213 protein-coding genes, 2 tRNA genes, 1 other RNA gene and 1 pseudogene (1 of these 217 cut by a window edge) are annotated in these 230686 nt (G+C 64.2%); 99 read left to right on the forward strand and 118 right to left on the reverse strand.

All coding sequences use genetic code 11. The features are described 5' to 3' along the window. Positions 1-5: 5 nt before the first annotated feature. From msrQ to mrcB, 9 genes are all read right to left on the reverse strand, one after another. On the reverse strand, positions 6-632 hold the full coding sequence (msrQ, locus tag B4I46_RS01485; RefSeq protein ID WP_058540540.1) for a protein-methionine-sulfoxide reductase heme-binding subunit MsrQ: 627 nt from the start codon (positions 630-632) through the stop codon (positions 6-8). Then, positions 632-1645: a protein-methionine-sulfoxide reductase catalytic subunit MsrP gene (gene msrP / locus B4I46_RS01490; protein ID WP_054916522.1), complete on the reverse strand. Its 1014-nt coding sequence runs from the start codon at positions 1643-1645 to the stop codon at positions 632-634. The genes msrQ and msrP overlap by 1 nt, the downstream gene beginning before the upstream one ends. Positions 1646-1708: 63 nt before the next feature. After that, positions 1709-2569 (reverse strand): CDP-diacylglycerol--serine O-phosphatidyltransferase, encoded by an 861-nt coding sequence (gene pssA, locus B4I46_RS01495; protein WP_043863786.1) that lies wholly within the window; start codon positions 2567-2569, stop codon positions 1709-1711. Between the two features lie 146 nt (positions 2570-2715). Beyond that, entirely contained in the window at positions 2716-3732 is a 1017-nt protein-coding gene (gene ilvC, locus B4I46_RS01500; RefSeq protein WP_043863787.1) for a ketol-acid reductoisomerase, read from the reverse strand. 53 nt (positions 3733-3785) lie between these two features. Continuing rightward, a complete protein-coding gene (ilvN, locus tag B4I46_RS01505; RefSeq protein WP_043863788.1) occupies positions 3786-4277 on the reverse strand; it encodes an acetolactate synthase small subunit in 492 nt (163 codons plus the stop codon). Positions 4278-4279: 2 nt separating this feature from the next. Beyond that, entirely contained in the window at positions 4280-6004 is a 1725-nt protein-coding gene (locus B4I46_RS01510) for an acetolactate synthase 3 large subunit (protein ID WP_286898281.1), read from the reverse strand. Positions 6005-6426: 422 nt separating this feature from the next. After that, on the reverse strand, positions 6427-6756 hold the full coding sequence (locus B4I46_RS01515) for a YqcC family protein (RefSeq protein ID WP_258660060.1): 330 nt from the start codon (positions 6754-6756) through the stop codon (positions 6427-6429). Next, positions 6756-7493, reverse strand: a complete 738-nt coding sequence (locus B4I46_RS01520) for a hypothetical protein (protein WP_054916524.1) — start codon at positions 7491-7493, stop codon at positions 6756-6758. Before B4I46_RS01520 ends, B4I46_RS01515 begins: the two co-directional genes overlap by 1 nt. 27 nt (positions 7494-7520) lie before the next feature. After that, positions 7521-9842: a penicillin-binding protein 1B gene (mrcB, locus tag B4I46_RS01525; RefSeq protein ID WP_054916525.1), complete on the reverse strand. Its 2322-nt coding sequence runs from the start codon at positions 9840-9842 to the stop codon at positions 7521-7523. A gap of 118 nt (positions 9843-9960) precedes the next feature. On the opposite strand from mrcB, the gene B4I46_RS01530 reads away from it, so the two are divergent. The 3 genes from B4I46_RS01530 (at position 9961) to B4I46_RS01540 (ending at position 12412) form a co-directional block, all read left to right on the forward strand. Then, positions 9961-11523: an AAA family ATPase gene (locus B4I46_RS01530; RefSeq protein WP_043863792.1), complete on the forward strand. Its 1563-nt coding sequence runs from the start codon at positions 9961-9963 to the stop codon at positions 11521-11523. A gap of 104 nt (positions 11524-11627) precedes the next feature. Continuing rightward, positions 11628-11972, forward strand: a complete 345-nt coding sequence (locus tag B4I46_RS01535) for a pentapeptide repeat-containing protein (RefSeq protein ID WP_043863793.1) — start codon at positions 11628-11630, stop codon at positions 11970-11972. A gap of 167 nt (positions 11973-12139) precedes the next feature. Further along, complete coding sequence (locus B4I46_RS01540; protein WP_043863794.1) at positions 12140-12412, forward strand: TfoX/Sxy family protein; 273 nt, start codon at positions 12140-12142, stop codon at positions 12410-12412. A 247-nt stretch (positions 12413-12659) separates the two neighbouring features. Here the strand turns inward: B4I46_RS01540 and B4I46_RS01545 are convergent, their stop codons facing one another. From B4I46_RS01545 to B4I46_RS01560, 4 genes are read right to left on the reverse strand one after another with little or no spacing between them, the layout of a single operon-like run. Then, the gene (locus B4I46_RS01545; protein WP_286898289.1) at positions 12660-13559 is read right to left on the reverse strand and encodes a ChaN family lipoprotein; all 900 of its coding nucleotides are present in this window, start codon (positions 13557-13559) and stop codon (positions 12660-12662) included. A gap of 10 nt (positions 13560-13569) precedes the next feature. Next, positions 13570-14337, reverse strand: a complete 768-nt coding sequence (locus B4I46_RS01550; protein ID WP_043863796.1) for a heme ABC transporter ATP-binding protein — start codon at positions 14335-14337, stop codon at positions 13570-13572. Beyond that, complete coding sequence (locus B4I46_RS01555) at positions 14337-15320, reverse strand: FecCD family ABC transporter permease (protein ID WP_177333020.1); 984 nt, start codon at positions 15318-15320, stop codon at positions 14337-14339. Before B4I46_RS01555 ends, B4I46_RS01550 begins: the two co-directional genes overlap by 1 nt. A gap of 50 nt (positions 15321-15370) precedes the next feature. Beyond that, on the reverse strand, positions 15371-16252 hold the full coding sequence (locus tag B4I46_RS01560; protein ID WP_043863798.1) for a heme/hemin ABC transporter substrate-binding protein: 882 nt from the start codon (positions 16250-16252) through the stop codon (positions 15371-15373). A gap of 166 nt (positions 16253-16418) precedes the next feature. On the opposite strand from B4I46_RS01560, the gene B4I46_RS01565 reads away from it, so the two are divergent. Continuing rightward, positions 16419-16736: a Rieske (2Fe-2S) protein gene (locus B4I46_RS01565; RefSeq protein ID WP_058540543.1), complete on the forward strand. Its 318-nt coding sequence runs from the start codon at positions 16419-16421 to the stop codon at positions 16734-16736. Here the strand turns inward: B4I46_RS01565 and sfsA are convergent. Together sfsA and B4I46_RS01575 are read right to left on the reverse strand one after the other, a co-directional pair. Next, positions 16729-17439, reverse strand: coding sequence for a DNA/RNA nuclease SfsA (sfsA, locus tag B4I46_RS01570; RefSeq protein WP_043863800.1), 711 nt, complete (start codon positions 17437-17439; stop codon positions 16729-16731). The genes B4I46_RS01565 and sfsA overlap by 8 nt on opposite strands. Then, positions 17439-18611 (reverse strand): pyridoxal phosphate-dependent aminotransferase, encoded by a 1173-nt coding sequence (locus B4I46_RS01575; RefSeq protein ID WP_078481321.1) that lies wholly within the window; start codon positions 18609-18611, stop codon positions 17439-17441. The genes sfsA and B4I46_RS01575 overlap by 1 nt, the downstream gene beginning before the upstream one ends. Before the next feature lie 210 nt (positions 18612-18821). Here B4I46_RS01575 and dksA point away from each other — a divergent pair, with 210 nt between their 5' ends. From dksA to B4I46_RS01645, 14 genes are all read left to right on the forward strand, one after another. Continuing rightward, positions 18822-19268, forward strand: a complete 447-nt coding sequence (dksA, locus tag B4I46_RS01580) for an RNA polymerase-binding protein DksA (protein WP_043863802.1) — start codon at positions 18822-18824, stop codon at positions 19266-19268. A gap of 66 nt (positions 19269-19334) precedes the next feature. Beyond that, complete coding sequence (gene gluQRS, locus B4I46_RS01585) at positions 19335-20222, forward strand: tRNA glutamyl-Q(34) synthetase GluQRS (protein ID WP_043863803.1); 888 nt, start codon at positions 19335-19337, stop codon at positions 20220-20222. A gap of 257 nt (positions 20223-20479) precedes the next feature. Beyond that, positions 20480-20656, forward strand: coding sequence for a hypothetical protein (locus B4I46_RS01590; protein WP_003250005.1), 177 nt, complete (start codon positions 20480-20482; stop codon positions 20654-20656). After that, entirely contained in the window at positions 20640-23594 is a 2955-nt protein-coding gene (locus tag B4I46_RS01595; RefSeq protein WP_162484883.1) for a sensor histidine kinase, read from the forward strand. Before B4I46_RS01590 ends, B4I46_RS01595 begins: the two co-directional genes overlap by 17 nt. A 22-nt stretch (positions 23595-23616) precedes the next feature. Then, a complete protein-coding gene (locus B4I46_RS01600) occupies positions 23617-25053 on the forward strand; it encodes a sigma-54-dependent transcriptional regulator (RefSeq protein ID WP_043863805.1) in 1437 nt (478 codons plus the stop codon). A gap of 697 nt (positions 25054-25750) precedes the next feature. Next, positions 25751-27136: a polynucleotide adenylyltransferase PcnB gene (locus B4I46_RS01605; RefSeq protein ID WP_043863806.1), complete on the forward strand. Its 1386-nt coding sequence runs from the start codon at positions 25751-25753 to the stop codon at positions 27134-27136. A gap of 6 nt (positions 27137-27142) precedes the next feature. Continuing rightward, complete coding sequence (gene folK / locus B4I46_RS01610; protein ID WP_043863807.1) at positions 27143-27619, forward strand: 2-amino-4-hydroxy-6-hydroxymethyldihydropteridine diphosphokinase; 477 nt, start codon at positions 27143-27145, stop codon at positions 27617-27619. Between the two features lie 250 nt (positions 27620-27869). Continuing rightward, positions 27870-28670 carry a 3-methyl-2-oxobutanoate hydroxymethyltransferase gene (panB, locus tag B4I46_RS01615; protein ID WP_043863808.1) on the forward strand — a complete coding sequence of 267 codons (801 nt, stop codon included), beginning with the start codon at positions 27870-27872 and terminating at the stop codon, positions 28668-28670. After that, a complete protein-coding gene (gene panC, locus B4I46_RS01620) occupies positions 28667-29524 on the forward strand; it encodes a pantoate--beta-alanine ligase (RefSeq protein WP_054916534.1) in 858 nt (285 codons plus the stop codon). Before panB ends, panC begins: the two co-directional genes overlap by 4 nt. 103 nt (positions 29525-29627) lie before the next feature. Next, positions 29628-31292 (forward strand): glucose-6-phosphate isomerase, encoded by a 1665-nt coding sequence (gene pgi / locus B4I46_RS01625; protein ID WP_286898306.1) that lies wholly within the window; start codon positions 29628-29630, stop codon positions 31290-31292. Between the two features lie 132 nt (positions 31293-31424). Continuing rightward, positions 31425-33359, forward strand: coding sequence for an acetate--CoA ligase (gene acs / locus B4I46_RS01630; protein WP_286898309.1), 1935 nt, complete (start codon positions 31425-31427; stop codon positions 33357-33359). Positions 33360-33392: 33 nt separating this feature from the next. Next, positions 33393-34262 (forward strand): oxygenase MpaB family protein, encoded by an 870-nt coding sequence (locus B4I46_RS01635; RefSeq protein ID WP_286898312.1) that lies wholly within the window; start codon positions 33393-33395, stop codon positions 34260-34262. A gap of 59 nt (positions 34263-34321) precedes the next feature. Continuing rightward, positions 34322-35338: a class I SAM-dependent rRNA methyltransferase gene (locus B4I46_RS01640; protein WP_286898315.1), complete on the forward strand. Its 1017-nt coding sequence runs from the start codon at positions 34322-34324 to the stop codon at positions 35336-35338. Between the two features lie 101 nt (positions 35339-35439). Next, positions 35440-38376 (forward strand): DUF748 domain-containing protein, encoded by a 2937-nt coding sequence (locus B4I46_RS01645; RefSeq protein ID WP_078481331.1) that lies wholly within the window; start codon positions 35440-35442, stop codon positions 38374-38376. A 136-nt stretch (positions 38377-38512) separates the two neighbouring features. On the opposite strand, the gene B4I46_RS01650 is transcribed toward B4I46_RS01645, so the two are convergent. Beyond that, complete coding sequence (locus tag B4I46_RS01650) at positions 38513-38866, reverse strand: BON domain-containing protein (RefSeq protein WP_043863815.1); 354 nt, start codon at positions 38864-38866, stop codon at positions 38513-38515. 326 nt (positions 38867-39192) lie between these two features. Here B4I46_RS01650 and B4I46_RS01655 point away from each other — a divergent pair, with 326 nt between their 5' ends. After that, complete coding sequence (locus B4I46_RS01655) at positions 39193-44259, forward strand: hypothetical protein (protein ID WP_286898320.1); 5067 nt, start codon at positions 39193-39195, stop codon at positions 44257-44259. 75 nt (positions 44260-44334) lie between these two features. Here B4I46_RS01655 and pnp read toward each other — a convergent pair whose 3' ends face one another. The 15 genes from pnp to rlmE all read right to left on the reverse strand — a co-directional run bounded on the left by pnp (position 44335) and on the right by rlmE (position 59676). Continuing rightward, entirely contained in the window at positions 44335-46440 is a 2106-nt protein-coding gene (gene pnp, locus B4I46_RS01660) for a polyribonucleotide nucleotidyltransferase (RefSeq protein ID WP_043863817.1), read from the reverse strand. A 250-nt stretch (positions 46441-46690) separates the two neighbouring features. Further along, a complete protein-coding gene (gene rpsO / locus B4I46_RS01665; protein ID WP_010222985.1) occupies positions 46691-46960 on the reverse strand; it encodes a 30S ribosomal protein S15 in 270 nt (89 codons plus the stop codon). 153 nt (positions 46961-47113) lie between these two features. Further along, positions 47114-48031: a tRNA pseudouridine(55) synthase TruB gene (gene truB, locus B4I46_RS01670; protein ID WP_286898326.1), complete on the reverse strand. Its 918-nt coding sequence runs from the start codon at positions 48029-48031 to the stop codon at positions 47114-47116. Between the two features lie 3 nt (positions 48032-48034). After that, the gene (gene rbfA, locus B4I46_RS01675) at positions 48035-48436 is read right to left on the reverse strand and encodes a 30S ribosome-binding factor RbfA (protein WP_043863819.1); all 402 of its coding nucleotides are present in this window, start codon (positions 48434-48436) and stop codon (positions 48035-48037) included. Between the two features lie 122 nt (positions 48437-48558). Next, positions 48559-51063 (reverse strand): translation initiation factor IF-2, encoded by a 2505-nt coding sequence (infB, locus tag B4I46_RS01680; protein WP_043863820.1) that lies wholly within the window; start codon positions 51061-51063, stop codon positions 48559-48561. A 26-nt stretch (positions 51064-51089) separates the two neighbouring features. Further along, positions 51090-52571: a transcription termination factor NusA gene (gene nusA / locus B4I46_RS01685; protein ID WP_043863821.1), complete on the reverse strand. Its 1482-nt coding sequence runs from the start codon at positions 52569-52571 to the stop codon at positions 51090-51092. Between the two features lie 59 nt (positions 52572-52630). Further along, entirely contained in the window at positions 52631-53089 is a 459-nt protein-coding gene (gene rimP, locus B4I46_RS01690) for a ribosome maturation factor RimP (RefSeq protein WP_043863937.1), read from the reverse strand. A 130-nt stretch (positions 53090-53219) separates the two neighbouring features. Continuing rightward, a tRNA-Met gene (locus tag B4I46_RS01695) sits at positions 53220-53296 on the reverse strand. A 98-nt stretch (positions 53297-53394) separates the two neighbouring features. Beyond that, a tRNA-Leu gene (locus tag B4I46_RS01700) sits at positions 53395-53480 on the reverse strand. Between the two features lie 19 nt (positions 53481-53499). Continuing rightward, positions 53500-53886, reverse strand: a complete 387-nt coding sequence (gene secG, locus B4I46_RS01705; RefSeq protein ID WP_078481335.1) for a preprotein translocase subunit SecG — start codon at positions 53884-53886, stop codon at positions 53500-53502. A 3-nt stretch (positions 53887-53889) separates the two neighbouring features. Then, the gene (gene tpiA, locus B4I46_RS01710) at positions 53890-54645 is read right to left on the reverse strand and encodes a triose-phosphate isomerase (protein ID WP_282361826.1); all 756 of its coding nucleotides are present in this window, start codon (positions 54643-54645) and stop codon (positions 53890-53892) included. 66 nt (positions 54646-54711) lie between these two features. Further along, on the reverse strand, positions 54712-56052 hold the full coding sequence (gene glmM, locus B4I46_RS01715; protein WP_286898338.1) for a phosphoglucosamine mutase: 1341 nt from the start codon (positions 56050-56052) through the stop codon (positions 54712-54714). A gap of 20 nt (positions 56053-56072) precedes the next feature. Next, positions 56073-56924: a dihydropteroate synthase gene (folP, locus tag B4I46_RS01720; RefSeq protein ID WP_282361825.1), complete on the reverse strand. Its 852-nt coding sequence runs from the start codon at positions 56922-56924 to the stop codon at positions 56073-56075. A gap of 8 nt (positions 56925-56932) precedes the next feature. Beyond that, the gene (gene ftsH, locus B4I46_RS01725) at positions 56933-58840 is read right to left on the reverse strand and encodes an ATP-dependent zinc metalloprotease FtsH (protein ID WP_043863825.1); all 1908 of its coding nucleotides are present in this window, start codon (positions 58838-58840) and stop codon (positions 56933-56935) included. Between the two features lie 212 nt (positions 58841-59052). Further along, complete coding sequence (gene rlmE, locus B4I46_RS01730) at positions 59053-59676, reverse strand: 23S rRNA (uridine(2552)-2'-O)-methyltransferase RlmE (RefSeq protein ID WP_043863826.1); 624 nt, start codon at positions 59674-59676, stop codon at positions 59053-59055. Between the two features lie 101 nt (positions 59677-59777). On the opposite strand from rlmE, the gene yhbY reads away from it, so the two are divergent. Next, the gene (yhbY, locus tag B4I46_RS01735) at positions 59778-60086 is read left to right on the forward strand and encodes a ribosome assembly RNA-binding protein YhbY (protein WP_038606752.1); all 309 of its coding nucleotides are present in this window, start codon (positions 59778-59780) and stop codon (positions 60084-60086) included. 12 nt (positions 60087-60098) lie between these two features. Here the strand turns inward: yhbY and B4I46_RS01740 are convergent, their stop codons facing one another. From B4I46_RS01740 to grpE, 8 genes are all read right to left on the reverse strand, one after another. Next, the gene (locus B4I46_RS01740) at positions 60099-60494 is read right to left on the reverse strand and encodes a hypothetical protein (RefSeq protein WP_043863827.1); all 396 of its coding nucleotides are present in this window, start codon (positions 60492-60494) and stop codon (positions 60099-60101) included. Between the two features lie 28 nt (positions 60495-60522). Next, on the reverse strand, positions 60523-61005 hold the full coding sequence (gene greA, locus B4I46_RS01745; RefSeq protein ID WP_078481340.1) for a transcription elongation factor GreA: 483 nt from the start codon (positions 61003-61005) through the stop codon (positions 60523-60525). Beyond that, positions 61002-64223, reverse strand: coding sequence for a carbamoyl-phosphate synthase large subunit (gene carB, locus B4I46_RS01750; protein ID WP_043863828.1), 3222 nt, complete (start codon positions 64221-64223; stop codon positions 61002-61004). The genes greA and carB overlap by 4 nt, the downstream gene beginning before the upstream one ends. 108 nt (positions 64224-64331) lie before the next feature. Further along, positions 64332-65468 carry a glutamine-hydrolyzing carbamoyl-phosphate synthase small subunit gene (carA, locus tag B4I46_RS01755; RefSeq protein ID WP_286898347.1) on the reverse strand — a complete coding sequence of 379 codons (1137 nt, stop codon included), beginning with the start codon at positions 65466-65468 and terminating at the stop codon, positions 64332-64334. 267 nt (positions 65469-65735) lie between these two features. Beyond that, a complete protein-coding gene (gene dapB / locus B4I46_RS01760) occupies positions 65736-66539 on the reverse strand; it encodes a 4-hydroxy-tetrahydrodipicolinate reductase (RefSeq protein WP_043863830.1) in 804 nt (267 codons plus the stop codon). A gap of 13 nt (positions 66540-66552) precedes the next feature. Beyond that, a complete protein-coding gene (gene dnaJ / locus B4I46_RS01765) occupies positions 66553-67677 on the reverse strand; it encodes a molecular chaperone DnaJ (protein ID WP_286898350.1) in 1125 nt (374 codons plus the stop codon). Between the two features lie 192 nt (positions 67678-67869). Then, positions 67870-69786, reverse strand: a complete 1917-nt coding sequence (dnaK, locus tag B4I46_RS01770; RefSeq protein ID WP_043863832.1) for a molecular chaperone DnaK — start codon at positions 69784-69786, stop codon at positions 67870-67872. A 102-nt stretch (positions 69787-69888) separates the two neighbouring features. Further along, positions 69889-70443, reverse strand: coding sequence for a nucleotide exchange factor GrpE (grpE, locus tag B4I46_RS01775; RefSeq protein WP_043863833.1), 555 nt, complete (start codon positions 70441-70443; stop codon positions 69889-69891). A 229-nt stretch (positions 70444-70672) separates the two neighbouring features. Between grpE and recN the strand changes: the two genes are divergently transcribed. Next, entirely contained in the window at positions 70673-72346 is a 1674-nt protein-coding gene (gene recN / locus B4I46_RS01780) for a DNA repair protein RecN (RefSeq protein ID WP_286898356.1), read from the forward strand. Positions 72347-72454: 108 nt separating this feature from the next. On the opposite strand, the gene fur is transcribed toward recN, so the two are convergent. Beyond that, on the reverse strand, positions 72455-72859 hold the full coding sequence (gene fur, locus B4I46_RS01785) for a ferric iron uptake transcriptional regulator (protein ID WP_043863835.1): 405 nt from the start codon (positions 72857-72859) through the stop codon (positions 72455-72457). Positions 72860-72956: 97 nt separating this feature from the next. Here fur and B4I46_RS01790 point away from each other — a divergent pair, with 97 nt between their 5' ends. Then, the gene (locus B4I46_RS01790) at positions 72957-73481 is read left to right on the forward strand and encodes an outer membrane protein assembly factor BamE (protein ID WP_043863836.1); all 525 of its coding nucleotides are present in this window, start codon (positions 72957-72959) and stop codon (positions 73479-73481) included. 57 nt (positions 73482-73538) lie between these two features. On the opposite strand, the gene B4I46_RS01795 is transcribed toward B4I46_RS01790, so the two are convergent. Then, positions 73539-73850: an RnfH family protein gene (locus B4I46_RS01795; RefSeq protein WP_078481341.1), complete on the reverse strand. Its 312-nt coding sequence runs from the start codon at positions 73848-73850 to the stop codon at positions 73539-73541. After that, positions 73843-74277, reverse strand: coding sequence for a type II toxin-antitoxin system RatA family toxin (locus tag B4I46_RS01800; protein WP_043863838.1), 435 nt, complete (start codon positions 74275-74277; stop codon positions 73843-73845). The genes B4I46_RS01795 and B4I46_RS01800 overlap by 8 nt, the downstream gene beginning before the upstream one ends. A 170-nt stretch (positions 74278-74447) precedes the next feature. Between B4I46_RS01800 and smpB the strand changes: the two genes are divergently transcribed. Next, positions 74448-74930, forward strand: coding sequence for an SsrA-binding protein SmpB (smpB, locus tag B4I46_RS01805; RefSeq protein WP_043863839.1), 483 nt, complete (start codon positions 74448-74450; stop codon positions 74928-74930). 99 nt (positions 74931-75029) lie between these two features. Here smpB and B4I46_RS01810 read toward each other — a convergent pair whose 3' ends face one another. Continuing rightward, positions 75030-75797, reverse strand: a complete 768-nt coding sequence (locus tag B4I46_RS01810) for a GntR family transcriptional regulator (protein ID WP_043863840.1) — start codon at positions 75795-75797, stop codon at positions 75030-75032. A 253-nt stretch (positions 75798-76050) separates the two neighbouring features. Between B4I46_RS01810 and B4I46_RS01815 the strand changes: the two genes are divergently transcribed. The 8 genes from B4I46_RS01815 (at position 76051) to B4I46_RS01850 (ending at position 86722) form a co-directional block, all read left to right on the forward strand. After that, positions 76051-77718, forward strand: a complete 1668-nt coding sequence (locus B4I46_RS01815; RefSeq protein WP_043863841.1) for a lactate permease LctP family transporter — start codon at positions 76051-76053, stop codon at positions 77716-77718. A 68-nt stretch (positions 77719-77786) separates the two neighbouring features. After that, positions 77787-78932, forward strand: a complete 1146-nt coding sequence (gene lldD, locus B4I46_RS01820; RefSeq protein ID WP_286898370.1) for an FMN-dependent L-lactate dehydrogenase LldD — start codon at positions 77787-77789, stop codon at positions 78930-78932. A gap of 74 nt (positions 78933-79006) precedes the next feature. Continuing rightward, entirely contained in the window at positions 79007-81817 is a 2811-nt protein-coding gene (locus B4I46_RS01825; RefSeq protein ID WP_286898373.1) for an FAD-binding and (Fe-S)-binding domain-containing protein, read from the forward strand. Positions 81818-81964: 147 nt separating this feature from the next. Continuing rightward, positions 81965-82246, forward strand: coding sequence for a hypothetical protein (locus tag B4I46_RS01830; RefSeq protein ID WP_043863844.1), 282 nt, complete (start codon positions 81965-81967; stop codon positions 82244-82246). Between the two features lie 101 nt (positions 82247-82347). Further along, positions 82348-82739: a transfer-messenger RNA gene (gene ssrA, locus B4I46_RS01835) on the forward strand. A 248-nt stretch (positions 82740-82987) separates the two neighbouring features. After that, positions 82988-83371 carry a nucleotide pyrophosphohydrolase gene (locus B4I46_RS01840; protein WP_104571917.1) on the forward strand — a complete coding sequence of 128 codons (384 nt, stop codon included), beginning with the start codon at positions 82988-82990 and terminating at the stop codon, positions 83369-83371. A 24-nt stretch (positions 83372-83395) separates the two neighbouring features. Beyond that, complete coding sequence (locus B4I46_RS01845; protein ID WP_286898380.1) at positions 83396-85264, forward strand: DUF2075 domain-containing protein; 1869 nt, start codon at positions 83396-83398, stop codon at positions 85262-85264. Between the two features lie 420 nt (positions 85265-85684). Next, positions 85685-86722, forward strand: a complete 1038-nt coding sequence (locus B4I46_RS01850) for an ABC transporter substrate-binding protein (RefSeq protein WP_043863846.1) — start codon at positions 85685-85687, stop codon at positions 86720-86722. Between the two features lie 63 nt (positions 86723-86785). On the opposite strand, the gene B4I46_RS01855 is transcribed toward B4I46_RS01850, so the two are convergent. After that, a complete protein-coding gene (locus B4I46_RS01855) occupies positions 86786-87400 on the reverse strand; it encodes a helix-turn-helix domain-containing protein (protein WP_088513846.1) in 615 nt (204 codons plus the stop codon). 181 nt (positions 87401-87581) lie between these two features. On the opposite strand from B4I46_RS01855, the gene B4I46_RS01860 reads away from it, so the two are divergent. The 5 genes from B4I46_RS01860 to B4I46_RS01880 all read left to right on the forward strand — a co-directional run bounded on the left by B4I46_RS01860 (position 87582) and on the right by B4I46_RS01880 (position 93759). Beyond that, a complete protein-coding gene (locus B4I46_RS01860) occupies positions 87582-88718 on the forward strand; it encodes an NAD(P)/FAD-dependent oxidoreductase (RefSeq protein ID WP_286898384.1) in 1137 nt (378 codons plus the stop codon). Between the two features lie 28 nt (positions 88719-88746). Continuing rightward, the gene (locus B4I46_RS01865; protein ID WP_058540570.1) at positions 88747-89127 is read left to right on the forward strand and encodes a RidA family protein; all 381 of its coding nucleotides are present in this window, start codon (positions 88747-88749) and stop codon (positions 89125-89127) included. Positions 89128-89223: 96 nt separating this feature from the next. Next, positions 89224-90279, forward strand: a complete 1056-nt coding sequence (locus B4I46_RS01870; protein WP_043863850.1) for a membrane protein — start codon at positions 89224-89226, stop codon at positions 90277-90279. Positions 90280-90397: 118 nt separating this feature from the next. Next, positions 90398-91177: a class I SAM-dependent methyltransferase gene (locus B4I46_RS01875; RefSeq protein WP_043863851.1), complete on the forward strand. Its 780-nt coding sequence runs from the start codon at positions 90398-90400 to the stop codon at positions 91175-91177. 290 nt (positions 91178-91467) lie between these two features. Next, entirely contained in the window at positions 91468-93759 is a 2292-nt protein-coding gene (locus B4I46_RS01880; RefSeq protein WP_286898389.1) for an autotransporter domain-containing protein, read from the forward strand. 61 nt (positions 93760-93820) lie between these two features. On the opposite strand, the gene B4I46_RS01885 is transcribed toward B4I46_RS01880, so the two are convergent. After that, the gene (locus tag B4I46_RS01885) at positions 93821-94831 is read right to left on the reverse strand and encodes a zinc-dependent alcohol dehydrogenase family protein (protein ID WP_043863855.1); all 1011 of its coding nucleotides are present in this window, start codon (positions 94829-94831) and stop codon (positions 93821-93823) included. A gap of 141 nt (positions 94832-94972) precedes the next feature. Between B4I46_RS01885 and B4I46_RS01890 the strand changes: the two genes are divergently transcribed. The 3 genes from B4I46_RS01890 (at position 94973) to B4I46_RS01900 (ending at position 98999) form a co-directional block, all read left to right on the forward strand. Next, positions 94973-95473 (forward strand): sigma-70 family RNA polymerase sigma factor, encoded by a 501-nt coding sequence (locus B4I46_RS01890; protein ID WP_286898391.1) that lies wholly within the window; start codon positions 94973-94975, stop codon positions 95471-95473. Between the two features lies 1 nt (position 95474). Then, positions 95475-96422, forward strand: a complete 948-nt coding sequence (locus B4I46_RS01895) for a FecR domain-containing protein (RefSeq protein WP_275728944.1) — start codon at positions 95475-95477, stop codon at positions 96420-96422. A gap of 105 nt (positions 96423-96527) precedes the next feature. After that, the gene (locus B4I46_RS01900; RefSeq protein WP_286898394.1) at positions 96528-98999 is read left to right on the forward strand and encodes a TonB-dependent siderophore receptor; all 2472 of its coding nucleotides are present in this window, start codon (positions 96528-96530) and stop codon (positions 98997-98999) included. A 66-nt stretch (positions 99000-99065) separates the two neighbouring features. On the opposite strand, the gene B4I46_RS01905 is transcribed toward B4I46_RS01900, so the two are convergent. From B4I46_RS01905 to B4I46_RS01920, 4 genes are all read right to left on the reverse strand, one after another. Continuing rightward, entirely contained in the window at positions 99066-99656 is a 591-nt protein-coding gene (locus B4I46_RS01905; RefSeq protein ID WP_054916361.1) for an HAD family hydrolase, read from the reverse strand. Next, positions 99653-100522 carry an acyl-CoA thioesterase II gene (tesB, locus tag B4I46_RS01910; protein ID WP_043863859.1) on the reverse strand — a complete coding sequence of 290 codons (870 nt, stop codon included), beginning with the start codon at positions 100520-100522 and terminating at the stop codon, positions 99653-99655. Before tesB ends, B4I46_RS01905 begins: the two co-directional genes overlap by 4 nt. A 75-nt stretch (positions 100523-100597) precedes the next feature. Next, positions 100598-101167 (reverse strand): GNAT family N-acetyltransferase, encoded by a 570-nt coding sequence (locus B4I46_RS01915; RefSeq protein ID WP_043863860.1) that lies wholly within the window; start codon positions 101165-101167, stop codon positions 100598-100600. A gap of 65 nt (positions 101168-101232) precedes the next feature. Further along, positions 101233-103416 carry a TonB-dependent receptor gene (locus B4I46_RS01920; protein WP_043863861.1) on the reverse strand — a complete coding sequence of 728 codons (2184 nt, stop codon included), beginning with the start codon at positions 103414-103416 and terminating at the stop codon, positions 101233-101235. A 246-nt stretch (positions 103417-103662) separates the two neighbouring features. Here B4I46_RS01920 and B4I46_RS01925 point away from each other — a divergent pair, with 246 nt between their 5' ends. Both B4I46_RS01925 and B4I46_RS01930 read left to right on the forward strand, forming a co-directional pair. After that, positions 103663-104355 (forward strand): histidine phosphatase family protein, encoded by a 693-nt coding sequence (locus B4I46_RS01925; RefSeq protein ID WP_286898399.1) that lies wholly within the window; start codon positions 103663-103665, stop codon positions 104353-104355. Between the two features lie 2 nt (positions 104356-104357). Continuing rightward, positions 104358-105191 (forward strand): phosphatase PAP2 family protein, encoded by an 834-nt coding sequence (locus tag B4I46_RS01930; protein WP_286898401.1) that lies wholly within the window; start codon positions 104358-104360, stop codon positions 105189-105191. Here B4I46_RS01930 and B4I46_RS01935 read toward each other — a convergent pair. Then, positions 105157-105582: an EamA family transporter gene (locus B4I46_RS01935; RefSeq protein ID WP_043863863.1), complete on the reverse strand. Its 426-nt coding sequence runs from the start codon at positions 105580-105582 to the stop codon at positions 105157-105159. The genes B4I46_RS01930 and B4I46_RS01935 overlap by 35 nt on opposite strands. Positions 105583-105680: 98 nt before the next feature. On the opposite strand from B4I46_RS01935, the gene B4I46_RS01940 reads away from it, so the two are divergent. Both B4I46_RS01940 and B4I46_RS01945 read left to right on the forward strand, forming a co-directional pair. After that, entirely contained in the window at positions 105681-106595 is a 915-nt protein-coding gene (locus B4I46_RS01940) for a histone deacetylase family protein (protein WP_286898402.1), read from the forward strand. A 151-nt stretch (positions 106596-106746) separates the two neighbouring features. Continuing rightward, entirely contained in the window at positions 106747-107982 is a 1236-nt protein-coding gene (locus tag B4I46_RS01945; protein WP_286898404.1) for a TIGR03862 family flavoprotein, read from the forward strand. Positions 107983-108063: 81 nt separating this feature from the next. Here B4I46_RS01945 and B4I46_RS01950 read toward each other — a convergent pair whose 3' ends face one another. The 3 genes from B4I46_RS01950 to yedA form a co-directional block, all read right to left on the reverse strand. Then, the gene (locus B4I46_RS01950) at positions 108064-109395 is read right to left on the reverse strand and encodes a DEAD/DEAH box helicase (protein ID WP_054916356.1); all 1332 of its coding nucleotides are present in this window, start codon (positions 109393-109395) and stop codon (positions 108064-108066) included. A 66-nt stretch (positions 109396-109461) separates the two neighbouring features. After that, positions 109462-110316, reverse strand: coding sequence for a hypothetical protein (locus B4I46_RS01955; RefSeq protein ID WP_282361847.1), 855 nt, complete (start codon positions 110314-110316; stop codon positions 109462-109464). Further along, positions 110313-111245 carry a drug/metabolite exporter YedA gene (gene yedA / locus B4I46_RS01960; protein WP_058540581.1) on the reverse strand — a complete coding sequence of 311 codons (933 nt, stop codon included), beginning with the start codon at positions 111243-111245 and terminating at the stop codon, positions 110313-110315. Before yedA ends, B4I46_RS01955 begins: the two co-directional genes overlap by 4 nt. Before the next feature lie 152 nt (positions 111246-111397). Here yedA and B4I46_RS01965 point away from each other — a divergent pair, with 152 nt between their 5' ends. Beyond that, positions 111398-111856, forward strand: a complete 459-nt coding sequence (locus B4I46_RS01965) for an Lrp/AsnC family transcriptional regulator (RefSeq protein ID WP_043863869.1) — start codon at positions 111398-111400, stop codon at positions 111854-111856. On the opposite strand, the gene B4I46_RS01970 is transcribed toward B4I46_RS01965, so the two are convergent. From B4I46_RS01970 to B4I46_RS01980, 3 genes are all read right to left on the reverse strand, one after another. Beyond that, the gene (locus B4I46_RS01970) at positions 111853-112458 is read right to left on the reverse strand and encodes a 3'-5' exonuclease (protein ID WP_253086433.1); all 606 of its coding nucleotides are present in this window, start codon (positions 112456-112458) and stop codon (positions 111853-111855) included. The two genes, B4I46_RS01965 and B4I46_RS01970, sit on opposite strands and share 4 nt — an antisense overlap. An 18-nt stretch (positions 112459-112476) precedes the next feature. After that, positions 112477-112956: an NYN domain-containing protein gene (locus B4I46_RS01975; RefSeq protein WP_043863871.1), complete on the reverse strand. Its 480-nt coding sequence runs from the start codon at positions 112954-112956 to the stop codon at positions 112477-112479. A gap of 96 nt (positions 112957-113052) precedes the next feature. Next, positions 113053-113808 (reverse strand): DUF2076 domain-containing protein, encoded by a 756-nt coding sequence (locus tag B4I46_RS01980; RefSeq protein ID WP_286898410.1) that lies wholly within the window; start codon positions 113806-113808, stop codon positions 113053-113055. Between the two features lie 152 nt (positions 113809-113960). Here B4I46_RS01980 and B4I46_RS01985 point away from each other — a divergent pair, with 152 nt between their 5' ends. Both B4I46_RS01985 and B4I46_RS01990 read left to right on the forward strand, forming a co-directional pair. Then, positions 113961-114635, forward strand: coding sequence for a hypothetical protein (locus tag B4I46_RS01985; RefSeq protein WP_043863873.1), 675 nt, complete (start codon positions 113961-113963; stop codon positions 114633-114635). A gap of 63 nt (positions 114636-114698) precedes the next feature. Then, positions 114699-115778 carry an endonuclease/exonuclease/phosphatase family protein gene (locus B4I46_RS01990; protein ID WP_286898412.1) on the forward strand — a complete coding sequence of 360 codons (1080 nt, stop codon included), beginning with the start codon at positions 114699-114701 and terminating at the stop codon, positions 115776-115778. A gap of 3 nt (positions 115779-115781) precedes the next feature. Here B4I46_RS01990 and hrpB read toward each other — a convergent pair whose 3' ends face one another. Further along, positions 115782-118307 (reverse strand): ATP-dependent helicase HrpB, encoded by a 2526-nt coding sequence (hrpB, locus tag B4I46_RS01995; protein WP_286898414.1) that lies wholly within the window; start codon positions 118305-118307, stop codon positions 115782-115784. Positions 118308-118425: 118 nt separating this feature from the next. Between hrpB and B4I46_RS02000 the strand changes: the two genes are divergently transcribed. Together B4I46_RS02000 and B4I46_RS02005 are read left to right on the forward strand one after the other, a co-directional pair. After that, positions 118426-118845: a hypothetical protein gene (locus B4I46_RS02000; protein ID WP_043863875.1), complete on the forward strand. Its 420-nt coding sequence runs from the start codon at positions 118426-118428 to the stop codon at positions 118843-118845. Positions 118846-118866: 21 nt separating this feature from the next. Continuing rightward, on the forward strand, positions 118867-119739 hold the full coding sequence (locus B4I46_RS02005) for a cation diffusion facilitator family transporter (protein WP_058540584.1): 873 nt from the start codon (positions 118867-118869) through the stop codon (positions 119737-119739). Positions 119740-119829: 90 nt separating this feature from the next. Here the strand turns inward: B4I46_RS02005 and B4I46_RS02010 are convergent, their stop codons facing one another. Next, entirely contained in the window at positions 119830-120627 is a 798-nt protein-coding gene (locus tag B4I46_RS02010) for a DUF6515 family protein (protein WP_286898417.1), read from the reverse strand. Between the two features lie 400 nt (positions 120628-121027). Here B4I46_RS02010 and B4I46_RS02015 point away from each other — a divergent pair, with 400 nt between their 5' ends. Both B4I46_RS02015 and B4I46_RS02020 read left to right on the forward strand, forming a co-directional pair. Continuing rightward, complete coding sequence (locus tag B4I46_RS02015) at positions 121028-121504, forward strand: Lrp/AsnC family transcriptional regulator (protein WP_043863878.1); 477 nt, start codon at positions 121028-121030, stop codon at positions 121502-121504. A 55-nt stretch (positions 121505-121559) separates the two neighbouring features. Then, positions 121560-121763: a DUF2788 domain-containing protein gene (locus B4I46_RS02020; RefSeq protein WP_043863879.1), complete on the forward strand. Its 204-nt coding sequence runs from the start codon at positions 121560-121562 to the stop codon at positions 121761-121763. Here the strand turns inward: B4I46_RS02020 and B4I46_RS02025 are convergent. From B4I46_RS02025 to B4I46_RS02040, 4 genes are all read right to left on the reverse strand, one after another. Next, positions 121760-122389, reverse strand: coding sequence for a pseudouridine synthase (locus tag B4I46_RS02025; protein WP_286898420.1), 630 nt, complete (start codon positions 122387-122389; stop codon positions 121760-121762). The genes B4I46_RS02020 and B4I46_RS02025 overlap by 4 nt on opposite strands. A 6-nt stretch (positions 122390-122395) precedes the next feature. Further along, complete coding sequence (amn, locus tag B4I46_RS02030; protein ID WP_043863881.1) at positions 122396-123868, reverse strand: AMP nucleosidase; 1473 nt, start codon at positions 123866-123868, stop codon at positions 122396-122398. 69 nt (positions 123869-123937) lie between these two features. Beyond that, a complete protein-coding gene (locus B4I46_RS02035) occupies positions 123938-125590 on the reverse strand; it encodes an acyl-CoA dehydrogenase family protein (protein WP_043863882.1) in 1653 nt (550 codons plus the stop codon). Positions 125591-125664: 74 nt separating this feature from the next. Next, a complete protein-coding gene (locus B4I46_RS02040; protein ID WP_054916371.1) occupies positions 125665-127653 on the reverse strand; it encodes a sensor histidine kinase in 1989 nt (662 codons plus the stop codon). A 261-nt stretch (positions 127654-127914) separates the two neighbouring features. On the opposite strand from B4I46_RS02040, the gene B4I46_RS02045 reads away from it, so the two are divergent. The 4 genes from B4I46_RS02045 to B4I46_RS02060 all read left to right on the forward strand — a co-directional run bounded on the left by B4I46_RS02045 (position 127915) and on the right by B4I46_RS02060 (position 131427). Beyond that, on the forward strand, positions 127915-128712 hold the full coding sequence (locus tag B4I46_RS02045) for a hydroxymethylpyrimidine/phosphomethylpyrimidine kinase (protein ID WP_054916370.1): 798 nt from the start codon (positions 127915-127917) through the stop codon (positions 128710-128712). Between the two features lie 23 nt (positions 128713-128735). Continuing rightward, positions 128736-129362, forward strand: coding sequence for a thiamine phosphate synthase (gene thiE, locus B4I46_RS02050; RefSeq protein WP_043863883.1), 627 nt, complete (start codon positions 128736-128738; stop codon positions 129360-129362). An 11-nt stretch (positions 129363-129373) separates the two neighbouring features. Continuing rightward, positions 129374-130654, forward strand: coding sequence for a glutamate-1-semialdehyde 2,1-aminomutase (hemL, locus tag B4I46_RS02055; RefSeq protein WP_286898424.1), 1281 nt, complete (start codon positions 129374-129376; stop codon positions 130652-130654). A gap of 224 nt (positions 130655-130878) precedes the next feature. Continuing rightward, complete coding sequence (locus B4I46_RS02060; RefSeq protein WP_058540589.1) at positions 130879-131427, forward strand: tetratricopeptide repeat protein; 549 nt, start codon at positions 130879-130881, stop codon at positions 131425-131427. 8 nt (positions 131428-131435) lie between these two features. Here the strand turns inward: B4I46_RS02060 and B4I46_RS02065 are convergent, their stop codons facing one another. Beyond that, positions 131436-131762, reverse strand: a complete 327-nt coding sequence (locus tag B4I46_RS02065; protein WP_043863886.1) for a DUF1820 family protein — start codon at positions 131760-131762, stop codon at positions 131436-131438. Between the two features lie 129 nt (positions 131763-131891). Here B4I46_RS02065 and miaB point away from each other — a divergent pair, with 129 nt between their 5' ends. The 5 genes from miaB (at position 131892) to lnt (ending at position 137202) form a co-directional block, all read left to right on the forward strand. Beyond that, a complete protein-coding gene (gene miaB, locus B4I46_RS02070; protein ID WP_043863887.1) occupies positions 131892-133220 on the forward strand; it encodes a tRNA (N6-isopentenyl adenosine(37)-C2)-methylthiotransferase MiaB in 1329 nt (442 codons plus the stop codon). 122 nt (positions 133221-133342) lie between these two features. Then, positions 133343-134344, forward strand: a complete 1002-nt coding sequence (locus tag B4I46_RS02075) for a PhoH family protein (protein WP_043863888.1) — start codon at positions 133343-133345, stop codon at positions 134342-134344. Continuing rightward, complete coding sequence (ybeY, locus tag B4I46_RS02080; protein ID WP_043863889.1) at positions 134337-134831, forward strand: rRNA maturation RNase YbeY; 495 nt, start codon at positions 134337-134339, stop codon at positions 134829-134831. The genes B4I46_RS02075 and ybeY overlap by 8 nt, the downstream gene beginning before the upstream one ends. A 5-nt stretch (positions 134832-134836) precedes the next feature. Next, positions 134837-135676 carry an HlyC/CorC family transporter gene (locus B4I46_RS02085; protein WP_043863890.1) on the forward strand — a complete coding sequence of 280 codons (840 nt, stop codon included), beginning with the start codon at positions 134837-134839 and terminating at the stop codon, positions 135674-135676. An 8-nt stretch (positions 135677-135684) separates the two neighbouring features. Continuing rightward, positions 135685-137202: an apolipoprotein N-acyltransferase gene (lnt, locus tag B4I46_RS02090; protein ID WP_043863891.1), complete on the forward strand. Its 1518-nt coding sequence runs from the start codon at positions 135685-135687 to the stop codon at positions 137200-137202. On the opposite strand, the gene B4I46_RS02095 is transcribed toward lnt, so the two are convergent. Next, the gene (locus B4I46_RS02095) at positions 137199-137960 is read right to left on the reverse strand and encodes a YdcF family protein (protein ID WP_043863892.1); all 762 of its coding nucleotides are present in this window, start codon (positions 137958-137960) and stop codon (positions 137199-137201) included. The genes lnt and B4I46_RS02095 overlap by 4 nt on opposite strands. Positions 137961-138094: 134 nt before the next feature. Beyond that, complete coding sequence (locus tag B4I46_RS02100) at positions 138095-138412, reverse strand: hypothetical protein (protein WP_043863893.1); 318 nt, start codon at positions 138410-138412, stop codon at positions 138095-138097. 237 nt (positions 138413-138649) lie between these two features. On the opposite strand from B4I46_RS02100, the gene leuS reads away from it, so the two are divergent. From leuS to B4I46_RS02125, 5 genes are all read left to right on the forward strand, one after another. Next, complete coding sequence (gene leuS, locus B4I46_RS02105) at positions 138650-141256, forward strand: leucine--tRNA ligase (protein ID WP_054916346.1); 2607 nt, start codon at positions 138650-138652, stop codon at positions 141254-141256. A gap of 58 nt (positions 141257-141314) precedes the next feature. Beyond that, complete coding sequence (gene lptE / locus B4I46_RS02110; protein ID WP_054916345.1) at positions 141315-141920, forward strand: LPS assembly lipoprotein LptE; 606 nt, start codon at positions 141315-141317, stop codon at positions 141918-141920. Positions 141921-141959: 39 nt separating this feature from the next. Continuing rightward, on the forward strand, positions 141960-142997 hold the full coding sequence (gene holA / locus B4I46_RS02115; protein ID WP_058540594.1) for a DNA polymerase III subunit delta: 1038 nt from the start codon (positions 141960-141962) through the stop codon (positions 142995-142997). Between the two features lie 137 nt (positions 142998-143134). Continuing rightward, the gene (gene arfA / locus B4I46_RS02120; protein ID WP_054916343.1) at positions 143135-143299 is read left to right on the forward strand and encodes an alternative ribosome rescue factor ArfA; all 165 of its coding nucleotides are present in this window, start codon (positions 143135-143137) and stop codon (positions 143297-143299) included. Between the two features lie 61 nt (positions 143300-143360). Further along, positions 143361-144677 (forward strand): lytic murein transglycosylase, encoded by a 1317-nt coding sequence (locus B4I46_RS02125; protein WP_043863897.1) that lies wholly within the window; start codon positions 143361-143363, stop codon positions 144675-144677. Between the two features lie 136 nt (positions 144678-144813). Here the strand turns inward: B4I46_RS02125 and lipA are convergent, their stop codons facing one another. The 12 genes from lipA to B4I46_RS02185 all read right to left on the reverse strand — a co-directional run bounded on the left by lipA (position 144814) and on the right by B4I46_RS02185 (position 156173). Continuing rightward, positions 144814-145836, reverse strand: a complete 1023-nt coding sequence (lipA, locus tag B4I46_RS02130; protein WP_043863898.1) for a lipoyl synthase — start codon at positions 145834-145836, stop codon at positions 144814-144816. Between the two features lie 2 nt (positions 145837-145838). Beyond that, complete coding sequence (lipB, locus tag B4I46_RS02135) at positions 145839-146486, reverse strand: lipoyl(octanoyl) transferase LipB (protein WP_043863899.1); 648 nt, start codon at positions 146484-146486, stop codon at positions 145839-145841. After that, positions 146486-146761, reverse strand: coding sequence for a DUF493 domain-containing protein (locus B4I46_RS02140; protein ID WP_043863900.1), 276 nt, complete (start codon positions 146759-146761; stop codon positions 146486-146488). Before B4I46_RS02140 ends, lipB begins: the two co-directional genes overlap by 1 nt. A 76-nt stretch (positions 146762-146837) precedes the next feature. Further along, on the reverse strand, positions 146838-147998 hold the full coding sequence (locus tag B4I46_RS02145; protein WP_043863901.1) for a D-alanyl-D-alanine carboxypeptidase family protein: 1161 nt from the start codon (positions 147996-147998) through the stop codon (positions 146838-146840). Positions 147999-148133: 135 nt separating this feature from the next. Continuing rightward, positions 148134-149135 carry a septal ring lytic transglycosylase RlpA family protein gene (locus B4I46_RS02150; protein WP_043863902.1) on the reverse strand — a complete coding sequence of 334 codons (1002 nt, stop codon included), beginning with the start codon at positions 149133-149135 and terminating at the stop codon, positions 148134-148136. Continuing rightward, positions 149135-150145, reverse strand: coding sequence for a lytic murein transglycosylase B (gene mltB, locus B4I46_RS02155; RefSeq protein ID WP_043863903.1), 1011 nt, complete (start codon positions 150143-150145; stop codon positions 149135-149137). Before mltB ends, B4I46_RS02150 begins: the two co-directional genes overlap by 1 nt. Positions 150146-150162: 17 nt before the next feature. After that, entirely contained in the window at positions 150163-151266 is a 1104-nt protein-coding gene (rodA, locus tag B4I46_RS02160; RefSeq protein WP_043863944.1) for a rod shape-determining protein RodA, read from the reverse strand. A gap of 31 nt (positions 151267-151297) precedes the next feature. Next, positions 151298-153250, reverse strand: coding sequence for a penicillin-binding protein 2 (gene mrdA, locus B4I46_RS02165; protein ID WP_258660164.1), 1953 nt, complete (start codon positions 153248-153250; stop codon positions 151298-151300). A gap of 15 nt (positions 153251-153265) precedes the next feature. Further along, a complete protein-coding gene (gene rlmH / locus B4I46_RS02170; RefSeq protein WP_010222895.1) occupies positions 153266-153733 on the reverse strand; it encodes a 23S rRNA (pseudouridine(1915)-N(3))-methyltransferase RlmH in 468 nt (155 codons plus the stop codon). A gap of 9 nt (positions 153734-153742) precedes the next feature. Continuing rightward, positions 153743-154168, reverse strand: coding sequence for a ribosome silencing factor (gene rsfS, locus B4I46_RS02175; protein ID WP_088514344.1), 426 nt, complete (start codon positions 154166-154168; stop codon positions 153743-153745). A gap of 44 nt (positions 154169-154212) precedes the next feature. Beyond that, complete coding sequence (gene nadD, locus B4I46_RS02180; RefSeq protein ID WP_043863906.1) at positions 154213-154899, reverse strand: nicotinate-nucleotide adenylyltransferase; 687 nt, start codon at positions 154897-154899, stop codon at positions 154213-154215. Between the two features lie 2 nt (positions 154900-154901). After that, positions 154902-156173, reverse strand: a complete 1272-nt coding sequence (locus tag B4I46_RS02185; RefSeq protein WP_043863907.1) for a glutamate-5-semialdehyde dehydrogenase — start codon at positions 156171-156173, stop codon at positions 154902-154904. A gap of 190 nt (positions 156174-156363) precedes the next feature. Here B4I46_RS02185 and B4I46_RS02190 point away from each other — a divergent pair, with 190 nt between their 5' ends. Both B4I46_RS02190 and B4I46_RS02195 read left to right on the forward strand, forming a co-directional pair. Next, positions 156364-157056, forward strand: coding sequence for a DNA-3-methyladenine glycosylase (locus B4I46_RS02190; protein ID WP_043863908.1), 693 nt, complete (start codon positions 156364-156366; stop codon positions 157054-157056). A 4-nt stretch (positions 157057-157060) separates the two neighbouring features. Next, positions 157061-158377: a bifunctional DedA family/phosphatase PAP2 family protein gene (locus B4I46_RS02195; protein WP_054916340.1), complete on the forward strand. Its 1317-nt coding sequence runs from the start codon at positions 157061-157063 to the stop codon at positions 158375-158377. Between the two features lie 3 nt (positions 158378-158380). Here the strand turns inward: B4I46_RS02195 and B4I46_RS02200 are convergent, their stop codons facing one another. From B4I46_RS02200 to B4I46_RS02210, 3 genes are read right to left on the reverse strand one after another with little or no spacing between them, the layout of a single operon-like run. Then, on the reverse strand, positions 158381-158971 hold the full coding sequence (locus tag B4I46_RS02200; protein WP_043863910.1) for an LON peptidase substrate-binding domain-containing protein: 591 nt from the start codon (positions 158969-158971) through the stop codon (positions 158381-158383). Positions 158972-158980: 9 nt separating this feature from the next. Next, positions 158981-159691, reverse strand: a complete 711-nt coding sequence (locus tag B4I46_RS02205; RefSeq protein ID WP_173925073.1) for an LrgB family protein — start codon at positions 159689-159691, stop codon at positions 158981-158983. 2 nt (positions 159692-159693) lie between these two features. After that, entirely contained in the window at positions 159694-160056 is a 363-nt protein-coding gene (locus B4I46_RS02210; protein WP_043863912.1) for a CidA/LrgA family protein, read from the reverse strand. 170 nt (positions 160057-160226) lie between these two features. On the opposite strand from B4I46_RS02210, the gene B4I46_RS02215 reads away from it, so the two are divergent. From B4I46_RS02215 to B4I46_RS02225, 3 genes are all read left to right on the forward strand, one after another. Then, positions 160227-160682, forward strand: a complete 456-nt coding sequence (locus tag B4I46_RS02215; protein WP_043863913.1) for a MaoC family dehydratase — start codon at positions 160227-160229, stop codon at positions 160680-160682. An 87-nt stretch (positions 160683-160769) separates the two neighbouring features. Beyond that, positions 160770-162491, forward strand: a complete 1722-nt coding sequence (locus B4I46_RS02220) for a C13 family peptidase (protein ID WP_286898437.1) — start codon at positions 160770-160772, stop codon at positions 162489-162491. A 26-nt stretch (positions 162492-162517) separates the two neighbouring features. Next, positions 162518-163159, forward strand: coding sequence for an oxidoreductase (locus tag B4I46_RS02225; protein WP_043863915.1), 642 nt, complete (start codon positions 162518-162520; stop codon positions 163157-163159). A 90-nt stretch (positions 163160-163249) separates the two neighbouring features. On the opposite strand, the gene B4I46_RS02230 is transcribed toward B4I46_RS02225, so the two are convergent. The 4 genes from B4I46_RS02230 to B4I46_RS02245 all read right to left on the reverse strand — a co-directional run bounded on the left by B4I46_RS02230 (position 163250) and on the right by B4I46_RS02245 (position 167497). Continuing rightward, positions 163250-163540: a YceK/YidQ family lipoprotein gene (locus B4I46_RS02230; RefSeq protein WP_043863916.1), complete on the reverse strand. Its 291-nt coding sequence runs from the start codon at positions 163538-163540 to the stop codon at positions 163250-163252. After that, positions 163537-164166 (reverse strand): flavin prenyltransferase UbiX, encoded by a 630-nt coding sequence (gene ubiX / locus B4I46_RS02235; RefSeq protein ID WP_043863917.1) that lies wholly within the window; start codon positions 164164-164166, stop codon positions 163537-163539. Before ubiX ends, B4I46_RS02230 begins: the two co-directional genes overlap by 4 nt. Then, the gene (gene mpl, locus B4I46_RS02240) at positions 164163-165512 is read right to left on the reverse strand and encodes a UDP-N-acetylmuramate:L-alanyl-gamma-D-glutamyl-meso-diaminopimelate ligase (protein ID WP_286898440.1); all 1350 of its coding nucleotides are present in this window, start codon (positions 165510-165512) and stop codon (positions 164163-164165) included. The genes ubiX and mpl overlap by 4 nt, the downstream gene beginning before the upstream one ends. 65 nt (positions 165513-165577) lie before the next feature. Further along, positions 165578-167497, reverse strand: coding sequence for a sigma-54-dependent Fis family transcriptional regulator (locus B4I46_RS02245; protein WP_100634129.1), 1920 nt, complete (start codon positions 167495-167497; stop codon positions 165578-165580). A 265-nt stretch (positions 167498-167762) separates the two neighbouring features. Between B4I46_RS02245 and B4I46_RS02250 the strand changes: the two genes are divergently transcribed. The 9 genes from B4I46_RS02250 (at position 167763) to B4I46_RS02290 (ending at position 177016) form a co-directional block, all read left to right on the forward strand. After that, positions 167763-169283: an aldehyde dehydrogenase family protein gene (locus B4I46_RS02250; protein ID WP_043863920.1), complete on the forward strand. Its 1521-nt coding sequence runs from the start codon at positions 167763-167765 to the stop codon at positions 169281-169283. Between the two features lie 175 nt (positions 169284-169458). Next, the gene (eat, locus tag B4I46_RS02255) at positions 169459-170901 is read left to right on the forward strand and encodes an ethanolamine permease (protein ID WP_043863921.1); all 1443 of its coding nucleotides are present in this window, start codon (positions 169459-169461) and stop codon (positions 170899-170901) included. A 46-nt stretch (positions 170902-170947) separates the two neighbouring features. Continuing rightward, on the forward strand, positions 170948-172342 hold the full coding sequence (locus B4I46_RS02260) for an ethanolamine ammonia-lyase subunit EutB (RefSeq protein WP_054916335.1): 1395 nt from the start codon (positions 170948-170950) through the stop codon (positions 172340-172342). Between the two features lie 7 nt (positions 172343-172349). After that, positions 172350-173177: an ethanolamine ammonia-lyase subunit EutC gene (eutC, locus tag B4I46_RS02265; protein ID WP_054916334.1), complete on the forward strand. Its 828-nt coding sequence runs from the start codon at positions 172350-172352 to the stop codon at positions 173175-173177. A gap of 108 nt (positions 173178-173285) precedes the next feature. Beyond that, positions 173286-173744 carry a GNAT family N-acetyltransferase gene (locus B4I46_RS02270; protein WP_043863924.1) on the forward strand — a complete coding sequence of 153 codons (459 nt, stop codon included), beginning with the start codon at positions 173286-173288 and terminating at the stop codon, positions 173742-173744. A gap of 274 nt (positions 173745-174018) precedes the next feature. After that, entirely contained in the window at positions 174019-174669 is a 651-nt protein-coding gene (locus B4I46_RS02275; protein ID WP_043863945.1) for a DedA family protein, read from the forward strand. A gap of 9 nt (positions 174670-174678) precedes the next feature. Next, positions 174679-175494: a zinc-dependent peptidase gene (locus B4I46_RS02280; RefSeq protein WP_043863925.1), complete on the forward strand. Its 816-nt coding sequence runs from the start codon at positions 174679-174681 to the stop codon at positions 175492-175494. Between the two features lie 91 nt (positions 175495-175585). Then, entirely contained in the window at positions 175586-176113 is a 528-nt protein-coding gene (gene ppa / locus B4I46_RS02285; RefSeq protein ID WP_043863926.1) for an inorganic diphosphatase, read from the forward strand. 192 nt (positions 176114-176305) lie between these two features. Continuing rightward, positions 176306-177016 carry a LexA family transcriptional regulator gene (locus tag B4I46_RS02290; protein WP_043863927.1) on the forward strand — a complete coding sequence of 237 codons (711 nt, stop codon included), beginning with the start codon at positions 176306-176308 and terminating at the stop codon, positions 177014-177016. A 256-nt stretch (positions 177017-177272) separates the two neighbouring features. On the opposite strand, the gene B4I46_RS02295 is transcribed toward B4I46_RS02290, so the two are convergent. The 3 genes from B4I46_RS02295 to B4I46_RS02305 all read right to left on the reverse strand — a co-directional run bounded on the left by B4I46_RS02295 (position 177273) and on the right by B4I46_RS02305 (position 181263). Further along, positions 177273-179702, reverse strand: coding sequence for a TonB-dependent siderophore receptor (locus B4I46_RS02295; RefSeq protein ID WP_058541902.1), 2430 nt, complete (start codon positions 179700-179702; stop codon positions 177273-177275). A 113-nt stretch (positions 179703-179815) separates the two neighbouring features. Further along, positions 179816-180763: a FecR domain-containing protein gene (locus B4I46_RS02300; RefSeq protein ID WP_088514350.1), complete on the reverse strand. Its 948-nt coding sequence runs from the start codon at positions 180761-180763 to the stop codon at positions 179816-179818. Then, entirely contained in the window at positions 180763-181263 is a 501-nt protein-coding gene (locus B4I46_RS02305; protein ID WP_043863930.1) for a sigma-70 family RNA polymerase sigma factor, read from the reverse strand. The genes B4I46_RS02300 and B4I46_RS02305 overlap by 1 nt, the downstream gene beginning before the upstream one ends. 235 nt (positions 181264-181498) lie before the next feature. On the opposite strand from B4I46_RS02305, the gene B4I46_RS02310 reads away from it, so the two are divergent. The 6 genes from B4I46_RS02310 to B4I46_RS02335 all read left to right on the forward strand — a co-directional run bounded on the left by B4I46_RS02310 (position 181499) and on the right by B4I46_RS02335 (position 186726). Beyond that, positions 181499-182077, forward strand: a complete 579-nt coding sequence (locus B4I46_RS02310; protein WP_286898449.1) for a TetR/AcrR family transcriptional regulator — start codon at positions 181499-181501, stop codon at positions 182075-182077. Between the two features lie 157 nt (positions 182078-182234). After that, positions 182235-183311, forward strand: a complete 1077-nt coding sequence (locus tag B4I46_RS02315) for an ABC transporter substrate-binding protein (protein ID WP_052504310.1) — start codon at positions 182235-182237, stop codon at positions 183309-183311. Continuing rightward, the gene (locus B4I46_RS02320; RefSeq protein ID WP_078481402.1) at positions 183308-184141 is read left to right on the forward strand and encodes an ABC transporter permease; all 834 of its coding nucleotides are present in this window, start codon (positions 183308-183310) and stop codon (positions 184139-184141) included. Before B4I46_RS02315 ends, B4I46_RS02320 begins: the two co-directional genes overlap by 4 nt. Further along, the gene (locus tag B4I46_RS02325) at positions 184138-184905 is read left to right on the forward strand and encodes an ABC transporter ATP-binding protein (protein WP_043863934.1); all 768 of its coding nucleotides are present in this window, start codon (positions 184138-184140) and stop codon (positions 184903-184905) included. The genes B4I46_RS02320 and B4I46_RS02325 overlap by 4 nt, the downstream gene beginning before the upstream one ends. Before the next feature lie 77 nt (positions 184906-184982). Beyond that, positions 184983-185537 (forward strand): OsmC family protein, encoded by a 555-nt coding sequence (locus B4I46_RS02330; RefSeq protein WP_100634133.1) that lies wholly within the window; start codon positions 184983-184985, stop codon positions 185535-185537. Continuing rightward, positions 185530-186726, forward strand: coding sequence for a flavin-containing monooxygenase (locus B4I46_RS02335; protein ID WP_286898455.1), 1197 nt, complete (start codon positions 185530-185532; stop codon positions 186724-186726). Before B4I46_RS02330 ends, B4I46_RS02335 begins: the two co-directional genes overlap by 8 nt. Here B4I46_RS02335 and B4I46_RS02340 read toward each other — a convergent pair. Beyond that, positions 186669-187663 (reverse strand): annotated as a pseudogene (locus B4I46_RS02340) (D-cysteine desulfhydrase family protein). The gene B4I46_RS02335 and the pseudogene B4I46_RS02340 sit on opposite strands and share 58 nt — an antisense overlap. A gap of 195 nt (positions 187664-187858) precedes the next feature. Between B4I46_RS02340 and B4I46_RS02345 the strand changes: the two are divergent. Continuing rightward, positions 187859-188755: a LysR substrate-binding domain-containing protein gene (locus B4I46_RS02345; RefSeq protein WP_054916410.1), complete on the forward strand. Its 897-nt coding sequence runs from the start codon at positions 187859-187861 to the stop codon at positions 188753-188755. A 19-nt stretch (positions 188756-188774) separates the two neighbouring features. On the opposite strand, the gene B4I46_RS02350 is transcribed toward B4I46_RS02345, so the two are convergent. From B4I46_RS02350 to B4I46_RS02385, 8 genes are all read right to left on the reverse strand, one after another. Continuing rightward, on the reverse strand, positions 188775-189326 hold the full coding sequence (locus B4I46_RS02350) for an NADAR family protein (RefSeq protein WP_054916411.1): 552 nt from the start codon (positions 189324-189326) through the stop codon (positions 188775-188777). A 105-nt stretch (positions 189327-189431) separates the two neighbouring features. After that, positions 189432-190532, reverse strand: a complete 1101-nt coding sequence (locus B4I46_RS02355) for a cytochrome-c peroxidase (protein ID WP_286898457.1) — start codon at positions 190530-190532, stop codon at positions 189432-189434. A 1-nt stretch (position 190533) separates the two neighbouring features. Further along, complete coding sequence (locus B4I46_RS02360; RefSeq protein WP_253086463.1) at positions 190534-193329, reverse strand: TonB-dependent receptor; 2796 nt, start codon at positions 193327-193329, stop codon at positions 190534-190536. Between the two features lie 118 nt (positions 193330-193447). After that, positions 193448-194455, reverse strand: a complete 1008-nt coding sequence (locus B4I46_RS02365; protein ID WP_240619920.1) for a FecR family protein — start codon at positions 194453-194455, stop codon at positions 193448-193450. Beyond that, positions 194448-194966: a sigma-70 family RNA polymerase sigma factor gene (locus tag B4I46_RS02370; protein WP_043861871.1), complete on the reverse strand. Its 519-nt coding sequence runs from the start codon at positions 194964-194966 to the stop codon at positions 194448-194450. Before B4I46_RS02370 ends, B4I46_RS02365 begins: the two co-directional genes overlap by 8 nt. Positions 194967-195063: 97 nt before the next feature. Next, a complete protein-coding gene (locus tag B4I46_RS02375) occupies positions 195064-196035 on the reverse strand; it encodes a sensor domain-containing diguanylate cyclase (RefSeq protein WP_043861872.1) in 972 nt (323 codons plus the stop codon). A gap of 4 nt (positions 196036-196039) precedes the next feature. Further along, positions 196040-197047 carry a response regulator gene (locus tag B4I46_RS02380; protein ID WP_043861873.1) on the reverse strand — a complete coding sequence of 336 codons (1008 nt, stop codon included), beginning with the start codon at positions 197045-197047 and terminating at the stop codon, positions 196040-196042. Positions 197048-197103: 56 nt separating this feature from the next. Then, on the reverse strand, positions 197104-198015 hold the full coding sequence (locus tag B4I46_RS02385; RefSeq protein ID WP_054916414.1) for a LysR family transcriptional regulator: 912 nt from the start codon (positions 198013-198015) through the stop codon (positions 197104-197106). Positions 198016-198113: 98 nt separating this feature from the next. Here B4I46_RS02385 and B4I46_RS02390 point away from each other — a divergent pair, with 98 nt between their 5' ends. Continuing rightward, positions 198114-199019: a DMT family transporter gene (locus B4I46_RS02390; protein WP_210014654.1), complete on the forward strand. Its 906-nt coding sequence runs from the start codon at positions 198114-198116 to the stop codon at positions 199017-199019. Here B4I46_RS02390 and B4I46_RS02395 read toward each other — a convergent pair. Genes B4I46_RS02395 through B4I46_RS02415 form a run of 5 tightly spaced genes read right to left on the reverse strand, consistent with a single transcriptional unit; the run spans position 198949 to position 203620 of the window. Beyond that, positions 198949-200022: a DUF6708 domain-containing protein gene (locus B4I46_RS02395; protein WP_058541910.1), complete on the reverse strand. Its 1074-nt coding sequence runs from the start codon at positions 200020-200022 to the stop codon at positions 198949-198951. The two genes, B4I46_RS02390 and B4I46_RS02395, sit on opposite strands and share 71 nt — an antisense overlap. Positions 200023-200026: 4 nt before the next feature. After that, positions 200027-200338, reverse strand: a complete 312-nt coding sequence (locus B4I46_RS02400) for a hypothetical protein (RefSeq protein WP_286898466.1) — start codon at positions 200336-200338, stop codon at positions 200027-200029. A 28-nt stretch (positions 200339-200366) separates the two neighbouring features. Then, positions 200367-201164, reverse strand: coding sequence for a nucleotidyltransferase domain-containing protein (locus B4I46_RS02405; protein ID WP_043861877.1), 798 nt, complete (start codon positions 201162-201164; stop codon positions 200367-200369). A gap of 50 nt (positions 201165-201214) precedes the next feature. After that, positions 201215-202429, reverse strand: a complete 1215-nt coding sequence (locus B4I46_RS02410; protein ID WP_123753516.1) for an RtcB family protein — start codon at positions 202427-202429, stop codon at positions 201215-201217. A gap of 45 nt (positions 202430-202474) precedes the next feature. Further along, a complete protein-coding gene (locus B4I46_RS02415; protein WP_054916416.1) occupies positions 202475-203620 on the reverse strand; it encodes a slipin family protein in 1146 nt (381 codons plus the stop codon). Between the two features lie 611 nt (positions 203621-204231). Here B4I46_RS02415 and rtcR point away from each other — a divergent pair. After that, positions 204232-205815, forward strand: a complete 1584-nt coding sequence (rtcR, locus tag B4I46_RS02420; protein ID WP_123753517.1) for an RNA repair transcriptional activator RtcR — start codon at positions 204232-204234, stop codon at positions 205813-205815. Positions 205816-205900: 85 nt separating this feature from the next. Beyond that, positions 205901-206986 carry a dienelactone hydrolase family protein gene (locus B4I46_RS02425; protein WP_177346343.1) on the forward strand — a complete coding sequence of 362 codons (1086 nt, stop codon included), beginning with the start codon at positions 205901-205903 and terminating at the stop codon, positions 206984-206986. A 244-nt stretch (positions 206987-207230) separates the two neighbouring features. On the opposite strand, the gene B4I46_RS02430 is transcribed toward B4I46_RS02425, so the two are convergent. From B4I46_RS02430 to B4I46_RS02440, 3 genes are read right to left on the reverse strand one after another with little or no spacing between them, the layout of a single operon-like run. After that, the gene (locus tag B4I46_RS02430) at positions 207231-208439 is read right to left on the reverse strand and encodes an SGNH/GDSL hydrolase family protein (RefSeq protein ID WP_043861881.1); all 1209 of its coding nucleotides are present in this window, start codon (positions 208437-208439) and stop codon (positions 207231-207233) included. A gap of 2 nt (positions 208440-208441) precedes the next feature. Continuing rightward, positions 208442-209608, reverse strand: coding sequence for a DUF459 domain-containing protein (locus B4I46_RS02435; RefSeq protein WP_286898470.1), 1167 nt, complete (start codon positions 209606-209608; stop codon positions 208442-208444). After that, entirely contained in the window at positions 209595-210998 is a 1404-nt protein-coding gene (locus B4I46_RS02440) for an MBOAT family O-acyltransferase (RefSeq protein WP_286898471.1), read from the reverse strand. Before B4I46_RS02440 ends, B4I46_RS02435 begins: the two co-directional genes overlap by 14 nt. A gap of 244 nt (positions 210999-211242) precedes the next feature. Here B4I46_RS02440 and B4I46_RS02445 point away from each other — a divergent pair, with 244 nt between their 5' ends. The 3 genes from B4I46_RS02445 (at position 211243) to dxs (ending at position 214420) form a co-directional block, all read left to right on the forward strand. Beyond that, a complete protein-coding gene (locus tag B4I46_RS02445; protein WP_043861884.1) occupies positions 211243-211485 on the forward strand; it encodes an exodeoxyribonuclease VII small subunit in 243 nt (80 codons plus the stop codon). After that, complete coding sequence (ispA, locus tag B4I46_RS02450) at positions 211482-212369, forward strand: (2E,6E)-farnesyl diphosphate synthase (RefSeq protein WP_043861885.1); 888 nt, start codon at positions 211482-211484, stop codon at positions 212367-212369. The genes B4I46_RS02445 and ispA overlap by 4 nt, the downstream gene beginning before the upstream one ends. 152 nt (positions 212370-212521) lie before the next feature. After that, positions 212522-214420 carry a 1-deoxy-D-xylulose-5-phosphate synthase gene (dxs, locus tag B4I46_RS02455; protein WP_286898473.1) on the forward strand — a complete coding sequence of 633 codons (1899 nt, stop codon included), beginning with the start codon at positions 212522-212524 and terminating at the stop codon, positions 214418-214420. A 62-nt stretch (positions 214421-214482) separates the two neighbouring features. Here the strand turns inward: dxs and B4I46_RS02460 are convergent, their stop codons facing one another. From B4I46_RS02460 to nrdR, 11 genes are all read right to left on the reverse strand, one after another. Further along, the gene (locus B4I46_RS02460) at positions 214483-214902 is read right to left on the reverse strand and encodes a hypothetical protein (RefSeq protein ID WP_043861887.1); all 420 of its coding nucleotides are present in this window, start codon (positions 214900-214902) and stop codon (positions 214483-214485) included. Next, entirely contained in the window at positions 214899-215516 is a 618-nt protein-coding gene (ribA, locus tag B4I46_RS02465; protein ID WP_043861888.1) for a GTP cyclohydrolase II, read from the reverse strand. Before ribA ends, B4I46_RS02460 begins: the two co-directional genes overlap by 4 nt. 68 nt (positions 215517-215584) lie before the next feature. Then, complete coding sequence (locus B4I46_RS02470; RefSeq protein ID WP_078481663.1) at positions 215585-216379, reverse strand: substrate-binding periplasmic protein; 795 nt, start codon at positions 216377-216379, stop codon at positions 215585-215587. Between the two features lie 13 nt (positions 216380-216392). Then, on the reverse strand, positions 216393-216896 hold the full coding sequence (locus tag B4I46_RS02475) for a phosphatidylglycerophosphatase A family protein (RefSeq protein ID WP_043861890.1): 504 nt from the start codon (positions 216894-216896) through the stop codon (positions 216393-216395). A gap of 9 nt (positions 216897-216905) precedes the next feature. Then, positions 216906-217859: a thiamine-phosphate kinase gene (gene thiL, locus B4I46_RS02480; protein WP_058541918.1), complete on the reverse strand. Its 954-nt coding sequence runs from the start codon at positions 217857-217859 to the stop codon at positions 216906-216908. Between the two features lie 18 nt (positions 217860-217877). Continuing rightward, entirely contained in the window at positions 217878-218378 is a 501-nt protein-coding gene (gene nusB, locus B4I46_RS02485) for a transcription antitermination factor NusB (protein WP_043861892.1), read from the reverse strand. Then, positions 218375-218851 (reverse strand): 6,7-dimethyl-8-ribityllumazine synthase, encoded by a 477-nt coding sequence (ribE, locus tag B4I46_RS02490; RefSeq protein ID WP_043861893.1) that lies wholly within the window; start codon positions 218849-218851, stop codon positions 218375-218377. Before ribE ends, nusB begins: the two co-directional genes overlap by 4 nt. A gap of 90 nt (positions 218852-218941) precedes the next feature. Then, positions 218942-220033, reverse strand: coding sequence for a bifunctional 3,4-dihydroxy-2-butanone-4-phosphate synthase/GTP cyclohydrolase II (gene ribBA, locus B4I46_RS02495; RefSeq protein WP_286898482.1), 1092 nt, complete (start codon positions 220031-220033; stop codon positions 218942-218944). A gap of 18 nt (positions 220034-220051) precedes the next feature. Then, on the reverse strand, positions 220052-220714 hold the full coding sequence (locus B4I46_RS02500; RefSeq protein ID WP_043861895.1) for a riboflavin synthase: 663 nt from the start codon (positions 220712-220714) through the stop codon (positions 220052-220054). A 43-nt stretch (positions 220715-220757) separates the two neighbouring features. After that, positions 220758-221894, reverse strand: a complete 1137-nt coding sequence (gene ribD, locus B4I46_RS02505; RefSeq protein ID WP_286898485.1) for a bifunctional diaminohydroxyphosphoribosylaminopyrimidine deaminase/5-amino-6-(5-phosphoribosylamino)uracil reductase RibD — start codon at positions 221892-221894, stop codon at positions 220758-220760. Next, the gene (gene nrdR, locus B4I46_RS02510; RefSeq protein ID WP_043861897.1) at positions 221891-222355 is read right to left on the reverse strand and encodes a transcriptional regulator NrdR; all 465 of its coding nucleotides are present in this window, start codon (positions 222353-222355) and stop codon (positions 221891-221893) included. Before nrdR ends, ribD begins: the two co-directional genes overlap by 4 nt. 108 nt (positions 222356-222463) lie before the next feature. Here nrdR and B4I46_RS02515 point away from each other — a divergent pair, with 108 nt between their 5' ends. The 3 genes from B4I46_RS02515 to trxA are packed head-to-tail and all read left to right on the forward strand — an operon-like array spanning position 222464 to position 224473. Beyond that, a complete protein-coding gene (locus B4I46_RS02515; protein ID WP_043861898.1) occupies positions 222464-222910 on the forward strand; it encodes a YbaY family lipoprotein in 447 nt (148 codons plus the stop codon). Then, positions 222907-223569: a class I SAM-dependent methyltransferase gene (locus tag B4I46_RS02520; RefSeq protein ID WP_054916423.1), complete on the forward strand. Its 663-nt coding sequence runs from the start codon at positions 222907-222909 to the stop codon at positions 223567-223569. Before B4I46_RS02515 ends, B4I46_RS02520 begins: the two co-directional genes overlap by 4 nt. Positions 223570-223600: 31 nt before the next feature. Next, entirely contained in the window at positions 223601-224473 is an 873-nt protein-coding gene (trxA, locus tag B4I46_RS02525; RefSeq protein WP_100634159.1) for a thioredoxin, read from the forward strand. Between the two features lie 79 nt (positions 224474-224552). On the opposite strand, the gene B4I46_RS02530 is transcribed toward trxA, so the two are convergent. After that, complete coding sequence (locus B4I46_RS02530) at positions 224553-224897, reverse strand: hypothetical protein (protein WP_078481672.1); 345 nt, start codon at positions 224895-224897, stop codon at positions 224553-224555. Positions 224898-225022: 125 nt separating this feature from the next. Between B4I46_RS02530 and B4I46_RS02535 the strand changes: the two genes are divergently transcribed. From B4I46_RS02535 to B4I46_RS02555, 5 genes are all read left to right on the forward strand, one after another. Beyond that, positions 225023-225586 carry a DUF2796 domain-containing protein gene (locus B4I46_RS02535; protein WP_286898494.1) on the forward strand — a complete coding sequence of 188 codons (564 nt, stop codon included), beginning with the start codon at positions 225023-225025 and terminating at the stop codon, positions 225584-225586. A gap of 1 nt (position 225587) precedes the next feature. Continuing rightward, positions 225588-226307 carry an ABC transporter ATP-binding protein gene (locus B4I46_RS02540; protein ID WP_043861902.1) on the forward strand — a complete coding sequence of 240 codons (720 nt, stop codon included), beginning with the start codon at positions 225588-225590 and terminating at the stop codon, positions 226305-226307. Then, entirely contained in the window at positions 226307-227572 is a 1266-nt protein-coding gene (locus tag B4I46_RS02545; RefSeq protein ID WP_043861903.1) for an ABC transporter permease, read from the forward strand. The genes B4I46_RS02540 and B4I46_RS02545 overlap by 1 nt, the downstream gene beginning before the upstream one ends. 11 nt (positions 227573-227583) lie before the next feature. Continuing rightward, complete coding sequence (locus B4I46_RS02550) at positions 227584-228096, forward strand: DUF3299 domain-containing protein (protein WP_043861948.1); 513 nt, start codon at positions 227584-227586, stop codon at positions 228094-228096. 110 nt (positions 228097-228206) lie between these two features. Continuing rightward, on the forward strand, positions 228207-228890 hold the full coding sequence (locus tag B4I46_RS02555; protein ID WP_043861904.1) for an OmpW/AlkL family protein: 684 nt from the start codon (positions 228207-228209) through the stop codon (positions 228888-228890). A gap of 102 nt (positions 228891-228992) precedes the next feature. Here the strand turns inward: B4I46_RS02555 and B4I46_RS02560 are convergent, their stop codons facing one another. Together B4I46_RS02560 and B4I46_RS02565 are read right to left on the reverse strand one after the other, a co-directional pair. After that, a complete protein-coding gene (locus B4I46_RS02560) occupies positions 228993-229922 on the reverse strand; it encodes an NAD-dependent epimerase/dehydratase family protein (protein ID WP_116052323.1) in 930 nt (309 codons plus the stop codon). Next, positions 229915-230686, reverse strand: the 3' portion of a protein-coding gene (locus B4I46_RS02565; RefSeq protein WP_043861906.1) for a sugar nucleotide-binding protein. The gene runs 113 nt beyond the window's last position; the window shows 772 of its 885 coding nt (coding positions 114-885); its start codon lies beyond the right edge, outside the window; it ends in the stop codon at positions 229915-229917. Before B4I46_RS02565 ends, B4I46_RS02560 begins: the two co-directional genes overlap by 8 nt.

Consider the following 230686-nt stretch of genomic DNA (forward strand, 5'->3'; position numbering starts at 1 on the left):
AAGGGCTAATTTGAAACTTTCGTCACCGATACACGCTTGCGTCCTCCCACACGGGGAATGCGCTTCTCTATAGAAGGCACTCTCAGCAGCATCAACAACCCACCGATGACCGCGTACACCGTCCATTCCTTGAGGTCTGCCCGCACTATCCACAGAAAATGCAGCAGCCCCAGACCCAGGATCACGTAAACAAGCCGGTGCAGCTTCTTCCACCGCGCGCCCAAGCGGCGCTGGCTGTAGCGGTTGGAGGTCACCGCCAGTGCCAGCAGCCCGACAAGCGCCAAACTCCCAACAATGATGTAAGGGCGCTTGCGCAACTCGACGCCCAACTGCCCCCAGTCCAACCCGAGGATAAAGAACAGGTAGGCACACAAGTGCATCAGCACATAGGCAAAGCACCACAGGCCGAGCTGCCGGCGCACCACGATCCAGCCAGCCCAGCCTGTCAGCTTCTGCAACGGCGTCATGCAAAGCGTTACCAGCAGCATGACCAGAGCACCCTGCCCCATCCTGTCCACCAGCACCTTGCCCGGATCGGGGCCCAGCGCATCGAGCACAGCCTGGGCCAGCCAGTACAGCGGCCAGACACAAGCCAACAGAAAGGCCGCGAAACGAAACAGTGGATAGCGCATCAGTAGTTCTTCCGCAGGTCCAGGCCGCTATATAAAGAAGCCACTTCGTCCGCATAGCCGTTGAACATCTGCGTATCGCGAACGTTGGGGCTGAACAGGCCGCTGGGCAGCCTGCGCTCACGGGCCTGGGTCCAGCGCGGGTGGTCCACCGTGGGGTTCACGTTGGCATAGAACCCGTACTCTTCAGGCGCGATGTTCTGCCAGGTGGTGCGCGGCTGCTGCTCGACCAGGCTGATACGCACGATGGACTTGATGCTCTTGAACCCGTATTTCCACGGCACCACCAGGCGCAGCGGCGCACCGTTCTGGTTGGGCAGTTCGCGGCCATACATGCCCACCGCCAGGATGGCCAGCGGGTTCATCGCCTCATCCAGCCGCAGCCCTTCCACATAGGGCCAGTCGATCAGGGCGAAGCCCGAACGCTGCCCGGGCATGTGCTTTGGATCCTGCAGGGTTTCGAAGCGGATGTACCGGGCCTTGGAGGTCGGTTCCACCTGCTTGAGCAATGCCGAAATCGGAAACCCCAACCAGGGGATCACCATCGACCAGGCCTCCACACAACGCAGCCGGTAGATGCGCTCTTGCAACTGATAAGGCTTCATGAAGTCTTCGAGCGCATAGCGGCCCGGCTTACCGACCTCGCCATCCACCACCACCGTCCATGGCGAAGTCGGCAGCGCACCCGCGTTGGCAGCAGGGTCGCCCTTGTCGGTACCGAACTCGTAGAAGTTGTTGTAGTGCGTGGCATCCTTGAACGGCGTGATCGCTTCACCCTTGACCGTTACCGCCTGCCATTGGGTGCCCGGCAGTTTTTCGGCAAACCAGTTGGGGGCAGCACCGGCGTCGACGTCCGCATACTGCGAAACCTCGGCGGCAGCGGCCCAGCGCGGCAAGCTGCCGACCGCCAATGCAGCCGCAGTGCCACCCAGCAGAGCGCGTCGGGAGAGATAGAGGGACTCAGGCGTGATATCCGATTCTTTGCAGTCGGAAGGCCGGGACAGCTTGATAAGCATAAAGACTCCGTAGAACCGGTGAGCTGATGCACCAGTAGACTACGGAGCCTTGGGGAAATTACATCACTGCTCGGTGGTTTTCTTGCGACGCGAACGCAACAGGTACTGGATAGGACCCGACGCGGCATACGCGAGGAAAATCAGCAGCAGAATGCGTGGCGGATCGCTGAACACCACCGCGAACACCAGCACCACCACAAGGATCGCCACAAACGGCACCCGCCCCTTGAGGTCCAGCTCCTTGAAGCTGTTGTACTTGATGTTGCTGACCATCAGCATGCCGGCAGCCGCCACCAGCAGCGCCACCAGGAACGAGAGCTTGGAACCCTGGATGCCATAGTCGCTGAACGCCCAGACCGTACCCGCAACCACGCCGGCTGCCGCCGGGCTGGCCAGGCCGATGAAGTAGCGCTTGTCGGCCTTGCCGACCTGGGTATTGAAGCGTGCCAGACGCAATGCCGCACCCGCCACATAGATGAAGGCAACCATCCAGCCGACCTTGCCCATGTCACCCAGCGCCCAGCCGAAGGCCAGCAACGCCGGGGCCACGCCAAAGGCGACCATGTCGGACAACGAGTCGTACTCGGCGCCGAAGGCGCTCTGGGTGTTGGTCATGCGGGCAACACGCCCGTCCAGACCATCGAGCACCATGGCGACGAAGATCGCGATGGCGGCGAAAGCGAAGTACTTGCTCGCTTCGCGCGGATCACCGGCACTCAGGGCGCTCTGCGCACTCATGGAGTTGATGATCGAATAGAAACCGGCGAACAGGTTCGCAGTGGTGAACAGGTTGGGCAGCAGATAGATGCCGCGATGCCGTACCTTGCGTCCTTCGGCGTCATGCCCTTCTTCAACATGCTCATCGATCGGTAGCAGGCTTTCGGCGTCAGAGGCCTTGTTCGGCTCTTCGGGACGTTCGCTCATGGACATTACCTTGCAACGGTTTGGAAAGTTTCGACAGACGTCTGCGACGAGGGTTCGCCGGCAAACGATGAAGCTTTATACCAGAAGCTGACTGCCTAAACGAAAAAACGCGGCCGAAGCCGCGTTTTCATCGCATCAGATCAAGATCAGTTCTTGGCCTTGTCGACGATTTTGTTCGCTGCGATCCAAGGCATCATCGAGCGCAGTTGCTCGCCGATGACTTCGATACCGTGGGCAGCGTTGTTGCGACGCTTGGCGGTCATCGAAGGATAGCCGGTAGCGCCTTCGCTGATGAACATCTTGGCGTATTCGCCGTCCTGAATGCGTTTCAGGGCATTGCGCATGGCCTGACGGGATTCGGCGTTGATGACTTCAGGGCCGGTCACGTACTCGCCGTATTCGGCGTTGTTGGAGATCGAGTAGTTCATGTTGGCGATACCGCCTTCGTACATGAGGTCAACGATCAGCTTCAGTTCGTGCAGGCACTCGAAGTAGGCCATTTCTGGCGCGTAGCCCGCTTCAACCAGGGTTTCGAAGCCGGCCTTGACCAGCTCGACGGTACCGCCGCACAGAACGGCCTGCTCGCCGAACAGGTCGGTTTCGGTCTCGTCCTTGAAGGTGGTTTCGATGATGCCGGTACGGCCGCCACCAACGCCTGCGGCGTAGGACAGGGCAACGTTCTTGGCATTGCCGGAGGCGTCCTGGTAGATGGCGATCAGGTCAGGGATACCGCCGCCTTTCACGAACTCGGAACGCACGGTGTGACCAGGCGCTTTTGGCGCGATCATGATCACGTCCAGGTCAGCACGTGGAACGACCTGGTTGTAGTGGATAGCGAAACCGTGGGAGAAGGCCAGGGTGGCGCCCTTCTTGATGTTCGGCTCGACTTCGTTCTTGTACAGCTGCGACTGGAACTCGTCCGGGGTCAGGATCATGACCAGGTCGGCACCGGCAACAGCGCTTGCCACGTCAGCCACTTTCAGGCCGTGGGCTTCGGCTTTGGCAACGGTGGCCGAACCTTTACGCAGACCGACAGTGACATCCACACCGGAGTCTTTCAGGTTGCACGCTTGAGCGTGGCCCTGGGAACCGTAACCGATGATGGCAACTTTCTTGCCCTGGATGATCGAAAGGTCGCAGTCTTTGTCGTAGAAAACTTTCATGAAAATACCCCTGGTTATCTCGGCCCTTTCAGGCCATTCGCTAATTTTTTGAGTTAGATGCTGAGCACTTTGTCGCCACGGGCAATGCCGGTGACACCACTGCGTACTGTTTCGAGAATGGACGCGGTACCAATCGACTGGATGAAGCTGTCCAGCTTGTCGCTGGTGCCCGACAGCTGCACGGTATAGACCGTGCTGCTGACGTCGACGATCTGCCCACGATAGATATCGGTGGTGCGCTTGATCTCGGCACGCTGCGCACCCGTGGCCTTGATCTTGACCAGCATCAGTTCACGCTCGATGTGCGCGCTTTCCGACAGGTCGACCAGCTTGACCACTTCAACCAGCTTGTTCAGGTTCTTGGTGATCTGCTCGATCACCTCGTCATGACCGACCGTGGTCAACGTCAGGCGCGACAGGGTCGGGTCTTCGGTCGGGGCGACGGTCAGGCTTTCGATGTTGTAGTTGCGCTGCGAGAACAGGCCGACCACACGGGACAAGGCACCTGGTTCGTTTTCCAACAGCAGGGAAATAATGTGCCGCATGATTAGGTCCGCTCCGTCTTGCTCAGCCACATATCGCGCATCGAGCCGTCTTTGATCTGCATCGGGTAGACGTGCTCGCTGTTGTCGACCTGGATATCGATGAACACCAACCGGTCTTTCATGGCGAAGGCTTCCTCGAGCTTGGGCTTGAGGTCCTTCAGGTCGGTGATGCGAATACCCACGTGACCATAGGCTTCGGCCAGCTTGACGAAGTCAGGCAGCGATTCCATGTAGGAGTGCGAGTGACGGCTGTTGTAGGCCATGTCCTGCCATTGGCGAACCATGCCCAACACGCCATTGTTCAGGTTGACGATCTTTACCGGCAGGTCGTACTGCAGGCAGGTAGAGAGCTCCTGAATGTTCATCTGGATGCTGCCCTCGCCGGTGACACAGGCAACGTCCTGGTCCGGGAAGTTCAGCTTGACGCCCATGGCCGCCGGGAAACCGAAGCCCATGGTGCCCAGGCCACCGGAGTTGATCCAGCGGTTCGGCTTGTTGAAGCGGTAGTACTGCGCCGCGAACATCTGGTGCTGACCCACGTCGGAGGTGACGAACGCATCCCCCTTGGTGACTTCGCACAGGGTTTCGATCACGGTCTGCGGCTTGATGACGCTGCCATCGCCCTTGTTGTACGGGAACATGATGCCGTCGCCACGCCATTCGGCAATCTGCTTCCACCAGGCATCCATCGCCGCCCGATCAGGCTTCTCGCCGATTTCGCGCAAGGTGGCGAGCATTTCGCTCAACACGCTCTCGACCGGACCGACGATAGGCACATCGGCCTTGATGGTCTTGGAGATCGATGCCGGGTCGATGTCGATGTGGATGACCTTGGCATTCGGGCAGAACCGCGCCGGGCCGTTGACCACACGGTCGTCGAAACGCGCACCGACGGCCAGGATCACGTCGGCATGGTGCATCGCCAGGTTGGCCGTGTAGCTGCCGTGCATGCCGAGCATGCCCAGGAACTGACGGTCGGTGCCCGGATAGCCACCCAGCCCCATGAGGGTATTGGTGACCGGCAGGTTGAGCAGTTGCGCGACCTCGGTCAACGCAGCCGAGCCACCACCGAGGATCACGCCACCGCCGGAGTAGACGATCGGACGCTTGGCGGCCAGCAGCATCTCGGCGGCCTTGCGGATCTGACCCGAGTGCCCGCGAACGGCCGGGCTGTAGGAGCGCAGCTTGACCTTTTTCGGGTAGACGTACTCGAACTTCTCGGCCGGGTTGGTCATGTCTTTCGGAATATCGACGACAACCGGGCCAGGACGACCGGATTCAGCCAGGTAGAAGGCTTTTTTCAGGATTTCAGGAATTTCCGAGGCATGTTTGATCATGAAGCTGTGCTTCACGATCGGCCGCGAGATACCGATCATGTCGGTTTCCTGGAAGGCATCGGTACCGACCATGGTGCTGGGCACCTGACCGGAGAGGATGACCATCGGAATGGAGTCCATGTACGCCGTGGCAATACCGGTGATGGCATTGGTGGCACCCGGACCGGAAGTCACCAGTACCACGCCGGCCTTGCCGGTGGCACGGGCATAGCCGTCGGCCATGTGGGTTGCCGCCTGCTCGTGGCGAACCAGGATGTGGCTTACTTCCGGTTCCTTGAACAGGGCATCGTATACATGCAGGAGAGCACCGCCAGGGTACCCGTAGATGTGCTTAACGCCTTCGTCACGCAAAAAGCGGACGACCATTTCAGCGCCAGATAAAAGCTCCACGTTGTTCACCTCTAAAACGCCAGAATACCGTCCAGGCAGGACGGGTCTTAATAGGTTTACTGCCAAGCAGAGCATGAGCGACGAAATCGCCGACTACGTCAGCACTGACTGAGCAAGTATTGGGAGCGCCCCAAAGTGTTGCGGGGTTTTCCCACCCAGCGCGAGGTAACGCGTTGCGGGGTGTAACAGGTCGGCGCGGGTGTGCGCCTCATGATCTGCTTAGCGGGTCTGCTTCTGGCAGTCCCTCTACAGCGGAAACTGGATTCTTCTGATTCTGCGCCTGCAAGTCAAGAAAAATTATTGCCAATTTTTCCAAATGACGATCCGCAGCCACCACGAATTACAAAGACAGCAGCAGAAAAACAAACTTCAGAAACAAAAAGAGCCACAATCTGCGGCTCTTAGGGTGAAAATAGGGAAATTCAGGCAGAAGCACTGATCAATTGGTCAAACTCTGCTAATAGACGACGCAACTCGCGACTTTCTTGCGGCCGATCCACGTACACCGTTTCAGCCATCACCAGGATGCCCGAGGCACTGGGCAGCGGCGCACCGCTTTCGAGTATCTGTTTCATCTTCGGCAGAAAGATCCACTGCAGCCACTGATCGAAGTTCATGGCGTCGACGGCGAACGGCGTGGTGCTGGCCAGGGCTTGCGCACTGGGCGCCTCGGCGGCCCACCAGCCCTGCCTGTGCAGCTCGTGCTCTATCAGCAGCAGGTGGTCTGCAATCGCCAGAATGCGCGCCTCCATTACAGGCTGACCTTGGCTTTCTGGCGAGCCAGCGCGGCGCCGGCGGCGTCACCCTGCTTGTCGCGCGCCTGGGCGATGATGTCCCACAGGCCGGCCTGCAGATCGGGGCGACCGTTGGCGTAGGTCAGGGCACGGCGCGCCAGCTGTTCGGACTGCGCCGCATCGCCCTGGGCCAGTCGCACCTGGGCCAGACGGTAGAGTACCTGCGGTTCACGCGGGGCAATGCGCTGGGCACGCTCAAGGCTGGACGAGGCGCCGTTGAGATCGCCGCCGGTCTGCTGCGTCTGCGCCGTGGTCAACAGCGCCAGCACCGGGCCATCGAGCTGTTCGTCAGCCGAGAGGCCGCCGCTGCCGGTGTTCGAACTGGGGATGCCGGTGGGTGCGCTCGGTGCGCTGTAGCCACCGCTGCTGGTGCTCGGGAACGGCGCCGAATTCTGCGGGCCTGGGGTAATCGGCCCGGTGTCGATCGACGCTGGCCCGGTAGGCGCCGCAAAGGTCTGGATCGGCTCGGAGCCGGCGCCCTGGGGCACCATCACCGTCACCCCGGAATCCTGCGGCATCGCCTGCGCCTGGCGAGTACCGGTGTTCACGGCAGCGCCGGCACGGTTGGCCGACACTCGCTCGCTGTTGGAAACCCGCGTCCCTGAATCCACTACGGGGATCGAGCCACGCTGCACGCTGGCGCAACCTGTAAGCAAAGCCAGTGCCGTCAAGGCAGGAAACAACCACTTGTTCACGTCACACCCTCTTTGCTGTGCTTTGGCTTAATTCATCCAGCCCTTGACCCAGTCCATCACGGACTCGGCAGGTGCCTGCTCGCCGCCACAGGCGGCGCCGGCCACTGGCTCACTGCCGCGAATATACGGCATCTGTACCGCGCCCGGGCAGCTGGCATCGGAACCTTGGCCGGTATGCGGATCGACCCAGGCCTGCACCACGTTGTCAGGCTGTGGCATGTCCAGCGGCAGCGGGTCGGCCTTGCGCATGAAGCTGGTCCAGACCTGCAACGCGCCGGTGGCGCCGGTGAACGGTGTCTTGCCGTTGTCATCGCGACCCAGCCACACCACTGCCAGCAGGTCCTGGCTGAACCCTGCGAACCAGCTGTCACGCGAATCGTTGCTGGTACCGGTCTTGCCGGCCAGGTTCAACGAACTGGGCAATACACTGTAAACCGAGCGCCCGGTACCTTCACGCATCACCCGCTGCATGGCGTTCTGCACCAGATAGATGGAGCCCGGGTCGAAGGTCTGCTGGATCTGGAACGGGTAGCGCTTGAGCGGCTCGCCCTCGGCGGTCAGCACGCTGCGGATGCCTCGCATCGGCGTGTTGAAGCCGCCATTGGCCAGGGTCTGGTACATGGTCGCAACCTGCACCGGCGACATGCCCCCGGCACCCAGCAGCATCGACGGGAAGGCCGGCCAGTCGACGTTGACACCCAGGCGGCCAATGGTCTTGAGCACGTTGGGCACGCCCACTTCCAGGCCAAGCTTGGCGGTCGACAGGTTGTAGGAATTGGCCAGCCCCTGGTACAGGAAGATCGTGCCATGGGCGCGCCGGTCGTAGTTCTGCGGCTTCCACACCTGGCCGTCGGCGCCCTTCACCGAGAAGGGTTCATCCTGCACCCAGCTGGTGAGGGTGAACTGGCTCGGTTTTTCCAGCGCGGTCAGGTACACCGCCGGCTTGACCAGCGAGCCGATGGGACGCACGGCGTCGATGGCACGGTTGAAACCGGCAAACCCGGCCTGGCGGCTGCCGATCAGTGCCTGCACCTCCCCGGTTTCCGGGTTGGTCACCACCATCGCCGCCTCGACTTCGTCCGCCCCCTTGCGCCCGCTGAGGCGCTTGAAGGTTTCGTTCATCGCCGCTTCGGACTTCATCTGCAGGATCGGGTCGAAGCTGGTGAAGATACGCAGCCCCTCCTCGGTCAAGTCTTCGTCACGGTAGTCCTGGCGCAACTGGCGCTTGACCAGGTCGAGGAAGCCGGGGAACGAGCTGTCCGCCAGGCTGCCGCGCTTGGTCACACCCAGTGGCATTTTCTTCGCGGCTTCGACCGCCTCGGGGGTCGCCACGCCCTGCTCGGCCAGCAGGTCGAGCACCAGGTTGCGACGTGTCAGCGCGCGTTCCGGAGAACGACGCGGGTTGTAGTAGGACGGCCCCTTGACCATGCCCACCAGCAGCGCCACCTGGTGCAGCTTGAGCTCGGACAGCGGCTGGCTGAAGAAGAACTGGCTGGCCAGGCCGAAACCGTGCACCGCACGCTGGCCATCCTGGCCCACGAACACCTCGTTGAGGTACGCCTCGAGGATGTCGCGCTTGCTGTAGTGGGCTTCGAGCAGCAGCGCCATCATCGCTTCGTTGAGCTTGCGGCTGAGGCTGCGCTCGTTGGTCAGGTAGAAGTTCTTGACCAACTGCTGGGTCAGGGTACTGCCGCCCTGGCGCATGGCGCCGGACGAGGTGTTGACCCAGATGGCCCGCGCAATCGACTTGGGCGACACCCCGAAGTGGTGGTAGAAGTCACGGTCTTCCACCGCCACCAGGGTTTCGAGCAGATAGGGCGGCGCCTGATCGAGCTTGATCAGGATGCGGTCTTCAAGGTTCTTCGGGTAGATGCCGCCGATCAGCAGCGGCTCCAGGCGCACCACGTCGAGCTTCGAGCCATTGGTACCGCTCAGGCCGGCAACGTAGTCGCCCGAGAAGCGCACGCGCACGCCCTGGGCTTTTTCCATGCCTTCATAGAACTGGAAGCCGCGGGTATTGAGGTCGATGGTGTTGCCATTGACCGAGGCCGCGCCCGGGCCGTTGGCCACGCTTTCGCGGCGATAGCCCAGGGCGTCGAGCTCGATCAGGAAGTCGTTCTTGCTCAGCTTCTGCCCGACGAACAGCTCGAGCGGGCGTGCGTAGACCTTGGCCGGGATGGTCCAGCGTTTGCCGGAGAATTTCTCCTGGACCACGGCATCGAGGTAAACCGCAAAGCCGGCCAGCACCACAAGGCCGACCAGGCTGAGCTTGAGGGCCCAGCCCAACCAGGCGCGCGCGCGGCCAGAAGGGCGTTTTTTAGAGGTACGGGAAGATCGGGTACGAGTCATGGCGGCGGATTATACGCACTTTATGGCTTGTCGACAGACGCCCTCCGGCGGTTTGCAGCGGCCCCGCTTGCCGCCATAATGGTCGATTCGAATCTCCCACGACCCAGAAGGATCGACCGTGAGCCAAGCCTTGATCGCCGCCCTGCAAAACCCGGCCCTGTTTGCGCACCCTGTAAAGGAATTCCAGGTCATCGAGACGCACATTTCCTGGGTGCTGCTCACGGGCGAATACGCCTACAAGATCAAGAAACCGATGAACTTCGGCTTCCTGGACTTCACCGAGCTGTCGGGTCGCGCGCATTTCTGCGCCGAAGAACTGCGCCTCAACCAGCGCCTGACCGACGACCTGTACCTGGAAGTACTGCCCATCACCGGCAGCGTCGAGGCCCCGCAGCTGGGAGGTGACGGCGCGCCGATCGAGTACGCGCTGAAAATGCGCCAGTTCCCCCAGAACCAGATGCTTAGCACGCTGCAGGCCAATGGCGAACTGACCGCTGCGCATATCGACCAGATGGCCCGCCAGATCGCCCAGTTCCACCTGGCCGCACCGAAAGTGGCTGTCGAACACCCGCTGGGCACGCCCGACAGCGTGATGGCTCCGGTTGAACAGAACTTCGAACAGATTCGCCCGTTCCTCAGCGACAAGGCCGACCTGGTGCAGCTCGATGCGCTGCAGGCCTGGGCGCGCAGCAGCTTCGATCGACTGCACGGCCTGTTCGAAACGCGCAAGGCCGAAGGTTTCATACGCGAGTGCCATGGCGATATCCACCTGGGCAACGCCACACTGATCGACGGCAAGGTGGTGATTTTCGACTGCATCGAATTCAACGAACCCTTCCGCCTGACCGATGTGTACGCCGATACGGCGTTCCTGGCCATGGACCTGGAAGACCGCGGCCTCAAGTCGCTGGCGCGGCGCTTCATCAGCCAGTACCTGGAAATCACCGGCGATTACGCCGGCCTCGAACTGCTGAACTTCTACAAGGCCTACCGTGCTCTGGTGCGGGCCAAGGTCGCGCTGTTCAGCATGCCGGCCGACGCCGATGGCGTACAACGGGCCACCACCCTGCGTCAGTACCGCAACTACGCCAACCTGGCCGAAAGCTACAGCGCTATCCCGTCGCGCCTGCTGGCCATCACCCACGGTGTGTCGGCCGTTGGCAAAAGCCATGTCGCCATGCGCATGGTCGAAGCACTGGGTGCCATTCGCCTGCGCTCGGACGTTGAACGCAAGCGCCTGTTCGGCGAGCAGGCCGAGCAGGCCGCCGGTCAGCTGCAACAAGGCATCTACGCCGATGACGCCAGCCAGAAGACCTACCAGCACCTGCATCAGCTGGCCGGGACAATCCTGCGCGCGGGGTTCCCGGTGGTGATCGATGCCACCTACCTCAAGCAGGCACAGCGCCAGGCCGCCGCCGACGTTGCCAGCGAAACCGGCGTTCCCTTCCTGATCCTCGACTGCAATGCACCGGACGCCGTGATCGCCAGCTGGCTGGCACAGCGCCAGGCCGACCAGAACGACCCGTCCGACGCCACTCTGGAAGTGGTCGCCGCCCAGCAAGCCAGTCGCGACCCGCTGACAGGCGAAGAGCTGCTCAAGGCCAAGCGCGTGGAAACCAACGAAAGCGGCAGCCTGGATGAACTGGTCAAGCAGATTCGCCAGCGCCTGCCCGGCCTTTAAAACGGCGAGGGCGTGAAGCAGTCCACACTTCACGCCTCTATCTCGGGCGCCTCCGCACAGTGGCACTATAATGCCATCATCAGGCCACACAAGGAGGCGCCCTCATGAACCAGCCACGCCAGCTCGACAGCGCGCTATACGCTCTGGTGCACAAGGAACACATCGCGGAATTCAATCGTGAGAAGCCCAGGAACGCCATTGTCGACTTCAAGGACGGTGACTTTCGAGGGCTGGACCTGCGCAAGCTGGACACCGAGGGCATCGATTTCAGTGGCGCCTACTTTCGCGCCTCCGACCTGCGTGGGCTGGACCTGCGCGAGAACTGCCTCGAAGGTGCCAGCCTGGCCCATGCGCAGATCTCCGGCACCTACTTCCCCGCAGAACTGAGTGCCGACGAGATTCTGATGTCGGTCAATTTCGGCACCCGCCTGCGTTACCGCACCCGCTGAAAGCATCTGCCGACAGACACCGCCTGGCAATGCCGGCGGTGGCTGCAGGCCCCGCCGTGCACCGCCCATGGCAAAACGCCGCGTATTTTCCAACTGCCGCTACACTCCTTCTTGACCTGCCCACGAATCAATCTCCAGGACCCGTTCAGCCGTCGCAAGGAGGCTTGATGAACGATGAACTTCAGCATCTGAAAAATCTTGGCAAGACGTCGGCGCAGTGGCTGCATGCGGTGGGCATCCACAGTCTCTCGGACCTTCGTCGGCTGGGCGCGGTGAACGCCTACCACGCGGTACGCAGCCGCGGCTTTCGTGCCTCGAAGGTGCTGCTCTACGCGATAGAAGGCGCGCTGCTGGATGTGCACTGGAACGACATCCCCGTTGAACGCAAGGATGCGCTGAACAAACAGCTGGATGCCAAGGCGCCCTGCAAAAATAATTGAAATAAGCAGAATGAAAGGATTGACTTCGAAATGAGAATCGTTATGATTATCACAACTGGTCGCGAGACTGGTTGGATATTCTGAAAGACCTTGGTTCGGACTCTCAGATTATCTCCTCATCAGGCTAATCACGGTTATTGACCCGGCACTTTGCCGGGTCTTTTTTTGCCTGGGATTTGAGTTGCCTGTCATGGCCTATGCACTGGCAAGCCAGCAAAAAAGGGCCACCACACATTCCCAGCCTGTATCACCCGCCCTTGCGCAGGCTCGCACAGTAATCCTGCTCGGCCACGCCAGCGGTAAACCACACGTAATCGGCCATGCCTGCGTCCACCTTCTCCCCCACCTGCGCCAGCATCAGCACGCTGGTGCCCTGCTCTACCCCCAGGTCCAGCAGATGCAAGGGCACGCCCAAGTCGTTGCGCACGTGATAGGCCCCCGCCAACAGCAGGGCCGGCGTCGGCACCTGCATCAGGCGCTGGGCGATTCGCCGGTCACGCTGCTGCTGTACCGCCAGCATGGCCGGCATCTGCGATTCAGGCAGCAGCCCGCAATGCCCTTCACGTACCTGGTCGAGCAAGGCCTGGGTAACCGCAGCGGTCGTAGCGTGCTGCCCCTCCAACTTCGGTACCTGGCGGTAGATATCCCGCACCTCGGCGCGATCAAGGTTCGCCGCCAGCAACGGATAGGGCTGCCCCAGCGCATGGCGCACGATCGGGCCATACAGGGCCCAATCCCAACCTGATTGCCAGTGCAGCGCCGACACCAGGTCGACCGGTAGCGTGGGCTGCTGCTTGAGTGCATCCACCCGCGCCTGCTGCGCCGGCTCCAGCATCTCCAACAGCAGGCTGCCCTGCGGCCGTTGCTGCTCCAGCGCGCGTAACAACCACAACTGCAAGGCATGGTGATCGGGGTTGTCGTGCTGCTCCCCCACCAGCACCCGCGGTGCCGCAGCCAGGCGCCGGACCAGTTGCTCCGGTGTCAGTAACCGGCCTGTGCTCAACTCGCGGATCTGCCCCAGTTCGGCATGCTCGCGCCCCTGCGGGCCTTGCCACTGCGGCAGTGGCGCCAACGTTGCGCCGGACTGGCAAGCGCTCAGTCCCAACGCCAGCAGCAACAGGGCGCCAAACAGCAACGTGCGAGGCATGGGCGAGCTCCTAGCGGGCGATGATGAGCGGGTGCCCCCGCTCGGGGTGAGGTTGAACCAGTACTTCAAGGCCGAACACGGCGCGCAGCGCTTCGGGCCGAAGCACCTGTTCAGGGGTATCCAGCGCATGCGGGCAGCCACGTTCGAGCAGCAGGATGCGGTCACAATAGCGCGCCGCCAAGTTCAGGTCATGCAGGATCACCAGTACCGCCGCACCACGGTCGGCAAAGGCTCTGACCGCCTGCAACGTGGTGTGCTGATGCAGGGGGTCGAGCATGGACGTCGGCTCGTCGAGCAACAGCGTGCAGCCGTCGCCCCCTGGCCAGAGCTGCGCCAGCACCCGCGCCAGGTGCACTCGCTGACGCTCGCCCCCCGACAGCGCCAGGTAACTGCGCCCCACCAGGTGCCCGGCATCCGCCGCCTCCAGTGCCTCGACAACGATTGCCTGGTCGCGCACCTGACCGGTGCGGTGGGGCAGTCGCCCCATGGCCACCACCTCCTCGACACGAAACGCAAAGCCCAGGCTTGAAGTCTGCGGCAGTACCGCCAGGCGTTGTGCCCGCTCATGCCCGCTCCAGTCGCCCAACGCACGCTCATCCAGCAGCACACGGCCATGATGGGCAGGCAATTCGCCGCACAACGCTGCGAGCAAGGTGCTCTTGCCAGCACCATTGGGGCCCAGCACACCCAGCACCTGCCCCGGCTCGATGCCCAGGGTGATGCCATCGAGCACCCGGGTCTGCCCGCGCACCACCTGCAGGTTCTCCACCCGTAGCATCAGGCACGCCCCCGTAGCAGCAGAAAAAGGAAGAAGGGGGCACCGATAAATGCAGTGACGATGCCAATCGGCAGTTCTGCCGGCGCCAGTGCCAGCCGCGCGATCAGGTCGGCGAACAGCAGCAGCGACGCTCCGGCCAGCAGCGACGCCGGCAGCAACACGCGATGGTCGGGGCCGGACAACAGTCGCACCATGTGCGGCACCACCAGCCCGACAAAACCGATCAACCCCGCCGCCGCTACCGCCGCCCCCACGCCCAGCGCGGTGCAGAACACCAGTTCGCGCTTGAGTGTTTCGACCTCGATACCCAGGTGGCGCGCCTCCGACTCACCCAGCAGCAGGGCATTGAGCGCCTCGGCCCGGCGTGGCAGCCACCAGGTCACCACCACCGCCACCAGCAACAACGGCCACAGGCGCGGGTAGCTTGCGCCATTGAGACTGCCCAGGTTCCAGAACGTCAGCGTACGCAGCGTGGCGTCATCGGCAAGATAAGTGAACAGCCCCACCACCGAGGCGGCCAGGGCGGTCAGGGCGATGCCCGCCAGCAGCATGGTGGCGACACTGGTCTGACCGTCCCGCCGGCCCAACCGGTAGACCAGCGCCGTCACGCCCAGCCCGCCGAGAAAGGCGAAGATCGACAACAGATAGGGCGCGAACACCTCGGGCACGCCCCCCAGCCAGTTGCCGCCCACAATCGCCACCGCCGCCCCGAGTGCAGCACCGCTGGACACCCCGACCAGGCCGGGGTCGGCCAGCGGGTTGCGAAACAGGCCCTGCATCGCCACCCCGGAAATCGCCAGCACCGCGCCGACCACCAGCCCGAGCAAGGTGCGCGGCAGACGAATCTGGCCCAGGATCAGTTCGGCCTGCTCCAGCCCCTGGGCCTGAATCGGCACGCCTATCAGGCGCAGCCCGGCTCGCAGGGTGTCGAGCAACGGCAGGCTGACCGGCCCCAGGGCCAATGACAGCCACACCGCCAACAGGCACAGCAGGCTCAGGCCGATGAACAGAGCACGCGGTGGTACCAGTCGATTCATGGGGCCAGTTGCGCCTTGGCCGCCGGGTAGAAGGCTTGCGCCAGCGCTTGCAGGCTGGCCGGCTGACGCGGCCCGAGGCCGCCCACCAGCAAGGTCGGGTCAAGTTCGACCAGACGCTTGTCCCGTGCTGCGCGAGAGGCCGCCAGCGCCGGGTTTTCCTTGAGCAGGGCCTGCAGCGCCGCCTCGCCCGACAGGCTGCGATCGGCAAACACCAGCACCTGGGGGTTCAGCGCCGCCAGCGCCTCGACCGAGAAGTTCTTGTAGCCGTCATTGTCGGCCAGGTTGCGCCCGCCGGCCTGGCGAATCATCCAGTCGCCTGCGGTCCCCTTGCCCGCGATCATCGGCTTGGCACCGCCATGCCCCACCAGCAGAATCACGCCCGGGGCCGCCTGATTGCCCTGCACTGCCTTGATTCGTGCCGCCAGCCCGTCAAGCTGCTGCCGGTACTCGCCGAACAGGCGCTCTGCCTGTGCCTCGTCGCCCATCAGACGGCCCAATTGCCGGAGGTTGCCATGTACGGCCTGCAGCTCGGGCGTGCTCGAAAACAGCTCCACCTTCACCCCGGCCCCCCGGAGCTGCTTGAGCACCTCTGGCGGGCCCATCTCCTCAGTGCCCACCAGCAGGTCCGGGCGCAAGCTGAGCACCCCTTCGGCCGACAGCTGACGCTGGTAGCCGATGCTGGGCAGCGCCTTGAGGCTCGCAGGGTGCTGGCTGGTGGTGTCGACGCCCACCAGCCGCGACTCGCCGCCCAGCGCCACCACCCACTCGCTCAGCGCACCGCCGGCACTGACCCAGCGGGCGGCCAGGGGTTCGGCCTGGGCCGCCGAGTTGAAAACAAGCCCGATACACAGGGCAATCAGGCTGGCACGTCGGCGCATAGCAAGGCTTCCTTAGATGAAGGCGGACCGTTGTCCAGGTGGATAACGGTTGGGCAGTGCCCGTACTCGCGGTATAAAGACGCCGGGCACGGCCACTGCGGGCAATTTGATAATTATTTGCATTTGGACGTCAAGCCGACTCTCGTTTCTTCAAGTGAACCTACCCATGCACCTTCTTTGCCGCCCGTCCGATCTGGGCGAGGGCCAAAGCCGTGGCTTCAAGGCCGCAGGCATCGACCTGTTCGGCGTACGTCGCCAGGGCCGCGTCTACCTGTACCGCAACCGCTGCCCGCATCGTGGCATCGGCCTGAACTGGGAGGCAGACCAATTCCTGGACCCCAGCGCCCAACTGATCGCCTGCGTTCATCACGGCGCACTGTTCGTGCCGGAGTCCGGTGAATGCGTGGCCGGCCCCTGTACCGGGGATGCATTGCAGGCCCTGGACTGCCGGGAAGACAGCCAGGGCATCTGGCTCATTACGTGAGCATCACCGGCAATGCGCGGTCGATGCTGATCTGCTCGCCGTCCAGGTGCACGCCGTAGGCCAGCACCTCGACACCTTCGGCTGCCGCTGCACGCAAGGCCGCGGCATAGGCGCTGTCGATTTCCTCGGCCGGGCGCACCGCATCGATGCCGCTCAGGTTCACGCAATACAGTTGCACCGCCCGCACACCCTGGCGCACCAGTGCCGACAGTTCGCGCAGGTGCTTGGCGCCACGTTGGGTCACCGCGTCGGGAAACGCCGCTATCCGCGAGCCGTCGAAGCCCAGGGTCACGCTCTTGACCTCGACATAGGCCGGCCCTGTGGGGTACTCCAGGCGAAAATCGATGCGGCTGCGTTCCTCGCCATAGGCCACCTCCCGCCGGAGCGCCGTGAAGCCGGCCAGCTCGGTGATGCGCCCGGCGTGCAGCGCCTCTTCGACGATGGCATTGGCCCGCCCGGTGTTCACACAGGCCAGCCGGCCTTGCGGGGTCTCGGCGATTTCCCAGGTGCCCGGCAATTTGCGCTTGGGGTCGCTGGACCGACTGAACCAGACCTTGCCGCCCTCCAGCATGCAGTTGAGCATCGACCCGGTGTTGGGGCAGTGGATGGTCATCTGTTCGCCGTTGGCCAGTTCGATGTCGGCCAGAAAACGTTTGTAGCGACGCAGCAGGCGCGCCTGCTCAAGTTCGGGGAAAAAACGCATCAGCCTTGCCAACTCCGCAAACCGCGGGCGATCCGCTCGACCGCCTGCTGCAGGCGCGGCAGGCTCTGGGTGTAGGCAAACCGCACATGGTGCCCGGCCTGGTGACGACCGAAGTCCAGGCCCGGGGTGAAGGCCACGTGTTCGGTTTCGAGGAAGTGCTGGCAGAACGCGAAGGCATCACCGCCGAACGCGCTGATATCGGCGTACAGGTAGAACGCGCCTTGCGGTTCCACCGCGATACCGAAGCCCAGCTCGCGCAAGGCCGGCAACAGGAAGTCGCGACGCCGCGCGAACTCGGCGCGACGCTCCTCGAAAATCGCCAGCGTGCGCGGTTCGAAACAGGCCAGCGCAGCATGTTGGGCCATGCTCGGCGCACTGATGTAGAGGTTTTGCGCCAGCTTCTCCAGGTCGGCGACCGCTGCAGGCGGCGCTACCAGCCAGCCGAGGCGCCAGCCGGTCATGCCGAAATATTTTGAGAAACTATTCAGCACGAAGGCTTCGTCATCGACTTCCAGCACGCTGGGGGCGTCGATGCCGTAGGTCAGGCCGTGATAGATCTCGTCGACCACCAGGTGGCCATTGTGCGCACGGGTGGCCTGCGACAGGCTGGCCAGTTGCTCGCGGTCGAGCACCGTGCCGGTGGGGTTGGCGGGCGAGGCCACCAGTGCACCGACGGTCTCGTTGTCCCAGTAACGCTCGACCAGGTCGGCATTGAGCTGGTAGTTGGCCTCGGGGCCGACCGGCACCAGTTGCGCACCGCCCTCGACCAGGCGCAGAAAGTGCCGGTTGCACGGGTAGCCCGGGTCGGCCAGCAGCCAGTGCTTGCCTGGGTCGACCAACAGGCTGGCCGCCAGCAGCAATGCGCCCGAGCCGCCCGGGGTGATCAGGATGCGCTGCGGGTCGATGTTCACCCCGTAACGCTGGGCATAGAACCCGGCAATCGCCTCGCGCAGCGCAGGCAGGCCACGTGCCGCGGTGTAGCGCGTGTGGCCTGCGGCCAGGGCAGCCTGGCCGGCTTCGACGATGGGCGCGGCAGTGGTGAAGTCCGGCTCGCCGATCTCCAGGTGGATCACGTCATGCCCGGCTGCCTGCAGTTCGTTGGCCCGCGCCAGCAGCGCCATGACGTGAAAGGGTTCGATGGCGCGACTGCGCGCACTGTAGGGCTGGGCCATGGCCTTCTCTCAAATGGGTCTAAAATGATGATTCTACCCATGCATGGGAACGAACGTGTGGGTAAAGCCGTGGTCAACCGGGGAGACAACCGGGAGTAGCGCGCCCCGATTCGATCTGGTAAGTTCGGCGGCTCGCAGTCGCAGGGCCGGCGGGCGCCGGAGATGGAGAAGCCTGCGCAATGGATTAGAAGAGTGAGAGGCGGTCTATTCATGTCCACCCAAGAAAAGAAACAAACCGTTCAAGCCGTTGGCGACTTCACCCCCTATGAAGCTGGTAAGGGTGAGGAGTACATGAGCGATGACATGCGGGCCCACTTTGTCTCCATCCTGAACAAGTGGAAGCAGGACCTGATGAAGGAAGTGGATCGGACTGTAGACCACATGAAGGAAGAGGCAGCCAACTTTGCCGACCCGGCAGACCGTGCCAGCCAGGAAGAAGAGTTTGCGCTGGAACTGCGCAATCGTGACCGCGAGCGCAAGTTGATCAAGAAGATCGACAAGACGCTGCAACTGATCCAGGACAAGGACTACGGCTGGTGCGAAGACTGCGGTGTTGAAATCGGTGTGCGCCGCCTGGAGGCCCGCCCTACCGCCGACAAGTGCTTCGACTGCAAGAACCTTGCGGAAATCAAGGAAAAACAGGTCGGCAAGGCCTGACCTGAACAGAACGGGGCGCTCAAGGCGCCCCGTTTCATTTATGGCTGTCGGATCTACCCGCCTGTGATGAACACCCCGCGCTACATCGGGCGCTTCGCCCCCACCCCCAGTGGTTTTCTGCATTTCGGCTCGCTGGTCGCCGCCCTCGCCTCGTGGCTGGACGCACGCGCGGTGGGCGGGCAATGGCTGCTGCGCATGGAAGACATCGACCCGCCGCGCGAAGCCCCCGGCGCCCAGGCCGCCATCCTGCACACTCTGGAAAACTACGGCCTGCACTGGGACGGCGCAGTGGTGTACCAGAGCCAGCGTCACGACGCCTATGCCGCCGTGGTGCAGCGCCTGTTCCAGCAGGGCCTGGCGTACGCCTGTACCTGTTCGCGCAAGCAGCTGGAAGGGTACAACGGTATCTATCCGGGCCTGTGCCGCAACCTGGGCCACGCCCAGGAGGACGCGGCCATTCGCCTGCGCGTGCCGGAGCTGAGCTATCACTTCACCGACCGTCTGCAGGGCCGCTTCGAGCAGCACCTGGGACGCGAGGTGGGCGACTTCGTGATCCGGCGCCGCGATGGCCTGTACGCTTACCAGCTGGCAGTGGTGCTGGACGATGCCTGGCAAGGCGTGACCGATATCGTGCGCGGCGCCGACCTGCTCGACAACACCCCGCGCCAGCTGTACCTGCAGGAGCTGCTGGGCCTGTCGCAGCCGCGCTACCTGCATGTGCCGCTGATCACTCAGCCCGACGGGCACAAGCTGGGCAAGTCGTATCGCTCGGCACCGTTGCCAGCGGACCAGGCCACACCCTTGCTGTTGCGGGCCTTGCGTGCTCTCGGCCAACCGGTCGAGGCGGGCATGGCGCTGGGTACGCCGAGCGAGGTACTCGCGCACGCCGCCCAGCACTGGAATACCGACGCCCTGCCCCGGCGCCTGAGCGTGCCCGAAGCCGACCTTCATTGATCGCTGCCCACTGCTGACACAGGCGTTGAGCCCTTCGCTGGCAGGCCAGCGCCCATCGGTGCACCGTTGCCCTCAAGGCCAGTACAGAACCTGGGCAGCGAAGAGGCCGGAACAGCTTGCACAAAGCCCAACAAATTCAATTCGTTGGGCATTCTGGCGAAGGTCGTTTGCAGGCACCGGCCCTTCCGTTACCATCGACGCCGATTTGCGCCAATAATAAGCCCAGGCACGCAGCGTCCACAGCCAACGAGGCCCGCATGTACATCTATCGCTTGGTCCTGCTTCTGGTAGTGGGGATCTACCTGTTCTCCCCGGCCATCATGGACTGGTGGATCGAACCCACCGGCGCCTGGTATCGCCCCTACCTGCTGTGGCTGATCCTGATCGTCGTGACCTTTATCCTGCAGAGCCAACGTGATGCCGATGAGCTTTAGCCTGACCCAGATGATCCTGATCAGCGCCGCCTACCTGCTGGTGCTGTTCGGCGTGGCCTGGATCAGCGAGCGCGGCATGATCCCGCGCTCGATCATTCGCCACCCACTGACCTACACCCTGTCGCTGGGCGTGTACGCCAGCGCATGGGCCTTCTACGGTACAGTCGGCCTGGCCTACCAGTACGGCTACGGTTTCCTGGCCTGTTACCTGGGAGTGTCCGGTGCATTCCTGCTCGCCCCGGTGCTGCTCTATCCGATCCTGAAGATCACCCGCACCTACCAGCTCTCGTCGCTGGCCGACCTCATCGCGTTCCGCTTTCGCAGTACCTGGGCCGGCGCCCTCACCACGATCTTCATGCTGATCGGCGTGCTGCCGCTGCTGGCCCTGCAGATCCAGGCCGTGGCCGACTCCATCAGCATCCTCACCGGCGAGCCGGTCAAGAGTCGCGTGGCCCTGGCCTTCTGCGCCATGATCACGCTGTTCACCATCTTCTTTGGCTCACGCCATATCGCCACCCGCGAGAAACACGAAGGGCTGGTATTCGCCATCGCCTTCGAGTCGGTGGTCAAGCTGCTGGCGTTGGGCGGCATCGGCCTGTATGCGCTGTACGGGGTGTTCGGCGGCCCGCACGAGCTGGAGGTGTGGCTGCTGCAGAACCAGACCGCCCTCGCCGCGCTGCACACACCCTTGCAGGAAGGCCCGTGGCGCACCCTGCTGCTGGTGTTCTTCGCCTCGGCCATCGTGATGCCGCACATGTACCACATGGCCTTTACCGAGAACCTCAACCCGCGCTCGCTGGTCAGCGCCAGTTGGGGCCTGCCGCTGTTCCTGCTGCTGATGAGCCTGGCGGTACCGCTTATCCTGTGGGCCGGGCTCAAGCTGGGCGCCAGCACCAGCCCGGAATACTTCACCCTGGGCCTGGGCATCGCCGCCAACAATCAGGCCCTGGCGCTACTGGCCTACATCGGCGGGCTATCCGCCGCCAGCGGGCTGATCATCGTCACCACGCTGGCGCTGTCGGGCATGGCGCTGAACCACCTGGTGCTGCCGCTGTACCAGCCGCCGGCCGAAGGCAACATCTATCGCTGGCTGAAATGGACGCGCCGCGCGCTGATCGTGGCGATCATCGCCGCCGGTTTCGGCTTCTATCTGCTGCTCGGCGCCCAGCAGGACCTGGCCAACCTGGGCATCGTCGCCTTCGTTGCCACCCTGCAGTTCCTGCCAGGCGTGCTGTCGGTGCTGTACTGGCCCACCGCCAACCGGCGCGGCTTCATCGCCGGCCTGCTGGCGGGGATCCTGGTGTGGATGGTGACCATGCTGCTGCCGCTGGTGGGCAACCTGCAGGGCTTCTACATTCCGCTGCTGAACATGATCTATGTGCTCGACGACACCAGCTGGCACATGGCGGCGATCGCCTCGCTGGCGGCCAACGTGCTGCTGTTCACCCTGATCTCGCTGTTCAGCAACGCCAGCGCCGAGGAAGTCGCCGCCGCCGAGGCCTGCGCCGTGGATAACGTGCGCCGTCCGCAACGGCGCGAACTGCACGCCGCCTCGCCGCAGGAATTCGCCACCCAGCTGGCCAAGCCGCTGGGCGCCAAGGCCGCGCAGAAAGAAGTCGAGCAAGCCCTGCGCGACCTGTACCTGCCCTTCGACGAACGCCGCCCGTACGCCCTGCGACGTCTGCGCGACCGCATCGAGGCCAACCTGTCGGGCCTGATGGGCCCCAGCGTGGCACAGGACATGGTCGAGACCTTCCTGCCGTACAAGTCGGGCAGCGAGAACTACGTGACCGAAGACATCCATTTCATCGAGAGCCGCCTGGAAGACTATCACTCGCGCCTCACCGGCCTGGCCGCCGAGCTCGATGCCCTGCGCCGCTACCACCGCCAGACCCTGCAGGAGCTGCCCATGGGCGTCTGCTCGCTGGCCAAGGATCAGGAGATCCTGATGTGGAACAGGGCCATGGAAGAGCTGACCGGCATCCCCGCCAAGCGTGTGGTCGGCTCGCGCCTGACCACCATCGGCGAACCCTGGCGCGGCCTGTTGCTGGGGTTCATCAACGTGCCCGACGAGCACCTGCACAAGCAGCGCCTGGGCCTGGACGGGCAGACCCGCTGGCTCAACCTGCACAAGGCGGCCATCGACGAGCCCCTGGCACCTGGCAACAGCGGCCTGGTGCTGTTGGTGGAAGACCTCACCGAAACCCAGATGCTCGAAGACAAGCTGGTGCACTCCGAGCGCCTGGCCAGCATCGGCCGCCTGGCCGCCGGGGTCGCCCACGAAATCGGCAACCCGGTCACCGGCATCGCCTGCCTGGCGCAGAACCTGCGTGAAGAGCGCGAGGACGACGGCGAGATCACCGAGCTGAGCAGCCAGATCCTGGAGCAGACCAAACGCATCTCGCGCATTGTCCAGTCGCTGATGAGCTTCGCCCACGCCGGCAGCCACCAGCACAGTGACGAACCGGTGTGCCTGGCCGAAGTGGCGCAGGATGCCATCGGTCTGCTGGCCTTGAACCGGCGCAATTTCGAAGTACAGTTCTTCAACCTGTGCGACCCCGAGCACTGGGTCGACGGCGATCCGCAGCGCCTGGCGCAGGTACTCATCAACCTGCTGTCCAACGCCCGCGATGCATCGCCGGCCGGCACGGCGGTACGGGTCAAGAGCGAAGCCAGCGAGCACACCGTCGACCTGATCGTCGAGGACGAAGGCAGCGGCATTCCGAAGAGCATCATGGACCGGCTGTTCGAACCCTTCTTCACCACCAAGGATCCGGGCGAAGGCACCGGGCTGGGGCTCGCTCTGGTCTATTCCATCGTGGAAGAGCATTATGGACAAATCACCATCGACAGCCCGGCCGATACTCAAAGCCAGCGTGGCACCCGGATCCGTGTGACCCTGCCGCGTCATGTCGTAGCGACGTCCGCTGTGAACTGAGACCGTCGAGAGAATTGAATCAATGCCGCATATTCTGATCGTCGAAGACGAAACCATCATCCGCTCGGCCTTGCGTCGCCTGCTCGAACGCAACCAGTACCAGGTCAGCGAAGCCGGCTCGGTACAGGAGGCCCAGGAACGCTTCAGCATTCCGAGCTTCGACCTGATTGTCAGCGACCTGCGCCTGCCCGGCGCACCGGGTACCGAGCTGATCAAGCTGGGCGAAGGCAAGCCGGTGCTGATCATGACCAGCTACGCCAGCCTGCGCTCGGCCGTCGACTCGATGAAGATGGGCGCAGTGGACTACATCGCCAAGCCCTTCGATCACGACGAGATGCTCCAGGCCGTCGCCCGCATCCTGCGCGACCGCCAGAACGCCCCCGCCGCCCCTGCCGAGCGCAGCAGCGCCGGCGCCAAGGCGGCCCCGGCGGACAAGCCGGGCAATGCCAATGGCGAAATCGGCATCATCGGCTCGTGCCCGCCGATGCAGGACCTGTACGGCAAGATCCGCAAGGTCGCGCCCACCGACTCCAATGTACTGATTCAGGGTGAATCGGGTACCGGCAAGGAGCTGGTGGCGCGCGCGCTGCACAACCTGTCACGCCGGGCCAAGGCGCCGATGATTTCGGTCAACTGCGCGGCGATTCCCGAAAGCCTGATCGAGTCCGAGCTGTTCGGTCACGAAAAGGGCGCGTTCACCGGCGCCAGCGCCGGCCGTGCCGGCCTGGTCGAAGCGGCCGACGGGGGCACGCTGTTTCTCGACGAGATCGGCGAACTGCCGCTCGAAGCCCAGGCCCGCCTGCTGCGCGTACTGCAGGAAGGCGAGATCCGACGGGTGGGCTCGGTGCAATCGCAAAAGGTCGATGTGCGCCTGATTGCCGCCACCCACCGCGACCTGAAGAACCTGGCCAAGGTCGGCCAGTTCCGCGAAGATCTTTACTATCGCCTGCACGTGATCGCCCTCAAGCTGCCCGCCCTGCGCGAGCGTGGCGCCGACGTCAACGAGATCGCCAATGCGTTCCTCGCCCGCCAGAGCGCACGCATCGGGCGCAACGACCTGAAGTTCGCCCATGACGCCGAACAGGCCATTCGTCATTACTCCTGGCCGGGCAACGTGCGAGAACTGGAAAACGCCGTGGAGCGCGCGGTGATCCTGTGCGAAAGCCCGGAAATCTCTGCCGACCTGCTGGGCATCGACATCGAGCTGGCCGACCTGGAAGACGATGACGTGTTCGCCGGCCTGCCGTCTGCCGGCGGCGCCGCCAGCAACACCAGCCACGAACCGACCGAAGACCTGTCACTGGAAGACTACTTCCAGCACTTTGTACTCGAACATCAGGACCACATGACCGAGACCGAGCTGGCCCGCAAGCTCGGTGTCAGCCGCAAATGCCTGTGGGAACGTCGTCAGCGCCTGGGTATCCCGCGGCGCAAGAGCGGGGCCACCAGCGAAAGCTGAGCCAGCACGCGCACCGGTGTTACCGGCAGGTAACACCAGGGCGTGTGAAAAAAATGTTACCTCACGCTGATCACGTAACAGAAACCGGGGCATACGGTAACGAATCCCCGGTTTTTTTATGCCCGCCAGACGCCCCCAAAACCGCCTAACCCCTTGTTTTACTGGGGTTTGCAAAAGTTGGCACGGCACCTGCTATATGTTCGGTACAAGAACAATAACAAGCACTGCAAAAGACAATAAAAATAAGACGAATCGGCTCACGCACAATAAGAACAAGACGGCGGAGGCGCAGCTAACTGATTCTTTTGGAGAGGAGTTGTATTTGGGGCTTGCCCCACAACCAGGCAGAGAACAACAAAAACTGCACTCAAGCAGGGCCTGAACTGGTTGGATCGCATGATCACTGCAACCTCAGCGACCAAAGCAATCCGTTTGCTCTTGACTCCCGGTTAGGGAGAACACCCACAAGCCTTGCGGTTTTGTGGGTAGGGCACTCAACAAAAACAAGAAGCCCGGCAAAAGAACAATAAGAGCATGCAACTACTTCTTGGGGAGCTTCGGCTCCCCTTGTAGTTTCCGGCTTTCAGCCCGCCCGATGCACCCGCCTACACCATCCTTCGAGTAAATGCTAGAATCCCCGCCCATCATGCGGCCATTCTTCGTTTTTGGCCGAACATTCCTTCAAACAGTGCATCCCATGCTGAAGAAGTTGTTCCAGTCATTCCGTCCTACCGTGCGTGGCCAGCACCACATTCGCACCACGCCCGAAGTGATCAATAGCGGCCAGCATTCACTGCAACGTGGCCAGTTCAGCCGCCACGCGGTGAACATCGTCGAGCGCCTGCAGAACGCAGGCTACCAGGCCTACCTGGTCGGCGGTTGCGTTCGCGATCAACTCCTGGGCATTACCCCCAAGGACTTCGACGTCGCCACCAGTGCCACCCCCGAACAGGTCCGTGCAGAGTTTCGCAACGCCCGGATCATCGGCCGGCGGTTCAAGCTGGTGCATATCCATTTCGGTCGCGAAATCATCGAAGTCGCCACCTTCCGCGCCAACCATCCCGAGGTCGAGGAAGAGAACAGCCACACCTCTTCACGCAACGAGAGCGGGCGCATCCTGCGTGACAATGTATACGGCACCCTGGAAGAAGACGCGCAGCGCCGCGACTTCACCATCAATGCCCTGTACTACGATCCGGTCAGCGAGCGCATTCTCGATTACGCCAACGGCGTGCACGATATCCGCAACCGTCTGATCCGCCTGATCGGCGACCCTGTGCAGCGCTACCAGGAAGACCCGGTACGTATGCTGCGGGCCGTGCGCTTCGCGGCCAAGCTCAACTTCGGTATCGAAAAGCACACCGTGCAACCGATCCGCGAGCTGGCCCCGATGCTGCGTGAAATCCCTGCCGCACGCCTGTTCGAAGAAACCCTGAAGCTGTTCCTGTCCGGCTATGCGGCCGACACCTTCGAGATGCTGGTCGACCTGCAACTGTTCGACCCGCTGTTCCCGGCCAGTGCCCAGGCGCTGGAAGACCAGCCGACCTACACCCACACCCTGATCAGCCAGGCGCTGATCAACACCGACCTGCGCATCAAGCAAGGCAAGCCGGTCACCCCGGCCTTCCTGTTCGCCGCCATGCTCTGGCCGGCGCTGCCAGGGCGTGCCCTGCGCCTGCAGAGCCGCGGCATGCCGCCGATCCCGGCCCTGCAGGAAGCCGCCCACGAGCTGATCGCCGAACAGTGCCAGCGCATTGCGATCCCCAAGCGCTTCACGATGCCGATCCGCGAGATCTGGGACATGCAGGAGCGCCTGCCACGGCGCAGCGGCAAACGTGCCGACCTGCTGCTGGACAACCCGCGTTTTCGCGCCGGCTACGACTTCCTGCTGCTGCGCGAGAGCGCGGGCGAGGAAACCGACGGCCTGGGCCAATGGTGGACCGACTACCAGGACTGCAACGACAGCGAGCGCCGCGACATGATCCGTGACCTGGGCAGCCGCGACGACGGCGCAGGCGCGGGCCCGCGCAAACGCAAGCGCAGCCCGAGCAAGCGCAAGCGCGCCGACGGCGCAGGCGAGTAACGCCGCATGGTGCGTGCCTACATCGGCCTGGGCAGCAACCTGGCCGACCCGCAACAGCAACTGCGCAGCGCCCTCGAGGCGCTGGGCCGGTTGCCGGGTTCGCAACTGGCCGGTGTGTCGTCGTTCTACGCCAGCGACTCGCTGTCGCCTGGCCAGCCGCGCTACACCAACGCGGTTGCGGCCCTCGATACCTCGCTGGCGCCGCTGGCGCTGCTCGATGCCCTGCAGGCCATCGAGGCCGACCAGGGCCGCGAACGCAAGGAACGCTGGGGCCCACGCACCCTTGACCTGGATATCCTGCTGTATGCCGATCAGGTGCTCGACGAGCCGCGCCTGAAGGTTCCCCACTACCACATGCACGCACGCCCGTTCGTGCTGTACCCCCTGGCAGAGCTGGTGCCCGGCGACTTCTGCCTGCCCGACCAGCGCCCCCTCGCGCAATGGCTGGCAGAATGCCCATTCGTTGGCCTCGAGCGCCTGTAACCGGGCGCTCCCCCACGCGGTAACGCCCGTAACAGCGCCTTCGTAACAATGCGGTAACAGGGTAATTGACTTCAGTCTTCGTGCTCACGACTATAGGCGTCCCGCAGCGCCCCGGCGCCGCATAAGGCGTATATAGGCCTGGAACAGGGTTGTACTCCAAACACCACAATCGATGATGTGCTGTTCCAGTAGATGAATACACGCGTTGTACGCAGTCGTTTTTCACAGCGCCTGAACGAGGATTCCTTTCATGCCAGAAGTAACCCTGACCACCCTGCAAGGCCTCAAGGCCAAGGGCGAGAAAATAACCATGCTGACCTGCTATGACGCGACCTTTGCCAAGGTGGCGAGTCAGGCCGGCGTGGAAATATTGCTGGTGGGTGACTCCCTGGGCATGGTCCTGCAGGGCCATGACAGCACCTTGCCGGTGACCAACGCCGAAATGGCCTACCACACCGCCTGCGTCAAGCGCGGCAACCAGGGTGCGCTGATTCTGGCCGACCTGCCCTTCATGGCCTGCGCCACCACCGAGCAGGCCTTCGCCAATGCCGGCGCACTGATGCAGGCCGGCGCGCACATGGTCAAGGTCGAGGGCGCCGCCTGGCTGGCCGAGACCATTCGCCTGCTGGCCGAACGCGGCGTGCCGGTGTGTGCGCACATGGGCCTCACACCACAGACCGTGAACATCCTGGGCGGCTACAAGGTCCAGGGCCGCCAGGAGAACCAGGCACGGCAGATGCGCGCCGACGCCATCGCCCTGGAGCAGGCCGGCGCAGCCATGCTGCTGCTCGAATGTGTGCCCAGCGAGCTGGCGGCGGAAATCACCCAGGCCGTGACCATCCCGGTCATCGGTATCGGTGCCGGCAGCGCCACCGATGGCCAGGTACTGGTGATGCACGACATGCTCGGCCTGTCGCTCAGCGGCCGCGTGCCCAAGTTCGTGAAGAACTTCATGCTCGGCCAGCCCGACATTGCCGGTGCTTTCGGTGCCTACGTGCAAGCCGTCAAGGGCGTGACCTTCCCCGGCACCGAACATGGGTTCAGCGCATGAATACCGTCAAGACCATCCTTGAACTGCGCGCTGCGGTCGCCCGCGCACGCAGCGAGGGCAAGCGCATCGGCTTCGTGCCCACCATGGGCAACCTGCACAGCGGGCATGCCGCGCTGGTGACCAAGGCCGCGCAGCGGGCCGATTTCGTGGTGGCGAGCATCTTCGTCAACCCGCTGCAGTTCGGCGCCAACGAAGACCTCGACAAGTACCCGCGCACCCTCGCCGCCGACCAGGAAAAACTCCTGCAGGCCGGCTGCCACCTGCTGTTCACCCCCAACGTCGAAGAAATGTACCCCGATGGCATGGCGGCCCAGACCCTGGTCAGCGTGCCGCACCTGTCCGAAGGGCTGTGTGGCGCCAGCCGTCCCGGGCACTTCGAGGGTGTTGCCACGGTGGTCAGCAAGCTGTTCAACATGGTCCAGCCCGACCTGGCCGTGTTCGGCCAGAAGGACTTCCAGCAACTGGCGGTGATCCGCGCGCTGGTGCGCGACCTCAACCTGCCCATCCAGATCATCGGCGAGCCGACCGTGCGCGCCGAGGACGGCCTGGCCCTGTCGTCGCGCAACGGTTACCTGACCGACGCACAACGTGCCACTGCGCCCACGATCTACCGCACCCTGAGCCGGATCGCCCAGGCAATCGGCCAGGGCCGCCGTGACTTCGAGGTGCTGATCGCCGAAGGTCGGCAACAACTGGTGGAGGCCGGCTTCAAGCCCGACTACCTGGAAATCCGTCAGGCGCTGAACCTGCGCCCGGCAGCGGCGCACGACCGCGACCTGGTGATTCTGGTAGCAGCGGTACTGGGCGCCACGCGCCTGATCGACAACCTGCACCTGAACCTCGACGAACAGTGACAACGCACCCGGCCGGGCTGCCGGGCAATTAACCTGCCACACTGGAAACGGGCCCGTCTTTCCAGTGTCAAAGGCAGTTCACGTACCAAGGAAACCTGCAGCGATGGCGTACTACCGCACCCCCCACGATGTCACTACGCTGCCCGCGTGGCAGGCGCTCCAGCAACACCGCAGCGCCATGCAGGGCTTCAGCATGCGCGATGCGTTCAACGTCAACCCGCAGCGCTTCGAGCAGTTCAGCCTGAGCAGCTGCGGGCTGTTTCTGGACTATTCGAAAAACCTCATCGACCACCAGACCCGCGACCTGCTGGTGGGGCTGGCCAACGAAGTGGGCCTGCAGGACGCGATCAAGTCGCTGTTCGCCGGCGAAATCGTCAACGCCTCCGAAGGCCGCCCGGCACTGCATACCGCGCTGCGGCGCCCGGTGGGCGACAAGCTGAGCGTCAATGGCGTGAACATCATGCCCGACGTGCACAAGGTGCTGAATCAGGTCACCGAGCTGGTGGGGCGCATCCACGACGGCCTGTGGCGCGGCTATAGCGAAAAGCCGATCACCGACGTGGTCAACATCGGCATCGGCGGCTCGTTCCTCGGCCCGGAGCTGGTCTCCGAGGCCCTGCTGCCCTACGCCCAGCGCGGCGTGCGCTGCCACTACCTGGCCAATATCGACGGCAGCGAATTCCACGAGCTGTCGGCCAAGCTGCGTGCCGAGACCACGCTGTTCATCGTGTCGTCCAAATCCTTCAATACCCTGGAAACCCTGAAGAACGCCCAGGCGGCTCGGGTCTGGTACCTGGCCCAGGGTGGTTCGGAAGCCGAGCTGTACAAGCACTTCATCGCCGTATCGAGCAACAAGGCCGCTGCGGTGGCCTTCGGTATCCGTGAAGAGAACATCTTCCCGATGTGGGACTGGGTAGGCGGACGCTATTCGCTGTGGTCGGCCATCGGCCTGCCGATCGCCCTGGCCATCGGCACCGCCAACTTCAAGGAGCTGCTGTCGGGTGCCCACACCATGGACCAGCACTTCCAGACCGCACCGTTCGAGCAGAACATGCCGGTACTGCTGGCCTTGCTGGGCGTGTGGTATGGCAACTTCTGGGGCGCCCAGAGCCACGCGATCCTGCCGTACGACCATTACCTGCGCAACATCACCAAGCACCTGCAGCAACTGGACATGGAGTCCAACGGCAAGAGCGTGCGCCAGGACGGCACCCCGGTCGACCACGACACCGGGCCGGTGATCTGGGGCGGCGTGGGCTGCAACGGCCAGCATGCCTATCACCAGTTGCTGCACCAGGGCACCCAGCTGATCCCGGCCGACTTCATCGTGCCGGTGGTGAGCTTCAACCCGGTGGCAGACCACCACCAGTGGCTGTACGCCAACTGCCTGTCCCAGAGCCAGGCGTTGATGCTCGGCAAGACCCGCGCCGAGGCCGAGGCCGAGCTGCGCGACAAGGGCATGGCCGAAGCCGAGGTACAGCGCCTGGCGCCGCACAAGGTGATCCCGGGCAACCGTCCGAGCAACACCCTGGTGGTCGAGCGTATCAGCCCGCGGCGCCTGGGCGCGCTGGTGGCGATGTACGAGCACAAGGTGTTCGTGCAGAGCGTGGTGTGGGGCATCAATGCCTTCGACCAGTGGGGTGTGGAGCTGGGCAAGGAACTGGGCAAGGGCGTGTACCAGCGCCTGACCGGCGGTATCGAAGAGCCGGCCGAAGATGCCTCGACCCAGGGCCTGATCAACTACTTCCGCGGGCGTCACCGGGGCTAAGGGCTACACTGTCGGGATGTTGTTATCCCCATCGCGGGCCAAGCCCGCTCCCACAGGTACGATGCACACCTCGTGGGAGCGGGCTTGGCCCGCGATGGGAGCGACACCTATCCAACAGGAAAGGGCCCCCCAATGTTCGATATCAGCGACTACCCCGAAGCCGATGCCGTCAGCAAGGCGGCACAACTCTCCCAGGCCGACTACCAGCGCCTGTATCGCCAGTCCGTAGACGAGCCCGACACCTTCTGGGCCGAACAAGCCAGGCGCCTGGACTGGATCAGCCCCTGGTCGGCTGTTCAGCAGAGCGATCTGCGCACGGGCCAGGCAACCTGGTTCAAGGATGCCAAGCTCAACGTCAGCTACAACTGCCTGGACCGCCACCTGGCTCAGCGCGGCGACCAGCCGGCGATCATCTGGGAAGGCGACGACCCGCAGCAGTCCACCACCCTCACCTACCGCCAGGTTCATCAGCAGGTGTGCCGCCTGGCCAACGTGCTCAGGCAGCGCGGGGTGAAAAAGGGCGACCGGGTGTGCATCTACATGCCGATGATTCCCGAAGCTGCCTTCGCCATGCTGGCCTGTACCCGCATCGGCGCGATTCACTCGGTGGTGTTCGGCGGCTTTTCCCCCGACGCCCTGCGCGACCGCATCCTCGACGCCGACTGCCGCACGGTGATTACCGCCGACGAAGGCGTGCGCGGCGCCAGGAGCATTGGCCTGAAAAACAACGTCGACAAGGCCCTGCAAAGCTGCCCGGACGTCAGCAGCGTGGTGGTGGTACGCCGCACCGGCGGCCCGGTGGACTGGAACGAAGCCCGCGACCTCTGGTACCACGAGGCAATCAGCCAGGTGGGCGACGACTGCCCGCCCGAGCCGATGGATGCGGAAGACCCGCTGTTCATCCTCTACACCTCCGGCAGCACCGGCAAGCCCAAGGGCGTGCTGCACACCACCGCCGGCTACCTGCTGCAGGCCGCCCTGACCTTCAAGGTGGTGTTCGACTACCGCGACGGCGAGGTGTTCTGGTGCACCGCCGATGTCGGCTGGGTAACCGGCCACAGCTACATCGTCTACGGCCCGCTCGCCAACGGCGCCACCACCCTGATGTTCGAAGGCGTGCCCAACTACCCCAATGCCTCGCGCTTCTGGCAGGTGGTCGACAAGCACCAGGTAAACATCTTCTATACCGCCCCCACCGCTCTGCGGGCACTGATGCGCGAAGGTTCGGCGCCGCTCGACGGTACCTCGCGCAAGAGCCTGCGCCTGCTGGGCAGCGTGGGCGAGCCGATCAACCCGGAAGCCTGGGAATGGTACTTCGAGAAAGTCGGTGAGAAGCGCTGCCCGATCGTCGACACCTGGTGGCAGACCGAGACCGGCGGCATCATGCTCAGCCCGCTGGTCAGCGCCCGCCACATCAAGCCCGGTTGCGCCACCCGTCCGCTGTTCGGCGTGCAGCCAGTGCTGCTGGACGACAAGGGCGCGCTGATCGAGGGCCCCGGCAGCGGGCTGCTGGCGATCAAGGCCAGTTGGCCGGGGCAGATCCGCAGCGTATACGGCGATCATCAGCGCATGATCGACACCTACTTCAAACCCCTGCCGGGCTACTACTTCACCGGCGACGGCGCGCGCCGCGATGCCGATGGCGACCTGTGGATAACCGGGCGCATCGACGACGTGATCAACGTGTCCGGGCACCGCATCGGCACTGCCGAAGTGGAAAGTGCCCTGGTGCTGCACGACAGCATCGCCGAAGCCGCCGTGGTCGGGTACCCTCACGACCTGAAGGGCCAGGGCATCTATGCCTTCGTCACGCCCATGAACGGCGTGACCCCGGACGACCACCTCAAGCAGGCACTGCTGGCGCTGGTCAGCAAGGAGATCGGCAGCTTTGCCAAACCCGAGCTGATCCAGTGGGCGCCAGCACTGCCCAAGACCCGCTCGGGCAAGATCATGCGCCGCATCCTGCGCAAGATCGCCTGCAACGAGCTGGACAACCTGGGCGACACCTCGACCCTGGCCGACCCGAGCGTGGTCCAAGGCCTGATCGACAAACGCCTGAATCAATGAACGGCACCGCGGCGACGGTGCCTCAAGGTACCCATGGAAGCGCTACGCCGCCGTATCGAAACACAGTTGCTGAGCCTCACGGGCCTGGCCCTGGGCCAACTCGACCTCGAACAGCCCAAGGGCGACCCCGGGCTGTTCGGTCCGCGCAGCATCAGCTGGCAGGTGCACGGGGATTTCCCCAGCATGCTCATCGGCGGTATCAGCGCCTTGCTGCTGCAGGTGCTGCACCCGCTGGCCCTGGCCGGGGTGTGGGACCATTCCAGCTTTCGCCAGGACATCATCGGCCGCCTGCGCCGCACCAGCCAGTTCATCTCCGGCACCACCTTCGGCTCCACCCGCGACGCCGAATGGCTGATCGACAAGGTACGCACCATTCACCTGCAGGTGGTGGGGACCGCGGCCGATGGCCGCCCGTATGCCGCCAGTGACCCGGACCTGCTGACCTGGGTGCACGTGGCCGAAGTCAGCAGCTTCATGGCCGCGCACCTGCGCTACCGCAACCCGCACCTCTCGCTGGCCGACCAGGACGCCTACTACGCCGAGATCGCCCTGGTGGCCGAACGCCTGGGGGCTCGCAACGTGCCGCGTTCGCGCCAGGCGGTGGCGCACTACCTGCAAGCCATGCGCCCGCAACTGGTATGCGACGAGCGCAGCAGCGAAGTGGTGCGTGTGTTGCTGGAGGCCCCGGCGCCGAGCCGCCTGGCCAAACCGGTGGCCAACCTGATGATGCAGGCTGGGATCAACCTGCTGCCCGATTGGGCCGGCGAACTGCTCGAGCGCACGCCGCACCCGCTCAAGCGGCGGCTGGTAGGCCTGGGCATCGACAGCACGGCGCCGGTGCTGCGCTGGGCCATGCGCGACAGTTCGCTGCACCGGGCCAGGCGGCGAGTGGGCTGCGCCTGAACAGGTGCAAGGCACCCGCCTGCTGTTAAACTGCACGCCCGCAAACCAAGGCTACGTGCATGTCCTCCTTGAATCAGGCGCTGCGCGCCGCCCTCGACGCCCGCCAGCAGCTTCTAAGTGAGCTGCACGCCCAGGGCACCGACTGTTACCGGCTGTTCCACGGCAGCCAGGAAGGCGCGGGCGGACTGACCGTCGACCGCTATGGCCCGCAGTTGCTGGTACAGAGCTTTCACCACACCCTCGAGCGCGATGCCCTGCTGGACCTGCATGCGCACATCGAGCGCGAACTGGGCCTGCCACTGCTGCTGGTGTACAACGACCGCTCCCAGGGCAACAGCCGCATCGACCGGCGCGACCCGGTCTACCAGCCCAGCGAGGCCGCGCTGGCCGACCTGGTCGGTCACGAGTGGGGCCTGAACTACCGCGTGCGCGGTCGCCATGCCGGCCAGGACCCGCTGTTGTTTTTAGACCTGCGCAATGCCCGTGGCTGGGTCAAGCAACACAGTGCCGGCAAACGCGTGCTCAACCTGTTCGCCTATACCTGCGGGGTAGGCCTGAGCGCTGCCGCCGGAGGTGCCAGCGCGGTGTGCAACCTGGATTTCGCCGAAGGCAACCTGGCCGTTGGCCGCGAGAACGGCGCACTCAACCCGCAACTGGCGCCCATGGAGTTCATCCAGTCCGACTACTTTCCGGCCATTCGCCAGCTGGCAGGCCTGCCGGTCAGCCAGCGTCGCGGGCACAAGCTGCCGGCCTACCCGCGCCTGGAGCCGCGCGAGTTCGACCTGGTACTGCTCGACCCGCCTGCCTGGGCCAAGAGCGCGTTCGGCACCGTCGACCTGCTGCGTGATTACCAGAGCCTGCTCAAGCCCGCCCTGCTGAGCACGGCCGAAGGCGGCGTGCTGATCTGCTGCAACAACCTGGCCAAGGTCGGCCTCGACGACTGGCGCGAGCAGGTGCTGCGTTGCGCACAGAAGATCGGCCGCCCGGTGCGGGAATGGCAGGTGCTCAAGCCGGCAGACGACTTCCCGTCACTGGACGGACAGGCGCCCCTGAAGTGCTTGATCCTGCAGCTGTAAGTGGAAAAAACCGCAGGTGGTCCGGTATTTCGGACTACCTTCGGAACCGAATTAACGTGCCATACTCCAAGCACTCCCGCTCTAGACAGACGACGCCGCACATGCCCAAAGGATTGAAACGCGCCCTCGGCGCCTTGTTGGCCGGCCTGGCCCTGTACAGCCTCCTCGGTTTCCTGATCCTGCCTGGCGTAGCCTTGCGCATCGCCAATCAGCAGTTGGCCAGTTACGCCACCGTGCCGGCGCACATCCAGCGTATCGAGCTCAATCCGTTCAGCCTCGAGCTGACACTATGGGGCTTGCAGATCGGCGAGACCGGCAAGGAGCAGGTCGGCTTCGAACGCCTCTACGCCAACCTGCAACTCGACAGCCTGTGGTCCGGTGCCCTGCACCTGGCAGCCGTCGAGCTGGACAAGCCGCGCACCGAGCTGCTGTTCGCCAAGGACGGCAGCCTGAACCTGACCCAGCTGTTCAAGCTGCCGCCCAGCGAGCCCAAGCCCGAGACGCCGGCAAGCGAACCGTTCCCGCTGCGCATCGGCAGCATCAAGCTGAGCGAGGGCTACCTGCACTTCCAGGACCTGCGCCCGAGCGAGCCGATCGAATTCCTCTACGACTCGATGAACCTGGAGCTGAAGAACCTCAGCACCCTGCCCGACGACAACGCCGACATGACTCTGGTGGCTGCCGGGCCAGAGGGCGGGCGCATCGACTGGGCCGGCACCATCAGCCTGGTACCGATCGCCTCCGAAGGCACCCTCAAGGTCACCGACGGCAAGATGAAGGTGTGGTGGCCGTACGTGCGCGACGCCCTGCCGCTGGTGCTGGAAGACGGCGTGCTCAACCTGGACACCCATTACAAGCTCAACCTGTCGAAGGAAACCGAGCTGCTGCTGGACAACGCCTCGCTCAGCATCGCCCCCTTCGCGATCAAGGCCCCGGACGGTCGCCCGTTGGCCCGCCTGGCCCGGCTGGACGTGAGTGAAACCACGGTCGACCTGGCCAAACAGCTGGTCACGGTCGGCAAGATCCGCAGTGAAAAGCTGGAAACCTGGGCGGCCCTGGAAGCCGACGGCCAGCTCGACTGGCAAAAACTCTTCGCCAGCCAGCCTGCCAAGGCCACCCCCAAGGAAAAGGCCGAGCCGGCCACTGCCGGGGCCGCGCCGCAGGAAGCCAGCGCCAAGGCCGCGCCCGGCAAGCCGTGGCAGGTGCTGCTGCGCGACGTGCAACTGCGCAACTACCAGGTTCATCTGGCCGATCGCTCGCAGAAAGAAGCGGTGGCGCTGGATGTCGGCCCGCTCAACCTCGACCTGCAGAACTTCGACAGCCTCAACAAGAGCCCCTTCACCCTCAAGCTCGACAGCGGCGTCGGCCGCCAGGGCAAGCTGCAGGCATCGGGTGAGGTCAACCTGGCACCGGTCAGCGCCCGGCTCAAGGTCAGCACACAGGACATCGACCTGCGGGTAGCCCAGGCCTACATCAGCCCGTTCATTCGCCTGGAGCTGCGCAGCGGCATGCTCGGCAGCGACCTGAACGTGGACCTGAAGAACACCGCCCCGCTGGCGTTCAGCGTCACCGGCAAGGCGCAGGTCAATCAGTTGCATACCCTGGACACCATCAAGGGCCGTGACTTCGTCAAATGGCAGCAACTGAACGTGGACGGCCTGGACTATCGCCACGGCGATGCGCTGAGCATTGCCAAGGTGACCCTGCAGCAGCCCTATGCCCGCTTCATGATCAACGAAGACCGCACCACCAGCGTGGATGACCTGCTGATTCCGCAGCCGGCCAACGGCGCCGCCAAGCCCCAGGGCAAGCGCACGGCCAGCAATGAAAAGCCCTTGGGTATCCGTATCGGTGGCATCGACATCAACGATGGCTCGGCCAACTTCGCCGACTTCAGCCTGACGCCCAACTTCGCCACCGCCATCCAGCAGCTCAACGGCCAGATCGGCACCATCGACAACCGCCAGCCACACCCGGCCAAGGTCGATATCAAGGGCAAGGTGGACCGTTATGCGCCCGTCACCATCAAGGGCGCGCTCAACCCGTTCGACCCGATGGCCAGCCTGGACATCGCCACCAGCTTCAAGCGTGTCGAGCTGACGACCCTGACGCCGTACTCGGGCAAGTTCGCCGGCTACCGGATTCGCAAGGGCCGCCTGAACCTGGACCTGCACTACCTGATCACCAAGGGCCAGCTCAAGGCCGAGAACAAGGTGGTGGTCGAGCAGTTGCAACTGGGTGAGAAAGTCGACAGCCCCGACGCCGTCAACCTGCCGATTCGCCTGGCGATCGCGCTGCTCAAAGACACCGAGGGCAAGATCTCCATCGAGTTGCCGGTGTCGGGCGACCTCAACAACCCGCAGTTCAGCGTAATGCCGATCGTGTGGCAGACCCTGCGCAACCTGGTGCTGCGCGCCGCCCAGGCGCCGTTCAAGTTCATCGGCGGGCTGGTCAGTGGTGGCGGTTCCGAAGACCTGGGCACCGTGTCCTTCGCCCCCGGCTCAAGCGAGCTGAGCAGCGATGCCCAGGGCTCGCTGGACAAGCTGGCGGCAGCACTCAAGGAACGCCCTGCCCTGCGCCTGGAAATCGAAGGCACCAGCGCCCAGAGCAGCGACGGGCCACTGATTGCCGCACAGCGTCTGGATCGTGAGTACCAGAGCACCTACTACAAGATCCTTCAGCGTCGCGGCGACAAGGTGCCGGCACAGGCCTCGCAACTGCAGGTGCCCGATGGCGACAAGCCGGCCATGCTCGAGGGTATCTACCGCACCCGTCTCAAGCAGCAGCCACCGGCCGAGTGGGAGCAGCTGGACCGTGCACAGCGCACTGCCAAGCTGCAGGAAGCGGTGATCAAGTCATGGGCCGAGAGCACCGTGCTGCTGCGTCAGCTCGGTCAGGCACGCGCCAGCAGCATCAAGGACTACCTGGTCGACAAGGGTCAGTTGCAAGACGACCGGGTGTACTTCATCGACGCCACGCTGGGCCAGGCCGAAGCGGATGGCCGGGTGATCTCGCCCCTGCACCTGGACGCCGAGTAGGGCTGGCGGGAGCACTGGCGCCAGGCCAGCGGTCCAGCGCACAAAGAAAAGCCCCGGCTGACTGCGCCGGGGCTTTAGGGTTGGCCACCTCCGTGTGGCCTTTCGCATGAACCGTCAGGATCAGCGAGCGAAACGCTTACTCAGCTTTCAGGCCATCAGCCGAAACGGCTTTCACGCCCTTGATTTTCTTGGCGATGTTCACCGCAGTGGTTTTCTGCGCTTCGGTGATCGCGGTGGTCGAGGACAGGGAAACCACACCTTTGTTGGTTTCGACCTTGATGTCGGTACCCGGGATGCCTTTCTCGGTGACCAGGTCGGCTTTGACCTTGGTGGTGATCCAGGTATCGGAAGTTTCTTCTTTGGCCTTGGTCATTTCACCAGCAGCCAGCATCATCGGTGCTTGCGATGCAGGTTGGGCTGCAAAGGCGGCGTTAGCCATGGTCAGGGTCAGCGCGGTGGCAGTAGCAGCAGCAATAGCGAACTTCTTCATACGAGACACTCCTGTTTTTCGAAAGGTCTGCGCCGTCATTCCTGGCAGCAGGTAACAGGGATATTGCAGAAGCTGTGCCAACCCGAATAAAAAATAAAACCTTTAAAAATCAACAGCTTAAAAATCACCAAAAAATAGCCCATCGTGCACATTGCATGCTTTGCGATGGATGCGCGTGCAAGTTGCATGTTCACAAAATACCGCCGCACCTATGCCCGGGAAGCCAACGGGCGTTGCAATATGTACCACTGCCTGCAACAGGGCACCCTCTACCGTGGCAGGCGTCGTGAGCCGGATGAACCGGGTCCCCCGCTGCAGGAAACGCCATGATCGTGATGCCCTACTTTGAGCCCGGCACCTTGCGCGCAGGCTTCATCACCGCGCTGGAGACCGCACAGCGCGACCTGAGCCTGAGCATCATCGAAGCGCGGTGGCTGCGTCGCCTGGCCGATCAAACGACCCTGCCGGCGAGCATGCGGGTGGAGGTGACAGGCAACCTGCAGCCACTGTCTGCCAATTGCCTGGTCATTCATCAGCGCGACCCACTGCTTGAGGCGACCTACCTGTACAGCCCATTGCATGGCGTACAGGGCTTCAACACGCTGCAACAACTTGAAAGTGCCCTGCAGGCCCAGCTGACTCACCTGGGCGTGCCGAGCGAACCGCTGCAGTTCGTGAACCTGAGCGATGCCGTGTTCACCCGGTGGTCACACCACCTGATGCAACAGCAAATCGATCTGCTGCGGGGGCAAGCCAGCGGGCTGGCCAAACTGCCCACCCTGGCCGGTGTTCTCGACAGTTGCTTGAGCACAGCCTTCTCGACGCTGCTGGAGGGCGTCGACGACATCGCGCAACAACGGGTCCAGGTCATTGCCAGTAACGCCAGCGTGGTGCGCACGCAGGCCCTGGCCGATGTTGCACTGGACGCGTTCAGCGGCCAGCCGCTGGGCATCGACCTGAAGCGCCGTTTCGTACGCGATGGCACCGCAACGCACGACACGCCCGACCCGCTCGCCTGCGAGCAGGCCCTTGCCAGCACTGCCAAGGCCGTTCCGGGGGCCTTTGCACAGGCCCTGCGAAGCTATTGGAGCAGTGTCGACAACGACGTGGGCAGCGATAACCGCGAAGCCCTGGCACTTGGCCTTGCCGACAACTACTGTCGTACGCTGTTGCGAGCGGCCAATGAACAGCGCATCGACACCCCTCAGCTGCAATGGCTGCGTGAAGCGCTGATCCCCGACCTGGGCGCCTTGCGGGTGTGTAGCCTGGCGTTGGTGCCAGCGGCTCAGGACATGGGTAGGACGGTGCTGCTGGCCGACAGCCTGGCCCTGCAGCAACCGACCGATACCAGCAAGGGTGTGTTCCTGTTCAGCACACGAACCGGGTTTCAACACTTCGCCGATCAGGCCGCCCTTGAACGGCATTGCCAGGCCCTGCTCACACAACCTGCTTGCCCCGCCTCGATCAGCCGCGATGACTGGGAGCAGTTGCAAACCAGCGCGACGCCTCTGGTCAGGCTGGCCGAGGTCGGCCAACCGATGTTCCTCGCACTTGCTGATGCGCTGATCGCACTGGTCAACCGGCGTCTTGCCCACGCACTACGCTTCCCCGGTGCCCAGAGCAGCACGGCCATGGCCGGGGTCGAAGATGCACTGGACATGCGCGCACTGGTGGACAGGCGCCTGACCCACCTGGGGGTCAACGGTCGATGGCTGCCCGATGCACAGCCAGCAGTCGCCATGAGGCTGCCCGTGCCACCCAGCCAGAGCGTTACGCTGGTAGAGCGCCTCACCCGTGCCAGGGCACTGCATCAGCTGTTTCAATCCCTGGCCACCGCCCAGCCGAAGGTGCAGTCCTGTGTTCTGGACATGCTTGCCCCCAGCCTCGACGCCATCAGCGACGGCCAGTTGCACCCCTTGGACATCCAGCTCAAATGGGCAGAAAAGACTGGCACGGTGGTCGACAGGTTTCTCGAACAGCTGGGCGAAACAGGCAACCAGCACGCGCCGCAGGATCAGGTGCAGGTGCAGGACCGGCAAGGCTTGCCACTGTCGTGGCCGTCGGCACCCGTGATCCGGCAACAGATCGACACCCTTAAAGCGGGCTTTGCCTCGACCTACCTTGAACAACTCGAGGCGTTCGACACGGGTCGGTTGCGCCTGAAGGACAGTGTGGTGTCCCCGCTCACGAGCATGCGCAGCTTGTACGAAGCGCTGCTGCGCATCGAACTGGAGCAAGCCCGCGAGAACGGCGTGATCGATGACGCGCTGCTCGACCTGCTGCAGCAAGCATTGGACCGGCCGGGGCACAGTGCCATTCGCCTGCACAGCCTGAGCTTGTCGGTACCCGGCAAGGCCGGGCTGCTGCCACTGGCCGATGCATTCGTGCTGCAGCGGGCAACGGCCGACAATGACAGCCTGTTGCTCTGGTCACCGCTGGAGCCACTGAGCCAATTCAGCAGCGAAGCAGCCTTGCGCTCTGAAATGAACAGCGCTTTCGACGACCCGGAGAAGCTTCATCAGTGGCTGAGCCTGGTGAACGCCGAAGACCTGCGCAACTGGCACACCCTGGCGCAGCTTCCAGGTGCCAGTCAGCCCAGCGTACGCCTCATCGAACAAAGCGAGCTGTTCGCGTTTGTTGAACACAGTGCGGCACGCTTTCGTGCTGCAACCCGGCGTTACTACCTGGGTTATGCCCTGCGCAGCAGGCTCGGCACCTCATTGCTGCAACGCTTCATCGATAACCAGGCCGCCAGGCACCCGTTCGAAGGGGCCTTGCAGCGGGTACGCGACAGCCTCGAGGTTCAGTATTTGCGCACCCTTCTACCGGCATGGCTATGCAACGCGACACCGCAGCAAATGAAAAACTACGCGCAACTGGTGCAGGCCTGCGCCCGTGTCAGCAACCCCAAGTTCAACTACCTGTTCTCGATCCCAACGCTCAACGACTTCGCCAACCAGCAGCTCAAGGCAGGGCTCGCCCAGGATTACCCGAGCGCACCGGACGATCCCGACCTGATTACCGTCACCTTCACGCACTTCACCCCCAACCCGGTAATGCCCGGCCAGACGCCCTCGCCGATTTCCTCGGACCTGGCCACCACCACCAAGACACTGAGCGAGTACGCCCTGACCCACAGCCGGTTGACCGGCACAGCGACAAGCATGAAGGTCAGCGTCACGCGACCAGGCATGGCACCTGAAGCGCTGGAAGCAGCCACCATCCGCAACATGATCGACCGCCTCGACGTGGCCAGTGCATACCGTGCCCTGCTCGAGAAGAAGTTAACCCCGCAGGATCCCGACTACCTCGAACGCCGTCATCGCTACACGCTGGTATCCACCGCCTACCTGATGGAAGAGGGGTATCAGCATTTTCTGGACAACAAACTATCGGCCAAGGCGCTTTACTACTTTTCCCATGTGCTGGCCAAGCCGGATGCCCTCGCCCGCGACCTGGTCGAGGGCAGGAAGATCACCCTGTGCCAATTGCAGCTACGGGCCGAGCAAGGGTTCGCCCCCGATACCGTGAGGGGCATGTATGTGATCGGCCCGCAGGGCGAACAGGACGGGCCCCTGGTGTTGTACTGCGCCTACCGGCCACACAAGATGTTGCTCGAGTTCAAGGACCAGGGCGCACTGCGCAGTGCCATCCTCTCGGACCCAGAGCTGCAACGAGATATTCTGAACCGGCTTCCCGACACGGTGCAGTCGCGATACGACCACAACGGCTTTCTTCACCCCCATCTGTTCTGGTCCTCATCGGACCTGTTCGATTTCTCGCCCACCCCCGGTGCGGTTCAACTGGTGCGCAGCGAGATCGAAGGCAATGCCCTTGACTACCTGTTCACCGAGAACGTGGCATTCCTGCGGGCACTGACCAAGGCACGCACGGTAACTACCGCCGAGGAATACTGGAATGTGCTGCGCTATGTAATGGGCCTTGCCATCGAGCAGAGTTCGTTTTTCCTGCCTGGAAAGCTGGCAGCCATGCTCAGCTCGCTACAGAGTGTCCAGTGGTTGCAGGCATCCGGTAACGCCGCTTTGCAGCACAACTGGGGTGAATCGCTTGCGGAGTTCGTCACCGCCCTGAGTGGCCTGGTCATGATGCGCCCAGGTGGCTCGAGCGTGAGCAGGAAGACCCCTGACGAGCCTTCACCCGTCACGCCTGCACTGGAACTGGACCCTGCCTGGAACGAGGTACTGCTCAACCCCCTGGTACCCAACCGGCTGAGTGACCTGCAGGCGCAGAACGTGCAACTCAAGGACATGGTCCGCAACACCACCCTGGGGCTTTATTTCGCCCCGGGTACCGAGCGTTTCTATTGCGTGATCGCGGGCCACGTCTATGAAGTGGCCAAGCCAGCACAGCAGTGGCAGATCATCAAGGAGGGCCGACTCGGGCCCACGCTGCAAAGAACGGGAAATCAGTGGCAGGTTGATCTGCAGGAAGGCTTGCGTGGCGGCGGCGCGGCCTACAGCAGTTTCGAAACGGCCCTGGCCAACGAAGACATATCCCTGCGCTACACCACGCTGGCTTCGGGAATGAAGAACATTGCCGCGCTCCAGCCGACCAAGTACCAGATGCTACTGCGTGCCCATGCCTTGAGCCGCCACTATCTGGACACCTGCCTGAAGAACCTCAACCTGTCTTCGCCCCAGGCGCCCCTGCCGCCCGAGACACTGAGCATCTTGCAAAACGTGTTCGACCACCCTCCCTCCGACCAGACAGTACGCCTGCTGCGTGACTATACCCAGCGGATACTGGACGAGCTGTTGTCAGCCTCGATGGACACGGTCACCTCCAAACGCCTCGTAGTGGGCATGAACATGCCCGATCAGCGCGATACCTACGGTTTCACCTACCACAACGACCCCGGCAAGCGGATCTTTCTCACCGAGCGCGTGTTCACCCTGCCATGGGACGTTTCGATTTACGCAACGCCACCGGCCATCGAGCTGCTCGCCCACCAGCAAGCAACGACGCTGATACACGAGCTGTCACACCAGGTACTTCGAACCGTGGATATCGCCTACGTGGAAGCCGCGGCCCCCTTCCCGGACCAGATCAGCCAGCACACGCGGGGCGGGCGTATCGCCTATCAGACGATCCTTGGCTACAAACAGAACGGGCTCTCGATCAACACCCCCGCCCAGGCGCTGTTCAGAACCTTCGACACCTCGAGCCAGACCTGGAGAGATATCAGGAAAAAGGATGGACGAGCCCTGCCCGCGATCTTTCGGCTAAGCAAGACAAACACCCTGGCAGCTGCGCGCACTGCGTTCTACAGCGATCCGCAGGTACGCACCGACCTGATCCTGGCCAACGCCGACTCGCTGAGCCTGATCATCACCAACCTGGGGCGCAGGCGCTTTGCCGGCGCTGCCGGCTGAACGCAAAAAAAATGCCCCGTATCCTGCGATACGGGGCATTGGCACTACCGGGCAGTTACCTGCCCTGCTGCATCATCAGACGCCCGACGCCTTGGCGGCGGCAACGTCCTTGATCGACAGCTTGATACGGCCGCGGTTGTCCACGTCCAGTACCAGTACTTCGACTTCCTGGCCTTCTTTCAGGATGTCGGTCACTTTCTCGACGCGAGCATCGCTCAGCATGGAGATGTGTACCAGACCGTCCTTGCCCGGCAGGATGTTGACGAATGCACCGAAGTCGACGATGCGCTCGACCTTGCCGACGTAGATCTTGCCGATCTCGGCTTCGGCAGTGATGCTCAGAACGCGCTGGCGCGCAGCTTCTGCAGCATCCTTGGTTTCGCCGAAGATCTTGATCGAACCGTCGTCTTCGATATCGATCGACGCCTTGGTTTCTTCGCAGATGGCACGGATGGTTGCGCCGCCCTTGCCGATGACGTCGCGAATCTTGTCGGTGTCGATCTTCATCGCGATCATGGTCGGTGCGTTTTCCGACAGCTCGGTGCGCGACTGACCAATGATCTGGTTCATCTGGCCGAGGATGTTCAGGCGCGCTTCCAGGGCCTGGCCCAGGGCGATTTCCATGATCTCTTCGGTGATGCCGTTGATCTTGATGTCCATCTGCAGCGCGGTCACACCCTTGGCGGTACCGGCTACCTTGAAGTCCATGTCGCCCAGGTGGTCTTCATCACCCAGGATGTCGGTCAGGATGGCGAACTTCTCGCCCTCTTTGACCAGACCCATGGCGATACCGGCTACCGGCGCCTTCATCGGTACACCAGCGTCCATCAGGGCCAGGGAAGCGCCACAGACCGAAGCCATCGAGCTCGAACCGTTGGATTCGGTGATCTCCGACACCACGCGGATGGTGTACGGGAACACGTCGGCGGCCGGCAGCATGGCCTGGACCGAACGACGGGCCAGACGGCCGTGACCGATTTCGCGACGACCAGCACCGCCCATGCGGCCACACTCGCCCACCGAGAACGGCGGGAAGTTGTAGTGCAGCATGAAGGGGTCTTTGCGCTCGCCTTCCAGGGTGTCCAGCAGCTGTGCGTCACGCGCAGTACCCAGGGTCGCAACGACCAGGGCCTGGGTTTCGCCACGGGTGAACAGGGCCGAACCGTGGGTTTTCGGCAGCACGCCGACTTCGATGTTCAGCGGGCGCACGGTCTTGGTGTCGCGACCATCGATACGTGGCTTGCCGTTGACGATGTTTTCGCGAACGGTGCGGTATTCGATTTCACCGAAGATCTCTTTGACTTCAGCGGCAGTCGGCTGGCCTTCTTCGCCGGAGAACTTGGCGATGACCTGCTCGCGCAGCTCGCCCAGGCGAGCGTAACGGTCGGCCTTGACGGTGATGGTGTAGGCATCGGACACCGCGGCACCGAATTCGCCACGAATGGCGCTCAGCAGCGGGGTGTTCTCGGCCTTGGCAGTCCAGTCCCAGGTAGGCTTGGCGGCTTCGGCAGCCAGCTCCTTGACGGCCTGGATCACGGCCTGGAATTCGTCGTGGGCGAACAGCACGGCGCCCAGCATCTGGTCTTCGGTCAGCTCCTTGGCTTCCGATTCGACCATCAGCACGGCGTCGGAGGTACCGGCAACGACCATGTCCAGGCTCGAGGCAGCCAGTTGCTCGTAGGTCGGGTTCAGCAGGTAGCCGGTGCTTTCGTGGAAAGCGACACGGGCGGCGCCGATAGGGCCTTCGAACGGAATGCCGGAGATGGCCAGCGCAGCCGAGGTACCGATCATGGCAGCGATGTCCGGATCGGTTTTCTTGCTGGTGGAAACGACGGTGCAGACAACCTGCACTTCGTTCATGAAGCCTTCAGGGAACAGCGGACGGATCGGACGGTCGATCAGACGCGAGGTCAGGGTCTCTTTCTCGGAAGGACGACCTTCACGCTTGAAGAAACCACCAGGGATCTTGCCGGCGGCGTAGGTCTTTTCCTGATAGTGAACGGACAGGGGGAAGAAGCCTTTGCCTGGATCGGCCTGTTTGGCACCGACCACGGTCACCAGCACGGTGACATCGTTGTCGACGGTGACCAATACGGCGCCGGACGCTTGACGAGCAATACGGCCCGTCTCGAGGGTAACGGTCGATTGACCGAACTGGAATTTCTTGATTACCGGGTTCACGGTTTCCTACCTTCTTCAGTGGCTCTGGGGGAACTGGTTCTTGCGAATTCTTGGGCAGCACAGGGAATCGGCCCTGTTGGCAGTCCAGATAAAACTAGAGGTTGGGAGCCTGCCCTGCCCTTGCGGTAAACCGCGCGGGCGAGGCAGACAGCCAACCTCATAGATACGCGCGGCGTGCTCACCCACGCGGGGGCTGAAGCCCTCGGCGGATGACAGCAGCACGCCGTGCACACCACTGACCAGGCCGCTATTAGCGACGCAGGCCCAGACGACCGATCAGGGCGCTGTAACGAGTGGTGTCTTTACCTTTCAGGTAGTCCAGCAGCTTGCGACGCTGGTTTACCATGCGGATCAGACCACGACGGGAGTGGTGGTCTTTACCGTTGGCCTTGAAGTGGCCTTGCAGCTTGTTGATGTTGGCGGTCAGCAGGGCAACCTGCACTTCCGGGCTACCGGTGTCACCGGCTGCTTGCTGGTATTCGCCAACGATCTTTGCTTTTTCTTCAACGCTGAGTGCCATCTGGCTTCTCCAATATCAAGGGAAACCGTACACACGGTTTCCAATAGGCCAGGGACAGATCCCTGTATTTAAAAGTGAGGCGTGACCGTGCCTATTGACAGCCATCCTCTTGCCCGCCAATGCCGGGCCTGAACCCGACACTGAAGGTTTCGATCATTCCGACCGAATCAGTCGACGTGGCGCAATGCGCCCGTCTTCGCTCACTTCACCGATACCGATGAAACGACCGTTGTGATCCTGCACGCGGACCATGCCGAACTTCGGCGCATCCGGTGCACGCACCGGCTGACCATGCAGCCAGTAGAACGCGCTGTGCTCGGAGAAGTGCAGCAACGGCCAGTCCTGCAACCCGCTGTCCGATGGCATCAGGAAGCGGTCGACCGCTTCGTTGCCACCTTCGGCGTGCACCTGCTCGAGCTCTTCGAGGGTGACGGTCTGGGCCAGTTCGAAGGGGCCTGCATGCGTGCGGCGCAGTTCTGCAACATAGGCGCCGCAGCCCAGCTGCTCACCGATGTCCTCTACCAGCGTACGGATGTAGGTGCCCTTGCTGCAGCCTACCGAGAGGCGTACCCGGGTGCCTTCGCACTCGAGCAGCTCCAAGCGGTTAATAGTAACAGAACGCGCTTCACGCTCCACTACTTCGCCTGCACGTGCCAGCTTGTACAGCGGCTGGCCATCGCGCTTGAGCGCCGAGTACATCGGCGGTATCTGGCTGATTGGACCACGAAACTGTGGCAGTACGGCTTCAACGTCGCTGCGACCAACGGTCACTTCGCGGGATTGCAGAATTTCGCCTTCGGCGTCGCCCGTGTTGGTGGTCTGCCCCAGTTGCATCACCGTCTCGTAGCCCTTGTCGGACTCGAGCAGGTATTGCGAGAACTTGGTCGCCTCGCCGAAGCACAGCGGCAGCACGCCACTGGCCAGCGGGTCGAGGCTGCCGGTATGTCCGGCCTTCTCGGCGTTGAGCAGCCAGCGCACCTTCTGCAGGGCAGCATTGGAGGTGAACCCCAACGGCTTGTCGAGCAGGATGATGCCGCTGACGTTACGACGGATACGCTTGACCTGAGCCACCGCTTACTCCTTGGTGTCCAGGGGGGTATCGTCGGACTTGTGCTGGCTGTCCTCGGCGACCGCGCGCTCGATCAGTGCCGACAGATGGGCACCGCGGGTCACGCTCTCGTCGTAGTGGAAGTGCAGTTGCGGCACGCTGCGCAGCTTCATTTCCTTGCCCAGTTGCATGCGCAGGAAACCGGCGGCGCTGTTGAGCACCTTGAGGCTTTGCTTGATGTCTTCTGCGCTGTCCTCGCCCATCACGGTGATGAACACCTTGGCGTGGCCGACATCGCGGCTGACGTCGACGGCGGTGATGGTCACCAGGCCGACGCGCGGATCTTTGACTTCGCGACGGATCAGTTGCGCCAGTTCGCGCTGCATCTGATCGCCGATACGTTGGGTACGGCTGTATTCTTTTGCCATGTTTTGCTACCTGTAACTAAAGCGGCAAACGCCCGGCCAGGCTTGGGCCTGACCGGGCGTTGCGTTCAGAGCCGCCGACCTGCGCCTTGCGGCGGGCGATCTGCGGCTCCCAAGCTCGCGGCTTAGAGCGTGCGAGCCACTTGGACTTTCTCGAAGACTTCGATCTTGTCGCCGACCTTGACGTCGTTGTAGCTCTTGACGCCAATACCGCACTCCATGCCGGCACGTACTTCGGACGCATCGTCCTTGAAGCGACGCAGCGACTCCAGTTCGCCTTCGAAGATCACCACGTCGTCGCGCAGTACGCGAATCGGACGGTTGCGGTAAACCACACCCTCGGTGACCATGCAGCCGGCGATGGCGCCGAACTTCGGCGAACGGAACACGTCACGCACTTCGGCGATACCCAGGATGTTCTCGCGAACATCGCTGCCGAGCATGCCGGTCAGGGCTTTCTTGACGTCTTCAATGATGTCGTAGATCACGTTGTAGTAACGCATATCCAGACCTTCCTGCTCGACGATCTTGCGCGCGCCAGCATCGGCACGCACGTTGAAGCCGAACAGTACTGCATTGGAAGCCAGGGCCAGGTTGGCGTCGCTCTCGGTGATACCACCGACACCGCCGCCGATCACGCGAACCTGTACTTCGTCGTTGCCAAGACCGCTGAGGGAGCCCTGCAGGGCCTCCAGAGAACCACGCACATCGGACTTGAGTACGATGTTGAGGGTCTTCTTCTCTTCCTGGCCCATGTTCTCGAAGATGTTCTCGAGCTTGCCAGCGTGGGCACGTGCCAGTTTGACTTCGCGGAACTTGCCTTGACGGAACAGAGCCACTTCACGGGCTTTCTTCTCGTCGGCAACCACGCTCAGTTCGTCACCGGCATCCGGGGTGCCATCGAGGCCGAGAATCTCGACCGGGATCGACGGGCCGGCTTCCTTAACAGGCTTGCCGTTCTCGTCGAGCATGGCCCGTACACGGCCGTAGTTCGAACCGCACAGCACCATGTCGCCCTGACGCAGGGTACCGTCCTGAACCAGCACGGTAGCCACCGGGCCACGGCCCTTGTCCAGACGCGACTCGACCACGACACCACGGCCAGGGGCCGATGGGGTGGCCTTGAGCTCGAGGATCTCGGCTTGCAGCAGAACGGCTTCGAGCAGTTCGTCGACGCCGGTACCCATCTTGGCCGAAACCTTGACGAATGGCGTGTCGCCACCCCAGTCCTCGGAGGTCACGCCTTCGACGGCCAGTTCGTTGCGGATGCGGTCCAGGTCTGCACCTGGCTTGTCGATCTTGTTCACCGCAACGACCAGTGGAACACCTGCCGCCTTGGCGTGCTGCACCGCTTCACGGGTTTGCGGCATCACGCCGTCGTCCGCCGCGACCACCAGGATCACGATGTCGGTCGCCTTGGCACCACGGGCACGCATTGCGGTAAACGCGGCGTGACCCGGGGTGTCGAGGAAGGTGACCATGCCACGGTCGGTTTCCACGTGGTACGCACCGATGTGCTGGGTGATACCACCGGCTTCGCCGGCAGCTACCTTGGCACGACGGATGTAGTCGAGCAGGGAAGTCTTACCGTGGTCAACGTGGCCCATTACGGTCACGACCGGCGCACGGGAGAACGACTCGCCTTCGAACTTCAGGGACTCGGCCAGGGAATCTTCCAGCGCGTTGTCGCTGACCAGCGTGACCTTGTGGCCCAGCTCTTCGGCGATCAGCTGAGCAGTTTCCTGATCGAGCACCTGGTTGATGGTGACCGGAGTACCCATCTTGAACATGAACTTGACGACTTCAGCGGCCTTGACCGACATCTGCTGTGCCAGCTCGGAAACAGTGATGGTCTCGCCAATGGCCACGTCGCGGATAACCGGACCGGTCGGGCTCTGGAAGCCGTGGGCATTGCGCTTCTTCATCTTGCCCTTGCCACGGCCACCACGGCGGAAGCTGTCGCTTTCCTCTTCGGTGGTACGTGGGGCGGCACGTGGAGCTGGCGCCTTTTCCTTTTCCTTGACCTTGACCGATACGCGCGGGGCCTCGTTGCGGCGCTCGCCACCACGGCGGTCGTCGTCACGCGACTTGTCGTTGCGACGGGCGTCTTCGGCTTTCTTGCGCTCGACACCCGGGGCCGGAGCTGCAACCGGCTCGGCAGCTGCAGGCGCAGCTGTCACGGCCGGTGCTGCAGCGGCTGGCGCAGGTGCGCTGGCCGGCTGACGGCTGGCGGATTCTTCGGCACGTTTACGCGCTTCAGCTTCAGACTTGTCGCGTGCTGCGTTTTCAGCGGCACGACGTTCTTCCAGCTCGCGATTCTGCTCAGCCTGGATTTCTTCGGGGCTGCGCTGTACGAAAACTTTCTTCTTGCGTACTTCTACGCTGATGCTCTTGCTACCAGCAACACGCAGGGTGCTGGTGGTCTTGCGCTGCAAGGTAATCTTGCGCGGCTCTTCCACCTTCGCCTTGTGGCTGCTTTTCAAGTGGGTCAGCAGAGCCTGCTTCTCACTGTCGGTCACTACCTGACCGGCGTCGGTGTGCGGCAGACCTGCCTCACGCATCTGCTGCAGCAGGCGCTCTACCGGTGCAGCGACCTCTTGGGCCAATTCTTTCACCGTGACTTGCGTCATGCACTTCTCTCCTCAGGCCAGCCTACTTACTCGAACCAGTGGGCTCGGGCGGCCATGATCAACTTGCCGGCACGTTCTTCGTCGATGCCGTCGATGTCGAGCAGGTCATCAATCGACTGCTCGGCCAGGTCTTCGCGGGTAACCACGCCGCGCACCGCCAGTTCCGCCGCCAGATCCTTGTCCATACCCTCAAGCGAGAGCAGGTCTTCGGCCGGATGGGCGTCTGCCAGTTTTTCCTCAGTAGCGATGGCTTTGGTCAACAGGCGGTCCTTGGCACGCGCGCGGAGTTCGTTGACGATCTCCTCGTCGAAGCCATCGATGTTGAGCATTTCTTCCAGCGGTACGTAGGCAATTTCTTCCAGGCTGGTGAAACCTTCGTCAACGAGAACCTGCGCCAGCTCTTCGTCGACTTCCAGCTCTTCGATGAAGTTACGCAGAATGTCGCCGGTTTCAGCTTGTTGCTTGGCCTGGATGTCCGACTCGGTCATCACGTTCAGGGTCCAGCCGGTCAACTGGCTGGCCAGACGTACGTTCTGACCACCACGGCCAATGGCTTGCGCCAGGTTGTCCGCGGCTACAGCGATGTCCATCGCGTGGGCATCTTCATCAACGATGATCGCCGCGACTTCTGCCGGCGACATGGCGTTGATGACAAACTGGGCCGGGTTGTCGTCCCACAGGACGATATCCACTCGCTCGCCGCCCAACTCGCCAGACACTGCCTGTACGCGCGAACCGCGCATACCGATGCAGGCGCCTTGCGGGTCGATGCGCTTGTCCTTGGAGCGGACAGCGATCTTGGCGCGAGAACCCGGGTCACGGGAAGCCGCCATGACCTCGATAAGGCCCTCGGCGATTTCCGGCACTTCGATGCGGAACAGTTCGATCAGCATCTGGGGCGCGGTACGCGACAGGATCAGCTGCGGGCCGCGGTTTTCGGTGCGGATTTCCTTGAGCAGCGCACGTACACGCACACCGACACGGAAAGTCTCGCGGGAGATGATGTCTTCACGGGCCAGCAGCGCTTCGGCGTTGTTGCCCAGGTCGACGATCACGTTGTCACGGGTAACCTTCTTGACGGTACCCGAGATGATTTCGCCCAGACGCTCGCGATAGGCATCGACCACCTGTGCGCGCTCGGCTTCGCGGACCTTCTGCACGATGACCTGCTTGGCGGTCTGTGCAGCGATGCGGCCGAACTCGATGGACTCGATCTTCTCTTCGATGACATCGCCAACCTTGGCTTCAGGATGGGTTTCCTGAATCTTGCTTGGCCAGGTTTCGATCGCAGGATCGTCAAGATCCTCTTCCTCGACCACCGTCCAGCGACGGAAGGTCTCGTAGTTACCGGTGTGGCGGTTGATCTCCACACGCAGGTCGACTTCATCTTCGAAGCGCTTCTTGGTAGCAGTGGCCAGGGCCACTTCCAATGCTTCGAAAATCACGTCTGCCGGTACACCCTTTTCATTGGATACCGACTCAACAACCAGCAGTACTTCTTTGCTCATCGTACGCCTCGCCTTTCGCAAGCCATTGGATCCGCACGAACTATCGGACCCGGCATGTCTCAGTCAAAACTGGGAATAATGTTGGCCTTGTCGATCATGTCGATCGGCAGAAGGAATTCGTGGTCATCTACCTGCACCACGACATCCTGCTCTTCCACACCGCGCAGAAGGCCCTGAAAATTACGTCGACCTTCGAAAGGCGAGCGCAGTTTAATCTTCACCTGCTCACCGACATACTTTGCAAACTGTTCAAGTGTGAACAGCGGGCGTTCCATGCCAGGAGAGGAAACTTCAAGGGTGTATTCAACGGAAATGGGATCTTCGACATCCAGAATGCCGCTGATCTGACGGCTGACGATGGCGCAGTCATCCACCAGCACACCGCCTTCTTTGTCGATATAAACGCGCAACATTGAGTGGCGGCCTTGAGCCGAAAACTCGATACCCCAGCATTCATAGCCTAGGGCCACGACCACCGGGGCCAACAAGGCCTGCAACTCTTCTAGCTTGCTCGACACCTGAACCCCCTTGTGCATGCTATGCAAATAAAAAATGGGCGAAGCGCCCATCCCTGATACGCCGGGTGAATACCGGCGCTGAGAACTGATCAGCTAACAAAAAGCCCCTGAAAAGGGGCTCTGCTGAAACTGGTTGCGGGGGCTGGATTTGAACCAACGACCTTCGGGTTATGAGCCCGACGAGCTACCAGACTGCTCCACCCCGCGTCAAAGCTGGGGCGAAAGTATACGACCGAACCCCGCGAGGGGTCAATCTAACCTCCACCTACAAGAAAGCCCGCTGTAGCGGGCTGTCTTGTTTCAATTGGTACCGAGAAGGGGACTCGAACCCCTACACCCTATGGGCACAACCACCTCAAGGTTGCGTGTCTACCAATTCCACCACCTCGGCAATACTACTTTGAAACCCGTTACTTCTGCTCTTGAGCTGGAGGTACATCGCCGGTGTTGCTGGCGGGTGCCTGTTGCTCTTGGAGCACCGGTACATCATCTGTTGCCGGTTTTTGCTGCTTCACTTCAAGTACCGCTGGATCTGGAAGCCCTACCTGAGTCAGCTGATGAGCTTTCTCTTTAGCAAAGTAACCTAACCCTAGGGCGGTTATGAAGAAACTGGCGGCAAGTATAGCAGTAAACTTACTAAGAAAGGTAGCAGAACCTTGGCTTCCGAACACAGTATTTGAAGCCCCTGCGCCGAAAGATGCACCTGCTTCCGCACCTTTACCCTGTTGCAGCAACACCAGCACTACCAAACCCAGTGCGCCCAACAGATGAAAAACTACTACGACTGTTTCCAGCATTTTTCAGTTTCCTGCGGCGCGACAAATTGCACCGAATTCGTCTGCGTTCAGGGAAGCTCCACCTATGAGCCCCCCATCGATATCCGGCATGCCGAACAGCTCAGCCGCATTGGCCGCCTTCACGCTGCCGCCGTATAGAAGCCGCACATTCATCGCGACCTCTGAATTCTTTGCCGCCAGTTGCTCGCGAATGGCCTTGTGCACATCCTGAGCCTGTTGCGGGCTGGCCGTGAGGCCGGTGCCGATGGCCCATACAGGCTCATAGGCAATGATTGCACTGGCGAAGGCCTCAACACCGAATGCTTCGATGATGCTGCTCAACTGACGCCCTACAACCTCAAGCGTCTTGCCAGCTTCGCGCTCCTCCAGGGTTTCCCCCACACAGAGCACAGGCTTCAATCCGCAAGCCTGAGCCGCAGCGAACTTGCGATTCAGTACTTCGTCGCTTTCGCCCAGTATCTGGCGACGCTCCGAGTGCCCGATCAGCACCAGCTCACATCCCGCATCGACCAGCTGACTCGCAGCAACCTCACCGGTCAGCGCGCCTTGCTGGGGCTCTACCGCAGAATCCTGAGCACCCACGGCTATCGACTTGCCCTGCAACCCTTCAATCGCTTGATTGATGTACAGGCAGGGCGGGAACACCGCGACTTCAACACCGCTCGGCAGGGCTAGATTGCTCAAGCCCTTGATCAGCTCAGCGACGCTGGCGCGGGTACCGTGCATCTTCCAGTTACCAGCTACCATAGGGCGACGCATGCTGTACCTCGTCGGTCAAAGTGGGCGCAGATGTTACCCAACCCGATCACCACTGGCAAGCGCTAATCAGGCGCAAACTTCAGTTACCAGCTTTGCCAGTTCCTCGGCATAGCCGCGCACCTGACTTTCGTCATCACCTTCGACCATCACACGCACCAGTGGCTCTGTGCCGGACTTGCGCAGCAGCACGCGACCACGACCTACCATGGCCTCGGTGACCCGCTCGCAGGCCTGCTTGACCGCCGGGTGCTCGACAGGGTCTACCTTGCTCTCGCCAAAGCGAACATTGATCAGCACCTGCGGGCATTTGCGCAGCGCCTGACGGGCCTGAGCCAGGGTTTCACCGCGACGCTTGAGCGCCATCAGCACCTGCAGGGCAGCGATGATCGCATCCCCTGTGGTGGTATGACTGAAGCACACCACGTGCCCGGAATTCTCGCCGCCGATGTTCCAGTCGCGCTCCAGCAGTTCGGCCATCACATAGCGGTCACCCACCTTGGCACGCACAAACGGTATCGAGAGCTCCTGCAAGGCCAGTTCGAGGCCCAGGTTGCTCATCAGCGTACCCACAACGCCACCATTGAGCTTGCCACGCTCCTGGAGGTCACGGGCAATGATGAACAGCAATTCGTCACCATCGACGATCGCGCCGGTATGGTCGACCATCAGCACCCGGTCACCGTCACCGTCGAACGCGATCCCCAGGTCGGCATGCCCTACCAGCACCGCCGCCTGAAGCGACTCGATATGGGTCGAACCGCAGTTCTCGTTGATGTTGAGGCCATCCGGCTGCGCGGCCAGCACCGTGACATCGGCGCCGAGCTCGCGAAACACGCTGGGGGCCACCTTGTACGTGGCGCCGTGGGCGCAGTCGACCACCAGCTTGAGGCCGGCGAAATCGGTACTGGTCGGCACGCTGCTTTTGCAGAATTCGATGTAGCGGCCGGCCGCGTCGTTGATGCGCGACACCTTGCCCAGCTTGCTCGACTCGACCACGGTCATGGGCTTGTCGAGCAACTCCTCGATCATCTGCTCTACATCGTCGGGCAGCTTGGTGCCCTGACCGGAGAAGAACTTGATGCCGTTGTCGTCATGCGGATTGTGCGACGCACTGATGACGATCCCGGCTTCGGCATGAAAGGTGCGGGTCAGGTAGGCGATGGCCGGCGTCGGCATCGGGCCGAGCAGCAGCACATCTGCGCCCGCCGCCGACAGACCGGCCTCAAGGGCCGACTCGAACATGTAGCCGGAGATACGCGTGTCCTTGCCTACGAGCACCCGGCAGGCGCCGAGCTTGCGAAAGGCCATGCCAGCGGCCCAACCGAGCTTGAGCATGAAATCCGGCGTGATCGGGTATTCGCCGACACGGCCACGAATGCCGTCGGTACCAAAATATTTTCTGCTCATCGTGAAATGCTCCGTCACTCTTATTCGGCGGCTTCAACCGCTGCAATCATCCGTACCACGTCGACGGTCTCGGCAACATCATGAACCCGCAGGATGCTCGCACCCCGGGTCATCGCCAGCGCAGCAAGCGCCAGGCTGCCATAAAGCCGCTCACCGACCGGACGCTCCAGCGCCAGGCCGATCATGCTCTTGCGCGAAACGCCCACCAGGAGGGGGCGGCCCAGGCGATAAAGGTCCTGCATATGCTTGAACAGGCTGAGGTTGTGCGCAAGCGTCTTGGCAAAACCAAAGCCCGGATCGAGCACAATCTTTTCGGCGCCGATACCCACCGAAGCACAGGCTGCCATGCGCTGCTCGAGAAACATCGCCACCTCGACGGTTACATCGTCGTAGTGCGGGTTGTTCTGCATGTCGCCGGGCTCGCCGCGCATGTGCATAAGGCAGACCGGCAAACCGGTGGCTGCAGCGGCATCCAGGGCGCCATCGCGGGTCAGCGAGCGCACATCGTTGATCAGCCCCGCGCCCAGGCGGGCAGTCTCGCGGATCACCGACGGCGTCGAGGTATCGACCGAGATGATGACATCCAGCTCGCGACTGATCGCTTCGACAATGGGTGCAACCCGCTCGAGCTCTTCGAGAGCAGTGACCACGGGTGCACCTGGCCGGGTGGACTCCCCACCGACATCGACAAGCGTAGCACCGGCCGCCACCATCGCTTCGGCATGGCGCAAGGCCGCATCACGCTGGGTGAAGCGACCGCCGTCCGAGAAGGAATCAGGGGTTATGTTGAGGATACCCATCACATGGGTACGGGAAAGGTCGAGAACCCGGTTGCCGCAAGGCAACCGGGTTGGGTACTGCTGTGAAGTCATGTCAACCCTTAGAGCTGCGCCGCCGGACCACCGATCGGGGACTCGGGGCGATCACCTTGCGTGGCAGAGGTGCCCGAAGTGCCCGAACCACCTTCCCAGTCACGTGGCTCACGCGGCTCGCGACCGGCCATGATGTCGTCGATCTGGTCGGCATCGATGGTCTCGTACTTCATCAGCGCATCGGCCATGGCATCGAGCTTGTCACGGTTTTCGGTGAGGATCTGCTTGGCAGTGGCATAGCACTGGTCGATGATGCTGCGTACCTCGGAGTCGATCAACTTGGCCGTCTCGCCCGAAACGCTGGCGTGCTGGGAACCGGCACTGCGGCCCAGGAACACCTCGCCTTCTTCTTCGGCGTACATCAGCGGGCCGAGTTTTTCCGACAAGCCCCACTTGGTGACCATGTTGCGAGCGATCTGGCTGGCTCGCATGATGTCGTTGGAGGCACCCGTGGTAACGCCATCGAAGCCAAGGGTCATTTCCTCCGCGATACGACCACCGTACAACGAGCAGATCTGACTGATCAGCGCACGCTTGGACAGGCTGTAGCGGTCCTCTTCCGGCAGGAACATGGTGACGCCCAGGGCGCGACCGCGCGGAATGATCGAGACCTTGTACACCGGGTCGTGCTCGGGCACCACGCGACCCACGATGGCATGACCCGCCTCGTGGTAAGCGGTGTTCTGCTTCTCTTTCTCGGACATGACCATCGACTTGCGCTCGGCGCCCATCATGATCTTGTCCTTGGCCAGCTCGAACTCCTTCATCTCGACCACACGCTTGCCGCCGCGCGCAGCGAACAGCGACGCCTCGTTGACCAGGTTGGCCAGGTCGGCACCGGAGAAGCCAGGCGTACCACGGGCGATCACGGCAGGGTTCACGTTGTCGCCGATCGGCGTCTTGCGCATGTGCACCTTGAGAATCTGCTCGCGACCACGGATGTCGGGCAGGCCCACGACCACTTGGCGGTCGAAACGGCCTGGACGCAGCAACGCAGGGTCAAGCACGTCCGGACGGTTGGTGGCGGCGATCACGATGATGCCGTCGTTCATTTCGAAGCCGTCCATCTCCACCAGCAACTGGTTGAGGGTCTGCTCGCGCTCGTCATGACCACCGCCCATGCCGGCGCCACGGTGGCGACCGACGGCGTCGATTTCGTCGATGAAGATGATGCACGGTGCGTGCTTCTTGGCCTGCTCGAACATGTCACGTACACGGCTGGCACCGACACCCACGAACATTTCAACGAAGTCGGAACCGGAAATGGTGAAGAACGGCACCTTGGCCTCACCCGCAATGGCCTTGGCCAGCAGGGTCTTACCGGTACCAGGCGGGCCGACCATCAGCACGCCGCGCGGAATACGACCACCCAGGCGCTGGAACTTGCCTGGATCACGCAGGAACTCGACCAGTTCACCAACCTCTTCCTTGGCTTCGTCGCAACCTGCGACGTCGGCCAGGGTGGTCTTGACCTGGTCTTCGGAGAGCAGGCGCGCCTTGCTCTTGCCGAAACTCATCGGCCCACCCTTGCCACCGGCACCGCCCTGCATCTGGCGCATGAAGAACATGAACACGGCGATGATGACCAGGATCGGGAAGCTGGCGACCAGCAACTGGGTCCAGATGCTTTGTTGTTCAGGCTGCTTGCCTTCGACCACGACGTGGTTGTCGACCAGGTCGCCGATCAGGCCGTTGTCGGCGATCGCGGGACGCACGGTCTTGAAGCTGTCGCCGTCGGTACGTTTACCAATGATGACTGCACCGTCGACCGTCACACGCTCGACCTTGCCATCCTTGACCTGCTGAATGAAGTCGGAATAGTTGAGGGTCTGCGGCTCGTTCGGGCTGGAGAAGTTGTTCATCACGGTCACCAGGACCGCGGCGATGATCAACCACAGGATCAGATTCTTTGCCATGTCGTTCAATTAGCTACCCTCTGAGGCAGGCCTTAGGCGCAGCCGTGCCTCGCATGATAATCACCGGCTTAACTTACTACATTACCTACATGTCTGCAGGCGCCGTCTGTAACCCTTTGTGAAACCTAGACTACACGATGTTCATCCAGGTCAGGCAGGACATCCGATTGGAAATAGCTATCGGATACCCTGGAAGCTGCCGGCCTGAAGCCCTACTCGCCCTTGTAGCCACGCCCCAGCATGTACTGCTCGCGGGAGCGATCGCGTGAAGAATCGGGCTTGAGCATCTGCACCTTGTCGAATTTCTTGCGGGCGTCCTTGAGGTAGACGTCAAACCCCTCGCCCTGAAAGATCTTGATCAGAAAATCGCCACCCGGCTTGAGTACCCGGGTCGCCAGATCAAGGGCCAGCTCGCACAGGAACATGGCCTTGGGCATATCCACAGCGGGCGTACCACTCATATTGGGGGCCATATCGGAAATCACAAGGTCTACGTGCGAATTACCGACCGCCTCGAGAATCTGCGCGAGCACTTCATCCTGGGTAAAGTCGCCCTGGATGAAGGTAACGTCGGGAATACTGTCCATTTCGAGGATGTCGGAGGCGATCAGACGCCCCTGACCGCCAATCAGACGACTGGTCACCTGCGACCAGCCACCGGGCGCCGCGCCCAGATCGATCACGCTCATGCCCGGGCGGATCAAACGGTACTTTTCCTGGATTTCGAGCAATTTGTAGCTCGCGCGCGAGCGATATCCGTCCTTTTGCGCCTTTTTGACGTAAGGATCGTTGAAGTGTTCTTTCAGCCAGCCAAGGCTTGTCTTGGAACGCGCCACTGGGCACCTCGATGATAAGGGTCGTGATTAACTGGGCGGATCCACGGGCCCTCGGGTAAAATGGCCGCCATTTTTACAGAATCTAGACAAAGGGTCAGATTATGCCGCTCAATAACGAGCAGAAGAAACAGTACAAATCCATTGGCCACGATCTGAAACCAGTTCTGATTGTGGCAGGCAACGGCCTGACTGAAGGGGTTATCGCCGAACTCGAGCGCGCCCTGGCCGATCACGAACTGATCAAGGTAGAGATCCGCTCGGAAGACCGCGAAGAACGTGCCGCCGCCATTGCCGCACTATGCAAGGCCGGTCGCGCCGAACTGGTGCAGACCATCGGCAAGAAGGCACTGATCTATCGCCGCAACCCGCAGCCCAACAAGCAACTGTCGAACATCCACCGCTACAAGTGATGTTCGCGCCGTTCAGTGGCGCGCCTTGCGCGCCCTGCCCGGCGGCGGCTGCAGCACCAGCAGCAAACCGCTGAGGCCCAGCACCAGGTAGCAGAACAGCTGCCAACGCAACTGCCCCGCCCCGCCAACCCGCAAGACGAAATACATCACGCACGCCGCCACTGCCATCAGCAGCAGTTGCCCACGCATGTCTCGCCACAGGCTGGCCATCCCTTCGGCCTGAATCAGCACCAGCACCTGCACGCCGCAGCCCACCGCCGCAAAGGCGACCAGCAGCGACGCGGCCAGCACGCCAAAATCTTCGATCAACAGCGGCGCCAGGCCAATCTGGCCCAGCACCGGCAGTACCGCAAAATGCAGCATCCACACGCCGCCGACCCAGAGCACCTGGGCCAGCTGCCAGATCACTGCCGACGCGGCAAAGCCGCGCGGGCGATCAAATGTGACGGACTTCGACAATCTCGTACTCGACTGTGCCGCTCGGCGTCTTGATCACCACAGTGTCACCCTCTTCCTTGCCGATGATGGCGCGGGCGATCGGAGCACCGACCGAGAGCTTGCCGTTCTTGACGTCCGCTTCGTCCTCACCAACGATCTGGTAGGTCACCTGATCGCCGGTTTCGGTGTTTTCAAGGTTCACGGTGGTACCGAAGATCACCTTGCCCGTGTGGGCAATGGTGGTAACGTCGATCACTACCGCATTCTGCAGGCGGCCTTCGATATCGCGGATACGCGCCTCGACCATGCCCTGTTCTTCACGGGCAGCGTGGTACTCGGCGTTTTCCTTGAGGTCGCCCAGCTCGCGGGCTTCGCCAATCGCCTGGCTCAGGCGCGGGCGCTCGGTCTTGCTCAAAAAGAGATGCTCTTCCTCCAGGGCGCGAGCGCCCTGAACGGTCATCGGGTATTTGGTAATACTCATGCTTTGAGTCCTGCATGCAGATCCTGCAAGCGACGTACGGTTTTTTCCGGACCGAACTTCAGCGCTTCGCAGATGGCTTCACCGGCCGCAATAGTCGTGGTGCAGTAGATCTTGTGCTGCAACGCATTGCGACGAATCGAGTAGGAGTCGGCAATCGACTGGCGACCTTCGGTGGTGTTGATGATCAGCGACACTTCGTCGTTCTTGATCATGTCGACCACGTGCGGACGACCTTCGGTCACCTTGTTCACGCGACGCACTTTCAGGCCTGCCGCCTCGATGATCTTGGCGGTACCGGCCGTGGCAACCACTTCGAAGCCCAGGTTGATCAGGTCGCGGGCAACGCCAGCCACCTGCGGCTTGTCGTCGTCACGCACGCTGATGAACGCGGTGCCGCCGGTCGGCAGCACTTCGCTGGCGCCCATCTGGGCCTTGGCGAAGGCTTCGCCGAAGGTGTCACCGACACCCATGACTTCACCGGTGGACTTCATTTCAGGGCCGAGGATCGGATCGACGCCCGGGAACTTCGCGAACGGGAACACCGCTTCCTTCACGCTGTAGAAGTTCGGAATGATTTCCTGGGTGAAACCGATCTCTTTCAGGGTCTTGCCGGCCATGACGCGAGCCGCAATCATCGCCAGCGAGGTGCCGATGCACTTGGACACGAACGGCACGGTACGCGAAGCACGCGGGTTGACCTCGATCACGTAGATCTTGTCGCCCTGCAGCGCCAGTTGCACGTTCATCAGGCCGACAACGCCCAGCTCCAGGGCCATCTTCTTGACCTGGTCGCGCACTTCGTCCTGCACGTGGGCAGGCAGCGAGTACGGCGGCAGCGAGCATGCCGAGTCACCGGAGTGAACACCGGCCTGCTCGATGTGCTGCATGATCGCGCCGATCACCACGTCGGTGCCGTCGCAGACCGCATCCACGTCCATCTCGATGGCGCAGTTGAGGAAGTGGTCCAGCAGCACAGGGCTGTCGTTGGACACCTGCACCGCTTCACGCAGGTAGCGCTTGAGTTCGTCCAGTTCGTAGACAATCTCCATCGCACGGCCGCCCAGTACGTAGGACGGGCGCACCACCAGCGGGTAACCGATGACGCCGGCGGCACGAATTGCTTCGTCTTCGCTGCGCACGGTGGCGTTTGGCGGCTGCAGCAGGTTCAGGCGCTGAACCATCTGCTGGAAGCGCTCACGGTCTTCGGCGCGGTCGATGGAGTCCGGGCTGGTACCGATGATCGGTACGCCGGCTTCTTCCAGGGCACGGGCCAGTTTCAGCGGAGTCTGGCCGCCGTAGTGCACGATGACACCCTTCGGCTTCTCGACACGCACCACTTCCAGCACGTCTTCCAGGGTCAGCGGCTCGAAGTACAGGCGGTCGGAGGTATCGTAGTCGGTGGAGACGGTTTCCGGGTTGCAGTTGACCATGATGGTCTCGTAGCCGTCTTCACGCAGTGCCAGTGCCGCATGGACGCAGCAGTAGTCGAACTCGATGCCCTGGCCGATACGGTTGGGGCCGCCACCCAGGATCATGATCTTGTCGCGGGTCGACGGGTTGGCCTCGCACTCTTCCTCGTAGGTGGAGTACAGATAGGCGGTGTCGGTGGCGAACTCGGCAGCGCAGGTATCGACGCGCTTGTAGACCGGGAAGATCTCGAGCTTGTGACGGTGACGACGCAGGTTCTTGTCGGTGATGCCCAGCAGCTTGGCCAGGCGCTGGTCAGAGAAGCCCTTGCGCTTGAGGCGCAGCATCAGTGCCTTGTCGATATCGGCCAGGCCCAGGGTCTTGACCTTCTCTTCTTCCTTGATCAGGTCTTCCATCTGCACCAGGAACCAGCGGTCGATCATGGTCAGGGCGAAGATTTCATCCACGCTCATGCCCGAACGCATGGCGTCGGCCACGTACCAGATACGCTCGGCGCCCGGCACGGTCAGCTCGCGCTTGAGGATGCTGGCAGCTTCCGGGCTGGCCAGGTCCACTTTCGGGTCCAGCCCGCATACACCGACTTCCAGGCCGCGCAGGGCTTTCTGCAGCGACTCCTGGAAGGTGCGGCCGATGGCCATGACTTCACCCACGGATTTCATCTGGGTGGTCAGGCGGGCATCGGCTTTCGGGAATTTTTCGAAGGCAAAGCGCGGCAGCTTGGTGACGACGTAGTCGATCGACGGCTCGAACGAGGCCGGCGTGCGACCACCGGTGATGTCGTTCTGCAGTTCATCGAGGGTGTAGCCAACAGCCAGCTTGGCGGCGATCTTGGCGATCGGGAAGCCGGTGGCTTTCGAGGCCAGGGCCGAGGAACGCGAAACCCGCGGGTTCATCTCGATCACGACCATGCGGCCAGTGTCCGGGCAGATACCGAACTGTACGTTGGAGCCGCCGGTTTCGACACCGATTTCACGCAGCACCGCCAGCGAGGCGTTGCGCATGATCTGGTATTCCTTGTCGGTCAGGGTCTGTGCCGGTGCGACGGTGATCGAGTCACCGGTGTGCACGCCCATCGGGTCGAAGTTCTCGATGGAGCAGACGATGATGCAGTTGTCCTTTTTGTCGCGGACCACTTCCATCTCGTACTCTTTCCAGCCGATCAGCGATTCGTCGATCAGCAGTTCCTTGGTTGGCGACAGGTCCAGACCACGGGCGCAGATTTCTTCGAATTCTTCACGGTTGTAGGCGATGCCGCCACCGGTGCCGCCCATGGTGAAGGACGGACGGATGATGCACGGGAAGCCCAGCTTCTCGAGCACCGCATTGGCCTCTTCCATGCTGTGGGCGATACCCGAGCGCGGGCATTCCAGGCCGATGGCCTTCATGGCCTTGTCGAAACGCGAGCGGTCTTCGGCCTTGTCGATGGTGTCGGCGTTGGCACCGATCATTTCCACGCCGAATTTTTCCAGGACGCCTTCGCGCTCCAGGTCCAGTGCGCAGTTCAGCGCGGTCTGGCCGCCCATGGTCGGCAGCAGCGCGTCAGGGCGCTCCTTCTCGATGATCTTGGCCACCGACTGCCACTTGATCGGCTCGATGTAGGTGGCGTCGGCCATGGCCGGGTCGGTCATGATGGTGGCCGGGTTGGAGTTCACCAGGATGACGCGAAAACCCTCCTCGCGCAGGGCCTTGCAGGCCTGGGCGCCGGAGTAGTCGAATTCGCAGGCCTGGCCGATCACGATCGGGCCGGCGCCGAGAATCAGGATGCTTTTGATGTCTGTACGTTTTGGCATGGGTTGTCACTCAAATCCGCGGGTCAGTGGGCAAGCTGTGTCGAACAATCCACTCGAGGAGCGCCTGAACGCGGCCTGTGCCGGTTCAGGGCTGCCTCCGGGGGGTGCTCAGCGGCGCTTGGCCATGGCATCGATGAAACGATCAAACAGTGGCGCGACGTCGGTCGGGCCCGGGCTCGCCTCAGGGTGACCCTGGAAGCTGAAGGCGCTCTTGTCGGTGCGCTCGATGCCCTGCAGGGTACCGTCGAACAGCGACTTGTGGATGGCGCGCACGTTGCCTGGCAGGGTCGCTTCATCTACCGCGAAACCGTGGTTCTGGCTGGTGATCATCACCACGCCGGTGTCCAGGTCCTGGACCGGGTGGTTGGCACCGTGGTGACCATGACCCATCTTGACGGTCTTGGCACCGGAGGCCAGGGCCAGCAGCTGGTGGCCCAGGCAGATACCGAACACCGGCACTTCGGTTTCGAGGATTTCGCGGATCGCCTGGATCGCGTAGTCGCAAGGCTCAGGGTCGCCCGGGCCGTTGGACAGGAACACGCCATCGGGGTTGAGCGCGAGCACTTCGCTGGCCGGGGTTTGCGCCGGCACCACGGTGACGCGGCAGCCGCGCTCGACCAGCATGCGCAGGATGTTCAGCTTGACGCCATAGTCGTAGGCCACGACGTGGTACGGCAGCTCGGCGGCGTCGATGGTCGGGTGGCTGTCGGTCTTCAGGTTCCACACGCTGGAGCGCCACTCGTAGCGGCTCTTGGTGCTGACGACCTTGGCCAGGTCCATGCCCTTCAGGCCTGGGAAGCCGCGCGCGGCTGTGATGGCCGCCTCTTCAGAAATGTTGTCGCCAGCCAGGATGCAGCCGTTCTGCGCGCCCTTCTCACGCAGGATGCGGGTCAGGCGACGGGTGTCGATACCGGCAATGGCCACCACATTGTTGGCCTTGAGGTAATCGGACAGCGACATCGTGTTGCGCCAGTTGCTGGCGATCAGCGGCAGGTCACGGATGACCAGGCCGGCCGACCAGACCCGATCGGACTCGGCGTCTTCCGGCGTGGTGCCGGTGTTGCCGATGTGCGGGTAGGTCAGGGTAACGATCTGCTGCGAGTAAGAAGGGTCAGTCAGGATTTCCTGATAGCCGGTCATTGCGGTGTTGAACACCACCTCACCAACGGTCTGACCGTCGGCTCCAATGGCCTCACCGCGAAAAATGCTGCCATCGGCAAGGGCGAGTATGGCTGGCTTAGTCAAGAAGACCTCCCAAAAATAAAGCCTGAAGGGGCGATCGCAGGTTGCAAAAAAGCGGAATGACGTATAGACACGTCACCCCGCTTTCTTCGTCGAATTATCTGCGCGCTTTTAGTGGACACACTAAAGCTGTAGCTTACAGAAAAAGGCTTTTTCGGTCTACCACTGATGTGCCTGAAAGGCATGGGAATGCGACAGAAAGTCGCTTGTTTCAAACGCTCGGCCAGGGAGGCCGGCGAAGGGGCCGCATGGCAGCCCCTGATGCAGCGATCAACGCAGGTCGAGCACGTCCTGCATGTCGTACAGGCCCGGCGCACGCCCATCCAGCCACAGCGCGGCACGTACCGCACCCTTGGCGAAGGTCATGCGGCTGGAGGCCTTGTGGGTGATCTCCAGGCGCTCGCCGTCAGCGGCGAACAGCACGGTATGGTCACCCACCACGTCACCGGCACGCACGGTGGCAAAGCCGATGGTCTTGCGGTCCCGCGCGCCAGTCTGGCCTTCCCGGCCATACACGGCCACTTCCTGCAGGTCACGGCCAAGTGCATTGGCCACCACCTCGCCCATGCGCAGCGCGGTACCCGACGGAGCATCCACCTTGTGACGGTGATGGGCCTCGATGATCTCGATGTCCACATCGTCGCCCAGCACGCGCGCCGCCATGTCCAGCAGCTTCAGGCTGAGGTTGACGCCAACGCTGAAGTTGGCGGCAAACACGATGGGGATGTCCTTGCCTGCCTCGGCCAGCAGTTGCTTCTCTTCAACACTGAAACCGGTGGTGCCGATGACCATCGCCTTGCCCGCCTTGCGGCAGAACGCCAGGTTCTTCAAAGTCACCGAAGGATGGGTGAAGTCGATCAGCACATCGAACTCGTCGACCACCCGATCCAGATCACCCGACAGCGGCACACCAATACGCCCCAGCGCCGCCAGCTCGCCGGCGTCAGCCCCGACCAGCGTACTGTCCGGACGATCCACGGCGGCGGTCAGGCCCGCCCCCGGCGTCTGCTGCACTGCCTCGATCAGGGTCTTGCCCATCCGCCCTGCCGCGCCCATTACCGCTATACGTCGCATGCCCTGTTCCTTCTTACAGATCGCCGAAGAAGCGCTTTACGCCTTCGAACCAGCCATTGGCCTTGGGAGAATGGCAGCTGTCGCCATCCAGCGAAACACGCAACTCTTCGAGCAGCTCACGCTGACGACGGCTCAGGTTGACCGGCGTTTCTACCGCCACCCGGCACATCAGGTCGCCCGCGCCACCGCCACGCACCGGCGCAACGCCCTTGCCGCGCAGACGGAACTGCTTGCCGGTCTGGGTCCCCTCGGGGATCTTCAGCTTGACCCGGCCATCGAGGGTCGGCACTTCCAGCTCGCCACCCAGCGCCGCATCGGTGTAGCTGATCGGCACTTCGCAGTACAGGTGCTTGCCGTCGCGCTGGAAGATCGGGTGCTCGCGCACATTGATCACCACGTACAGGTCGCCGGTCGGGCCACCCTGGGAACCTGCCTCGCCTTCGCCCGACAGGCGAATGCGGTCACCGGTATCGACGCCGGCCGGTACCTTGACCGAGAGGGTCTTGTACTCTTCGACACGACCTTCGCCATGGCACGAATCGCACGGGTCGGTGATGATCTTGCCCTGGCCGTGACAGCGCGGGCAGGTCTGCTGCACCGAGAAGAAGCCCTGCTGCATGCGCACCTGGCCAATACCGCCACAGGTCGGGCAGGTCGAAGGCGACGAGCCCTTCTTGGCACCCGAGCCATCGCACGGCGCACAGTTGACCAGCGTCGGCACACGGATGTTGACCGTGGTGCCACGCACGGCCTCCTCCAGGTTCAGCTCGAGGGTGTAGCGCAAGTCGCTGCCACGCTGAGCGCCACCGCGGCCACCGCCCCGGCCACCGCCGAAGAAGTCGCTGAACACATCACCGAAGATGTCGGAGAAGTTGGCGCCACCGAAACCGGCACCGCCGCCACCCATGCTCGGATCGACACCGGCATGACCATACTGATCATACGCAGCACGCTTGCTGGCATCGGAGAGCACTTCGTAAGCCTCGTTGGCTTCCTTGAACAGCTCTTCCGAGGCCTTGTCATCAGGATTACGGTCCGGGTGGTGCTTCATCGCCAGGCGACGATAGGCCTTCTTCAGGTCGCCCTCGCTCGAGCCGCGCTCGACTCCCAGAACCTCGTAATAGTCACGCTTTGCCATAATTCTTTGCACTCTTGAGGACGTTCGGCATACCTCGGCGCATACCGCGCTGTGCCGCCAGCATTCAAGCGCGCTCGAATGCTGTAAAAATTCGGGTATTCCAGACACGCCAACGCGGGAGCAAGCCCCCGCGCGGCGACATCCTACCAGTCACTGCCGAACAGCAGTCAACCGGGCGACAACCTGTAGCTATTACTTGTTGTCTTTTACTTCTTCAAACTCAGCGTCGACCACGTCGTCGTGCTTGGGCTCTTCAGCTTCTGGCTGAGCACCGCCCTGAGGCTGTTCGGCCTGCTCGGCGTACATCTTCTGAGCCACTGGCGCGGAGACCTTCGACAGCTCTTCGACCTTGGCTTCGATGGCAGCCTTGTCGTCGCCTTTGACAGCGGCTTCCAGGGCGACAACGGCAGCTTCGATAGCAGCCTTCTCGTCCGCAGTTACCTTGTCACCGGCGTCGGCGACCATCTTGCGGGTCGAGTGAACCAGCGCGTCACCCTGGTTGCGGGCAGCGGCCAGCTCTTCGAACTTGCGGTCTTCCTCGGCGTTGACTTCAGCGTCACGCACCATCTGCTGAATTTCTTCCTCGGACAGACCCGAGTTGGCCTTGATCACGATCGACTGCTGCTTGCCGGTCGCCTTGTCCTTGGCACCTACGTGCAGGATGCCGTTGGCGTCGATATCGAAGGTCACTTCGATTTGCGGTACGCCACGTGGTGCTGGCGGAATCTCGGCCAGGTCGAATTTACCCAGCGACTTGTTCTGCGCAGCTTGCTTGCGCTCGCCCTGCAGCACGTGAATGGTCACGGCGCCCTGGTTGTCGTCGGCCGTCGAGAACACCTGCGACTTCTTGGTCGGGATGGTGGTGTTCTTCTCGATCAGCGCAGTCATCACGCCACCCATGGTTTCGATACCCAGGGTCAGCGGGCTGACGTCCAGCAGCAGCACGTCTTTCACGTCACCAGCCAGTACGGCGCCCTGAATGGCAGCACCCATGGCGACAGCTTCGTCAGGGTTCACGTCCTTGCGTGCTTCCTTGCCGAAGAAGTCGGTCACCAGCTTCTGCACCAGTGGCATACGGGTCTGACCGCCGACCAGGATCACGTCGTTGATCTTGCTCACGTCGATACCGGCGTCTTTCAGCGCGATGCGGCATGGCTCGATGGTGCGCTGAACCAGGTCTTCGACCAGCGATTCCAGCTTGGCGCGGGAAATCTTCACGTTCAGGTGCTTAGGACCGGTGGCGTCTGCAGTGATGTACGGCAGGTTCACGTCGGTCTGCTGGCTCGAGGACAGCTCGATCTTGGCTTTTTCGGCAGCTTCTTTCAGGCGCTGCATGGCCAGCGGGTCACCCTTGAGGTTCATGCCGCTTTCTTTCTTGAATTCGTCGACGAGGTAGTCGATCAGACGAATGTCGAAGTCTTCACCACCCAGGAAGGTGTCGCCGTTGGTAGCCAGTACTTCGAACTGGTGCTCGCCGTCGACTTCAGCGATCTCGATCACCGACACGTCGAAGGTACCGCCACCCAGGTCGTAGACGATCACGGTGTGATCACCCTTGGCCTTGTCCATACCGTAGGCCAGTGCGGCTGCGGTCGGTTCGTTGATGATGCGCTTGACGTCCAGACCGGCAATGCGACCGGCGTCCTTGGTAGCCTGACGCTGGCTGTCGTTGAAGTAGGCAGGTACGGTGATGACCGCTTCGGTCACTGCCTCGCCGAGATAGTCTTCGGCGGTTTTCTTCATCTTTTTCAGAATTTCAGCCGAGATCTGAGGCGGAGCCATCTTCTGGCCGTTCACTTCCACCCAGGCGTCGTTGTTGTCAGCCTTGACGATCTTGTAAGGGACCATCTGAATGTCTTTCTGAACGACTTCTTCGTCAAAACGACGGCCGATCAGACGCTTTACCGCGTACAGGGTGTTGTGCGGGTTGGTCACCGCCTGACGCTTGGCCGACTGGCCGACCAGGATCTCGCCGTCATTGGCGTAGGCAATGATCGAAGGGGTGGTACGAGCGCCTTCGGCGTTCTCGATGACCTTGACGTTGCCGTTTTCCAGAATGGAGACACAGGAGTTGGTGGTCCCCAGGTCGATACCGATAATTTTGCCCATGTTAACTCTCCCGAAACTTTGGATTTGGTTGCCGCAGCGGTGGTTGCCAACTGCGGTAGCACTTAAACGCTTGACACTTAAATGGGGGCCGCCAGGCTAATTTCAAGCCTTCTCGTCAATCGAGGGCGAAACCGGAGCCGGAGCCTTGCTGACCACGACCATGGCCGGGCGCAGCAGACGCCCATTGAGCTGGTAGCCCTTCTGGAACACCTTGAGCACGCTGTTGGGCTCGACGTCCGCACTCTCCTGCATGGCCATGGCCTGGTGCAGTTCGGCGTTGAACGGTTCGCCGTGCGGGTCGATCGCCTCGAGGTTGTAGCGCTTGAGGGTGTCGTGGAACATCTTCAAGGTCAGCTCGATGCCTTCACGCATCGGGCGGATGCTCTCGTCTTCGGCGCTGGACAGCTCCAGGCCGCGCTCAAGGCTGTCGATCACCGGTAACAGGTCACCAGCGAATTTCTCAAGGGCGAACTTGTGCGCCTTCTCGACATCCTGCTCGGCGCGACGGCGCACGTTCTGAAGGTCTGCGGCGGTGCGCAGGGATTGATCCTGGGCCGCCGCCAGTTGCTCTTCGAGCACCTGCACGCGCGTGCTCAGCTCATCGCCGGCCGCCTCGGCGTTCAGATTCTGTTCATCCAGCGTCTGTTCGTCAGCCATAAAATCTCTCCTTTGCAATTTCGTCAGCGAACTTACTCGCACGTCTGCCGGCTATATGGGGTCTGAAAATGCAGCTTCAAGGGCTGATGAACAGTCCGCAGCATTACCCTCATAACCCCTTGCGATCAAAACCCTCACCGAGCAACCGAATCAAACTAAGCACAAGCATTGTCAGGGGTTTTAAAAACACTGTATAAATAACCAGACCTTACGCCTGGGAGCCGCCCCAATGCTGGTGCATCTTTCCGTACACAACTACGCCATCGTCGAACACCTGGACCTCGAACTCGCCCGCGGGATGAGCGTCATCACCGGTGAAACCGGGGCCGGCAAATCGATCATGCTCGATGCCCTCGGCCTCACCCTGGGTGATCGCGCCGACAGCGGCGTGGTGCGCCCCGGGGCAGACAAGGCCGACATCCTGGCCACCTTCGACCTGGGCGACATTCCCGAGGCCCGTACCTGGCTGGCCGAGCGCGACCTGGACACCGACGGCCCGTGCATACTACGCCGGGTGATCACCGCCGAAGGCCGCAGCCGCGGCTATATAAACGGCACGCCTTGCCCGCTGGGCGACCTCAAGGCCCTGGGCGAGCTGCTGATCGACATCCACAGCCAGCACGAACACCAGTCGCTGCTGAAGACCGACACCCATCGCCGCCTGCTCGACGAATACGCCGGCGCCACCGACCTTGCACGCCAGGTGCAGCTGGCGGCGCAGCGCTGGCGGCAGACCCGCCAGGAGCTCGAGCGGCTGAGCAACTCAGGGGACGAACAGCGCGCGCAGCACCAGCTGCTCAGCTATCAGCTCGAAGAGCTGGAAAACCTCAACCTGGGCGAAAACGAACTTGAGCTGCTGGAACAGGAACACAAGAACCTGACCAATGCAGAGGCCCTGTTCGGTATCTGCCGCCAGGTCATCGACCATTGCAGCGAGAGCGACTCGGGCAATGTGCTCAGTGCGCTGACCGTCAGCCTCAATCGCCTGACCGCCGTACAGAATGCCCCCAAGGCGCTGGCCGAGGCGGCCAACATGATCGCCAGTGCGCAGATTCAGGTAGAAGAAGCAGTGGGCGAGCTCAACCGCTTTCTCGACCATTTCGACGCCGACCCCGCGCGGCTGCAGCAGCTGGAAGAACGTCTCGACGCCCTGTACACCCTGGCGCGCAAACACCGCGTGCACCCCAGCGAGCTGGCCGACCTGCAGCAACGCCTGATGGAGGAGCTCGAAGGCCTCAACGCCAACGACGAGTCCATTGCCCGACTGGGTGACGAACTTGCCGCCTATGCCCGCCACTACCAGGAAAAGGCCTCGGAGCTGAGCCGCCTGCGCCAGCAGGCCGCGACCCAGCTGGCTGGCGCGGTGGAGCTTGAGATTCAGCGCCTGGGCATGCCTGGCGGACGCTTCAGCATCGAACTTCGCCCCAACAGTGGCGAAGACTTGTTGCCCCAGGGCCTGGAGCAGGTCGAACTGCTGGTCAGCGCCAACCCCGGCCAGCCGCTCAAGGCACTGGCCAAGGTGGCCTCCGGGGGTGAATTGTCACGGATCAGCCTGGCGATCCAGGTCATTACCGCTCAGACCTCGCGCATTCCGACCCTGGTGTTCGACGAAGTCGACGTGGGTATCGGCGGCCCGACTGCGGAAATCGTGGGGCAGCTGTTGCGTCGCCTGGGCGAGCGTGGGCAGGTATTGACGGTCACCCACCTGCCGCAGGTTGCCGCGCAGGGCCACCATCACCTGTTCGTGCACAAGGTGCGCAACAGCGATGCGACCCATACGGCGGTGGCGAGCCTGGGCAAACGCGAGCGGGTCGAAGAGGTGGCGCGCATGCTGGGCGGCATCGACCTGACCAAGGAATCGCTGGCGCATGCCAGAAAGATGGTCGTCACCAGCAAAGCCTGAGTGCCCCCGCAGGAGCCGGCCTTGCCGGCGTACAACATTACAGCCCCCACAAAGCACGAAGGCGACCCCAGGGTCGCCTTCAATGCCGTGCAATTCAAAGCAAAGTGCTTACTTTTTCTTGCGCACGTACAGCACGAGATTGTGATCTACCAACTCGTAGCCGTGCTCCAGCACGATTTCCTTCTGACGCTTTTCGATTTCGGCATCGAAGAACTCGATGACTTCGCCAGACTCCACGTTGACCATATGGTCGTGGTGGCCGCCGTCGGCCAGTTCAAACACTGCATGACCGCCGTCGAAGTTGTGACGAACGACAAGACCTGCCGCCTCGAACTGGGTCAGAACACGGTAAACCGTGGCCAGACCGACGTCCTCGCCTGCCTCCATCAACGCCTTGTAGACGTCTTCAGCACTCATGTGGCGCTGCTCGGTGGAGTCGAGCATCTGTAGAATCTTGACTCGAGGCAGGGTCACCTTGAGACCGGCTTTGCGTAATTCGCTATTTTCAACCATGGTCAGCTTTCTCGCCGATGCTGCTTCGCAGCTTCTCTGAATACGGGTATGATCGGGGTTTACGTTGTCCAGCCAAGATAGTGGAAGTCGCCCACCGATGCAAAACACCAAGCTCTTGCTAACCAGCCTCACCTTTGTGGGACTGCTCGCACTCGCCGGTTGCTCGTTCCCCGGGGTTTACAAAATCGACATCCAGCAGGGCAATGTCGTCACGCAGGACATGATAGACCAATTGCGGCCGGGAATGACCCGCCGGCAAGTACGGTTTATCATGGGCAACCCTCTGATCCAGGACACCTTCCACACCAACCGTTGGGACTACCTGTACAGTCTGCAACCAGGTGGGGGCGAGCGCCAGCAGGAACGGATGAGCGTGTTCTTCAACGAGAACGACCAGCTCGCCAGCCTGTCGGGTGACTTCATGCCGGGTGTGAGCCGCGATCAGGAAATCCTTGGCGGCGCAGCGGGCACCACTGTCAGCCCTGCCGAAGGCGAGACACCTGCCAAGCAGGAAGCCCCCGCCAAGCCTGGCTCGCTGGAAGACACGATCCAGCGCGACGTCGATACCATCGAAGTCATCCCGGTTCCAGTGCCGGAACCGCTGGACACCTCGCCGCAGTAAGCAAGGCGCAGGCAATAAAAAGCCCGGATCATTCCGGGCTTTTTCATGCGCGGCGTTTCACCGCTTGGCCTTCTTGAACACCCTGGCTACCTTGGCCGCACGCTGTTTGCGCACCTCCTTGGGGTCGATCAGCAGCGGCCGATAGAGCTCGATCCGATCACCCGCCTCGACCGGATGCTGCGACGCAACCACCTTGCCAAAGATGCCCATCGGGCAATCCCCGATCGACACGCCCGGCAACTGCCCGGCGATGCCCGACAAGCGAACCGCCTCGCTCACCGACGTACCCGCTGGCACCTCCAGCGCCAGCAACAGCTGCTGCTCGGCGGTGGCATAGACCACTTCGATGGGCAGCATCGGCTCAGCCATTGAGTTGCTTGGCCCGCTGGCAGAACGCATCCACCAGGGTGTTGGCCGCCTGGTTGAAGATCGGCCCCAGGGTGGCGCGCACCAGCGGCCCGGCGTAATCGAACGACAGGTCCAGGCTGATCTTGCAGGCCTTGTCGCCGAGTGCCTTGAACGTCCACAGCCCGTGCAGCTGATTGAACGGCCCCTCCTCAAGGTTCATCTCGATGGACTGCCCTGGCACCAACTCATTTCGCGTTACAAAACTCTGACTCATGCCGCCCTTGGCCGCCTCGACTCGCGCTCGCATCAAGGTCTCGCTCTGCTCCAGCACCGTGCTGGAGGAGCACCACGGCAGAAATTCCGAATAGCGGGCGACGTCATTCACCAGGTCATACAGCGCCTGAGCGGGGTACGGCAACAGTGCCGAACGTTGAATATGGGTAGTCATCCAGGCGTCACTTCCAAAGCTGAGCGGTAAACACGATGCGAATGCCGAGGGGCGCCACATAGCGCATCAAGAGGAAAAACAGCGCGTATTGTCCGGGATTCACTCCAACGGCTCAAGCGTACCGCTACCCCGTAGCCGACAGCGCGACGACTGCCTATAATGCCGCCCCTATGGCTAAACAAAAGAAGCATCCGACAGGGACCATCGCGCAGAATAAAAAGGCGCGTCACGATTACTTCATCGAGCACAAGTTCGAGGCCGGATTGGTCCTGTCCGGTTGGGAAGTAAAAAGTCTGCGTGCCGGCAAGGCGCATCTTGTGGACAGCTACGTGCTGCTCAAGGACGGTGAAGCATGGCTGATGGGTTGCCATATCACCCCCCTGACCGCGGCCAGCACACACGTGATCGCCGACCCGACCCGTACCCGTAAACTGCTGCTCAATCGCCGCGAGCTGGAGCGCCTGTTCGTGGGCGTACAGCAGAAGGGCTATACCTGCGTGGCCTTGTCGATGTACTGGAGCAAGCACTTGATCAAGTGCGAGATTGCCCTGGGCAAGGGCAAGAAGGAATACGACAAGCGCGATACCCAGCGCGAGCGTGATTCCGATCGCGAGTTGCAGCGCGCCGTGCGCAGCAAGGGCCGCGACGAGTAGGCACGCCTGCTCTAGCCACTTTGCCAGCAAGGCCGGCTCCTACAGGCCAAGCGAAACCCTGTAGGAGCCGGCCTTGCCGGCGAAAGCCGCAACGCTTGTCTAGCGCCCGTTGCGCCGCTCTGCCCGCGCGACCCGCTGCACTTCCTGACGCACCTCTTCGAGCACCTCCTGCACATACAGAATGTGCTGGCTCGACACCTCCCGTGCATCCTGCGCACGCCCTTCGACAATCGCCAGGTACAGGTCCCGGTGCTGCGCAATCAGCATGTCGCGGGTCTCGCTGCGCTGCTTGTACATACCGCCGATGTTGGTCACCACGTTGCGCTTGAGCAGGTCGAACAACCCGCGAATGGTATGCAGCAGCACCGCGTTATGGCTGGCCTCGGCAATCGCCAGGTGGAACGACGCATCCGCCGCCCCTTCCTCGGCTCGGCTCACCTCATCGGCACGCGCATAACAGTCCTGCAGCGCATCGAACGCCACCTTCAACCGCTCGCGATCCACCGCGGTGGCACGCAATGCGGCGTAATAGGCACACGACGCCTCCAGCGTATGACGAAACTCCAGCAGGTCGCGTTCGACCTCCGGATTGTTCTCCAGCAATTGCAACAAGGGGTCGCTGAACGTCGAACCCATCGACTGGGCAACATAATTGCCGCCACCCTGTCGGCTCACCAGCATGCCCTTGGCTACCAGCTTCTGGATCGCCTCGCGTAACGACGGGCGTGACACCCCGAACTGCTCGGCCAGTTGCCGCTCGGCCGGCAACCGCTCACCGGCGGTCAAGGTGCCTTCAAGAATCATCCCCTCAAGCCGCTCGACGATATCGTCGGACAAACGGCGTTGGCGGACCTGGTTGAAAACCATCACATGCTCTCCACAATCCCGAGTTCGTTCGGGGCCGCCTATTTTGGCCTATCGGTGCCCACGCCACACCCACCAGTTGGCGAATTTCGAAGCCGCTCAGCCGACCTTTTTTCAACCGTCCGACGAAAGTTTTAGCGGGGCAAATTGACACACCCACCACAGGGCTCTTAACCTAGCGGCTCGACATTGTAAATTGGTATGACCAATTAGCCAATGCCACTGCATGACCAACAACAATTAGGGGCCACCCCATATGCAAACCTGGCAACAACTCTATAGTCCGCTTGGTAGTCTCGGCCTGTCCGCCCTGGCGGCAGTCATCCCTATCGTGTTCTTCTTCCTGGCGCTGGCCGTGTTCCGCCTCAAGGGTCATGTGGCAGGCAGCATCACGCTGGCGCTGTCGATCCTGGTCGCCATCTTCGCCTTCCAGATGCCCGCCGACATGGCACTGGCTGCTGCCGGGTACGGTTTTGCCTATGGCCTGTGGCCCATCGCCTGGATCATCGTCGCGGCGGTGTTCCTGTACAAACTGACGGTCAAGAGCGGCCAGTTCGAAGTGATCCGCAGCTCGGTGCTGTCGATCACCGACGACCAGCGCCTGCAGGTTCTGCTGATCGGCTTCTGCTTCGGCGCCTTCCTGGAAGGCGCGGCAGGCTTCGGCGCACCCGTGGCCATTACCGCTGCACTGCTGGTGGGCCTGGGTTTCAACCCGCTGTACGCCGCCGGCCTGTGCCTGATCGCCAACACCGCCCCGGTGGCCTTCGGCGCCCTGGGTATCCCGATCATCGTGGCCGGCCAGGTCACCGGTATCGACGCCTTCAAGATCGGCGCCATGACCGGTCGTCAATTGCCGTTGCTGTCGCTGTTCGTGCCGTTCTGGCTGGTGTTCATGATGGACGGCCTGCGCGGCGTCAAGGAGACCTGGCCTGCAGCCCTGGTGGCCGGCCTGAGCTTCGCCGTCACCCAGTACTTCACCTCCAACTTCATCGGCCCGGAACTGCCGGACATCACCTCGGCACTGGCCAGCCTGATCTCCCTGACCCTGTTCCTCAAGGTCTGGCAGCCCAAGCGCTCGATGACCACCGCCACCGGCAGCGTCGGTGCAGCCGTGGTCAACGGTGGCGGCAGCCAGCCTTCGCCTTACAGCTTTGGCGAGATCTTCAAGGCCTGGTCGCCGTTCCTGATCCTCACCGTGCTGGTCACCATCTGGACCCTCAAGCCATTCAAGGCAGCCTTTGCCGCCGGTGGTTCGATGTACAGCTGGGTGTTCAACTTCGCCATCCCGCACCTTGACCAGCTGGTGATCAAGACCGCGCCGATCGTCGCCGCCCCGACCGCCATGCCGGCGGTGTTCAAGCTCGACCCGATCTCGGCCACCGGTACCGCGATCTTCTTCTCCGCGCTGCTGTCGATGCTGGTGCTGAAGATCAACTTCAAGACCGGCCTGACCACGCTGAAGGAAACCTTCTTCGAACTGCGCTGGCCGATCCTGTCGATCGGCATGGTGCTGGCCTTTGCCTTCGTCACCAACTACTCGGGCATGTCGTCGACCATGGCCCTGGTACTGGCCGGCACCGGCGCAGCGTTCCCGTTCTTCTCGCCGTTCCTTGGCTGGCTGGGCGTGTTCCTGACCGGTTCGGACACTTCGTCCAACGCGCTGTTCAGTTCGCTGCAGGCCACCACCGCGCACCAGATCGGGGTCAACGACACCCTGCTGGTGGCCGCCAACACCAGCGGCGGCGTCACCGGCAAGATGATCTCGCCACAGTCCATCGCCGTGGCATGCGCGGCCACCGGGCTGGTTGGCAAGGAGTCGGACCTGTTCCGCTTCACCCTCAAGCACAGCTTGTTCTTCGCCACCATCGTCGGCCTGATCACCTTGATCCAGGCGTACTGGCTGACCGGCATGCTGGTTCACTAAAGTGAAAGAGGCCGGGCGCCCCAAGGGCGCCCGGCAGCTGCCCCTTTCAACCGACGCTGCGAGACACCATGATCATTTCAGCCTCTACCGACTACCGCGCCGCAGCCCAACGCAAGCTGCCGCCCTTCCTGTTCCACTACGCCGACGGCGGCGCCTACGCCGAGTACACCCTGCGCCATAACGTCGAAGACCTGGCCAGCATCGCCCTGCGCCAGCGCGTCCTGAAGAACATGTCCGAGCTCAGCCTCGAGACCCGCCTGTTCGATGAAACCCTGAGCATGCCCGTGGCCCTGGCACCGGTCGGCCTGACCGGCATGTACGCCCGGCGCGGCGAGGTGCAGGCGGCACGTGCCGCGGCGGCCAAGGGCATCCCCTTCACCCTGTCGACCGTGTCCGTGTGCCCGATCGAGGAAGTGGCCCCGGCCATCGACCGGCCCATGTGGTTCCAGCTCTATGTGCTCAAGGACCGCGGCTTCATGCGCAATGCCCTGGAGCGTGCCAAGGCCGCCGGCGTGACCACCCTGGTGTTCACCGTGGACATGCCCGTACCCGGCGCACGCTACCGTGACGCCCACTCTGGCATGAGCGGCCCTAACGCACCGCTGCGGCGCATGTGGCAGGCCATGACCCACCCCCAGTGGGCGCTGGATGTAGGCCTGCTGGGCAAGCCCCACGACCTGGGCAACATCTCCAAATACCGCGGCAGCCCCACCGGCCTGGCCGACTACATCGGCTGGCTGGGCGCCAACTTCGACCCGTCGATTTCCTGGAAAGACCTGGAATGGATCCGCGAGTTCTGGGATGGCCCGATGGTGATCAAGGGTATTCTCGACCCGGACGACGCGCGCGACGCCGTGAAATTCGGTGCCGACGGCATCGTGGTATCCAACCACGGCGGTCGCCAGCTCGACGGCGTGCTGTCCAGCGCCCGCGCCCTGCCGGCCATCGCCGATGCGGTCAAGGGCGACCTGAAGATCCTTGCCGATTCCGGTATCCGCAGCGGCCTGGACGTGGTGCGCATGATCGCTCTGGGCGCAGACACAGTACTGATCGGCCGTGCCTTCCTCTATGCCCTCGCCACCGCAGGCGAAGCCGGCGTGAAGAACCTGCTCGAGCTGTTCGAAAAGGAAATGCGCGTGGCCATGGTGCTGACCGGCGCCAAGTCCATCAGCGAGATCACTCGCGATTCGCTGGTACGCGAATTCGGCGCCTGACCGCCTGCCCCATCACCGCCTGATTGTCCGGGGCACGCGGCGCGATAGACGCCGTGGCCCCGCGAGGAGTTTGCATGAGCCTGCCCACCGCGTTTCTCGACTCGGTTGAACGCCTGATCCCCCGTGAGCGCCGCTTCGACGACCCCACGTCTACCCTGGCCTTCGGTACCGACGCCAGCTTCTACCGGCTGATCCCCAAGCTGGTGGTGCGCGTGGAAAGCGAAGACGAAGTGGTGGGCCTGCTCCAGCTGGCCCAGCGCGACCGCGTGCCGGTGACCTTCCGCGCCGCCGGCACCAGCTTGTCGGGCCAGGCTATCAGCGACTCGGTGCTGATCGTGCTGGGCGACAACTGGAACGGTCGCGAGATTCGCGAGCAAGGCCGGCAGATCCGCCTGCAACCCGGCGTGATCGGCGCCCAGGCCAACGCCTGGCTGGCGCCGTTCGGACGCAAGATCGGCCCCGACCCGGCGTCCATCAACGCCTGCAAGATCGGCGGCATCGTTGCCAACAACGCCAGTGGCATGTGCTGCGGCACCGCCCAGAACACCTACCACACCCTGGCCGGCCTGCGCCTGGTGCTGGCCGACGGTACCCGCCTGGACAGCGAAGACCCGGCCAGCGTCGCGGCCTTCCAGAGCAGCCATGCCGACCTGCTCGAATCCCTCGCGCGCCTGGGCCGCGAGACCCGCGCCAACACCGAACTGGCCGCGAAAATCCGCCACAAATACCGGCTCAAGAACACCACCGGCCTGTCGCTCAACGCGCTGGTCGACTACGACCAGCCACTGGACATCCTCAACCACCTGCTGGTGGGCTCCGAGGGTACCCTGGGCTTCATCAGCGCGGTTACCTACGACACCGTGATCGATCACCCGCACAAGGCGTCGGCGCTGATCGTATTCCCGGACGTGGAAACCTGTTGCACCGCCGTCACCGTGCTGAAAAGCCAGCCGGTATCGGCCGTGGAACTGCTCGACCGGCGCAGCCTGCGCTCGGTGCAGGACAAGCCCGGCATGCCGGCCTTCGTGCAGCAGCTGTCCGAGGGTGCGTGCGCCCTGCTGATCGAGTCCCGCGCTGCCACCCAGACATTGCTGCACGAGCAGCTGGGCCTGATCATGGCCTCGCTGGCGCAATTTCCGGTCGAGAAACAGGTCGACTTCACCGAAGACGCCAAGGAAAACGCCAAGCTCTGGGCCATCCGCAAGGACACCTTCCCGGCCGTCGGCGCCGTGCGCAAGACCGGCACCACGGTCATCATCGAAGACGTGACCTTCCCGGTCGAGCAACTGGCCATCGGCGTCAACCGCCTGATCGAGCTGTTCGAGCGGCACCACTATGACGAAGCCATCCTGTTCGGCCATGCGCTGGAGGGCAACCTGCACTTCGTGTTCACCCAGGGTTTCAACAGCGCCGAAGAGGTCGCCCGCTACCAGGCGTTCATGGACGACGTGGCACACCTGGTGGCGGTCGAATTCGGCGGTTCGCTCAAGGCCGAACATGGCACCGGGCGCAACATGGCGCCGTTCGTCGAACTGGAATGGGGCCACGATGCCTACCAGCTGATGTGGACGCTCAAGCGCCTGCTCGACCCCAACGGTATCCTCAACCCGGATGTGGTGCTCAGCAACGACCCGCAGATCCACCTTAAGAACCTCAAGCCGTTGCCGGCCGCCGACGAGATCGTCGACAAGTGCATCGAGTGCGGCTTCTGCGAACCGGTGTGCCCGTCCAAGGGGCTGACCCTGAGCCCGCGCCAGCGCATCGTGATGTGGCGCGACATCCAGGCCAAGAAGCGCGCCGGGGTCGATACCACCACGCTTGAACGCGACTATCAGTACCAGGGCATCGACACCTGCGCCGCCACCGGCTTGTGCGCCCAGCGCTGCCCGGTAGGCATCAACACCGGCGAACTGGTGAAGAAACTGCGCGCCCAGGCTGCCAGCCACGTGAAGACAGCCGACTGGCTGGCGGAGCATTTCCACACCGCGCTAAGCGGCGCCCGCCTCACCCTGCGCGCAGCCAACGGTGCCCGCCGCCTGTTGGGCGCGCCACGTCTGGCCCGCATCAGCCAGTCGTTGAGCAAAGCCAGCAACGGCCGCCTGCCGCTCTGGACGCCGGCCATGCCGCAGCCCCTGCAGCCCATCCAGTTCAGCCCGGCGAGCAACGATGCGCGGCCCCGCGTGGTGTACCTGGCGGCCTGCGTATCGCGCGTCATGGGCCCGGCCGCTGGCGATCGCGAACAGACCTCGCTGCTGGACAAGACCCGCGGCCTGCTGGAAAAGGCCGGCTACCAGGTGGTGTTCCCCGAGAACCAGGACAGCCTGTGCTGCGGTCAGCCGTTCGCCTCCAAGGGCTATGCCGAACAGGCCGAGCACAAGCGCCAGGAACTGATCGGCGCGCTGCTGCATGCGAGCCGCGGCGGGCTCGACCCGATCTACTGCGACACCAGCCCGTGCACCTTGCGCCTGGTGCAAGACCTCAAGGACTCGCGCCTGGACCTGTATGACCCGGTGCGCTTCATCCGCACCCACCTGGTGGACAAGCTGGAGTTCACCCCGCAGGACGCACCGATTGCCGTGCACGTGACCTGCAGCACCCAGCACCTGGGCGAAAGCCAGGCCCTGATCGACCTGGCGCGGCGTTGCAGCAAAGAGGTGGTGATACCCGAGGGCATCCACTGCTGCGGGTTCGCCGGCGACAAGGGCTTCACCACCCCCGAACTGAACGCACATTCACTGCGCAGCCTAAAGGACGCCGTGCAGTACTGCAGCGAAGGCATCTCCACCAGCCGCACCTGTGAAATCGGCCTGAGCGAGCATGGCGGCATCGACTATCACGGCCTGGTGTACCTGGTGGACCGGGTGACCAGAGCCAGGGCGGTGTGAGCCAAGGCGGCTCCTGCACACCGGCAGGAGCTGGCCTTGCCGGCGAACCGGCCATCTGCCACAACATCCGTCTGAACCCCTGGCATCGGCCGCAGTCCATGCAAATAGGCCCCTTATCCTGAGGCCTTCCCAGCCAAGGAGATTCACATGAAGCGTACTGCGATTACCGGACTGTTCCTCAGCGCCGCACTGCTAGCCTCGCCTGTGTTCGCGGCGGATAAAGACCTGTGTACCAGCAACCTGCAGAAGATCGACGACCAGATGGCAACCATGGGTGCGACCTCCGAAGGGCTGGACGATGCGCTGAAGCAGCACGTGGCTGACGCCAAGGCCGCGCAGGCGGCGGGCAACGACAAGGATTGCATCACCATCAGCGCCAAGGTGCTGTCTCGCCTCGAGAAGACCGACAAGGGCGGCAACGGTCAGTAACCTCGGTGGGCGACCGGACCGGTAGTCGACGTCGCCCGACCGATGGCGTATACTCCGTCACATGCACCCGAAACGGTGCTAGCGCTAGAGCAGTAAAAAATGGGGCCGATTAGGATTCGACGCCGGTGATGAAACTCTAGGTGCATGCCGAGTTGGTAACAGAACTCGTAAATCCACTGTTGCAACTTTCTATAGTTGCCAATGACGAAAACTACGAGGGTTACGCTCTCGCTGCGTAAGCAGCCGAGCCCGCTCTCCTGGTAGCTTCGGCTCCAGCAATCACTAGGGGATGCCTGTAAACCCGAAGTGATTGTCATACAGAACAGGATCGTCGTGTAGCACGTTGGGGGCAAAGCGACTAAAACTTACCCAACTCGTCCAAAGCACCCTGCCCGTCGGGCGGCTGCGGATTAACTCAATAGACACGGCTAAGCATGTAGTACCGACAGCGGAGTACTGGCGGACGGGGGTTCAAATCCCCCCGGCTCCACCAAACGATCAAAAAAAGACGTCCACGGACGTCTTTTTTTGTGCCTGCGATTCAGTAAGTACGCCAGCAATCTTGCAGAGCTCTGAGGTTTTTGAGCTACAGCTTCGCCGGGACTGACAAGCAAACAATGCGGCCGGCAAAGAATGTGTGAGAAGAAAAACAAAAAGCTGTGCAAGCGGCGAAAACTCTTACAATCTTCAGCCAGATTTCATACACATTTTTTGCCCTCCCGATACTCAAGAGATAGCCCCGTGCGTGACTCAGACAGCTCATCCGCGCCACTGGTTGACGTAGTGCAGCTTGCCGCATCCCTCCAGCGTTTCGCAGATGATCGCGACTGGCAGCAGTTCCACTCCCCAAAAAATCTCATCTTGGCGCTCACTGGCGAGGTAGGAGAGCTGTGCGAGATTTTCCAATGGATGAGTGATACCGATTCGCTCTCTGTAGCCAAGGACCCCGAAATCGGATCAGCCGTAAAAGACGAATTGGCGGACGTACTGATGTATCTGGTCCGTTTGAGTAGCGTGCTCGGCATCGACCTCAACGAGGCGGTGACAAGGAAACTCGCCTCGAACGGCCAGAAGTATCCCGTGGATAAAGCCAGAAGCAGCAGCAAAAAGTACGACCGACTCTGAACAACTCGAATCTAAGGACACCCCGTGATCGTTTACGCTGCGACCAAACAGCAATTTCTAAAAGACAACGATAACGATGATATCGAGGAGGTGATCCTCAGACACTACAAGGAAGCTACCGGCAAGAACGTTGGCAGTTCGGAAATCAGGTCGTGGCAAGGATCCCTTACGTACATGGCCAAGGTCCTTAGAGATGAAGGCTTGCCTAACGACGCAGGCTTGGCCATCGAATTGCACATTCCGCAGTCGTCGAAACGGATCGATTTTCTACTCACCGGACGCGACGAAAACCAAGCAAAAAAAGCTGTATTGATCGAGTTGAAGCAATGGAGCAAAGCCAACGCCTCGACCAAGGATGCCATCGTCAAAACGGCGCTTGGTGGCGGCCTCGTTGAAACTATTCACCCGTCCTATCAAGTATGGTCATATGCAGCGCTGCTCGAAGGCTTCAACGAGGCTGTGTACGACAAAAGCATCGAGATCCGTCCCTGTGCCTACCTTCATAACTACGTCAGCGACGGCATCATAGACTCAGCGCACTACGAGCCTCATATCAGCAAAGCGCCACTGTTTCTGAAAGGCCCTGAAGAGCTCAGCAAGCTGCGAAGCTTTCTGAAAGCTCACATTGCTCACGGCGACAACAAAGAGGTCCTTTACGAACTGTCCGATGGAAAAATACGCCCGTCAAAAGCGCTAGCCGAAGCCCTGAGCGGACTGATGAAAGGCAATCCTGAGTTCGTATTGATTGATGATCAGAAGGCAGTTTTCGAGTCGGTGCTCGCAGCGGCAAGCGAGGCATCGGGGGAGACGCCAAAGGTGCTGATCATCGAAGGGGGACCCGGCACTGGGAAAACTGTGCTAGCTATCAATCTGCTGGTGAGGCTGACCGGATTGAAGCTGTTGAGCAAATACGTCTCCAAGAATGCTGCCCCCCGCAAGGTCTATGAAAGCAAACTGGTTGGCACCATCAAGCGCAGCCATTTCTCGAATTTCTTTTCAGGCTCTGGGGCATTCATCGACACTGAGCCCAACACATTCGATGCGCTTATCGTGGACGAAGCTCACCGGCTGAATGAGAAAAGCGGGCTTTACGGAAACCTTGGGGAGAACCAGATCAAAGAGCTGATTGATTCAGCGAAATGCTCAATTTTCTTCATTGATGAAGACCAGCGTGTAACCTTGAACGATATCGGCAGCAAGCAGGCGATACGCTCCTTTGCAAAAGCCAAGGGCGCTGTGGTCGAAGAACACGTGCTGTCTTCGCAGTTTCGCTGCAGTGGTTCTGACGGTTACCTGGCATGGTTGGATGACACGCTAGGCATTCGCTCGACGGCAAATCCGACGCTTGAGACTCAAGAGTACGAGTTTAAGGTGTTCGACTCACCCCAGGCGATGCATGAAGCAATCAACGAGAAAAATCACGGAAACAAAGCTCGTGTGGTCGCGGGATATTGTTGGCCCTGGCTGAGCAAGAAAGACTCCACCGCTGCCGATATCGTTATTGGTGACTACAAACGCCAATGGAACCTGGACCAGGATGGCAGTCTATGGATCATCGCTGAAAACTCCATCGAACAGGTTGGCTGCATCCATACCTGCCAAGGTTTGGAAGTCGACTACATTGGGGTGATCATGGGGCCAGATCTTGTCGTACGTGACGGTAAGGTAGTGACATCTCCAGATGATCGCGACAAGCACGATAAATCGATTCGCGGCTGGAAAAAAATGATGAAAGAGCGACCTATCCTAGCGAAAAATGAAACAGACCTGATCATCAAGAATACATACCGAACGTTGATGACCCGCGGGATGAAGGGTTGCTACCTTTACTGCACCGACAAAGAGACTGCGCGGTACTTCGAGAGTCGGCTTAGCCAGCACAGTAATCATTGAAGGTATCGTTTGCTAGGAGCCCCTGTACCTGCAAGTCTTTTTTCAAACTTTTGCGGCCCACAAAAGATAGAAAAAAGACGTCTGCAGGCTTTCTTGGATGCCTCAAGTTCAGTAAATACAGAAGCGCCATCGCTGAAAAACCGAAGACAAACTACACCCCCTCCTCCCCCATAGTTTAGTAAACCCCAATCCAAGAATCGAAAAAGTCAGCTTTTACCCTCCTTACCCCCATGAAACCTTAGGGCACCACAAAACCACCTTAGGAGAACACTGCGCTGCGTGGCGAGCCTTGCTGTTGGCTGTGCGGTTTGCCCTGCAGCGCATGGAACGAGAACCGGATGTCTCTCGTCTGGGAGGACCGATTGATCCCGGTGTCTTGAGTGATGTGCAATCACCCTTGAACAGTAGGAGATAACAATAATGATCAAAGCTCTGAAATTCGCAGCACTCGCAACGGGGATAGTCACTGCCAGTCACGGCCTCGCGGCCGACCTCACCATCGTCTCCTTCGGTGGCGCCAACAAGGAGGCCCAGGTAAAGGCCTTCTACAAGCCCTGGCAACAAGCCCGGGGCAGCAAGATCATTTCCGGCGAGTACAACGGCGAAATGGCCAAGGTCAAGGCCATGGTCGATACCCGCAGCGTGTCCTGGGATGCCGTGGAGGTGGAGTCCGCCGAGCTTGCCCGGGGCTGTGAAGAGGGCATGTTCGAGACGCTGGACCCAGCTCAGATCGGCCTCGATACCAAGCATTTCGTTCCCGGCGCCATCCAGCCCTGCGGCATAGGGTTCCTGGTGTACTCGACGGTGCTGGCCTACAACACCAGCAAGCTGAAGCAAGCCCCCACCGGCTGGAAGGATTTCTGGGATGTGGAGAAATTCCCGGGCAAGCGCGGCTTGCGCAAGCTGGCCAAATCGACTCTGGAATTCGCCCTGATCGCCGACGGGGTAGCGCACGCTGACGTCTACACGTTGCTGGCCACCAAGGCAGGCCAGGACCGCGCCTTCGCCAAGCTGGATGAGATCAAGCCGCATATCCAGTGGTGGGAAGCCGGTGCCCAGCCACCTCAGTATCTCGCCGCTGGGGATGTGGTGATGAGCTCGGTGTACAACGGCCGCCTCTCGGCCAAGCAGAAGAAAAAGTACGACCTGGACATCGTCTGGTCCGGCGGCCTCTACGAGTTCGATTCCTGGGCTATCCCGCGGGGCGCTTCACGCCAGGAGAAGACCCGCGAGTTCATTGCCTTCACGCTCGACCCCGCGCAACAGAAAAGCTTCGCCGAACATATCGACTACGGCGCCGCCAACCTGCAGGCCATGCAACTGCTCGACAAGGACCGCATCGCCGAACTGCCCACCGCGCCAGCGAACCTTTCCCAGCAGGTGCCGGTAGACCCGCTGTTCTGGGCCGACCATGGCGAACAACTGGAGCAACGCTTCAACGCCTGGGCGTCGCGCTAACCCCCTGAACGGCCAGCCATGGGGCACTCACCCCATGGCTTTCGGAATCTGCCGAGCACAAGGTCAGACCTCCGTCATCACCACCATCACCTCGGCGTCACTCCCCGCCTCGCCCTCAGCCAGGTAGATGTGCCCGATCGCGCTGTTGAAATACACCGTCTCCCGGCAACCAACGCTGACGGATTCACCCGTTTCGAACTGAATGCGCACACGGCCCGAAAGCACCACGGCAAACTCCTGCCCGGGGTGGCGAATGTAGTCTTCGAACTGGCTCATCTCACGCGCGCAGATGCGGGCATACATCGGCGTCATGTTGCGCCCGGGAAAATCCCCCGCCATCGGGTGGTACTCGTAGTTGCCCGTGCTGTAACCCGCCGCCGTATCGATGGCCGTGCTCACCACCGTGGGCTGTACCGCACCCACGCTCACCTTGGCCGGGTTGAACAGCTGGGCGATATCCACACCCAATGCCCGCGCTGCCGCCGCCAGCTTCTCGTAACTCACCGATACCTGCGCCAGCTCCATCTTCGACAGGGTCGACAGCGCCACGCCTGAACGCTCGGACAATTGCTTGAGCGTGAGCTTCTGGTTCTTGCGTATGACACGAAGACGAGCCCCCACCTGGGCGCGATCTATCAAGGGGTGGGCCGGGGAACGCGAGACTGGATCGGAGCTCATGCAAACTTCTCTGCCATACGAAAACGATGCCTTTGGCCAAGCCGGGCAAGGGCCAAAAATAATACCTCAAGGTAATAGGTTGACTGGAAAATTCTCATATCTTACATTTCTCGTATCTGAGAATTACAAGAACAGCGGCGAAGACATTGCTTCTCCCACTCGGAACAGGAGGCACCTCGGTATGCACGACAGCGAATGTTTCGATTTCGCCATCATTGGCGGCGGTATTGCGGGGGCCTCCCTGGCCTATCGCCTGGCTGGGCAAGCCAGGGTCGTGGTGCTCGAGCGCGAGAGCCAGCCGGGCTATCACGCCACCGGTCGTTCCGCAGCCATGTTCATGGAAAGTTACGGAACACCGCAGATCCAGGCCTTGACCCGCGCCAGCCGCACTTTCTATGAACAACCGCCCGCTGATTTCACCGAGCATGCGCTGCTGGAGCCTCGCGGTTGCCTGTATGTCGCAGGCCAGGGGCAACAGCCTCTGCTGGAACAGACCTTCGCTGCCAGTGCAGCACAGGCTGGCAATGTGTCGTTGATCGATACCGAGCATGCGCTCGCGTTGGTGCCGTGCCTGAACCCGGAAGCAATGGTTGGCGCGATGCTCGAAACCGACGCCCGCGATCTGGACGTGCATGCACTGCACCAGGGCTTCTTGCGCGCCATGCGCCGTGCCGGTGGTGTGCTGCAATGCGATGCGCAACTGAGCGTCGCCACGCGCGAAGGCGGTCACTGGCACCTGACCCTGGCCGACGGTCGCCAGTTGCGCGCGCGCACGCTGGTCAATGCCGCAGGCGCCTGGGCTGATGAGGTTGCGCAGCAGTGCGGCGTGAAGCCCATCGGCTTGCAGCCCTGCCGACGCACAGCCTTTACCTTCGACGGCCCCCAGGGCATGGATTTCTCGCGCTGGCCCACGGTGATCGGCATCGACGAAAGCTTCTACTTCAAGCCCGATGCCGGCCAGTTGCTGGGCTCCCCGGCCAACGCCGACCCCGTGCCGCCCCATGACGTGATGCCTGAAGAGCTGGACATCGCCACCGGCATCTACCACATCGAGGCCGCCACCTCCCTGACCATCCGCCGTCCGCGTCACAGTTGGGCCGGCCTGCGCTCGTTCGTCGCCGATGGCGACCTGGTGGTCGGCTGGGACAATCACCGCGAAGGCTTCTTCTGGCTCGCGGCACAGGGCGGCTATGGCATCCAGTCTGCGGCCGGCGTGTCGCAACTGGCCTGCGCCCAGTTGCTCGATCAGCCGCTGCCCCAAACACTGCTTCATCAAGGTGTCGAGCCACAGCGCCTGGCACCTGCCCGCTTGCGTTAATCACTCATCACCCACGAGGTTCAATGCCATGTCCGAACAACTGCAGCGTTACCCCAGCCATCTGCCCTACCCGTTCTCCAAGGCCATCCGTGTCGGCGATTTCCTGTTTCTCTCGGGGCAGGTACCAATGGACCCACAGGGCAACGTGGTGCTCGGGGATATCCGCGAGCAAACCGAGGCGGTCATGAGCCGTATCGGCGAAACCCTGACCGAGTGCGGTGTGGGGTTCGATCAGGTGGTCAAGGCCACGGTCTGGCTGACCGACATGCAACATTTCGCCGGTTTCAACGAGGTGTACAAGCGCTACTTCGACAATGGTTTTCCGGTGCGCTCCACGGTCGGCGGCAGCCAGCTGGCACTGGGTGTCGACGTAGAGATCGAAGTCCAGGCCTGGGTCGGCGCCCGCTAGCACACCCTTGCCGCCTGCCACTGCGATGCCCCGGCATGGCCACGGAAAGTGGCCCGCCCCATAAGCCCTAACAACAATAATTCGAGGGAAATCGTCATGAAAGAGAGCCTGAAAATAGCCGGCGCGTTCGTCGGTGTGATTGTCGGCGCCGGGTTCGCTTCCGGTCGGGAACTGCTGCTGATGTTCGTCGATTTCGGCGTATGGGGATTGCTCGGGGCAGTGGTCAGCGCCTCACTGTTCATCTTTCTCGGCATGGCATTGGCAGGCATGGGCAGCCGCCTGCGGGCTAGCTCCCATAAAGACGTGGTGAACGCCCTGTGCGGACGCTACCTGGGCGCCTTCGTCGACCTGATGATCACCTTTTTCATGTTTGCGGTGACCGTGGTCATGCTGGCCGGTGGCGGTGCCCTGCTGGAGCAGCAGTTCGGCATCCCGGCCCTGTTCGGCAGCCTGGCGGTGACCGTGATCGTGGTCGCCATCGTGTGCCTGGATGTGCAGAAGGTGATTGGCATGATCGGCGCCGCCACCCCGCTGTTGATTCTCACGGCAGTAGCGGTGGCCCTGTATGGTGTGGCCACCCGAGGCCTGAGTTTCGGCGAGCTCGATCAACTGGCCAGCCAGCAGGACGCCGGCGCCAGCCATTGGCTGCTGGGGGCGCTGTTGTACGTGTCCTACAACATCGTGGCCGGGGTGCCCTTTCTGTCGATCATGGGCGGCACCGCAAAGACCGAGAAGCACGCCATCTGGGGTGGCATCTTCGGCGGCGCGTTGCTGGGGGTGCTGATGCTGGTGATGAGCCTGGGGCTGTTGTCGCGCCTGGACAGCGTGGCCGACCTGCCCATGCCCATGTTGTCCATCGCCACCGAGATTTCACCGGTGCTTGGCCTGGTGATGGCCGTGGTCATTTTCCTGATGATCCTCAACACCGCCGTCGGCACCCTGTACTCCTTTTCGGCGCGATTGCTGCCAGCGGGCACCCGCACGTTCCGCATCGGCTCGGCGGCCGCCGGCGCCCTGGCGTTCGTTGGCAGCCTGGTCGGGTTCGTCAGCCTGGTGGGTCAGGTCTACCCGCTGTTCGGCTACCTGGGCTTCCTTCTGATTGGCGCGGTCGTGCTTGGCTGGCTACGCGTCGGCCGCCTGGCCCAGGCTTGAGCAATGCACAGTGACGCGCTGATCGGGCGCGTCACAAATTGCATCGAACCGGCCCTCTCGAAATCGATTGCCAGGCCGATATGCTTGGCAACCGAACTAGCAGCAGAGCAGGTCACCGATGAAAGTCTGCACAACCTACCGTGAAACCTTCTATCACGTACTCAACGCGGTGTTTACCGCCTATGGCAAGCAGCCGGTGGTAGCGGAACTGGGAGTGCTGCGCGGCGAAAACGCGATGAAGCTCTACCAGGCCCTGACCCCGGAAAAGATGGTGCTGATCGACAGCTGGAGCCCTGCCTCCAATGACGACTACAGCCCATTCGACCAGTTGCCGCCATGGGTCGAGCCGCCAGAGAAATACGCCTACTACTACGGCGGCCCGATGCATGAGCAGGCCACCTTCGACAACCTCTACCAGCAATGCCTGGACCGCTTCGCCGACAAGGACAACGTCACCGTCATCCGCGCCGACACCATCAGCGCCATCGACGCGATCCAGCCGCGTACCGGCATCGAGACCTTCGACGTGGTGTACATCGATGCCAGCCACCAGTACGAATTCATCCTGCGCGACCTGATGTACTACCAGGAACTGGTCGGCCCGGATGGCTTCATCCTGCTCAACGACTGCTGCCACAGCCCCAACGGCACCAAGCAGAACCTTGGCGTGCTCGAAGCCTTGAGCAGCTTCATGAAGCGCTCCGACTTCATCCCGCTGGCCATGACCAACACCGACTGGTCGGACGTGATCCTGGTGCGCAAGAACTCGATCATGGTGCAACTGGTGGACATCGCCCTGACCAACTCCGACATTCCGTTCGTGGAGATCCCGCATCAACTGATCTCTGCCGCCAAAGTCGTTTACGGCCAGCAGCGCATCAACATCAGCTTCGCCTGATTGCGGTTGCAAGACGTCCTGGCCTTCGCCAGGACGACAGCGGTCGACCCCACACGATCGATTAAATTCCCGCGAATCTGCCTGTTTTTCCTACAGATGCCGGCTGACTCACATTTTTTTCGTGAAAAGCAGCCTAACCGGCTTTCGCTGCTGAATTGTCCTACAACCATCCTGTACAGTACCCAGCGCTTGATTCAGCACTCACTGACAAGCCGGCAGGGATGGCCGATACAGACGCAGCATGCGCTGGTTGTCCCACGTCGGTTTCCGACCCTGGAAGGGACACCCTCTTGAATACTGCATCGCTGCGCCGCTCACTGCTGGCGCTTTCCATTGCCGCTGCTACAGCCACGGCCAATGCCTCTCCCGCTATCGACTTGAATCACGACCTCAGCTCCGGTGCCTACAGCAATACCGGCGATACCTTCAAAAGCGCTACCTTCAGCGGCACATCGCAGAACGCCGGCGTCGAGCTGATCGATGTCACTGTGCTGGGCAACCTGACCAACAGCGGCGCGATCAACCTCAGCGCGGCGAGTGCCACCGATATTCCCTCGGCCATTTCCCTCACCCTCGATTCCAGCATCGGCGGCAACCTGGTCAACCAGGGCAGCATCAACGTGACCGGCGAAGGCGCCATGGGCCTGGACCTGTACCTGGCCAATATTGCCGGTGATGTGATCAACAGCGGCAGCATTGCCGTGACGGGCCAGAACGCCAACGGCATGATGATCACCTCCACCCAGTCGAGCATCATCAACAGCGGCACCATCACCGCGCGTGGCGCCGACTCGGCCGGTATCGAAGTCGAGAATGCCGTCTTCAGCGGGTCCGTCACCCCGCCCTACAAAAGCAACATCAACAACAGCGGCACCATTTCGGCAGATGGCATCGGCATCCATCTGGTCAACCTGAGCGGCAGCAACCTGTTTTCGATCACCCAGACTGCCGGCCTGCTCGAAGGCGGCACTGCGGCGATTCTGGCCGAAGACAGCAACGCGCAGTCGTACTTCTACTGGTCCGGCGGCCAGGTAAAAGGCGATCTGCTGGGGCTGAGTGGCGTGCTGGTCAAAGGCGACGTGGCTTTCGACGGTTCGACCATCCGTGCCGGCTACGTGGACATCGACGGTGGCACCCTGACCCTGCTGGCGCCGCACACCACGCTGGACGGCGATCTCGACCTCGACAGCGACACCGCACGCCTGCGTCTGCTGCTGGACAACACGACCCTGCCCGATTCACCGATCCTCAAGGTAACCGGCAACACCTACTTCTCCGCAGGAAGCCAGATCGAGCTGCAAGCCCGCTCCGACGACTTCCGCACCCCGGCCCAGGGCACCCGCTACACCCTGCTGAACTCCGGCACCTGGGAAGAGGCGCAGAACCTGTCGGTGGTCTCGTCCTCGGCGCTGCTCGAAGTGAAAAACTTCGGCATCGAGGGCCAGGATGTGAAGGCGCTGGTCGCAACCCGCAGCGATGAAGCGATCGAGCAGAACCTGCTCGGCGCCCGTGCTTCGCGCAATGCGGTCAATGCCATACAACCGTTCAAGAACACCGTGATGGGCCAGCTCAGCGAAAGCGATCCGGTATTCCAGGCCTTCGCCAACGCCAGCAGCGATGCGCAACTGGCCAGTCTCGCCGAAACCCTGACCCCGGATGTCAGCCGCGGCGTGATCAATGCCGCCACCAGCAGCCAGACCCTGGTGGGCAACGCCGTCACCCGCCGCTCCAGCAATGCCCGCAACGGCCTGTCGTCCGGTGAAGGCCTGTCGGGCACTGGCGTATGGGTGCAGGCATTGTCCAGCGATGCCGATCAGGATCGTCGCCACGGTATCGACGGTTACGATGCCAACACCAACGGCATCGCCGTGGGCGCCGACGGCAAGCTCGACCCCGACACCACCGTGGGCCTGGCGTACAGCTACCTGACCAGCGACGTCAAATCCGACCGGGGCAACAAGACCGATGTCAGCGGCCATGCCCTGACCCTGTACGGCAACTGGACCCTCGACAACTACTTCGTCGACGCTTCGGTGATGTACGGCTGGAACGACAACGAGTCCAAACGCTACATCGCCGGCAGCCGCGCCAAGGCCGACTACGACAGCGAGATCTTCGGCGTCAACGCGCTGGCCGGCTACACCTTCCAGCTCGACCGCCAGGTAGTGCTCGAGCCGCAGATCGGCGCGCGCTACGCCAATGTCTCGATCGACTCGTACCGTGAAAAAGGCAGCTCGGCGGCGCTCAACGTCGGCAGCCAGCGTTACGAAATCGGCGAGATGGGCCTGGGCGCACGCCTGGCAGCCGCCTTCGACCTGGGCGTGGGCAGCCTGGAGCCGGAAGCCAAGCTGATGGCCTGGCATGACTTCATCGGCGACAAGGCCGGCACCACCTCCACCTTCGTGCTGGGTGGCACGCCATTCACCACCCGCGGCGCCACCCCGGCGCGCGACAGCTACGAGCTGGGCCTGGGCGCAACCTACCGCGTCGGTGCCTGGAGCGTGGGCGGGTCGTACAACTACCTGACCAGCAGCGGCTTCGATGCCGACACCTTCACCGCCAACGTGCGCTACGACTTCTGACCTCAACCGCCAGACACGACAAAGCCCGCCAGAAGCGGGCTTTGTCGTGTCGGGGCGTGCCTCAGATATCCAGCACGATCTTGCCGAAATGCTGGTTGGTTTCCTGATAGCGGAACGCATCGGCGATCTGCTCCAGGCCAAAGTGCTTGTCGATCACCGGGCGAAGGCCGTTGGCGTCGATGGCGCGCACCATGGCCTGCTGCTGGGCACGGCTACCCACCAGTACCCCCTGCAGGCGCAACTGGCGCACCAGCGCCTGCACCAGCGGCAACTGCCCCGCCACGCCGGTGAGGATACCGATCAACGAGATGTGCCCGCCAATGCGCGCGGCTATCATCGATTGCTCCAGCGTGGCCGGGCCGCCCACTTCGATCACATGGTCCACACCACGATTGTGGGTCAGGCTGCGCACCTGCTCGCCCCAGGCCGGGGTGGTGCGGTAGTTGATCAGGTGGTCGGCGCCCAGGGCCTTGAGGCGTTCGAGCTTGGCGTCGCTGGAGGAAGTGGCGATCACCGTGGCGCCCGCCAGCTTGGCGAACTGCAAGGCGAAGATCGACACCCCACCGGTGCCCTGCACCAGCACCGTGTCGCCTGGCTTGAGTGCGTCGTCGGCCATCAGCGCACGCCAGGCGGTCAAGCCCGCAGTGGTCAGCGTGGCCGCTTCGGCATGGCTCCAACCTTTGGGCGCATGGGTAAACGAAGTGGCACGGGCCGTCACCTGCTCGCGGGCATAGCCGTCGATGCCATCGCCCGGCACCGTGGCAAAGCCTTCGATCAGCGGCGCGCCATCCAGCCAGTCGGGGAAGAAGGTGCTGACCACCGCATCACCGACAGCGAACTCGCTGACCCCGGCGCCCACGGCCACCACTTCACCGGCACCATCGGCCATCGGAATGCGCGGCTCGGCAGGCCCCCACATGCCGCTGACCACGGCAAAGTCGTGGTAGTTGAGCGAGTTGGCACGCAGGCGCACGGTGATCTCGCCCGCCTGCGGCGCCGGCGCTTCGCACGTGCCCACCTGCACCTTGTCATATCCGCCGCCGGGTTGAACGTAAATGGCCTTGTGGCTCATGGGAAGCGCCTCGCTCGTGTCTGTAAAGGGTCAACCAGTCTTCGCCCGTGCCTGACGCAGGTCAAGCACCAGCACTTGCACAATCCGCCGGCAAACCACAATAATGCGACTAATTATCAATTACTCAGTATCCTCCGCGCCATGCCCGCACCCGATCACGCTGCCCTGCACGCGCTCTACAGCGAACACAACGGTTGGTTGAAAAGCTGGCTGCGCGCGCGCCTGGGCAACGCCAGCGATGCCGCAGACCTTGCCCAGGACACCTTCATCCGGGTGCTGACCGCACGCAATGCCCAGACCATTCGTGAACCGCGCAGCTACCTGGGCGCCATCGCCCATGCGCTGATGGTCGACAAGTTTCGCCGCAAGGCCCTGGAACAGGCCTACCTCGCCGAGCTGGCCACCCGCCCGGAGCGCGTCATCGAGTCGCCCGAAACGCGCCTGCTGATTCTCGAAACCCTGGTGGCCGTCGATACCCTGCTCGACGGCATGGGCGAACGCACCCGGCAGATCTTCCTGGCGGTGCAGCTCGAGGGCCTGAGCTACGTGGCCACCGCCGAGCGCATGGGCGTGTCGGTGACCACGGTGAAAAAACACATGATCCGCGCCATGACCCACTGCCTGCTGCTGACGGACGACTGACATGGCCCAGCCCCTGGACTATTCAACCCTGGAGGCGGCGGCCAGCTGGTACGTCAAGCTCAATGCCGCGCCGCCCAGCGAGGCCCAGGTGCAGGCCTGGCGGGACTGGCTGGGCAAGAGCCAGGCCCATGCCCAGGCCTGGGCGCGGGTGGAAAAACTGCAGCGCCAGCTTGGCCGCCTGCCCGCCGACGTGGCCCTGCCGACCCTGGCCGGTGTACGCGCACGACGCCGCGCCGTGCTCAAGACCCTGGCCCTGCTGATGGGCGTGGGCATCACCGGCTGGGCCGTGCGCGAAAGCGACACGGGCCGCGAGCTGATGGCCGGGCTGCGTACCGGCAAGGGCCAGCGCCGCCACGTGACACTGGCCGATGGCAGTCAACTGGAACTCAACACCGACACCGCGCTGGATATCGAATTCGACGGCCAGCAGCGCCTGCTGCGCCTGTACAGCGGCGAAATCATGGTGCAAACCGCCGCCGACGCCGCTGGCCGGCCCTTCCTGGTGCAAACCCCGGAAGGCAGCATCCGCGCCCTGGGCACCCGTTTCAGCGTGCACAGCGAGGGCGGCCTGAGCCGGGTCAGCGTACTGGAGCACGCCGTGGAGATCCGCCCCGCCGATCAGCCCGGGCAAGTGCTGCGCCTGGACAGCGGGCAAAGCGTGAGCTTCGACGCGCATCAGCTCGGAGCGGTCGGTAGCGCTGCCCCCGGCACCGGTGCCTGGACCGACGGCATGCTGACCGTGATCGAGTGGCGCCTGGCCGACTTCATCAGCGAGCTGCGCCGCTACCGTCCCGGCCTGCTGCGCTGCGATGAGCGTATTGCCGACCTGCGCCTGTCCGGCGCCTTTCGCATCGACGATACCGACACCGTCCTGCAGAACCTGGGCACCTCGCTGCCGGTCAAGGTGCGCTACCTCACGCGGTACTGGGTGAGCGTCGAGCCGGTCTGAAAAAACATCGAAAACCGGGTTGCCGATTTTCATTCTCATTCGGCTACGCAGTTAAAGCGGAAAAAAAAGCCGCGACCCTGCCCAGCCAATCGAAGGAAAACCTGCATGTCCGCCCCTTGCCCGCGAGCGCCTCGCCCTCTGCTACGCGCCGTCCACCTGGCCCTGTTCAGCCTGCCGCTGGCACCGTTGCCGTTGCTGGCGGTGCTGCCGTCAAACGCCCTGGCACAAAGCGCAAGCACCCACTTCCAGATCGCCGCAGGCCCGCTGGGCACCGCGCTGAGCCTGTTCGCCACCCGCGCCAGCATCACCCTGTCGTTCGATGCGCGGCAAACCCAGGGCCTGCAATCGGCGGGCCTGCAGGGCAGCTACAGCATCGATGAAGGCCTGGCGCGACTGCTGGCGGGCAGCGGCCTGCAGGCCCAGCGCCAGTCCAATGGCGGCTACGTGCTGGTGCCAGCCGGCAACGGCGGCGCCGTCGAGCTGGGGGCCACCAGCATCGAAAGCAATACCCTTGGCGAGACCACCGAAAACACCGGCGCCTACACCACCGCCGCCACCCGCACCGCCACCAAGCTGCCGCTGTCGATCCGCGAAACCCCGCAATCGGTCACCGTGGTCACCCGCCAGCAGATGGATGACCAGGGCGCGCAGAGCATCACCGACGTGCTGCGCAACACCCCCGGCGTCTCCGCCCAGGCCTACGACAGCGACCGTACCGAATTCTCCAGCCGTGGCCTGGCCATCACCAACTTCCAGTACGACGGCGTCAACACCATCTACGACGGCGTGTACGATGAAGGCACCGCGCATGTCGACATGGCGATCTACGACCACGTCGAAGTGCTCAAGGGGGCCACCGGCCTGATGACCGGCTCCGGCGACCCTTCGGCCACCGTCAACCTGATCCGCAAGAAACCCACCGCGCAGTTCCAGGCCTCGCTGTCGGGCAGCGCCGGCAGCTGGGACGACTATCGTGGCGAAGGCGATGTTTCCGGCCCGTTGAACGACAGCGGCAGCGTGCGCGGGCGCTTCGTCGGCGCGCAGCAGGACAGGAAGGGCTACCAGGACCACTACCAGCAGAAGAAAGAGGTGTACTACGGCATCCTCGAAGTCGACGTCACCCCCGACACCCTGCTGACCGTGGGTATCGACCAGCAGACCACCACCCCGCGCGGCACCTCCTGGACCGGCAACCCGGTGTACTTCGCCGATGGCGGACGCACCGACTTTTCGCGCCGGTTCAACCCGGGGGCCGACTGGAGCCGTCGCGACTTCCAGAACCGCACCTACTTCGCCTCGCTGGAGCAGGCGCTGGCCAACGACTGGAGCCTGAAGCTCAGCGTCAACCAGCTGCAGAGCGACCACGACACGCGCCTGGCCTCGGCCAGCGGCGGCAATCCCGACCGTGCCACGGGCGAAGGCATGTTCATGTTCTGGGGCCGCTGGGAAGGTCACCGGGTGCAGAACACCGCCGACATCAACCTGTCCGGCCCCTTCACCCTGCTGGGCCGCCAGCACGACCTGGTGATGGGTTTCAACGCGGCCAACTCGCGCCAGACCGGCGCCACCTGGGACACCAGCCTGGGCGGCACACCGGGCAACATCTACGAATGGAACGGCAAGATCGGCGTGCCGGACTTCCCGAAAAACGGCAAGTACGAGCAGACCAAGCGCCAGAACGGCGCGTACATCGCCACCCGCCTGCGCCCCACCGACGACCTGTCGCTGATCCTCGGCACCCGCGTCAGCACCTTCAAGTACAACGACAACTACGATTACGACGGCCTCAACCCGGTGTACTTCAGCGACAACCAGGCCGGCTACAAGCAGCATGGCGTGGTGACCCCGTATGCCGGCGTGGTGTATGACCTCAACGACACCTACTCGGTGTATGCCAGCTACACCTCGATCTACCAGCCACAGACCTACAAGGACGCAAACCGCACCCCGCTGGATCCGGTGGAGGGCGACAGCTACGAGACAGGGCTGAAGGCGGCCTACTTCGAGGGGCGGCTCAATGCCAGCCTGGCGCTGTTCCGTATCGAGCAGGACAACGTGGCGGTGAAGACCGGCACCACCAACACCAACGAGGGGATCTACAAGGCTACCCGCGGCGCAACCACCGAGGGCGTGGAGCTGGAGATTGCCGGCGAACTGCAGGAGGGCTGGAACCTGTCGGCCGGCTATACCTATGCGCGTTCTCGCGACAAGGACCACCAGCGCATCTTCGGCTCGCCGATGAGCACTACCAAGCCTGAGCAACTGCTGCGGCTGTTCACCACCTACCGCCTGCCGGGGGCGCTAGACAAGGTCACGGTGGGTGGCGGGGTGAACTGGCAGAGCGCGTTCTACGGCCAGATCTACAGCCCTACGGTGAAGGATTACACCTTCATCAAGCAGGGTGGCTACACCCTGGTCGACCTGATGGGACGCTACCAGTACAACGACCACCTGAGCTTCACGCTCAACGCCAACAACGTGTTCGACAAACGTTACCTGGCCGGGCTGGGCAACTTCGACACCACCTACTATGGCGAAGCGCGCAACCTGATGCTGACTACGCGCTGGGCGTTCTGATCGAAGGCCTGGGTTGATGATCCGGGCTTCTTCGCCGGCAAGGCCGGCGAAGAGGCCAGCACGGACCTACTCCAGCATCCCGTGCAACACCCCACAATCAGCCGCATGCCAATCCACCAGCTGCGGCCACGGGTTCTGCGGCACATTCACCAGCACCGTGCGCGCACCCGCCGCACGCCCGCAGTCCAGATCGAAGCGATAGTCACCGACCATCACCATCTGCGCCGGTGCCACGTCCCACGCCTGGGCCAGTTGCAGCAGCCCGCCCGGGTGCGGCTTGGGCGGAGCCTCGTCGCGGCCGATGATGTCCTGCACCGGGAAGCAGTCGGCCAGGCCGATCGCCTCCAGCGTCACATGCGCCAGCTCGCGCGCATTACGCGTCAGGATCCCCAGCCGGCAGCCCCGCGCCGCCAGCTCGCGCACCAGCGCCACCGCCCCCGGCGCCGCCTGCGAGGCCACTGCCAGTTCGCGCTCGTGCTCCAGCAGCCAGGCATGCTTGGCCGCCGCCTCTGCCGCAGGCAGGGCCGCCAGATGGGTAAGAATGTCGTCCTGCGCCGGGATGTCCAGCGCCACGCGAATGGCCGCAAAGTCATGCACGGCAACGGTCAGGGTGCCGTCCATGTCGAACACCCAGTGACGAATCGAGCGCAGGCTCATGCCCAGTCCTTGCGATGGCGAATCAGGCCTTCCTGGCACGACGAGGCCACCAGCTGCCCGGCGCGATTGAAGATGCTGCCACGGGCAAAGCCGCGCGCATTGCCCGCCCACGGGCTGTCCATGGCATACAGCAGCCAGTCATCGGCGCGCAGGTTGCCGTGAAACCACAGCGCATGGTCGAGGCTGGCCAGCTGCATGTCGCGGTGCCACACCGACTTGCCATGGGGCATCAGCGAAGTGGTCAGCAGGCCGAAGTCCGAGGCGTATGCCAGCATGTACTTGTGCAGCGCCTGGGAGTCGGGCAGGTTGCCGTCGGCACGAAACCACGCGTACTTCACCGGGTCGCCGGGCTTGGGGTTGAAGGGGTCCTTCTCGGTCACCGGGCGCACTTCGATGGGCTTGGCGCACAGCAGCTTGTCGCGAATATGCTCGGGCAACTGATCGGCCATGCGCTCGGCCAGTTCCACTTCCGACGGCAGGTTCTCGGGGCCGACCACCTGGGGCATCTGGCCCTGGTGCTCGAAGCCTTCCTCGTCGTACTGGAACGAGGCGCTGCAGGTAAAGATCGGCTGGCCCTTCTGGATCGCCGTCACCCGGCGGGTGCTGAAGCTGCCGCCGTCACGCACGCGGTCCACCGAATACACCACCGGCATCGACGCATCGCCCGGACGCAGAAAATAGCCGTGCAACGAATGCACGTGGCGCGCCTCTTCGACCGTCTGGCTGGCCGCCGACAGCGACTGGCCCAGTACCTGGCCCCCGTACAGCTGACGAAAGCCCAGGTCCTGGCTGCGTCCGCGGAACAGGTTTTCCTCGATCGCCTCCAGACTCAACAGGTCGACCAGATCGTCCAACACGTGGCTCATTCGAGATTCTCCAAAGCAAGGCCCAGGGCGCAAATAATACAGGGTTTGTCATTGGCGGCCTGTATGTTCTGCGATTCAGCCATGCAAGGTGGCCTGCCACTGGGCGCGGTTGATCCGGTACAGCACATGGGGGCGCAAGGGGTGGCCAGGCTCGAGGCGCGGGTGCTCGAAATCGCCCAGCGGATCGGGCTGCATGCCGATGGCCTGCATCACCTTCTGCGACGGCAGATTGCCCTGGGTAGTGAACGACACCACTTCGTCCAGGCCCAGCTGGGCGAACGCACAGCGCAGGCAGGTCCAGGCCGCCTCGCTGGCGAAGCCCTGGCCCCAGTGGCGCCGCGCCAGGCGCCAACCGATCTCCACCGCCGGGGTGAACGGCGCATCGAAGCTCACATTGAGCAAGCCGGTCATGCCGATGAACGCCCCGCTGTCCTGGCGCTCCAGGGCCCACAGGCCGAACCCGTACTCGGCAAAATGGCCGCGGATGCGGCCAATCAGTGCGGCGCTTTCGACCCGGCTCAGCGGCGCCGGGAAGTACTGCATCACCAGTGGGTCGGCACACAGGGCGGCGAACTCGGCGAGGTCGTCGTCCTGCCACTGGCGCAGCCGCAGCCGCGCGCTCTCCAGTTCAAGTATCGGGGTCATTGCCTGCTCCGTGATCACTGCCTTGCAGTGTACAGCGTAGGCAGGCAATGCCCGAGCGCCCAGCCTCAGAAACGGAAGTTGGCAGTCAACTCGGCTGAACGCCCCGGGGCCACCGTGGCGAACAGGCCCACGTGCGAGGCGTCGTAGATGGTTTCGTCGGTCAGGTTGAGCAGGTTGAGCTGCAGGTCGAGGTTCTTGTTGACCTTGTAGCCGACCATCGCGTCGTAGCGCCAGTAGTCGTCGACGGTGATGGTATTGGCGTCATTCATGTAGCGCTCGTCCATGTAGTTGGCGCCAGCGCCGACTGTCCAGCGTGCATCGATGTCATACGAGGTCCACAGGCTGAAGCTGTTGGGCGCGATGAACTTGGACTGGTTGCCGTCGTTGGCGCCGTTGCCACCGGCCTTCACCACTTCGGCATCCAGGTAGGTGTAGCCGGCCCACACCGCCCAGGCATCGGTGATGCGTCCGGTGGCGCCCAGCTCCAGGCCGGTGACACGCTGGTCGCCATCCAGTGCCACCAGGCCCGAGACTGGATCGGTCACGCGTGCATTGGTCTTCTCGGTACGGAACACCGCTGCGGTCAGCGACAGCTGCTCGTTGAACACGTCCCACTTGGTGCCCAGCTCCAGGCTGCGCGAGCGTTCGGGGTCGAGGTTGGCCTTGTTGCCGTTGAGGTTGCCGGCACCGGCACCATCGGCACCACCGGACTGGGTGTTTTCGCCCGACGGGTTGGACGAGGTGCCGTAGGACAGGTAGATGCTGCCGTTGGGCAATGGCTTGAAGACGATACCCACCTGGTAGTTCCACAGCTCGCTGGACGACTCGGCGCCACCGGCGACGCGGTTCTTCACGTCGTAGTCGTCGTAGCGCAGGCCCAGGTTCAGGTCCCACTGCTCATGCAGGCCGAGCGTGTCGAACACATACAGCGAGCGGGTGTCGGTCTGGTACTTGCTGGTGACCTGGCCGGTGCCCGGCAACAGGGTCCAGCCCCCGTCGTGCGGGTTGGGGTCGTAAAGGTCGCCCGGGCGTCCGTTGTTGCCCTGGTACTTGTCCTTGTCGGTGATCGTTTCGCGGCTGACTTCGATACCGGCTGCGTAAGTGTGCTTGATGGTGCCGGTGTCGAAGGTACCGAACAGGTCGGTCTGGTTGATCAGCGACGTGTTGACCACATTGCGCGGGCGAAAGCCCCGGGACACCAGCCCGCTCTCTTCCTGGCCCACATTGGCGAACACCGGACGGCTCATGACATAGTTCTGCATGGTGCGGCCACCGCGCAGGGTATTGCGCAGGCTCAGGTGTTCATTGAAGTCATGTTCAATGCTGAAGGTGGCAAGGTCGGCGGAAGTTTTCCGGAAGTCTCGATCCACCAGCCCGTAGAAGTTGTCGCGGTCGACCTTCACCGGCTTGTTGGTAATCAACGAAACCGGGTGGCCCTGATCGGGAATGTCGTCGGTTTGCAGGTGGTAGTAACTGGCGGTGACCCGGGTCGGGCCCTGCAGGCCCCAGGTGATCGTCGGCGCAATGCCCCAGCGGCTGACCTCGACATGGTCGCGCCCGGGGGTGTCGGCCTCGTGCTTCATCGCGTTGAGACGAAACGCCAGGTCCTGCTCGCCCAGGTACTGGTTGACATCGAGGGTGGTGCGACGCAGCTGGTCGGTACCCAGGGTAAAGCTGCCGCCAATGAAGTCCTCGGCCTTGGCCGCCTTGCTCACCAGGTTGATCGAGCCACCGGTGGAACCCCGGCCGCTGTAGGCCGAGCCCGGCCCCTTGACGATTTCCACGGTCTCGATGTTGAACGCCTCGTGGGAGGCGCGGCCCAGGTCGCGCAGGCCGTCGATCTGGATATCGGTACTGGCTTCGAAGCCGCGAATGAACGGGCGGTCGCCCAGTGGCGTGCCACCCTCGCCCGCGCCCAGGGTGATGCCGGGAGTGGTGCGCAGTACATCGGTCAGGGACGTGGCGCCACGCTCCTTGATCAGCGCTTCATTGATGATGGTCACGGACTTTGGCGTGTCGCGCAGCGGGGCGGTGAACTTGGGCGAGGAGGCGTTATCGACCTTGAACGTTTCATGGTGCACGCCCTTCACATCGGTGGCATCGAGTTCCACCGACGATGCGGTGGACGATGCAGCCGGTGTGGAAGTTTGCGCAATACTGGCTGTCGACCAGGAGGCTACCGCCAACCCCAGTGCAGTACACAGATGACCGGATTCAGAACGACGGCTTTTTATTGAAAGTTGTGCCATTGGTAATGCCCACCATCAGAAAATGATGCGCAATACTATTTACGAGCAATTATCACTCAAAGCCGATTTACATTATTTACGCCGCGTTTCAGTTTATGTCCGAGAGTAACAACTTATTACTTCATTGAATTGAAACTGCAACGTGCTGTTGCCCCTTGCCCCACAAGGCTTTCACATCGCCTTCACCGATTCACCACAGGCCGTTGCTTACCGTGCACACATTCTCGCGGTAGCCGGAGCGGCCCCATGTTGCACGATGCAGTACTCGACCAGACCTTGATCCCAGCCCGTCCGGGGCGACGACGACGCCTGCCTTCGGTGACGTTCCTGCTGGGCCTGTGCACCTTGCTTGCACTGGCCGTTTCAAGCCTGTGGCTGGTCAGAGGGTTGGCGATCGTGGACCTGGGTAGCGAAAGACAGATGCGCAACAGCGGTGTGTATGCCGACTGGGCCAAAGGTGAAGTCATCGTGCTGGTGCGGCATGCCGAGCGTTGCGACCGCTCGCGCAACCCGTGCCTGGATGATCCGCAAGGTATCACCCAGGCGGGCAGCCAGGCTGCGGCGCAGGTGGGCGAAGGGCTGCAGCGCCTGGGCCTGGAGCATGCCGACATACTGGCCAGCCCCCTGACCCGCACCCAGCAAACCGCACACTTCATGTTCGGCAAGCTGGCGGCCAGTGAGGACTGGCTGCAGCAATGCAACAAGGGGTTCGCCGACAACGCCCTGGCGCGCAAGGCCGCCGAGCGCAACCTGGTGCTGGTGACCCACAGCGGCTGCATCGACCAGCTCGAACGCCAGTTGAACGTGCCCGGTGGCGAACGCTCCAGCGCCTACGCCGAAGCCGTATTCGTCTCGGTGGGCGCCAGCGGCAAACCGAGAATCCTCGGCCGCATGAACGCCCCCGAATGGCGCAAGCTGCTGGCCAGGGCGGAGCAATGAGCATGTCGCCACGCCAGTCGTTCTACCTCACCCACCTGGGCCTGCCCCTGCTGCTGGCACTGGTCGTGTTCGTGGCCTTCAACCTCACCGGCCTCGACCGCTGGTTCAGCCAGTTGTTCATCGACCCGGCCAGCGGCCAGTTCGCCCTGCTGCACGACGCCTGGTTCGAGAAAGTGACCCACAAGTGGCCCCGCATCCTGCCCAACTGGACAGGCGAAGCCGCACTGATCGGCGCCCTGCTGTCCTTCGTGTGGCCGCTTTTCGCCCGCCATCCGCAGGCCGCCGCCACCCGGCTGCTGCAACGCAGCCGCATTGCCGGCGTGCTGCGCTTCACCACCCGGCACCGGCGCGACCTGCTGTTCGTGGTGGTGGCATTCGCACTGTGCACCGCCATCATTCACTACCTCAAGAGCCACACAGGGGTGTACTGCCCGGTAGAGACCACATTCTACGGCGGTACCCATCCGCGCCTGGAGTGGTACCAACAGTTCGACCTGCTGCACAAGGCCGGTGACGGGCGCTGCTGGCCCGGCGGGCATGCCTCCAGCGGCTTCACCCTGATGGCGCTGTACTTCGTGGCCCGCCGCTGGCGCTGGGTGCACGCACGCAAGCTGCTGGGGTTCATCGTGCTGCTGGGCATGGTGTACGGCACCACCCGCGTGATGCAGGGCTGGCACTACATGTCGCACACCTTCTGGGCGGGGATCTTCGTCTGGCTGACCTGCCTGCCGACCGCGCTGTGCTTCTATGGCCGCACCGCGCTGCAGGCACCGCTGGAGTTACCGGCAACACCTCTGCGCGCTAACGCCATGCCAGCATCACTACGCCCAGAGTGATCAGGCTGATGCCGCCCCACTGGCGCAGGTCGAGCCGCTCGCCCAGCAGGGTAACGCCGAGCACCGCCACCAGCACCACGCTGAGTTTGTCCACAGGCGCTACCTGCGAGGCTTGCCCCAGCTGCAGGGCGCGGAAGTAGCAGATCCACGAGGCGCCGGTGGCCAGCCCCGACAGCAGCAGGAACAGGTAGCTGCGCGGCGAGATCGACCCCAGTGACTGGTACTGGCCGGTGGCGAACAGAATCAGCGCCAGGCTCACCAGCACCACCACCGTGCGCAGCAGGGTGGCGAAGTCCGAATTGATGCCGGTCACGCCAACCTTGGCAAATATGGCGGTCAAGGCGGCGAATATCGCCGACAGAATCGCCCAGAACGTCCAGGAAGCCAGCATGGGTGCACCCCTGTCGAGAACCTGCGCGCAGTGTAGATCGCTGGCGCTGGCTGTACAGCAACTGGCAAGATCGAGGCCTGCCCCGGTTAGAAGCTGCCATGCCCCTGCCCCTGATCTACCACGACGACTACAGCCCGGAGTTTCCTGCCGGGCACCGCTTCCCGATGGACAAGTTCCGCCTGTTGCGCGACCACCTGGTCGACAGCGGCCTGACCACCGATGCGGCCTTGCTGCGCCCCGAGCTCTGCCCCAGCGACATCCTCGCCCTGGCCCACGAGCGGGGCTACATCGAGCGCTACATGAATGGCGACCTGAGCCGCGAAGACCAGCGCCGCCTGGGCCTGCCCTGGAGCGAAGCGCTGGCACGGCGCACCGTGCGCGCGGTCGGCGGCTCGCTGCTGGCCGCCGAACAGGCCCTGCAGCATGGCATCGCCTGCCACCTGGCCGGCGGCACGCACCACGCCCACTACGATCACCCGGCCGGCTTCTGCATCTTCAACGACCTGGCGGTGATCAGCCGCTACCTGCTCGAAGCCGGGCGCGTGCACCGGGTGCTGATCTTCGACTGCGACGTGCACCAGGGCGATGGCACCGCGCGCATCCTGCACGAAACCCCGGACGCGATCACCGTGTCGCTGCACTGCGAACAGAACTTTCCGGCACGCAAGGCCCAGAGCGACTGGGACATCCCGTTGCCGCGCGGCATGGGCGACGCCGACTACCTGAAGGTGGTGCACGACGCGCTGAACTACCTGTTGCCGCTGTACCAGCCCGACCTGGTGCTGTACGACGCCGGCGTGGACGTGCACAAGGACGATGCGCTGGGCTACCTGCAACTGACCGACGCAGGCGTCGCTGCCCGCGACGAAGCCGTGCTGCGCCACTGCCTGGGGCGCGATATCCCGGTGGTCGGCCTGATCGGCGGCGGCTACAGCAAGGACCGCCACGCCCTGGCCCGACGCCACGGCATCCTGCACCACAGCGCACAACGGGTACTCGATTACCCACAATGACTGTGGAGCTGCCTGTGGATAACCTGAGCGCAAGCCCATCCGGCCCTTGTGGCACGGGGCCTGCACCGTACTGATCGTTTTTTGTACAGTGCCTGGGCGGGGCCGTGTCGGGTAGAATGCCCGCTCTTTTATCCCCAGCCTGCAGCCGCCCATGACCGATACTCCCCCAACCACCGCCCCCCACGTTGCCATTATCGGAGGCGGGCCGGCCGGGCTGATGGCCGCCGAGGTCCTCAGCCAGGCCGGTGTGCGGGTAGACCTGTACGACGCCATGCCCTCGGTGGGGCGCAAGTTCCTGCTGGCGGGCGTGGGCGGCATGAACATCACCCATTCCGAAGCCTACCCCGCGTTCATCTCGCGCTATGCAGAACGCGAACACGACATCGCGCGCCTGCTCGACGGCTTCGATGCAGACGCGCTGCGCGCATGGATCCACGGCCTGGGCATCGACACTTTCGTCGGGACATCCGGCCGGGTGTTTCCGCGCGACATGAAGGCCGCCCCGCTGCTGCGCGCCTGGCTCAAGCGCCTGCGCGATGCCGGGGTAGTTATCCACACCCGGCATCGCTGGCACGGCTGGGATGCCGACGGCGCCCTGCGGATCACTTGTCCACAGGGCGAGGTGAGCGTGCAGGCCGATACCGTGGTGCTGGCGCTGGGCGGCGGCAGCTGGGCGCGGCTGGGCTCGGACGCTGCCTGGCTGCCCTGGCTGCAGGCGCGGGGTGTGGATATCTCGCCGCTGCAGGCAGCCAACAGCGGCTTCGAGGTAACGGGTTGGAGCGACGTGCTCAAGGGCAGGTTCGCCGGTGCACCGCTGAAGAACATCGCCCTGAGCCTGGCCGGCCAGGCGCCGCGCCTGGGCGAGTTCGTGCTGACCGAGGGCGGCGTCGAGGGCAGCCTGGTGTATGCCTGGTCGGCGCAGATTCGTGAAGCGATCAACCGCGAAGGTAGCGCGACGGTGCTGCTCGACCTGCTGCCGAACCGGCCTGTGGACAAGATCGAGGCGGCGCTGCGCAAACCCCGTGGTTCGCGCTCGATGGCCAGGCACCTGCACGGTCAGCTGGGCCTGGACGGGGTGAAGGCGGCGCTGCTGCGCGAGCTGAACGGGCCCGAGGTGTTTGCCGACCCGGCGCGCCTGGCGGCAGCGCTCAAGGCGTTGCCGATCACGCTGGTACGACCGCGCCCGCTGGACGAGGCGATCAGCAGCGCCGGCGGCGTGAAGTTCGAGGCGATGGATCGGCACCTGATGCTGACCCGGTTGCCGGGGGTGTTCTGTGCGGGCGAGATGCTCGACTGGGAGGCACCGACCGGCGGCTACCTGCTGACGGCGTGCTTTGCCAGTGGGCGAAGGGCGGGGTTGGGGGTGCTGGAGTGGCTGCGCCGGTGAGGCCGGCGCCTATAGGGTACGCACAGCCCTTGTAGGAGCCGGCCTTGCCGGCGAAAGGGCTGCAGCGCAGCCCGTGCCCAATCAAGGCTTGCGCTTGCGCGGCCCGGTATTGAACGTCGGCACCTTGCGCACCGGCTTGACCTGCGGCGCGGCTGCGGGGGTATCCCCGCTGTCGGTCCAGCGCCCCAGGCTGCCCTTGCCGCTGCCCTGCTTGGGCTTCTTCGGTTTCTTCGGCTTCTTCACCACCTGCCCGCTGGCGTCGGTTTCCGGCACCCGGTGCTCCGGCACGAAATCCGGCTCTTCATGGCGCGGCAAGGTCTTGCGCGTGAGCATCTCGATGGCCGACAGCATGTTCACCTCGTCGGCACACACCAGCGAAATGGCTTCGCCGGTATTGCCCGCACGCCCGGTACGCCCGATACGGTGAATGTAGTCCTCGGCCACGATCGGCAAATCGAAGTTGACCACCAGCGGCAAGTCGTCGATATCCAGCCCGCGCGCCGCCACATCGGTGGCCACCAGGATCTGGATCTCGCGCGCCTTGAAGCTGTCCAGCGCACGCTGGCGCGTGGCCTGGGGGCGATCGCCATGGATGCCGTCGGCGTTCACGCCCTGCGCCTGCAGGCGCTCCACCAGCGCATCCACACCGTTGCGGGTCTTGGCGAACACCAGCACCTGCTTCCAGCGCTGCTTGCGCAGCAGGTGCATGAACAGCTCGGGCTTGCGCTTCTTGTCCACAGGCACGACCCACTGCTTGACGCTGCTGGCCGCCACGTTGCGCGGGCTGACCTCGACGCTGAGCGGGTCGTCGAGCATCTGCCCGGCCATCAGGCGGATCTCGTCGGAGAAGGTTGCGGAAAACAGCAGCGTCTGGCGCTTGACCGGCAACGCCGCGTAGATCGAGCGCAGCTCTTCGGCAAAGCCCAGGTCGAGCATGCGGTCGGCTTCATCGAGCACCAGCGCCTGCAACTGGTTGAACTTGACCGCGTTCTGGCGGAACAGGTCGAGCAGGCGCCCGGGCGTGGCCACCAGCAGGTCGATGCCCTTGCGCAGTTTCATCATCTGCGGGTTGATGCTCACCCCGCCGTACACCGCGTAGGTGCGCAGCGGCAGGTGTTCGGCGTACTCGACGATATTGGCGTGCACCTGTTCGGCCAGCTCGCGGGTCGGTACCAGCACCAGCGCACGTACCGAGTTGCTGGCGACCTTCTCGCCTTCCATCACCAGGCGCTGCAGCAGTGGCAGGGCGAAGCCGGCAGTCTTGCCGGTGCCGGTCTGCGCCGCCGCCATCAGGTCGCGGCCGGCCAGCACGGCCGGGATGGCCGCCGCCTGCACCGGTGTCGGAGTGGTGTACTTGAGGTGCTCGAGCGCGCGCAGCAAGGGTTCAATCAGGCCAAGTTTGGCGAATGTCATGGCAATACCGTCTAGGGAATTCAGCAATGGCGCAAGTTTACCCTGTTCGCGCGGGTTCACCGAGCTTCAATCCACAGGCGGCAGGTACACGTACGTCAGGCGATCCAGGCCATTGCCGACAAACAGCGACAGCGGCCTGCCCAGCTGGCTGGCGCGCGAACGGCACAGGCCGTAGATCTCGTTCAGGCTCGAATCGCGCGCCGACATCGGCGTCCAGCTGTGCATGCCCAGCGACCCCAGTTCGAAGATCATGTGGTCGCGGTCCTTCTCGCGGCTGAAGCTGACGGCTACCTGGCCACGCGCTACCTGACTACGCAACCCGCCATCAGCGAACTCCAGGCGCACCGGCGTGCGCCTGAGCTTCTGGTCCGGGGTGCGCAGCGTCATCACGCCCTGACTGTAGTCGAGCACCTCGAAGGGCAGGTTGGCCCTGAGCCTCACCGGGACCCGGCAATCGACCTCGCCACGCGCCGTGTTCTCGATCAGCGAACGCATCGCTTCGCTGAGCGTAGGATGGCTCTTGATCGCGACATCGTTGGGGAAGGCCAACCGCAACGCGATCGGCTGGTCAGGTTGATCCGCGAGGGTCAGGGTGACGTTGCCGGTGACTGCCTGGCGCGCAGCCAGCACGGCGTCGACCGTCGTCTGCAGAGCCTCACGCCGCGCCGGGGTCAATACGTCGCCTGGCATGCGCAGGTTCACCACCCAAGGGGTCTCGTCATCGGCCCACATTTCCACTCGGGCCAGGTCGATCTGCTGTTCGGCCAGCAGGTTACGGACCGCTTCGGCGTAATACCGGTCTGCATGGCCGTGGGCGTAATTGTCGATAACCGATACCTGAAACTCCAGGCCGACTTCCTGTTCATCACAACCGGACAGCATCCCAACCAACAAGCCTGCCATGGCAATACGACGCTTCACTTGGACAACTCACCCCTCAAGGCGTCAGCCGGGGTGGCTACGCTGGCCGGCACCTTGCGCCATTGCGGAACGCCGATCAACACCACCGCGCCGATGATCACCGCCATCGCCACGCACTCCTCCACGCCGATCTGCTCGCCAGCGAACAGGATGCCCAGCAGCACCGCCACCGCCGGGTTGACGTAGGCATAGCTGGTGGCCGCCGCCGGGCGCACATGCTTGAGCAGGTACATGTAGGCACTGAAGGCCAGGATCGAACCGAAGAACACCAGATAGAGCAACGCCCCCCAGCCGGCAGCGGTCGGCATCTGGGTCATGCGTTCACCGCTGAGCGCGCTGCCCAGCAGCAGCGCCGCGCCGCCCACCAGCATTTCGGCGGCACTGGCCATCGGCCCGGCCGGCAGCGGCAGGCTCTTGCTCCAGACTGAACCGAAGGCCCAGGACGCTGCAGCAAACAGGATCAGCGCCGCGCCCAGCGGGCTGGCCTGCAGGTTGGAGCCCAGGTTGAGCAGGCCGATGCCGGCCAGGCCAAGGCCGATACCGGCCCATTCCAGACGCGTGTTGCGGTGCCCGAAAAATCGCCCGAACACCAGGGTGAACAGCGGCACGGTCGCCACCGCCAGGGCTGCGACCCCGGACGCCACGCCCGCATGTTCGGCCAGGGTCACGCCGCCGTTGCCGCAACTGAGCAGCAATATGCCGATGGCCCCGGCGGCCTTCCATTGCGCCCAGCTGGGCGCCGGCACCCCGCGCCAGCGCAGAAAGCCATACAGCAGGCTGCCGGCAATCAGAAAGCGCACCCCGGCCATCAGCAGCGGTGGCCACGACTCGATACCGATGCGGATCACCAGATAGGTCGACCCCCACACCAGGTACAAGGCCAGGAAGGCACCGATCAGCACCAGCGGAAAGCGACGGGAGGCAGGCATGGGAGGCTCGAAATCAGGGTTTTGGAGCTGTAGTTTAGAAAGCCAAACGGGTAATTTTAAGTTACAAACCCTGTTTATACGGCCACCAGACTTTCGAAAAAACGGATGTTTGCCCGTTTCGCCATCGTTTCAACACCTGGTACCCACGCCCCATGGACAAGTACGATCGCATGCTCCTCGCCGCCTTGCTCGACAACGGCCGCGCCTCCTTCGCCGAACTGGCGCGCAAGGTCAACCTGTCGGCCCCGGCAGTGGCCGAGCGAGTGGCCAAGCTCGAGGCCAGCGGGGTCATCACCGGCTACCAGGCCAAGGTCGACATGAGCCGGATCGGCTTGCCGATCCAGTGCGTGATCGAGCTGCGCCTGGCCAGCCACGGCAACCAGCAGACCTATGAGGACCTGGCGCGTATCCCGCAGATCACCGAGTGCCACCGGGTCACCGGTGATCCGTGCGTGATCATGCAGGCGGCGGTCGGCTCGATGCCGGAACTCGAAGAGCTGATCAACCACGTGGCGCAGTTCGGGTTCAGCAAGACCTCGATCATCCTGTCCAGCGCGGTAGAGCGACGGGTGCCGCTCGGCCAGCTCGACAGCAACGGCAAGAAAGCCTAGCGGTAGCGCTTGAGGGTTTCGGCAACCTTGGCTGCCGGGACCTTCTGCAGGCTGCAGAACAGCGGGTGCGACACCTCGCTGATACCGTGGCGCTGGCGCAGTTCGCCGGCCAGGTGCTGGGCCAGGTTGGCGGCCATCTCGGCATCGGCCATGGCCCGGTGAGCGGTGCCGGTGTCGGGCAGCCCGGCCCAGCGCGTCAGGGTGCCGAGCTTGTGGTTCGGCGCAGCCGGCAGCAGGCGCCGCGAGAGCAGCATCGAACAGGCGAACGACTGCACCCGCGAGCGTCCGATCAGGCTCAGTTCGTAGTCCCAGAACTTCTGGTCGAACGAGGCGTTGTGCGCCAGCAAGGGCGTGCTGCCGACGAACTCGGCCACCTCGTTCATCACCTGCGCATTGGCCGGCGCACCGCGCAGCATGGCGGTAGTGATGCCGGTCAGCCCGGCGACAAAGGCCGGTACCGGCACGCCGGCATTCATCAGGCTCTGGTAGCGATCGACAATGCGCCCGCGTTCGAGCATCACCACCGCCACTTCGGTGGCGCGGCAGTAGGCACCCGGCGAGATGCCGGTGGTTTCAAAGTCGATGACCGCAATACGTTCCACAAAAACCTCGGGTAGCTCTCAGTGCTTGAGCAGAAGTGCGCCTTCGATGGGCACATAGCGGGTGGCGGCGCGAATCAGCGAGTTGGCGGTGAGCCCCGGTACGCCATAGGCCACCGCTTCGGCGCCATGACGGTTGATCACCCGTTCCAGCAGCAGGTCGAAATCGCCATCGCCGGAGGCCAGCACCACTTCGTCGACCCGCGAGGCGGCGTCGATCACGTCCAGGGTGATGCCCACGTCCCAGTCGCCCTTGGCCGAGCCGTCGCTGCGCTGGATATAGGGTTTGAGTTTGACCGTGAAACCGAGGTTGCGCAGGATCTGCTGAAACTGCTGCTGCTTGCTGTCGCCGCGGTCGATAGCATAGGCCACCGCCTCGACGATCTCGCCGTCCTGGCTGACGTGCGCCCAGAAGGCGGCGTAGTTGAAATGACAACCATAGGCCTGGCGCACGGTGTAGTAGAGGTTCTGGACATCGGCGAACACCGCAATCTTCTTCACCGCACTTCCTCGTCACGCCAGGTGCCGGCCCCGCATACCGGGGCCGTTTCGGCGCCCAGTATGCCAGCCTGACGGCAGTACGGGTATGTGCGCGGCTCAGACGAAGGAGTCGTCGTCCGAAAAGAAGCCGCCGCCATCGTCACCGTAGTCGGTGTCCATGAAGCCGCCCTGATCATTGCCGTAGCCACCGTTGTCGGCGGTCAGGCGCTGTTCGTCGTTGCCGCCCCAACCGCTGTCGCTGGCTGGTGCCGGCGCTTCGTTGATGATCTCGGTGACTTCCTGGGGCTGCGACGAATGATGGCCGAACAGGCTGCTGATGCCCTGCGCCAGCATCCCCCCGCCTGCCACACCGGCGGCGGTCTGCAGTGCACCGCCCAGAAAGCTGCTGGCGCCGCCGCGGGCCGGTGCGGCCTGGGGCGCGGCGTTGAAACCCTGCTGCTGAGGGGCCACGCCTGGCCCGCCAAAGCCGCTGGCCGGTTCACGCCAGCCACCACCACTGGTGGCAGGTGCCGGGGCCGGCTGGGCCGCGCGCTGCGGCTGCGGCTCGGGTTGCCGTGCCCCCCCGCCGAAGATGCTCGACAGGAAGCCGCCGCTGCTCGGCGCAGTGGCCGCCACCTGTGCGCGGGCCTGGTTCAGATCGGCCTGCAATTGCCTGTTCTGTTCATCGAGGCGCTTGAGCGCGGCCTCCTGCACCAGAATCGCCTGGGCCATGTAGTAAGGGGCCGACGGCTGTTGCTGCAGGTGCTCGGCAATGCGCGCCTGGGCCTGGGCATCACGCGGTGCGCCTTCGCTCTCGGCTTGCTTGAGGCGGCCGAACAGGCCGTCGATCAAGGTTTGTTCTTCGTGGTTCATGGGGCGACCTCACTGGATAGCCGGGGGATTACAGGTGAGCACTAGATGGGGTTCCAGCATGGGCGATTCAATCGGCCCGCGGCATGAAACTTTGTTCAGGTTCGACCGCTGGGCTAAAGTAGCGGCCTGCTCTGTCACTGCGATATCGACTGATGAATCCGCTTAGCGTTCTGCAAGACTCCTTGTATTTCTTCCGCCGCCACCTGCTGAGCATCGCCAAGCTGTGCCTGCCGCTGATCGTCATCGAAACGCTGCTGGCCCAGGCGATCTATGCACAGTTCGGCAGCCAGACCCGTACCCTGGCCTACGGCATGCTGCTGGGCCTGGTGTTCTACCCGCTCTACAGCGGCGCACTGATCCTCTACCTGGACGCCCGCAGCCAGGGTGAAGAGCCGCGCAAGCGCGACCTGCTGGCCATGTCGCTGCGCCTGTGGCCCTCGTTCGCGCTGCTGATGATCGTCTGCCTGCTGCTGATCGTGGCCGGCTGCGCGCTGTTCATCCTTCCGGGCATCTGGGTGATGGTCAACCTGGTGTTCGCCGAGTACCTGCTGGTGCTGCGCGGCCTGCAACCGCTGCCGGCCATGCGTCAGAGCTTCGAGCTGTGCAAGGGCCACTTCTGGCAGATCCTGGTGTGCATGATCGTGGCCATGATCCCGTTGTGGCTGATCGATGCGCTGACCCGCAGCCTGATCGGCGAAGAGCCCGAGCTGTGGCTGGAACTGCTGGTGGGCAGCTTCAACGGCTTCCTCACCCTGTTCAGCACCCTGGTGAGCTTTCGCATGTTCATGCTGGTCACCGAGCCGCCGCTGGCCCGCGACCCGAGCTGAACCAAGCAGGCGACGAACGGCTCGGGTATGCTGCGGGTTCACCTGCGACGCCAAGCCGAGCCGATGATCCGACTACTGCGCAATGCCCTGCTGACCCTGCTGCTGATACTTGCCCTGCTGTGGCTGCTGGCCAGTCACCTGAGCTGGCAACCCGAGCCGCGCGAGGCCCTGCCGGTGGCCTGCCGTGGCACGGCCACGCCGCTGGTGCCGGGCCAGATGCTCAAGGTCATGAGCTGGAACATCCAGTACCTGGCCGGCAAGGGCTACGTGTTCTGGTATGACGAAGGCCGGGGCAGTGACACCCGCCCTACCGAACAGGACCTGGCGTTCAACCTCGACGAGGTGGCGCGGGTGATCCGCGCCGACAACCCCGACATCGTGCTGTTGCAGGAACTGGACACCAACGCCAAGGCCAGCGCCTACCAGGACCAGCTGGCCCTGCTGCGCGAGCGTCTGGCCGACCTCTACCCCTGTGCAGTGCAGGCCTACGACTGGAAGGCGGACTTCGTGCCCGACCGGCATGTGTTCGGCAGCGTCGGCCGCGGCCTGGCGACCCTGAGCCGCTACCCCATCCAGCAGGCCGAACGCCTGGCCCTGCCCTCGGCCCCCGACAACGCCCTGAGCCGCCTGCTGCAGCCGCAACAGGCGGTGCTGGCCAGCTACCTGCCGCTGCGTGATGGCGGCTCGCTGGCGGTGCTCAACACGCACCTGGCGCCCTTCGTTCCCGGCAGCGATATCCAGCGCCAGCAGGTGCGCCAGCTCGGCGCGCTGCTCGACAAGCTGGAAAGCCAGGGCACGCCGTGGCTGATCGGTGGTGACTTCAACCTGCTGCCGCTGGGCCAGTACCGCCGGCTCACCCCCGAGCAGCGCCAGCACTATGGCGCCGACAGCGACCTGCACTTGCTGTGGGACAAGTATCCGATGATCCCCAGCAACGCCGAAGCCGGTGGCGCCGAGCGCAGCGCCTGGCTGACCCACTACCCCAACGACCCGCGCCTGAACGGCCCGGACCGCACCCTGGACTACCTGTTCCACAGCCCCAAGCTGCAGCGCCTGAGCGCCCGGGTGCTGCAGCAGGACACCCTGCAGATTTCCGATCACCTGCCGCTGAGCGCGCGCCTGCTGTTGCCGACGCCGCCCTAGCGGCTACTTGCGCGGTTTGGCCCGCGCGGTGGCTTCGGCCACCAGCGGGTCGTCCGGCCAGTAGTGCTTGGGGTAGCGGCCCTTGAGGTCCTTCTTCACTTCGGCGTAGGTGCTGCGCCAGAAATTGGCCAGGTCCTGGGTCACCTGCACCGGGCGCCGTGCCGGTGACAGCAGGTGCAGCAACACCTGCTGGCGGCCCTGGGCGATGCGCGGGGTTTCGGCCAGGCCGAACAGTTCCTGCAAGCGCACCGCCAGAATCGGCGGCGTCTCGCTGTAGTCCAGGCGGATGTTGGAACCCGAGGGCACGCCGATGTGCACCGGCGCCCATTCGTCCAGGCGCTGCGGCAGCGGCCAGGGCAGCAGGTTGCGCAGGATGGACGACAGGTCGAGCTGGGCAAAATGACTGAGCCGGGTGACCTTGCCCAGGTAGGGTTGCAGCCAGTGCTCAAGGCTGGCCAGCAAGGCCGCGTCGCTCAGGTCCGGCCATTCGCTCTGGCCTGCCGCCACAACATCCAGCCCGCGCAACAGCGCCACCCGCGCCTGCCACTGGCGCAGTTCCGGGGTCCAGGGCAGCAGCTCCAGGCCCTTGCGCCGCACCAGGTCAAGCAGCGCCCGCGCACGCGCATCCTCGCCCAGCCCGGTCAGCGGCTCGCGGCTGAGCACCAGTTCGCCGACCTTGCGCTGGCGCTCGGCACGCAGCACGTTCTCACGCTCGTCCCAATCCAGTTGATCCACGCGGCGCACCTGCTCGGCGAGCACTTCGTCGAACAGCGCCGGGTCGAATTCGGCCGCCAGGTAGATGCGCTCTTCGCGCTGCCCCTGGCGGCTGCCGAGGTCGGCGATCACCAGCCAGGGTTGCTTCATCAGCGCGTCGGCCTCACCGAACAGCGCCGCACGCCCGTTGGCCAACCGGTACTCGGCGCCGCCGGCACGGCGCTGCTGGGCGACCCGGTCGGGATAGGCCAGCGCCAGCAGGGCACCGAGCCAGCGGGAATGCTCGGGGTCGGCCACGGCCGCGCCGGCCTTGCCGCGCAGGTAGCTGCGGTACTGGCGGGACAGTTGTCGCGCCCGCTGCACCCCGCCTTGCCCACCTCGGGCTGCACGGGTTTCGCCACTGAGCAGGGCCAGCCGGCTGTGCAGGTCGGCGCCCGCCCCGCGCAGAATGTCGCGCTCGCCCAGCAGTGCCGCCACATCGCAGGCCATCTGGGCCAGGCCAAGGTCCTGGCCGCGCAAAAGCAGGTGTGCGATGCGCGGGTGTGCCGGCAACTCGGCCATGGCCTGACCATGCTCGGTCAGCGCCAGCAACTGCCCCGGCCTCAGCGCCCCCAGGCGCACCAGCAGGTCCTGGGCCTGGGCATAGGCCGCCGCCGGTGGCAGGTCGAGCCAGCACAGCTGCGCCGGGGCCACGCCCCAGCGGGTCAATTGCAGGGCCAGCCCGGCAAGGTCGGCCTGCAGGATCTCGGCGCTGCCGTAGGCAGCCAGTTGGTCATGCTGGGCCTCGGACCACAGCCGATAGCACACGCCCGGTTCCAGCCGTCCGGCGCGCCCGGCCCGCTGGGTGGCGCTGGCGCGCGAGATGCGCTGGGTATCGAGGCGGGTCATGCCGCTGCCGGGGTCAAAACGCGGCACCCGCGCCAGCCCGGCGTCGATCACCACCCGCACGCCGTCGATGGTCAGGCTGGTTTCGGCGATGTTGGTCGCCAGCACCACCTTGCGCAGGCCCGCGGCCGGCGCCTCGATGGCGGCGCGCTGGGCCGCGAGATCGAGTTCACCGTGCAGCGGGCACAGCAGGATCTCGCGCCGCTCACCCAGGGCCTCCTGCAAGGCCTGGTGCACACGGCGGATCTCGGCCTGGCCTGGCAGGAACACCAGCAGGCTGCCCGGCTCGTCGGCCAGCGCCTGCAACACCGTGTCGACCACCCGCGGCTCGACGAACTCGCCGGGCTGGAACGGCCGCCCCCAGCGCATCTGCACCGGATACATGCGCCCCTCGCTGCTGATTACCGGGGCGTCGTCGAGCAACGCGGACAGGCGCTGCCCTTCCAGCGTGGCGGACATCAGCAGGATCTTCAGCGGCGGCTCGTCACGCAGCAGCTCGCGGCCGTTGAGGCTCAGGGCCAGGGCCAGGTCGGCATCCAGGCTGCGCTCGTGAAATTCGTCGAAGATCAACAGGCCCACCCCGTCCAGCGCCGGGTCGTCCTGCAGGCGCCGGGTGAGGATGCCTTCGGTGACCACTTCGATGCGGGTGCGCGGGCCGACCTTGCTGTCCAGGCGAATGCGGTAACCGACGGTTTCGCCCACCGCCTCGCCCAGTTCGCTGGCCAGCCGCTCGGCTGCCGCGCGGGCAGCCAGCCGGCGCGGTTCGAGCATCAGGATGCGCTGGCCGGCCAGCCACGGCTCATCGAGCAGGGCCAGTGGCACGCGGGTGGTCTTGCCGGCGCCCGGCGGTGCCTCGAGCACGGCTTCGTGGCGCTGCTGCAAGGCGGTGCGCAAGGCCGGCAGCACGGCATCGATCGGTAATGAATTCATGGTAGCCCTCGAACAATCGGCCGAGTATAACGGCGAACCGAGCCTGCCTTATCATGGTCTTAGCTGCACCCTCCGGCATTTCGCCGGTAGCGGTGCGGCCTACTTTGCGGAGATTCACATGCGTATTCCTTCACGCCTTATCGGCGGTGCCGTGGTTGCTGCCCTGCTGACCCAGCTGACGGCTTGCGGCACCCTGTTCTTCCCCGACCGTCGCGGCCAGATCGAAGGCAAGGTCGATCCGGTGATCGTGGCGCTGGATGCCATCGGTATCCTGTTCTACGTGATCCCCGGGCTGATCGCCTTCGGCGTCGACTTTGCCACCGGTGCCATCTACCTGCCAGGCGGCAAGACCGCCCAGGTCGACCCGCACACGCTGAACAAGGCCATCGCTGCCGATGGCAAGGTCGACAAGGTGCGCCTGCAGGCCATCCTGGAGAGCGAACTGGGCCAGCGCCTGCCGCTGAACGACCCGCGCCTGATCCAGCACAAGGGCAGCGTTGAACAACTGGCGATGTACGGCCTCAAGCCCGCCGCCTGACCGCCCGCACAAGGACGACCGATGAACACCAGCGCCGAACACGCCCGCCTGCTGCGCCTGGCGACCAATGCCTCGCTCGGGGTCGCCAGCATCCTGATCGTGAGCAAGGCGGTGGCCTGGTGGCTCAGCGGCTCGGTCAGCCTGCTGGCCGGCCTGACCGACTCTATGCTCGACGGCGTGGCCTCGTTCCTCAACCTGCTGGCGGTGCGCTATGCCCTGCGCCCGGCCGATGACGATCATCGCTACGGGCACGGCAAGGCCGAGGCACTGGCCGGCATGGCCCAGGCGCTGTTCATCGGGGTGAGTGCGGTACTGATCGGCGTACAGGCGGTCGAACGCCTGAAAAACCCCACGCCGCTGGGTGATGCCACGGTGGGCATTGCCGTGATGCTGCTGTCGCTGGGGCTGACCGTCGCCTTGCTGATGGTGCAGGCCAGGGTGGTGCGCCTCACCGGCTCGACCGCCGTGCGCGCCGACTCGCTGCACTACCGCTCCGACCTGCTGCTCAATGCCAGCATCCTGGTCGCGCTGGTGCTGGCGCGGTTCGGCTGGCCACAGGTGGATGCGTACTTTGGGCTGGGCATCGCGCTGTACATTCTATGGAGTGCCTTGCAGATCGCCCGTGAAAGCTCGGCGATCCTGATGGACAAGGAGCTGCCCGGCGAGGTGAGCGAGCAGATGATGACACTGGTGTGCGCGGTGCCTGGCGTGCAGGGCGCGCATGACCTGCGCACCCGGGTGTCGGGCAACCGCTGGTTCGTGCAGGTGGACCTGGAGCTGCCGGGCACCTTGACGCTGACCGAGGCCCACGTGCTGTGCGATGCGGCAGCGGCGGCGATCCGCCGGGAGTACCCCAAGGCCGAAGTGCTGGTGCATGCCGACCCGGTGGAGTGACACAGCAGCCCCTTTCGCCGGCAAGGCCGGCGCCTACGGGATTCTCGCTGTGCGTGTAGGAGCCGGCCTTGCCGGCGAAGCTGTTGCGCTTCAGTTGACGCTGTAACCGCGCCCGCTCAAACATGCCCCCAGCGCCCGCCGATAGGTGTCCGCCACCTGCGCCGTAGGCGCGTAGGTCGCCGATGCCGGGTCGAACCCGGTCTGCTGCACCGCCCAGCGGTGACACTGGTAGCGGTCCTGATCGATCTGCTGTGGCGACTGCCCGTTGGCCGGGTAGGCAATCACGTCATAGCCATTGCCCGGTGGCGCCGGCGCCGCAGCCACCGGCGGGCTTACCACCACATAGTCGCGGCTGTCGTCCAGGTACTGGTAATAGGTGCCTGCAGCCAGAAAGAACAGCGCACTGCCCACCCACACCTGCCGCGCATAGTCGGGCAGGTAGTTCACCCGTACCCCGTAAGGCGGCGCCACCACCACGTAATGCGGCCCCTGCGGGCGATACCAGTAGCCACCGGAATAGTAGTAGTCACTGCCACGATACGGCACGCGCCGGTACGGTTCCGGGAAGCGGTCTATGGTGTGCCCCGGCCGATACTGAGGCCCGGGGCCCCAGCCATTGCCGTGCCCTTCACCAGGGCGCTGCCCCGGCCCGCCGGCCTGCCAGTGCTGATTGGCGTCATTGCGCCGCGGCACGTCCTGATAGTACCCCTGGCGTGGCGGCTGGGTCTGGCGGACCTCGTCCGGGCGCGCGTTGAGCGGCGAGGACGCAGGCGGGCGCTCGCCGCCATTGGGGTCTTGCTGTGGTCCGCGACGCTCGTCCTGGGCCTGTGCGCCCAGGCTCAGGCAAAGCAGACCAACACCTGCCAACTGCCAGATGCGCGACTTCATGCTGTTTCTCTCCCGCTGGCATTCATGGCCTACTCTATCAGGCCGCCTGCCACGCGCCAGCAGGCGCCAGATGAAATTGCGGACATTAAAAAAGGGTGACCCTGAGGCCACCCTTCGAGATTTTCGTCCGTGCTCGGCGCTTGTGACGCCGGCTCACCTCACGCTGTCTTGTGAACAGTGTGCAGCCCGGGGGCCGAGCACAACCCGGTGGGGTTGCTGGCCGCAGCGCCCCTGATTGGGGCCGCCGCTGTGGACATGTGTCCGGGCAGTGATTCTGTTGACCATCATATGCAAGCGCCGCGACAGAGGATTGCGAAAATTGCTCAACAAAACATTACTTGCGCAATTTTTAACTAAGGATTGATAATCCGCAGCAATCGAAACAGAAAAGGCTTCATTCATGAGCAAGCTCGACCGATACGACCTGAGCATTCTTGCCGAACTGCAGCGCGATGCGCGCATCTCCAACCAGGAACTGGCCGAACGGATCGGCCTGTCGCCCTCGCCCTGCTCGCGGCGGGTCAAGCAACTGGAGGACGATGGCTACATCTCGCGCCAGGTCGCCCTGCTCGACCGCAAGAAGCTGGGCCTGAGCCTCACCGCCTACGTGCTGATCGGCATGGACCGACACACCCCCGAGCGCTTCGAAACCTTCGAGGCCGCCATCCGCAGCCTGCCCCAGGTGCTCGAGTGCAGCCTGGTCACCGGCATGGATGCCGACTACCAGCTCAAGGTAGTGGTGCCGGACATGGACCACTACCAGAAGCTGCTGCTCGGCCACCTGACCCGCATCGAAGGCGTCACCAGCGTGCGTTCGAGCTTCGTGCTCAACCAGGTGCTGGCCAGCACCGAGCTGCCCCTTACGCACCTGCGTTAGTCAGCGCTGCGGGCCGGGCGTATAATCGCGCGCTTCAACCTGGCGGAGAAGATCGATGGATCCTGCGTTGTTCGAAGAATGGATGATGACCATCCTGGTCACCATCCTGATTGGTTTCATGGGTTTCATCGTCTGGGACCTGGCGAAAAAATCCAAGGCTGGCAAGTTCGGCACCTTCATCCTGTTTTTCGTGCTGGGCCTGGGCATTCTCGCCTTCGTCATCAAGAGCGTGGTCATCGGCTTCATCGAAGGCGTCTAGCACCGCGCCGGCACCTCGCGCCAGCAGCCCTGGTCCAGCCCATCCAGGCTCCAGTCGCCGATCCGCACGCGCACCAGGCGCAGGGTCGGCAAGCCTACCGCCGCGGTCATGCGTCGCACCTGGCGGTTGCGCCCTTCCTTGATCACCAACTCCAGCCAGGCGGTCGGCACGCTCTTGCGAAAGCGTACCGGCGGGTTGCGCGGCCACAGTTGCGGCTCTTCCAGATGACGCGCCTGGGCCGGCAAGGTCATGCCGTCATTCAGTTGCACCCCCTCGCGCAAACGCTGCAGCTGCTCCTCGGTCGGCTCGCCCTCCACCTGTACCCAGTACGTCTTGGGCAACTTGTGCCTGGGGTCGGCAATGCGCGCCTGCAACTGGCCGTCATTGGTCAGCAGCAACAACCCTTCGCTGTCGCGGTCCAGACGCCCGGCCGGGTATACGCCCGGTACATCGATGAAGTCCTTGAGGGTGGCGCGGCCCTCCCCGTCGCTGAACTGGGTCAGCACGTCGAAGGGCTTGTTGAACAGGAGCAGACGCGGCGCGGCCGGCGGCGCCTTGGCCTGGCGACGCGGGCCGGCGGGTTTGGCCGCGGCGGGCCGCGGCTTGGAACGGGGGGGTAACGGCATGGGGCCTCAGCGGAACGGCGGCTCGTCGAAACTGCGCAGTTTACGCGAGTGCAGCGAGTTCAGTTCGGTGCGCAGCAGGTCGAGCGCCGCAATACCTATCTTCAGGTGCTGGCTGACCGCCCGGTTGTAGAAGGCGTTGGCCGCCCCCGGCAGCTTGATCTCGCTGTGCAGCGGCTTGTCGGACACGCACAGCAAGGTGCCGTAGGGCACGCGCAGGCGGTAGCCCTGGGCGGCGATGGTGCCGCTTTCCATGTCCACTGCCACAGCCCGCGACAGGTTGATCAATGGGCGCTCCTGGGCCCAGCGCAGCTCCCAGTTGCGGTCGTCGTAGGTCAGCACGGTGCCGGTGCGCAGGCGCTTTTTCAGTTCGTCGCCACGTTCGCCGGTCACCTGCGCCGCCGCTTCCTGCAACGCCAGCTGCACCTCGGCCAGGGCCGGGATCGGGATATTGGGCGGCAGCACACGGTCAAGGATGCCGTCGCGGCGCATGTAGGCGTGGGCCAGCACGTAGTCGCCGATGGTCTGGGATTGGCGCAGGCCGCCACAGTGGCCGATCATCAGCCAGCAGTGCGGGCGCAGCACCGCCAGATGGTCGGTGATGTTCTTGGCGTTGGACGGGCCCACGCCGATATTGACCAGGGTGATGCCATGGCCGTCGGCAGCAATCAGGTGATACGCCGGCATCTGGTAGCGGTGCCACACCACCCCGGCCACCAGCGCCTGGGCTTCGCCATTGTCCATGGCCTTTTCGATCACCACGTTGCCCGGCAGCACCATGCGCACGAAGCGCGGGTCTTGGCGCAGTTGCTCCAGGCCGTGGGTGATGAACTGGTCGACATAGCGGTGGTAGTTGGTGAGCAGGATCCACGGCTGCACATGCCGCCAGTCACTGCCGGTGTAATGCACCAGTCGGCGCAGCGAGAAATCGACCCGCGCCGCGTCGAACAGCGCCAGCGGCAGCGGGTCGACGTTGGCCCAGTCGTACAGCCCGTCGGCGATGCCGTCGGTGGCCGCCGACAGGTCGGTGCTGGGGAACACCCGCGCCAGCGCCGCAGCGGTGATGCCGGTACCGGCCAGTTCATCGCCCTGCTCGACCACATAGGGGTAGGGAATGTTCTGCTCGCTCAGGCCCACTTCGACCGTCACGGTAAAGTCGCGCATCAAGGGCCCGAGCTGCTCCAGCAGGTAGCCGCGAAACGCCGCCGGCTGAGTCACGGTGATGCTGTAGGTGCCCGGCAACTGAACCTTGGCGTAGGCCCGGGTGATCACCGGTACGTCACCCTGATACTGGTAGGTCAGGCGCAGTTCGGGGTAGCGAAACTGCGCGCGCTCGGCCGCATTGGGCTCGGTGCGGTCCTTGAGGTAGCGCTTGAGCGCCTGGCTCAGTGCGGCGGTGGCGGATTCGTGCAAGGCGGCCAACTGGTCGACGGCTTGCTCGGCGGTTTCCACGACAACGAAGGTTTCATCGGTACGGCTCACAATGTACTTCCTGTCTGTCTGACATGCATGGGCCCATCTTGCCTATATCCGCCGGCAAAGGCACGCACGTTAGAGCGGCCAGTTCGGTGTGGCCCGCTGCACCAGCGCCGCCACGTCCGCCCCGCGCGGCAACGTGCCGTAGACCCGGCCGCTGCCGGACAGCCGGCTGCCGATGAAGGCGTCACTGACCGCCGCATTGCCGGCCTCCAGCAACAGCTTGGCCTGCACCGCCAGGGCGATGTCCTCGGTGAGCTGGCGGGCGCGGTACTGGATGTCGCCGGTATCGGCGAAGGCCGCCTTGAGGTTGCCGATGTGTGCGGCCAGACGCGGGTCGCCATGGCCATCGCCCAGCTCCGCAAACAGCGTGTCCAGTACACCGGGCTCCTTGGACAGGGCACGCAACACGTCCAGGCACTGAACGTTGCCCGAGCCTTCCCAGGTCGAGTTGACCGGGGCCTCGCGGTACAGCCGGGGCAGGATGCTCTCTTCCACATAACCGGCGCCGCCCATGCATTCGGCGGCCTCGTTGATCATGGCCGGCGCGCGCTTGCAGATCCAGTACTTGCCCACCGCCGTCATCAGCCGCGCAAAGCGCGCCTGGTGCGGGTCGTCGGGCTGGTCCAGCGCATGCCCCATGCGCAGGCTCAGGGCCAGCGCCGCCTCGCTTTCCAGAGCCAGGTCGGCGAGCACGTTCTGCATCAATGGCTGCTCGGCCAGCACCCGGCCCCCGACCGTGCGGTGGGCGCAGTGGTGCGCGGCCTGGGTCAGGGCCTGGCGCATCAGCGCGCTGGAGCCGACCATGCAGTCGAATCGGGTCATGGCCACCATCTCGATGATGGTTGGCACGCCACGGCCTTCCTCGCCGATCATCCAGGCCAGGGCGCCGCGAAACTCCACCTCGCTGGACGCGTTCGAACAGTTGCCCAGCTTGTTCTTCAGGCGCTGGATATAGAACTGGTTGCGCGTGTCGTCCGGGCGATGGCGCGGCAGCAAAAAGCAGCTCAGGCCCTTGTCGGTCTGTGCCAGGGTCAGGAACGCGTCGCACATCGGTGCCGAACAGAACCACTTGTGGCCCACCAGCTCGTAGGCCTGGCCCGGCCCCGGCGCGCCCACCGGGTAGGCCCGGGTGGTATTGGCACGCACATCGGTACCGCCCTGCTTCTCGGTCATGGCCATGCCCAGCGTAACCCCCACCTTGTGCCGGTCGCCGACATTGCGCGGGTCGTAGGCGGTGGCCAGCACCTTGGGTACCCAGTACTCGGCCAGGTCCGGTTGCAGCCTGAGCGCCGGCACCGCGGCAAAGGTCATGGTCAGCGGGCAGCCGCTACCGGCTTCGGCCTGGCTGTGCAGGTAGGTCATCGAGGCACGGGCGACATGCGCGCCGGCACGCGGCTCGGCCCAGGGCAGCGAGGGCAGGCCATGCTCGATGGCAGTCCGCATCAGCTCATGGTAGGCCGGGTGAAACTCCACCAGATCGATCCGATGCCCATAACGGTCATGGCTGCTGAACTGCGGCTTGTTCTGATTGGCCAGAAAGCCTGCGGCCATCAGCGGCCCACCGGCCAGCGCGCCGTAGGCATCGATGCGCGACTCGGCCCAGCCCGCGCCGTAATGGCGCGACCATTGCTGCAGCGGCAGGTCGAGGCGATACAGATTGGCGCCGTCGAGGCTGGGCGGCTGGTTGGTGACTTCGTGGGTTTCGGCGTACTGGTGCAGGTTCATCGGGGGCTCCTGGCAGATCCGGACGTGACCCCAGTGAATCACGCCCCGCCCCCGGCTCAAAGTGACAAAAACGCCTAATCAGCCGCGATTTGCCCCGATCTGGGCGCCCCGGAAAACCCGCTGGGCACCCGGGCCGTCAGGGTCAGTTCGAAGCAACTGCCCTCGCCCGGGCTCGACTGATGGCTCAGCTGTGCGTCGATCAACAGCGCCAACTTGCGACAGATCGACAGGCCAATGCCCAGGCCGCCGTACTCGCGGGTCATCGACCCATCGACCTGGAAGAAACGCTGGTAGGGCGCTGCCTCGTCCAGGCAGTGAAAGCCGATACCGCTGTCGCGCACACTGAAGGTCAGGCTCGCCTGATCGACGCCCATGGGCGTGGCCCGCACCTTGAGCAGCACGCCGCCGCGATGGGTGAACTTGAGCCCGTTGTCGAGCAGGTAGCTCAGGCACATGGCCAGCTTGCGCCGGTCGCCGTGGATCACGTCCGGCAGATCCATGCCCGGATCCAGGTTGAAGAACAGGCCCTTTTCCTGGGCCTTGGGCAGAAAGCGCACGCGCAGTTCGTGAAGCAACCCATGCACGCTGAACAGCTCGGTCTGCACCTGCAGGCGACCGGCCTTGAGCTCGGTGAGAATCAGGATGTCGTCGACCATGCGCATCATGTTCTGCGCGGCAGCGTTGGCGGTGTGCTGGTAGGGGGTACGCTCCTGCTCGCTGGTGGCCATCTGCATCAGTTCCAGCGAGCCGATCACACCGTTCATGGGGGTGCGCAGCTCATGGGTGACGGTGGCCAGGAACTCGTCCTTGAGGCGATTGCTGCGCGCCAGCTGCAGGTTGGCCTGCTCCAGGGTCAGCCCGGCCTCGCGCAGCGTACGCGCCTGTTCTTCGCGCATGCTGTTGATGCGGTCGGCCAGGGCCAGCGACAACAGCCCCACCTCCAGCGCCGAACCGATCTGGCTGGCATACATGGTCAGGAACACATTGGGCAGGTAGCCCAGCACCATCAGGGTGTTGACCAGCCCGCCGAGCAAAAAGGCCGACCAGGCGATGATGAAGTAGCGTGCCACGCGCATGCCGCGCCACCAGGCAAACAGCCCGGCGGCGAAGATGCTCACCGTGAACAGCAGCGCCAGCGCGGTAGCCAGGCGCAGGGCGATCCCGTAGTCCTGCGCCAGCGACATCACCATCACCAGCACCGAACAGGCCATCAGCCCCTGCAGGAAGCGGTCGAAGGCGCGGCTGTGGCTGGCCATCTGCAGGAAACTGCGCGCGAACTGGCAACCGAACAGGCCCGCGGCGCCGATGAACAACGGGGTGGCGGCGTTGGCCCACCACGGGTGGTCCGGCCAGAAGTACGCCACCCCGGCGCCATTGACCGAGACCTGGTACAGGCCGAACGAGGCGATGTAAAGGATGTAGTAGAGGTAGCTCCTGTCGCGCACACTGATGAAGATGAACAGGTTGTACACCAGCATCCCCAGCAGCACGCCGTAGATCAGCCCCAGCACATACAGCCGCGTGGGCTGCGCCTCCAGGTACGCATCGCTCGACCACAACGTCAGCGGCGCCTGTACCGAACCCTCGCTGTGCAGGCGCAGGTACAAAGTGGTCGCCTGGCCGGGGGCGAACGGCAGATTGAACAGGTAGTTGTTCTGGCGGATCTGGCGGCTGGCGTAGGGCAAGGCATCCCCGGTGCGCTGCGCCAAGTAGTAGTGCCCGGCGGCATCGGGCAGGTAGAGCTCCAGGTAATCGAGTGGCGGGTAGGCCAGTTCCAGCAGCCAGTGACGTGGCGCGGCCTGGGCCGTGGCGGTGTAGCGCAGGTCGAGCCTGATCCAGAAGACCGAGGTCGAATAGCCGGCGTTGAGCACGTCGGCCTGGTGCGGCTCGAACCGGCTGGCGAAATCCGGCGAGCTCACCTGGGCGATGCTGGCGCTGCCATCGGGGTCTTCATACACCTGCATCAGGCGGCCCAGCGGCAACTGCCGGGTGGTGTCGTCGAAATCGGCAGCGCTGGCCAACAGTGGCAAACAGCACAGCAAGAAAGTCAGCAAATTACGCATACAGCCCCGGCGTGGTATGTGCAGTCGCGTCGCGTTGGCCTCCTGTCCGTTTGAGGCGACGAAATCCGACAGTACCTGTTATCGATTGGCGAGCACTCTAGCATAGGTTCCCGGCGCTTCCAGCGGTGTTGTTTCAATTCAATTCAGAGGCTCTATCTCGCGGCTTTCAGCCTATATCAGAGAAGCAATCTGACCTGTCGATCAAAAACACCGCCTGCCTGGAAGACCCGCCAAAAGCGTTTGGTGGTAAGCTCGCGCACCATGAATACCTACAGCTCCCGCCCCGTTGTCCTCTGTCTCTCCGGCCACGACCCCAGTGGCGGCGCCGGCTTGCAGGCAGATATCGAAGCCCTGATCGCTCAAGGTTGTCACGCCGCCCCGGCCGTCACCGCCCTGACCGTGCAGAATACCGTCAATGTCAGTGACTTCCGCGTGCTCGACCGCGAGTGGGTGCTGGCCCAGGCCAATGCCGTGCTGACCGACTCGACCGTCGCGGCGGTGAAGCTTGGCATGCTTGGCTCGCTGGCCATGGTCGACACCATCGTCGAACTGCTCAGCGCCCACCCGCACCTGCCGCTGGTGTGCGACCCGGTGCTGCGCGCCGGTGGCGGTGGTCGCCTGGGCAAGGACGAGGTCGGCTACGCCATGCGCGAACGCCTGCTGCCGCTGGCCACCATTGCCACGCCCAACCTGCCCGAGGCCCGCATCCTGGCCGAACTGCCCGAAGGCAGTGCCGATGAATGCGCCGAAAAACTGCTGCCATTCGTCAAGCACCTGCTGATCACCGGCGGCCACGGCGACGAACACGAAATTCACAACCGCCTGTACAGCCGCGACGGCGAGCACCACACCTGGACCTGCCAGCGCCTGCCGGGCGACTACCATGGCTCGGGCTGCACCCTGGCCAGCGCCCTGGCCGGACGCCTGGCCCTGGGCGAGCAGTTGCACAGCGCGGTACGCTCGGCGCTGGACTACACCTGGCGCACCCTGCGTGACGCCGAAAAACTCGGCCAGGGCCAGTACGTGCCACGCCGCCTGCCCCTGGATTTCTGTTCCTGACCGACCGCCCCGAGGCCTGCACGATGAAGTTACGTGGTTTGTATGCCATCACCGACAGCCAACTGTTGGCTGGCCGCTTTCTTGCCTACGTCGAAGCGGCCCTCGAAGGTGGCGTGACCCTGCTGCAATACCGCGACAAGAGCCAGGACCACGCACGTCGCCTGGGCGAGGCCGAAGCGCTCAAGGCCCTGTGCGAGCGCTACAACACCCGCCTGATCATCAATGACGACGCCGAGCTGGCCGCGCGCCTGGACGTCGGCGTGCACCTGGGCCAGACCGACGGCCCGCTGACCCCGGCGCGCACCCTGCTGGGGCGCAGCGCGATCATCGGCGCCACCTGTCACGCCCAGCTCGACCTGGCCGAGCAGGCGGCCCGCGAAGGCGCCGACTATGTCGCCTTCGGCCGCTTCTTCAACTCGGTCACCAAACCCGGCGCCCCGGCCTGCAACGTGCAGCTGCTGGAGGACGCCCGTGGCCGCATCAAATTGCCGATTGCCGTGATCGGCGGCATCACCCTGGACAACGCCGCACCGCTGGTCGCCCATGGCGCCGACCTGCTGGCGGTGATTCACGGCCTGTTCGGCGCCGACAGCACGGCCGAGGTCACTCGCCGCGCCCGCGCCTTCAACGCCCTGTTCGCATCTGCCTGAGAGAGCCCGACATGTCTCGTTCCGAAACCCTGTTTGCCAATGCCCAGAAGCACATCCCCGGTGGCGTGAACTCGCCCGTGCGTGCGTTCAAGAGCGTGGGCGGCACGCCGCTGTTCTTCAAGCACGCCGAAGGCGCCTATGTCACTGACGAAGACGACAAGCGCTATGTCGACTACGTCGGCTCGTGGGGCCCGATGATCCTCGGCCACAGCCACCCGGACGTGCTGGAGTCGGTGCGCAAGCAACTGGCCCACGGCCTGTCCTATGGCGCCCCGACCGCGATGGAAACCGAGATGGCCGACCTGGTCTGCTCGATCGTGCCGTCGATGGAAATGGTGCGCATGGTCAGCTCCGGCACCGAAGCGACCATGAGCGCGATCCGCCTGGCCCGTGGCTTCACCGGTCGCGACAGCATCATCAAGTTCGAAGGCTGCTACCACGGCCACTCCGACAGCCTGCTGGTCAAGGCCGGCTCCGGCCTGCTGACCCAGGGCGTGCCAAGCTCGGCCGGCGTGCCGGCGGCGTTCGCCAAGCACACCCTGACCCTGCCGTTCAACGATATCGACGCGGTAGCGAAGATGCTCGGTGAAGTCGGCCAGGACGTGGCGTGCATCATCGTCGAGCCGGTGGCCGGCAACATGAACTGCGTGCCACCGGCGCCGGGCTTCCTCGAAGGCCTGCGCAGCCTGTGCGACCAGCACAGCGTGGTGCTGATCTTCGACGAAGTGATGACCGGTTTCCGCGTGGCCCTGGGCGGCGCCCAGGCGCACTACGGGGTGACCCCGGACCTGTCGACCTTCGGCAAGATCGTCGGTGGCGGCATGCCAGTGGGCTGCTTCGGCGGCAAGCGCCACATCATGGAGCAGATCGCGCCGCTGGGCCCGGTGTACCAGGCCGGCACCCTGTCGGGCAACCCGCTGGCCATGGCCGCGGGCCTGACCACCCTCAAGCTGATCAGCCGTCCGGGCTTCCATGACGAGCTGAGCGCCTTCACCAGCCGCCTGCTCGATGGCCTGCAGCAGCGCGCCGATGCGGCCAGCGTGCCGTTCGTCACCACCCAGGCCGGTGGCATGTTCGGCCTGTACTTCAGCGGCGCCGACGACATCGTCACCTTCGACGACGTGATGGCCAGCGATGCCGAGCGCTTCAAGCGCTTCTTCCACCTGATGCTCGAAGGCGGCGTGTACCTGGCGCCGAGCGCATTCGAAGCCGGCTTCACCTCCATCGCCCACGGCGAGACCGAGCTGAAGATCACCCTGGATGCCGCCGAGCGGGCCTTCGCCAAGCTGTGAAACCGCTTCGCCGGCCAGGCCGGCCCCTGCAGGTTGCATGCAATCTCATGCAAACTGCACGGGCCGGCCTGGCCGGCAAAGACGCCAGAACAGCCATCGCAAGCCTCCCCGCCTTCCTCCCTCGGCAGAAAATCGAGTAAAGACTTTGTAAGGTGGGCGCTGCTTATCCCATAATGTGCCACCAGACACATTGGCCGCAGCTTTGCAGAGGTAAGTCGATCACCATGAACCGCGCCGGCCGCGCCCTCGCACTGGGCTGCCTGTTGCTACTTCAGCCCCTGCTGGCCACCGCAGGCGGTAACTCGTTGCTGATCCCGGCAGCAGGCCGCTGCACCCTCAATACGCCTGCCGAAGAACTGCAACAGGCCCTGGCCAGCTGCCAGCAGGCCGCGCAGTCCGGCGACGCACAGGCGCAGTACGAGCTGGGCGAGTTCTATTACGACGGCAAGAACGCCCCGCAAGACCTGAACAAGGCACTCAACTATTTCGAGCAGGCCTCGCTGCAAGGCCACGCCGAAGCGCAATATCGCCTGGGCAGCATGTTCTTTCGCGGCGAAGGCGTCGCCGCCAACAACGTGCAGGCCTATATCGTGCTGAAGATGGCCGCGGTGAACGGCGCCGAAGACGCGCTGGACATGGCCGACGAAGTGTCGGCAAAAATGCAGCGCGACGAACTGGAGATGGCCACCCAGGTACTCGGCCAGATCTTTCGCAAGTACCTGCTGGAGCTGCAGACCGTCGACGGTCGCACGCCCTTCGCACCCCTTCCGTAACGCAGCCGTTACTTCTCGGGCATCGGCATCGGGAACGGCATCACGTTGCTGACGCCACGGGCTTCACTCACCTTCGGCGTGCCCAGGCGCTCGACCTCGTCGATGCGCACGATCGAATGCATGGGCACGAAGCTGCGCACCACACCCTCGAACTGAGCCTTGAGCTTCTCCTCGCTCGGGTCGACCACGACCTGAGTGCGCTCGCCGAACACGAATTCCTCGATCTCCAGAAAACCCCACAGGTCACTCTGGTAGATCTGTTTGGCGTACATCTCGAACACCTGGCCCTGGTTGAGAAAGATGACTTTGTAGATGGGAGCTTCGCGTTTGGTCATTGGGGGCTGGAACAGTCACAGGGGGAAATAAGCCGCAAACTATAACATAGCCGCCCGAGCGACAGCGCTAGGAACCCTCGCCCACGCGCCCTATAATGCGCGGTTCTTTGAATCACCTGATGATCACGCATGGCCAAGAAGCTCTATATCGAAACCCATGGCTGCCAGATGAACGAGTATGACAGCTCGCGCATGGTCGACCTGCTGGGTGAACATCAAGCGCTGGAGGTGACCGAGCGGGCCGAAGACGCCGACGTCATCCTGCTCAACACCTGCTCGATCCGCGAACGGGCCCAGGACCGCGTCTACTCCCAGCTAGGCCGCTGGCGCGAGCTCAAGGACGCCAAGCCCGACATGGTGATCGCCGTGGGCGGTTGCGTGGCCAGCCAGGAAGGTGATTCGATCCGCAAGCGCGCGCCCTATGTCGACGTGGTGTTCGGCCCGCAGACCCTGCACCGCCTGCCCGAGATGATCGACGCGGCGCGCACCACGCGCCTGCCGCAAGTCGACGTGTCGTTCCCCGAGATCGAGAAGTTCGACCACCTGCCCGAACCGCGTATCGACGGCCCCACCGCCTACGTGTCGGTGATGGAAGGCTGCAGCAAGTACTGCACCTTCTGCGTGGTGCCCTATACCCGCGGCGAAGAGGTCAGCCGCCCGTTCGACGACGTGCTGGCCGAGATCATCCACCTGGCCGAGAACGGCGTGCGTGAAGTCACCCTGCTGGGCCAGAACGTCAACGGCTACCGGGGGCAGACCCACGACGGTCGCGTGGCCGATCTCGCCGAGCTGATCCGGGTGGTGGCGGCCGTCGACGGCATCGACCGCATCCGCTACACCACCTCGCACCCGCTGGAGTTCTCCGACAGCCTGATCCAGGCGCACGCCGAGGTGCCGGAGCTGGTCAAGCACCTGCACCTGCCGGTGCAGTCGGGCTCGGACCGCGTGCTGGCGGCGATGAAGCGCGGGCACACGGTGCTGGAGTACAAGTCCAAGCTGCGCAAGCTCAAGGCGGCGGTACCGGGCATCTGCATCAGTTCCGACTTCATCATCGGCTTCCCCGGCGAAACCGAGAAAGACTTCGAGAACACCATGAAGCTGGTGGCCGAGGTCGGCTTCGACTTCTCCTACTCGTTCATCTACAGCCCGCGTCCGGGCACCCCGGCCTCCGACCTGCCGGACGACACCCCCGAGGCGCTGAAGAAGGAACGCCTGGCTGCACTGCAGCACCGCCTGGACCACCAGGGCTTCGAGATCAGCCGACAGATGGTCGGCACCCTGCAGCGCATCCTGGTAACCGACTATTCGCGACGCGACCCGGGGCAGTTGCAGGGGCGCACGGAGAATAACCGTATCGTCAACTTCCGCTGCGACAATCCCACGCTGATCGGCCAGTTCGTCGACATCCACATCGACGATGCACGGCCACATTCGCTGTTCGGTTCGCTGGTGCAATAAGGGCCTGCGCCGGGCCCGACGAGCGGCCCGGCGACCCTTGATCGTTTCAGCGCTTTCACCGTAGCGCGGGTGGGGTTATCCTTGAATTCATCCAAATTGCCGTAGGGCGGCTAAAAACGACCTTGAACGCACCCATAGAACCTCATCGCTTCATCCTCGAGCCCTTCGAGGCTCATCGCTTCGCCAACCTGTGCGGGCAGTTCGACGAGCACCTGCGCCTGATCGAACAGCGCCTGGCCATCGAGATCCGCAACCGCGGCAATCAGTTCGAACTGATCGGCGAACCCAAACTGACCTCCTCTGCCGAACAGCTGCTGCGCCGTCTCTATCGCGAGACCAAGGCCACCGAGCTGTCCCCGGAAATGGTCCACCTGTTCCTGCAGGAATCGGCCGTTGAAGCGCTGGAGAACCCGGCAGTCAACGAAGTCAGCGTTTCGCTGCGCACGCGCAAGGGCATGATTCGCCCACGCGGGCTCAACCAGCAGCGCTACGTGAAGGAAATCCTCGGCAACGACATCAACTTCGGTATCGGCCCTGCCGGTACCGGCAAGACCTACCTGGCCGTGGCCTGCGCGGTCGACGCGCTGGAGCGTGAACAGGTACGTCGCATCTTGCTGGTACGCCCGGCAGTCGAGGCCGGTGAGAAGCTCGGCTTCCTGCCCGGCGACCTGGCCCAGAAGATCGACCCGTACCTGCGCCCGCTGTACGACGCCCTGTACGAGATGCTCGGCTTCGAACACGTGGCCAAACTGATCGAACGCCAGGTGATCGAGATCGCCCCGCTGGCCTACATGCGCGGCCGCACCCTGAACAACAGCTTCATCATCCTCGACGAGAGCCAGAACACCACCGTCGAGCAGATGAAGATGTTCCTCACCCGTATCGGCTTCGGTTCCACTGCCGTGATCACCGGTGACATCACCCAGGTCGACCTGCCGCGCGGCACCAAGTCGGGCCTGGCCCACGTCATCAGCGTGCTCAAGGACGTGCCGGGCATCAGCTTCACCCATTTCCAGCCCAAGGACGTCGTGCGCCACCCGTTGGTCCAGCGCATCGTCGAAGCCTACGAGCGCTTCGAGAATGCACAGGCGGGCCCGACCGAAGGCAAACCGCACGATGCTTGAGCTCGATCTGCAACTGGCCACCCAGGCAAGCGCCCCGAGTGAAGAACAGTTCCGCCAATGGTGCGCCCTGGCCCTGCGCCAGCGCAGTGCCGATTCTGAACTGACCATCCGCCTGGTCGACGAAGCCGAAGGCCGCGAGCTGAACCACACCTGGCGGCACAAGGACTACGCCACCAACGTGCTGTCCTTCCCGGCCGATGTGCCCGACGACCTGCTCGACATCCCGCTGCTGGGCGACCTGGTGATCTGCGTGGCGGTGGTGGAGCGCGAGGCCGCCGAACAGGGCAAGGCCCTCGAAGCCCACTGGGCCCACCTGGTCATCCACGGTTGCCTGCACCTGCTGGGCTACGACCACATCGACGACGATGAGGCCGAGGAAATGGAAGCACTGGAACGAACGTTGCTTGCCGAACTGGGTCACCCCGACCCGTACGCCGACGACGAACACGACGCACCCCACACTGATATCTGCAAGGATCACGAGTAACCGCCATGAGCGAAGATCGATCGAGCAACGGGCAAAAGTCCTGGCTGGGCAAACTGACCCAGGCTTTTGCCCATGAGCCGAAAAACCGCCAGGAGCTCCTCGAGCTGCTGCGCGAAGCGCACCAGAACAAGCTGCTCGACAGCGAGGCCCTGACCATCGTCGAAGGTGCGATTCAGGTCGCCGACCTGCAGGTGCGCGACATCATGGTGCCGCGCTCGCAGATGATCAGCATCAAGGCGTCGCAGACCCCGCGCGAGTTCCTGCCGGCAGTGATCGACGCCGCGCATTCGCGCTACCCGGTGGTCGGCGAGAGCCACGACGACGTGCTTGGCGTATTGCTGGCCAAGGACCTGTTGCCACTGATCCTCAAGGAGAACGGAGACAGCTTCAACATCAAGGACCTGCTGCGCCCGGCCACCTTCGTGCCCGAGTCCAAGCGCCTGAACGTGCTGCTGCGCGAGTTTCGCGCCAACCACAACCACATGGCCATCGTCATCGACGAATACGGCGGCGTGGCGGGCCTGGTAACCATCGAGGACGTGCTGGAGCAGATCGTCGGCGACATCGAGGACGAGCATGACGTCGAGGAAGACAGCTACATCAAGCCGCTGCCCAGCGGCGACTTCCTGATCAAGGCCCTGACGCCGATCGAGAACTTCAATGCGTTCTTCGACAGCGAGTTCTCCGACGACGAGTTCGACACCGTCGGCGGCCTGGTCATGAGCGCCTTCGGCCACCTGCCCAAGCGCAACGAAACCACCGAGATCGGCCCGTACCGCTTTCGCATCCTCAATGCCGACAGCCGCCGGATTCACCTGCTGCGCCTGACCCCCATCACCCGTTAAGGACAACCATGCGCTGGATCACCCGCCCCGGCTGGCCCGGTAACCTGCTGGCCGTGGCGGCCGGCGCCCTCACCCCGCTGAGCCTGGCCCCGTTCGACATCTGGTCGCTGTCGCTGCTGTCGCTGGCGCTGTTCTACCTCGGCCTGCGCGAGCTGAGCCCGCGCCAGGCGCTGTGGCGCGGCTGGTGCTACGGCTTCGGCCTGTTCGGTGCCGGCACCTGGTGGATCTACGTCAGCATCCACGACTACGGCGGCGCCTCGGCGCTGCTGGCCGGCGGCCTGATGCTGCTGTTCTTCGCCGCCATCGCGTGGTTTTTCGCCCTGCCGGCCTGGCTGTGGGCGCGCTGGCTGCGCCGCCCTGAAGCACCGCTGGCCGACGCCCTGTGCTTTGCCGCCCTGTGGGTGGGCCAGGAGGCGTTCCGCGGCTGGTTTCTCACCGGTTTCCCGTGGCTCTATGCCGGCTACAGTCAGCTGGACGGTCCGCTGGCGGGCCTGGCTCCGCTGGGCGGCATGTGGCTGGTGTCCTTCACCTTGGCCCTGACCGCCGCCCTGCTGTGCAACCTGCATCGCCTGCGCGAGCGCAAGGGCTTCATGGCCATCGGCGCGCTGCTGCTGTTCGCCCCGTGGATCATCGGCCTGGCGCTCAAGGGCCATGCCTGGACCGTGCCTTCGGGCGAGCCGCTGAAGGTCGCGGCAATCCAGGGCAACATCGAGCAGGAACTGAAGTGGGACCCCGAGCAGCTCAACCGGCAACTGGCGCTGTACCGCGACATGAGCTTCAGTTCCCGGCCCGTGGACCTGATCGTGTGGCCCGAAACCGCAGTGCCGGTGCTCAAGGAGCAGGCCCAGGGCTACCTGGACATGATGGGCAGCTTCGCCACTGACCGGCATTCGGCGCTGATCACGGGTGTGCCGGTACGTGAGGTGGTGCACCAGCAGCGGCGCTACTACAACGGCATCACCGTGGTCGGCGAGGGTGACGGCACCTACCTCAAGCAGAAGCTGGTGCCCTTTGGCGAGTACGTGCCCCTGCAGGACATGCTGCGTGGCCTGATCGCCTTCTTCGACCTGCCGATGTCGGACTTCGCCCGCGGCCCCGAAGACCAGGCCATGCTGCAGGCCAAGGGTTACCACCTGGCGCCGATGATCTGCTACGAAGTGGTCTACCCGGAACTGGCCGCCAGCCTTGCCGCCAAGAGCGACATCCTGCTGACCATCAGCAACGACACCTGGTTCGGCAAGTCGATCGGCCCCATCCAGCACCTGCAGATGGCGCAGATGCGCGCGCTGGAAGCCGGGCGCTGGATGATCCGCGCCACCAACAACGGCGTCACCGGCCTGATCGACCCGTTCGGCAAGATCACCGCGCAGATTCCGCAGTTCGAACGCGGCATCCTCTACGGTGAAGTGGTGCCGATGCAGAAACTCACGCCCTACCTGCACTGGCGCTCCTGGCCGCTGACCCTCCTGTGCCTGGGCCTGTTCGGCTGGGCCCTGCTGGCCAGCCGCATTGCCAAGACGGTCTAGTAGAACAGGCGATAACCCAGCAGGCCGACTGCTTCGTTGAGCAGTTGGCCGCTCTGCCACATGGCGCGGCTCTCGGGCATCCAGCCGCCGAACGGGCGTGCATAGGCATGCCCCAGATAGCCAACCGGCGCCGCCACCACGTCGAACCCCGCCTGTTCGAAACTCCACACCGAACGCGGCATGTGCCAGGCCTGGGTGACCACCACCACACGCTTCACGCCCTGCGGCAACAGCAGCGCGGCGCTCATCTGGGCGTTCTCCCAGGTGGTACGGCTCTGCTCTTCGAGCCAGCGTACCGGCACGTCGAAATCGCGCTGCAACGAATCGGCCATCAATCGCGCCTCGCTCGGCGGCGTACCGTAGTGCAGCCCACCGCTGGTCAACAGCGGCAGGCCGCTGGCCTTGGCCAGTTGCGCCGCGTAGCGCATGCGCTCCAGTGCCACGCCGGTGGGCTGGTCGGCCCCACCCCAGGCCGGATCACCGCGCTCGCGCCCGGCGCCCAGCACCACGATCGCGTCGGCCTGGCCGGCCAGCGCCTGCCACTGCTGCGGCGCAAGCGGCGGCACACGCTCCAGCTGGCGCGCCGCGAACTCCACCACCACCGGCAGGCTCATCAGCCACAGCCCGCCCAGGCCGGCGATGAAACACAACAGCGAGGTACGCGGCCAGGACCGGCGCAGCCACCACGCTGCCAGCAGCAGCAACAGCAGCACGCCGGGCGGCAGAATCAGTTGTTTGATGAAATAGCGAAATGGCATCAGGCACCTCCATGGATGCCCAAGGCTACAGACAAACGGCGCCTGGCAACAATGCCGCCAGGCGCCGATCAATGGGAATCATGGTGCCAGTGGCGCACTCCGCCTGCGCCTGATTGTGCCCGGCAACTGCCTATCTATTTGCAGTGCAGCTTTCCGGGCTTTGCCGTGTGGGTGGAACGCGCCGCCTGCTTGAGCCAGACGACCTTGGCCCTGGACGGCGGCTGCGCTTGCTGCATCGCTTCGGCACGACCCGGCGCCCCCTCCGGCAACGACGCCAGATAGGCCCTGATCACGTCGAATTCGGCGCGGCTCAGGCCACGCAGTTCCAGTTCGGCAGGCATTTCATCACGCAATCGAGCGGCCGTACGGGCGACATCCAGGGCAAGCCCCAGGCGATCGAGCAACCGCTCGTAAATCTCCGGCTTCAGTGGTTCCAGCTGCGACTCTCCCATCCGTTCACCTCATTGAAGATAAGATTCATCTCCCCCCACACGTCAGCTTAGCGGCACTCCCAAAACCAGCCCGTTGCCGCGACCAACGGAACGCCGGCCGATCCGGTGCAATCAGGGTTTCCCACGATGGACGGGGGTCATGTATGCTACGGCGTTCACTCTTGACACCGGATTGCCGGGCACAACGGTTTTGAACCAGCCTGGATAAGGTCTCCCATTTCTCAGCGCAAAGTAGCCATGCACGAACTCTATCAGCCCCGCGAAATCGAAGCCGCCGCCCAGTCTTACTGGAACGAGCACCACTCTTTTGACGTCAGTGAACAGCCAGGCAAGGACACCTACTACTGCCTGTCGATGTTCCCTTACCCAAGCGGCAAGCTACACATGGGGCACGTGCGCAACTACACCATCGGCGACGTGATCGCGCGCTACCAGCGCATGCTCGGCAAGAACGTCCTGCAGCCAATGGGCTGGGACGCCTTCGGCATGCCGGCGGAAAACGCCGCGATGAAGAACAACGTGGCACCGGCCAAGTGGACCTACGAAAACATCGATTACATGAAGACCCAGCTCAAGAGCCTGGGCCTGGCGATCGACTGGACCCGCGAGATCACCACCTGCAAGCCGGACTACTACCGCTGGGAGCAGTGGCTGTTCACCCGCCTGTTCGAAAAGGGCGTGATCTACCGCAAGAACGGCACCGTGAACTGGGACCCGGCCGACCAGACCGTACTGGCCAACGAGCAGGTCATCGACGGCCGTGGCTGGCGTTCCGGCGCGCTGATCGAAAAGCGCGAAATCCCGATGTACTACTTCAAGATCACCGCCTACGCCGACGAGCTGCTGGAAAGCCTCGACGAGCTGCCGGGCTGGCCTGAACAGGTCAAGACCATGCAGCGCAACTGGATCGGCAAGTCGCGCGGCATGGAAGTGCAGTTCCCCTACGACCAGGCCAGCATCGGCGAAGCGGGCACGCTGAAAGTCTTCACCACCCGCCCCGACACCCTGATGGGCGCCACCTACGTGGCAGTGGCCGCAGAGCACCCGCTGGCGACCCTCGCAGCCAAGGGCAACCCTGAGCTGCAGGCGTTCATCGACGAGTGCAAGAGCGGCAGCGTTGCCGAAGCCGACGTCGCCACCCAGGAGAAGAAGGGCCTGGCCACTTCGCTGCTGGTCGAGCACCCGCTGACCGGCGAGAAGCTCCCGGTGTGGGTCGCCAACTACGTGCTGATGCACTACGGCGACGGCGCAGTCATGGCCGTACCGGCCCACGACGAACGCGACTTCGAGTTCGCCACCAAGTACAAGCTGCCGATCAAGACCGTGGTGCGCACCAGTGCCGGCGATCAAGTGGGCAGCGAATGGCAGGCCGCCTACAACGAGCACGGCCAGCTGATCAACTCCGGCGCGTTCGACGGCCTGGACTTCCCCGGCGCCTTCGATGCCATCGAAGCCGCCCTGATCACCAAGGGCCTGGGCCAATCCCGCACCCAGTTCCGCCTGCGCGACTGGGGCATCAGCCGCCAGCGCTACTGGGGCTGCCCGATCCCGATCATCCATTGCGACGCCTGTGGCGACGTACCGGTGCCGGAAGACCAACTGCCGGTCATCCTGCCGGAGAACGTGGTTCCGGACGGCGCCGGCTCGCCGCTGGCGCGCCTGCCTGAATTCTACGAATGCAGCTGCCCGAAATGCGGCCAGCCGGCCAAGCGCGAAACCGACACCATGGACACCTTCGTCGAGTCGTCCTGGTACTTCGCCCGTTATGCCTCGCCCAACTACGACCAGGGCCTGGTCGACCCTAAGGCGGCCAACCACTGGCTGCCGGTCGATCAATACATCGGCGGTATCGAGCACGCGATCCTGCACCTGCTGTACGCGCGCTTCTTCCACAAGCTGATGCGCGACGAAGGGCTGGTCACCTCCAACGAGCCGTTCAAGAACCTGCTGACCCAGGGCATGGTCGTGGCCGACACCTACTACCGTGTCGCCAGCAACGGCGGCCAGGACTGGTTCAACCCGGCCGACGTCGAAGTCGAGCTGGATGCCAAGGGCAAGGCCATCAGTGCACGCCTGAAGACCGACGGCCTGCCGGTGATCATCGGTGGCACCGAAAAGATGTCCAAGTCCAAGAACAACGGCGTCGACCCGCAATCGATGATCGAAGCCTACGGTGCCGACACCTGCCGCCTGTTCATGATGTTCGCTTCGCCGCCCGACATGAGCCTGGAATGGTCAGACTCCGGCGTCGAGGGTGCCAACCGCTTCCTGCGCCGCGTCTGGCGCCTGGCCCAGGCCCACGTTGGCCAGGGTCTGCCGGGCAAGCTGGAGCTGGGCAACCTGAACGACGCACAGAAGCTGGTACGCCGTGCCACCCATTCGGCGATCCGCCAGGCCAGCATCGACGTGGGCCAGCACAACAAGTTCAACACCGCCATCGCCCAGGTGATGACCCTGATGAACGTGCTGGAAAAGGCCTCGCAAGCCACCGACCTGGACCGTGCACTGATCCAGGAAGGCCTGGAGACCGTGGCCCTGATACTGGCGCCGATCACCCCGCACATCAGCCACGAGCTGTGGCAGCGCCTGGGCCACACCCAGGCCATCATCGATGCCGGCTGGCCGGCGGTCGACGAAAGCGCGCTGGTGCAGGACACCCTCGAACTGGTCATCCAGGTCAACGGCAAACTGCGCGGGCACATCGAAATGCCGGCCGGCGCCAGCCGTGAAGAAATCGAGGCCGCCGCGCGCAGCAACGAGAACGTACTGCGTTTCACCGAAGGCCTGAGCATCCGCAAGGTCATCGTGGTACCTGGCAAGCTGGTCAATATCGTCGCCAACTGAGAGCAACGGGCGCCTTGATGGCGCCCGCACCGCCTACAAGGTTCAAGGGAGCAACAAGATGATCAAACGCAATCTGCTGGTGATGGGCCTGGCGGTCCTGCTCAGCGCCTGCGGTTTCCAGCTGCGTGGCACCGGTGTCACCGAGCTGAGCCTCAAGGAAATCGACCTGAGCGCGCGCAATGCCTATGGCGAAACCGTGACCCAGCTGCGCCAGGTACTGCAAACCAGCGGCGTCAACGTGCACACAGGTGCGCCGTACAAGCTGATCCTGACCAACGAACAGGAAAACCAGCGCGCGGCCAGCTATGCCGGCGCCGGCCGTTCGGTGGAGTACGAGCTGACCACCGAGCTTAGCTACGAGATCAAGGGCCTGGACAACCTGAGCCTGCTGAACGACAAGATCGAAGTGCAGAAGGTCTACGTGCACGACAGCAACAACCTGACCGGTTCCGATCAGGAAGCCGGCCAGATCCGTGACGAGATTCGTCGCGAGCTGGTGCAGCGCATGGTGCTGCGCCTGCAGCAACTGACCCCCGAGCAGCTCGACAGCCTGCAACAGCAGGCCGATGAGCGGGCCAAGGCCGAAGCCCAGGCGCTTGAAGCTGCACGCCGTGCCCAGGATGCAACCCCCCAGCAATCGCCGCTGGAACTGCCGGCCAACTGAGCCTGAACGGGGCGCTTCGGCGCCCCGTCTATCTGTCCTATGAAGCTCACACCTGCCCAACTGCCCAAACACCTGCAAGGCAACCTCGCACCGGTCTACGTGATCAGTGGCGACGACCCGTTGCTGTGCCAGGAAGCCGCCGATGCGGTGCGCCTGGCGGCTCGCCAGCAAGGGTTCGACGAACGCCAGGTGTTCAGCGCCGACGCCAACTTCGACTGGGGCACCCTGCTGCAGGCCGGTGCCAGCCTGTCGCTGTTCGCGCAAAAGCGTGTGCTGGAGCTGCGCCTGCCATCGGGCAAGCCCGGCGACAAGGGCGCGGCGGCACTGATCGAATACTGTGCGCGCCCGGCCGACGACACCCTGCTGCTGGTCAGCCTGCCCAAGCTTGATGGCAGCGCGCAGAAGACCAAGTGGGGCAAGGCCCTGATCGAAGGCCAGCAGGTGCAGTTCGTGCAGATCTGGCCGGTCGACACCCAGCAGCTGCCGCAATGGATCAACCAGCGCCTGGCCCAGGCCGGGCTCTCGGCCCAGCGTGATGCGGTGGAGCTGATCGCCGCACGGGTCGAAGGCAACCTGCTGGCCGCAGCGCAGGAGATCGAAAAGCTCAAGCTGCTGGCCGACGGCAACACGATCACGGTGGAAACCGTGCAGGCAGCAGTGGCCGACAGTGCACGTTTCGACGTGTTTGGCCTGGTCGATGCGATCCTCAACGGCGAGGCCGCGCATGCGCTGCGCATGCTCGAGGGGCTGCGCGGCGAAGGGGTCGAGCCACCGGTGATCCTCTGGGCACTGGCGCGCGAGCTGCGTGTACTGGCCGGCCTGGCCCAGCAGTTCGCCCAGGGCGTGCCGCTGGACAAGGCGTTCAGCCAGGCTCGCCCGCCAGTGTGGGACAAGCGCAAGCCCTTGATGAGCAAGGCCCTGCAGCGTTACTCGGCGCAACGCTGGGCGCAGCTGCTGCAGGATGCCCAGCGCATCGATGCGCAGATAAAGGGCCAGGCCCAGGGCTCGCCCTGGGTGAGCCTGTCGCGGCTGTCGCTGTTGATGGCGGGGCAGCGGCTGGCATTGCCTGCCGAGTAACCCCCCTGACGGTCAGCACCGGCGAAGCTTCTGGGGGCCGCTGCGCAGCCCATCGCCGGCAATGCCGGCTCTGCCCTTGCCTGCGAGGGGTTCAGCGCCTATATTGCGCCCACACCCATCTGAGCAGGACCTCTGCCATGAGCAAAAAGCCCGCAAAGCACCGGCCCAACAAGGCCAAATCGATCATCGCCCAGCCCTTGTTCCGCAGCCGTCAGGAACCCGCCGGCAAAGGCAAAGGCAGCTACCGCCGCGAAGCCTTCCAATCGAGAGATTGGGAGGCTTCTCACTTTTTGGCCGCATGAAAGCAAGAAACCCACAGGCATGATATGGTCGTCACCTGACCTGAAATACCTGGACCCATGCATGCCCTTATGCCCCTCCCGTCGCCGGCAACTTCGCCAGCTGACCGCAGCTTCCAGCCTTATCCTGCTCGTCGCCTGTGCCGAGCAACCTACCGTCGCCGACACCCTGCCCCTGGCTCCCGCGCAACCTGCCCCGGTGGTCACCCTGCCCACCCCGAACACCGACGCCAGCCCGGAAATCCAGCCTCTGCAGACCTTTGCCCAATGGCAAGCCGGCTTTCGTCAGCAGGCCCTGCAGGCCGGCATCACCCCGGCCACCTTCGACCGCGCGTTCATCGGCATCACCCCCGACATGGACGTGATCAAGGCCGACCGCAGCCAACCCGAATTCACCCGGCCGGTGTGGGAATACCTCGAGGGCGCGCTGTCGCCCCTGCGCGTTCGCAACGGCAAGAAGCTGCTCGACCAGCATGCCGTTCTGCTCAGCCAGCTGGAGCAACGCTATGGCGTGGACCGCAGCGTACTGGTGTCGGTATGGGGCATGGAGAGCAACTTCGGCCAGTTCCAGGGCAGCAAGTCGGTGATCCGCTCCCTGGCCACCCTGGCCTATGAAGGACGCCGCCCGGCATTTGCCCAGGCGCAGCTGATCGCGGCCCTGCAGATCCTGCAGAACGGCGATATCCAGCCCGAGGCCATGCTGGGTTCGTGGGCCGGCGCAATGGGCCAGACCCAGTTCATCCCGACCACCTACAACACCCACGCCGTGGACTTCGACGGCGACGGTCGCCGCGACATCTGGAAGAGCTCGGCCGATGCGCTGGCCTCCACCGCGCACTACCTGCAAAGCTCCGGCTGGAAACGTGGCGAGCCCTGGGGCTTCGAAGTCCAGGTGCCAGGCAGCTTCGACTACTGGCTGGCCGATGGCAGCCTGCGCAAGAGCGTGGCCGAGTGGCAGCAACTGGGTGTGACCCTGCCAGCCGGTGCCCGTGCCCCGGCTGGTACCGAACAGCTGTCGGCCGCCCTGCTGCTGCCGGCGGGCGCCCGTGGCCCGGCATTCCTGGTGCTGGACAACTTCCGCGCGATCCTCAAGTACAACAACTCGTCGTCCTATGCGCTGGCCGTAAGCCTGCTGGCGGAACGCTTCGACAACTCGGGCTTCATTCGCGGGTCGTGGCCCAAGGATGACCTGCCGCTGAGCCGCAGCGAGCGGATCGAGCTGCAGCAACTGCTCAGCGCCAACAATTATGACGCGGGTACCGCAGACGGGATCATCGGCGCCAACACGCGCAAGGCCATCCGCAGTGCGCAGCAGGCGCAGGGCTGGCCGGCCGATGGCTACCCGACGCACAAGCTGCTGGAAAGCCTGCGCAAGCGCTGACAGCGCGACGGCAGGGCCGGCTCCCACAGCCTGTAGGAGCCGGCCTTGCCGGCGAAGAAGCCAGTGAAGCCATCAACAAAAAGGCCCCCGTACCATCGCTGGTACGGGGGCCTTTTTTCAGCCAGTCACACGCCGGTCACAGCTTGATCTTGGCCTCGTGCGCCTGTTGGTCGGCATGGTACGACGAACGCACCAGCGGGCCCGAGGCGACGTTCTTGAAGCCCATCTTGTAGCCTTCCTCGGCGAACCAGGCGAAGGTGTCCGGGTGCACGAAACGCTGCACCGGCAAGTGGCTGCGCGATGGCTGCAGGTACTGGCCCAGGGTCAGCATGTCGATGTTGTGCTCGCGCATGCGATGCATCACCTCGATCACTTCCTCGTCGGTCTCGCCCAGGCCCAGCATCAGGCCGGACTTGGTCGGTACGTGCGGCACCAGCTCCTTGAACTTCTGCAGCAGGGTCAGCGACCACTGGTAGTCCGAACCCGGACGCGCGGCCTTGTACAGGCGCGGCACGGTTTCCAGGTTGTGGTTGAACACATCCGGCGGCTCTTGGGCCGTGATCGCCAGTGCCACGTCCATGCGTCCGCGGTAGTCCGGCACCAGGGTTTCCAGCTGCACGCCCGGCGACAGCTTGCGGATCTCGCGCAGGCAGTCGGCAAAGTGCTGGGCACCGCCGTCACGCAGGTCGTCGCGGTCCACCGAGGTGATCACCACGTACTTCAGGCGCAGGTCGGCGATGGCCACGGCCAGGTTCATCGGCTCGTCGACATCCAGCGCTTTGGGCCGGCCGTGGCCGACGTCGCAGAACGGGCAGCGACGGGTGCAGATGTCACCCATGATCATGAAGGTGGCGGTGCCGCCCGAGAAGCACTCGCCCAGGTTCGGGCAGGAAGCCTCTTCGCACACGCTGTGCAGCTTGTGCTTGCGCAGCAACTGCTTGATGCGGTCGACTTCCGGCGACACCGGGATGCGCACGCGGATCCAGTCAGGTTTTTTCGGCAGTTCCTCGGTCGGGATGATCTTGACCGGGATACGTGCAACCTTTTCGGCGCCACGCAGCTTGACGCCAGCTTCGACCTTGGGCCGTGGGGCCGGGCGCGCGCTGACGTCCTGAGTGGGAATAAGGGTTTGCTGCGGTTCTTGCACAACAGTATTCATATTCAGTCGATTCCGCCCGCAAGGGTCGTCTGCTCAGCATAGTCGAGGTGCTTGACCAGCTGCCCGCGCAGCCTTGCCCTTACCTCGGTGAGTTCGATCGGGCCTGCCTGATCGCGCAGCTGGGTCATGGCCAGCCCCGCATACCCGCAGGGGTTAATCCGGCGGAATGGCGCAAGGTCCATGTCCACGTTCAAGGCAAGGCCATGGAAAGAACAGCCATTGCGAATGCGCAAGCCGAGGGAGGCGATCTTCGCCCCGTCGACGTAGACGCCAGGCGCGTCGGGCTTGGCCGCCGCCTCGACGCCATAACTGCCCAGCAGCTCGATCAGGCAGCGCTCCATGCGGCTGACCAGGTCACGCACGCCAAAGCCCAGGCGGCGTACATCGAGCAACAGGTAGGCCACCAGCTGACCCGGTCCATGGTAGGTCACCTGGCCACCGCGGTCGGTCTGCACCACCGGGATATCTCCCGGCAGCAGCAGGTGCTCGGCCTTGCCGGCCTGGCCCTGGGTGAACACCGGCGGGTGTTCAACCAGCCACACTTCATCGGCCGTGCCCGGGCCACGCTGGTCGGTGAACCGACGCATGGCCTCGAGCACGGCCGTGTAAGGCAGCAGGCCGAGGTCGCGAAAGCCGAGGCTGGCCGACATCAGAGCACCATTTTCACGATTCCGGTCGCGCGCAGGGCACTGTTGATGTTCTGCAACTGGTCTTCACTGGTGGCAATGATGTGCAGCTGCACCGTGGTGTACTTGCCTTCCTTGCTCTGGCGCTCGGCCAGGGTCTTGAGGTCGACCTCGGCATATTTCTTGAGAATCTCGATCACCGTGTCCCTGAAATGGACCACGGTGTCGCCGATTATCTTGATCGGGTAATCAGCGCAGGGGAATTCGATCTTGTGCGACTTGACGTCTGGTTCGGTCATGGCAGTAACGGCCTCGTAAGCCGTGGCAACAACAATGCCCCCGCGTGAGTGTGCGGGGGCATGGCAGGTCACGATATCAGTTGAACAGCCCGTAGAAGAATAGCCGAATGCTATCCCACGCACGACGCAGGAAACCACCTTCCTCCACGTCGTCCAGCGCGATCAGGTCGGCGCTGTGTACCACATTGTCATCCAGTTTGACTTCCACTTTACCGATCACGTCACCTTTGGCGATGGGCGCGGTCAGCTGCGGGTTCATGGTCATGCTTGCAGCCAGCTTCTTCAATTGGCCTTTAGGCAAAGTCATGCTCAGGTCTTCGGCAAGACCTGCCTTGACCTGGGCTGTCTTGCCCTTCCACACCGGCGCCTGGGCCAGTTCGGTGCCCTTCTGGTAGAAGGTCTGGGTCTCGAAGAAGCGGAAACCGTAGGTCAGCAGCTTCTGGGTTTCGGCAGCGCGCGATTGCTCGCTGTTGGTACCGAACACCACGGCGATCAGGCGCATGCCGTCACGTACTGCCGAGGACACCATGCAGTAGCCCGCCTCGTCGGTGTGGCCGGTCTTCAGGCCGTCGACGGTCTTGTCGCGCCACAGCAGCAGGTTGCGGTTGGGCTGCTTGATGTTGTTCCAGAAGAATTCCTTTTGCGAGTAGATCGCGTAGTGCGCCGGATCCTCGTGGATGATCGCCCGTGCCAGCACCGCCATGTCGTGCGCCGAGGAGTAGTGCTCGGGGTTCGGCAGGCCGGTGGGGTTCATGAAGTGGCTGTTGCTCATGCCCAGGTCGGTGGCAGTCTTGTTCATCATGTCGGCGAAGGCGTCTTCACTGCCGGCGATGTGCTCGGCCAGGGCGACGCTGGCGTCGTTGCCGGACTGGATGATGATGCCGTGCAGCAGGTCGCTGACGCTGACCTGGGTGCCGACCTTGATGAACATGCGCGAACCGCCGGTACGCCAGGCGTTTTCGCTGACGGTGACCGGATCGTTCTCGCCGATCTGCCCGCGACGGATGTCCAGGGTGGCGATGTAGGCGGTCATCAGCTTGGTCAGGCTCGCCGGAGGCAGGCGCTGGTCGCCATTGTTCTCGACCAGGATGTTGCCGCTGGAGGCTTCCATGAGCACGTAGGACTTGGCTGCCAGTTGCGGCGGCGACGGCATCATCTGCTCTGCCGCGAAAGCGGCAGGAGCGATCATCAGCGGTACAAGCAGGCAAAGGCGTTTGGCAAAGCTGGTTATGTTCATCCGTCTCTCGAAATGGCTATTGGGCTCATGCCCTCGCGGGCAAAACGTATTCCAGGCGCTGGGCCTGGCGAGCAAAACGGCCATTGTACATGGCTGCTCTGCCCGACTGCATGACAAACCGATCAGTCCCCCCGATCAGTCTGCCGTGACGACTTTGGGTTGCCCCAGGTTGGCCAGGCGCACGCTGTCCTGCATCTGCTGGGCCTCGCCCTGGCTGTTGATCGGCCCCAGGCGCACGCGGTGCAGGGTCTGCTGGTTGCGCACGATGGAACTGATGAACACCGGCGCGCTGACCATGCCGCTGAGCTTGGAGCGCAGCAGTTCGGCCGCATCCGGGTTGGCGAACGCGCCGACCTGCAAGTAAAGACCATTGCTGGCCGGCCCGCTGCCGTTGTTGGCAACCTGCACCGGCACCACGGCCGCCGCGTGCTGCTGCGGCGGCGGGGTCCATTGCTCGACGGTGCCGGTACTGGCCGGCAGCGGCTGGGTCTGGGCCACCTGGGGCTGGTTGAGCACCATCGGCGCCTGCTGACCACGCTGGGCCCACCATTGCTGCGGGTCGATGCCCTCGACGCGCACCCGGGCGGTACCGGTTTCGGCGTAGCCGAGCTTCTTGGCCGCGGCGTAGGACAGGTCGATGATGCGGTCCGAATAGAACGGACCACGGTCGTTGACCCGCAGGATCACGCTGCGCTGGTTGTCCAGGTTGGTCACCTTGACGTAGGCCGGCAGTGGCAGGGTCTTGTGCGCCGCACTCATGCCGTACAGGTCGTACACCTCGCCATTGGCGGTGTTCTGCCCGTGGAACTTGGTGCCGTACCACGACGCCGTACCCTCGGCGCGGTAATTGCGCGAGTCCTGGATCGGGAAGTAGGTCTTGCCCAGCACCGTGTAGGGGTTGGCCTTGTAGTTGCCGGTGTGCACCGTTGGGGTGGCGTCGGGGATCTTCGAGACATCCACGTCCCACCACGGCGCGCCGTCCTTGTGGGCCCGGTTGATGTCCAGGCCCGGCTTGGCGCGAACCACGTTGCTGCCACCTTGCGGCGTCGGGCGGCTGGAGGAGCAGCTGACCAGCAACAGGCCCAGGGCCGCGCAACCGATCAGTTTGAGAGATGTGTCAGTAAACAGTACGCGCATTACCTGGCGCCCCTTGCCTGGACCAGCTGATCCGAGAGTTGATGTACCGCCATGGCGTACATCACGCTGCGGTTGTAGCGAGTGATCGCGTAGAAATTCTTCAGGCCCAGCCAGTATTCCGGGCCGTTGTCGCCTTCGAGCCGGAAGGCGGTGACCGGCAGATCATCGCGCAGCGCATCATGACTCGACCAGCCCAGTGCCCGCAACTGCGCGACGGTCTTGACCGCCTCGATACCCGGGCTCAGGCCCTCGTCGACACGTTCGCCACGCACCTGGGCGCGGCTGACCACGCCCTCGCCGGCCACCCAGCCATGGCGCTTGAAGTAGCTGGCCACGCTGCCGATGGCATCGTCCGGGTTGGTCCAGATATTGATGTGGCCGTCGCCGTCGAAGTCCACGGCATAGGCGCGAAAGCTGCTGGGCATGAACTGCGGCAGGCCCATGGCGCCGGCGTACGAGCCCTTGAGGGTCAGCGGGTCGACCTGCTCTTCGCGGGCCAGCAGCAGGAACTCGCGCAGCTCCTTGCGGAAGAACTCGGCCCGCGGCGGGTAATCGAAGCCCAGGGTCGACAGCGCGTCGATCACCCGGTAATTGCCGGTGTTGCGGCCAAAGAAGGTCTCCACGCCGATGATCGCCACGATCACCTGGGCAGGCACGCCGTATTCCTTTTCGGCGCGCGCCAGGGTGGCCTCGTGCTGGCGCCAGAAGTCCACACCGCGGGCGATGCGCGCGTCGGTGATGAACATCGGCCGGTATTCCTTCCACGGCTTGACCCGCTCGGCCGGGCGCGAGATCGCATCCAGGATCGACTGCTTGCGCTGCGCCTCGCGAAACACCGCCATCAGTTGCTCGCCGGCAAAGCCGTAGTCGCGGGTCATCTCGCCGACGAACTCGGCCACCTGGGGCGAGCCGTCATAATCGGCGGCACTCGCCTGCTGACCTGGGGCCAGCAGCCCCAACAGCCCGACCCAGGGGGCACAGCGAGCCACCCAGCCACGCATTGCTTGCATTGAATTGTTCACCTTATTCAAACCTGCGCGATCCATTTGCGGTGCGTGTGGATCGACATCAAAACCCCAAACGCTGACAGCAGCGTCACGAGCGAAGTTCCGCCATAGCTGATGAAGGGCAGCGGCACGCCCACCACGGGCAACAGGCCGCTCACCATACCGATATTGACGAACACGTATACGAAGAAGGTCATGGTCAGGCTGCCGGCCAGCAGCTTGCCGTACAGCGTCTGCGCCTGGGCCGTGATCACCAGGCCGCGACCGATCAGCAGCAGGTAGATCAGCAGCAGCGCGCAGATGCCCACCAGGCCGAATTCCTCGCCGAGCACGGCGATGATGAAGTCGGTGTGGCTCTCGGGCAGAAAGTCCAGGTGCGACTGGGTGCCGAGCAGCCAACCCTTGCCGAATACCCCACCCGAGCCGATCGCCGCCTTGGACTGGATGATGTTCCAGCCGGTGCCCAACGGGTCGCTTTCCGGGTCGAGGAAGGTCAGCACGCGCTGCTTCTGGTAGTCGTGCATGACGAAGAACCACATCGCCACCGCCACCGGCACTGCCGCCGCCAGCACGCTGAGGATCCAGCGCCAGCGCAGCCCGCCCATGAACAGCACGAACGCGCCCGAGGCCAGAATCAGCAACGCGGTGCCCAGGTCGGGCTGGCGCACGATGAGAATGAACGGCACACCGATCAGGATCAGGCTGATCATCACGTGCTTGAGGTGCGGCGGCAGGGTGCGCTTGGCCAGGTACCAGGCGATGGTCGCCGGCATGATGATCTTCATGAACTCCGACGGCTGGAAGCGGATCACCCCGGGGATGTTGATCCAGCGCGTGGCGCCCATGGCGTTGTGGCCCATCACGTCCACCACCACCAGCAGGATCACCCCGCCGACGTACGCCAGTGGCACCCAGCGCGCCATGAAGCGTGGCTCCAGCTGGGCGATGACGAACATCGACACCAGGCCCAGGCCGAACGAGGACGCCTGCTTGAGCAGCATGTCCCAGTTCTTGCCGCTGGCCGAATACAGCACGAACAGGCTGCCGGCGGCCAGGGTCAGCAGCAGCACCAGCAGCGGGCCGTCGACGTGGATGCGCTGCAGGAAGCTGGCGCGGCGGCGCATCACGTCCTCGCTGGAGAGCATGCGATCGAAATTACTCTTCACTGGCCGTTTCCTGCGCGGTTGTAGGGTTGGCTGGCGGGGCGGCCGGGGTGGTCACCGACACATTGGTCGGGGCGCCCGCGGGGTTGGCGTATTCAGGCTTGAGGCGACCGTTCTGGTCGAGCAGCCAGGCGTCCATCACCTGGCGCACCACGGGGGCGGCCACGCCGGAGCCGGACTCGCCGTTCTCGACCATCACCGACACCACGATCTTCGGGTTTTCGGCCGGGGCGAAGGACACGAACAGGGCGTGGTCGCGGTGACGCTCCTGCACCTTGTTGCGGTCATACTTCTCGCCCTGCTTGATCGCGACCACCTGCGCAGTACCACTCTTGCCGGCGATGCGGTACTGCGCGCCGATGGCGGCCTTGCGCGCGGTACCACGGGCACCGTGCATCACCATCTCCATGCCGTGGGTGACCCTGTTCCAGTCGGCCTTGTCACGCAGCACGATGTCTTCCATCGGGTTCTCGTCCACCGGGCGCACGCCCTCGACGGTCTTGGCCAGGTGCGGGCGGTTCCACTTGCCCTTGCTGGCGATCAGCGCGGTGGCCTGGGCCAGTTGCAGCGGCGTGGCCTGCATGTAGCCCTGGCCGATGCCGAGGATCAGTGTCTCGCCGGGGAACCAGGCCTGGCGCCGGGTCGCGCGCTTCCAGTCACGCGACGGCATCAGCCCGGAGGATTCCTCGAACATGTCCAGCGCGACCTTCTGGCCGATGCCGAAGCGGTTCATGTAGGCCGAAAGCCGGTCGATGCCGACCTTATGCGCCAGGTCGTAGAAATAGGTGTCGTTGGAACGCATGATCGCCGTGTCGAGGTCGACCCAGCCATCGCCGGTGCGGTTCCAGTTGCGGTACTTGTGGTCATAGTTGGGCAGTTGGTAGTAGCCCGGGTCGAACACTCGCGAGGTGGCCGTGACCGCGCCGGTGTCCAGGCCGACGATGGCCACTGCCGGCTTGATCGTCGACCCCGGCGGGTACAGGCCGCGCAGTACGCGGTTGAACAGCGGGCGGTCGATCGAGTCGCGCAGCTCGGCATAGGCCTTGAAGCTGATGCCGGTGACGAAGGGGTTGGGGTCGAAGCTCGGCTGACTGACCATCGCCAGCACTTCACCTGTGTTCGGGTCGAGCGCCACGATCGCGCCACGACGACCGCCCAGCGCCGCTTCGGCGGCTTCCTGCAGCTTGATGTCCAGACTCAGGACGATGTCCTTGCCGGGGATCGGATCGGTACGCTTGAGCACCCGCAGCACCCGGCCACGGGCGTTGGTCTCGACCTCTTCGTAGCCGACCTGGCCATGCAGCTCGGCTTCGTAGAAGCGCTCGATACCGGTCTTGCCGATATGGTGGGTGCCACTGTAGTTGACCGGGTCGAGGGACTTGAGCTCTTTTTCGTTGATGCGCCCCACATAGCCGACCGAATGCGCAAAGTGCGCACCCTGCGGGTAATGGCGTACCAGCTGCGCCGCCACCTCCACACCCGGCAGACGGAACTGGTTCACCGCTATCCGGGCGATCTGCTCTTCGGTCAGCTCGAACAGGATCGGTACCGGCTCGAAGGGCCGACGCCCCTGGCGCATGCGTTTTTCGAACAGTGCCCGGTCGTCCTCGGTCAGCTCCAGCACCTCGACGATGGAATCGAGCACCTGCTGCCAGTCACCGGAACGCTCGCGGGTCATGGTCAGGCTGAAGCTTGGCCGGTTGTCGGCGACGATCACCCCGTTGCGGTCGAAGATCAGCCCGCGTGTCGGCGGGATCGGCTGCACATGCACCCGGTTGTTCTCCGACAGCGTGGAGTGGTAGTCGTACTGAATGACCTGCAGGTAGTACAGCCGGGCGATCAGCACGCAAATCAGCAGCACGATCGCGACTGCGCCGACCACGACGCGGCTACGCACCAGGCGGGCGTCTTTCTCGTGGTCCTTGAGGCGAATCGGCTGCGACATTGAAAAGGCTTACGACTATTTGTGGTAAGGGTGCCCGGACAACACGGTCCAGGCGCGGTACAGCTGTTCGCCGATCAGTATCCTTACCAACGGGTGCGGCAAGGTCAGCGGCGACAGCGACCAGCGCTGCTCGGCCCGCGCACAGACTTCCGGCGCCAGCCCTTCGGGGCCGCCGACCATGAAGTTGACGGTACGCGAGTCGAGGCGCCAGCGGTCCAGTTCGACCGCCAGCTGTTCGGTGCTCCACGGCTTGCCGTGCACCTCGAGGGTGACGATACGCTCGCCCGGCTGGACCTTGGCCAGCATGGCCTCGCCCTCCTGACGGATCAGGCGGGCAACGTCGGCATTCTTGCCGCGCGTGTTGAGCGGTATCTCCACCAGCTCCAGGGACAGCTCCGAAGGCAGGCGCTTGGCATATTCATGCCAGCCGTCCTCGACCCATTTGGGCATGCGCGAGCCGACCGCGATCAGACGCAGACGCACGGGGCTACCTTATTCCTGGTCTTTGTTGAGCTTGGCGAAGTGCTCGTGGGTGTGCTCCGGGCTGTGGTGCTTGCCATCGGCGGCACGGCTCTGCTCGGCACCTTTCCACAGGCGCTCCAGGTCGTAGAACTGACGGGCCGAGGCGGTCATCATGTGCACGATGACGTCGTCCAGGTCCAGCAGCACCCAGTCGCTGTCGCCCTTGCCTTCTTCGCCCAACGGACGAACGCCCTTCTCCTTGACCATCTGGCGGACCTTGTCCAGCATCGCGCTGATCTGGCGGTTGGAGGTACCGGTGGCGATGATCATGTAGTCGGTGATGCTCTGCTTGTCGCGAACGTCGATGACCAGGACGTCCTGGGCCTTGACGTCTTCAAGGGCAGCTACCGCGACCTTGACCAGCTCTTCGCCTTTAATCATTTCTTGCTTGCTCATATAAAACTCATTCAACTCGTAGGTATGAGGCGCCGTTGGCGCACTCAGTTCGGCACACGGTACAGGCCGTGCGCATCGATATAGGCCAGTACTGCGTCCGGCACCAGAAACCGCACCGACTTGCCGCTGGCCAGCAGCTGTCGGATCTGCGTGGCCGACACCGACAAGGGTGTCTGCCAGACGAATGCTATGTGCCCGGCCGGCCCCTGCAGGGCTTGCGGGTCACTCACCGAACGTGCGGCCAGCAGGTTGCGCAGGGCATCCGGCGACTCGACGTCGGCATCCGGGCGCTGAAGCACCAGGATATGACAGTGTTGCAACAACTCTTCCCAGCGATGCCAGCTCGGCAGGCCGCAGAATGCGTCCCAGCCCAGCAGCAGGAACAACTGGTCGTCAGCGGCCATTTCGGCGCGCATCAGCTCCAGCGTATCGATGGTGTAGGACGGCTTGTCCCGGGCCAGCTCACGCGCATCGACGCTCAGCAGGGGCACGCCCTCGACCGCGCGCTCGACCATGGCCAGGCGATCCTGCGCCGACACCTGCGGCATGTCGCGGTGCGGCGGGCGCGCATTGGGCATCAGGCGCAGTTCGTCCAGCGTCAGCACCTCGGCCACCTCCAGCGCACTGCGCAGGTGACCGATGTGCACCGGATCGAACGTGCCGCCGAGCACGCCGATGCGCCGGGCGGGCGACGGCGTGGCAGCAACGGCGAGCGGGCTGTGCTCGGCCAAGGTCAGAACGACTCCTGACCGCGCAGCTGGCCGTCACCGATCACCACATACTTCTCGCAGGTCAGCCCTTCCAGGCCGACCGGGCCGCGTGCGTGCAGCTTGTCGGTGGAAATGCCGATCTCGGCCCCCAGGCCGTACTCGAAGCCGTCGGCAAAGCACGTCGGGGTGTTGATCATCACGGACGAGGAGTCGACCTCGGCGGTAAAGCGCCGGGCCTGACCCTGGTGTTCGGTGACGATCGAATCGGTATGGTGCGAACCATAGTGGTTGATGTGCTCGATGGCCGCATCCAGGCCATCGACCACGCGAATCGACAGAATCGCCGCCAGGTACTCGGTGCTCCAGTCGTCTTCGCTGGCCGGCAGTGCCTCGATGATCTGCCGGGTGCGCTCGCAGCCTCGCAGCTCCACGCCCTTGTCGCGAAACTGGCTGGCCATCGCCGGCAGGAACGCCGCGGCGACCGACTGGTCGACCAGCAGGGTTTCCATGGCGCCGCAGATGCCGTAGCGATAGGTCTTGGCGTTGAAGGCGATGCGTTGGGCCTTGTCCAGCTCGGCGTGCTCGGCCACGTACACGTGGCAGATGCCGTCCAGGTGCTTGATCACCGGTACCCGTGCGTCGCGGCTGACCCGTTCGATCAGGCCCTTGCCGCCACGGGGCACGATCACGTCGACGTACTCGGGCATGCTGATCAGCGCGCCCACCGCCTCGCGGTCGGTAACCTCGACCACCTGCACCACCGCCGCGGGCAGGTCGGCCTCGGCCAGGCCGCGCTGGATGCAGGCGGCAATGGCACGGTTGGAATGAATGGCTTCGGAGCCGCCACGCAGGATGGTGGCGTTGCCCGACTTCAGGCACAGGCTGGCAGCGTCGATGGTCACGTTGGGGCGCGACTCGTAGATGATGCCGATGACGCCCAGCGGTACGCGCATCTTGCCGACCTGGATGCCGGAGGGGCGATAGCTCATGTCGCGGATGGCACCGACCGGGTCCGGCAGGCTGGCCACCTGGCGCAGGCCGACGATCATGCCGTCGATGCGGGCCGGGGTCAGCGCCAGGCGCTCGAGCATGGCCGGCTCCAGACCATTGGCGCGACCGGCAGCCAGGTCCAGTTCGTTGGCGGCACCCAGCTCGGCGCGGGCGGCGTCCAGGGCATTGGCGGCAGCGTGCAGGGCGCGGTTCTTCTGCGCGGTGCTGGCGCGGGCAATCACGCGCGCGGCCTCACGGGCGGCGCGACCCAGGCGGGTCATGTAGTCAAGAACGGACTCAGTCATGGGCTCAGTGTCTTGGCGGAGGGGAAAATCGGCTGATTATAACTGTCATGCAGGTATACGCCCAGCGGTGTCAGGCGGATGGTCGAAAACAGTGTATGAAGATGTACCGTAGCGCGTCCCTTCGCCGGCAAGGCCGGCTCCAGCAAAGCCCCGCCGCCGACCCGGACCATAAATTGCTATTATCGCGCCCATGACCGAATTCGCCCCCTGCCCGCCCCGGGCCCTCCCCGACAGCTTCTTCGACCGCGACGCCCAGACCCTGGCCAAGGCCCTGCTCGGCAAGGTAATCCGCCATCGTCAGGGCGAGCTGTGGCTGTCGGCGCGCATCATCGAGACCGAAGCCTATTACGTCACCGACAAGGGCAGCCACGCCTCGCTGGGCTACACCGAAAAACGCAAGGCCCTGTTCCTCGATGGCGGCCACATCTACATGTACTACGCCCGTGGCGGCGATTCGCTCAACTTCAGCGCCCACGGCCCCGGCAACGCGGTGCTGATCAAGTCGGCCTACCCCTGGGTGGATGCCGTCAGCGACCACAACAGCCTGGCGCAGATGCAGCTGAACAACCCCGACGCCAGCGGCCAGCCGCGCGCCGACCAGCGCCTGTGTGCCGGCCAGACCCTGCTGTGCAAGGCCCTGGGGCTGAAAGTCCCGCACTGGGACGCCCAGCGCTTCGACCCCGAGCGGCTGTTCGTCGAAGACTGCGGCATAACCGTGAAACACATTATTCAGACCACACGCCTGGGCATTCCCCAAGGGCGCGACGAACATCTGCCCTACCGTTTCGTCGACGCCGACTTCGCCGCGCACTGCACCCGGAACCCACTGCGCCGTGGGCAAGTCGAAGGCCGCGACTATTTCTTACTGACACAAGGAAACTGACACCATGGGCCCATGGCTCGACAGCCTGACCGGCTGGCTGACCGCGAACCCGCAATGGCTCGGCCTGGCAATCTTCATCGTGGCCTGCGTCGAATGCCTGGCCATCGCCGGGCTCATCGTGCCCGGCACCATCCTGCTGTTCGCCGTGGCGGTTCTCGCCGGCAGCGGCGCACTGGGCCTGAGCGAAACCCTGCTGCTGGGCTTTCTGGGCGGGCTGCTGGGCGATGCGATTTCCTACACCCTGGGCCGGCGCTTCCACCAGAACATCCGGCGCCTGCCGCTGCTGCGCCACCACCCCGAATGGATCGGCAGCGCCGAGAGCTACTTCCAGCGCTATGGCATCGCCAGCCTGCTGGTGGGGCGCTTCATCGGCCCGCTGCGGCCGATGCTGCCGATGGTGGCGGGCATGTTCGACATGCCCTTGCCACGCTTCATCGCCGTCAGCCTGTTGGCAGGTGCCGGCTGGGCGGTGGCCTACCTGCTGCCCGGCTGGGCCACCGGCGCGGCCATGCGCCTGCCGCTGCCCGAAGGGTTCTGGACCGAAGCAGGCATCATCGCCGCCGGCCTCGCACTATTGATCGGCCTGAGCATCAGCACCAGCCTGCGCAGCAAGCGCTACGGCACACGGCTGATCGCCGGCCTGAGCCTGGTAATGCTGGCTGCGGTGTTCATCGGCTGGCCGTACCTGAACGATTTCGACCAGGGCCTGATGACCCTGGTGCAGGAACACCGCCGCGCCACGCTGGACGGCACCATCGTACTGATCACCCGCCTGGGCGACTTCCGCACGCAGTTCGTGGTGGGCGGCGTGCTCACCGGCCTGCTGCTGCTGAGCCGGCAGTGGCGCCCGGCGATCTTCGCCGCCTGCACGCTGATGGGCACGGCGCTGGCCAACGGCACACTCAAGTGGCTGTTCGCCCGCGCGCGCCCCGAAGTGCTCAGCGACCCGCTGACCTCCTACAGCATGCCCAGTGGCCACAGTTCGGCGTCATTCGCGTTCTTTCTGACGCTGGCGGTGCTGGCCGGTCGTGGCCAGCCGCCACGCATGCGCCTGACCTGGATTCTGCTGGGGTGCCTGCCGGCGATGTCGATTGCCCTGTCCAGGGTCTACCTGGGTGCACACTGGCCCACCGACATCCTCGCCGGCTCGCTGCTGGCCTGCTGCGTGTGCGCCGCCAGCCTGAGCCTGGTGCAGCACCGCGAGCCGCTCGGCGCCATGCCGCTCAAGGTGTGGTGGCTGATCCTGCCGGCCTGCGCCGGCACCCTGGCGTTCTTCGCCCTGCATGCCTTGCCCCATGCCCTGCTGCGCTACCAGTACTGAGACCTAGGCGAACAACTCGCCCTGCAGCCGCTCGAGCAGCGCCTGGATCGCGTCCAGGCGCTGGCGGGGCGAATCGATGGCCAGCAGGTCGAGCTTGTCTTCATCCTCGAAGGGCAGCAGGTAGGCCAGCTGGTTGGCCAGTGCCTGCTGGCCGATGACCTCGACCGGCATGTCCAGTGCCGCCACCATCGGGTGCTCGCCCAGCGCGCCGAGCAAGGCCAGCAGGTCGTGATCGTCCTCCTCCAGGGGGGCGTCGGGCTGTTCGCTGCGCCAGTTCACGTCGGCCAGCAGCAGTTGGTCCTTCTGCACCTCGTAGGGGCCGACATCGAAGCGCCGCACACCCTCGACGCGAATGCCCAGCAGGCCGTTGTCCTGCTGCTGGAAGTCGCGTATCAACGCCTCGCAGCCGATTGTCGCGAACCCCGACGGGGCATTGCCCACCTGCTCGCCTTCGAGGATGCACACCACGCCGAACCCGCCGCCCTGCTTCATGCAGCGGCCGATCATGTCCAGGTAACGCGCCTCGAAGATCTGCAGGTCGAGCTTGCAGCCGGGGAACAGCACGGTATTGAGTGGAAACAGGGGCAATGTCATCGAATATCCTCAGGCAACCAGGCTGACCGCCAACGGCAGGAACACCGCCGTGACCACTCCCATCAGGCTCATGCCCAGGGCCGCGAAGGCCCCGGTTTCCTCGCTTTCCTCCAACGCCACCGCCGTGCCCACCGCGTGCGCACTGATGCCCAGTGCCATGCCGCGGGCTTCCGGGCTGCTCACCCCGCAGGCCGACAGCAGGGCCGGGCCGAAGATCGCCCCGATCACCCCGGTGATCAGCACGAACACTGCCGCCAGCGCCGCCACCCCGCCGATCTGCTCGGCCACCAGCATCGCAATCGGCGAAGTCACCGACTTGGGCGCCATGGTCATCAGGATCATGTGTTCGGCACCGAACCACCAGCCCAGCAACAGGCAGGCACAGGTCGCGACCAGGCCGCCGATTACCAGCGTAGTCAAGGTCGGCCACAACAGCTGGCGAATACGCCGCAGGTTCAGGTAGAGCGGGACCGCCAGGGCCACGGTGGCCGGGCCCAGCAGGATGTTCATGATTTCGGTGCTCTTGCGGTACTCGGCGTAGGACACGCCGCACGTCACCAGTACACCGATCACCACCAGCATCGATACCAGTACCGGCTGCAGGAAGATCCAGCGGGTCTTGTCATAGGCCGCCAACACCAGCTGATAGGCCCCCAGGGTGATACCGATGCCGAACAGCGGGTGGTGGATGACCGCGTCGAGGGCGCCGTGCCAGTCCAGGCTCATGGCTTTTCCTCACGACGGGCCTGACGGGCAATCATCTTCTGCATGAGCACGCCACAGAACGCCAGGGCGATCAGCACCGACAGCACCAGCGAACCGACGATGGCCCAGAAGTCGGCAGCAATGTCGGCGGCGTACACCATCACACCCACTGCCGGCGGCACCAGCAGCAACGGCAGGTAGCGCAGCAGGCTGCTGGCCGCCTCGCTCAACGGCGCACTGACCTCGCCGCGCAGCATCAGGTACGCCAGCAACAGCACCAGCCCGATGATCGGCCCCGGCAGCATCGACAGAAACAGGTGATTGATCGCCGTCCCCAGCAACTGGAACAGCACGAGCCACGTCAAACCACGCAACAACATTGCACTTCTCCCTCAGGCCTGGCGGCCATTATAAGCACGCTAACGACTGGTCTATACCCCGATATTCGCTGAAACAACGGTGACTTGACCGCATCCGGTCGGCGTGCTGATCTTAAGCAGTCGAACCTGTAGCAGTCACAACAAAATCAAAGACAACCAGGAGAGTCGCAATGCCCTATGTACCCGTTGCAGAGCTGGCGCAGTACGTTGGAAAGGAACTGGGACGTTCCGAGTGGCTGACCATCGACCAGGAGCGCATCAACCTGTTCGCCGAGGCTACCGGCGACTTCCAGTTCATTCATGTGGACCCGGTGAAGGCGGCAAAAACGCCATTTGGCAGCACCATTGCCCACGGTTTTCTCACCCTTTCGCTGATTCCCAAGCTGATGGAAGACATCCTCGTGCTGCCCGAGGGGCTGAAGATGGTCGTCAACTATGGCCTGGACAGCGTGCGCTTCATCCAGCCGGTGAAGGTCGGTTCGCGGGTTCGTCTCAAGGTCGACCTGAGCGAGGCCATCGAGAAGAAACCGGGCCAGTGGCTGCTCAAGGCCACCACCACCCTGGAAATCGAAGGCCAGGACAAACCCGCCTATATCGCCGAGCCGCTGTCGCTCTGCTTCGTCTGACCCGCCCAAGGTGAAACAGCTGCCAGCGGCTGTTTCACCCGCGACAAACTGCGGCATACTCGGGGCCTGACTTGCCCGGACCCCGCCATGCGCCCATTCGTACCCCTTGCCCTGACCCTGCTGCTCGCCGCCTGTGGCGACGGTGAACCGCTGTCACCGCCCGATGCCCGCCTGCCCGATGGCGGCCGCTACCGTGGCGACGTGGTCAATGGCCTGCTGCAGGGCCCGGGGCGCATCGACTACCCCAACGGCAGCTGGTATGCCGGCAACTTCCAGCAGGGCCAGTGGCAGGGCCGCGGCGAATGGCACGGCAGCAATGGCGAGGTGTACCGCGGCGAGTTCCAGCAGGGTCTGTTTCACGGCCAGGGCGAGCTGACCACCCCGGGCAGCCACTACAGCGGCGGCTTCAAGCTTGGCCGGCGTGACGGCGAAGGCACCCTCAGGGAAGGCCAGGTACAGTATCGCGGGCAGTTCAAGGACGACCAGTACAACGGCGCCGGCGAACTGACCCTGGCCGACGGCAGCCAGTACCAGGGCCTGTTCGCCAAGGGCAAACCCCACGGCGAAGGCATCCGCAGCGATGCCAGTGGCAACCAGTTCAGCGGGCGCTTCGTCGACGGCCAGTTGCAGGGCAGCGGCACCTTCAACAGCGCCGAAGGCGACCAGTACATCGGCGAATTCAAGGACAACCACCTGCAAGGTCGCGGCCGTTACGAAAACGCCGATGGCGACGTTTGGATCGGCCAGTTCCGCGACGGCTCGCTGACCGGCAAGGGCGAGCTGTTCGGCAGCGACGCCAGCCACTACAAGGGCGAGTTTCGCGACTGGCGCTTCGCCGGCCAGGGCCGTCTGCAAATGCCCGACGGCAGCCTGTACGTCGGCGGTTTCGAAAACGACACCTACCAGGGCAAAGGCCGGCTGACGCAGGTCGACGGCAGCGTCGAAAGCGGCCACTGGGTCAACGGCCTGCGCGTGCGCGACGAACACGGGCGCCTGTTGCCCGACCCCCTGGAGCTGGCCCTGCTCAAGCAGGGCACCCTGCTCGACAAGGCGCTGGCCCAGGTACCGGCCTCCACCCCAGCAATCGAGCTGTACAGCCTGGCCCTGGCCGGCGATGGCAACCAGAGCGTGTTCATGCGCGAGGCCGACTACGTCAGCGACATGCTCAAGACCCGTTTCGGTGCCACTGGCCAGGTCGCCCTGGTCAACCACCGCGACCACATGGCCGACCGCCCCCTGGCCACCCGCGAGAACCTGGCGCGGGCCGCACGCACCCTGGCCGAGCGCAGCGGCCCCGAAGACCTGGTGTTCATCTACCTGACCAGCCACGGCAGCCACGAACATGAACTGGTGCTGGATCTGCCGCGCCTGCAACTGGCCGACCTGCCCGCCGATGAACTCTCGGCCGCGCTTGCCCCACTAAAGGAACGTGACAAGATAATCGTGATCTCTGCGTGCTACTCGGGGGGTTACATCGATTCACTCAAGGACGACAAGACCTTGATCATGACCGCATCGCGTGCCGACCGGGTGTCATTCGGCTGCTCCGAAGAGGCCGACTTCACCTATTTCGGCGAAGCACTGTTCGCCCGGGCACTGAACCAGACCGACGACCTGCAGCAGGCCTTCGAACTGGCCAAGACCACGGTGCAGCAGCGCGAGCAGGCCGATGGCTTCGAGGCTTCCGAACCTCAGCTGTGGGCGCCGCAACGGGTGCTGCAGCACTGGCAGAAACTGCGCCAGCAACAGGCACGAAAAGCACTGCAAAGTGCCGATGCGGCACAAGCAGAAAATACAAGCAGCCACTAAGCTGACTGTATCAAGGGAGAGACATCATGTACCTGACGCCTCAGCACATCCTGATTGCCGGAGCCACCGGGCTGACTGGTGAGCATTTGCTGGATCGGCTGCTCAACGAGCCGACCGTGAGCCGTGTGCTGGCCCCCACGCGCCGGCCGCTGGCCGAACACCCGCACCTGGAGAACCCGGTCGGCGACCCGGCGGTGTTCCTGCCGCAGTTGAGCGGCCGGGTGGACATCGCCTTCTGCTGCCTGGGCACCACCATCAAGCAGGCAGGTTCGGAAACGGCGTTTCGCGCCGTCGACCTGGACATGGTGGTAGCGTTCAGCAAGCGGGCGCGGGAAATGGGTGCACGGCACCTGCTGGTGGTCAGCGCGATTGGCGCCGACCCCAAGTCGTCGGTGTTCTACAACCGGGTCAAGGGCGAGATGGAACAGGCACTCATGGCGCAGGACTGGCCGCAATTGACCATCGCGCGGCCGTCGGTACTGCTGGGCGAGCGTATCGAGCCTCGGCTCGGTGAACAGTTTGCCGGGCCGTTGTCGCGGCTGCTGCCGGGCAAGTACCGCGGCATCGAAGCCTGCCAACTGGCGCGGGCGCTGTGGCGCCTGGCGCTGGAAGAGCAGGACGGGGTCCGGACCGTGGAGTCCGATGAACTGCGTAGATTGGGTAAGTAATTCAAAGGCCTCATCGCGGGTCGAGCCCGCTCCAACAAGGACAGCTCAGCCCCTTGTGGGAGCGGGCTCGACCCGCGATGAGGCCGCTGGCTACAACCCGCCGGTAGCCTGAAACCCCACCCCCAGCACCGTCAGCACCGACAACGGCAGCAACACCGTATCGAGCAGTGCACTGCCCGGCAGGTCCAGCCCCGGGTACGCCGGTGCCGGCGCGCCAAAACGGTCTTCAGGGCAGCAACCGCCCTGCAGCGCATACAGATCCAGCCGCGTACCCGAATACACCACCGGTGCCCCCGGCTTGGCCGCATCCAGCGTGCGCACCGTGGCGCAGCCGCTGCTCAGTGCCAGCACCGCCAGGCCTGCCACCAGCAGCGCCTTCACTCCTCGCCGCCAACATGGTGCTCGCCCCAGCGCGGCAGCATGTCCTGCGGAACATCCAGCAGGTTGAGAATCCGCGCCACCACAAAGTCCACCAGGTCGTCGATGGTCTGCGGCTGGTGATAGAAGCCCGGCGAGGCCGGCAATATCACCGCGCCCATCTGCGACAGCTTGAGCATGTTCTCCAGGTGGATGGTCGAGAAAGGCGCCTCGCGCGGCACCAGAATCAACTGCCGACGCTCCTTCAGGGTCACGTCCGCGGCCCGCTCGATCAGGTTGTTGCAGGCCCCGGTGGCGATTGCCGACAGCGTGCCGGTGGAACAGGGCACCACCACCATCGCTGCCGGCGCCCCGGAGCCCGAGGCCACCGGCGACATCCAGTCCTCGCGCCCGTATACCCGGATCTGCCCGGCCGCAGCGCCGGTGTACTCGGTCAGAAACGCCTGGATCGACTGCGGCTTGGCCGGCAACACCACGTCGGTCTCGGTCGACATCACCAGTTGCGCAGCCTTGGAGATCAGAAAATGCACCTCGCGGTCTTCACGCACCAGGCAATCGAGCAGGCGCAACCCGTACTGCGCCCCGGAGGCACCGGTCATGGCCAGCGTGATGCGCTCCGGGCCGCTCATCGCAGTGCCTCGGCCAGCTTGCCGTGCAGCCCGCCAAAGCCGCCGTTGCTCATGATCACCACCTGGGTGCCCGGCGCCGCCTGGCTTTTGACCCGCTCGATGATCGCCTCGAGACTGTCGGCGACAACCGACGGCACCGTGCACTCGGCGGCGGTGGCGGCCAGGTCCCAGCCCAGATTGGGCGGTGCATACCAGATCACCTGGTCGGCATCGCACACGCTCTGGGGCAGGCCATCACGGTGGGCGCCCAGCTTCATGGAGTTGGAGCGCGGCTCGATCACCGCGATCAACGGAGCGTCGCCGATGCGCTTGCGCAGCCCGTCGAGGGTGGTGGCAATGGCGGTCGGATGGTGGGCAAAGTCATCATAGATGGTCACGCCCTGGACTTCAGCGACCTTTTCCATGCGCCGCTTGACGCTCTTGAACGCGCTCAAGGCGGCAATCCCGATGGCCGGCACCACGCCCACATGGCGGGCAGCGGCCAGGGTGGCCAGGGCGTTGGCCACGTTGTGCTGGCCGGTCAGCTCCCACTCCACCACTCCCTGGCCTTGGCCTTCAAAACTGACTTCGAAGCGCGAACCGTCGGCGCTGAGCAGTTTCACCTGCCACTGGCCACCGGCGCCGGTGGTCTGCACCGGGGTCCAGCAGCCCATCTCGATCACCTTCTGCAGGGCCGGCTCGGTGGTGGGGTGAATGACCAGGCCTTCGCTCGGGATGGTGCGCACCAGATGGTGGAACTGGCGCTCGATGGCAGCCAGATCAGGGAAGATGTCTGCGTGATCGAACTCGAGGTTGTTCAAAATGGCGGTGCGCGGACGGTAGTGCACGAACTTGGAACGCTTGTCGAAGAACGCGCTGTCGTACTCGTCGGCCTCGACCACGAAGAACGGCGTGGCGCCCAGGCGCGCCGACACCGAGAAGTTCTGCGGCACACCGCCGATCAGAAAGCCGGGGCTCATCCCGGCATGCTCCAGCACCCAGGCCAGCATGCTACTGGTGGTGGTCTTGCCGTGGGTGCCGGCCACGGCCAGTACCCAGCGGCCCTGCAGCACGTGGTCAGCCAGCCACTGCGGGCCCGACACGTAGGGCAGGCCCTTGTTCAGCACGTACTCCACCGCCGGGTTGCCCCGCGACAGTGCGTTGCCGATCACCACCAGGTCGGGGGCCGGCTCCAGCTGGGCGGCGTCATAGCCTTGATGCAGCTCGATGCCCTGGGCCTGGAGCTGGGTGCTCATGGGGGGATAGACGTTGGCGTCGGAGCCGGTGACGCGGTGGCCAAGCTCCTTGGCCAGCACCGCCAGCGAGCCCATGAAAGTACCGCAGATACCGAGAATATGAATGTGCATGGTCGACCTCACGAAACGTGGAGGCAGGGTAGCTTAGGGTGGGAAAAATCGCATCCTGAGTTTGCCTAGGCGCCCCGTGCAATCCCGTGCTTGCGCAGCTTGCGGTACAGCGTATTGCGGCTGACCCCCAGTTGCGCCGCTACCTGGGTCATGTGCCAGCGCTTGTGCTCCAGCGCCTGCAGCAGCGCGGCCCGCTCGGCGTCGTCCAGCGGGTGTTCGGCCTGCGGCCTGGCAACCCTGGGCTCGAGCGCTGCCGGGGGCTGGCGCACTACCGGCGGCAGGTCGTCGAATGCGATGCGGCCATCCTCGCACAGGGCCACCAGGGTACGCAGCACATTGCGCAACTGGCGCACGTTGCCGGGCCAGGCAAATTCCAGCAGCGCCCGGCGTGCCGACGGCTCTAGCCGCACAGGTTGGCCCGCGGCTTCCTCGGCGAGGACAAAGTCGAGCAACTGCGCCTTGTCGCTGCGCTCACGCAATGCCGGCAGGGCGACCTCCAGGCCATTGAGGCGGTAATACAGGTCTTCGCGAAAGCTGCCGGCCTCGACCCGGCCCAGTAGGTCACGGTGGGTGGCACTGATGATGCGCACATCCACCGCCTGCGGCTCGCCGCCGATCGGTACCACCTGGCGCTCCTCGAGCACCCGCAGCAGGCGCGTCTGCAGGGCCAGCGGCATGTCGCCGATCTCGTCCAGCAGCAAGGTGCCGCCGTCGGCCTGTTGCAGCTTGCCGCGCATGCCCTCCTTGCGCGCCCCGGTAAAGCTGCCGCCGCGATAGCCGAACAGCTCGCTCTCGATCAGGCTCTCCGGGATCGACGCACAGTTGAGCGCGACGAACGGTTTGCCCGCGCGCTGGCTGGCCTGGTGCACGGCCTTGGCGAAGGCCTCCTTGCCGCACCCGGTTTCGCCGTTGAGCAGCAGCGGCACGTCGCGCTCGAACACCCGTAGCGCACGCCGAAAATCCTGTTGCAGTGCCGGGTCGACCAGGCAGATGCGTTGTGCCGGCATTGGCGTGCTGGTGGCCGACGGTGCAAGCGGTGGCGCCACCGCACGGGCCTGGCCGCGCAGGCTGGCGAACAGCACACGGCCATCGCGGGTACGCAGCGGCCAGCTGGTGCTGGCGGCCGCCGTGGCACGCCCGAGCAGTTCATCCAGCGCGCAGTCGAAAAACGCCTCCACTGGCTGGCCGAGCAGCCCACCGCGTGCCGTTGCCAGCAGGTTCAGCGCACTCTGGTTGACCGCACAGATACGCCCCTCGCCATCGAACGCCAGCAGCCCCTCGCTGAACAGCCCGACCGATTCGGCCTGCAGGTGAAAGCGCAACAGCCAGTGGTTTTCGAAATGGCGCAGGAAGTAGCAGCTCTCGATCATCTTGGCCGAGAGGTTGACCAGCGCCATGGTGTGGAACTGGCTCTGGCGCGACATGTCGGGGCGCGCCGACGACACGTCGAGCACTGCCAGCAGCTCGCCCTGCGGATCGAACACCGGGCTGGCTGAGCACGTCAGCCCGGTATGGCGCCCGCGAAAGTGTTCATCCTGGTGAATGGTCAGGGCCTGGCGCTCGACCAGGCAGGTGCCGATACCGTTGGTGCCTTCGCAGGCCTCGCTCCAGTCGGCGCCCAGCCAGAGCCCGGCGCGCTCGAAGATGCGCCGCTCGGTGGGTGCGGTGACGCAGTTGAGGATCACCCCGCGCGCATCGGTCAGCAGAACCGCGTGCCCGGCGCCGCAGAGTTGCTGGTGCAGGCTGTTCATCTCGTTGCCGGCGATCTGCAGCACCTGCTGCAGGCGCTCACGGCTCTCCAGCAGCCGCCCGTGCTCGAGCACGGTGGGCGCAACGCTCTGGGCCGGGTCGAGGTGGTAGTCCTCCAAGCAACGCAGCCAGGAACGGGCGATCGACGGGTCGCTGCCCGGCCCCTGCAACAACGCCTTGCCCTGGGTGACGGTGAGCACTTGCCGGGCGTGCCGGCTCAGATGATTGCTCTGCACTTTTTATTGTTCTCCGCACACGAGATGAACCCAGCATCCTCCTGCCGCCAGTGCATTGCAATGGTGGCGGGACCGTCGGGTCACGTTGTGTGCCACAACGGGTACAGAGTGTCACCCAGGCTGTGCCGGGGCTGGCACACAGCGCCTGCGGGGCGCCCTCCGCGCCGCGCCAAGCCCTTGATTTCACTAGGCCACCGGGCAGTGGCCCGTGCCTTGCACTACGCTCTACATCCTCCCTACAAGCACAATAGCCAGGAGACACACCATGCGTTACGCACATCCCGGTACCGACGGCGCGATCGTTTCCTTCAAGAGCCGCTACGGCAACTACATCAACGGCGAGTTCGTGCCACCGGTCAAAGGCGAGTACTTCACCAACACCTCGCCGGTCAACGGCCAGCCGATTGCCGAGTTCCCACGCTCCAGTGCCGAAGACATCGACAAGGCGCTGGACGCCGCCCATGCGGCCGCCGATGCCTGGGGCACCACCTCGGTGCAGGCACGCTCGCTGATCCTGCTGAAAATCGCCGACCGCATCGAGCAGAACCTCGAACTGCTGGCCATCACCGAAACCTGGGACAACGGCAAGGCGGTACGCGAAACCCTCAACGCCGACATCCCGCTGGCCGCCGATCACTTTCGCTACTTCGCCGGCTGCCTGCGCGCCCAGGAAGGCAGCGCCGCTGAAATCGACGGCAACACCGTGGCCTATCACATCCACGAACCGCTGGGCGTGGTCGGGCAGATCATCCCGTGGAACTTCCCGATCCTGATGGCCGCCTGGAAGCTAGCCCCGGCCCTGGCCGCCGGCAACTGCGTGGTGCTCAAGCCGGCCGAACAGACCCCGCTGGGCATCAGCGTGCTGCTCGAAGTGATCGGCGACCTGCTGCCACCGGGCGTGCTCAACGTGGTGCAGGGCTATGGCCGTGAAGCCGGCGAAGCGCTGGCCACCAGCAAGCGCATCGCCAAGATCGCCTTCACCGGCTCCACCCCGGTGGGTTCGCACATCATGAAATGCGCTGCCGAGAACATCATCCCCAGCACCGTGGAACTGGGCGGCAAGTCGCCGAACATCTTCTTCGAAGACATCATGCAGGCCGAGCAGAGCTTCATCGAGAAGGCCGCCGAAGGCCTGGTGCTGGCGTTCTTCAACCAGGGCGAGGTGTGCACCTGCCCGTCGCGCGCACTGGTGCAGGAATCGATCTACCCGGCGTTCATGCAGGAGGTGATGAAGAAGATCAAGCAGATCAAGCGTGGCGACCCGCTGGACACCGACACCATGGTCGGCGCCCAGGCCTCCGAGCAGCAGTTCGACAAGATTCTTTCGTACCTAGAAATCGCCGAGAAGGAAGGCGCCGAACTGCTCACGGGCGGCAAGGTGGAAAAACTCGAGGGCAACCTGTCGACCGGTTACTACATCCAGCCGACCCTGCTCAAGGGCACCAACAAGATGCGCGTGTTCCAGGAAGAGATCTTCGGCCCGGTGGTCAGCATCACCACCTTCAAGGACGAAGCCGAGGCCCTGGCCATTGCCAACGACACCGAATTCGGCCTGGGCGCCGGTGTATGGACCCGCGACATCAACCGCGCCTATCGCATGGGCCGCGGCATCAAGGCTGGCCGCGTATGGACCAACTGCTACCACCTGTACCCGGCGCACGCCGCGTTCGGCGGGTACAAGAAGTCCGGCGTGGGTCGTGAAACCCACAAGATGATGCTCGACCACTATCAGCAGACCAAGAACCTGCTGGTGAGCTACGACATCAATCCACTGGGCTTCTTCTAGGAAACCCGGCTGCAAGCGGCAAGCTTCAAGCAGCAAGAAAAAGCAGACCCCATGCGATTTGCCTTCTCTTGCGGCTTGCAGCTTGAAGCTTGCAGCTGTTCTGGCCCCTTTCGTGCAAGACCATCACCACAGGCCGGCACCCGCCGGTGACTAAAAAAAGAACAGGTGAATCCCCATGCCAAGCGATCATTCCGGCAACGCGCCGGCTTCCGTCGATTTCGAAAAGGTCGGTTCCGAGTATTTCCAGCAACGTGAACTGAAAAAAGGTGCCGCAGGCTGGGTCCTGCTGGTGGGTCTGGGCGTCGCCTACGTGATCTCCGGCGACTACGCCGGGTGGAACTTCGGCCTGGCCCAGGGTGGCTGGGGCGGCATGTTCCTGGCCACGCTGCTGATGGCCACGATGTACCTGTGCATGTGTTTTTCGCTGGCCGAACTGTCCTCGATGATCCCCACCGCCGGCGGTGGCTACGGCTTCGCCCGCAGCGCCTTCGGGCCCTGGGGCGGGTTTCTGACCGGCACCGCGATCCTCATCGAATACGCCATCGCCCCCGCCGCCATCGCGGTGTTCATCGGTGCGTACTGCGAATCGCTGTTCGGCATCGGCGGCTGGGTGATCTACCTGGCGTTCTACATCATCTTCATCGGCATCCACATTTTCGGCGTGGGCGAAGCGCTCAAGCTGATGTTCATCATCACCGCCGTGGCCGCGATTGCCCTGGCGGTGTTCCTGATCGCGATGGTGCCGCACTTCGATTCGAACAACCTGTTCGACATCGCCAAGACCGACGCAGCCGGCGCCAGCAGCTTCCTGCCGTTCGGCTACGTCGGCGTGTGGGCGGCAATCCCCTACGCCATCTGGTTCTTCCTGGCGGTCGAAGGCGTGCCACTGGCCGCCGAAGAAACCAAGAATCCCAAGCGCGACCTGCCCCGCGGCCTGATCGGTGCGATGCTGGTGCTGCTCAGCTTCGCGCTGCTGATCCTGGTGATCGGCCCGGGCGGCGCCGGCGCCGAAGCACTGAAAAGCTCGGGCAACCCGCTGGTGGAGGCGCTGGCCAAGGCCTACGGCGGCTCGACCTGGATGGGCGGCTTCGTCAACCTGGTGGGCCTGGCTGGCCTGATCGCCAGCTTCTTCTCGATCATCTACGCCTACTCGCGGCAGATCTTCGCCCTGTCGCGCGCCGGCTACCTGCCGCGCAAGCTGTCGCAGACCAACCGCAGCAAGGCTCCGGTACTGGCGCTGATCATCCCCGGCATCATCGGCTTTGCGCTGTCGCTGACCGGCCAGGGCGACCTGCTGATTCTGGTGGCGGTATTCGGCGCTACGCTGTCCTATGTACTGATGATGGCCGCGCACATCACCCTGCGCATAAAACGCCCCAAAATGGAGCGTCCGTACCGGACCCCGGGCGGCATCTTCACCTCGGGCGTGGCGCTGGTGCTGGCCTGCCTGGCGGTGGTCGCAGGTTTCCTGGTCGACCCGCGGGTGGTGATTGGCGCTGCGATCATCTATGGCGTGCTGATTGCGTACTTTGCCTTCTATAGCCGACACCACCTGGTGGCCGGCACGCCGGAGGAAGAGTTTGCCGCGATCCAGAAGGCCGAAGAGGCCTTGCACTGACCGCCCCGCGCCGCAGGCCTGGCCTGCGGCGCCATGGAGATTGCGTATGAGCAGTTTTGTACACACGGTGGGCACCCAGACCTACCGCTTCGACAGCCTCAAGGACGTCATGGCCAAGGCCAGCCCGGCCCGCTCCGGCGACTTTCTCGCCGGGGTGGCGGCCGGCAACGACGCCGAACGGGTGGCCGCGCAGATGGCGCTGGCCGATATCCCGCTCAGTCACTTCCTCAGCGAGGCGCTGATCCCTTACGAAGACGACGAAGTCACCCGCCTGATCATCGACACCCACGACAAACAGGCCTTTGCCGCCGTCAGCCACCTGACCGTGGGCGGGCTGCGCGACTGGCTGCTGAGCGAGCAGGCCGACGAAGACAGCCTGCGCGCCCTGGCCCCGGGGCTGACCCCGGAAATGGCCGCTGCGGTCTCGAAGATCATGCGCGTGCAGGACCTGGTGCTGGTGGCGCAGAAGATCCGCGTGGTCACGCGCTTTCGCGGCACCCTGGGCCTGCGCGGGCGCCTGTCCACCCGCCTGCAGCCCAACCACCCCACGGATGAGCCGGCCGGCATCGCCGCGAGCATTCTCGACGGCCTGCTGTACGGCAACGGCGACGCCATGATCGGCATCAACCCGGCCACCGACAGCATCGCCTCGATCTGTGCCCTGCTGGAGATGCTCGACGCGATCATCCAGCGCTACGACATCCCCACCCAGGCCTGTGTGCTGACCCACGTCACCACCTCGATCGAGGCCGTCAACCGCGGCGTACCGCTGGACCTGGTGTTCCAGTCCATTGCCGGCACCGAGGCGGCCAATGCCAGTTTCGGGATCAACCTCAACCTGTTGCAGGAAGGCTACGACGCCGGCCTGAGCCTGAACCGCGGTACCCTCGGGCAGAACCTGATGTACTTCGAGACCGGCCAGGGCAGCGCGCTGTCGGCCAACGCGCACCATGGCGTCGACCAGCAGACCTGCGAAACCCGGGCCTATGCCGTGGCACGGCATTTCAAGCCGTTTCTGGTCAACACCGTGGTCGGCTTCATCGGCCCGGAGTACCTGTACAACGGCAAGCAGATCATCCGCGCCGGCCTGGAAGACCACTTCTGCGGCAAGCTGCTGGGCGTGCCGATGGGCTGCGATATCTGCTACACCAACCATGCCGAGGCCGACCAGGACGACATGGACACGCTGCTGACGCTGCTGGGGGTGGCCGGGATCAACTTCATCATGGGCATCCCCGGCTCCGACGACATCATGCTCAACTACCAGACCACCTCGTTCCACGACGCGCTGTACGCACGCCAGACCCTGGGCCTGAAACCGGCCCCGGAGTTCGAGGCGTGGCTGGCGCGCATGGGCATCTTCACCCAGGCCGATGGCCGGGTGCGGTTTGGCGACAACCTGCCACCGGCCTTCCGCCAGGCGCTGGCGCAACTGGGATAAGCGAGCCATGGACAAGCAACCCACGCAGCACGACAACAGCGACAACCCCTGGCTCGACCTGCGCCGCCTGACCCCGGCGCGCATCGCCCTGGGGCGCACCGGTACCAGCCTGCCGACCCGCGCACAGCTGGACTTCCAGTGCGCCCACGCCCAGGCCCGCGATGCCGTGCACCTGGCATTCGACCATGCGGGCCTGCGCGAACAGCTGAGCGAACGCGGGCGCGACAGCATTCTCTTGCACAGTGCCGCCAGCGACCGCCACAGCTACCTGCAACGCCCGGACCTGGGGCGGCGCCTGCATGAGGAATCGGCCCGGCAACTGCGCGAGCACGCCCAGGCCAACCCGGGCGGGGTCGACCTGGCGATCATCGTGGCCGACGGCCTCTCGGCCCTGGCGGTGCACCGGCACACGCTGCCGTTTCTCAACCGTCTGCAGGAGCACATCGATGCCGAGGGATGGTCCACCGCCCCGGTGGTGCTGGTGGAGCAGGGCCGGGTGGCGGTGGCCGATGAAGTCGGCGAATTGCTGGGCGCGAAAATGACCGTGATCCTGATCGGCGAACGTCCGGGCCTGAGCTCCCCCGACAGCCTGGGCCTGTATTTCACCTACAGCCCCAGGGTCGGCCTCACCGACGCCTACCGCAACTGCATTTCCAACGTACGCCTGGAGGGGCTGAGCTACGGCATGGCCGCCCACCGCCTGCTGTACCTGATGCGCGAGGCCTGCCGTCGGCAGCTCTCGGGGGTCAACCTGAAGGATGAAGCCCAGGTCCAGACCCTGGAATCAGACGCCGACACCCCTAAAAATGGAAACTTCTTACTCGGCAATGATTGAGAACTGACCACTTTTTAGCGGATTGCGCTTTTTTCGCGCTTTAGGCAGCATCTGGGGTGACGGCTGCCCGAGGTTCGCCGCCACTCCCCATGGACCCGAGGCCTGCTTATGCGAATTATCAAAGCAACTCTTGAGCATCTGGATCTGCTCGCCCCTCTGTTCGTCAAATACCGCGAGTTCTATGGGCAATTGCCCTATCCGGACTCTTCACGCTCGTTTCTGGAAAAACGCCTGGAGCGCGACGAGTCGATCATCTACCTGGCGCTGCCGGACGACGATGACAACAAGCTGATGGGTTTCTGTCAGCTGTACCCGAGCTTTTCGTCGCTGTCGCTCAAGCGCGTATGGATACTCAATGACATCTATGTGGCCGAAGACTCGCGGCGCATGCTGGTGGCCGACAACCTGATGCGCGAGGCGAAGAAACTGGCCAAGGACACCAACGCTGTGCGCCTGCGTGCCTCGACCAGCAGCGACAACGAGGTGGCAATGAAGACCTACGAGTCGATGGGGTTCAAGGCAGATACCGAGTTCAAGAGCTATATCCTCCCGATCCATTCCGACTGACGGGCATCCTTCGTCAGCAAAGCCGGCTTCCACAGGTCTGCGCACTGGCCATGTAGGCGCCAGCCTTGCTGGCGATGGGCTGCATAGCAGCCCCGCTGCGCTGGGGCCCAGAAATCCGCCGCTACAAACTGCTCCGCCATAATCACGCCATGCCCGTATAATGCGGCCTTTCAATTTGTGTGAAATTTTACCCTTACCCCGGGTAACGGCTACACACTTCGCACTGCCAGTCCTCGCATGCCCGTAGAGCCGGGTCTTGAACAAGGTGCCGTACATGGATTTCAACCCGCTGGACCTCATTCTGCATCTCGATACCTACCTCGATTTGCTGGTCAACAATTACGGTCCGTGGATCTACGCCATCCTGTTCCTGGTGATCTTCTGCGAGACCGGCCTGGTCGTCATGCCGTTCCTGCCGGGCGATTCGCTGCTGTTCATCGCCGGTGCCGTGGCCGCCGGCGGCGGCATGGACCCGGTACTGCTGTGCGGCCTGCTGATGGCGGCAGCCATCCTGGGCGACAGCACCAACTACGTGATCGGGCGAACGGCCGGGGAACGCCTGTTCCGCAACCCCGACTCGAAGATCTTCCGCCGCGACTACCTGCAGCAGACCCACGACTTCTACGAACGCCATGGCGGCAAGACCGTCACCCTGGCGCGCTTCCTGCCGATCCTGCGCACCTTCGCGCCTTTCGTCGCGGGCCTGGCAAAAATGGTCTATCCGCGTTTTCTGATGTTCAGCGTCGCCGGCACCATCCTGTGGGTGTGCGGCCTGGTGACGCTGGGCTACTTCTTCGGCAACGTGCCGTTCATCAAGTCCAACCTGTCGCTGATGATCGTGGCGATCATCCTGCTGTCGCTGGTGCCGATGATCATCGGCCTGGTGCGCAGCCGCATGGGCCGTGGCCAGGCCAAGGCCCAGTAACCCGCGCACATGTGGAGCCTGAGCGCCTGGCGGCGCCGTCGTACCCTGGCCCGCTACCCGATCGAGCCGCAGCAGTGGCAGCGGGTACGCGAGGGCCTGCCGATGCTCGACGGCATCAGCGACGAAGAAGATCACTGGCTGCGTGAAGCCTGCATCCTGTTCCTGCAGCAAAAGCACCTCACCACCCTGCCCGGCGTCGACGCCGATGCCGAGCAGCGCCTGCACCTGGCGGCCCAGGCGCAACTGCCGCTGCTGCACCTGGGCGATCTGAACTGGTACCAGGGCTTCCATGAAATCGTGCTGTACCCCGATGACTTCGTCAGCCCCCAGCGCCACCGTGATGCCAGCGGTGTGGAGCATGAATGGGATGGCGAACACAGTGGCGAGGCCTGGCAGCAGGGCCCGGTGATCCTGGCCTGGCCCGGGGTGCTGGCCAGCGGTGGCTGGGAAGGCTACAACCTGGTGATTCACGAGCTGGCGCACAAGCTCGACATGCTCAACGGCGATGCCAATGGCCTGCCGCCGCTGCATGACAGCATGCGCGTGGCGGACTGGGCGCAGGCCATGCAGCAGGCCTACGACGATCTCAACCGCCAGCTTGACCGCAACCCCGATGCCGAAACGGCCATCGACCCCTACGCCGCGGAAAACCCGGCCGAATTCTTCGCCGTGACCAGCGAATACTTCTTCAGTGCCCCGGACCTGCTGATGCAGGCCTACCCCGCGGTTTACGCGCAACTGAGCGCGTTCTACCGCCAGGATCCACTGGCCCGCCTGCAACAGCTGCAACGTAGCCATCCGCACTACCAGCACACGACTAATTGACCAGGCCGGGCATCTGGCCGGGCGTGGCAAGCGTTACGGAATGTGCCTATAATCGCGACCAATTTTTGGCCAAACATGGGGGCAATGCCCAATGAGCTACAGCAAGATTCCGGCTGGCAAAGACCTGCCGAACGACATCTACGTCGCCATCGAGATTCCAGCCAACCACGCACCGATCAAGTACGAGATCGACAAGGACAGCGATTGCCTGTTCGTGGACCGCTTCATGGCCACCCCGATGTTCTACCCGGCCAACTACGGCTTCATCCCCAACACCCTGGCTGACGACGGTGATCCGCTGGACGTGCTGGTGGTGACCCCGTACCCGGTAGCCCCAGGTTCGGTGATCCGTGCTCGCCCGGTCGGTATCCTGCACATGACCGACGACGGCGGCGGCGACGCCAAGGTCATCGCCGTACCGCACGACAAGCTGTCGCAGCTGTACGTCGACGTCAAAGAGTACACCGACCTGCCGGCACTGCTGCTGGAGCAGATCAAGCACTTCTTCGAGAACTACAAGGATCTGGAGAAAGGCAAGTGGGTCAAGATCGACGGCTGGGGTGACGCAGAAGCGGCCCGTGCCGAGATCACCAAATCGGTGGCAGCCTACAAGGGCTAAGCACTGCGCTTGAGGAAAAGCCCCGCGATTGCGGGGCTTTTTTGCATTTGCGGCTCGCTGCTTGAACCAACAGCGTCCGATTATTCCTACAACACCAACAGAACCCCCTGTAATACCCCCGCTTTTGCCCGCGAAACACTTCAACCCAATGTTTATATAAACCCTTCTTTTCCCTCACTAAACTCAATCACCATGAATACATCTGGTGATCGTTTGAAAGCGCTCCTGCGCGAGTGCAACCTGACCGCTTCCGACTTTGCCGCCCAGCGCGGGGTGACGCCGCAGCATGTGAACAACTGGTTCCAGCGCGGCGTGCCCATGGCGCGTCTGGACGAGATTGCCGAGCTGCTGTGCGTACGCCCTCGCTGGCTACGCACCGGCGAGGGCCCCAAGCACCACAACCCGCTGCCGCGGGTCAGTCGCAACCGTGGCGAGCAGGAGCAGCAGGCCCCGGACCACAGCCTGTTCGCTGCGCATGGCGAGCAGGACGTGCTGCTGCCCTTCTACCATGCGCAGCCCCGGCAGTTTGCCGAAATCCCTGGCCGCCACCTGCGTTTGCCGCGCTGTGCGCTGGACAACCTCGGGGTCGATGCTGCGCAGGCGCTTTGCGTGAGCATGCCCGACTACAACATGAACCCCTTGCTGCAGTACGGCGCGACCTTGGCGATAGACCGCAGCCTGACCCGCGTGATCGAGGGCGAGATATACGCGCTGCTGCACAACGGGCGCTTGCGGGTGCACACCTTGAGCGAACGGGCCAATGGCGCATTGCGTCTGCACAGCCATGACGGTGACGAATTTCCGAGCGAAACCTACAGCCTGTCGCAAATCCGCAACCAGGGTCTGGAGGTGCTGGGGTGGGTGTTCTGGTGGGCTCACCTGCGGGACGATCGCCCGCGCTAAAGCGGTTGCAGCGGTTTTTTTGCTGGGCATTGCGATCCATTCCCAGTATGCTGTGCCGCACTCAAGCCCCGGTTGCAGCCTTGCATCCTGAGGGCGTGGCGCGGCACACACTGCCCCCGCCACCCCCGGCCCCAGCGCCGGATTACGATTTGAAGGCGGTTGCGGCTTACCAAAAGTCAGCCAAGACTGTCCCCGAGAAGCCGGCCACAAGCCGGCTTTTTAATGCCCAGAAAAACCCTCCCCACCCCCTGAAGCATCAGTATTGGTAGCGCAGCGTCACCGCAAAATTGCGTGGATCACCGTAGTACAGGCCGCCGAAGTTGTTGGAAGTGGGCAAGGACTGGTAGTAGACCTTGTCCAGAACGTTGTTGAGGTTGTACTGCACGCTGAACTGTTGGTTGATCTGATAGTGCGCATGCAGGTTGAGCAAGGTGTAGCCACCCTGCTTGATGTCGTACCCGGTCACGTCGGCGGCAGTGCGGCTCTGTGCATAGACATCGCCGCCCACACGCCAGTGGTCGAGGACACCGGGCAAGCGGTAGTCGGTCGCCACCTTGAGCAGGCGGCGCGGGATCTTGCGGTAGTAGTCCGAACCCTTGCTGGCGCCCGCCACATATTCGGGATCGCTATAGGTATAGCCAGCGCTGACATTCCAGTTCTCCAACGGCTCGCCGGACACTTCCAGTTCGAAGCCACGGTTACGCACTTTTGCGCCTGTTTCATAGCACTTGCTCGTCCCCGTCACACCACAGGTGGGCGACACCGGCAACGCCTCGGGCATGTTCTCCAAGCTCGTCTGGAAGATTGCCAGCGAGGTGTTCAGCCGACCATCGAAGTATTCACCCTTGATGCCGGTTTCGTAATTCTCGCCTTCGATCGGGTCAAGCAAGGTATTGCCGACACCGTAGTAACTCTGTGTCTTGTAGATCTCGGTGTAGCTGGCATACCAGGTGTGGTGCTTGTCCAGGTCCAGCACCAGCCCGGCATAGGGCACCAGCCGGCCATTCTCCCGGTATTGGTCATTGGTATAGGGGCTGGCCACCTTGTAGTCCGACCAGCTCACCCGCGTACCGACGATCAGGCTCAGGTCATCGGTCAGGCTGAAGCGCGAGGCACCATACAGGCCGCGCTCCTTGCGGGTGTAGTTGTAGTCTGCGCCGATAGCATTGAGGATCGGGCTGGGCAGGGCACTGTAGTCGAAGTCGGTGATGTCGATCGTCGGGTTGTTGGTGGCGCTCTTGATCACCGCGTCGAACTCGTCCTTGCGCGTGTTGGCCCCGAGCATCAACTGATGCTTGCGCCCGAACAGCTCGAAGGGCCCGGTAGCATAGAGGTCCAGGGCGAACTGGGTGTCTTCGTAATCGGCCTGGGAGACGGTCATGCGATAGTTGTCGCCCGCTACCCGGTTCGGGTACGCGGAGAGAAAGTCGGCGTCCGACCAGATCGCATTCATGGCCAGGGTCAACTTCCACTCGTTGTCGAAGGTGTGCGTGAGGTCGCTGAACAGCGTGTAGTTGTTGCGATCCAGATGGGCCCACTTGCCGTTGAGGTTGGTGGAACGCGAAAGCGGATAGAAGGAGCCGTCACGACGAGTGTTCAAGCCGCCCCAGTCATAGCCGTTCTGGTTGTCTTTCTGGAGAGTGGCGCCCACCGTCAGTACGGTGGAATCGTTCAGATCCGCCTCCCCCACCAGGTACAGCAACTGGTTGTCACGCTCGGAGCCGTCGCGATAGCTGTTGGCGTTGTTGTAGTAGGCCACTGCACGGCCGCGAACATTGCCCGTAGGGGTCAGTGGCCCGGAAACATCCACCTGGCCACGGTAGTTGTCCCAGGAGCCTGCCCCCAGCTCCGCGCCCAGACGAAAGTCCTGGGTCGGCCGTTTGCGTACCAGGTTGATCGCCGCCGACGGGTTGCCCGTGCCCTGCATCAGGCCATTGGCGCCGCGTACGACCTCGACGCGGTCATAGATGGCCATGTTCGAGGTGGACATGACGTCCATGGAGTAGTTTTCCGAGATGTTGGTCGGAATGCCGTCATATTGCAGGTCGCTGATCTCGAAGCCGCGCGAGTAATAGGTGGAGCGATCAGTGCCGATCTTGGTGAGGGTGATACCGGTCGCCGTGCGCGCGATGTCGTCCAGGCTCTGGATGTTCTGGTCGTCCATCCTCTTGCGGGTGATCACCGTCACCGACTGCGGTGTTTCCCGCAGGCTCAGGGCGAGCTTGGTCGCCGTGTTGGTCGAACCCGTGGTGTACGAACCGGTGCCCTCGGTCGTGGCGCCCAGGCCCTGCCCGTTGACGGTGGTGGCGCCGAGCACGACCGCGTCCGAGGAACCGTCCTGGACCAGCAGATACCCACCATTGGCCTGGCGCTGAGCGCGCAAGCCGCTGTTGGACAGCAGCAGCGCCAGCCCCTCATCGACCCCATAGGCACCATCAAGGCCCGGGGTGGTCAGCGCATGGATCTGCCGCGGATCGAAGGAAATCGTCACACCCGCCTGCACGCCGAACTGGGTCAGCGCGCTACCCAGCGGGCCTGCGCCGATGTGGTAGGCGATACGGCTCTGGGCGTGAGCCGCAGCAGGCATCAGCACCACCCCCGGCACACTCGCCATCGTCAGGCCGAACATCGCCAGGCGCACTGCGCGGGGCAATGAGATCGAGGGGGAGAAGCAAAGCTGGGGCATGAAATGATCCTTCTGTTGTCTTGGCAGAAATCCGCTGTCATCGCGGCTCCTGTCATTGACGGATGAGAATCATAATCAGCAAGGTGCTCCGCGTATTTTCTGTCAGTGACGGTTCAGACGGCTTCGACACTGACCCAGTAGCGGGTCAGGTAACGCAGCTTCACCGGCAAGGTCCGGGTCAGGTTTTCCAGGACCGCATCTGTATCGTCGATACGGAACGCTCCGGAAATGCTCAGGTCGCGAACCGCCCCGGCGCAGCGCAGCACGCCCGGGCGATAGCGCCCCAGCTCGTCGATGAACTCCCCGAGGCGCCACTCGTTGACACTCAGCATGCCCTGCACCCACGCGGTCGAACCCTGTGCCAAGACACCGGCAGGATCGGCGCGATCAGGATCGAACGCCGCCTGCTGACCGGCCTCCAGACGCACTGCCCGCTCCGGGTGACGGCGAGGACGGAGCTCGACCGCCGACTGCAGCACCCCCACGCGGGTCCGGTCCGTCATCTGGCGCACGCTGAAGCGCGTCCCGAGCGCGTGGATGCGCCCGTCCTGGGTTTCGACGATAAACGGCCGCTGCCCAGGATCCTTGGCGGTTTGCACGAGGATCTCCCCGCGGTAAAGACGGATAAGCCGAAGTTGCCCGTCGAAGCTCGCATCCAGCGCGGTGTTGGCGTTGAGTTCCAGCTGCGACCCGTCGTCCAGCCGCAGCGAGCGACGCTCGCGCGCGCCCGTGCTCTGCTGAGCGAACAGGCCATGGTTCGCCAGCGGTTTGCCGATCATCCAGCTGCTGCCCCCGACCGCCAGCAACACGCCGAGGATCTTCAATACCTCGCGGCGTTGCGCCTGGGCCGCATCCAGCCCTGACCGGGCGGCATGTGCGGGTACCGTTGCCCATTGCCGCTGGAACGCCTCGACCCGCGCCCATGCCTCGGCGTGCAAAGGATCTGCCCCCAACCATTGCTGCCAGGCCCGGGTGCAAGCCTCGTCCACCCCTGCATCGTTGAGCTGCACGTACCAGGTCGCAGCAGCTTCGAGGGTCCGACGATCGAGCGCCGCGCTCATCAGTTGTCCGCCAGCAGCAGGCACTCGGTCATGGCTCGCACCAGATGGTTCTTCACCGTGGTGACCGAGACCCCGAGGCGTTCGGCCACCGCCACATAGGTCTGCCCTTCCAACTGCACCGACAGAAAGATCTCCCGGGTACGCTTGCCCAGCCCGTCCAGCAGGCTGTCGACCGCCACCAGCATCTCGAGAATGGACAAGCGCACCTCAGGTGATACCTCGACCGGTTCAGGCTTCTGCGCCAGGGCCACCAGATACGCCTGCTCGATCGCCCGTCGCCTCGACTTGTCGATCAACAGCGAGCGCGCAATTGCAGTCAGGTAGCCCCGCGGCTCTCGGATGGGCGCGGCATTGCGTGCCGTCATGACCCGCACGAAGGTGTCCTGGGCCAGATCCGCCGCATCGGCCGAATTGCCCAGGCGCATGCGCAACCAGCCTTTCAGCCAACCGTTGTGTTCGGAATAAAGCTGGTGAAGTGCCAAAGGCTCGAGTGCGGACATAAGGGGCCATTAAATATGCAAATGGTAATTGATCGCATTATTTAGGGCGAGCGCAGTTCGTGCAAGGGGCAATCCGCCCGCCAGGTGTGCATCTGGCCTGATGATGCCCAGGGCAAATTACGCACCTGCCCCCTCCCCCTGCCCGCGAAAACCCAACCTCCAGCACTTTCCCTGATGACACCCCACCCATTAAGTTGCACTCTGCACCAAACTGATTCAGCCGGAACCGATTTTGATGGAAAGCACACCCCCGACCGTTGCCGCCGAGCGCCTGCTGGAAAGCGCGCGGCGGCTGTTCTGCCGTGAAGGCATTCACGCAACGGGCGTTTCGCGCCTGCTCAGCGATGCCAAGGTCGCGCGGCGCACGCTGTACGAGACCTATGGCTCCAAGGAGAACCTGCTGCGTGCCGTGTTCGATCGCGAGGCAGCGATGTGGTTTGGCTGGTTTGACCAGGCACTGCCTCAGCGTACCGACGACCCGGAGCAACGCCTGATCTTTCTGTTCGACCTGCTCGAGGAATGGTTCGCCAGCGGGCGCTTCTTCGGCTGCCTGTTCACCAACGCCGTCGCCGAACACGACAAGTCTTCCAGCTGGGTACGTGACCTGGCCCAGGCGCACTTCGATCGGGTGCATGACCGCATCGAGCAACTGGCCGCGGCCTGCGGGCTGCCGGAACCGGCCTGGGTCGCGCAGCAGATCTCGCTGCTGATCGACGGTGCCATCGCCACCGCGATGGTCTCGCGCAACGCCAGAAGCGCACAGGTTGCGCGCTCGATCCTGCTGACCCTGCTGCGCGAAGCGAAAGCCTCCTAGCCCGCCCCCCTGCACCGCTGCCGGTGCAGGCCTCGGCGCCTATATGCCAATGGGGAATAAGCTAATCTTAAAATAATAGTTCTGCTTATATCGCAGATCTCACATACTTCACGCGCCTGCCGAGAACGATCGGTCTACCTGTTTTGGGATGCGTGTGATGAGAGATTTTTTCCAGCGATTGTTCTCCACCAGTGGCGCGCAAGCGACGCCCGCACTCCAGTCCAACCTGAGCCGCCGCTCGTTCATGTGCGCCTGTGGCTGCGGCATGCTGGCGCTGAGCGCCGCCGGCACCGCGCTGCTGGCAGCGGCCAGCAAGGTCGAAGCTGCCACCGGCGGGCCACTGCTGCGTGTGGGGCACATGCCCGCCGGCTGCGTGTCGCACCTGCTGCTGGCAAAGCTGCGCGGTGATTTTGCGGCGGCGGGCCTGCAGGTGGAGCTGACGCAATTCAACAGCCCAAGCGATGCCCTGCAGGCCTTGTTGGCAGGTCGCCTGGAACTGATGCACGGGCCCTGGACCATGACCGCAGCCGCCTACGCCAAGGGCACCCAGGAGCTGCGCATCATCGGTGGCTCGGGGCAAGGCGGCATCGAACTGGTGGCGCGCAACGGCTCGGTGGCCAGCCTGGATGAATTCATCGCCGCCGCAGGCAGCGGGCTGCGCGTCGGCACCCTGCGCCTGGATACCCTGGAACTGGTGGGCTACGGCTCGATGGCGCGCCACGGCAAATCCTACAACGACTATCAGATGACCTTCTTCCCGAGCATGGCCGGGATGGGCGAAGCCATCGCCAACGGCCGCCTCGACGTGTGCACCCTGGCACAGCCCTATGCCCAGAACGTGGTCAGCACCACCGGCGCACGCTACCTGAGCGACTCCAACGCGGTGTGGGGCCCGGAGGCCGCCGACTGCGTGATCACCACGCAGGTGCGCACCAGCCAGGAACAGGGGCCGCTGCTCAAACGCTACCTGGAACTGCTGCAGGCATCGGCCACTGCGATGAAAGCCGACTTCGACAACGCCATCCAGCAATTGCAGCCGATCTACGGGGTATCCAACGAGGTGCTCAAGGTGGCCCTGGCACGCCAGGCGCCCAACCCGGTCATCAGCCCGGTAGGCGTGGCCGGCCTCAAGCGCGGCGCCGGCTACCTGGTCGAACTGGGCTACTTCACCGACAACCCGATCGACGCGGTACTGGACCTGCGTCATCAACCTGCTGCCCAGGTGACGGGATGAACCAGGCCGTTCTGACCCTGAGCCGGCAACCCGACGCACGCCGTGCCCCGCGTTATCTGGACGCGCTGCGCGACACGCTGTGGTTCCTGCTGGCGTGGGCATTGCTGATCGGCGCATGGGAGCTGGCGGTGCAGTCTGGCTGGCTGGATGGCCGCGTGCTCCCGCCGCCTAGCGTGACCCTGCCGTATGCGTTTTCCGGCGAAGCGGTGGTGGGTTTCGGGCAGCAGCGCAGCGGCTTGCTGGAGGCCTTGCTGGTGACCCTGCTGCGGGTCAGCGGCGGGTTGCTGGCTGGCAGCCTGGTGGCGCTGCTGCTGGCGGTGATCACCACCGAGGTGAAGCTGCTGCGCCGCCTGATCCTGCCGCTGGTGCAGACCCTGGCGCCGATCTCACCGGTGGCCTGGGTCCCCTTCACCATCGCGGTGATCGGCATCGGCGGACAGGCCGCAGTGTTCGTGGTGTTCCTGGCCGTGCTGGGCACCATGACGCTGTCGCTGGTCGCCGCGCTGGATGCCATCGACCCGCAGTACCTGAACATCGCCCGCAACCTGAGGTGCACGCGCCAACAGATCTGGCTGCGCGTGCGACTGCCGGCAATCGCCCCCAGTGCGATGACCAGCCTGCGCATGGCGTTCTTCGGCGCATGGATGGCGGTGCTGGCCGGGGAGATGGCGGGAATCAATTCCGGGTTGGGCTACATGATCATCATGGCCCAGCAGATGTACAACATGCCGTTGGTGATGGTGGGTGTGATGACCATTGGTGTCGTGGGTTTCGTGGTGGATCGCCTGATGCTGTTGCTCGGACGCCGCCTCACCGGGTGGGCGTCATGAGCCGGGGCGCCACGCTGAGTTTTCGTGGCCTGAGCAAGCAGTTCGAAGGCGGCACACGGGTCGAGGTGGGTGACCTGGATATCAAGGCCGCCAGTTTCACCGTGCTGCTGGGGCGCAGCGGGTGCGGCAAGAGCACCCTGCTCAACATCGCCGCGGGCCTGCAGCAACCCAGCACCGGGCACCTGCTGTACGACGGCCAGGCAGTGAGCGGCAACCAGCCCGACAGTGCGCTGATCTTCCAGCAGAACAACCTGTTCCCCTGGATGAGTGCGGTGGAAAACATTGCCATCGCCCTGCTCAACCGCGGGCTGGACCGTGAAGCGGCCACCCGGCGCGCCGAGCAGTTGCTTGCCGACGTGGGCCTGGCCGAATTCGCCCGGCACCGGCCGGCGGCATTGTCCGGCGGCATGTGCCAGCGCATCGCCCTGGCCAGGGCACTGGCCCTGGAGCCACGCCTGCTGCTGCTCGACGAGCCGTTTTCGGCACTGGACGCACAGACCCGGCGCCTGATGCAGGACCAGTTGCTGCGCGCCTGGAACACCAGCGGCGCCACGGTGCTGATGGTGACCCACGACCTGCAGGAGGCGCTGCTGCTGGCCGACCGTATCGTGCTGATGGCCAGCACGCCCCACGGCCGCATCGCCCAGATCCTGGAAATCGACCTGCCGCGCCCGCGCCAGGTGCGCTCGGCGCAACTGCTTGACCTGCAAGAACGGCTGGACGCGTTTCTGACCCACGAAACCCGGCTGGCCGAGCATTTCTAGTCGACACGGGACCTCCCGATTAACTGATTGGCACACGGTCATTCGACCGCCATGCCGCCCCTTGAAGAGCACAGACCATGAGTGAAACCACCCACCGCGTCACCATCAACGGCCTCCAGGCCAACGCCGGCCGAGCAGTTCGCGAACGCATCCGGGCCGATGGCGAGGGTGACATCGCACGCCCGCTCTACCACACCAGTGTGCAGTGGACCGAGGGCTACCAGACCCTCACCAAGGTCAAGTCCGGTGCCGTGCTGCACGGCGACGAGCCCTGCGCCTATGGCGGTGCCGGCCTGGGCGCCACGCCCCAGGAACTGTTGCTGGCGGGTATCGGCAACTGCCTGGCGGCCACCTACATCGGCGGCCTGTCGGCATCCGGAGTCAAGGTCAACAGACTGGTGCTGGACGTGAGCGGCCGCGTGGATTTCCGCGCCGCATTTGGCGTGACCAGCGGCAACCCGGGCTTTGAAAGCATCCAGGTGCAGGTGTCGATCGATACCGAGGAATCACCCGAGCGCGTGGACGCATTGCTGGCCAAGCTGCTGCCGACCGCGCCGATCCCCGACACCATCATGCGTCCCGTGCCCCTGACGGTGGAGGTACAACACACCGGCGGCGCCACCCATGGCTGACAACGCGCACAGGGTGCTGGTGGTGGGGGGCGGGCCGGCGGGGCTGTCCTGCGCCTACGAGCTGGTACGCGCCGGCCTGCGCCCGCTGGTGCTGGAGCGCACGCAGGCCGTGGGCGACGTGTGGCGCAACCACTATGACGGCCTGCGCCTGAACACCGGGCGCTGGTTTTCCGGGTTGCCGGGCGGGCGCTTTCCGTGGGCGGCAGGCCGCTGGCCGAGCCGCGATGACCTGGCCCGGGTGCTGGCGTCACTGCCGGCCCGGGGCGGCTTCGAGGTGCTGACCGGGTGCAACGTGGAATCGGTCGGCTACCTTCAGGTGCAATCGATGTGGCAGGTGCGCTGTCGTGATGGCCGCGAGTGGCGCGCACCGGCGCTGGTGGTCGCCACCGGTACCTCGTGCGTACCGTCGATCCCGCAGTGGCCGGAGGCACAGCGCTTTGCCGGGCAGATCGTGCATGCTGCGCACTTCGGCAATGCACGTGCCTACGCCGGCAAGCACGTGGTAGTGGTCGGCAGCGGCAATTCGTCCTGCGAGATAGCCAGCCGCCTGGTACCCCATGCCGCGTCGGTCACGCTGTCGGTGCGGCGCGCGCCGCACTTTCTGCCCAAGAGCCTGTTCGGCGTGCCGCTGGCGGCACTGGGTACGTTGATCCGTCGGCTACCGCCCCGCGCGAGCGACGCGGTGCTGAGCTGGTTGTCGCGGCGCTGGGTCGGCGACCTGTCGGCCTACGGCCTGCCACCACCGGCACAGGGCGTGTCCGGGCTGGGCAGTGTCACGCCGACGCTGTTCATGCCGGTGATCGACGACCTGAAACAGCGCCGCATCAAGGTGGTCGGCCCGCTGCTGGAACTGAACGAGCAAGGCGCCGTGGCCCACACCGGCATCGACCGCACCGAGCGCTGCACGCTGCGCATGGACGTGATCGTTGCGGGCACCGGCTACACCACCGGCCTGGAGGCGCTGATCCAGTACCCCGAGGCGCTCACGGCAGACGGCAAGCCGACCGTGGATGACGACGGCCAGTCGAGCGTTGCGCGGGGCCTGTTCTTCATCGGTTACCGCAACCCCTTGAGCGGGCAACTGCGCGAAATCGGCCTGCAGGCGCCTGGCGTGGCAAGGGCGGTCAAGGGCTATCTCGACGCCACGCAACTGGCGCCTTGCACCGGCTCGGCGAAGGTTTCCCTGTAGGCGTAAAGCCCCGGGGTGCCACCGGTCATGATGAACAGCACGTTATCGCCGCGGCGATAGCGGCCCTGTCGCAGGTCGGCCAGCAGCCCGGCGAAGGCCTTGCCCGAGTACACCGGGTCCACCAGCACACCTTCGCAGCGCGCCATCAGGCGCACCGCTTCGAGCATGGCCTGGGTCGGCAGCCCGTAGCCTTCGCCCAACTGGCTGCCATCGATGTTGATCGCACTCGCATCGAGGCTGCAGCATGGCCCAGCAAGGCCAGCGCCTGGCGAGTCAACTGCAGGGTCGTGGCCGCCGCGGTCTGCTGGTCGGCCAGCACCGACCAGGACCTGACGCTCGCCGCACCCCGCCCCAGTACCTCGAACCCCGCCGCAAGCCCGGCATGGGTGCCGGCGCTGCCATTGGGAACCACGACCTCGTCGAATCGCACGCCCATCGCGGTTTCCTGCTGCACGATCTCTTCGGCGCAACGGGCGTAGCCCAGGCTGCCAAGCGGCGTGGAACCGCCGGTGGGAATGACCAGCACCTTGCGACCTGCCGCACGCAACTGCTGCGCGCGCGCCTCGGCCGCTGCCAGTGCATCGGCGCCCCTGTCCAGCACCTGCACCCTGGCCCCGAACAGCTGGTCGAGCAGCACATTGCCATTGAGCTCGTAATCGCGATCGGCCCTGGGCACCGCACGGCTGAGGATCAGTTCGCATTCAAGCCCCAGCCGGGCGCACACGGCGGCCGTCAACCGCGCGTGGTTGGACTGAATGCCGCCCACGGTGATCAGGGTGTCGACGCCGTTCTTCAGCGCCTCGCCCAGGTGGAACTCCAGTTTGCGCAGCTTGTTGCCGCCACCGCCGACAAGCATGTGGTCATCGCGCTTGAGGTACAGGCCGACACCCATGGCCGGCAGGCCCAGATGGTGCTCGATACGCTCGGCGCGTTGTATGCCGGTGGCGCCCTGCAGCAGATCGGCGCGCGCGAATGCGCCCAGCGCCTGGCTCAGTACATGTCGCATGGGATGACACCTCGTGCTCTGGTTCAATGCCACGGACTATAGGGATAAACTAAAGCGCAATAAACGCACGCCAGGTTAGCAATTGGCTCACTCAACGTTAGTAATCATCACCTCTCGGATCACTCGATGAGCAAGCTCAGGCAGATGGAAGTATTTGTTGCCGTGGTCGAAGCCGGCAGCTTTGCCGGGGCGGCTGCCGCGCTGGGGATGTCGGCGGTGATGGTGGGGCGGCATGTCCAGAGCCTTGAGAAAACCCTGAACACCCGGCTGGTTCAACGCACCACACGCCGGCAGACCATAACCGGCGAAGGCCGCATCTTCTATGCCGAGGCCAGGACCGCCCTGGAGCAGGTCGCCTACGCCTACAACCGGGTAGAAGCCTCCAGCGACGCACCCAGTGGCCTGCTGCGGGTGACCGCGCCGATGACACTGGGGGTATCGCTGGTCGGCCCGCTGGTGACCGAGTTCATGCAGCGCTACCCGCAGGTTCAGGTCGAGCTGATCCTGAGCAACGAGGTGGTGGACCTCTACGAGAGTGCCTTCGACCTGGGCTTCAGGATCGCCGAGCTGGTTGACGCCAACCTGGTCTCGCAGCCCCTGCCGCCCTATCAGATGGTGATCTGCGCCGCCCCGAAATACCTCGAGAAGGCCGGCGAGCCGACAACACCGGAGGCGCTCCACGCCCACCGAATCCTCACCCACACCTCCTGGAACAACCGCTTTGCCTGGCCACTCAAGCAGGCTGGCAAAGAGGTGTTCTGGCCCGAGCAGGCGGTGCTTCGCAGCAACGATGGCCAGGTACTGCTGCAGGCCGCCATTGCCGGCAGCGGGATCCTGATGCAGCCGGACTTTCTGGTGGCCGCCGCGCTGGCGAACAAGGAGCTGGTGAGCATTCTGGGGGCGTATGTACCGGCCCACAAACCGGTGCAGATGGTGTATCCACGCTCGAAGAAGTCACTGCCCAAGCTCACTGCCTTCGTCGCGTTCATCCAGGCGCGGCTCGGCTTGCCGAGTCAGCCCTGATCGCAGGGCCGGCGGGCCGTCAGGCCTGCGCCGCGTCGCGCACCTGCATCAGTGCGAAGCCCAGCAGGTTCAGGCCGCGCCAGCGGTCCGGCCGGTGGGCGTTCTGGTCATCCTGCGCCAGGCCGATCCCCCACACCCGGTCCACCGGGCTGGCCTCCACGATCACCCGCGTGCCGGTGCCCTGCAGGAAGGCCCCCAGTTCCGCGTTCTGGGAAAACTTGGCCTGGTTGGCCCGCACCACGATCGCGAAACGCTCCTGTGCCCACCGCGCCTCGTCGAACCCGCGCACCTGGCGTCCGAGTGCCTTGGCCGCATTGGGATCGGTCGCCTCGATAATCCGTGCCCGCGTCTGTTCATCACCAAACAGCGCCGCCTTCTCGGCCATCATGTAGTGCTCGGCCGACTGGTACGACTGCCCGTCCACCTCGAACGGCGCCACGTACCACTGGCTGAAACACGAGGCGGTGACACCCTTGCGGCTCACCTGATGGCCCCAGAAGAATACGAACTCGGGCCTTTCGCCGGCCAGGTAGCGGGACACCAGGTCCTCGAGCATCTGTGAATCGTTCACGCTGATTGCCTCTCCAATAACACCATTGCAACGGTCATCCGGCCGCAGCACCGAACGGTGCCTGCCGGCCAGGACGGTGATACTACCGCGTAATGCAGCACCCGCTCACAGCGCCTCCAGAAATGCCTTCAACGCCTTCAACTCCACCCGGTCCAGCCCCAGCGCCTCGAACTGTGCGGAGGTGACAGGAAACAGCGGATCGCCCTGCTGCCCAGCCTTCGGCACCGGCCGCGGCATGCCCACGTTATAGAACGCCAGCACCTGATCGAGGCTGCTGGCGAAACCGTTGTGGAACCACGGGCCGGTGCGGCTCACCAGGCGCAGCGAAGGGGTGCGAAAACGCCCCACGTCCGCGGCCAGGCCGGTGACTTCATGGCGACCAAGGTCCTCGCGGCTGCGCCCGTAGAACGTCAGGCCGGCATTGTGAAAACGCTGGTCGCTCATTCCCGGCCCGAAGTGGCAGTTCATGCAGCGCGCCTTGGTGCGAAACAGGTGCAGCCCGTGTAGCTGCTGGTCACTCAGCGCAGCAGTGCGACCGCGCAGGAAGCGCTCGAACGGCGTGCGCTGCGCGACCCGCAACAGATCGCGCTGATAGGTCGCCAGGGCTGCGGCAATCTGCTCGGCACCCAGCGCCTGCCCGGGAAACGCCACGGCAAACAGTGCCGGGTAATCGGCGCTGGCACGCAACCGGGCCACCAGTTCGTCGACGCTGAAGGCCATTTCCGACGGATCGACGACCGGCATCAGCGCCTGGGTTTCCAGGCTGTCGGCGCGGCCATCCCAGAACAGCAGTGGGGCCAGGCCACTGGTGACCACGCTCGGCGCATTGCGCCGGCCTGGCGCACGCCCATGCCCGAACGACACCCGGCGCCCATCGGCGAACGCCAGGTCCGGCTCGTGGCACGAGGCACAGGCGATCTGCCCCGACCGCGACAGGCGCGGGTCGAAGAACAGCGTGCGCCCCAGCGCTGCCTTCTGTTCGGTGTAGGGGTTGTGCGCAGGCGAGGGTGCACGCTCGGGCAGTGGCCCCAGCTCCTGCCAGGCCACGCCGGCGTCCACCTGCGGCGCCGGCCAGTGTGCCGGCGGGCGGCTGTAGGCCTCGCGCAGGCAGGCCGCATCAGCCGATGCACACAGGGGTGCGTGGTGCTGCGCCCACAGGGCCGGGCTGGCCAGCATGAGTGCGATGCCAATCAGGAACAGGCGCATCTCAGAAGGTGTACCCCACTTCCAGCCAGTACTGGCGACCCACTTCATAGGTCGACACCGAATTGCTGTTGACCGTGGCGTTGGCATTGACCGACTTCTTGTCGAGCACGTTGAACACGTCGACGTTGACGAAGATGGCCTGGTCCCGTGCGGTGGGGATACGCCAGCCCAGACGCGTGTCCCAGGTCAGCGCCGCGTCGAATTTCTGCTCTTCCCACACATCCACCGAGGTGCCCCTGTAATCGACGTTGCGCCCGGTGTCGCCGATGCGCTTGTAGCCGGCCCGGTAGCGCCAGAAGTTGCTCCACTGCAGGTTGGCCTGGGGGATGTCGGTGATGGTGGTCAGGCGCGCCGTCCACGGTCGGTTGTAGTTGGTCGCCGGGCGGTCCTGGTAGTTGATGAAGCTGCCCTGGTACTGGATCACGTCATTCTGGTAGTAGGTGTCGTCGGCCTGCACGTAGCTGGGCGAGGAAGCCTTGCTGTCGGTCCAGTTCAGCGCCAGCTGGCCGCCGGTCTGCGTGCCCAGCAGCGTCCAGCGCTGCATCGGCGTCACGGTCAGGGTGTAGGTGTCGGTCTCGCTCTTGCCGTCGTTGGTGTAGGTGGTGTAGTTGCTGGCCAGGTCAGGGTCGGTGGACGGCTGCCCCAGGGTGCGCCCGGACACCTGTACCACCTGGTCACGGCCCTTGCGGTTGACGTACTTGAGGCCGTACTCGATGCCGGCCCACTGCTGCACCACGCCCAGCATCAGCTCGTCGTCATAGGGGATGTCGAGCTGATTGAACAGCGTCTGGTTGCTGCCGTTGGACTTGGTCACCCAGGGTTTGTCGAGGCTCGCGCGGGTTTCGTTGAAGCGCAGGCGGTTGCGCCCGTCCTGCAACTGCCAGCTGGTGACGCTGCGGCCGTAGTAGCGGTTGGCACCGGCACTGAGCAAGGTGGTGCGGTCACCGAACACGTCGTACTCCAGGGAGAAGCGCGGTGCCCAGGTGGTCTTGTCCATGTAGTCGTCACTGTCCACGCGCACGCCGGGGCGCAGGGTCAGCTTGCCCAGGGTGATCTCGTCCTGCACCCAACTGCCCCAGGTGGTGGTGGTGAAATCGAATTCGCCGGGGGCATAGCGGGTGCGGCTCTTCATGTACTGGCCGGCCCAGCCACTGACGGTCTCGCCCATGTTGCAGGCAACGGAATCGGTCACCCCCGCGCTGTTGGTACAGCTGTTGGTGGCGGCCGGGGCCACGTAGGTACTGCTGTCGGTGAGGCGCTCGTAGCGCACGTACTGGCGGGAGAACTCCAGGCCGGTCTGCGGGCGGTGAATGGCGCCCAGCCAGTCGAAGCTGCGCCAGTCGGCATTGAGCTTGTACTGCCAGGTGCGCTGCTGCTGTTCGATATCGCCCCAGCCCCCCTCCAGGGTGTTGGCGGTGGTCTTGCTGCCGATGCCCCAGTCCTTGGTGGTCGACTTGCGCCAGGTCCAGTAGTCGGCCGAGTCCGAGGTGCGGCTCTGTTCCTGGCGGCTCCAGGCCAGGGTCTGTTCGACGCGAGCCAGGTCGCCGTCCCACACGGTGCGCAGGTTCAACTGGGTACCGCCGACCTTGTTGTCATAGCCGGAGTTGGCGACGTTGGCCCGGAAGTAATGGCTCTCTTCGGGCGCGTGGGTCACGCTGGTCTCGACGGTGAGCCGGTCGCTGGCCTGCCACACCGACTTGAGGAAGTAGTTGTCGATGCGCCGCTCCTGCTTCTCCTTGTGATAGCCCATCTCTTCGACGTTGTTGTAGGAGTAGAGGCTCAGCGGAATGGTCGAGCGCTTCTGGCTGAAGTTGCCGATCAGGCCGAAGGTGTCGGTCAGGTGGCCTTGCAAGGTACCGCGCACGATGACCTTGTCGAACTCGGGCTGCTCGTCGGGCGAGCCGGAGTTCTCCATGCGCTGCTCTTCCGTCTCGTCGATGTGGTATTTGGTCCAGGCCGAGCGCGTGGTCTGTACCGAGAACTTGCCGTGCAGGGCCTTGGTCGGGGCGCGGGTCTGGGCGTCGATCACCCCACCGTTGAAGCCGCCATAGGCGGCCGGCACGTTGCTGTCCAGAACCGTGATGTTCTCCAGCAGGTCGGTGTCCAGCGCCAGGCCCTGGCTGCGCCCCGGCACCCTGTCCAGCAACTGCACGCGGTCTTCGGCCGGGTCGATGTCGTTGTTCATGTTGATGCCGTCGACCAGGAAGGCGTTCTGGTAGAACGCCGCGCCGTTGATGCTGATGTTGGCCGGGGCGATTTCTCCGGGTGTCTTGCTGCTGAGCTGGTTGTCGTCGAACTGAACGTTGGGGTGGCTACGCAGCAGGCTGGTGATGTCGCCGTTGCCGGCCGGCATTGCCTCGATAAGCTCGCGATCGATATGGGTTTCACCCTGTGGCAGCAGCGCCCGTTCGCGGACCTTGGTGTTTTCCAGCTGGATCTGGTCGGCACGCGGACGCACCACCCGTTGCAGCAGCAGCGCGTCGTCGCCGATATGCACCCATTCCAGGTCGCTGCCCTTGAGCAGGATCGCCAGCGCCTGATCGGCGCTCAGCTCGCCACGCACCGGCGGGGCGCTGAGGTTGCCCAGCAACTGGCTTTCGACACTGATCTGCAGGCCGGTCTGCTGCCCCAGCGCCATCAGCGCAGAGCCCAGCGGCTGGCGCGCGATATCGATGCTGTGGCGCGCCGGCTCGTCATCGGCCAGCACCGGCAACGACACTGCCAGCCCCACTGACAGCAACAGCAGGCGCGCACTGCGCCGACGACCCTGCAACGACTCTTGGGTGCGAATGGACATGCTCTGGTGAACTCCCCGTGCGGCGCGAACGATACGCGCCTGTAAATGAGAATCTGTACGATTAACTCGGCGGGGCAATAAACGAACGGCGATGGGGAATTTCCAGAACTTCGTGAATTTATTTTTTTCCAGGCGGCGAAGCGCGCTCACGGATGACCGTGATGTACGGCCCCCATTGCGTCAGCTGCCCGCCCAGCGGGGCGATGGCCAGTTGCAGCGCGCTACCTGGCGACCGCAGGTTCAGCGACGCGGTGATGCGCCGCTGGCCCAGGGCACGGTCCTGCAGCAGCAACACGCCGGGGTAATACGCACGCAGTTGTTCGATGACTTCGGCCAATGGACGGTCGTTGACCAGCAACTGCCATTGGCGCCATGCCGCAACCTGCTCCAGCTGCACCCGGCTGCGCTGCGCCGGGCCCTGGTTCAGCCCCACGCGCAGGCTGTCGCCCGCGCCCAGCGCCGGCACTGCCAGTTCGCCGCGCCTGTCACGCACCTGCACCAAGCCGCTCTGCACTGCTACCGACACCGCGCTGCGGCTCAGGTCCACATCGAACGCCGTGCCGGTGACGGTCACCTTCACGTCTTCGGCCTGCACCGTGAAGGGCCGCGCGGCGTCATGGCTGACCTCGAAGAATGCCTGGCCCTTGAGCAGCGTGACCGCACGCGCACCCGGCTCGAACGCCACGCGGATGGCGCTGTCGCTGCCCAGTTCGATGTGGCTGCCGTCGCTCAGGCGCACCTGCCGGTGCTCGCCCGCCGTGCTGCTGTAGTCGGCCGGCGGCGCACGCCCCACCAGCAACAGCACGCAGGCCGCCAGCGCGCTCGCCGCCAGCGCCCGGCGTGGCCAACTGCGCCGGCGGGCTGCCATGCGCGGTGCGGCGGGCACCTGGTGCGCCGTTGGTGGCTCCAGCGGGTCGATGCCGGCGCTCAGCATCCAGACCTTTTGCACCTTGCGCCAGGCCGCCGCATGGCGTTCGTCAGCGGCCAGCCAGCGCGCATGGGCCTGGTGCAGCAGCACGTTGTCCGGTTCGGCATTGCATTGCAGCAGCCAGTCCATGGCGGCCTGCCACACCGGGTCGTCCTTCAGCGAGCCGGGCGTTCGGCAAGACGGGGTGGTATCAGTCATCGGCCAGATGCTCCGCACAGTGGGTCAGTGCGTCACGCACCAGTTGGTGCGCCAGACTAGTCGAAATATTCAAGCGGGCGGCAATTTCCTGAAAAGTCATGTGCTGCAAGCGGTGCATGTGAAAGGCCTGCCGCGCCCGCTCCGGCAGCAGCGCCAGGGCGTCCTGCAGCACACGCAACTGATCGCGGTGCAGGGCCTGGTGCTCCGGCGACGGTGCGCTCGACGGCAGCTCATCGAGCCGTTCGCCGCCATCGGGCTGGCGGTTTTCCAGGGTCGTGCGGCGCAGCAGGTCGAACGACAGGTTGCGCACGATGCGGTACAGGTACCCCACCGGATTGCCCAACTGCGCACCGGCGTCGGCCTGCCCGCAGAAACGCAGCCAGGCCTCCTGCACCACGTCCTCGGCCTGCGCACGGCAGCCGACGATGGGTGCCGAATAGTCGACCAGCGCAGCACGGTGGGAAAGGTACAACTGGAGTTTATCGCTGGGGCAGGACACGGCGACGACCATTGAAGGCAGGAGCGGGTTGGGAGGGCCGCTATTCTGCATTCAATTGCGAATGATTATCAACTGAAATATCAGACCTGCTACTGCGCCTTAAGCTGAGCTAGCCCGCCACCACCGCGGGTTCATGCACTGTCACCCGGTTGCGCCCGCCGTGCTTGGACAGGTACAGCGCATGGTCGGCCCAGGCAATCAGTTCGGCGTGGCTGCTGGAGGGCTGGCTCAGATCGGCCACGCCCAGGCTGATGGTGAAACGGATGTCCTGCCCCTCATGGCTGACGCTCAGGCGTTCGACCGCCTTGCGCAGGCGCTCGGCAAAGATCAGCGCGCCGGCCTTGTCGGTGTCCGTCAGCACCACGCCGAACTCTTCGCCACCGTAACGGCCGGCCACGTCGCTGTCGCGGATCTGCTCGCGAACCACCCTGGCCACCTGGCGAATGACGGCATCGCCCGCCGGGTGACCATAGGTGTCGTTGACCCGCTTGAAATGGTCGATGTCGAACATCACAAGGCTGGTGGCATTGCCATAGCGCTGATTGCGCGCATGCGCCAGTTGCAGGCACTCCTCCCAATGCCCGCGGTTGTACAGGCCGGTCAGGCAATCGGTGCTGGACAGCTTCTGCAACTGCGCGTTGGCGGCCTGCAACTGGTGGCGGTTGGTGGCCACATCGGTCACGTCGTAGATCACCAGGCAGATCTGGCGGATCTCGCTGTCGGTGGAGCGCAACGGCAGCAGCGTGGTGTTCTGGTACATGAAATCCACCTGGCCGGTGATCGGCTGGTAGTTCTTGAACCGCACCAGATACGGGCGCTGCTCCCAGATGGTGAAAGCCGGGGTGCCCAGGGTCGCGACGCTGTCCACCTTGTGGCTGAACCATTGCCGGTCGACCTCGGGGAACAGGCTGAAGAAGCACTGGTTGTAGGCATCCCTGGGCTGCACCCCCGAGCGGTTTTCCATGAAGGTGTTCCACACCTGCACCCGATGTTCGCGGTCGAGCACCACCACGCCCACATCGATGCTCTGCACGATGCTCAGCAGCCAGTGAAATTCCTTCAGGTCGATAGGATCGCGCATGGGCTCAGTTCATCAGGTAGGCAAGTTTATGGGTCAAGCGCTCGATGGAGTCTTCGGTGAACAGCAACAGCAGGTCGAAACGGATATCGTGCCCTTCCAGGCTGTAGCTGATCTCGACCGCCAGGGTTTTCTGCCAGCGTTGGCCGTTGACCTGGATAAGCTCGTCGATGGTGCCGTGCTGCCCGAGGATCTGCGGGTGGCCCTGGGAGAACACCACGTCGATCTGCTCGGCAATGCTGCTCAGGCACGCACCGATCAATACGCTGGAGAAGTCCAGCAACAGCTCCATGTCGGAATACTCGATGCTCTGGTGGCGCATCAGCTTGGCCATGTCGGCGATTTCCGAATCGTGGAACATCAGCAGGGCCTCGCCGGCGATGCCGCTGCCGATGAAGCCCTGGCAGATTGCCGTGAGCCGCTGGCTGCTGCCCGCGTCGGCCAGCGCCATGTGCAACTCGCCCACCTCGAAGAGGTTGACGCTGGGCACCGGCAACTGCACGAACACGCCCAGCACCTTGGCGATCAGGGCTGCGGCGCGGCCGATGGCGACGTTGACCGTTTCGCTGAACACCTCGCGAAAGCCGATGACGGCAGTCGCCGCGCCGGCCAGCGGTGTCGCCGAGCGCTCACCCAACAGCCCCAGCTGGGCCAGCAGGCGGCGCAGCTCGTCCTGGTCGAAGGGTTTTTTCAGAAACGCCAGCGCGCCCAGGTCCAGCACCCGGCGCACGGCCTCTTCCTGCACATCGCCTGAAATCACGATGACCTTGGGGCTCAGGCCTTCGTCACGCAGCGCAGCCAGCACCTGGTAGCCATCCATGGTGGGCATGGTCAGGTCCAGCAGCACCACCTGGCCCAGGCCGCGGCGTATGGCGTCCATGGCCTGGCGCCCGTCGCTGGCCTCGGTAACCGTTACCGGCCAGTTGGCGGGCAGCGCGCGCAGCACCTGCTTGCGGGCCACCATGGAGTCATCGCACACCAGCAAGGACATCGTTGACACAGACGGGGCGCTCATCGAGTGAATATCAATATAAAAAGTAATGGCATCATGCCATGATCCGACGCCAGGTTCTACGTACCCGCGGCGTCAGCGGTGCTGAGCGAATCCACCTGCACATTCCCTGCCAGGCCATCGCGCAGCATCTGCACGAATGCCTCCCGCGCCGGATGTCGCCCCGCCCCCTCGTGCCAGTAGAACAGGTTGTCGACCGCCTTCAGGTCGGCGAACTCGTGCCCGATCCACCCTGCGCCCTGGCGGTACTGCTCGTAGATGCCGCGCGGCACCAGCGACACCCCGGTGCCGGCGCTGACGCAGCTGACTATCGCACCGTAGCTGCCGATGCCCACGATGGGCAGCTTGTGCCCCTGGGCCTGCAGCCAGTGCTCCAGTGCCGCCCGATACGGACAGCCTTCAGGCCACATGAACACGGCCTTGCCCACCAGGTCCGCGGCGCTGCGCAGCGGCCCCAGTGACGGTGCGCCGATCAGCAGCAGGTCTTCCTGGTACATCAGGGTGCGGCGCAGGTGCGGGCGCTCGACATCCACCGCCACGATCGCACCATCGAGACGGTGGTTGAGCACATCGTCGAGCATCTGCGACCAGGTGCCGGTGCTCAGCTCCAGCGTCACCTCGGGATAGCGCGCATGGTACTGCGCCAGAAACCGCGGCAGGCGCCCGCTGGCCGAGGACTCGATGGCGCCGATGCGCAAGCGTCCGGATGGTTTGGCGGACGGCGCCAGCGCCTGCCTGGAGGCCTCGGCCAGGGCCAGCATCTGCGTGGCATAGGGCAAGAAGGTTTCCCCCGCCGGACTGATCACCAGCCCGCGCCCGCGGCGATGGAACAACGGCACGCCCAGCTCGGCCTCCAGCGCCTTGATCCGCGCCGTGATGTTGGACGGCACGTAGTGCAGCACCTCGGCCGCACGGGCAATGCTGCCGGTGTCGTGTACGGTCTTGAACATGCGGATCTGCATCAGCTCCATACATCACCCAAAGTGAACGATTGGCTCAGTATAAGTCGATTGTAGTGAGCAGTAGGCGTTCCGATACTGAGCGCACCCGCCCTTCGGAAGCCCACCCCATGACCCGCCCCAGCTCACTGAAAATCGCCTGCGCCGTACTCTTCGTGCTGCTGTGCTGGGCCTACTCGCCCACCGGCATCCGCCTGGGCTTGCAGGGCTATGCGCCCACGCACCTGGCGCTGGCGCGCTTTATCGTGGCGTCGCTGTTCATGGCGGTCATCGCGCTGCTGCGCGGCATCGCCCTGCCCCGGCTCAGGGACGTGCCCACCCTGCTGTTGCTTGGCCTGTTCGCGGTCAGCCTGCACCATGTGGCCATCAACTACGGCCAGCGTGGGGTCAGCGCCGGGGCGGCCAGTGTGCTGGCGCAGTCCACGCCGCTGTTCAGCCTGCTGATCGCGCACTGGGTGTTCAAGCAGGTGGCCGGGGCCTGGCATTGGGGCTGCCTGCTGCTGGGCATGGCCGGCGCGGTGATCGTGGTGGCCGGCGATCGCGGGCTCGGTCAGTTCGACCCGCACGGGTTGCTGATTCTGGTGGCGGCATTGTCGTGGAGCATCTATTTCGCCCTGCAGAAACACCACGGCCACCGCTACGACGCGCTGACCATCACCTGCTACACCGTATGGTCGGGCACTGCATTGCTGATGGTGTACCTGCCGGGGCTGCTCGACGACCTGGGCCACGCGCCGTCCCAGGCCAACACTGCGGTGCTGGTGCTGGGGGTATTCCCCAGCGCGCTGGCCTACCTGGCCTGGGCCTGGGTACTGCGCCACTGCGAGGTCACCCGGGTGACCCTGGCGCTGTACCTGATACCCGCCTTCGCCATGCTGATCGCCGCAGCGCTGCTGGGCGAGCGGCCCTCGGCTTCGGTGATGCTGGGCGGGCCGTTGGTGCTGATCAGCGTGCTGGCGCTGAACCTGAGGCCGCCTCGGCTGCCGGTTCAGCCGGGTCGCCAAACTTCACATTGAAGTAGTCGAGCAGGGTCTGGCCACGACGCAAGGTACTGCGCACCTCTTCGCTCTGCGCCAGCAGTTCGGCGCTGGGCCTGGCATGCTGTTCAGCCGGCAGCGGCGTAGACCACGCCTTCACCTCAGGAGGTATGCCCGCCTTGGGCCGGTTGTTGACCCAGTGCGAGATATGGCACGGCAAGGTCCAGCCGCCGAAGGCCTGCACAAACAGAAAGCCAAACCAGTGCTGCCACCACGGGAAGTTGTCGCGATAGCCCTGGCGGGCCATGTGGAAGAACGCCACGGTGCCCTCCTCGAACTCTTCATCGGGCGCTGGCGGCAGGCTCGCCGGGCCCTCTTCCATGTACACCCGGATCGCTTCCCATTCGGCAATCGCCGCGCCCAGGTGGCCGCTGGGCACGTTGATCCACAGCACATTGCCGGTGTCGGCCTGACGCAGGCAGAACATCAGGTTGAAGGCGGGCAGCACGGCGTACTCGGTGACGGTGCGCCCCGCGCTGACGCAGGCGATCACCGACTCCCACGGCACGAAGATCGGCGCCGCGCCCCGAGTGGGCACGAACGCCACCTCGCGGCGCTGGCGGTTGAAGCGTATCGGCGGGTGAATCGTCACCTCGCGCATCACCCGCCAGAACATCCCCGCATACAGCAACGACAGGCAGGCGATGAAGCCCCAGATGAACCCGTTGGCCATGAAGTCGGAGAAGGTGCTCCAGAACGGCTCCACATGGCGGCGTGCCCAGGAGCCGAGCAAGGCAGTGAGCATGAAGCAGGTAACCACGCCCATCACCGAGGCGATGCCGCAGCGCGCCATGAACTCGAAGTTGCCCTGGCCGATGGCAAAGTCCAGGTACACCTCGTTGGATTCGCGGTGCAGGTTGCGGCTGCTGTAGGCCGGCATGCCGGTGGGGATCGGCAGGGGCGAGAGGTAGACGATCTCGGTGCCGGCCACCCGCTCGAAGTCACCGGCGTGGGGCAGGCGTTCGTATTTGCTGTCGGTCATCGAGCTATTCCTCTTCCAGCGTCAATGGCCGCGCCATGTCTTTGATCCAGTGCCACAGGATGTAGAAGATGGGGCTTGCGCAGCAGACGCCGATCAACAGCAGCCCGACAGCATTGTTGAGCAACTGGCGCGGGTTGCACTCCAGGGGGCCGCTGTTGCCCTTGCCCATGCGCACACAGCCATGCTCCGGATAGGCCATGACATAGGCGCCCCAGGCAAACAGCGCGGCCAGCAGGGCGAACAGCAGCATCACGCCCACCTCGGTATCGCGATTGCCCAGGCGCTCCCAGCGTTGCGCCAGCCGCAGGTTCAGCATGCGTCGACATCCTTGTTCATACAGGCTCCTATGAAAAACGGCGCACAGTATCACGCAAATAGTCGTCGAGCAGTTTTACATCGCCGTGGGGCCTGGGCAGTGCCGGGGCGGCTCCCCCTCGTGCCAGCTCGCTCTCGATGAACTGGTGCAGCAGTACGCGGCGAGGCCCGTAATCGGCTTCGCTGGCGATGCGCTTGACGCGAAGCAGCTCGTCCAGGTCGGCCAGCAGCAGCGGGTCGTGCAGGGTCGCCTCCACCAGTTGGGCGAACGCGGTGGGCGGCATGCCCAGGCCCTGTTCGATCCAGCGCACCGCCAGCAACGGGCGCAATACGTAGAGGTACTTCTTCAGGCGCACCTCTTCGCCCTGCAAGTAGATGCGAAAGTTCTTGGTGGCCATCGACAGATAGTGGTGAAACGCCGCCTGCGGCGAATGGAACTGCCTGGCCAGGCCGCGCAAGGCTTGCAGCGCCCCCGGCTCGGCGCGGTACACCAGCGGCGAGTCGAGCCATTCGAGCAGGGTCGGGTTGGCATTGCGCAGCAGGCGCAGGGTCTTGCGCAGCTCCCAGCCACTGATGTCGAGTTCGTCGGTGAGCGGGCGCTCGATCACGTCGCGTGGCTCGTCGATGCGCAGGTACCAATCCTGGCGGTGCACGTAGATGAAGCGCACGTCGAAGTCGCTGTCGGTGGAGGCAAAACCCCAGGCGCGGCTGCCGGATTCGCAGGCGTAGAGCACGCGCACGTCATGCTCGCGCTCGATGCGTTGCAGTTCTTCGAGTACCCAGCTGCGCATCGCACTGGGCAGGGGGTGACGGTCTTCCATGTTCATGTTCGAATCCTCGTTGTGCCCCTTCGCCGGCACGGCCGGCGAAGAGGCCGTCAGCCTTTCACACACACCACCTGACGCAACGTGTGCACCACTTCCACCAGCTCGCGCTGCGCCGCCATCACCGCATCGATGTCCTTGTAGGCCATCGGGATCTCGTCGATCACGTCCTTGTCCTTGCGGCACTCCACATGCGCGGTGGCGCGCACCTGGTCCTCAAGGGTGAAGGCCTGTTTGGCCCGGGTACGGCTCATGACCCGCCCGGCACCATGGCTGCAGGAGCAGAACGATTCCTCGTTGCCCAGGCCGCGAACGATGAAACTCTTCGCGCCCATCGAGCCTGGAATGATCCCCAGCTGGCCCTTCTGCGCCGACACCGCGCCCTTGCGCGTCACCAGGATCTCCTGGCCGAAGTGCTGCTCTTTCTGCACGTAGTTGTGGTGGCAGTTGACCCCCTGCAGGTTGGCCTCGAACGGCTTGCGGATGACCTGGCGCGTGGCCTCGATCACCGCGTGCATCATCAGTGCACGGTTCTGCCGGGCAAAGTCCTGGGCCCACTCCACCGCCTGGACGTAATCGTCGAAATGTCGGCTGCCTTCCTCGAAGTACGCCAGTTCCTTGTCCGGCAGGTTGGCGATGTGCTGGCGCATGTCGGCCTTGGCCAGCTCGATGAACAGGTTGCCGATGGCATTGCCCACGCCCCGCGAGCCGCTGTGCAGCATGAACCACACGCGGTCGGCCTCATCCAGGCACACCTCGATGAAGTGGTTGCCGCCGCCCAGGGTGCCCAGGTGCTGGCGATTGTTGGTCTTCTGCAGCTGCGGGTACTTGTCGGTGATCGCCTTGAAACGCCCGGCCAGGGCCGACCACGCCTGATCGGCGGCGGTCGGTACGTGGTTCCACGCGCCCTGGTCGCGCCGGCCGAAGGTCTTGCCGTGGGGCACTGCCTTCTCGATGGCGCTGCGCAGCCCTTGCAGGTTGTCGGGCAGGTCGGCCGCCACCAGCGAGGTGCGCGCCGCAATCATGCCGCAGCCGATGTCCACGCCCACCGCCGCCGGGATGATCGCGCCCAGGGTCGGGATCACGCTGCCAATGGTCGAGCCCTTGCCCACGTGCACATCGGGCATCACGGCCAGGTGCTTGAAGATGAACGGCAGGCGCGCGGTGTTCATCAGTTGCTGGCGTGCGTCCTCGTCCACCGGCACGCCCTGGGTCCAGAGCTTGATCGGTTTGCCGTTGGCCACTTCGAGGATGTTCATGTGTTTCATCTCAATTGTCCTTGTAGCCCGCCAGGCCCGAAGGCCTGGCAGGTGTCATGCGGTTTTCAGGCTGACCAGCCCATTCAACACCTGATCCAGCCCGCCGAATACCGAAATCCGGTCGATGCGCTCGGCCACCCGCTCCAGGGTTTCCAGCTCCTTCAGGCGCAGGGCCGTCGGGTTGTCTTCCATGACCTTGGCGGTGTTGAGCAGCGAACGGGTCGCCGAGGTTTCCTCGCGGCGCCGGATCACGTTGGCCTGAGCCGCCTTCTCCGCCTCCACCACTTGCGCCAGCAGGGTCTTCATTTCACCCGGCAGAATGATGTCGCGCACGCCCAGGCCGCTGACCTCGATGCCGCTGCCCACCAGTTTCTCGGCCAGGTACTGGCTGACGGTGTCGTCGATCAGCTGCTTGTTCTCCAGCAGCTCGTCGAGGGTACGCGTGCCCACGGCCGCACGCAGGCCGAACTGCACCTCGCGGTACAGGTGCTCCAGCGGTTTGCTGAGGCTGGCGAAAGCCATCAGCACGTCGCTGTAGCGCCAGTTGGCCGCCAGGTTCAGGCGCAGGCTGACCTTGTCGCGGGTGAGGATCTCCTGGCCGCTGACCTCCAGCGACTGGATGCGCATGTCGACCATGTCGACGCTCACCTGGCGGTTGAAGCGCCAGAAGCCGTACTGACCGGCCGGCAGCAGCTCGACCACTGCGCCATCGACCTTGAGCACGCCCACATGGAAGGCCGGCACCGGCGCCAGCAGCACCGCATCCAGCCCGGCCAGGGTGCGACCGCGCAGCTTGGGCTGGCCGAGCTGGCCGAGCAGGGTCGGCTCCAGGCGATAGCTGTGGGTCAGGTCGATGCGCTGCAGGGTCTGCGCGCTCTGGCCCTTCCAGTACAACTGGCGGCTGCCCGGTGGCAGCAGTTCCGCCAGTGCGCCATCCTCGAAACGCAGGCCCACTTCGTGTTCGGCCAGGTCCATGCGCTCGAAGTACTGATCCACCACCGCCGGCTCGCTCTGGCGCAGGTAGCCGGCCAGGCGGTGCTCGAAGCGCGGGGTGTTGAGACTGAAGGTTTCCACCGTCAGCCGGTTATGCAGGTCAAAGCGCTGATGCACGCCCGGTTCCAGGATCGACACGAAGTCGCCCTCGCAGAACAGCAGGCCGCGTTCGTTCTTTTTCACGATGAAGCGCTTGAGCAGTTTCATTCTGTATTTCCCTTTCAATGAATTCCGTGGTGCCGGTGCTGCCGGTACGCCGAGCGCTGCAGGTGGGGCCCGGGGGGAGGTGCACGCGCCGGGACATCAGAGTCCTTTGCCGACCGAGTCCTTCGGTCCGACGTTGCGCCTTGCCCCGGGCCCGGCCAGCAGGCCGGGCGTACCAGCGGTGGCGGGGGCGTCCTTCGCGACAGTCAGCCATCCTGGCTGCAAGTGCGTTGCCCTCGCCTCACCGGCGGGTGTTACGGGTACAGCTACCGTGGAGGGTATGTAACGAGTTCTAGGCTCGTTGGCGGCCCCATCCGGGGTTGCGCCAGCGACCGGTCGTTGCGGCGGCGGCATGCACGACACCAACACCAGAGGTGGGCTCGTGCACCGGTGGGGTTGTGAACCCCGACCCGTTGGCCTGCTTGGCGATGCGGTCGAAAGAGTTATTGCGAGGGGCGTGCCAGGTTTCGTAAAAGCGCTAGAATTTATTTTCAACTAATTGATTTATAAGTGTTTTATTTTAATCTTCGTTAAATGAACCTGCGCACCGGGCAAATGCTTGAGGGCTTTTATGTATACTTTTATCTCTTCATTTATCCAAAAAGATAAACAGCATGCACAAGCGCAGCGTTGCCATCGGCTTCATCGGTACCACCCTCGACCGCAACGGAAAGGGTGCCGCGCGCTGGAACAAGTGGCGGCCCACCGTCGCGCTGTGCCAGCAGCCGGATCTTTCGATCGATCGCCTGGAGCTGATTCACGGCAAGAGCGAACGTGATCTGGGCCTGGCCGAGCGCCTGCGCGAGGATGTACTCAGCGTGTCGCCCCACACCGAGGTGCGCCTGCACCGCTTGGCTCTGCACAACCCGTGGGATTTCGAAGAGATGTACGGCGCGCTGCATGACTTCGCCAGCAGCTACCACTTCGACACCGAGCACGAGGACTACCTGGTGCACATCACCACCGGCACCCACGTTGCGCAGATCTGCTGGTTTCTGCTGACCGAGGCGCGCTACCTGCCGGCGCGGCTGGTGCAGACCTCGCCGGCGCGCGGCAAGGAAGAAGAGCGTGACCCGGCCGGCACCAGCACGCTGATCGACCTCGACCTGTCGCGCTATGACCACATCGCTTCGCGCTTTCAGCGCGAGCAGGCGCACAGCCTGGCGTTTCTCAAGGCCGGCATCGCCACGCGCAACGTGGCGTTCAACCACTCCATCGAGCAGATCGAGCGCGTCGCCCTGCGCTCCACCGCCCCGATGCTGCTGGTGGGGCCGACCGGTGCCGGCAAGTCGTTTCTGGCCCGACGCATCCATGAACTCAAGCGCACGCGCCACCAGCTGGAGGGCCGCTTCGTCGAAGTGAACTGCGCCACGCTGCGCGGCGACGGCGCCATGTCGAGCCTGTTCGGGCATATCAAGGGCGCCTTCACGGGTGCACAGAACGCCCGCGACGGCCTGCTGCGCGCCGCCGACGGCGGCATGCTGTTTCTCGACGAAATCGGCGAGCTTGGCGCCGACGAACAGGCCATGCTGCTCAAGGCCATCGAAGAGAAGCGCTTCTTCCCGATGGGCGCAGACAGCGAGGTGCAAAGCGACTTCCAGCTGATCGCCGGCACCCACCGTGACCTGCGCAAGCAGGTGGCCGAAGGGCTGTTTCGCGAAGACCTGTATGCGCGCATCAACCTGTGGACCTTCGAACTGCCGGGGCTGGCCGGGCGGCGCGAAGACATCGAGCCGAACATCGATTTCGAACTGCAGCGCCACGCCCGCGAACAGGGCCGCAACGTGCGCTTCAACCTTGAAGCCAAGCGCCAGTACCTGGCGTTCGCCCATTCACCGCAAGCACGCTGGGCCGGCAACTTTCGCGAGCTGTCGGCCTCGATCACGCGCATGGCGACCCTGGCCGACAGCGGACGCATCGACGAGCCCTTGGTCAGCGAAGAGATCACCCGGCTGCAACGGGCCTGGGGGGTTGCGGCGCCCACCGAGCCGTTGCTTGAAGGGCGTGAGCTGGACCTGTTCGACCGCCTGCAACTGGAGGCCGTGCTGCGGGTGTGTCGCGATGCCCGCTCGCTGTCCGACGCAGGGCGCCAGCTGTTTGCGGTGTCGCGCCAGGACAAGGAAAAACCCAACGATGCCGACCGCCTGCGCAAATACCTGGCGCGCTTCGAACTGGACTGGAACCAGCTGCGCAGTTGAGCTGCCATGCTAGAATCCGCGCCCCGGCCGTATTGGCCGGCACACTTTCCCTTCCACCGAAAAAGGACTCTCGGTCTTGTCGTTCATGACATCTCCTCGTCTGCACTTTGCCACCCTCAGCCTGTTCACCGCCCTGAGCCTTACTGCCACCGCCAGCTTCGCCGACGAAGACGAGGCCGTTGCCAAGGGCCGCTGGCAGGGCCTGGCCGGCATGGCCAACCTCTACCTGAACGATGCCGACGCACAGGAATTCATCGATGCCGGCGACAAGGAGAAAAGCGAGCACGACAACATGGCTGGCGCCCTGGCCTATTACCTGACGGCCGCACGCCTGGACCCGAAGAACGCCTATGCGTCCTACCAGGCCGGCGCCGCCCTGGCCTCGATGGAGAAGTTCGATCTGGCTGGCGACCTGCTCGACCAGGCCCGCGAGCGCGGTTTCTGGCAGGCCGTGATCCTGCGTGACGACGACGAGCTGGAGGGCATGAAGGACGCACCGGCCTACAAGAAACTACTGCAGAGCGCCGAGGCCAACTACGCCAAACAGGCCAAGGATGCCGGTGCGGCGGCGTTCAGCATCCCCGAAGGCAAGGCCCCGGCCGGCGGCTGGCCGGTGGTGGTGTGGCTGTCCGGCTACGGCACCGAAGGCAGCAAGGGCATTCGCATGCGTGAAGAACTGGTGGGCGAACGCGCCGTACTGGTGGGCGTGAACGGCACGCTCAAGCGCGACGAGGGCCAGTTCATGTGGCAGCAACACACGGTCGAGCCGACCGAGAAAGCCGTGGCGGCCGCGCTCAAGGCCCTGGAAAAGCAGACCCGCATCGACCGCTCGAACGTGGCGCTGATCGGCTTTTCCCAGGGCGCCGAACATGCGGCGCACCTGATCGCCGAATACCCGCAGCATTACAGCGGCGCGGTACTGCTGTCGCCGGGCGGCTTTCGCATTCCATTCGCCGTGCAGAAGGCCAAGGACAAGCGCATCGTGATCGTGCACGGCGCCAAGGAGCATTCGAGCAACCTGGAACTGACCGCAACCACGCAGAAGGCGTTCGAAGGCAGCAACCCGGTGCAAAGCCACGAACACCCGGCCGGGCACACCTTCCAGGATGACTGGGAAACGGCGTATCGCGGCTACCTCGATTACGCGTTGGGGCTGACCCCGGCGGGCTGACTACAGCGCGGCTTTCGCCAGCAAGGCTGGCTCCTGCAGAGTGGGGATAAACGGCAGGAGTCAGCCTTGCTGACGAAGAACCCTTCGAGATCTGTCCAAAAGTCCTACAGCAGGCCCCAAAAAACCATTCTATGCTTGCACCTGAGTTCGACGCCCCTGTGGCTCGAAGCTGGGGGGCTGTTATCGATGCACCGGGGCGCCGCAAGCCAATCCCGACACCGATACAGCCCCTCTTTTTTTTGCCTCAGCGCAGCCCCAACTGCCCCCGCAGGTAGTCATACAGCCCCGACGCACTCTTGCGATAGCCATCGGCCGTCAGGTGCACCAGGTCGCCTCGCGCCAGCCCCTCTGCCTGCCACCGCGCAATCGAGCACTCCCCGCCCATGTAGGCCTGCCAGTCCCAGAACAGCACGTTGGCCTGGCGTGCCACCTGGCGCTGGATCTGCACCACCTGCGGCAACGACTGCGGGCGCCGCGTCGCGCAGGTGCGCGCGCCACGCTGCTTGATCGAGTCCGAAGGCCCCACCAGCAGGATCACCGCCCGTGGCTGCACCCGCTTGAGCTGGGCCACGGTACGGCGCAACTGGTCACGGTACTTGGCCATGTCCAGGGTGTTGTCGAACGCCTCGTTGGTGCCATAGGCCAGAATGATCAGGTCCGGGCGCAGGGCCTTGAGGTTTTCCTGCCAGCCAGCCTGCCATTTGTCCTGCACCTCCAGCCGCGCACCGTTGATACCCAGGGCCGAATAGGTCACCCCGGCGTTCTTCTGGCCCTGGATGTACCAGCCACCCAGCACCGTGCCCGGGTGGGCATTCAGGCTCATGTCCACCGGCAGGCTGATGCTGTTGAGCGGCGGGCTGAAGCGCCACTGCCCGTTGCTTGCGGCCAGCATCACGCGGCGCGCCGCGTTCTGCCCGCCACGGGCGGTAAGGCTGCTGTTCTCCCGCGCCTGGTACAGGGCCGAGATACGGTAGCGCTGGGCACTGGGCTCGCGCGCCTCCAGGCGCACGCTCGGGTTCGCCGCCAGCGGTACCGACAGGTAGCCCCCCAGCGGGAACTGGGTGCTTTGCTGGTTGCGCGCCGACACCAGCTCCCACTGGCGCCTGGCCGTCTTGAGGATCAGGTTGTCGTAGCGCGTGCCAGGTACCGGTGTCGCCGCCACAAAGCCTATGCCGCCATCGCCGTACTGCGACTGCAGCAGGCGACGCATCTCGCCGCTGAACAGGTCGGCGGCAGTGTGCGAATCTCCGAATTGCACGATATTGACCGGTGTGCGACTGGAGGTGCGCAGCTTGCCGGCCAGCACCGCAAGGTTGCCGTCACGGCTGCCGGTCGCCTTCTGCTGCACGGCGAGGGGGCGCGCGGCCGGCGCGTTGACCGCCGCCACCGGGCTGCAGCCCGGCAGCGCGCAGATCAGCGCCGCCAGCACCAGGATGTTGTGCGCTCGGCGCATGCTCAGTGTCCCGTTACGGTCAGGCCCGGGAAGGCGATCATCGACAGTACCTGCTCGGCGATCAGCTTCTGGCCCGTGGTGGTGAAGTGGATGCCGTCGTCGACACGGGTCTTGACCCGTTTGCCCTGGCTGTTCTGCAGGGTATAGGAGAACTCGTCGGCCTGGTAACCGAGCACGCCGTTGGCCGACACGTAATGCTGCTGGTACAGCTGCGCCTGGCTTTCATACAGCCCGCTGAGATAGGCCATGGCCGTCGACAACCTGGGCTTTTGCATGTTGGGCGGGCCGACCCAGATCACCTGCACATTGTGCGCGCGGGCCTCGTCCAGGATCCGGTCGATGCGCTTGCGGTACAGCGCCTCCCACTCAGGCGATTTGAAGCGCAGGAACGGCTTGCCCTTGGACTCGGGCATGTCCCACGGGTCGTTCGGGCCCAGGAACACCACCATCAGGCGGATGTTGGGGTGATTCTGCAGCGTGTCGGACACCGTCTGCGGCCAGTTGAAAAAACCGGGGTACGCCAGGCCCGTGCTCTGGCGGCTGAGGTTGACGCTCTTGATCTGGTAGCGCTTGAGCAAGGTGTTGGCCAGGTGCGGCGCCACGCCCTGCATCAGCGAGTCGCCCACCAGGAACACTTCGTCGCCAGCCGCCAGGCTCACGGCCTTGGGCGGCTGCCCCGGCACCAGCGGTTGCGCCGCCACCTTGACCGGTTGCGCGGCGGGCGCCTGCGCCACAACCGGCTGCACTGTCGCTGGCTGCACTGCAGGGGGCCTGGCCGCAGGTGTCGGCGCCACCACCGGTACCTTGGCAGGCGCCGGCGCCTTGGCATGCGGCTGCGCCAGGTCAACCAGCACCACCGGCATACTGGGCGGCAGCTCGACCGTCGGCACGCCCTCGGCCTGGGCCAGCAGGGTCTGGCGCTCCAGGCTGTCGATGAAGCTGCTGCGCGCATCCCCCAGGGCCTGGGTCAGGTTGCCGCCCAGGCGCCACGCCTGGCTCTGCCCTACCCAGGGCAGCTCGCAGCTCTGGTGGTACTTCTGCTGGCAGTACAGGCTGATGGAGTTCTGGTTCAGCCAGAACAGCAGCAAGGTGGTGACCAGGATCGCGTACAGCACCTTGGCCGCGCCCATTTGCGCCTTGAACAGCTGACCGGTACTAGAAGCTTGCATAGATGAACCCCGGCACGCCCGATTGCGAAGCGAAGATGACCAACGACACGAACAGCCCCAGCGGGATCGGGTAGAGCTGCCAGGGCAGCCGGCTGCTGGCGGCAAAACCCTGGCGCAGCAGCGCCAGCACCTGCGGGTACACCGCGATATACAGCACGCAGCCCAGCAGCAGCAGGCCGGTGGTGCTCAACAGCCCGCCCAGGCTCAGGCCGGCGATGCCGCCGAGCATGTCCAGCGCATCATCCAGGCTCGCGCAGCGAAAGAAGATCCAGGCGAAGGCGACGTAGTGGAAGGTCAGCAGGCGCGCCAGCACATCCGCGCCCGGCCAGCGCATCGGTTGTGGCAGCACATAGGTTGAGGCCTTGTACAGCGCCAGCCCCACGCCGTGCAGCGCACCCCAGATGATGAAGTTGAGGCTCGCGCCGTGCCACAGCCCGGAAACCAGCATCGCCAGCAGCATGTTCAGGTTGCCGCGCCATACGCCCTGGCGGTTGCCGCCCAGCGGGATGTACACGTAGTCGCGAATGAAGGTCGACAGGCTGATGTGCCAGCGCCCCCAGAACTCCTTGAGGTTGCGGGCCGCGTAGGGCGCATTGAAGTTGGCCGGCAGGCGAAAGCCCAGCAGCAGCGCCACACCGGTCACCAGGTTGGTGTAGCCGCTGAAGTTCAGGTAGATCAGCAGGCTGTAGCCGTACACGCTCAGCAGCAGTTGCTCGGCGCTGAAGCCGCTTGGGGTCTCGAACACCGGGTCGACCCACTCGCTGCCCAGCCAGGCACTGAAGAAGAACAGCTTGACCACCGCCAGCGCAATCAGCCCCAGCGCCCGTTGCGGCTCCAGCACCTGGCGGATCTGCGCCGGGCGAATCTGCGGCAGCATGTGCGCGGCGCGGTTGACCGGGCCAGCCACCAGGCTGGGGAAGAAGGCCAGGTACAGGGCCAGGTCCAGCGGCGCGGCCGGGGCCATTTCACCGCGGTTGATCGACACCAGGTAGCTGACCGAATGGAAGGTGTAGAACGACAGCCCGATCGGCAGCAGCACCTCCAGCACCGGCAGCGAGACGTCCAGGCCCAGGTCGGCCAGCGCGGCCTGCACGCCCCCCACGAAGAATTCCTGGTACTTGAAGACATAGAAGCAGCCCAGCACCAGCAGCAACACCATCAGGTAGGTGAAGCGCCGTCCGGGATATCGCGCGCTGAACAGCCCCAGCAGGGAGACCAGCAGGGTGTAGCCGAGCAGGATGTACAGCGAATCGAGGCTGAAGCTTGCGACCAGCGCATAGCTGCCCGCCAGCAGCAGGACGTTCTGCAGGCGAACGCTCCAGCAAAGGCTCCAGTAGACCGCGAAAAACAGAGTGAAGCAGAGGCCGAACTCGATCGAAAGAAAGCTCACAACGTAGTCCATTACGCGACATGGAAGGGGGGACCCTGACCCGGATACAACCCGCGGCGCAGAGCGGGCGCGATTATGGCAGACAGCAGTGAGCCCCCACAATGCAAGCGGTGCAGGAAAATCAAGCCTGTTCCCACGGCATTTATGCAACAGAATGCGACGAAAGATCACAGGCGCTGATTTGCTCCCCCTGCCCTGCTCTGCTAGTGTCGCGCCGTTCAAACCGCCACCAGAGACAGCCGCCATGGCCCGAAAAAAAGCTGCCATTGACTTCGAGCAATCCCTTGCCGACCTGCAAGCGCTGGTCGAACGCCTGGAGAACGGCGAACTGTCGCTGGAAGACTCGCTGACCGCCTTCGAGCAAGGCATCGGCCTGACCCGCGATTGCCAGAGCGCCCTGACCCAGGCCGAGCAGAAGGTCCAGGTGCTGCTGGAGCGCGACGGCGAGTTGCGCGCCGAGCCGTTCGACGCGGAACAGCCAGAATGATTGCCGCCTACCAGGCCCGTTGCCAGGCCCAGGTGGATGCCGCGCTGGAAACCCTGTTCCACGCCCCCTCGAGCGAACTCGAGCGCCTGTATGCCGCCATGCGCTACAGCGTGATGAACGGCGGCAAGCGGGTACGCCCGCTGCTGGCCTATGCCGCCTGCGAGGCGCTGGGTGGCGCCAGCAGCGATGCCGACGGCGCCGCCTGCGCGGTCGAGCTGATCCACGCCTATTCGCTGGTGCATGACGACCTGCCGGCAATGGACGACGACGACCTGCGTCGCGGCCAGCCCACCACCCACAAGAAATTCGACGAGGCCTGCGCGATCCTGGCCGGCGACGGTTTGCAGAGCCTGGCCTTCAGCGCCCTGCTCGACCCGCGCCTGAGCCCGCAGAGCGATGCCATTCGCCTGGCCATGGTGCAGGCCGTGGCCCAGGGCGCCGGCCCCGCCGGCATGGTCGGTGGCCAGGCCATCGACCTGGGCTCGGTGGGGCTCAAGCTCGATCAGACCGCGCTGGAATACATGCACCGGCACAAGACCGGCGCGCTGATCGAAACCAGCGTCAAGGTCGGCGCCCTGGCCAGCGCGCGGGCCGATGCCCAGACGCTTGCGGCCTTGCAGCAGTATGCCCAGGCCATCGGCCTGGCGTTCCAGGTGCAGGACGACATCCTGGATGTCGAGAGCGATACCGCGACCCTGGGCAAGCGCCAGGGCGCAGATATCGCCCGCGACAAGCCGACCTACCCGGCATTGCTGGGGCTCGAAGCCGCCAAGGCCTACGCGCTGGAACTGCGCGACCAGGCGCTGGCAGCGCTGGCTGGGTTCGATGACAAGGCCGAGCCGCTGCGGGCGCTGGCGCGGTACATCGTCGAACGCCGCAGCTGACCGCAGCGGCCCTTCGCCGGCAATGCCGGCTCCTGCATAGAACCCTGTAGGAGCCGGCATTGCCGGCGAAACGCACACCACATACCTCAATGGGCAGCCTTCACCGCAATAAGGTAAACTGCCGCCTCATCACACCTATAACGATTCGCCTGATGCCCACGACGTTTCAAGAGATCCCCCGCGAACGCCCGGTCACGCCGCTGCTTGACCGTGCCGATACGCCAGCCGGCCTGCGTCGTCTGGCCGAAGCCGACCTGGAGAAACTGGCCGACGAACTGCGCCAGGAGCTGCTCTATAGCGTCGGCCAGACCGGCGGGCACTTCGGTGCCGGCCTGGGCGTCATCGAACTGACGATCGCCCTGCACTACGTCTTCGACACCCCGGACGACCGGCTGGTGTGGGATGTGGGCCACCAGGCGTATCCGCACAAGATCCTCACGGGTCGGCGCGAACGCATGCACAGCCTGCGTCAGAAGGACGGCCTGGCCGCCTTCCCGCGCCGCGTCGAGAGCGAGTACGACACCTTTGGCGTCGGGCACTCCAGCACCTCGATCAGCGCCGCGCTGGGCATGGCCATCGCCGCCCGCCTGCAGAACCAGGCACGCAAGTCGATTGCAGTGATCGGTGACGGCGCGCTCACCGCCGGCATGGCCTTCGAAGCGTTGAACCACGCCCAGGAAGTCAACGCCGACATGCTGGTGATCCTCAACGACAACGACATGTCGATTTCGCGCAATGTCGGCGGCCTGTCCAACTACCTGGCCAAGATCCTCTCCAGCCGCACCTATGCAAGCATGCGCGAGGGCAGCAAGAAGGTGCTGTCGCGCCTGCCCGGCGCCTGGGAGATCGCCCGCCGCACCGAAGAGTATGCCAAGGGCATGCTGGTGCCCGGCACCCTGTTCGAAGAGCTGGGCTGGAACTACATCGGCCCGATCGACGGCCACGACCTGCCTACCCTGATCGCCACCCTGCGCAACATGCGCGACCTCAAGGGGCCGCAGTTCCTGCACGTGGTGACCAAGAAGGGCAAGGGTTTCGCCCCGGCCGAGGTCGACCCGATCGGCTACCACGCGATCACCAAGCTCGAACCGCTGGACGCCCCGGCCACCGCGCCGAAAAAGGCCGCCGGGCCGAAGTACTCGGCGGTGTTCGGCCAGTGGCTGTGCGACATGGCCGCCGCCGACCAGCGCCTGGTGGGCATCACCCCTGCCATGAAGGAAGGCTCGGACCTGGTGGCCTTCAGCGAACGCTACCCCGAGCGCTACTTCGACGTGGCGATTGCCGAGCAGCACGCGGTGACGCTGGCGGCGGGCATGGCCTGCGAGGGCGCCAAGCCGGTGGTGGCGATCTATTCGACCTTCCTGCAGCGCGCCTACGACCAGCTGATCCATGACGTGGCGGTGCAGAACCTCGACGTGCTGTTCGCCATCGACCGCGCCGGCCTGGTGGGCGAAGACGGCCCGACCCACGCCGGCAGCTTCGACCTGTCGTTCCTGCGCTGCATCCCCGGCATGCTGGTGATGACCCCCAGCGACGAGAACGAACTGCGCAAGATGCTCAGCACCGGGCACCTGTACAACGGCCCTGCCGCCGTGCGCTACCCGCGTGGCAGCGGGCCGAACGCGACGATCGACGGCGACCTTGAGCCGCTGGAGATCGGCAAGGGCGTGATTCGCCGCCAGGGCAGCAAGGCCGCCCTGCTGGTGTTCGGTGTGCAACTGGCAGAAGCGCTGAAGGTGGCCGAAAACCTGGATGCAACCGTGGTCGACATGCGTTTCGTCAAGCCGCTGGATGAAGCGCTGGTGCGCGAGCTGGCTGGCAGCCATGACCTGCTGGTGACCATCGAAGAGAACGCCATCATGGGCGGCGCCGGCTCTGCGGTCAGCGAGTTCCTGAGCGCTGAAGGCGTGCTCAAGCCGATGCTGCACCTGGGCTTGCCGGATGTGTACGTCGAGCATGCCAAGCCGGCGCAGATGCTGGCCGAATGCGGGCTGGATGCTGCCGGGATCGAGACTTCGGTGCGTCAGCGGTTGCAACTGCTGGGCCTTTAGACCCTTTCGCCAGCCAGGCTGGCTCCTGCCTGCAGGAGCCAGCCTGGCTGGCGAAGGGCGCATCAGCCCAGCTGACGCGGTACCCGGTACAGGTAAAGGATCACCACGCTGGCGATGGCCAGCAGAATCTGCGGCACTCCCTCCAGGCCCACGAACACCGACAGTGCGGCCACCCACGCCGGCAAGCAGGCAAACAGCATCGACACACGGCGAACCCGCGCCAGCTCTATCCAGGCCGCCGGCTCTTCAGCGCTGTTCAGCGCCTTTTCAGTGGCAATCAACGCACGCTTGTAGGCGCTGAAACGCGGCAGGCTGAAGAACATCGAGGCCAGCCCGGCCAGAAACACCGGCATCACCAGCAGCGGGACACGCGCCACGCTGCCTCCGAACGCCCAGCCGAACACCAGCAGCGGCGCCAGGGCAATCGCGAAGAACTGCCACCAGGCGAACGCCAGCCGCCGCTTGACCTGACCGCGGGTCACGCCCGACCGGCCTCGCCCTGGTGCTCGTTGCCCATCATGTGGCCGAGCTTGCCGGCCTTGGTGGCCAGGTAGTGCTTGTTGTGCGGATTGTGCCCGGTGTGCAGCGGCACGCGCTCGGCTACCGCAATGCCCATGGCGGTGAGGGCTTTTACCTTGCGCGGGTTGTTGGTCATCAGGCGCAATGACGTGACGCCCAGGTGCTCGAGCATCGGCTGGCACATGGCGTAGTCACGCTGGTCGGCGGCAAAGCCCAGGCGCTCGTTGGCCTCGACGGTGTCGGCGCCGCCGTCCTGCAGTTCGTAGGCGCGAATCTTGTTCAGCAGGCCGATGCCACGGCCCTCCTGACGCAGATACAGCAGCACGCCACGGCCTTCGCGGGCAATGGCCTGCAGAGCGGCCTCCAGCTGCGAACCACAGTCGCAGCGCTGGCTGAACAGCGCATCGCCGGTCAGGCATTCGGAATGCAGGCGCCCCAGTACCGGCTCGCCATCGGCTACATCACCCAGGCTGAGCACAACGTGCTCGCGGCCGGTGGCTTCGTCGAGAAAACCATGCATGGTGAACGTGGCAAAGGGGGTGGGCAGCTTGGAAGCGGCAACAAAGACGACGGGCACCTTGTGCTCCTGATCAATAACGTGAAATTTGATGTGCGCCGATTGTAACAGCAGCGTAAGGCAGGTGCTTAGGCTGAATTCTTGGGCAAACAGATCGAGAAGTTAGATGCTGGCACGTGCGCCCTGCCCGGAATCGGGAACGGATACGGCTGCTGCCAGCGCTCGAAGATCTCGCGCAATTCGCCGCTGGCGATCAATTCGTCCATGCGCCGATCGAACAGCGCCCGGAGCGCACAGGCCTGCTCGGTCCTGGCAAAGGCCAGGTACAACGGCAACTCGGCGATGTGGGTGCGGCGGAACCGGGCCTTGTCACGGGCCTGGTTGTACACGTAGTCCACCTCGGTCTGGGCATCGATGTAGAAGTCCACACGCTTGAGTTCGAGCATCGGCAGGATGCCGTCGCGCCGCTGCACCTCGCGAAACTCCTTCACATCGGGCAGGTAGCGCTGGTACTCGTAGCCACGCACCCAGGAGAGCTTGTAGCGGCCGATGGTGGCGGCGCTCGGCACCGGCAGGCTGGCCAGCCCCAGAGCGTAGATATGGTCCTGGTCGAAGGCGTTGCGCGGGTAGAGGTAGTCGTTGCTTTCCTGCTCGTAGGAGCCGACCCAGGCATCGGCCTCGGCGCGCTTGACCAGGCCCACGGCGCGGCTGTAGGGCACGCTGATGGCGAGCACCTTGACCCCCGCCGGCTCGAACACCTTGCGCAGCACGTCCCAGGCCATGCCGCGCCCTTCGACGTCGGTGTAGTCCGGCCAGATCTCGCTGGCCAGGCGCACCTCCTGCGGCAACGCGGTCGGCTCGCCAGCCCAGGCAATGCCGCCACCCAGCGCCAACACCAGCAGCAACACTCGCCATGCGCGCATCAGGCCACTCCCTTCAGGTGAAACTCCACACCAGCGCCTGCATGCCCAACCAGGCGAACACGCCGGCCAGCACGTCATCGAACATGATGCCGAAACCGCCATGCACATGCCGGTCGATCCAGCGGATCGGCCACGGCTTGAGTATGTCGAAGAAGCGGAACATCAGAAAGCCTGCCAACAACCATAGCCAACCTTCCGGTACCAGCCAGAGGGTTATCCACATGCCGACCATCTCGTCCCAGACGATGCCCTCGTGGTCATGCACGCCCAGGTCGTCGGCGACCTTGCCGCACAACCATACGCCGAACAGCATGGTCAGCCCCAGCATCAGCCAGTAGCCCCAGTCGGGCAGCATCTGCCACAGCGGGATGAACGGCACGGCCACCAGCGAACCCCAGGTGCCCGGCGCCTTGGGCAGGGTGCCGGAGCCGAAGCCGAAGGCCAGAAAATGCCAGGGGTTGCGCCAGACTGAAGGCGGCACGTTTTCTGCCGGCACCTGATTGGGGTGATCGGTCACGGTGTCTCCCTAAAAATGTTGATAACCCCGCGTGCGCGGGGTGATGTCCGCCCCGGCGTGGTCACGCAGGCTGACGCCGCTGCCCGCCTCCACCCGACCGACCACGTGCACCGGCCAGCCGGCAGCCTGCAGGCCGGCCAGGTGCGCGGGGGGCAAGGTGAAGGCAATCACGTAGTCGTCGCCACCGGTGAGCGCGGCCTGTCGCGCACCTTCCAGGCCCAGCAGGCCCTGCAGCGCCGCACCCAGCGGCAGCTGTTCGAGCGACAGCACAATCGACACGCCCGAGGCCGTGGCAATGTGTCCGCAATCGGCCAGCAGGCCATCGGAGATATCCAGCGCCGCGCTGGCCTTGCCTCGCAGCGCCTGACCCAGCGCCAGTTGCGGTGGCGGCGACCAGTAGTGCGCCAGCAGCGGCTCGGCCAGCGCCACCGCCGCCTCGCGTTCGCCAAGCACCAGCGGCAAGGCCCCGGCGGCGTTGCCCAGCTCACCGCCGACACACACCAGGTCACCAGGCTGCGCACCGCTGCGCGTCAGGGCCTGGCCGGCAGGCACGCGGCCGAACACGGTCATGGTCAGGCTCAGCGGCCCATGGGTGGTGTCCCCGCCTACCAGGCTCAGGCCGCATTGTCGGGCCATCAGGTTCAGACCCTGGGCATAGGCCTTCAGCCAATCGGCGTGAACCGTCGGCAGGGTCAGGGCAAGGGTAAAGGCCACGGGGGTGGCGCCCATGGCTGCCAGGTCACTGGCAGCCACCGCCAGCGAGCGCTGGCCGAGCAGGAACGGGTCGCACACAGCCGGGAAATGCACCCCGGCCACCAGCGTGTCGGTGGACACGGCCAGTTGCTCGCCGGCCGGCAGCGCCAGCAGGGCGCAATCGTCGCCGATCCCCAGGGCGACCCCGTCGCCGGCCTGCGCACAGGGCGCGGCGGCGAAGTAGTGGCGGATCAGCTCGAATTCACCCATGGGCAGGCAGCGCCGCAATCAGCGCTTGAACGCCTTCACTTCGGCTTCGCGCAGCCGCGGTGCGAGCTTGTCGAGCACACCGTTGACGAACTTGTGCCCGTCAGTGGCGCCGTACACCTTGGCCAGCTCGATACCTTCGTTGATGACCACGCGATAAGGCACGTCGACCCGCTTGATCAGCTCCCAGGTGGACAGGCGCAGCACCGACAGCTCGACCGGATCGAGCTCTTCGAGCACGGTGTCCAGGCAAGGCGCGAGGGCCTTGTCGATTTCTTCCTTGATCGCCGGCACGCCGTGCAGGATCTCGCGGAAGTAGGCACCGTCGACATCGGTGAAATCGTTATCGACCCGGAACTGCGCTTCGATCTCGTTCAGCGAGTGCTTGGCCATGTGCCACTGGTACAGCGCCTGGGTCGCGAGCTTGCGGGCTTCGCGACGCTTGGCGCTCTTGGAGGGCTTGCCAGCATCCGCAGGTTTTGGATCGCGCGGGTTGAAACGATCGCTTTCGTCGCTAATCACTTGGCCTCCAACTGCGCCAGCAGGCTGACCATTTCCAGGGCGGACAGGGCCGCTTCGGCGCCCTTGTTGCCGGCCTTGGTGCCGGAACGCTCGATGGCCTGTTCGATCGAATCGACGGTCAGGACACCGAAGGCAACCGGCACGCCGAACTCCATGGACACCTGGGCCAGGCCCTTGGTGCATTCGCCCGCCACGTATTCGAAGTGCGGGGTGCCACCACGGATCACGGCGCCCAGGGCGATGATCGCAGCGTATTCGCTCTGCTGGGCGACCTTCTGTGCCACCAGCGGAATCTCGAACGCACCCGGTGCACGGATGATGGTGATGTCGCTTTCGCTCACGCCGTGGCGAACCAGGGCATCAACGGCACCGCTTACCAGGCTTTCGACGACGAAGCTGTTGAAGCGGCCAACCACCAAAGCATAGCGACCTTTGGGGGCAATGAAGGTACCTTCGATGGTCTTCAGGGACATTGCGGGGTTCTCATCTTAAAGAGCCAGGCCGCAACGGTGCGGCCTGTGGGAGTTTTGTTCCGGATCAACAGCGGGAAACCAGCCCCTGCTTTATTCGGAGGGCACGTATTCTACAACTTCCAGATCGAATCCGGATATCGCATTGAACTTCATTGGCGAACTCATCAGGCGCATCTTGCGTACGCCCAGGTCGCGCAGAATCTGCGAACCGGCACCCACGGTGCTGTAGGTGGTGGGTGTCTTGGCCTGGCTGCTGTCGGCGCTTTCGCGGATATGCGCCAGCAGCACGTCGCCGTCCAGCGGGTGGCCGAGCAGCAGCACCACGCCGCTGCCGGCCTCTGCCACGGCGCTCATCGCGGCGCGCAGGCTCCAGCGGCCGGGCTGCTTGACCAGCAGCAGGTCGCGCAGCGGGTCCATGTTGTGCACCCGCACCAGGGTCGGTTCCTCGGCGCAGATCTTGCCCAGGGTCAGGGCCATGTGCACGTCGCCTTCGACCGAATCGCGGTAGGTCACCAGGTTGAACTGACCCAGTTCGCTGTCCAGCGGCTGCTCGGAAATCCGCTGAATGGTACGTTCGTGGATCATGCGGTAGTGGATCAGGTCGGCGATGGTGCCGATCTTGATGTTGTGCTCGGCGGCGAACACTTCCAGCTCGGCGCGACGCGACATGGTGCCGTCGTCGTTCATCACCTCGCAGATCACCCCGCTCGGCTCGAAACCGGCCATGCGCGCCAGGTCGCAGGCCGCCTCGGTGTGGCCGGCACGGGCCAGGGTACCGCCGGGTTGGGCCATCAGCGGGAAGATGTGGCCCGGGCTGACGATGTCTTCGGCCTTGGCGTCCCGGGCGGCGGCGGCCTGCACGGTGCGCGCGCGGTCGGCGGCGGAGATACCGGTGGTGACGCCTTCGGCAGCTTCGATCGAAACGGTGAACTTGGTGCCGAAGCCCGAGCCGTTGCGCGGGGCCATCAGCGGCAGCTTGAGCAGCTCGCAGCGCTCGCGCGACATCGGCATGCAGATCAGGCCACGGGCGTGCTTGGCCATGAAGTTGATGTGTTCGGCCTTGCAGCACTCGGCGGCCATGATCAGGTCGCCTTCGTTCTCGCGGTCTTCGTCATCCATCAGGATGACCATTTTGCCCTGGCGAATGTCTTCGACCAGTTCTTCGATGCTGTTGAGCGCCACGCGGCACCCCCTTCTAAATCAGGATTTCAGGTAGCCGTTGGCGGCCAGGAAACTTTCGGTGATGCCACCCTTGCCCGGCTCGGCGGCCTTGTCGCCCAGCAGCAGACGCTCCAGGTAACGGGCCAGCAGGTCGACCTCAAGGTTAACCCGACGCCCGGTGCGATAGTCGGCCATGATGGTTTCAGCGAGGGTGTGCGGCACGATGGTCAGCTCGAACTCGGCGCCATCGACCTGGTTGACCGTGAGGCTGGTGCCATCGACGGTGATCGAGCCCTTGTGGGCGATGTACTTGGCCAGTTCGGCCGGCGCGCGCAGGCGGAACTGGATGGCGCGGGCGTTATCGCTGCGCGAGATGACCTCGCCGACACCGTCGACGTGGCCGCTGACCAGGTGGCCGCCCAGGCGGCTGCTGGGGGTCAGGGCCTTTTCCAGGTTGACCCGGCTGCCTACCTTGAAGTCGGCAAAGGCGGTGCAGTCGAGGGTTTCGCGGCTGACGTCAGCCCAGAAACCGTCGCCAGGCAGTTCGACGGCGGTCAGGCACACGCCGTTGACGGCGATGCTGTCGCCCAGTTTCACGTCGCCCAGGTCGAGCTTGCCGGTTTCGACATACACGCGCACGTCGCCGCCTTTGGGGGTGAGTGAACGGATGCTGCCGATGGATTCGATGATGCCGGTGAACATGAGTCCTCCTTCAGAACGGGTCGCGCAAGGCGCAGGCCGCGAATTATACGCCGGGCGCAGGCACAGGAATGGCAGTGACTCGCCAGTCATCGCCTACGGCGCGCATGTCGGTGATTTTGAGGGCCTGCGCTTCGCTCATTCTGGCCAGGGGCCAATCGAGCAATGGGCGGGCACTGGAGCCGAGAAACTTGGCAGCGATGAAGAGCTGGTATTCGTCCACCAGGCCCTGTTGCGCGAAGGCACCGGCCAGGCCCGGGCCGGCCTCCACCAGCACCTCGCTGGCACCACGCCGGGCCAGTTCGCGCAGCAGCGCGGGCAGGTCGACGTGCCCGTCGGTGCCGGGCAGGCTCAGTAGGTCATGGCCGGCCTCGGCGTACTGCGCAACTGGCGCGGCGGCCGTCACCACCAGCACCGGGCCGGCCTGGAAGAACGGCGCCGTCAGCGGCAGGCGCAGGCGCCCGTCAATGAGCACGCGCACCGGTGGGCGGGCCATCGCCAGGGCGGTGCTGTCGGCGTCCAGCCCAAGCTCGTCGGCGCGCACGGTCATGCGCGCGTTGTCGGCCAGCACGCTCTGGGCGCTGGTCAGCACCACGCTGGAGCGCGCGCGCAGACGCTGCACCGCCGAGCGTGCGGCCGGGCCGGTGATCCACTGGCTCTCGCCACTGGCCATGGCGGTGCGCCCGTCCAGGCTCATCGCCAGTTTGACCCGCACAAAGGGCAGGCCGTGTTCCATGCGTTTCAGAAAGCCCGGGTTGAGTGCGCGGGCCTCGGCCTCCAGCACACCGCTGGCAACCTCGATACCGACGTCGGCCAGGCGCTTGAGCCCCTGCCCCGCCACTTGCGGGTTGGGGTCCTGCATGGCCGCCACCACCCGCGCCACACCGGCCTTGACCAGCGCCTCGGCACATGGCGGCGTGCGCCCGTGGTGGCTGCACGGCTCCAGGGTCACATAGGCACAGGCGCCACGGGCCAGCTCGCCGGCCTGGCGCAGCGCGTGCACCTCGGCATGCGGTTCGCCGGCGCGTACGTGCCAGCCTTCGCCGACCACCTGACCGTCACGCACGATCACGCAACCGACCCGCGGGTTGGGGTGGGTGGAATAGAGACCCTTGCGCGCCAGTTCCAGCGCACGGGCCATGTAGTGGGCGTCGAGCACGTCGCGTTCGCTGGGCAGGCTCATTGCTTGGAAGGCTCGCGCGCCAGGCGGTCGATTTCTTCACGAAATTCGTCCAGGTCCTGGAAGCGGCGGTACACCGAGGCGAAGCGGATGTAGGCCACTTCGTCGAGCTTTTGCAGCTCGGCCATCACCAGTTCGCCGACGACCAGCGACTTGACCTCGCGCTCGCCGGTGGCGCGCAGCTTGTGCTTGATGTGGGCCAGCGCCGCTTCGAGGCGCTCGACGCTCACCGGGCGCTTTTCCAGCGCCCGCTGCATGCCGGCGCGCAGTTTTTCTTCGTCGAAGGGCTGGCGGCTGCCGTCGGTCTTGATCAGGCGCGGCAGCACCAGTTCGGCGGTTTCGAAGGTGGTGAAGCGCTCACCGCAGGCCACGCATTCGCGGCGACGGCGCACTTGTTCGCCCTCGGCAACCAGTCGCGAGTCGATGACCTTGGTGTCGTTGGCACCGCAGAAGGGACAGTGCATGGTGGCAGGCAACAAAAAAAGGGAGGGTCATGGTAGCGCATCCCACTGGCAAGACAAGCCAAAGCAGTTACCATCCAGTGAGGAAATATCCCCCCGAAGGAATTGATCATGCCCTTTAGAGCGCTCGTTGTGCTCAGTTTTGCCGCCCTGCTGGCCGCCTGCAGCAGCGATGAACCCAAGCCGGTGCTGGCCCCCAAGGCCCCGGTAGCGGCCAAGCAACCTGTGGCCCTGGGCCCGCTGCCGGCCTACCAGCGTGAAATCAGCGGCACCCTGCTTGGCATCCCGTCGGGCGCCGAGGTCGAGCTGGCGCTGCTGGTGGTCGACCCGCGCGGCCGCCCGCAACGCCTGCTGGCCAGCAGCAACCTGGACGCCAACGGCCAGGACCTGCCGTTCCAGCTGCGTTTCAACCCCGAGGCGTTCCCTGCCGGTGCGCGGGTGGAGCTGCGCGGGCGTGCCAGCCAGTCCGGGCAGCTGATCCTGCACCTGCAACCTGTGGCGGTCAGCAGCCCGCAAACCCAGGCCACCGGCCCGCTGCGCCTCGAAAAAGCGCCGTGACCGCGCCGATCCACCTGCAACAGGCGTTGAGCGGGCTGCTGGGGGACGCACGGCTGGTGGTCAGCGAGCTGCCGGCCTGCGACCTCAAGCTGTGGCTGATCGATGCGCACAACATGGACCGCGCGTTCAGCCCCGAGGAAACCCGGCGCATCCTGCACGAGCCGCCCTACTGGGCCTTCTGCTGGGCCAGCGGCCTGGCCATGGCGCGCTACCTGGCCGCCCGCCCCGAGTGGGTGGCCGGCAAACGCGTGCTGGACTTCGGCGCAGGCTCGGGCATTGCCGGCATCGCCGCCGCCCGCGCCGGGGCCCTTGAAGTGGTGGCCTGCGACCTCGACCCGCTGGCGCTGCAGGCAAGCCGCGCGAATGCCGCGCTCAACCAGGTGCAGTTGGGCTACTCCAGCGATTTCTTCGCCGAGGCCGACCGCTTCGACCTGGTGCTGGTGGCCGATGTGCTCTACGACCGCGCCAACCTGCCGCTGCTCGATGCGTTTCTCAGCCGCGGGCACCAGGCGCTGGTGGCCGACTCGCGGGTGCGCGACTTCCGTCACCCCCTGTACCGCCAGCTCGACACCCTGCACGCCCTGACCCTGCCAGACCTGGCCGAACCCCACGAATTCCGCCAGGTGAGCCTGTACCACGCCAGCCGCAGCGCTTTATAGTGTTGCCATTCAAGGATTTGCGAGAGTCGCGATGAGCCAGGAAACCCCGTACATCTTCAATGCCACCAGCGCCGACTTCGACCAGTCGGTGATCCAGAACTCCTACGTCAAACCCGTGCTCGTCGACTTCTGGGCCGACTGGTGCGCGCCGTGCAAGGTGCTGATGCCGCTGCTGGAGAAAATCACCGCCGAATACCGGGGTGAGCTGCTGCTGGCCAAGGTCAACTGCGATGTGGAACAGGACATTGTCGCGCGCTTCGGTATCCGCAGCCTGCCGACGGTGGTGCTGTTCAAGGATGGCCAGCCGGTCGACGGCTTTGCCGAGGCACGCCCGGAGTCGGAAATCCGCGCAATGCTCGAACCGCATGTGCAACTGCCGCCACCGGCGGCGGCCGACCCGCTGGTAGTGGCCCAGGGGCTGTTTGCCGAGGGACGCTTCAGCGAGGCCGAGGCGCTGCTCCAGGCCCTGCTGACCGAAGACAACAGCAATGCCGCGGCACTGATCCTGTATGCCCGTTGCCTGGCCGAGCGTGGCGAGCTGGGCGAAGCGCAGACCGTGCTCGATGCGGTCAAGAGCGATGAGCACAAGGCTGCACTGGCCGGTGCCAAGGCGCAGCTGACGTTCCTCAAGCAGGCCGCCAGCCTGCCGGACGTGGCCGACCTGAAGTCACGCCTGGCACAGAACGCCGAGGATGACGAGGCGGCGTATCAGCTGGCAGTGCAGCAGCTGTCGCGCCAGCAGTACGAGGCGGCGCTGGACGGGCTGCTGAAACTGTTCAAGCGCAACCGCGGGTATGAAGGCGGCCTGCCGCACAAGACCCTGCTGCAGGTGTTCGACCTGCTGGGCAACGAGCACCCGCTGGTGCTGGATTACCGCCGCAAGCTGTTTGCTGCGTTGTACTGAGGTCAACCGCCCGCTCCCACAAGGTTACCTACCCGCGCTGTGGGAGCGGGCTTGACCCGCGATGGGATCAACGCGGTGTTCAGCCGACCCAGTGATAGACCGGCGCATCCGCCCCGCTTTCCACCCTCACCTCGCTGCTATGGCGCAAACGCACCAGCAGGCGCTTGCCGGCCGCCGTATTGCCCGCCAACCCCTCCAGCGCCTCCAGCAACTGGGGCCCGTTCAACTGACCGGCCTTGCGCAACACCTCGCGCGCCGCCTGCCACACTGCATCGTCCGGGCGAACCGGCGCCGTCGGTACAGCAGCGGCAACCGCCGGCGCCCCGGCCGCCTGCAACTGCCCGCCCAGCTGCGCCCACTCATGGGGCTCCAGCTCCACGCTCAAATCCACCGGCCATTCGCCGATGTGTCCACGAATACGCACGTTCACACCCTCCACTCGATCAGGCGCCCATGCTCCCACGAAGATTCATCCAGCGACACTGGTACGCAGCCGACAAGTTGTTATAACATTTCGAAACTCTTTCAGCGCCTTCCGGAGTTCCGCCCATGCGTCGTCTGCTGCTTGCCTTGCCGTTCGCCCTGCTGCCCCTGAGTCTGGTTTACGCCCATGACGACCATGACCATGAGCATGGCAGCCTGGGCGCCCATGAACATGGCGTGGCGCACCTGAACGTCGCACTCGACGGCAATGCCCTGGAGCTGGAATTCGACAGCCCGGCGATGAACCTGGTGGGCTTCGAACATGCCGCCACTTCCGCCACCGACAAGGCCAAGGTCGCGGCCGTGCGCGCCCAGCTCGAAACACCCCTGGCGCTGTTCGGCCTGAACAAGGCAGCCGGTTGCAGCGAAACCGACCAGGACCTGCAAAGCCCGCTGTTCGGCGACAAGCCGGTGCATGACGAGGATGGCGACGCCCACGATCACGAACACAGCGACATCAACGTCCATTACAAACTCGAATGCACCACCCCGGCCCAGCTCACCCGCCTGGACCTGGCGCCACTGTTCAAGGCCTTCCCCGCCACCCAGAAGATCCAGTTGCAACTGGTGGGCCCCAATGGCCAGAAGGGCGTGGACCTGACCCCGACCCGCAGCGCGATCGACTTCTGACATGGGCCAGGCACTGATCGAACTGTCCCGGCTGGGTTTCGCCTGGCCCGGCCAGCCTGAGCTGCTGGACATCCCGGCGTTGCGCCTGCAGGCCGGCGAGTCGCTGTTCCTCAAGGGCCCCAGCGGCAGTGGCAAGACCACCCTGCTGGGCCTGCTGGGCGGGGTGCAGAAGGCCGACCGCGGCAGCATCCGCCTGCTCGGCCAGGAGCTGGGCGCGCTCAGCCAGGGCCAGCGCGACCGTTTTCGCGTCGATCATACCGGCTACATCTTCCAGCAGTTCAACCTGCTGCCGTTTCTGTCTGTACGCGAAAACGTCGAGCTGCCGTGCCGTTTCTCGCGCAGCCGGGCGCAACGCGCCGGCCAGCGCTACGGCAGTGTGGACAAGGCCGCCGCCAGCCTGCTCGCCCATCTGGGCCTGAAGGACCCGGCACTGCTGGCACGGCGCGCCGACAGCCTGTCGATCGGTCAGCAGCAACGGGTGGCCGCCGCCCGCGCGCTGATCGGCCAACCCGAGCTGGTGATTGCCGACGAGCCGACTTCGGCGCTCGATGCCGACACCCGTGAAGCCTTCATCCGCCTGCTGTTCGCCGAATGCCGCGCAGCCGGCTCCAGCCTGTTGTTCGTCAGCCACGACCAGAGCCTGGCACCGCTGTTCGATCGCCAGCTGTCGCTTGCCGAACTCAACCGCGCCGCGCGCCCTGCCAGCGACCTGGAGGCCTGATGTACCTGCTCCGCCTTGCCCTGGCGAGTCTCGCCAACCGCCGCTTCACTGCCCTGCTCACCGCCTTCGCCATCGCCCTGTCGGTGTGCCTGCTGCTGGCGGTGGAGCGGGTACGCACCGAGGCCCGCGCCAGTTTTGCCAGCACCATCAGTGGCACCGATCTGATTGTCGGTGCGCGCTCGGGCTCGGTGAACCTGCTGCTGTACTCGGTGTTTCGCATCGGCAACGCCACCAACAACATCCGCTGGGACAGCTTCGAGCACTACGCCAGCAACCCGCGGGTGAAGTGGGCCATCCCGATCTCGCTGGGCGACTCGCACCGCGGTTACCGGGTGATGGGCACCACCGAAGCCTACTTCGAGCATTACCAGTACGGACGCAAGCAGCACCTGCAGCTGGCCAGCGGGCGTGCCTTCGCCAGCGACCCGTTCGAGGTGGTGCTGGGCGCCGAGGTGGCCGACGCGCTGCATTACAAGCTCGGCGACAAGCTGGTGCTGGCCCATGGCGTGGCCGCCATCAGCCTGGTCAAGCATGACGACAAGCCGTTCACCGTGGTGGGCGTGCTGCAACGCACCGGCACCCCGGTGGACCGCACCCTGCACATCAGCCTTGGCGGCATGGAGGCGATCCACGTCGACTGGCACAACGGCGTGCCCGCCCGCGGCGCCGGCCGCGTCAGCGCCGAACAGGCCCGTGGCATGGACCTCACACCCAAGGCCATCACCGCGTTCATGCTGGGCCTGAACAACAAGATCAGCACCTTCACCCTGCAACGCGAGATCAACGAGTTTCGCGGCGAGCCGCTGTTGGCGATTCTGCCCGGCGTGGCCCTGCAGGAGCTGTGGAGCCTGATGGGCACCGCCGAACAGGCGCTGTTCGTGGTGTCGCTGTTCGTGGTGCTGACCGGCCTGATCGGCATGCTCACGGCGATCCTCACCAGCCTCAACGAGCGCCGCCGCGAAATGGCCATCCTGCGCTCGGTGGGTGCACGCCCCTGGCATATTGCAGGGCTGCTGGTGATGGAGGCGTTCACCCTGGCGCTGGCGGGGATTGCCGCCGGGCTGGGCCTGCTCTACCTTGGCATCGCCCTGGCCCAGGGCACGGTGCAGGCCAACTACGGCCTGTACCTGCCGCTGGCGCTGCCCAGCGCCCACGAGTGGAGCCTGCTGGGGATCATCCTCGGCGCCGCCGTGCTGATGGGCAGCATTCCGGCCTGGCGGGCCTACCGCCAGTCGCTGGCCGACGGTTTGTCCATTCACCTGTGAGAACGCCCGTGATACGTCGTGCCCTGCTGTTGTTGCTGTTGATTGCCCCGCCCCTGTGGGCGGGTGAGCCGCGCACGCTGGAATGGCCGCAATTGATCCCCGAGGGTGCACCGGTGATCGTGCCGCAGATGACCCCACTGCATGACCTTTCGCAGTTGAGCAACGCGCTGGCCGGCGAAAGCGGCCCGGCGGCGCAGCAGCAGGCGCCCGACGCGCCGGTGGTGAAGGCACTGGATGGCCAGCAGGTGAAGCTGCCGGGCTACATCGTGCCACTGGAAGTCAGCGAGGAAGGCCGTACCACCGAGTTCCTGCTGGTGCCGTACTACGGCGCGTGCATTCACGTGCCGCCCCCACCGTCGAACCAGATCGTGCACGTGTTCAGCGAAATCGGCATCAAGGTCGAGGAGCTGTACCAGCCCTACTGGATCGAGGGGCCGATGCAGGTCAAGGCTTCCAGCAGCGAGCTGGCCGAGGCCGGCTACCAGATGGAAGCCGAGAAGATCTACGCCTATGAACTACAATAGAAGCCCCGCGCCAGGGCGTTTGCGGTTTCATTGAGCTGCGTCAAGAATCACCGCCTGTCAGCTCCTTACCATTGGACACATTAAATTCTAAACGTCCTTTGGGAGCTTCCATGAACAAGTCCTTGCTCAGCGCCTCGCTCATTGCCCTCGCGCTTGCAGCCCCTGTTGCCCACGCCCACCAGGCGGGCGATTTCATTCTGCGTGCCGGTGCGATCACCACCGCACCGAACGAAGACAGCGGCGATATCAAGCTCGACGGCACCAAGGTTGGCGGCACCAAGGCCACCCTGGACAGCGACACCCAGCTGGGCCTGGCCTTTGCCTACATGCTGACCGACCACATCGGCCTGGAACTGCTGGCAGCCACCCCGTTCCAGCACGAAGTGGGCGTCAAGGGCCTGGGCGCGGGCCTGGACGGCAAGCTGGCGAACATCAAGCAACTGCCACCGACCCTGTCGCTGCAGTACTACCCGATGGAGCCGACCTCCAAGTTCCAGCCTTACGCCGGTATCGGTCTTAACTACACCCTGTTCTTCGATGAAGACCTGAGCAGCAGCCGCAAGGCCCAGGGCTTTAGCAACATGAAGCTCAAGGACTCGGTCGGCCTGGCCGGCCAACTGGGCATGGACTACATGCTGACCGACAACCTGCTGGTCAACGCCGCGGTCTGGTACGTGGACATCGACACCAAGGCCACCATCGACGGCCCAAGCGCGCTGGGCGTGGGCAAGACCAAGGTGAGCGTGGATGTGGACCCATGGGTCTACATGGTGGGTGTGGGTTACAAGTTCTGACCATGAAAAAGCCCCGATCATTCGGGGCTTTTTTTTGGCTGCGATTCCCGTCAGGGAGATACTGCCTGCAGGAGCCGGCGTTGCCGGCGAAGCTTTTTACGCTCAGCGCCCCAGCAGGTGCGCCAGCCCATCGGCCAGCGGCGTCGGCTCGGGCAGGTCGAAGCGCGCGAGCAGCCGCGCATTGTCGGCCCGCGAATGACGGATATCACCCGCGCGCGCCGGCCCGTGATTGACCTCGGGCAACGGCCCTACCACTTTGCGCAGTGCGTCGAGCAACTGGTTCAGCGTGGTGGCGCGGTTCAGCCCCACGTTCACCGCGCCCTCCTGCACCTGCGCCTGTTCCAGCGCCTGCACCAGCACCGCCACCAGGTCGGCCACATACAGGAAGTCACGGGTCTGCTCGCCATCGCCAAACAGGTTGATCGGCGTGCCGTTGAGGGCGCGCTCGCAGAAGATGCTGATCACTCCCGAATACGGCGACGACGGGTCCTGGCGCGGGCCGAAGATATTGAAGAAGCGGAACACCACCGGCTCCAGCCCATGCTGGCGACGATAGAAGTCCAGGTACTGCTCGCTGGCCAGCTTGTCCACCGCATAGGGGGTCAGCGGCGCCTTGGGCGTGTCCTCGTCGATGGCCTGGCCTTCACCGTTGTTGCCGTACACCGCAGCGCTGGAGGCGAACAGCACGCGCTTGATGCCGGCCACACGCATCGCCTCGCACACGTTCAGCGTGCCGATGAAGTTGCTCTGGTGGGTCCTGACCGGGTCTTCCACAGAGGCCTGCACCGAGGCCACCGCCGCCAGGTGCACCACGGCCTGGCAGCCCTCGACGGCCCGGGCCACCAGGGCGGCATCGGCCACGTCGCCCTCGATCAGTTGCAGGCGCGGGTTGTCCAGCTGCAGGTTCAGGCGCCGGCCGGTAGACAGGTCGTCGAGCACGCGCACCGCGTACCCCTTGGCCAGCAGCGCGTCGCTCAGGTGGGAGCCGATGAAGCCGGCCCCCCCGGTAATCAGGATAGGAGCATCAGCCATGACGATAGAACCGGTCCAGTAGGGTCGGCAGGCCGGCGCGCCAGGCACGCGGCTTGATGCCGAAGGTGTGGAGGATTTTCTTGCAGGCCAGCACTGCGTGCTGGGGTTCTTCGGCAGCATCCGGGCGGGCGGCGTGGGCCTGCGCAGTGGGCGCTTCGACGGCCAGCTGACGCAGTTGCCCGGCTTCGCTGAGGATCGCCTGACCCAGCGCCAGCGGCGTGGTCGCCTCGTTGCCGGCGTAATGGTAGGTGCCCCACAGTGGCGCGCCACAGTCCAGTTGCTTGAGCACCGCCAGGATCACCCGCGCTGCATCGTCGACCGGGGTCGGGTTGCCACGCCGGTCGTCGGCCAGCAGCAGTTCCTGCGAGTGCTCGGCGCGGGTCAGAAAACGCCCCAGCACGCCGTCGACGCTGTCGTCGAGCACCCAGCCAAAGCGCAGCAGCACGTGCTGCGGGCAGGTCGCGCGCACGCTCTGTTCGATGCGCCACAACGCCTGGCCACGTTGGCCGAGCGGTACCGGCTCGTCCTTTTCGCTGTAGGCCGTGGCCCGCGAACCGTCGAATACCCGGTAGCTGGAGGGTTGCAGCAAGATGATGTTGTGGTGCTGGCACAGTTCGGCCAGGCGCTCGACCGCACGCTCCTGCGAAGCCAGGCGCTGCTCGCTCACCGATTCGGCCTGGAACCAGTCGAAGTAGTAGGCCAGATTGATCAGCGCATCGGGGCGGGTGTCATCGAGCAGCTGGGTCAGGCTCGCGGCATCCCAG

This window comes from Pseudomonas sp. UBA7500 (assembly GCF_002478435.1).
GTDB lineage: Bacteria > Pseudomonadota > Gammaproteobacteria > Pseudomonadales > Pseudomonadaceae > Aquipseudomonas > Aquipseudomonas palmensis.

Coding starts and splice junctions, on each gene's coding strand:
- msrQ (WP_058540540.1), bottom strand. CDS start 632: ATGCGCTATCCACTGTTTCGTTTCGCGGCCTTTCTGTTGGCTTGTGTC.
- msrP (WP_054916522.1), bottom strand. CDS start 1,645: ATGCTTATCAAGCTGTCCCGGCCTTCCGACTGCAAAGAATCGGATATC.
- pssA (WP_043863786.1), bottom strand. CDS start 2,569: ATGAGCGAACGTCCCGAAGAGCCGAACAAGGCCTCTGACGCCGAAAGC.
- ilvC (WP_043863787.1), bottom strand. CDS start 3,732: ATGAAAGTTTTCTACGACAAAGACTGCGACCTTTCGATCATCCAGGGC.
- ilvN (WP_043863788.1), bottom strand. CDS start 4,277: ATGCGGCACATTATTTCCCTGCTGTTGGAAAACGAACCAGGTGCCTTG.
- B4I46_RS01515 (WP_258660060.1), bottom strand. CDS start 6,756: ATGGAGGCGCGCATTCTGGCGATTGCAGACCACCTGCTGCTGATAGAG.
- mrcB (WP_054916525.1), bottom strand. CDS start 9,842: ATGACTCGTACCCGATCTTCCCGTACCTCTAAAAAACGCCCTTCTGGC.
- B4I46_RS01535 (WP_043863793.1), top strand. CDS start 11,628: ATGAACCAGCCACGCCAGCTCGACAGCGCGCTATACGCTCTGGTGCAC.
- B4I46_RS01540 (WP_043863794.1), top strand. CDS start 12,140: ATGAACGATGAACTTCAGCATCTGAAAAATCTTGGCAAGACGTCGGCG.
- B4I46_RS01545 (WP_286898289.1), bottom strand. CDS start 13,559: ATGCCTCGCACGTTGCTGTTTGGCGCCCTGTTGCTGCTGGCGTTGGGA.
- B4I46_RS01550 (WP_043863796.1), bottom strand. CDS start 14,337: ATGCTACGGGTGGAGAACCTGCAGGTGGTGCGCGGGCAGACCCGGGTG.
- B4I46_RS01560 (WP_043863798.1), bottom strand. CDS start 16,252: ATGCGCCGACGTGCCAGCCTGATTGCCCTGTGTATCGGGCTTGTTTTC.
- B4I46_RS01565 (WP_058540543.1), top strand. CDS start 16,419: ATGCACCTTCTTTGCCGCCCGTCCGATCTGGGCGAGGGCCAAAGCCGT.
- sfsA (WP_043863800.1), bottom strand. CDS start 17,439: ATGCGTTTTTTCCCCGAACTTGAGCAGGCGCGCCTGCTGCGTCGCTAC.
- B4I46_RS01575 (WP_078481321.1), bottom strand. CDS start 18,611: ATGGCCCAGCCCTACAGTGCGCGCAGTCGCGCCATCGAACCCTTTCAC.
- dksA (WP_043863802.1), top strand. CDS start 18,822: ATGTCCACCCAAGAAAAGAAACAAACCGTTCAAGCCGTTGGCGACTTC.
- gluQRS (WP_043863803.1), top strand. CDS start 19,335: ATGAACACCCCGCGCTACATCGGGCGCTTCGCCCCCACCCCCAGTGGT.
- B4I46_RS01590 (WP_003250005.1), top strand. CDS start 20,480: ATGTACATCTATCGCTTGGTCCTGCTTCTGGTAGTGGGGATCTACCTG.
- B4I46_RS01595 (WP_162484883.1), top strand. CDS start 20,640: ATGCCGATGAGCTTTAGCCTGACCCAGATGATCCTGATCAGCGCCGCC.
- B4I46_RS01600 (WP_043863805.1), top strand. CDS start 23,617: ATGCCGCATATTCTGATCGTCGAAGACGAAACCATCATCCGCTCGGCC.
- B4I46_RS01605 (WP_043863806.1), top strand. CDS start 25,751: ATGCTGAAGAAGTTGTTCCAGTCATTCCGTCCTACCGTGCGTGGCCAG.
- folK (WP_043863807.1), top strand. CDS start 27,143: ATGGTGCGTGCCTACATCGGCCTGGGCAGCAACCTGGCCGACCCGCAA.
- panB (WP_043863808.1), top strand. CDS start 27,870: ATGCCAGAAGTAACCCTGACCACCCTGCAAGGCCTCAAGGCCAAGGGC.
- panC (WP_054916534.1), top strand. CDS start 28,667: ATGAATACCGTCAAGACCATCCTTGAACTGCGCGCTGCGGTCGCCCGC.
- pgi (WP_286898306.1), top strand. CDS start 29,628: ATGGCGTACTACCGCACCCCCCACGATGTCACTACGCTGCCCGCGTGG.
- acs (WP_286898309.1), top strand. CDS start 31,425: ATGTTCGATATCAGCGACTACCCCGAAGCCGATGCCGTCAGCAAGGCG.
- B4I46_RS01635 (WP_286898312.1), top strand. CDS start 33,393: ATGGAAGCGCTACGCCGCCGTATCGAAACACAGTTGCTGAGCCTCACG.
- B4I46_RS01640 (WP_286898315.1), top strand. CDS start 34,322: ATGTCCTCCTTGAATCAGGCGCTGCGCGCCGCCCTCGACGCCCGCCAG.
- B4I46_RS01645 (WP_078481331.1), top strand. CDS start 35,440: ATGCCCAAAGGATTGAAACGCGCCCTCGGCGCCTTGTTGGCCGGCCTG.
- B4I46_RS01650 (WP_043863815.1), bottom strand. CDS start 38,866: ATGAAGAAGTTCGCTATTGCTGCTGCTACTGCCACCGCGCTGACCCTG.
- B4I46_RS01655 (WP_286898320.1), top strand. CDS start 39,193: ATGATCGTGATGCCCTACTTTGAGCCCGGCACCTTGCGCGCAGGCTTC.
- rpsO (WP_010222985.1), bottom strand. CDS start 46,960: ATGGCACTCAGCGTTGAAGAAAAAGCAAAGATCGTTGGCGAATACCAG.
- rbfA (WP_043863819.1), bottom strand. CDS start 48,436: ATGGCAAAAGAATACAGCCGTACCCAACGTATCGGCGATCAGATGCAG.
- infB (WP_043863820.1), bottom strand. CDS start 51,063: ATGACGCAAGTCACGGTGAAAGAATTGGCCCAAGAGGTCGCTGCACCG.
- nusA (WP_043863821.1), bottom strand. CDS start 52,571: ATGAGCAAAGAAGTACTGCTGGTTGTTGAGTCGGTATCCAATGAAAAG.
- secG (WP_078481335.1), bottom strand. CDS start 53,886: ATGCTGGAAACAGTCGTAGTAGTTTTTCATCTGTTGGGCGCACTGGGT.
- tpiA (WP_282361826.1), bottom strand. CDS start 54,645: ATGCGTCGCCCTATGGTAGCTGGTAACTGGAAGATGCACGGTACCCGC.
- glmM (WP_286898338.1), bottom strand. CDS start 56,052: ATGAGCAGAAAATATTTTGGTACCGACGGCATTCGTGGCCGTGTCGGC.
- folP (WP_282361825.1), bottom strand. CDS start 56,924: ATGACTTCACAGCAGTACCCAACCCGGTTGCCTTGCGGCAACCGGGTT.
- ftsH (WP_043863825.1), bottom strand. CDS start 58,840: ATGGCAAAGAATCTGATCCTGTGGTTGATCATCGCCGCGGTCCTGGTG.
- yhbY (WP_038606752.1), top strand. CDS start 59,778: ATGCCGCTCAATAACGAGCAGAAGAAACAGTACAAATCCATTGGCCAC.
- greA (WP_078481340.1), bottom strand. CDS start 61,005: ATGAGTATTACCAAATACCCGATGACCGTTCAGGGCGCTCGCGCCCTG.
- carB (WP_043863828.1), bottom strand. CDS start 64,223: ATGCCAAAACGTACAGACATCAAAAGCATCCTGATTCTCGGCGCCGGC.
- dapB (WP_043863830.1), bottom strand. CDS start 66,539: ATGCGACGTATAGCGGTAATGGGCGCGGCAGGGCGGATGGGCAAGACC.
- dnaJ (WP_286898350.1), bottom strand. CDS start 67,677: ATGGCAAAGCGTGACTATTACGAGGTTCTGGGAGTCGAGCGCGGCTCG.
- dnaK (WP_043863832.1), bottom strand. CDS start 69,786: ATGGGCAAAATTATCGGTATCGACCTGGGGACCACCAACTCCTGTGTC.
- grpE (WP_043863833.1), bottom strand. CDS start 70,443: ATGGCTGACGAACAGACGCTGGATGAACAGAATCTGAACGCCGAGGCG.
- recN (WP_286898356.1), top strand. CDS start 70,673: ATGCTGGTGCATCTTTCCGTACACAACTACGCCATCGTCGAACACCTG.
- fur (WP_043863835.1), bottom strand. CDS start 72,859: ATGGTTGAAAATAGCGAATTACGCAAAGCCGGTCTCAAGGTGACCCTG.
- B4I46_RS01790 (WP_043863836.1), top strand. CDS start 72,957: ATGCAAAACACCAAGCTCTTGCTAACCAGCCTCACCTTTGTGGGACTG.
- B4I46_RS01795 (WP_078481341.1), bottom strand. CDS start 73,850: ATGGCTGAGCCGATGCTGCCCATCGAAGTGGTCTATGCCACCGCCGAG.
- B4I46_RS01800 (WP_043863838.1), bottom strand. CDS start 74,277: ATGACTACCCATATTCAACGTTCGGCACTGTTGCCGTACCCCGCTCAG.
- smpB (WP_043863839.1), top strand. CDS start 74,448: ATGGCTAAACAAAAGAAGCATCCGACAGGGACCATCGCGCAGAATAAA.
- B4I46_RS01810 (WP_043863840.1), bottom strand. CDS start 75,797: ATGGTTTTCAACCAGGTCCGCCAACGCCGTTTGTCCGACGATATCGTC.
- B4I46_RS01815 (WP_043863841.1), top strand. CDS start 76,051: ATGCAAACCTGGCAACAACTCTATAGTCCGCTTGGTAGTCTCGGCCTG.
- lldD (WP_286898370.1), top strand. CDS start 77,787: ATGATCATTTCAGCCTCTACCGACTACCGCGCCGCAGCCCAACGCAAG.
- B4I46_RS01825 (WP_286898373.1), top strand. CDS start 79,007: ATGAGCCTGCCCACCGCGTTTCTCGACTCGGTTGAACGCCTGATCCCC.
- B4I46_RS01830 (WP_043863844.1), top strand. CDS start 81,965: ATGAAGCGTACTGCGATTACCGGACTGTTCCTCAGCGCCGCACTGCTA.
- B4I46_RS01850 (WP_043863846.1), top strand. CDS start 85,685: ATGATCAAAGCTCTGAAATTCGCAGCACTCGCAACGGGGATAGTCACT.
- B4I46_RS01855 (WP_088513846.1), bottom strand. CDS start 87,400: ATGAGCTCCGATCCAGTCTCGCGTTCCCCGGCCCACCCCTTGATAGAT.
- B4I46_RS01860 (WP_286898384.1), top strand. CDS start 87,582: ATGCACGACAGCGAATGTTTCGATTTCGCCATCATTGGCGGCGGTATT.
- B4I46_RS01865 (WP_058540570.1), top strand. CDS start 88,747: ATGTCCGAACAACTGCAGCGTTACCCCAGCCATCTGCCCTACCCGTTC.
- B4I46_RS01870 (WP_043863850.1), top strand. CDS start 89,224: ATGAAAGAGAGCCTGAAAATAGCCGGCGCGTTCGTCGGTGTGATTGTC.
- B4I46_RS01875 (WP_043863851.1), top strand. CDS start 90,398: ATGAAAGTCTGCACAACCTACCGTGAAACCTTCTATCACGTACTCAAC.
- B4I46_RS01885 (WP_043863855.1), bottom strand. CDS start 94,831: ATGAGCCACAAGGCCATTTACGTTCAACCCGGCGGCGGATATGACAAG.
- B4I46_RS01890 (WP_286898391.1), top strand. CDS start 94,973: ATGCCCGCACCCGATCACGCTGCCCTGCACGCGCTCTACAGCGAACAC.
- B4I46_RS01895 (WP_275728944.1), top strand. CDS start 95,475: ATGGCCCAGCCCCTGGACTATTCAACCCTGGAGGCGGCGGCCAGCTGG.
- B4I46_RS01900 (WP_286898394.1), top strand. CDS start 96,528: ATGTCCGCCCCTTGCCCGCGAGCGCCTCGCCCTCTGCTACGCGCCGTC.
- B4I46_RS01905 (WP_054916361.1), bottom strand. CDS start 99,656: ATGAGCCTGCGCTCGATTCGTCACTGGGTGTTCGACATGGACGGCACC.
- tesB (WP_043863859.1), bottom strand. CDS start 100,522: ATGAGCCACGTGTTGGACGATCTGGTCGACCTGTTGAGTCTGGAGGCG.
- B4I46_RS01915 (WP_043863860.1), bottom strand. CDS start 101,167: ATGACCCCGATACTTGAACTGGAGAGCGCGCGGCTGCGGCTGCGCCAG.
- B4I46_RS01920 (WP_043863861.1), bottom strand. CDS start 103,416: ATGGCACAACTTTCAATAAAAAGCCGTCGTTCTGAATCCGGTCATCTG.
- B4I46_RS01925 (WP_286898399.1), top strand. CDS start 103,663: ATGTTGCACGATGCAGTACTCGACCAGACCTTGATCCCAGCCCGTCCG.
- B4I46_RS01930 (WP_286898401.1), top strand. CDS start 104,358: ATGTCGCCACGCCAGTCGTTCTACCTCACCCACCTGGGCCTGCCCCTG.
- B4I46_RS01935 (WP_043863863.1), bottom strand. CDS start 105,582: ATGCTGGCTTCCTGGACGTTCTGGGCGATTCTGTCGGCGATATTCGCC.
- B4I46_RS01940 (WP_286898402.1), top strand. CDS start 105,681: ATGCCCCTGCCCCTGATCTACCACGACGACTACAGCCCGGAGTTTCCT.
- B4I46_RS01945 (WP_286898404.1), top strand. CDS start 106,747: ATGACCGATACTCCCCCAACCACCGCCCCCCACGTTGCCATTATCGGA.
- B4I46_RS01950 (WP_054916356.1), bottom strand. CDS start 109,395: ATGACATTCGCCAAACTTGGCCTGATTGAACCCTTGCTGCGCGCGCTC.
- yedA (WP_058540581.1), bottom strand. CDS start 111,245: ATGCCTGCCTCCCGTCGCTTTCCGCTGGTGCTGATCGGTGCCTTCCTG.
- B4I46_RS01965 (WP_043863869.1), top strand. CDS start 111,398: ATGGACAAGTACGATCGCATGCTCCTCGCCGCCTTGCTCGACAACGGC.
- B4I46_RS01980 (WP_286898410.1), bottom strand. CDS start 113,808: ATGAACCACGAAGAACAAACCTTGATCGACGGCCTGTTCGGCCGCCTC.
- B4I46_RS01985 (WP_043863873.1), top strand. CDS start 113,961: ATGAATCCGCTTAGCGTTCTGCAAGACTCCTTGTATTTCTTCCGCCGC.
- B4I46_RS01990 (WP_286898412.1), top strand. CDS start 114,699: ATGATCCGACTACTGCGCAATGCCCTGCTGACCCTGCTGCTGATACTT.
- hrpB (WP_286898414.1), bottom strand. CDS start 118,307: ATGAATTCATTACCGATCGATGCCGTGCTGCCGGCCTTGCGCACCGCC.
- B4I46_RS02000 (WP_043863875.1), top strand. CDS start 118,426: ATGCGTATTCCTTCACGCCTTATCGGCGGTGCCGTGGTTGCTGCCCTG.
- B4I46_RS02005 (WP_058540584.1), top strand. CDS start 118,867: ATGAACACCAGCGCCGAACACGCCCGCCTGCTGCGCCTGGCGACCAAT.
- B4I46_RS02010 (WP_286898417.1), bottom strand. CDS start 120,627: ATGAAGTCGCGCATCTGGCAGTTGGCAGGTGTTGGTCTGCTTTGCCTG.
- B4I46_RS02015 (WP_043863878.1), top strand. CDS start 121,028: ATGAGCAAGCTCGACCGATACGACCTGAGCATTCTTGCCGAACTGCAG.
- B4I46_RS02020 (WP_043863879.1), top strand. CDS start 121,560: ATGGATCCTGCGTTGTTCGAAGAATGGATGATGACCATCCTGGTCACC.
- B4I46_RS02025 (WP_286898420.1), bottom strand. CDS start 122,389: ATGCCGTTACCCCCCCGTTCCAAGCCGCGGCCCGCCGCGGCCAAACCC.
- B4I46_RS02035 (WP_043863882.1), bottom strand. CDS start 125,590: ATGAACCTGCACCAGTACGCCGAAACCCACGAAGTCACCAACCAGCCG.
- B4I46_RS02040 (WP_054916371.1), bottom strand. CDS start 127,653: ATGCGTAATTTGCTGACTTTCTTGCTGTGCTGTTTGCCACTGTTGGCC.
- B4I46_RS02045 (WP_054916370.1), top strand. CDS start 127,915: ATGAATACCTACAGCTCCCGCCCCGTTGTCCTCTGTCTCTCCGGCCAC.
- thiE (WP_043863883.1), top strand. CDS start 128,736: ATGAAGTTACGTGGTTTGTATGCCATCACCGACAGCCAACTGTTGGCT.
- hemL (WP_286898424.1), top strand. CDS start 129,374: ATGTCTCGTTCCGAAACCCTGTTTGCCAATGCCCAGAAGCACATCCCC.
- B4I46_RS02060 (WP_058540589.1), top strand. CDS start 130,879: ATGAACCGCGCCGGCCGCGCCCTCGCACTGGGCTGCCTGTTGCTACTT.
- B4I46_RS02065 (WP_043863886.1), bottom strand. CDS start 131,762: ATGACCAAACGCGAAGCTCCCATCTACAAAGTCATCTTTCTCAACCAG.
- miaB (WP_043863887.1), top strand. CDS start 131,892: ATGGCCAAGAAGCTCTATATCGAAACCCATGGCTGCCAGATGAACGAG.
- ybeY (WP_043863889.1), top strand. CDS start 134,337: ATGCTTGAGCTCGATCTGCAACTGGCCACCCAGGCAAGCGCCCCGAGT.
- B4I46_RS02085 (WP_043863890.1), top strand. CDS start 134,837: ATGAGCGAAGATCGATCGAGCAACGGGCAAAAGTCCTGGCTGGGCAAA.
- lnt (WP_043863891.1), top strand. CDS start 135,685: ATGCGCTGGATCACCCGCCCCGGCTGGCCCGGTAACCTGCTGGCCGTG.
- B4I46_RS02095 (WP_043863892.1), bottom strand. CDS start 137,960: ATGCCATTTCGCTATTTCATCAAACAACTGATTCTGCCGCCCGGCGTG.
- B4I46_RS02100 (WP_043863893.1), bottom strand. CDS start 138,412: ATGGGAGAGTCGCAGCTGGAACCACTGAAGCCGGAGATTTACGAGCGG.
- leuS (WP_054916346.1), top strand. CDS start 138,650: ATGCACGAACTCTATCAGCCCCGCGAAATCGAAGCCGCCGCCCAGTCT.
- lptE (WP_054916345.1), top strand. CDS start 141,315: ATGATCAAACGCAATCTGCTGGTGATGGGCCTGGCGGTCCTGCTCAGC.
- holA (WP_058540594.1), top strand. CDS start 141,960: ATGAAGCTCACACCTGCCCAACTGCCCAAACACCTGCAAGGCAACCTC.
- arfA (WP_054916343.1), top strand. CDS start 143,135: ATGAGCAAAAAGCCCGCAAAGCACCGGCCCAACAAGGCCAAATCGATC.
- B4I46_RS02125 (WP_043863897.1), top strand. CDS start 143,361: ATGCCCTTATGCCCCTCCCGTCGCCGGCAACTTCGCCAGCTGACCGCA.
- lipA (WP_043863898.1), bottom strand. CDS start 145,836: ATGAATACTGTTGTGCAAGAACCGCAGCAAACCCTTATTCCCACTCAG.
- lipB (WP_043863899.1), bottom strand. CDS start 146,486: ATGTCGGCCAGCCTCGGCTTTCGCGACCTCGGCCTGCTGCCTTACACG.
- B4I46_RS02140 (WP_043863900.1), bottom strand. CDS start 146,761: ATGACCGAACCAGACGTCAAGTCGCACAAGATCGAATTCCCCTGCGCT.
- B4I46_RS02145 (WP_043863901.1), bottom strand. CDS start 147,998: ATGAACATAACCAGCTTTGCCAAACGCCTTTGCCTGCTTGTACCGCTG.
- B4I46_RS02150 (WP_043863902.1), bottom strand. CDS start 149,135: ATGCGCGTACTGTTTACTGACACATCTCTCAAACTGATCGGTTGCGCG.
- mltB (WP_043863903.1), bottom strand. CDS start 150,145: ATGCAAGCAATGCGTGGCTGGGTGGCTCGCTGTGCCCCCTGGGTCGGG.
- rodA (WP_043863944.1), bottom strand. CDS start 151,266: ATGCGCCGCCGCGCCAGCTTCCTGCAGCGCATCCACGTCGACGGCCCG.
- mrdA (WP_258660164.1), bottom strand. CDS start 153,250: ATGTCGCAGCCGATTCGCCTCAAGGACCACGAGAAAGACGCCCGCCTG.
- rsfS (WP_088514344.1), bottom strand. CDS start 154,168: ATGAGCAAGCAAGAAATGATTAAAGGCGAAGAGCTGGTCAAGGTCGCG.
- B4I46_RS02185 (WP_043863907.1), bottom strand. CDS start 156,173: ATGACTGAGTCCGTTCTTGACTACATGACCCGCCTGGGTCGCGCCGCC.
- B4I46_RS02190 (WP_043863908.1), top strand. CDS start 156,364: ATGACCGAATTCGCCCCCTGCCCGCCCCGGGCCCTCCCCGACAGCTTC.
- B4I46_RS02195 (WP_054916340.1), top strand. CDS start 157,061: ATGGGCCCATGGCTCGACAGCCTGACCGGCTGGCTGACCGCGAACCCG.
- B4I46_RS02200 (WP_043863910.1), bottom strand. CDS start 158,971: ATGACATTGCCCCTGTTTCCACTCAATACCGTGCTGTTCCCCGGCTGC.
- B4I46_RS02210 (WP_043863912.1), bottom strand. CDS start 160,056: ATGTTGTTGCGTGGTTTGACGTGGCTCGTGCTGTTCCAGTTGCTGGGG.
- B4I46_RS02215 (WP_043863913.1), top strand. CDS start 160,227: ATGCCCTATGTACCCGTTGCAGAGCTGGCGCAGTACGTTGGAAAGGAA.
- B4I46_RS02220 (WP_286898437.1), top strand. CDS start 160,770: ATGCGCCCATTCGTACCCCTTGCCCTGACCCTGCTGCTCGCCGCCTGT.
- B4I46_RS02225 (WP_043863915.1), top strand. CDS start 162,518: ATGTACCTGACGCCTCAGCACATCCTGATTGCCGGAGCCACCGGGCTG.
- ubiX (WP_043863917.1), bottom strand. CDS start 164,166: ATGAGCGGCCCGGAGCGCATCACGCTGGCCATGACCGGTGCCTCCGGG.
- mpl (WP_286898440.1), bottom strand. CDS start 165,512: ATGCACATTCATATTCTCGGTATCTGCGGTACTTTCATGGGCTCGCTG.
- B4I46_RS02250 (WP_043863920.1), top strand. CDS start 167,763: ATGCGTTACGCACATCCCGGTACCGACGGCGCGATCGTTTCCTTCAAG.
- eat (WP_043863921.1), top strand. CDS start 169,459: ATGCCAAGCGATCATTCCGGCAACGCGCCGGCTTCCGTCGATTTCGAA.
- B4I46_RS02260 (WP_054916335.1), top strand. CDS start 170,948: ATGAGCAGTTTTGTACACACGGTGGGCACCCAGACCTACCGCTTCGAC.
- eutC (WP_054916334.1), top strand. CDS start 172,350: ATGGACAAGCAACCCACGCAGCACGACAACAGCGACAACCCCTGGCTC.
- B4I46_RS02270 (WP_043863924.1), top strand. CDS start 173,286: ATGCGAATTATCAAAGCAACTCTTGAGCATCTGGATCTGCTCGCCCCT.
- B4I46_RS02275 (WP_043863945.1), top strand. CDS start 174,019: ATGGATTTCAACCCGCTGGACCTCATTCTGCATCTCGATACCTACCTC.
- B4I46_RS02280 (WP_043863925.1), top strand. CDS start 174,679: ATGTGGAGCCTGAGCGCCTGGCGGCGCCGTCGTACCCTGGCCCGCTAC.
- ppa (WP_043863926.1), top strand. CDS start 175,586: ATGAGCTACAGCAAGATTCCGGCTGGCAAAGACCTGCCGAACGACATC.
- B4I46_RS02290 (WP_043863927.1), top strand. CDS start 176,306: ATGAATACATCTGGTGATCGTTTGAAAGCGCTCCTGCGCGAGTGCAAC.
- B4I46_RS02295 (WP_058541902.1), bottom strand. CDS start 179,702: ATGCCCCAGCTTTGCTTCTCCCCCTCGATCTCATTGCCCCGCGCAGTG.
- B4I46_RS02300 (WP_088514350.1), bottom strand. CDS start 180,763: ATGAGCGCGGCGCTCGATCGTCGGACCCTCGAAGCTGCTGCGACCTGG.
- B4I46_RS02305 (WP_043863930.1), bottom strand. CDS start 181,263: ATGTCCGCACTCGAGCCTTTGGCACTTCACCAGCTTTATTCCGAACAC.
- B4I46_RS02310 (WP_286898449.1), top strand. CDS start 181,499: ATGGAAAGCACACCCCCGACCGTTGCCGCCGAGCGCCTGCTGGAAAGC.
- B4I46_RS02315 (WP_052504310.1), top strand. CDS start 182,235: ATGAGAGATTTTTTCCAGCGATTGTTCTCCACCAGTGGCGCGCAAGCG.
- B4I46_RS02320 (WP_078481402.1), top strand. CDS start 183,308: ATGAACCAGGCCGTTCTGACCCTGAGCCGGCAACCCGACGCACGCCGT.
- B4I46_RS02325 (WP_043863934.1), top strand. CDS start 184,138: ATGAGCCGGGGCGCCACGCTGAGTTTTCGTGGCCTGAGCAAGCAGTTC.
- B4I46_RS02330 (WP_100634133.1), top strand. CDS start 184,983: ATGAGTGAAACCACCCACCGCGTCACCATCAACGGCCTCCAGGCCAAC.
- B4I46_RS02335 (WP_286898455.1), top strand. CDS start 185,530: ATGGCTGACAACGCGCACAGGGTGCTGGTGGTGGGGGGCGGGCCGGCG.
- B4I46_RS02345 (WP_054916410.1), top strand. CDS start 187,859: ATGAGCAAGCTCAGGCAGATGGAAGTATTTGTTGCCGTGGTCGAAGCC.
- B4I46_RS02355 (WP_286898457.1), bottom strand. CDS start 190,532: ATGCGCCTGTTCCTGATTGGCATCGCACTCATGCTGGCCAGCCCGGCC.
- B4I46_RS02360 (WP_253086463.1), bottom strand. CDS start 193,329: ATGTCCATTCGCACCCAAGAGTCGTTGCAGGGTCGTCGGCGCAGTGCG.
- B4I46_RS02365 (WP_240619920.1), bottom strand. CDS start 194,455: ATGACTGATACCACCCCGTCTTGCCGAACGCCCGGCTCGCTGAAGGAC.
- B4I46_RS02370 (WP_043861871.1), bottom strand. CDS start 194,966: ATGGTCGTCGCCGTGTCCTGCCCCAGCGATAAACTCCAGTTGTACCTT.
- B4I46_RS02375 (WP_043861872.1), bottom strand. CDS start 196,035: ATGCGCGATCCTATCGACCTGAAGGAATTTCACTGGCTGCTGAGCATC.
- B4I46_RS02380 (WP_043861873.1), bottom strand. CDS start 197,047: ATGAGCGCCCCGTCTGTGTCAACGATGTCCTTGCTGGTGTGCGATGAC.
- B4I46_RS02385 (WP_054916414.1), bottom strand. CDS start 198,015: ATGGAGCTGATGCAGATCCGCATGTTCAAGACCGTACACGACACCGGC.
- B4I46_RS02390 (WP_210014654.1), top strand. CDS start 198,114: ATGACCCGCCCCAGCTCACTGAAAATCGCCTGCGCCGTACTCTTCGTG.
- B4I46_RS02395 (WP_058541910.1), bottom strand. CDS start 200,022: ATGACCGACAGCAAATACGAACGCCTGCCCCACGCCGGTGACTTCGAG.
- B4I46_RS02400 (WP_286898466.1), bottom strand. CDS start 200,338: ATGCTGAACCTGCGGCTGGCGCAACGCTGGGAGCGCCTGGGCAATCGC.
- B4I46_RS02405 (WP_043861877.1), bottom strand. CDS start 201,164: ATGAACATGGAAGACCGTCACCCCCTGCCCAGTGCGATGCGCAGCTGG.
- B4I46_RS02410 (WP_123753516.1), bottom strand. CDS start 202,429: ATGAAACACATGAACATCCTCGAAGTGGCCAACGGCAAACCGATCAAG.
- B4I46_RS02415 (WP_054916416.1), bottom strand. CDS start 203,620: ATGAAACTGCTCAAGCGCTTCATCGTGAAAAAGAACGAACGCGGCCTG.
- rtcR (WP_123753517.1), top strand. CDS start 204,232: ATGCACAAGCGCAGCGTTGCCATCGGCTTCATCGGTACCACCCTCGAC.
- B4I46_RS02425 (WP_177346343.1), top strand. CDS start 205,901: ATGACATCTCCTCGTCTGCACTTTGCCACCCTCAGCCTGTTCACCGCC.
- B4I46_RS02430 (WP_043861881.1), bottom strand. CDS start 208,439: ATGCGCCGAGCGCACAACATCCTGGTGCTGGCGGCGCTGATCTGCGCG.
- B4I46_RS02435 (WP_286898470.1), bottom strand. CDS start 209,608: ATGCAAGCTTCTAGTACCGGTCAGCTGTTCAAGGCGCAAATGGGCGCG.
- B4I46_RS02445 (WP_043861884.1), top strand. CDS start 211,243: ATGGCCCGAAAAAAAGCTGCCATTGACTTCGAGCAATCCCTTGCCGAC.
- ispA (WP_043861885.1), top strand. CDS start 211,482: ATGATTGCCGCCTACCAGGCCCGTTGCCAGGCCCAGGTGGATGCCGCG.
- dxs (WP_286898473.1), top strand. CDS start 212,522: ATGCCCACGACGTTTCAAGAGATCCCCCGCGAACGCCCGGTCACGCCG.
- B4I46_RS02470 (WP_078481663.1), bottom strand. CDS start 216,379: ATGCGCGCATGGCGAGTGTTGCTGCTGGTGTTGGCGCTGGGTGGCGGC.
- thiL (WP_058541918.1), bottom strand. CDS start 217,859: ATGGGTGAATTCGAGCTGATCCGCCACTACTTCGCCGCCGCGCCCTGT.
- ribE (WP_043861893.1), bottom strand. CDS start 218,851: ATGTCCCTGAAGACCATCGAAGGTACCTTCATTGCCCCCAAAGGTCGC.
- B4I46_RS02500 (WP_043861895.1), bottom strand. CDS start 220,714: ATGTTCACCGGCATCATCGAATCCATCGGCAGCATCCGTTCACTCACC.
- ribD (WP_286898485.1), bottom strand. CDS start 221,894: ATGAGCCTGCCCAGCGAACGCGACGTGCTCGACGCCCACTACATGGCC.
- nrdR (WP_043861897.1), bottom strand. CDS start 222,355: ATGCACTGTCCCTTCTGCGGTGCCAACGACACCAAGGTCATCGACTCG.
- B4I46_RS02515 (WP_043861898.1), top strand. CDS start 222,464: ATGCCCTTTAGAGCGCTCGTTGTGCTCAGTTTTGCCGCCCTGCTGGCC.
- trxA (WP_100634159.1), top strand. CDS start 223,601: ATGAGCCAGGAAACCCCGTACATCTTCAATGCCACCAGCGCCGACTTC.
- B4I46_RS02535 (WP_286898494.1), top strand. CDS start 225,023: ATGCGTCGTCTGCTGCTTGCCTTGCCGTTCGCCCTGCTGCCCCTGAGT.
- B4I46_RS02540 (WP_043861902.1), top strand. CDS start 225,588: ATGGGCCAGGCACTGATCGAACTGTCCCGGCTGGGTTTCGCCTGGCCC.
- B4I46_RS02545 (WP_043861903.1), top strand. CDS start 226,307: ATGTACCTGCTCCGCCTTGCCCTGGCGAGTCTCGCCAACCGCCGCTTC.
- B4I46_RS02555 (WP_043861904.1), top strand. CDS start 228,207: ATGAACAAGTCCTTGCTCAGCGCCTCGCTCATTGCCCTCGCGCTTGCA.
- B4I46_RS02560 (WP_116052323.1), bottom strand. CDS start 229,922: ATGGCTGATGCTCCTATCCTGATTACCGGGGGGGCCGGCTTCATCGGC.